The 221,881-nt window shown below is 61.9% G+C and carries 206 protein-coding genes, 4 tRNA genes, 1 rRNA gene, 1 pseudogene and 1 riboswitch (1 of these 213 only partly in view); of the genes and pseudogenes, 88 read left to right on the top strand and 124 right to left on the bottom strand.

Annotated features, from left to right (window positions below; genetic code table 11):
* The 3 genes from AB8A23_RS08615 to AB8A23_RS08605 form a co-directional block, all read right to left on the bottom strand.
* Window positions 1-26 (bottom strand) — tRNA-Ala (locus AB8A23_RS08615); it reaches 50 nt to the left of the window's first position.
* A gap of 109 nt (window positions 27-135) precedes the next feature.
* Window positions 136-212, bottom strand: a tRNA-Ile gene (locus AB8A23_RS08610).
* Between the two features lie 215 nt (window positions 213-427).
* Window positions 428-1,914: ribosomal RNA gene (locus tag AB8A23_RS08605) — 16S ribosomal RNA — on the bottom strand.
* 836 nt (window positions 1,915-2,750) lie between these two features.
* Here AB8A23_RS08605 and AB8A23_RS08600 point away from each other — a divergent pair.
* Window positions 2,751-4,814: a M23 family metallopeptidase gene (locus tag AB8A23_RS08600; protein ID WP_231079079.1), complete on the top strand. Its 2,064-nt coding sequence runs from the start codon at window positions 2,751-2,753 to the stop codon at window positions 4,812-4,814.
* Between the two features lie 96 nt (window positions 4,815-4,910).
* On the opposite strand, the gene AB8A23_RS08595 is transcribed toward AB8A23_RS08600, so the two are convergent.
* A complete protein-coding gene (locus AB8A23_RS08595; RefSeq protein WP_439059902.1) occupies window positions 4,911-5,549 on the bottom strand; it encodes an NAD(P)H-binding protein in 639 nt (212 codons plus the stop codon).
* A gap of 72 nt (window positions 5,550-5,621) precedes the next feature.
* Entirely contained in the window at window positions 5,622-8,258 is a 2,637-nt protein-coding gene (gene clpB / locus AB8A23_RS08590; protein ID WP_439059903.1) for an ATP-dependent chaperone ClpB, read from the bottom strand.
* Between the two features lie 231 nt (window positions 8,259-8,489).
* On the opposite strand from clpB, the gene AB8A23_RS08585 reads away from it, so the two are divergent.
* The gene (locus AB8A23_RS08585) at window positions 8,490-9,263 is read left to right on the top strand and encodes an MOSC domain-containing protein (protein WP_120287234.1); all 774 of its coding nucleotides are present in this window, start codon (window positions 8,490-8,492) and stop codon (window positions 9,261-9,263) included.
* Window positions 9,264-9,269: 6 nt separating this feature from the next.
* Here AB8A23_RS08585 and AB8A23_RS08580 read toward each other — a convergent pair whose 3' ends face one another.
* The 3 genes from AB8A23_RS08580 to metX form a co-directional block, all read right to left on the bottom strand.
* A complete protein-coding gene (locus AB8A23_RS08580; RefSeq protein ID WP_068729161.1) occupies window positions 9,270-9,914 on the bottom strand; it encodes a TIGR02594 family protein in 645 nt (214 codons plus the stop codon).
* Between the two features lie 341 nt (window positions 9,915-10,255).
* Window positions 10,256-10,942, bottom strand: a complete 687-nt coding sequence (gene metW / locus AB8A23_RS08575) for a methionine biosynthesis protein MetW (RefSeq protein WP_199711970.1) — start codon at window positions 10,940-10,942, stop codon at window positions 10,256-10,258.
* A 2-nt stretch (window positions 10,943-10,944) separates the two neighbouring features.
* Window positions 10,945-12,147, bottom strand: coding sequence for a homoserine O-acetyltransferase MetX (gene metX / locus AB8A23_RS08570; RefSeq protein WP_175365980.1), 1,203 nt, complete (start codon window positions 12,145-12,147; stop codon window positions 10,945-10,947).
* Window positions 12,148-12,234: 87 nt separating this feature from the next.
* A riboswitch (SAM riboswitch) is annotated at window positions 12,235-12,314 on the bottom strand.
* A gap of 203 nt (window positions 12,315-12,517) precedes the next feature.
* Between metX and AB8A23_RS08565 the strand changes: the two genes are divergently transcribed.
* From AB8A23_RS08565 to AB8A23_RS08555, 3 genes are read left to right on the top strand one after another with little or no spacing between them, the layout of a single operon-like run.
* A complete protein-coding gene (locus AB8A23_RS08565; protein ID WP_089267606.1) occupies window positions 12,518-13,369 on the top strand; it encodes a chorismate mutase in 852 nt (283 codons plus the stop codon).
* 26 nt (window positions 13,370-13,395) lie between these two features.
* Window positions 13,396-14,499 (top strand): histidinol-phosphate transaminase, encoded by a 1,104-nt coding sequence (gene hisC, locus AB8A23_RS08560; protein ID WP_439059904.1) that lies wholly within the window; start codon window positions 13,396-13,398, stop codon window positions 14,497-14,499.
* Window position 14,500: 1 nt separating this feature from the next.
* Window positions 14,501-15,439, top strand: a complete 939-nt coding sequence (locus AB8A23_RS08555) for a prephenate/arogenate dehydrogenase family protein (protein ID WP_439059905.1) — start codon at window positions 14,501-14,503, stop codon at window positions 15,437-15,439.
* 126 nt (window positions 15,440-15,565) lie between these two features.
* Here the strand turns inward: AB8A23_RS08555 and AB8A23_RS08550 are convergent, their stop codons facing one another.
* A complete protein-coding gene (locus AB8A23_RS08550) occupies window positions 15,566-16,756 on the bottom strand; it encodes a DUF2125 domain-containing protein (protein WP_439060549.1) in 1,191 nt (396 codons plus the stop codon).
* A gap of 127 nt (window positions 16,757-16,883) precedes the next feature.
* Here AB8A23_RS08550 and AB8A23_RS08545 point away from each other — a divergent pair, with 127 nt between their 5' ends.
* Window positions 16,884-17,441 (top strand): gamma-glutamylcyclotransferase, encoded by a 558-nt coding sequence (locus tag AB8A23_RS08545; RefSeq protein WP_068729171.1) that lies wholly within the window; start codon window positions 16,884-16,886, stop codon window positions 17,439-17,441.
* A 414-nt stretch (window positions 17,442-17,855) separates the two neighbouring features.
* Here the strand turns inward: AB8A23_RS08545 and AB8A23_RS08540 are convergent, their stop codons facing one another.
* From AB8A23_RS08540 to ftsE, 4 genes are all read right to left on the bottom strand, one after another.
* Window positions 17,856-18,629 (bottom strand): lysophospholipid acyltransferase family protein, encoded by a 774-nt coding sequence (locus tag AB8A23_RS08540; RefSeq protein WP_089267610.1) that lies wholly within the window; start codon window positions 18,627-18,629, stop codon window positions 17,856-17,858.
* Window positions 18,630-18,655: 26 nt separating this feature from the next.
* The gene (locus AB8A23_RS08535) at window positions 18,656-19,381 is read right to left on the bottom strand and encodes a YdcF family protein (protein WP_439059906.1); all 726 of its coding nucleotides are present in this window, start codon (window positions 19,379-19,381) and stop codon (window positions 18,656-18,658) included.
* 78 nt (window positions 19,382-19,459) lie between these two features.
* Complete coding sequence (locus AB8A23_RS08530) at window positions 19,460-20,431, bottom strand: cell division protein FtsX (protein WP_068729178.1); 972 nt, start codon at window positions 20,429-20,431, stop codon at window positions 19,460-19,462.
* Complete coding sequence (gene ftsE, locus AB8A23_RS08525; protein WP_068729180.1) at window positions 20,424-21,083, bottom strand: cell division ATP-binding protein FtsE; 660 nt, start codon at window positions 21,081-21,083, stop codon at window positions 20,424-20,426. The genes AB8A23_RS08530 and ftsE overlap by 8 nt, the downstream gene beginning before the upstream one ends.
* 128 nt (window positions 21,084-21,211) lie before the next feature.
* On the opposite strand from ftsE, the gene AB8A23_RS08520 reads away from it, so the two are divergent.
* Both AB8A23_RS08520 and AB8A23_RS08515 read left to right on the top strand, forming a co-directional pair.
* Window positions 21,212-22,075 carry an MJ0042-type zinc finger domain-containing protein gene (locus AB8A23_RS08520; protein WP_309942822.1) on the top strand — a complete coding sequence of 288 codons (864 nt, stop codon included), beginning with the start codon at window positions 21,212-21,214 and terminating at the stop codon, window positions 22,073-22,075.
* A 15-nt stretch (window positions 22,076-22,090) separates the two neighbouring features.
* A complete protein-coding gene (locus AB8A23_RS08515) occupies window positions 22,091-22,468 on the top strand; it encodes a response regulator (RefSeq protein WP_120287241.1) in 378 nt (125 codons plus the stop codon).
* 203 nt (window positions 22,469-22,671) lie between these two features.
* Here the strand turns inward: AB8A23_RS08515 and AB8A23_RS08510 are convergent, their stop codons facing one another.
* From AB8A23_RS08510 to argH, 4 genes are all read right to left on the bottom strand, one after another.
* Entirely contained in the window at window positions 22,672-25,293 is a 2,622-nt protein-coding gene (locus AB8A23_RS08510) for a TIGR02302 family protein (protein WP_439059907.1), read from the bottom strand.
* A 326-nt stretch (window positions 25,294-25,619) separates the two neighbouring features.
* Window positions 25,620-26,885, bottom strand: a complete 1,266-nt coding sequence (lysA, locus tag AB8A23_RS08505) for a diaminopimelate decarboxylase (RefSeq protein WP_439059908.1) — start codon at window positions 26,883-26,885, stop codon at window positions 25,620-25,622.
* Window positions 26,886-26,891: 6 nt separating this feature from the next.
* A complete protein-coding gene (lptM, locus tag AB8A23_RS08500; RefSeq protein ID WP_439059909.1) occupies window positions 26,892-27,176 on the bottom strand; it encodes an LPS translocon maturation chaperone LptM in 285 nt (94 codons plus the stop codon).
* 92 nt (window positions 27,177-27,268) lie between these two features.
* Window positions 27,269-28,666: an argininosuccinate lyase gene (argH, locus tag AB8A23_RS08495; RefSeq protein ID WP_093758146.1), complete on the bottom strand. Its 1,398-nt coding sequence runs from the start codon at window positions 28,664-28,666 to the stop codon at window positions 27,269-27,271.
* Between the two features lie 141 nt (window positions 28,667-28,807).
* Here argH and tlpA point away from each other — a divergent pair, with 141 nt between their 5' ends.
* From tlpA to AB8A23_RS08480, 3 genes are all read left to right on the top strand, one after another.
* On the top strand, window positions 28,808-29,482 hold the full coding sequence (tlpA, locus tag AB8A23_RS08490; protein ID WP_439059910.1) for a thiol:disulfide interchange protein TlpA: 675 nt from the start codon (window positions 28,808-28,810) through the stop codon (window positions 29,480-29,482).
* 153 nt (window positions 29,483-29,635) lie between these two features.
* Entirely contained in the window at window positions 29,636-29,995 is a 360-nt protein-coding gene (locus tag AB8A23_RS08485; protein WP_089267616.1) for a DUF1428 domain-containing protein, read from the top strand.
* A gap of 19 nt (window positions 29,996-30,014) precedes the next feature.
* On the top strand, window positions 30,015-30,392 hold the full coding sequence (locus AB8A23_RS08480; RefSeq protein ID WP_439059911.1) for a VOC family protein: 378 nt from the start codon (window positions 30,015-30,017) through the stop codon (window positions 30,390-30,392).
* A 41-nt stretch (window positions 30,393-30,433) separates the two neighbouring features.
* On the opposite strand, the gene AB8A23_RS08475 is transcribed toward AB8A23_RS08480, so the two are convergent.
* Window positions 30,434-31,648, bottom strand: a complete 1,215-nt coding sequence (locus AB8A23_RS08475) for an MFS transporter (RefSeq protein ID WP_309942803.1) — start codon at window positions 31,646-31,648, stop codon at window positions 30,434-30,436.
* A gap of 68 nt (window positions 31,649-31,716) precedes the next feature.
* Between AB8A23_RS08475 and AB8A23_RS08470 the strand changes: the two genes are divergently transcribed.
* Window positions 31,717-32,706 carry an AraC family transcriptional regulator gene (locus AB8A23_RS08470; protein ID WP_439059912.1) on the top strand — a complete coding sequence of 330 codons (990 nt, stop codon included), beginning with the start codon at window positions 31,717-31,719 and terminating at the stop codon, window positions 32,704-32,706.
* On the opposite strand, the gene AB8A23_RS08465 is transcribed toward AB8A23_RS08470, so the two are convergent.
* Window positions 32,703-32,897 (bottom strand): putative motility protein, encoded by a 195-nt coding sequence (locus AB8A23_RS08465; RefSeq protein WP_089267620.1) that lies wholly within the window; start codon window positions 32,895-32,897, stop codon window positions 32,703-32,705. The genes AB8A23_RS08470 and AB8A23_RS08465 overlap by 4 nt on opposite strands.
* Window positions 32,898-32,969: 72 nt before the next feature.
* Window positions 32,970-33,821 carry a LysR family transcriptional regulator gene (locus tag AB8A23_RS08460; RefSeq protein ID WP_439059913.1) on the bottom strand — a complete coding sequence of 284 codons (852 nt, stop codon included), beginning with the start codon at window positions 33,819-33,821 and terminating at the stop codon, window positions 32,970-32,972.
* A gap of 109 nt (window positions 33,822-33,930) precedes the next feature.
* Here AB8A23_RS08460 and AB8A23_RS08455 point away from each other — a divergent pair, with 109 nt between their 5' ends.
* Window positions 33,931-34,314, top strand: coding sequence for a tautomerase family protein (locus AB8A23_RS08455; RefSeq protein ID WP_439059914.1), 384 nt, complete (start codon window positions 33,931-33,933; stop codon window positions 34,312-34,314).
* A 256-nt stretch (window positions 34,315-34,570) separates the two neighbouring features.
* Here the strand turns inward: AB8A23_RS08455 and AB8A23_RS08450 are convergent, their stop codons facing one another.
* From AB8A23_RS08450 to AB8A23_RS08430, 5 genes are all read right to left on the bottom strand, one after another.
* Window positions 34,571-35,452 carry a 3-hydroxybutyryl-CoA dehydrogenase gene (locus AB8A23_RS08450; RefSeq protein ID WP_089267834.1) on the bottom strand — a complete coding sequence of 294 codons (882 nt, stop codon included), beginning with the start codon at window positions 35,450-35,452 and terminating at the stop codon, window positions 34,571-34,573.
* Window positions 35,453-35,619: 167 nt separating this feature from the next.
* On the bottom strand, window positions 35,620-36,555 hold the full coding sequence (locus AB8A23_RS08445; protein WP_089267623.1) for an electron transfer flavoprotein subunit alpha/FixB family protein: 936 nt from the start codon (window positions 36,553-36,555) through the stop codon (window positions 35,620-35,622).
* Window positions 36,555-37,304, bottom strand: a complete 750-nt coding sequence (locus AB8A23_RS08440) for an electron transfer flavoprotein subunit beta/FixA family protein (RefSeq protein WP_093757405.1) — start codon at window positions 37,302-37,304, stop codon at window positions 36,555-36,557. Before AB8A23_RS08440 ends, AB8A23_RS08445 begins: the two co-directional genes overlap by 1 nt.
* A gap of 138 nt (window positions 37,305-37,442) precedes the next feature.
* Window positions 37,443-38,015, bottom strand: a complete 573-nt coding sequence (locus AB8A23_RS08435; protein ID WP_089267625.1) for a cob(I)yrinic acid a,c-diamide adenosyltransferase — start codon at window positions 38,013-38,015, stop codon at window positions 37,443-37,445.
* A gap of 33 nt (window positions 38,016-38,048) precedes the next feature.
* The gene (locus AB8A23_RS08430) at window positions 38,049-38,243 is read right to left on the bottom strand and encodes a twin transmembrane helix small protein (RefSeq protein ID WP_068730376.1); all 195 of its coding nucleotides are present in this window, start codon (window positions 38,241-38,243) and stop codon (window positions 38,049-38,051) included.
* A gap of 199 nt (window positions 38,244-38,442) precedes the next feature.
* Between AB8A23_RS08430 and AB8A23_RS08425 the strand changes: the two genes are divergently transcribed.
* A complete protein-coding gene (locus tag AB8A23_RS08425; RefSeq protein WP_210269064.1) occupies window positions 38,443-39,303 on the top strand; it encodes a YihY/virulence factor BrkB family protein in 861 nt (286 codons plus the stop codon).
* On the opposite strand, the gene AB8A23_RS08420 is transcribed toward AB8A23_RS08425, so the two are convergent.
* The 3 genes from AB8A23_RS08420 to AB8A23_RS08410 form a co-directional block, all read right to left on the bottom strand.
* Window positions 39,230-40,492, bottom strand: a complete 1,263-nt coding sequence (locus tag AB8A23_RS08420) for an ATP-binding protein (RefSeq protein ID WP_439059915.1) — start codon at window positions 40,490-40,492, stop codon at window positions 39,230-39,232. The genes AB8A23_RS08425 and AB8A23_RS08420 overlap by 74 nt on opposite strands.
* Window positions 40,493-40,593: 101 nt before the next feature.
* On the bottom strand, window positions 40,594-41,481 hold the full coding sequence (gluQRS, locus tag AB8A23_RS08415) for a tRNA glutamyl-Q(34) synthetase GluQRS (RefSeq protein WP_439059916.1): 888 nt from the start codon (window positions 41,479-41,481) through the stop codon (window positions 40,594-40,596).
* 11 nt (window positions 41,482-41,492) lie between these two features.
* Window positions 41,493-42,386, bottom strand: coding sequence for a LysR family transcriptional regulator (locus AB8A23_RS08410; protein WP_093757408.1), 894 nt, complete (start codon window positions 42,384-42,386; stop codon window positions 41,493-41,495).
* Window positions 42,387-42,507: 121 nt separating this feature from the next.
* Here AB8A23_RS08410 and AB8A23_RS08405 point away from each other — a divergent pair, with 121 nt between their 5' ends.
* On the top strand, window positions 42,508-43,248 hold the full coding sequence (locus AB8A23_RS08405) for an SDR family oxidoreductase (RefSeq protein WP_439059917.1): 741 nt from the start codon (window positions 42,508-42,510) through the stop codon (window positions 43,246-43,248).
* A 45-nt stretch (window positions 43,249-43,293) separates the two neighbouring features.
* The gene (locus tag AB8A23_RS08400; RefSeq protein ID WP_439059918.1) at window positions 43,294-44,193 is read left to right on the top strand and encodes an SDR family oxidoreductase; all 900 of its coding nucleotides are present in this window, start codon (window positions 43,294-43,296) and stop codon (window positions 44,191-44,193) included.
* A gap of 69 nt (window positions 44,194-44,262) precedes the next feature.
* On the opposite strand, the gene AB8A23_RS08395 is transcribed toward AB8A23_RS08400, so the two are convergent.
* The gene (locus tag AB8A23_RS08395) at window positions 44,263-44,847 is read right to left on the bottom strand and encodes a L,D-transpeptidase (protein WP_244528025.1); all 585 of its coding nucleotides are present in this window, start codon (window positions 44,845-44,847) and stop codon (window positions 44,263-44,265) included.
* A 655-nt stretch (window positions 44,848-45,502) separates the two neighbouring features.
* On the opposite strand from AB8A23_RS08395, the gene AB8A23_RS08390 reads away from it, so the two are divergent.
* The 4 genes from AB8A23_RS08390 (at window position 45,503) to AB8A23_RS08375 (ending at window position 50,145) form a co-directional block, all read left to right on the top strand.
* Window positions 45,503-46,390: a cation diffusion facilitator family transporter gene (locus AB8A23_RS08390; RefSeq protein ID WP_439059919.1), complete on the top strand. Its 888-nt coding sequence runs from the start codon at window positions 45,503-45,505 to the stop codon at window positions 46,388-46,390.
* 77 nt (window positions 46,391-46,467) lie between these two features.
* Window positions 46,468-46,851: a DUF2946 family protein gene (locus AB8A23_RS08385; RefSeq protein ID WP_439059920.1), complete on the top strand. Its 384-nt coding sequence runs from the start codon at window positions 46,468-46,470 to the stop codon at window positions 46,849-46,851.
* Between the two features lie 70 nt (window positions 46,852-46,921).
* On the top strand, window positions 46,922-49,138 hold the full coding sequence (locus AB8A23_RS08380; RefSeq protein ID WP_439059921.1) for a TonB-dependent receptor domain-containing protein: 2,217 nt from the start codon (window positions 46,922-46,924) through the stop codon (window positions 49,136-49,138).
* Between the two features lie 44 nt (window positions 49,139-49,182).
* Window positions 49,183-50,145, top strand: a complete 963-nt coding sequence (locus tag AB8A23_RS08375; protein WP_439059922.1) for a DUF1775 domain-containing protein — start codon at window positions 49,183-49,185, stop codon at window positions 50,143-50,145.
* A gap of 86 nt (window positions 50,146-50,231) precedes the next feature.
* On the opposite strand, the gene AB8A23_RS08370 is transcribed toward AB8A23_RS08375, so the two are convergent.
* Window positions 50,232-51,203, bottom strand: a complete 972-nt coding sequence (locus AB8A23_RS08370) for a S1C family serine protease (RefSeq protein ID WP_439059923.1) — start codon at window positions 51,201-51,203, stop codon at window positions 50,232-50,234.
* A gap of 101 nt (window positions 51,204-51,304) precedes the next feature.
* Window positions 51,305-52,381 (bottom strand): phospholipase, encoded by a 1,077-nt coding sequence (locus AB8A23_RS08365; protein WP_439059924.1) that lies wholly within the window; start codon window positions 52,379-52,381, stop codon window positions 51,305-51,307.
* Window positions 52,382-52,599: 218 nt separating this feature from the next.
* Here AB8A23_RS08365 and AB8A23_RS08360 point away from each other — a divergent pair, with 218 nt between their 5' ends.
* Genes AB8A23_RS08360 through AB8A23_RS08345 form a run of 4 tightly spaced genes read left to right on the top strand, consistent with a single transcriptional unit; the run spans window position 52,600 to window position 56,159 of the window.
* Window positions 52,600-53,295 carry a GntR family transcriptional regulator gene (locus AB8A23_RS08360; protein ID WP_439059925.1) on the top strand — a complete coding sequence of 232 codons (696 nt, stop codon included), beginning with the start codon at window positions 52,600-52,602 and terminating at the stop codon, window positions 53,293-53,295.
* Window positions 53,292-54,191, top strand: coding sequence for a fumarylacetoacetate hydrolase family protein (locus tag AB8A23_RS08355; RefSeq protein WP_439059926.1), 900 nt, complete (start codon window positions 53,292-53,294; stop codon window positions 54,189-54,191). Before AB8A23_RS08360 ends, AB8A23_RS08355 begins: the two co-directional genes overlap by 4 nt.
* 36 nt (window positions 54,192-54,227) lie before the next feature.
* A complete protein-coding gene (locus AB8A23_RS08350) occupies window positions 54,228-55,124 on the top strand; it encodes a polysaccharide deacetylase family protein (protein ID WP_184512126.1) in 897 nt (298 codons plus the stop codon).
* Window positions 55,125-55,181: 57 nt separating this feature from the next.
* The gene (locus AB8A23_RS08345) at window positions 55,182-56,159 is read left to right on the top strand and encodes a Bug family tripartite tricarboxylate transporter substrate binding protein (protein WP_184512127.1); all 978 of its coding nucleotides are present in this window, start codon (window positions 55,182-55,184) and stop codon (window positions 56,157-56,159) included.
* 26 nt (window positions 56,160-56,185) lie between these two features.
* Here AB8A23_RS08345 and AB8A23_RS08340 read toward each other — a convergent pair whose 3' ends face one another.
* A complete protein-coding gene (locus tag AB8A23_RS08340; protein WP_089267641.1) occupies window positions 56,186-56,743 on the bottom strand; it encodes an HNH endonuclease in 558 nt (185 codons plus the stop codon).
* A gap of 221 nt (window positions 56,744-56,964) precedes the next feature.
* Here AB8A23_RS08340 and AB8A23_RS08335 point away from each other — a divergent pair, with 221 nt between their 5' ends.
* Window positions 56,965-58,719 carry a chloride channel protein gene (locus tag AB8A23_RS08335; RefSeq protein ID WP_439059927.1) on the top strand — a complete coding sequence of 585 codons (1,755 nt, stop codon included), beginning with the start codon at window positions 56,965-56,967 and terminating at the stop codon, window positions 58,717-58,719.
* Window positions 58,720-58,729: 10 nt separating this feature from the next.
* Here AB8A23_RS08335 and AB8A23_RS08330 read toward each other — a convergent pair whose 3' ends face one another.
* Entirely contained in the window at window positions 58,730-59,824 is a 1,095-nt protein-coding gene (locus AB8A23_RS08330) for a DUF2855 family protein (RefSeq protein ID WP_439059928.1), read from the bottom strand.
* Between the two features lie 105 nt (window positions 59,825-59,929).
* Window positions 59,930-60,721: an SDR family oxidoreductase gene (locus tag AB8A23_RS08325; protein ID WP_120288025.1), complete on the bottom strand. Its 792-nt coding sequence runs from the start codon at window positions 60,719-60,721 to the stop codon at window positions 59,930-59,932.
* 74 nt (window positions 60,722-60,795) lie between these two features.
* On the opposite strand from AB8A23_RS08325, the gene AB8A23_RS08320 reads away from it, so the two are divergent.
* Window positions 60,796-61,215: a winged helix-turn-helix transcriptional regulator gene (locus AB8A23_RS08320; protein ID WP_120287264.1), complete on the top strand. Its 420-nt coding sequence runs from the start codon at window positions 60,796-60,798 to the stop codon at window positions 61,213-61,215.
* 38 nt (window positions 61,216-61,253) lie between these two features.
* Here AB8A23_RS08320 and AB8A23_RS08315 read toward each other — a convergent pair whose 3' ends face one another.
* Complete coding sequence (locus AB8A23_RS08315; protein ID WP_120287265.1) at window positions 61,254-61,910, bottom strand: DNA-3-methyladenine glycosylase; 657 nt, start codon at window positions 61,908-61,910, stop codon at window positions 61,254-61,256.
* A gap of 134 nt (window positions 61,911-62,044) precedes the next feature.
* On the opposite strand from AB8A23_RS08315, the gene AB8A23_RS08310 reads away from it, so the two are divergent.
* Complete coding sequence (locus AB8A23_RS08310) at window positions 62,045-62,260, top strand: hypothetical protein (protein ID WP_068730379.1); 216 nt, start codon at window positions 62,045-62,047, stop codon at window positions 62,258-62,260.
* A gap of 88 nt (window positions 62,261-62,348) precedes the next feature.
* Here AB8A23_RS08310 and AB8A23_RS08305 read toward each other — a convergent pair whose 3' ends face one another.
* The 5 genes from AB8A23_RS08305 to AB8A23_RS08285 form a co-directional block, all read right to left on the bottom strand.
* On the bottom strand, window positions 62,349-63,026 hold the full coding sequence (locus tag AB8A23_RS08305; RefSeq protein WP_120287266.1) for a DsbA family protein: 678 nt from the start codon (window positions 63,024-63,026) through the stop codon (window positions 62,349-62,351).
* 33 nt (window positions 63,027-63,059) lie between these two features.
* The gene (locus tag AB8A23_RS08300) at window positions 63,060-63,839 is read right to left on the bottom strand and encodes a sulfite exporter TauE/SafE family protein (protein ID WP_439059929.1); all 780 of its coding nucleotides are present in this window, start codon (window positions 63,837-63,839) and stop codon (window positions 63,060-63,062) included.
* A gap of 165 nt (window positions 63,840-64,004) precedes the next feature.
* Window positions 64,005-64,727 carry an LrgB family protein gene (locus AB8A23_RS08295; RefSeq protein WP_093757426.1) on the bottom strand — a complete coding sequence of 241 codons (723 nt, stop codon included), beginning with the start codon at window positions 64,725-64,727 and terminating at the stop codon, window positions 64,005-64,007.
* Complete coding sequence (locus AB8A23_RS08290) at window positions 64,727-65,110, bottom strand: CidA/LrgA family protein (RefSeq protein ID WP_120287268.1); 384 nt, start codon at window positions 65,108-65,110, stop codon at window positions 64,727-64,729. The genes AB8A23_RS08295 and AB8A23_RS08290 overlap by 1 nt, the downstream gene beginning before the upstream one ends.
* A 78-nt stretch (window positions 65,111-65,188) precedes the next feature.
* Window positions 65,189-65,710: a hypothetical protein gene (locus AB8A23_RS08285; protein WP_439059930.1), complete on the bottom strand. Its 522-nt coding sequence runs from the start codon at window positions 65,708-65,710 to the stop codon at window positions 65,189-65,191.
* A gap of 195 nt (window positions 65,711-65,905) precedes the next feature.
* On the opposite strand from AB8A23_RS08285, the gene AB8A23_RS08280 reads away from it, so the two are divergent.
* The 3 genes from AB8A23_RS08280 to AB8A23_RS08270 all read left to right on the top strand — a co-directional run bounded on the left by AB8A23_RS08280 (window position 65,906) and on the right by AB8A23_RS08270 (window position 69,819).
* Window positions 65,906-66,181, top strand: coding sequence for a PsiF family protein (locus AB8A23_RS08280; RefSeq protein WP_089267649.1), 276 nt, complete (start codon window positions 65,906-65,908; stop codon window positions 66,179-66,181).
* Window positions 66,182-66,296: 115 nt separating this feature from the next.
* A complete protein-coding gene (locus AB8A23_RS08275) occupies window positions 66,297-67,361 on the top strand; it encodes an AbrB family transcriptional regulator (RefSeq protein WP_439059931.1) in 1,065 nt (354 codons plus the stop codon).
* A 187-nt stretch (window positions 67,362-67,548) separates the two neighbouring features.
* Entirely contained in the window at window positions 67,549-69,819 is a 2,271-nt protein-coding gene (locus AB8A23_RS08270) for a TonB-dependent siderophore receptor (protein ID WP_439059932.1), read from the top strand.
* A 31-nt stretch (window positions 69,820-69,850) separates the two neighbouring features.
* On the opposite strand, the gene AB8A23_RS08265 is transcribed toward AB8A23_RS08270, so the two are convergent.
* Window positions 69,851-70,384, bottom strand: a complete 534-nt coding sequence (locus tag AB8A23_RS08265) for a disulfide bond formation protein B (protein WP_439059933.1) — start codon at window positions 70,382-70,384, stop codon at window positions 69,851-69,853.
* A gap of 179 nt (window positions 70,385-70,563) precedes the next feature.
* Here AB8A23_RS08265 and AB8A23_RS08260 point away from each other — a divergent pair.
* Window positions 70,564-70,648 (top strand) — tRNA-Leu (locus tag AB8A23_RS08260).
* 85 nt (window positions 70,649-70,733) lie between these two features.
* On the opposite strand, the gene AB8A23_RS08255 is transcribed toward AB8A23_RS08260, so the two are convergent.
* Complete coding sequence (locus tag AB8A23_RS08255; RefSeq protein ID WP_439059934.1) at window positions 70,734-71,951, bottom strand: MFS transporter; 1,218 nt, start codon at window positions 71,949-71,951, stop codon at window positions 70,734-70,736.
* Window positions 71,952-72,210: 259 nt separating this feature from the next.
* Here AB8A23_RS08255 and AB8A23_RS08250 point away from each other — a divergent pair, with 259 nt between their 5' ends.
* From AB8A23_RS08250 to AB8A23_RS08240, 3 genes are all read left to right on the top strand, one after another.
* On the top strand, window positions 72,211-73,485 hold the full coding sequence (locus tag AB8A23_RS08250) for a hypothetical protein (RefSeq protein WP_439059935.1): 1,275 nt from the start codon (window positions 72,211-72,213) through the stop codon (window positions 73,483-73,485).
* Between the two features lie 175 nt (window positions 73,486-73,660).
* Complete coding sequence (locus AB8A23_RS08245) at window positions 73,661-74,575, top strand: alpha/beta fold hydrolase (protein ID WP_439059936.1); 915 nt, start codon at window positions 73,661-73,663, stop codon at window positions 74,573-74,575.
* A gap of 98 nt (window positions 74,576-74,673) precedes the next feature.
* Complete coding sequence (locus AB8A23_RS08240) at window positions 74,674-75,687, top strand: LLM class flavin-dependent oxidoreductase (RefSeq protein WP_439059937.1); 1,014 nt, start codon at window positions 74,674-74,676, stop codon at window positions 75,685-75,687.
* Window positions 75,688-75,693: 6 nt separating this feature from the next.
* Here AB8A23_RS08240 and AB8A23_RS08235 read toward each other — a convergent pair whose 3' ends face one another.
* The 4 genes from AB8A23_RS08235 to AB8A23_RS08220 all read right to left on the bottom strand — a co-directional run bounded on the left by AB8A23_RS08235 (window position 75,694) and on the right by AB8A23_RS08220 (window position 79,925).
* Entirely contained in the window at window positions 75,694-77,055 is a 1,362-nt protein-coding gene (locus AB8A23_RS08235; protein ID WP_439059938.1) for a carbohydrate porin, read from the bottom strand.
* Between the two features lie 5 nt (window positions 77,056-77,060).
* Window positions 77,061-78,092: a transporter gene (locus tag AB8A23_RS08230; protein ID WP_439059939.1), complete on the bottom strand. Its 1,032-nt coding sequence runs from the start codon at window positions 78,090-78,092 to the stop codon at window positions 77,061-77,063.
* 240 nt (window positions 78,093-78,332) lie between these two features.
* Complete coding sequence (locus tag AB8A23_RS08225) at window positions 78,333-79,106, bottom strand: acetoacetate decarboxylase (RefSeq protein ID WP_439059940.1); 774 nt, start codon at window positions 79,104-79,106, stop codon at window positions 78,333-78,335.
* Between the two features lie 36 nt (window positions 79,107-79,142).
* The gene (locus AB8A23_RS08220; RefSeq protein WP_439059941.1) at window positions 79,143-79,925 is read right to left on the bottom strand and encodes a 3-hydroxybutyrate dehydrogenase; all 783 of its coding nucleotides are present in this window, start codon (window positions 79,923-79,925) and stop codon (window positions 79,143-79,145) included.
* Between the two features lie 205 nt (window positions 79,926-80,130).
* Here AB8A23_RS08220 and AB8A23_RS08215 point away from each other — a divergent pair, with 205 nt between their 5' ends.
* The gene (locus AB8A23_RS08215; protein ID WP_439059942.1) at window positions 80,131-81,291 is read left to right on the top strand and encodes a patatin-like phospholipase family protein; all 1,161 of its coding nucleotides are present in this window, start codon (window positions 80,131-80,133) and stop codon (window positions 81,289-81,291) included.
* A 217-nt stretch (window positions 81,292-81,508) separates the two neighbouring features.
* Here the strand turns inward: AB8A23_RS08215 and AB8A23_RS08210 are convergent, their stop codons facing one another.
* From AB8A23_RS08210 to AB8A23_RS08175, 8 genes are all read right to left on the bottom strand, one after another.
* Complete coding sequence (locus AB8A23_RS08210) at window positions 81,509-83,137, bottom strand: inorganic phosphate transporter (protein WP_439059943.1); 1,629 nt, start codon at window positions 83,135-83,137, stop codon at window positions 81,509-81,511.
* Between the two features lie 135 nt (window positions 83,138-83,272).
* Window positions 83,273-83,950 carry a hypothetical protein gene (locus tag AB8A23_RS08205; protein ID WP_439059944.1) on the bottom strand — a complete coding sequence of 226 codons (678 nt, stop codon included), beginning with the start codon at window positions 83,948-83,950 and terminating at the stop codon, window positions 83,273-83,275.
* 103 nt (window positions 83,951-84,053) lie between these two features.
* Complete coding sequence (locus tag AB8A23_RS08200) at window positions 84,054-84,302, bottom strand: hypothetical protein (protein ID WP_068729285.1); 249 nt, start codon at window positions 84,300-84,302, stop codon at window positions 84,054-84,056.
* Window positions 84,303-84,418: 116 nt separating this feature from the next.
* Entirely contained in the window at window positions 84,419-86,413 is a 1,995-nt protein-coding gene (locus tag AB8A23_RS08195; protein WP_439059945.1) for an ATP-binding protein, read from the bottom strand.
* Window positions 86,414-86,472: 59 nt separating this feature from the next.
* A complete protein-coding gene (locus AB8A23_RS08190; protein WP_439059946.1) occupies window positions 86,473-87,969 on the bottom strand; it encodes an ATPase domain-containing protein in 1,497 nt (498 codons plus the stop codon).
* A gap of 79 nt (window positions 87,970-88,048) precedes the next feature.
* Entirely contained in the window at window positions 88,049-88,822 is a 774-nt protein-coding gene (locus AB8A23_RS08185) for a thioesterase family protein (RefSeq protein ID WP_184512144.1), read from the bottom strand.
* Window positions 88,823-88,846: 24 nt separating this feature from the next.
* On the bottom strand, window positions 88,847-89,815 hold the full coding sequence (locus AB8A23_RS08180; protein ID WP_068729293.1) for an NAD(P)H-dependent flavin oxidoreductase: 969 nt from the start codon (window positions 89,813-89,815) through the stop codon (window positions 88,847-88,849).
* A 234-nt stretch (window positions 89,816-90,049) separates the two neighbouring features.
* Complete coding sequence (locus tag AB8A23_RS08175) at window positions 90,050-90,694, bottom strand: glutathione S-transferase (protein ID WP_439060550.1); 645 nt, start codon at window positions 90,692-90,694, stop codon at window positions 90,050-90,052.
* 155 nt (window positions 90,695-90,849) lie between these two features.
* On the opposite strand from AB8A23_RS08175, the gene AB8A23_RS08170 reads away from it, so the two are divergent.
* Window positions 90,850-91,413 (top strand): TetR/AcrR family transcriptional regulator, encoded by a 564-nt coding sequence (locus AB8A23_RS08170; protein WP_439059947.1) that lies wholly within the window; start codon window positions 90,850-90,852, stop codon window positions 91,411-91,413.
* A 2-nt stretch (window positions 91,414-91,415) separates the two neighbouring features.
* On the opposite strand, the gene AB8A23_RS08165 is transcribed toward AB8A23_RS08170, so the two are convergent.
* The 4 genes from AB8A23_RS08165 to AB8A23_RS08150 form a co-directional block, all read right to left on the bottom strand.
* Window positions 91,416-92,003, bottom strand: coding sequence for a hypothetical protein (locus tag AB8A23_RS08165; RefSeq protein WP_439059948.1), 588 nt, complete (start codon window positions 92,001-92,003; stop codon window positions 91,416-91,418).
* Between the two features lie 46 nt (window positions 92,004-92,049).
* Window positions 92,050-92,631, bottom strand: a complete 582-nt coding sequence (locus AB8A23_RS08160; RefSeq protein WP_439059949.1) for a VTT domain-containing protein — start codon at window positions 92,629-92,631, stop codon at window positions 92,050-92,052.
* A gap of 67 nt (window positions 92,632-92,698) precedes the next feature.
* Window positions 92,699-93,097: a phosphoribosyl-ATP diphosphatase gene (gene hisE, locus AB8A23_RS08155; protein WP_089267666.1), complete on the bottom strand. Its 399-nt coding sequence runs from the start codon at window positions 93,095-93,097 to the stop codon at window positions 92,699-92,701.
* A 150-nt stretch (window positions 93,098-93,247) separates the two neighbouring features.
* The gene (locus AB8A23_RS08150) at window positions 93,248-93,679 is read right to left on the bottom strand and encodes a hypothetical protein (RefSeq protein ID WP_089267667.1); all 432 of its coding nucleotides are present in this window, start codon (window positions 93,677-93,679) and stop codon (window positions 93,248-93,250) included.
* A 235-nt stretch (window positions 93,680-93,914) separates the two neighbouring features.
* On the opposite strand from AB8A23_RS08150, the gene AB8A23_RS08145 reads away from it, so the two are divergent.
* The 6 genes and pseudogenes from AB8A23_RS08145 to AB8A23_RS08120 all read left to right on the top strand — a co-directional run bounded on the left by AB8A23_RS08145 (window position 93,915) and on the right by AB8A23_RS08120 (window position 101,608).
* Entirely contained in the window at window positions 93,915-94,988 is a 1,074-nt protein-coding gene (locus AB8A23_RS08145; RefSeq protein ID WP_439059950.1) for an ABC transporter substrate-binding protein, read from the top strand.
* A 105-nt stretch (window positions 94,989-95,093) separates the two neighbouring features.
* Window positions 95,094-96,890, top strand: coding sequence for a glucan ABC transporter ATP-binding protein/ permease (locus AB8A23_RS08140; protein ID WP_093757446.1), 1,797 nt, complete (start codon window positions 95,094-95,096; stop codon window positions 96,888-96,890).
* Between the two features lie 207 nt (window positions 96,891-97,097).
* Window positions 97,098-98,594: a D-alanyl-D-alanine carboxypeptidase family protein gene (locus tag AB8A23_RS08135; protein WP_439059951.1), complete on the top strand. Its 1,497-nt coding sequence runs from the start codon at window positions 97,098-97,100 to the stop codon at window positions 98,592-98,594.
* 135 nt (window positions 98,595-98,729) lie between these two features.
* Entirely contained in the window at window positions 98,730-100,418 is a 1,689-nt protein-coding gene (locus tag AB8A23_RS08130; protein WP_089267671.1) for a long-chain fatty acid--CoA ligase, read from the top strand.
* A 54-nt stretch (window positions 100,419-100,472) separates the two neighbouring features.
* A pseudogene (locus tag AB8A23_RS08125) lies at window positions 100,473-101,014 on the top strand (DUF924 family protein).
* Window positions 101,015-101,122: 108 nt separating this feature from the next.
* On the top strand, window positions 101,123-101,608 hold the full coding sequence (locus AB8A23_RS08120; RefSeq protein WP_089267673.1) for a peroxiredoxin: 486 nt from the start codon (window positions 101,123-101,125) through the stop codon (window positions 101,606-101,608).
* Between the two features lie 178 nt (window positions 101,609-101,786).
* Here AB8A23_RS08120 and rnhA read toward each other — a convergent pair whose 3' ends face one another.
* Genes rnhA through ispH form a run of 3 tightly spaced genes read right to left on the bottom strand, consistent with a single transcriptional unit; the run spans window position 101,787 to window position 104,184 of the window.
* On the bottom strand, window positions 101,787-102,236 hold the full coding sequence (rnhA, locus tag AB8A23_RS08115) for a ribonuclease HI (RefSeq protein WP_089267674.1): 450 nt from the start codon (window positions 102,234-102,236) through the stop codon (window positions 101,787-101,789).
* On the bottom strand, window positions 102,233-103,213 hold the full coding sequence (locus AB8A23_RS08110) for a homoserine kinase (RefSeq protein ID WP_093757449.1): 981 nt from the start codon (window positions 103,211-103,213) through the stop codon (window positions 102,233-102,235). The genes rnhA and AB8A23_RS08110 overlap by 4 nt, the downstream gene beginning before the upstream one ends.
* Before the next feature lie 5 nt (window positions 103,214-103,218).
* Entirely contained in the window at window positions 103,219-104,184 is a 966-nt protein-coding gene (gene ispH / locus AB8A23_RS08105; RefSeq protein WP_089267676.1) for a 4-hydroxy-3-methylbut-2-enyl diphosphate reductase, read from the bottom strand.
* 245 nt (window positions 104,185-104,429) lie between these two features.
* Here ispH and AB8A23_RS08100 point away from each other — a divergent pair, with 245 nt between their 5' ends.
* Entirely contained in the window at window positions 104,430-105,125 is a 696-nt protein-coding gene (locus AB8A23_RS08100; protein ID WP_089267677.1) for a DUF1013 domain-containing protein, read from the top strand.
* Between the two features lie 98 nt (window positions 105,126-105,223).
* Here the strand turns inward: AB8A23_RS08100 and AB8A23_RS08095 are convergent, their stop codons facing one another.
* On the bottom strand, window positions 105,224-105,814 hold the full coding sequence (locus AB8A23_RS08095) for an SMI1/KNR4 family protein (protein ID WP_439059952.1): 591 nt from the start codon (window positions 105,812-105,814) through the stop codon (window positions 105,224-105,226).
* A gap of 166 nt (window positions 105,815-105,980) precedes the next feature.
* Here AB8A23_RS08095 and AB8A23_RS08090 point away from each other — a divergent pair, with 166 nt between their 5' ends.
* On the top strand, window positions 105,981-106,310 hold the full coding sequence (locus AB8A23_RS08090) for a potassium channel family protein (RefSeq protein WP_093757451.1): 330 nt from the start codon (window positions 105,981-105,983) through the stop codon (window positions 106,308-106,310).
* Between the two features lie 11 nt (window positions 106,311-106,321).
* On the opposite strand, the gene AB8A23_RS08085 is transcribed toward AB8A23_RS08090, so the two are convergent.
* From AB8A23_RS08085 to AB8A23_RS08055, 7 genes are all read right to left on the bottom strand, one after another.
* Entirely contained in the window at window positions 106,322-106,540 is a 219-nt protein-coding gene (locus AB8A23_RS08085; RefSeq protein WP_011665834.1) for an alkylphosphonate utilization protein, read from the bottom strand.
* 245 nt (window positions 106,541-106,785) lie between these two features.
* Window positions 106,786-107,478, bottom strand: coding sequence for an OmpW/AlkL family protein (locus AB8A23_RS08080; protein WP_231078987.1), 693 nt, complete (start codon window positions 107,476-107,478; stop codon window positions 106,786-106,788).
* A 180-nt stretch (window positions 107,479-107,658) separates the two neighbouring features.
* A complete protein-coding gene (locus AB8A23_RS08075) occupies window positions 107,659-107,925 on the bottom strand; it encodes a hypothetical protein (RefSeq protein WP_089267682.1) in 267 nt (88 codons plus the stop codon).
* Window positions 107,926-108,074: 149 nt separating this feature from the next.
* A complete protein-coding gene (locus AB8A23_RS08070) occupies window positions 108,075-109,985 on the bottom strand; it encodes a propionyl-CoA synthetase (protein WP_120287326.1) in 1,911 nt (636 codons plus the stop codon).
* A gap of 65 nt (window positions 109,986-110,050) precedes the next feature.
* On the bottom strand, window positions 110,051-110,584 hold the full coding sequence (locus AB8A23_RS08065) for a tetratricopeptide repeat protein (RefSeq protein ID WP_120287327.1): 534 nt from the start codon (window positions 110,582-110,584) through the stop codon (window positions 110,051-110,053).
* A gap of 3 nt (window positions 110,585-110,587) precedes the next feature.
* Complete coding sequence (locus AB8A23_RS08060) at window positions 110,588-111,589, bottom strand: tetratricopeptide repeat protein (RefSeq protein WP_439059953.1); 1,002 nt, start codon at window positions 111,587-111,589, stop codon at window positions 110,588-110,590.
* 29 nt (window positions 111,590-111,618) lie between these two features.
* Window positions 111,619-112,560, bottom strand: a complete 942-nt coding sequence (locus AB8A23_RS08055) for a TAXI family TRAP transporter solute-binding subunit (RefSeq protein WP_439059954.1) — start codon at window positions 112,558-112,560, stop codon at window positions 111,619-111,621.
* A gap of 206 nt (window positions 112,561-112,766) precedes the next feature.
* On the opposite strand from AB8A23_RS08055, the gene AB8A23_RS08050 reads away from it, so the two are divergent.
* From AB8A23_RS08050 to AB8A23_RS08030, 5 genes are all read left to right on the top strand, one after another.
* A complete protein-coding gene (locus AB8A23_RS08050) occupies window positions 112,767-114,782 on the top strand; it encodes a TRAP transporter permease (RefSeq protein WP_093757458.1) in 2,016 nt (671 codons plus the stop codon).
* Between the two features lie 86 nt (window positions 114,783-114,868).
* Window positions 114,869-115,825: a TAXI family TRAP transporter solute-binding subunit gene (locus tag AB8A23_RS08045; RefSeq protein WP_439059955.1), complete on the top strand. Its 957-nt coding sequence runs from the start codon at window positions 114,869-114,871 to the stop codon at window positions 115,823-115,825.
* Between the two features lie 39 nt (window positions 115,826-115,864).
* The gene (locus AB8A23_RS08040) at window positions 115,865-116,836 is read left to right on the top strand and encodes a TAXI family TRAP transporter solute-binding subunit (protein WP_068729346.1); all 972 of its coding nucleotides are present in this window, start codon (window positions 115,865-115,867) and stop codon (window positions 116,834-116,836) included.
* A 197-nt stretch (window positions 116,837-117,033) separates the two neighbouring features.
* On the top strand, window positions 117,034-118,284 hold the full coding sequence (locus AB8A23_RS08035; protein ID WP_439059956.1) for an MFS transporter: 1,251 nt from the start codon (window positions 117,034-117,036) through the stop codon (window positions 118,282-118,284).
* Between the two features lie 281 nt (window positions 118,285-118,565).
* Window positions 118,566-119,567, top strand: coding sequence for a Bug family tripartite tricarboxylate transporter substrate binding protein (locus AB8A23_RS08030; RefSeq protein ID WP_439059957.1), 1,002 nt, complete (start codon window positions 118,566-118,568; stop codon window positions 119,565-119,567).
* A 1,130-nt stretch (window positions 119,568-120,697) separates the two neighbouring features.
* Here the strand turns inward: AB8A23_RS08030 and AB8A23_RS08025 are convergent.
* Window positions 120,698-121,174 carry a hypothetical protein gene (locus tag AB8A23_RS08025; protein WP_439059958.1) on the bottom strand — a complete coding sequence of 159 codons (477 nt, stop codon included), beginning with the start codon at window positions 121,172-121,174 and terminating at the stop codon, window positions 120,698-120,700.
* A 200-nt stretch (window positions 121,175-121,374) separates the two neighbouring features.
* On the opposite strand from AB8A23_RS08025, the gene AB8A23_RS08020 reads away from it, so the two are divergent.
* The 4 genes from AB8A23_RS08020 to AB8A23_RS08005 all read left to right on the top strand — a co-directional run bounded on the left by AB8A23_RS08020 (window position 121,375) and on the right by AB8A23_RS08005 (window position 124,054).
* Complete coding sequence (locus AB8A23_RS08020; protein ID WP_184512165.1) at window positions 121,375-121,677, top strand: hypothetical protein; 303 nt, start codon at window positions 121,375-121,377, stop codon at window positions 121,675-121,677.
* A gap of 148 nt (window positions 121,678-121,825) precedes the next feature.
* The gene (gene argJ, locus AB8A23_RS08015; RefSeq protein WP_093757463.1) at window positions 121,826-123,073 is read left to right on the top strand and encodes a bifunctional glutamate N-acetyltransferase/amino-acid acetyltransferase ArgJ; all 1,248 of its coding nucleotides are present in this window, start codon (window positions 121,826-121,828) and stop codon (window positions 123,071-123,073) included.
* Between the two features lie 43 nt (window positions 123,074-123,116).
* A complete protein-coding gene (locus AB8A23_RS08010) occupies window positions 123,117-123,659 on the top strand; it encodes a hypothetical protein (RefSeq protein WP_439059959.1) in 543 nt (180 codons plus the stop codon).
* Window positions 123,656-124,054 carry a (deoxy)nucleoside triphosphate pyrophosphohydrolase gene (locus AB8A23_RS08005; RefSeq protein WP_231078972.1) on the top strand — a complete coding sequence of 133 codons (399 nt, stop codon included), beginning with the start codon at window positions 123,656-123,658 and terminating at the stop codon, window positions 124,052-124,054. The genes AB8A23_RS08010 and AB8A23_RS08005 overlap by 4 nt, the downstream gene beginning before the upstream one ends.
* Here AB8A23_RS08005 and AB8A23_RS08000 read toward each other — a convergent pair.
* Window positions 124,051-124,899, bottom strand: a complete 849-nt coding sequence (locus AB8A23_RS08000) for a methyltransferase domain-containing protein (protein WP_439059960.1) — start codon at window positions 124,897-124,899, stop codon at window positions 124,051-124,053. The genes AB8A23_RS08005 and AB8A23_RS08000 overlap by 4 nt on opposite strands.
* 77 nt (window positions 124,900-124,976) lie before the next feature.
* Between AB8A23_RS08000 and AB8A23_RS07995 the strand changes: the two genes are divergently transcribed.
* The 10 genes from AB8A23_RS07995 (at window position 124,977) to AB8A23_RS07950 (ending at window position 135,598) form a co-directional block, all read left to right on the top strand.
* Window positions 124,977-125,786 (top strand): ComF family protein, encoded by an 810-nt coding sequence (locus AB8A23_RS07995; protein WP_439059961.1) that lies wholly within the window; start codon window positions 124,977-124,979, stop codon window positions 125,784-125,786.
* Between the two features lie 30 nt (window positions 125,787-125,816).
* Window positions 125,817-126,092 (top strand): glutaredoxin 3, encoded by a 276-nt coding sequence (gene grxC, locus AB8A23_RS07990; RefSeq protein ID WP_068729362.1) that lies wholly within the window; start codon window positions 125,817-125,819, stop codon window positions 126,090-126,092.
* On the top strand, window positions 126,089-126,988 hold the full coding sequence (locus AB8A23_RS07985) for a carbon-nitrogen hydrolase family protein (RefSeq protein WP_175368049.1): 900 nt from the start codon (window positions 126,089-126,091) through the stop codon (window positions 126,986-126,988). Before grxC ends, AB8A23_RS07985 begins: the two co-directional genes overlap by 4 nt.
* Window positions 126,985-127,443 carry a DUF1178 family protein gene (locus AB8A23_RS07980; RefSeq protein WP_089267700.1) on the top strand — a complete coding sequence of 153 codons (459 nt, stop codon included), beginning with the start codon at window positions 126,985-126,987 and terminating at the stop codon, window positions 127,441-127,443. Before AB8A23_RS07985 ends, AB8A23_RS07980 begins: the two co-directional genes overlap by 4 nt.
* 352 nt (window positions 127,444-127,795) lie before the next feature.
* A complete protein-coding gene (locus AB8A23_RS07975) occupies window positions 127,796-129,739 on the top strand; it encodes a PrkA family serine protein kinase (RefSeq protein WP_089267701.1) in 1,944 nt (647 codons plus the stop codon).
* A 25-nt stretch (window positions 129,740-129,764) separates the two neighbouring features.
* Complete coding sequence (locus tag AB8A23_RS07970; RefSeq protein WP_170849644.1) at window positions 129,765-131,036, top strand: YeaH/YhbH family protein; 1,272 nt, start codon at window positions 129,765-129,767, stop codon at window positions 131,034-131,036.
* Window positions 131,033-132,568: a SpoVR family protein gene (locus tag AB8A23_RS07965; RefSeq protein ID WP_175368050.1), complete on the top strand. Its 1,536-nt coding sequence runs from the start codon at window positions 131,033-131,035 to the stop codon at window positions 132,566-132,568. The genes AB8A23_RS07970 and AB8A23_RS07965 overlap by 4 nt, the downstream gene beginning before the upstream one ends.
* 97 nt (window positions 132,569-132,665) lie before the next feature.
* A complete protein-coding gene (locus AB8A23_RS07960; protein ID WP_231078968.1) occupies window positions 132,666-132,941 on the top strand; it encodes a metal/formaldehyde-sensitive transcriptional repressor in 276 nt (91 codons plus the stop codon).
* A gap of 11 nt (window positions 132,942-132,952) precedes the next feature.
* Window positions 132,953-133,861, top strand: coding sequence for a CDF family Co(II)/Ni(II) efflux transporter DmeF (dmeF, locus tag AB8A23_RS07955; protein WP_231078967.1), 909 nt, complete (start codon window positions 132,953-132,955; stop codon window positions 133,859-133,861).
* 144 nt (window positions 133,862-134,005) lie between these two features.
* Window positions 134,006-135,598 carry a class I adenylate-forming enzyme family protein gene (locus AB8A23_RS07950; protein WP_439059962.1) on the top strand — a complete coding sequence of 531 codons (1,593 nt, stop codon included), beginning with the start codon at window positions 134,006-134,008 and terminating at the stop codon, window positions 135,596-135,598.
* Here AB8A23_RS07950 and AB8A23_RS07945 read toward each other — a convergent pair whose 3' ends face one another.
* From AB8A23_RS07945 to AB8A23_RS07935, 3 genes are all read right to left on the bottom strand, one after another.
* Window positions 135,599-137,188, bottom strand: coding sequence for a gamma-glutamyltransferase family protein (locus tag AB8A23_RS07945; protein ID WP_439059963.1), 1,590 nt, complete (start codon window positions 137,186-137,188; stop codon window positions 135,599-135,601).
* A gap of 68 nt (window positions 137,189-137,256) precedes the next feature.
* Window positions 137,257-138,468, bottom strand: coding sequence for an amidohydrolase family protein (locus AB8A23_RS07940; RefSeq protein ID WP_439059964.1), 1,212 nt, complete (start codon window positions 138,466-138,468; stop codon window positions 137,257-137,259).
* Window positions 138,469-138,561: 93 nt separating this feature from the next.
* Window positions 138,562-139,047 (bottom strand): MarR family winged helix-turn-helix transcriptional regulator, encoded by a 486-nt coding sequence (locus tag AB8A23_RS07935; RefSeq protein ID WP_439059965.1) that lies wholly within the window; start codon window positions 139,045-139,047, stop codon window positions 138,562-138,564.
* A 148-nt stretch (window positions 139,048-139,195) separates the two neighbouring features.
* Here AB8A23_RS07935 and AB8A23_RS07930 point away from each other — a divergent pair, with 148 nt between their 5' ends.
* Entirely contained in the window at window positions 139,196-139,618 is a 423-nt protein-coding gene (locus AB8A23_RS07930) for an organic hydroperoxide resistance protein (protein WP_309942469.1), read from the top strand.
* 95 nt (window positions 139,619-139,713) lie between these two features.
* Entirely contained in the window at window positions 139,714-141,456 is a 1,743-nt protein-coding gene (locus tag AB8A23_RS07925; RefSeq protein WP_439059966.1) for a cytochrome c biogenesis protein DipZ, read from the top strand.
* A 9-nt stretch (window positions 141,457-141,465) separates the two neighbouring features.
* Here AB8A23_RS07925 and AB8A23_RS07920 read toward each other — a convergent pair whose 3' ends face one another.
* The 6 genes from AB8A23_RS07920 to AB8A23_RS07895 all read right to left on the bottom strand — a co-directional run bounded on the left by AB8A23_RS07920 (window position 141,466) and on the right by AB8A23_RS07895 (window position 153,050).
* Complete coding sequence (locus AB8A23_RS07920; protein ID WP_439059967.1) at window positions 141,466-142,839, bottom strand: VWA domain-containing protein; 1,374 nt, start codon at window positions 142,837-142,839, stop codon at window positions 141,466-141,468.
* 2 nt (window positions 142,840-142,841) lie between these two features.
* Window positions 142,842-143,792, bottom strand: a complete 951-nt coding sequence (locus tag AB8A23_RS07915) for an AAA family ATPase (protein WP_439059968.1) — start codon at window positions 143,790-143,792, stop codon at window positions 142,842-142,844.
* Between the two features lie 133 nt (window positions 143,793-143,925).
* Window positions 143,926-144,687, bottom strand: a complete 762-nt coding sequence (locus AB8A23_RS07910; RefSeq protein WP_439059969.1) for a thermonuclease family protein — start codon at window positions 144,685-144,687, stop codon at window positions 143,926-143,928.
* A 92-nt stretch (window positions 144,688-144,779) separates the two neighbouring features.
* A complete protein-coding gene (locus AB8A23_RS07905) occupies window positions 144,780-145,679 on the bottom strand; it encodes an EamA family transporter (protein WP_439059970.1) in 900 nt (299 codons plus the stop codon).
* A 110-nt stretch (window positions 145,680-145,789) separates the two neighbouring features.
* Complete coding sequence (locus AB8A23_RS07900) at window positions 145,790-151,939, bottom strand: autotransporter-associated beta strand repeat-containing protein (protein WP_439059971.1); 6,150 nt, start codon at window positions 151,937-151,939, stop codon at window positions 145,790-145,792.
* A gap of 277 nt (window positions 151,940-152,216) precedes the next feature.
* Entirely contained in the window at window positions 152,217-153,050 is an 834-nt protein-coding gene (locus tag AB8A23_RS07895) for a GAF domain-containing DNA-binding protein (RefSeq protein ID WP_439059972.1), read from the bottom strand.
* 309 nt (window positions 153,051-153,359) lie between these two features.
* Between AB8A23_RS07895 and AB8A23_RS07890 the strand changes: the two genes are divergently transcribed.
* Window positions 153,360-154,193, top strand: coding sequence for an MBL fold metallo-hydrolase (locus AB8A23_RS07890; RefSeq protein WP_439059973.1), 834 nt, complete (start codon window positions 153,360-153,362; stop codon window positions 154,191-154,193).
* Window positions 154,194-154,230: 37 nt separating this feature from the next.
* Here the strand turns inward: AB8A23_RS07890 and ubiG are convergent, their stop codons facing one another.
* Complete coding sequence (ubiG, locus tag AB8A23_RS07885; RefSeq protein WP_175368066.1) at window positions 154,231-154,989, bottom strand: bifunctional 2-polyprenyl-6-hydroxyphenol methylase/3-demethylubiquinol 3-O-methyltransferase UbiG; 759 nt, start codon at window positions 154,987-154,989, stop codon at window positions 154,231-154,233.
* Between the two features lie 15 nt (window positions 154,990-155,004).
* Complete coding sequence (locus AB8A23_RS07880; RefSeq protein ID WP_175368067.1) at window positions 155,005-155,472, bottom strand: PH domain-containing protein; 468 nt, start codon at window positions 155,470-155,472, stop codon at window positions 155,005-155,007.
* Window positions 155,473-155,627: 155 nt separating this feature from the next.
* On the opposite strand from AB8A23_RS07880, the gene AB8A23_RS07875 reads away from it, so the two are divergent.
* From AB8A23_RS07875 to AB8A23_RS07855, 5 genes are all read left to right on the top strand, one after another.
* Window positions 155,628-156,881 carry an aspartate kinase gene (locus tag AB8A23_RS07875; protein WP_089267720.1) on the top strand — a complete coding sequence of 418 codons (1,254 nt, stop codon included), beginning with the start codon at window positions 155,628-155,630 and terminating at the stop codon, window positions 156,879-156,881.
* Window positions 156,882-157,147: 266 nt separating this feature from the next.
* Complete coding sequence (gene ptsP, locus AB8A23_RS07870) at window positions 157,148-159,415, top strand: phosphoenolpyruvate--protein phosphotransferase (RefSeq protein WP_120287361.1); 2,268 nt, start codon at window positions 157,148-157,150, stop codon at window positions 159,413-159,415.
* Window positions 159,416-159,470: 55 nt separating this feature from the next.
* Entirely contained in the window at window positions 159,471-160,556 is a 1,086-nt protein-coding gene (gene prfA, locus AB8A23_RS07865) for a peptide chain release factor 1 (protein ID WP_089267722.1), read from the top strand.
* Window positions 160,553-161,443 (top strand): peptide chain release factor N(5)-glutamine methyltransferase, encoded by an 891-nt coding sequence (gene prmC, locus AB8A23_RS07860; RefSeq protein ID WP_093757485.1) that lies wholly within the window; start codon window positions 160,553-160,555, stop codon window positions 161,441-161,443. The genes prfA and prmC overlap by 4 nt, the downstream gene beginning before the upstream one ends.
* 478 nt (window positions 161,444-161,921) lie before the next feature.
* On the top strand, window positions 161,922-162,710 hold the full coding sequence (locus AB8A23_RS07855; protein ID WP_439059974.1) for a DUF4167 domain-containing protein: 789 nt from the start codon (window positions 161,922-161,924) through the stop codon (window positions 162,708-162,710).
* Between the two features lie 56 nt (window positions 162,711-162,766).
* Here AB8A23_RS07855 and AB8A23_RS07850 read toward each other — a convergent pair whose 3' ends face one another.
* From AB8A23_RS07850 to AB8A23_RS07745, 22 genes are all read right to left on the bottom strand, one after another.
* Window positions 162,767-163,903, bottom strand: coding sequence for a hypothetical protein (locus AB8A23_RS07850; RefSeq protein ID WP_439060551.1), 1,137 nt, complete (start codon window positions 163,901-163,903; stop codon window positions 162,767-162,769).
* 242 nt (window positions 163,904-164,145) lie between these two features.
* Window positions 164,146-164,775: an NUDIX hydrolase gene (locus AB8A23_RS07845; RefSeq protein ID WP_439059975.1), complete on the bottom strand. Its 630-nt coding sequence runs from the start codon at window positions 164,773-164,775 to the stop codon at window positions 164,146-164,148.
* Window positions 164,776-164,830: 55 nt separating this feature from the next.
* Window positions 164,831-166,498, bottom strand: a complete 1,668-nt coding sequence (locus AB8A23_RS07840; RefSeq protein WP_439059976.1) for a methyl-accepting chemotaxis protein — start codon at window positions 166,496-166,498, stop codon at window positions 164,831-164,833.
* 114 nt (window positions 166,499-166,612) lie between these two features.
* Window positions 166,613-166,996 carry a ribbon-helix-helix domain-containing protein gene (locus AB8A23_RS07835; protein WP_439059977.1) on the bottom strand — a complete coding sequence of 128 codons (384 nt, stop codon included), beginning with the start codon at window positions 166,994-166,996 and terminating at the stop codon, window positions 166,613-166,615.
* A gap of 52 nt (window positions 166,997-167,048) precedes the next feature.
* A complete protein-coding gene (locus AB8A23_RS07830) occupies window positions 167,049-168,707 on the bottom strand; it encodes a TadG family pilus assembly protein (RefSeq protein WP_439059978.1) in 1,659 nt (552 codons plus the stop codon).
* Between the two features lie 12 nt (window positions 168,708-168,719).
* Window positions 168,720-169,154: a TadE/TadG family type IV pilus assembly protein gene (locus tag AB8A23_RS07825; protein WP_089267729.1), complete on the bottom strand. Its 435-nt coding sequence runs from the start codon at window positions 169,152-169,154 to the stop codon at window positions 168,720-168,722.
* A 154-nt stretch (window positions 169,155-169,308) separates the two neighbouring features.
* The gene (locus tag AB8A23_RS07820; protein ID WP_175368073.1) at window positions 169,309-170,211 is read right to left on the bottom strand and encodes a LysR family transcriptional regulator; all 903 of its coding nucleotides are present in this window, start codon (window positions 170,209-170,211) and stop codon (window positions 169,309-169,311) included.
* A gap of 346 nt (window positions 170,212-170,557) precedes the next feature.
* Window positions 170,558-170,908: a VanZ family protein gene (locus AB8A23_RS07815; protein ID WP_093758154.1), complete on the bottom strand. Its 351-nt coding sequence runs from the start codon at window positions 170,906-170,908 to the stop codon at window positions 170,558-170,560.
* Window positions 170,909-171,024: 116 nt separating this feature from the next.
* Entirely contained in the window at window positions 171,025-171,663 is a 639-nt protein-coding gene (locus tag AB8A23_RS07810; RefSeq protein ID WP_439059979.1) for a flavin reductase family protein, read from the bottom strand.
* A 48-nt stretch (window positions 171,664-171,711) separates the two neighbouring features.
* Window positions 171,712-172,701: an amidohydrolase family protein gene (locus AB8A23_RS07805; RefSeq protein WP_309942418.1), complete on the bottom strand. Its 990-nt coding sequence runs from the start codon at window positions 172,699-172,701 to the stop codon at window positions 171,712-171,714.
* 16 nt (window positions 172,702-172,717) lie between these two features.
* A complete protein-coding gene (locus AB8A23_RS07800; protein WP_439059980.1) occupies window positions 172,718-174,103 on the bottom strand; it encodes an amidase in 1,386 nt (461 codons plus the stop codon).
* Window positions 174,103-174,297, bottom strand: a complete 195-nt coding sequence (locus AB8A23_RS07795; protein WP_439059981.1) for a hypothetical protein — start codon at window positions 174,295-174,297, stop codon at window positions 174,103-174,105. Before AB8A23_RS07795 ends, AB8A23_RS07800 begins: the two co-directional genes overlap by 1 nt.
* A gap of 7 nt (window positions 174,298-174,304) precedes the next feature.
* Entirely contained in the window at window positions 174,305-175,009 is a 705-nt protein-coding gene (locus AB8A23_RS07790) for an ABC transporter ATP-binding protein (protein WP_120287370.1), read from the bottom strand.
* Window positions 175,002-175,757 carry an ABC transporter ATP-binding protein gene (locus tag AB8A23_RS07785; protein WP_158596725.1) on the bottom strand — a complete coding sequence of 252 codons (756 nt, stop codon included), beginning with the start codon at window positions 175,755-175,757 and terminating at the stop codon, window positions 175,002-175,004. The genes AB8A23_RS07790 and AB8A23_RS07785 overlap by 8 nt, the downstream gene beginning before the upstream one ends.
* 62 nt (window positions 175,758-175,819) lie before the next feature.
* A complete protein-coding gene (locus AB8A23_RS07780) occupies window positions 175,820-177,079 on the bottom strand; it encodes an ABC transporter substrate-binding protein (RefSeq protein ID WP_120287372.1) in 1,260 nt (419 codons plus the stop codon).
* Between the two features lie 45 nt (window positions 177,080-177,124).
* Complete coding sequence (locus AB8A23_RS07775) at window positions 177,125-178,087, bottom strand: branched-chain amino acid ABC transporter permease (RefSeq protein WP_439059982.1); 963 nt, start codon at window positions 178,085-178,087, stop codon at window positions 177,125-177,127.
* Window positions 178,084-178,935 (bottom strand): branched-chain amino acid ABC transporter permease, encoded by an 852-nt coding sequence (locus AB8A23_RS07770; RefSeq protein WP_309942404.1) that lies wholly within the window; start codon window positions 178,933-178,935, stop codon window positions 178,084-178,086. The genes AB8A23_RS07775 and AB8A23_RS07770 overlap by 4 nt, the downstream gene beginning before the upstream one ends.
* Before the next feature lie 19 nt (window positions 178,936-178,954).
* Window positions 178,955-179,839, bottom strand: a complete 885-nt coding sequence (locus AB8A23_RS07765) for a polysaccharide deacetylase family protein (protein ID WP_120287374.1) — start codon at window positions 179,837-179,839, stop codon at window positions 178,955-178,957.
* Between the two features lie 2 nt (window positions 179,840-179,841).
* Window positions 179,842-180,549 (bottom strand): fumarylacetoacetate hydrolase family protein, encoded by a 708-nt coding sequence (locus tag AB8A23_RS07760; protein ID WP_309942401.1) that lies wholly within the window; start codon window positions 180,547-180,549, stop codon window positions 179,842-179,844.
* On the bottom strand, window positions 180,546-181,430 hold the full coding sequence (locus tag AB8A23_RS07755; RefSeq protein WP_231078929.1) for a polysaccharide deacetylase family protein: 885 nt from the start codon (window positions 181,428-181,430) through the stop codon (window positions 180,546-180,548). The genes AB8A23_RS07760 and AB8A23_RS07755 overlap by 4 nt, the downstream gene beginning before the upstream one ends.
* Before the next feature lie 37 nt (window positions 181,431-181,467).
* On the bottom strand, window positions 181,468-182,115 hold the full coding sequence (locus AB8A23_RS07750) for a cysteine hydrolase family protein (RefSeq protein WP_439059983.1): 648 nt from the start codon (window positions 182,113-182,115) through the stop codon (window positions 181,468-181,470).
* Window positions 182,116-182,117: 2 nt separating this feature from the next.
* A complete protein-coding gene (locus AB8A23_RS07745; RefSeq protein ID WP_439059984.1) occupies window positions 182,118-183,359 on the bottom strand; it encodes an alpha/beta hydrolase family protein in 1,242 nt (413 codons plus the stop codon).
* 227 nt (window positions 183,360-183,586) lie between these two features.
* Between AB8A23_RS07745 and AB8A23_RS07740 the strand changes: the two genes are divergently transcribed.
* A complete protein-coding gene (locus AB8A23_RS07740) occupies window positions 183,587-184,336 on the top strand; it encodes a GntR family transcriptional regulator (RefSeq protein ID WP_439059985.1) in 750 nt (249 codons plus the stop codon).
* Between the two features lie 105 nt (window positions 184,337-184,441).
* Complete coding sequence (locus AB8A23_RS07735) at window positions 184,442-187,171, top strand: bifunctional diguanylate cyclase/phosphodiesterase (RefSeq protein ID WP_439059986.1); 2,730 nt, start codon at window positions 184,442-184,444, stop codon at window positions 187,169-187,171.
* 60 nt (window positions 187,172-187,231) lie between these two features.
* Here the strand turns inward: AB8A23_RS07735 and AB8A23_RS07730 are convergent.
* Window positions 187,232-187,308: transfer RNA gene (locus tag AB8A23_RS07730), tRNA-Arg, on the bottom strand.
* Between the two features lie 195 nt (window positions 187,309-187,503).
* Here AB8A23_RS07730 and AB8A23_RS07725 point away from each other — a divergent pair.
* A complete protein-coding gene (locus AB8A23_RS07725) occupies window positions 187,504-187,884 on the top strand; it encodes a hypothetical protein (protein WP_089267744.1) in 381 nt (126 codons plus the stop codon).
* Window positions 187,885-188,226: 342 nt separating this feature from the next.
* Complete coding sequence (locus tag AB8A23_RS07720) at window positions 188,227-188,952, top strand: hypothetical protein (protein WP_439059987.1); 726 nt, start codon at window positions 188,227-188,229, stop codon at window positions 188,950-188,952.
* A 21-nt stretch (window positions 188,953-188,973) separates the two neighbouring features.
* Here the strand turns inward: AB8A23_RS07720 and AB8A23_RS07715 are convergent, their stop codons facing one another.
* The 3 genes from AB8A23_RS07715 to AB8A23_RS07705 form a co-directional block, all read right to left on the bottom strand.
* Complete coding sequence (locus AB8A23_RS07715; RefSeq protein ID WP_439059988.1) at window positions 188,974-189,438, bottom strand: CAP domain-containing protein; 465 nt, start codon at window positions 189,436-189,438, stop codon at window positions 188,974-188,976.
* Between the two features lie 310 nt (window positions 189,439-189,748).
* The gene (locus AB8A23_RS07710; protein WP_244628328.1) at window positions 189,749-190,006 is read right to left on the bottom strand and encodes a hypothetical protein; all 258 of its coding nucleotides are present in this window, start codon (window positions 190,004-190,006) and stop codon (window positions 189,749-189,751) included.
* Window positions 190,007-190,479: 473 nt separating this feature from the next.
* Entirely contained in the window at window positions 190,480-191,496 is a 1,017-nt protein-coding gene (locus tag AB8A23_RS07705; RefSeq protein WP_439059989.1) for a 2-dehydropantoate 2-reductase, read from the bottom strand.
* 133 nt (window positions 191,497-191,629) lie between these two features.
* Between AB8A23_RS07705 and AB8A23_RS07700 the strand changes: the two genes are divergently transcribed.
* Both AB8A23_RS07700 and AB8A23_RS07695 read left to right on the top strand, forming a co-directional pair.
* Window positions 191,630-192,259, top strand: coding sequence for a YidB family protein (locus AB8A23_RS07700; RefSeq protein WP_439059990.1), 630 nt, complete (start codon window positions 191,630-191,632; stop codon window positions 192,257-192,259).
* Window positions 192,260-192,286: 27 nt separating this feature from the next.
* Complete coding sequence (locus tag AB8A23_RS07695) at window positions 192,287-192,556, top strand: GlsB/YeaQ/YmgE family stress response membrane protein (protein WP_089267746.1); 270 nt, start codon at window positions 192,287-192,289, stop codon at window positions 192,554-192,556.
* A gap of 73 nt (window positions 192,557-192,629) precedes the next feature.
* On the opposite strand, the gene AB8A23_RS07690 is transcribed toward AB8A23_RS07695, so the two are convergent.
* Window positions 192,630-193,415 carry an SDR family NAD(P)-dependent oxidoreductase gene (locus AB8A23_RS07690; RefSeq protein ID WP_439059991.1) on the bottom strand — a complete coding sequence of 262 codons (786 nt, stop codon included), beginning with the start codon at window positions 193,413-193,415 and terminating at the stop codon, window positions 192,630-192,632.
* 256 nt (window positions 193,416-193,671) lie between these two features.
* Here AB8A23_RS07690 and AB8A23_RS07685 point away from each other — a divergent pair, with 256 nt between their 5' ends.
* From AB8A23_RS07685 to AB8A23_RS07675, 3 genes are all read left to right on the top strand, one after another.
* A complete protein-coding gene (locus tag AB8A23_RS07685) occupies window positions 193,672-194,736 on the top strand; it encodes an acyl-CoA dehydrogenase family protein (protein ID WP_439059992.1) in 1,065 nt (354 codons plus the stop codon).
* A gap of 28 nt (window positions 194,737-194,764) precedes the next feature.
* Window positions 194,765-195,925, top strand: a complete 1,161-nt coding sequence (locus tag AB8A23_RS07680; protein ID WP_120287384.1) for an acyl-CoA dehydrogenase family protein — start codon at window positions 194,765-194,767, stop codon at window positions 195,923-195,925.
* A 130-nt stretch (window positions 195,926-196,055) separates the two neighbouring features.
* The gene (locus AB8A23_RS07675) at window positions 196,056-196,862 is read left to right on the top strand and encodes an enoyl-CoA hydratase/isomerase family protein (protein ID WP_439059993.1); all 807 of its coding nucleotides are present in this window, start codon (window positions 196,056-196,058) and stop codon (window positions 196,860-196,862) included.
* 99 nt (window positions 196,863-196,961) lie between these two features.
* On the opposite strand, the gene AB8A23_RS07670 is transcribed toward AB8A23_RS07675, so the two are convergent.
* From AB8A23_RS07670 to AB8A23_RS07655, 4 genes are all read right to left on the bottom strand, one after another.
* The gene (locus AB8A23_RS07670; RefSeq protein ID WP_439059994.1) at window positions 196,962-199,088 is read right to left on the bottom strand and encodes an acetate--CoA ligase family protein; all 2,127 of its coding nucleotides are present in this window, start codon (window positions 199,086-199,088) and stop codon (window positions 196,962-196,964) included.
* A 110-nt stretch (window positions 199,089-199,198) separates the two neighbouring features.
* Entirely contained in the window at window positions 199,199-199,960 is a 762-nt protein-coding gene (locus AB8A23_RS07665) for a hypothetical protein (protein ID WP_414716833.1), read from the bottom strand.
* A 2-nt stretch (window positions 199,961-199,962) separates the two neighbouring features.
* Window positions 199,963-200,751 (bottom strand): enoyl-CoA hydratase, encoded by a 789-nt coding sequence (locus AB8A23_RS07660; protein WP_231078911.1) that lies wholly within the window; start codon window positions 200,749-200,751, stop codon window positions 199,963-199,965.
* A 55-nt stretch (window positions 200,752-200,806) separates the two neighbouring features.
* On the bottom strand, window positions 200,807-202,012 hold the full coding sequence (locus tag AB8A23_RS07655) for an ABC transporter substrate-binding protein (RefSeq protein WP_089267753.1): 1,206 nt from the start codon (window positions 202,010-202,012) through the stop codon (window positions 200,807-200,809).
* A 195-nt stretch (window positions 202,013-202,207) separates the two neighbouring features.
* Here AB8A23_RS07655 and AB8A23_RS07650 point away from each other — a divergent pair, with 195 nt between their 5' ends.
* Both AB8A23_RS07650 and AB8A23_RS07645 read left to right on the top strand, forming a co-directional pair.
* On the top strand, window positions 202,208-202,996 hold the full coding sequence (locus AB8A23_RS07650; RefSeq protein ID WP_439059995.1) for a thermonuclease family protein: 789 nt from the start codon (window positions 202,208-202,210) through the stop codon (window positions 202,994-202,996).
* Between the two features lie 32 nt (window positions 202,997-203,028).
* Window positions 203,029-204,561: a M48 family metalloprotease gene (locus AB8A23_RS07645; RefSeq protein WP_439059996.1), complete on the top strand. Its 1,533-nt coding sequence runs from the start codon at window positions 203,029-203,031 to the stop codon at window positions 204,559-204,561.
* 84 nt (window positions 204,562-204,645) lie between these two features.
* Here AB8A23_RS07645 and AB8A23_RS07640 read toward each other — a convergent pair whose 3' ends face one another.
* The 5 genes from AB8A23_RS07640 to AB8A23_RS07620 form a co-directional block, all read right to left on the bottom strand.
* A complete protein-coding gene (locus tag AB8A23_RS07640; protein WP_439059997.1) occupies window positions 204,646-205,710 on the bottom strand; it encodes a CarD family transcriptional regulator in 1,065 nt (354 codons plus the stop codon).
* A gap of 258 nt (window positions 205,711-205,968) precedes the next feature.
* Window positions 205,969-206,307 (bottom strand): ferredoxin FdxA, encoded by a 339-nt coding sequence (fdxA, locus tag AB8A23_RS07635; protein WP_068730400.1) that lies wholly within the window; start codon window positions 206,305-206,307, stop codon window positions 205,969-205,971.
* A 151-nt stretch (window positions 206,308-206,458) separates the two neighbouring features.
* Window positions 206,459-206,728 carry an RNA-binding S4 domain-containing protein gene (locus tag AB8A23_RS07630; protein ID WP_093757514.1) on the bottom strand — a complete coding sequence of 90 codons (270 nt, stop codon included), beginning with the start codon at window positions 206,726-206,728 and terminating at the stop codon, window positions 206,459-206,461.
* A gap of 48 nt (window positions 206,729-206,776) precedes the next feature.
* A complete protein-coding gene (locus AB8A23_RS07625) occupies window positions 206,777-210,247 on the bottom strand; it encodes a helicase-related protein (protein ID WP_439059998.1) in 3,471 nt (1,156 codons plus the stop codon).
* Window positions 210,248-210,762: 515 nt separating this feature from the next.
* Window positions 210,763-211,668 carry a DUF3108 domain-containing protein gene (locus AB8A23_RS07620; protein ID WP_439059999.1) on the bottom strand — a complete coding sequence of 302 codons (906 nt, stop codon included), beginning with the start codon at window positions 211,666-211,668 and terminating at the stop codon, window positions 210,763-210,765.
* 426 nt (window positions 211,669-212,094) lie between these two features.
* On the opposite strand from AB8A23_RS07620, the gene rpmB reads away from it, so the two are divergent.
* Window positions 212,095-212,397: a 50S ribosomal protein L28 gene (gene rpmB / locus AB8A23_RS07615; RefSeq protein WP_089267758.1), complete on the top strand. Its 303-nt coding sequence runs from the start codon at window positions 212,095-212,097 to the stop codon at window positions 212,395-212,397.
* 239 nt (window positions 212,398-212,636) lie between these two features.
* Window positions 212,637-213,992, top strand: a complete 1,356-nt coding sequence (locus tag AB8A23_RS07610; RefSeq protein WP_439060000.1) for a transposase — start codon at window positions 212,637-212,639, stop codon at window positions 213,990-213,992.
* A 71-nt stretch (window positions 213,993-214,063) separates the two neighbouring features.
* Here AB8A23_RS07610 and AB8A23_RS07605 read toward each other — a convergent pair whose 3' ends face one another.
* The 5 genes from AB8A23_RS07605 to AB8A23_RS07585 form a co-directional block, all read right to left on the bottom strand.
* Complete coding sequence (locus AB8A23_RS07605) at window positions 214,064-215,158, bottom strand: hypothetical protein (RefSeq protein WP_439060001.1); 1,095 nt, start codon at window positions 215,156-215,158, stop codon at window positions 214,064-214,066.
* 413 nt (window positions 215,159-215,571) lie between these two features.
* The gene (locus AB8A23_RS07600) at window positions 215,572-215,754 is read right to left on the bottom strand and encodes a hypothetical protein (RefSeq protein WP_439060002.1); all 183 of its coding nucleotides are present in this window, start codon (window positions 215,752-215,754) and stop codon (window positions 215,572-215,574) included.
* A gap of 251 nt (window positions 215,755-216,005) precedes the next feature.
* The gene (locus AB8A23_RS07595) at window positions 216,006-216,272 is read right to left on the bottom strand and encodes a hypothetical protein (protein ID WP_231081272.1); all 267 of its coding nucleotides are present in this window, start codon (window positions 216,270-216,272) and stop codon (window positions 216,006-216,008) included.
* A gap of 330 nt (window positions 216,273-216,602) precedes the next feature.
* The gene (locus AB8A23_RS07590) at window positions 216,603-217,256 is read right to left on the bottom strand and encodes a dihydrofolate reductase family protein (RefSeq protein WP_439060003.1); all 654 of its coding nucleotides are present in this window, start codon (window positions 217,254-217,256) and stop codon (window positions 216,603-216,605) included.
* A 60-nt stretch (window positions 217,257-217,316) separates the two neighbouring features.
* Window positions 217,317-217,760, bottom strand: a complete 444-nt coding sequence (locus tag AB8A23_RS07585; RefSeq protein ID WP_120287396.1) for an SRPBCC family protein — start codon at window positions 217,758-217,760, stop codon at window positions 217,317-217,319.
* A 548-nt stretch (window positions 217,761-218,308) separates the two neighbouring features.
* Here AB8A23_RS07585 and AB8A23_RS07580 point away from each other — a divergent pair.
* The 4 genes from AB8A23_RS07580 to AB8A23_RS07565 all read left to right on the top strand — a co-directional run bounded on the left by AB8A23_RS07580 (window position 218,309) and on the right by AB8A23_RS07565 (window position 221,042).
* The gene (locus AB8A23_RS07580; protein ID WP_184512217.1) at window positions 218,309-218,644 is read left to right on the top strand and encodes a PepSY domain-containing protein; all 336 of its coding nucleotides are present in this window, start codon (window positions 218,309-218,311) and stop codon (window positions 218,642-218,644) included.
* A gap of 78 nt (window positions 218,645-218,722) precedes the next feature.
* On the top strand, window positions 218,723-218,950 hold the full coding sequence (locus AB8A23_RS07575; RefSeq protein ID WP_439060004.1) for a hypothetical protein: 228 nt from the start codon (window positions 218,723-218,725) through the stop codon (window positions 218,948-218,950).
* A gap of 155 nt (window positions 218,951-219,105) precedes the next feature.
* The gene (locus AB8A23_RS07570) at window positions 219,106-219,885 is read left to right on the top strand and encodes a hypothetical protein (RefSeq protein WP_439060005.1); all 780 of its coding nucleotides are present in this window, start codon (window positions 219,106-219,108) and stop codon (window positions 219,883-219,885) included.
* Window positions 219,882-221,042 (top strand): hypothetical protein, encoded by a 1,161-nt coding sequence (locus AB8A23_RS07565; protein WP_439060006.1) that lies wholly within the window; start codon window positions 219,882-219,884, stop codon window positions 221,040-221,042. The genes AB8A23_RS07570 and AB8A23_RS07565 overlap by 4 nt, the downstream gene beginning before the upstream one ends.
* A gap of 65 nt (window positions 221,043-221,107) precedes the next feature.
* On the opposite strand, the gene AB8A23_RS07560 is transcribed toward AB8A23_RS07565, so the two are convergent.
* The gene (locus tag AB8A23_RS07560; protein WP_439060007.1) at window positions 221,108-221,740 is read right to left on the bottom strand and encodes an HAD-IA family hydrolase; all 633 of its coding nucleotides are present in this window, start codon (window positions 221,738-221,740) and stop codon (window positions 221,108-221,110) included.
* Between the last annotated feature and the right edge of the window lie 141 nt (window positions 221,741-221,881).

Raw genomic sequence — 221,881 nt, 5'->3', positions numbered from 1 at the left:
CGCTCTCCCAGCTGAGCTATGCCCCCGTTCCAGAAGACGAATGCTCAACGCTTAAAGAACAACGTTTTGCAGATGCAATGCTTGCGCATGTGATGTCGACGTCAGCAGCAGCCTTGAAAGCAAAGCGCGCAAATATGGTGGGCCTGGGAAGACTTGAACTTCCGACCTCACGCTTATCAAGCGCGCGCTCTAACCAACTGAGCTACAAGCCCTAACAACAAAGGACTGCGCTCGGCTCATCGACATGACCTTGCGATCAAACGCCAACAAGCAGCACGAGCACGCCCCAGCGTGTGTTCGTCCGCGAAGAAAGAGAAACGAAGACGGCGGTGTCCCGCCTATGCAGCTCAAACATTGATCCAATGTCTGGCCACTGATGTTTCAAAAGAGGTTCGATAGATGCAAGCATCTGAAGAACCATCCTTAGAAAGGAGGTGATCCAGCCGCAGGTTCCCCTACGGCTACCTTGTTACGACTTCACCCCAGTCGCTGACCCTACCGTGGTCAGCTGCCCCCTTGCGGTTAGCGCACTGCCTTCAGGTAGAACCAACTCCCATGGTGTGACGGGCGGTGTGTACAAGGCCCGGGAACGTATTCACCGTGGCATGCTGATCCACGATTACTAGCGATTCCAACTTCATGGGCTCGAGTTGCAGAGCCCAATCCGAACTGAGACGGCTTTTTGAGATTTGCGAGAGGTCGCCCTTTTGCATCCCATTGTCACCGCCATTGTAGCACGTGTGTAGCCCAGCCCGTAAGGGCCATGAGGACTTGACGTCATCCCCACCTTCCTCGCGGCTTATCACCGGCAGTCTCCTTAGAGTGCTCAACTAAATGGTAGCAACTAAGGACGGGGGTTGCGCTCGTTGCGGGACTTAACCCAACATCTCACGACACGAGCTGACGACAGCCATGCAGCACCTGTGCTCTATGCCCCGAAGGGAAGGTTCCATCTCTGGTACCGGTCATAGACATGTCAAGGGCTGGTAAGGTTCTGCGCGTTGCGTCGAATTAAACCACATGCTCCACCGCTTGTGCGGGCCCCCGTCAATTCCTTTGAGTTTTAATCTTGCGACCGTACTCCCCAGGCGGAATGCTTAAAGCGTTAGCTGCGCCACTAGTGAGTAAACCCACTAACGGCTGGCATTCATCGTTTACGGCGTGGACTACCAGGGTATCTAATCCTGTTTGCTCCCCACGCTTTCGTGCCTCAGCGTCAGTTATGGGCCAGTGAGCCGCCTTCGCCACTGGTGTTCTTGCGAATATCTACGAATTTCACCTCTACACTCGCAGTTCCACTCACCTCTCCCATACTCAAGACTTTCAGTATCAAAGGCAGTTCTGGAGTTGAGCTCCAGGATTTCACCTCTGACTTAAAAACCCGCCTACGCACCCTTTACGCCCAGTGATTCCGAGCAACGCTAGCCCCCTTCGTATTACCGCGGCTGCTGGCACGAAGTTAGCCGGGGCTTATTCTTACGGTACCGTCATTATCTTCCCGTACAAAAGAGCTTTACAACCCTAGGGCCTTCATCACTCACGCGGCATGGCTGGATCAGGCTTGCGCCCATTGTCCAATATTCCCCACTGCTGCCTCCCGTAGGAGTTTGGGCCGTGTCTCAGTCCCAATGTGGCTGATCATCCTCTCAGACCAGCTACTGATCGTCGCCTTGGTAGGCCTTTACCCCACCAACTAGCTAATCAGACGCGGGCCAATCTCTCGGCGATAAATCTTTCCCCGTAAGGGCTTATCCGGTATTAGCACAAGTTTCCCTGTGTTGTTCCGAACCAAGAGGTATGTTCCCACGCGTTACTCACCCGTCTGCCACTGACGTATTGCTACGCCCGTTCGACTTGCATGTGTTAAGCCTGCCGCCAGCGTTCGCTCTGAGCCAGGATCAAACTCTCAAGTTGGACTTGAAACTTTAAACCGGCTGATCACAACGTATTGACGAGGTCCCACCATACTAAATCGACCAAACCGAAGTTCAGCCAATCTGCTGTCCGCGCTTCACAGCGCTAACAACGATGGTGTTAACCTTTGTTCAAAACGTGTACCGCCGAAGTCTTTCGTCCGGCCCCGCCTCAGGAAGCCGAAGCTTCCATCGAACGAGACCCGCAAGGACTCCGCCGTCCACGTTTCTCTTTCTTCAATTTAACTTGTCAAACAGCCCAACGCCGAAGCGTCACTCTCCCCGAGAGGGAGAAAATCTTGTCACTCAATCACCCGACAACAGATCAGCAGCCGACACCTATCGGCTACTGAAACACTCTTCGCGGTGATGAGCTTCCGAGACACGAACAACCGCCCGGGCTGGTAGGCCCCGGCGCCGCTGCGCTCAGTGGCCGGGTTATAGGCCCCCTCACCCGAAACTGTCAACGCCATTCGTCAGAAAATCGTCACGTGCTGTGGAGGACGCTCCAGGGCCCAAAAAGCGTAGGTTTTACAGGGGTGACGCCGTACAAGAGCCACATTCCTCCGACGTTCTGAGCATGCCTTGTGCAAAGATTCTGCGTCGCCCCTGAAACTTTTTGGGGGTGGTCGAACCGGATCTGGGCCCAACGGTCTCTCGAAAGAACGAGCTGCGTCATCGCAGTGCGCTTTTGGGCCAAAGAGAACACAGCGAAAGAGTTTGCAGCATTGACGTTCGTCCATTCGGCCAGCATTTTGGCGCGCACTGTTCGACCGTCGATGCGATGTGCTTGGGGAAGACTCTTCGCATGATGCTGGGAATTCGGGGGATGTCGGCTTGAATCACGGACTGTCACGCGGTGGCGCCTATAATCGTGAGACCGGGATGATTGATCTCGGCCACGAGCCGCCGCTATCCGTTGATGGCTCCGAAGCCGCAGTCATCGATCGTCGCCGCGTCTCGGTACAATGGTTCAGTGGTACTATCCTCACAGGTCTCTGCGGCGCGGCTCTGATCGGCGGCGCCGTTTTTGCGTCGCTTGACGGCGAGATGACCTTTGCCAAGGTACCGGAGCGTGTCGAAGGCGCGCTACGCGGCGCCTTCAGTGCCACCGACAAACAAGCAAGCCTGCATAAGTCCGACCGCCTGCCGCCGCCGAGCGACTCTTCCGCCGCGCGCCAGGTACTCAAAGTCTCCACCGTCACCCGCGTCGGCAATCGCGACGTCATGCGCGTGCGGCCCTTCATCCGGATTTCCGGCAATCTGGCGATGGCGACCAGCGATCTCAGCGCCAAGATCCCGCCCTTCAATGCACAGCGCCTGCTGACCGATGTCGGCAGCCCCGCCCCGAACAGCGACGACGCCGCGGTCAATCCGAATGCCGTCGAGCCTGATGCCGAAGTCTCCTTCGTCACCCGCGATCTTGGTCAGGTACTGCCGAAAGCCAAGATCGGCGCGAGCGTTGCCATCGATGAAGTGCTGATGCGCGTGCGCGACGCCTCCAACTGGCGCGGCAATACTGGCGTTCGCTACACGACCGTCGCCAGCGCCACCGGCGATATCGGCGGGCAGCCCGACATGAAGATGGCCTATGCCGCCGAAGGCACCACAGCCGATCCTTATGCCGGCTTCGAAACCCGTATCGTGCCGGAAAACGTCACGCTGCTGGCCAAGACCAAGGATCAGGCGACCGGCGGCAACCCCAATGGCGAGCGTATCCATATCGTCAAGAAGGGCGACACCATCCTGACCATCCTGCGCGACCAGGGCGCGATGCCCGAGGAAGCCAAGGCCATTGCCACTACGCTGGGTGCCCGCGGCCGCGACGGCGGACTGAAGGAAGGCCAGAAAGTTCGAATCCTGATGTCGCCGGCCGGACCTGGCCAGCGCTTGCAGCCGTATCGCGTGATCGTCGCCAACGACTCCACCATCGAAGCTGTCGCCGCCCTCTCCGATCTCGGCAAATACGTCGCCGTCGACGTCTCCAGCATGAACACCGTCGCCGAAGCGCCAAGCGCATCGGATGATGACGAGGAGGATGACGGCACCGGCGTGCGGCTCTATCAGAGCATTTACGAGACGGCGCTGCGCAACAAGGTCCCGGCTACTGTCATCGAGGACATGATCCGGATCTACTCCTACGACGTGGATTTCCAGCGCAAAGTACAGCCCGGCGACTCGTTCGACGTGTTCTTTGCCGGCGAAGACGAAGGCGCCACCATCACCGAAAAGACCGAAGTGTTGTTCGCTTCGCTTACGGTGGGCGGCGAAACCAAAAAATACTATCGCTTCCTGACAACCGACGACTCGGTCGTCGACTACTATGACGAGACCGGCAAGAGCGCGAAGAAGTTTCTGGTCCGCAAACCCGTCAATAACGCCATCATGCGTTCGGGCTTCGGCGGACGCCGCCACCCGATCCTCGGCTACACCAAGATGCATACCGGCGTAGACTGGTCGACGCCCTACGGCACCCCGATTTTCGCATCCGGCAACGGCGTGATCGAAAAAGCAGCCTGGGAAGGCGGCTACGGCAAATATATCCGCATCAAGCACAACAACGGCTACGAGACCGCCTACGGCCATATGTCGGCCTTCGCCAAGGGCATGGAGCCCGGCAAGCGCGTGCGGCAGGGTCAGGTCATCGGTTTCGTCGGCTCCACCGGCATGTCCACAGGCGCCCACGTTCACTACGAAATTCTGGTCAACGGCCGCTTCGTCGATCCGATGCGCGTGAAACTGCCACGCGGTCGCTCGCTCGAAGGGCCGATCATGGCCGGCTTCGAGAAGGAACGTGACCGGATCGACGCCCAGATGACCATGCGAGGCCCCGGCGCCCGCGTGTCCGACGCAGGCGTGACCGGCGCGGTGCCACCAGCACGGCCGACGACCAGCCGCTAAATTCGTATTTTTCGTCCTGTTCTGCGCGTCAGACCAACGCCGCGTGGGCTAGGAGACGCTCGGGACAATAGCAAAAGAGACGCTGAGGTCCGGCGATCAATCCGCGGCGAGCTCTGCAGACCCGATCAGGTGAACGCCAGGCGCGCCGGTCACGGCTGCCTCGATCAATGCGTCGGCGATCTTGTCGGCGGGGCTGATCCGGTAGCTGCGCGGCAGGACCGGACCGAGGATACCGAGCACCGCTGCCGCGATGCGTTCGCCCAGCCGGAATTCGTCGCGGTCACCGCCGATCAGGCCCGGCCGCACAATCGTCAAAGACGGAAAGCCCATCGCCTTCAGCGCTTCCTCCACTTCGCCTTTAGTACGCGGATAGAGCAGCTTTGAGCGCGCATTGGCACCCACCGACGAATTGAGCGCGAAACGGCTAGCGCCGTGCTTGCGCGCCAGCCGGGCGACTTCAAGCGGGTAATCATAATCCACAACGCGAAACGCCTGATCCGAGCCGGCCTTGGCGCGCGTCGTGCCGAGTGCACAGATCACGCCCTCGACGTCCCACCAGTCCGCCTCGGCTGGTAACCGGTCGAAGTCGACCAGCGGGTTGTCGAGTTTCGCATGCGCCGCGAGCGGCCGCCGCGTCGACGCAACGACGCGCGTGATCCGACTGTCGGCGAGCGCTTTGGCGATGACATGGCGGCCGACAAGGCCGGTGGCGCCGACCACGAGAATGCGGGTCATGATCTTTCTCCAACGTGGAAACGGCCTGAACCGTGAGGTTCAGGCCGTTTCGTTGCGTTTAAATCCGTGCCGTCAGTTCAGCTGCCGCTTCGGCACCGGCGCCCCGAACTCGGCGATCTCCGCGGTTCGGGCCGGCTTGCCGTTGAAGGTCAGGACGTTGCCGGCGGCGCTTATGTCGACATGGTCACCGTCCTTGACGTCGCCGGCGAGGATCATCTCGGCTAGCGGATCCTGGACGTTGCGCTGGATCACGCGCTTGAGGGGACGGGCGCCGTAGGCGGGATCCCAGCCCTTGTCGGCGAGCCAGTCACGGGCTTCGTCCTCCAGCACCAGCGTGATCTTGCGGTCCTCCAGCAACTTCTGCAGCCGCGCAAACTGGATCTCGACGATCCGGCCCATTTCGCTCTTCTGCAAGCGGTGGAACAGGATGATCTCATCGACGCGATTCAGGAATTCCGGGCGGAAATGGGCGCGGACATTGCCCATCACCAGGTCGCGCACCGCGGACGTGTCTTCGCCTTCGGGCTGATTGACAAGGAATTCCGAACCGAGATTCGACGTCATGATAATCAGCGTGTTGCGGAAATCGACAGTGCGGCCCTGACCATCGGTCAGGCGGCCGTCGTCGAGCACCTGCAGCAGCACGTTGAACACATCCGGATGCGCCTTCTCAACTTCGTCGAACAGAACGACCTGATAGGGCCGCCGCCGCACAGCCTCGGTGAGCGCGCCGCCCTCATCATAGCCGACATAGCCCGGAGGCGCGCCGATCAGACGCGAGACCGAGTGCTTCTCCATATATTCGGACATGTCGAGGCGAACCATCGCGGTGTCATCGTCAAACAGATAGGACGCCAACGCCTTGGTCAGCTCGGTCTTGCCGACGCCGGTGGGACCGAGGAACATGAACGAGCCGATCGGCCGGTTGGGATCCTGCAGGCCTGCCCGCGACCGACGCACCGCCGTCGCCACGGCACGCACCGCTTCGGCCTGGCCGACGACGCGCTCGCCGAGGCTCAGTTCCATCCGCAGCAGCTTGTCCTTCTCGCCTTCGAGCATCTTGTCGACCGGCACGCCGGTCCAGCGCGAGACCACCTGCGCGATGTGATTGGCGGTGACCGCCTCTTCCATCATCTCGGAATTCTCGTTGGCTTCGATATCGGCCAGCCGCTTTTCAAGGTCGGGAATCCGGCCATAGGCCAGTTCGCCGGCGCGCTGATACTCGCCGCGGCGTTGCGCTTCGGCGAGTTCAAGACGCAAGCCATCGAGCTCGCTCTTGAGCTTCTGCGCATTCGACAACTTGTTCTTCTCGGCCGACCAGCGCTGGGTGAGCGCTGCCGATTTCTCTTCGAGCTCGGCGAGTTCCTTCTTGAGCGTTTCGAGCCTGCTCTTCGAGCCGGCATCGGTTTCCTTGCCAAGCGCCTCCTGCTCGATCTTGAGCCGGATGATCTCGCGGTCCATCGAATCGAGTTCTTCAGGCTTGGAGTCGACCTGCATCTTCAACCGTGCCGAAGCCTCGTCCATCAGGTCGATGGCTTTATCCGGCAGGAAGCGATCGGTGATGTAGCGGTTCGACAGCGTGACGGCAGCGACCAGTGCGCTATCCGTGATGCGGACACCGTGATGCTGTTCATATTTGTCCTTGAGGCCGCGCAGGATCGAGACGGTGTCTTCCACAGTCGGCTCAGCCACGAAGATCGGCTGGAAGCGCCGCGCCAGCGCCGCGTCCTTCTCCACATGCTTGCGATATTCATCGAGCGTGGTGGCGCCGATGCAATGCAATTCGCCGCGGGCGAGCGCAGGCTTCAGCAGGTTGGACGCATCCATCGCGCCATCGCCCTTGCCGGCGCCGATCAGCTGATGCATTTCGTCGATGAACAGGATGATGCCGCCCTCGGCCGAGGTCACCTCGCCGAGCACCGCCTTCAGCCGCTCCTCGAACTCGCCGCGATATTTCGCGCCGGCAATCAGCGCACCGAGATCGAGCGACAGCAGGCTTTTGTCCTTCAGGCTCTCCGGCACGTCGCCATTGAGGATGCGCAGCGCGAGACCTTCGACGATGGCGGTCTTGCCGACGCCGGGTTCGCCGATCAGCACGGGATTGTTCTTGGTTCGCCGCGACAATACCTGAATCGTGCGGCGGATTTCCTCGTCGCGGCCAATCACCGGGTCGAGCTTGCCATCACGCGCAGCCTGGGTCAGGTCGCGGGCATATTTCTTCAACGCGTCATAAGCGTTTTCGGCCGTGGCGGAATCCGCCGTGCGGCCCTTGCGCAGCGCATTGATCGCGGCATTGAGATTTTGCGGCGTGACGCCGCCCTTGTTCAGCAGGCTGCCGGCTTCGGAGTCCTTGTCGAGCGCCAGCGCAAGTAGCAGCCGCTCCACGGTGACGAAACTGTCGCCAGCCTTTTCGGCGGCCTTTTCGGCGGCATCGAAGGCGCGCGCGGTCGCCGGCGCCAGATAGACCTGCCCGGCCCCTGCGCCCGAGACCTTGGGCATCTTGCCCAGCTCGGTTTCCGTCGCCTTCAGGATGGCGCGGGAGTTGCCGCCGGCGCGATCGATCAGGCCGCCGGCCAGACCTTCGCTGTCGTCCAGCAGGACTTTCAGAATGTGCAGCGGCGAGAATTGCTGATGTCCCTCGCGCACGGCCAGTGACTGCGCCGACTGGATGAAGCCGCGCACCCGTTCGGTGTATTTCTCAATATTCATTGTGTGTTGTCCCTCGGCCTGCCCTGTCCGCCTCGAAAGCACGGATGGGGCATCTTCATTGGGTATCCGCAGGCCGCATTGATGGTGGTCAACCGGCTGCGGTCGTCGCTGGCGTCAAAACCAGCTTGATGCAAATGTGGGCAGCCAGTTCCCGAAACGGAAGGGGTCCGCATAAAATTCCAATCGGCCAGGCGATGGCGCCGCGGGCCCAAATCTCTTAAGACCGGAACCATGCCAGAACAGTCTTACGCCAGCGTTGCCAGCATCTACCGCTATCCGGTGAAGGGCCTGACGCCCGAGCCTCTGGAACAAGTCACGCTGAAGCCCGGTCAGACCCTGCCGGCCGACCGGCGCTATGCCATCGAGAACGGCCCGATCGGGTTCGACCCGGCAGCACCGCAATATTTTCCCAAGACCCAGTTTCTGATGCTGATGCGCAACGAGCGCCTGGCGGCGCTCCGCAGCCACTACGACGACGCCAGCCATACGCTGACAATCCGGCAGGACAATCTAGCGGTGGCGCGAGCCGACCTGCAGACGACCGAAGGACGTGCAGAGATCGAAGCGTTCTTCGCGAAGAATTTTGCCGATGAATTGCGCGGACCACCCAGGGTGTTGTTCGCGGACGGCCATAGCTTTTCGGATGTGCCGCGCAAGGTGGTGTCGATCATCAACCTCGCCAGCGTCAAAGATCTCGAAAAGGCCGTCGGACAGCCGGTGCATCCGCTACGCTTTCGCGGCAACGTGCATGTAGCGGGCTGGCCGGCCTGGCATGAATTCGACCTGATCGATCGGACGCTCGCTATCGGCAGCACCCGGTTCAAAGTGGTGAAGCGCATCGTCCGCTGTGCAGCGACCAATGTCGATCCGGATACGGCCGCACGAGATCTGACGATTCCGAAAACGCTGCTGCAGACCTATGGTCATGCCGATTGCGGAATTTACGCTGAGGTCATCACCGGCGGCACGATCACCGCCGGCGATAAGATCGTCGTCGCAGAATAGACGAACTCAGCTCGTCGGCATCACGTAGGCGTAAACGCGACCACGCGAATACACCGACTCGGCGACGCGGTTGCCGTGATTGCCGGAGACGATGATCGGATTGCCCTTGGCATCGACGCCGGAGACGACACCGACATGACCGCCGCGACGACCGCGCGACATCACGGCGATGGCGCCGACCTGCGGACCGGAGATGCGCTGGCCATAGCTCGAGAACGAGCGCGCCATATCAGACCCGGTGCCTTGATGGCCGGTGCGCTTCAATACGAGGTTCATGAACGCTGCGCACCACAAGCGACCGCGCGCCGTCGGATTGCCGCGGCCGATGAAGCTGCGCGCTGCATCGACGATGCCCGAACCGCCGAAGCCGCCGGAAGGCTGGTTCATGCTTGCATTGGCGTTATTGAAATTTGTGGAGTCGCCGAACGAAGGCGCCTGCTGTTCGACTCGGGCACTGCGCCGTGCATACCGCGCGCGATGCCGGACGTGATGACGCGTGCTGTGTGTGTACTTGCCGACGTGGTGCGAATGACGCGAAGCGCCGTGATGAGGACGTGCCGACGCGGGAGAGACTGACGCGAGAACTGCCGCCGAACACACCGCAAGAGCCGAGATGCGAAGTGCACGGCGATACGCAAAGAACTGAACCATACCGAATTTTTCCTCTTAACACCCCCGAACCCCATCGGCCCAAATACGCGGGCCAACAATCGGGACGGGCGTGGTAACGAAGTTGGTATGGCGATAACAAGACCTAGAACGGTTCAAGTGACGATTTTTTAACGGCGACATCGGAGTGAATCGCTTCAACTTCAACGGACGCCATACGTATAGACATAGCAGCCACCCATTCGACAGAATGCGCGCTTATATTACCTATTCGAATTAGCTTTTATGCACATCTTTAGCGTGTATCGCAGACCGACACACGGCGTGAAAAGTCGCATAGAATGCGGTATTTCTGTTTCCATCAGACAGAAATCTACACGCGATCAGGGTTGCGCCGATTTACTCGCGCGGCTCAGCAGGAAAACGCCCTGCTCCCCGAACATGTTCCAGAACCACCACGGCGCATTGAGGCGCAGCGGACGGCCATAGAGATCGAGCGCAACGGCGCGCTCCATCTTCACGTTGATCTCGTCGCACAGGACAACGAAGTCCTTGATGGTGCAGAAGTGAATGTTCGGCGTGTCGTACCACGTCGCCGGCAGATTCTCCGTACGTGGCATGCGGCCGCCGACAAGCAACTGCACGCGCATTTTCCAGAAGCCGAAATTCGGAAACGACACGATCGCACTGCGGCCGATGCGCAGCAGATTTTCCAGCACGACGCGCGGCTGCCGCGTCGCCTGCAGCGTCTGCGACAGGATCACGTAGTCGAACGCATCGTCGGGATAGTTGATCAAGTCCGTATCGGCGTCGCCCTGCACCACGGCAAGACCCTTGCCGACGCAGCGGTTGACGCCTTCGCGCGACAATTCGATGCCACGGCCATCAATGCCGCGGCTTTCCAGCAATTGTAGCAGATCGCCATCGCCGCAGCCCACGTCGAGCACCTTCGAGCCCGGCTTGATCATCTCCGCGACCAGGAGGTGATCGCCACGATAATCCTGCGTGCCGCGCGGCGCCGGCGTCGCCACCGCAGAATTCAGCGGCAAGGCTTGTTGTGGAAACGCCATCTCTATGTCCCCGTAACAGGCAGGCCGCGCACGGAGGCTGCGGAGTTCAGAAATGCACCGGCGATATCGAGGAACTCGGGCACGTCGAGCAGGAAGGCATCATGACCCTTGTCGGTTTCGATCTCCGCAAAGGACACGCGGACGCCGCCGGCATTCAGCGCGTGCACGACGTCGCGCGATTCTGCCGTCGGGAACAGCCAGTCTGATGTGAACGACATCAGACAGAAACGCGTCTGCGTATCGCGAAACGCTTCCGCAAGCTTGCCGTTGTGGTCGGCTGCGATATCGAAATAGTCCATCGCACGCGTCAGATAGAGATAGGAGTTGGCATCGAAGCGCTCGACGAAGGACGAGCCCTGATAGCGCAGATAGCTCTCGACCTGAAAATCCGCATCGAAGGAGAATGTCGGCAACTCCCTGTCCTGCATGCGGCGGCCGAACTTGCGGTGCAGAGCGGCATCCGACAGATAGGTGATATGCGCGGCCATCCGCGCGACGCCGAGGCCGCGATGCGGATGTGTGCCTTCCTCGAAATAACGCCCGCCGCGCCAATCGGGATCGGCCATCACGGCCTGACGGCCCAACTCGTGGAAGGCGATGTTCTGCGCCGAATGCCGCGTGCTGCAGGCAACCGCCAGCGCGGAGAACACGCGCTCCGGATAGGCCGCGGTCCATTGCAGCGTCTGCATACCGCCCATGGAGCCGCCGACGACGCAAAACAACTGACCGATACCGAGGCTGTCGATCAGCATCGCCTGCGCACGCACCATGTCGGGAATGGTGATGACCGGAAAATCCAGTCCCCAGATCTTGCCAGTGGCGGGATTGGTCGAGGCCGGACCGGTCGAGCCCATGCAGCCGCCGAGCACGTTCGAACAGATGATGAAGTAGCGTTCGGTATCGAGTGCCTTGCCGGGGCCGACCAGCGTCTGCCACCAGCCGGGCTTGCCGGTGATCGGATTGATATTGGCGACGTGCTGGTCGCCGGTCAAAGCGTGGCAGACCAGGATGGCATTGGATTTGTCGGCGTTGAGCGTTCCGTAGGTCTGATAGGCAATCTGGAACGGGGTGAGGTCGACGCCGCAATCGAGCCGCAGCGGCTGATCCATGCCAAAACCCGCGACCAGCGAGGTCGGATGATCGGCTTCATGTCCACGCTCATCGGGGCGGACAACCGGACTCTTCACCAGTTCGACATTTACCATCTTGATACCGGCCTCCTCAGGAGGTTCTCAAACCAAAACCGGAATCAGGCCATAAAAAACCCGGCCTGAACAAATAGCTCGGCCGGGATCAAACTGTCCCCGGCCTGTTTAGCGAGTTGTTTAACGTGGCTGCAAGCCGGCCGGCTCAAATGACCACGGAAGAGCCCAGAAACTAGTCCCACACCCGCCTGCCGTCAATATGGGCATACCCCGGTCAAATTGCCCAACTGCCCTGCGGCCAAATCTTCCATGTTTTCTTTGCTTTCCGGCACCGTCTTACCTAATCAATGGCCGTGCCCGCCGGCTCCCTGGAGCCGGCCCGGCAAGCTCGACGGGACCTATCACGCCTCCCGTCCCGAAGGTTTTGAACATGTCGAAATTACCACCCGCCCCGCCCTCGCTGGATGAACTGCGCAAAGAGATCGACAGCATCGACGCGCAGGTTCACGCCCTGTTGATGCAGCGCGGCGACATCATCGACCGGCTAATTTCGGTGAAGCAGACCCAGGAGGTCGGCTCGGCCTTTCGGCCGGCGCGCGAGGCCGACATGATGCGCCGTCTGGTGCAGCGCCATCGCGGCATCCTGCCGATCGACACCGTCGAGAGCATCTGGCGGGTGATCATTTCGACTTTCACTTACGTTCAGGCGCCGTTCTCGGTGCATGCGGATCTGTCGCTCGGCGAGAGCGCGATGCGGGATTCCGCGCGCTTTCATTTCGGCTTCACGGTGCCTTACGTCGCGCATTTCAGCGCCGCCGCAGCGGTCGAGGCCGTGGCCAAGTCCAAGGGCGATCTCGCGCTGGTCTCGGCGACGTCCAGCCGCACGCCGTGGTGGATCCCGCTGGAAGCCCTGGGCGCGCCGAAGATCATCGCACGCCTGCCGTTCATCGAACGCGCCGACCATCCGGCCGCATTGCCGGTGTTCGTGGTGTCGCGCGTTGCCGACAGCGCCATGGTGACCGAGGTCGAGATGTGGAGCGTGCGGGTGTCCGGCTGGAATGCCGAGACCGCGCGTGCGCTGTCGCCGCTGGCCGAAATCGTCGCCGTGCCGGATACCGCCTTTGACGGCGCGGCGCTGCTGATCTCGATCACGAGAGCCTCCAGCCTCGACAAGATCAAGTCGGCGCTGATCGAAGCCGGCGCCTCGGTGCGCTCCACGGCTCTCGTCGGCAGCCACGCAACCCGCTATACCGTGGCCGCCAGCGACGCACCGCGTTCGTAAGCCAATCTGACGTTCTGGAGTTGAAGATGTCCCGTCCTGTGCCGAAGCCCGGCATTCTCGATATCGCGCCCTACACCCCTGGCAAGAGCCCGGTGGTGGAGCCCGGCCGCAAGACCTACAAGCTGTCGGCCAACGAGACCCCGTTCGGTCCGTCGGCGCGCGCCAAGGACGCCTTCGCTACCGCTGTCGCGCATCTCGAGGATTATCCGGAAGGCACGTCGAAGGTGCTGCGCGAGGCGCTCGGCCACCGCTTCGGCCTCGATCCCGCGCAGATCATCTGCGGCGCCGGCTCCGACGAAATTCTGAACCTGATTGCGCATGTCTATCTCGGCCCCGGCGACGAGGCGATTTCGACCGCGCACGGCTTCCTAGTCTACCCGATCGCTACCCAGGCGAACGGCGCCACGAATGTGGTCGCTCCGGAAACCAACTTCACCTGCAACGTCGATGCGATCCTGAACTGCGTCACGCCGCGCACCAAGCTAGTGTGGCTGGCGAACCCCAACAACCCGACTGGCACCTATCTGCCGTCCTCCGAGATCAAGCGCCTGCGCGCCGGCCTGCCGGAGCACGTGCTGCTGGTGCTCGACGCCGCGTATTGGGACTACGTGACCAAGGGCGACTACGACAACGGCCTGGAGCTGGCGAAGACCACCGAGAATACCGTCGCCACCTACACCTTCTCGAAGGTGCACGGCTTGGCCGCCTTGCGGATCGGCTGGATGTTCGGCCCTGCGCACATCGTCGATGCGATGAACCGGATTCGTGGGCCGTTCAACGTCTCGGCGCCGGCGATGATGGCCGCGGTGGGGGCGATCGAGGACACCGGCCATGTCGAGATGTCGCGCACGTACACCGCCAAGTGGATCAGCATCCTGACCGAGGAAATCACCAAGCTCGGCATCGAGGTGACGCCAAGCGTGGCCAATTTCTTGCTGATGCATTTTCCGGCGACCGGCAAGACCGCAGCGGACGCCGATGCGTTCCTGACCAGGCGCGGGCTGGTGCTGCGCGCCGTGACCAATTACGGCCTGCCGAACTCGCTGCGCATGACCATCGGCACCGAGGAAGCCAACAGGCTGGTGATCGAGACGCTGCGTGAATTCATGGCATCGAATTCGGGGCAATGACGTGAGCGCCACGCCGCCCTTCAAACGTATCGCGCTGATCGGGCTTGGCCTGATCGGCTCGTCGCTGGCGCGCGGCATCCAGCAGCTCGGCCTTGCCGGTGAACTCGTTGCCACCGACAATTCGGCGGCCGTGCGTGCACGCGCCGTGGAAATCAAGCTCGCCGACCGCATCGCCGACGACAATGCCAGCGCCGTCAAGGATGCCGATCTGGTCATCGCCTGCGTGCCCGTCGGCGTGGCGGGCGACGTGGCGAAAAGCATCGCGGCGCATCTCGCACCCGGCGCGATCGTGTCCGACGTCGGTTCGGTGAAAGCCTCCGTGCTGCACGCGATGTCGGAATATCTGCCGGACAACGTCCACTTCATTCCCGCGCATCCGGTCGCCGGCACGGAAAACTCCGGTCCGGATTCCGGCTTCGCCGAATTGTTCAGCAATCGCTGGTGCATTCTGACGCCGCCCGAGGGCGCGGATCCCGCGGCCGTCGAGAAGCTCACCGGCTTCTGGGCTGCGCTCGGCGCCAATGTCGAGATCATGCAGGCCGCGCATCACGATCTGGTGCTCGCGGTCACCAGCCATCTGCCGCATCTGATCGCTTATACAATCGTAGGCACGGCCGACGAGCTCGAAGACGTGACTCGTTCGGAAGTGCTGAAGTTCTCCGCGGGCGGTTTCCGCGATTTCACCCGTATCGCAGCATCAGACCCGACCATGTGGCGCGACGTGTTTCTCGCCAACAAGGACGCGGTGCTGGAAATGCTCGGCACCTTCCAGGAAGACCTGTCGAAACTGACCCGTGCGATCCGCCGCGACGATGGCGATGCGCTGTTCGAGCACTTCACCCGCACCCGCGCGATCCGCCGCGGCATCGTGAGTATCGGTCAGGATGAAGCGGCACCGGACTTCGGGCGCAAGCATCAGGCGCTGACGAAGAAGGATTGATCGCAGGACCAACAGCCGTCATTGCGAGCGAAGCGAAGCAATCCAGCCTTACTTGCTTTGCGGCTTCTGGATTGCCGCGTCGCTTCGCTCCTCGCAATGACGTGGAGAGGCCGGCGAACCTCACGCCTAAAACAGCGGCGGGATCTGCGCCACGCGCAGCGGCCCGAGGAACACCGCGCCATCGACAAATTTCAGCGGGAACGACCGCGCCGCTTTGCCTTCCAAGACAGCCGCAGTCCCGATCGAATTGACGCCGGCGGCAAGGCCGCTGCCGGCATTCTTGCGCACGACATTGCCGAGACCGGGGATCGCGCGATCCAGCGCACCGAGGATGTTGTTGACGTCCTGCGATTTCACGCCGGGCGCAATGCGATCCAGCGCCTCCTGAGGCACGCCCATCTCGAGCAACTTGTCGATCCCGAGGGCGGCGATAGCCTTGTCCAGTCCCGCCACGGTCATCTGCAATTCGCCGTCGAGATTGCCCGCGGCGGTCAGACCGAGCGAGCCCGTCGCCAGCGAGATGATCTCGCCCTGCTGGACGCGCGACTGCACGATCTCGACGCGTCCACCTGCCGCCTGAAGCTCGCGGAAACGCTGCGGCCAGGGCTTGGGCGAGACATCCTTGAGGCCACTGAGCAATGCGCGGATATCGGCGTCGAACGGTGCGGCGAGGATCGGATGAACATCGGCAATGCTGCCGCTCCTGATCTGCAGGGCCGTCTCGATCACCGGCTTGTCCGGCGTCGAATTCGCTGCCGTGCGGCCATGCAATTCGACCTGTTTGGCACGTGCGGTCGGCGCCTGCACCGAGCCGGCGAAACGGTCGAGCGACACGTCGTCGAACACGATGTCGGCGCTGTCAGGCGTACCCGGCAGACCGGTTATGCTGCTGCGCGCGGAGCCCCAGTTCATCACCATCGCCGGCTGGCCGCGATCGGACAGGACGGCTGGTGCGGTGAATTCAGCGACCAGAAGCCGCGGCGTGTAGATCTGCGCAACCACGACGATCTCGCCGAGCTTCGCGGTGATCGGCATCTGCGTCGCATTCTGGGTGGCGGTTTGCGAGGTCAGCGAAACGCTGACACCGCTGCAGCGGACTTCGAGCCGGAACGGGAAGCCGGAGACCGAACGGTTGGCGCAATCATAGACGCGACCAGCCGCGGCCTCTCGGGCGCGCCAGATATCGACGTTTTCGTCGACCTTGGATGCGGCATAGAACCAGAAGCCGCTCCACGCCGCCGCAAGGACGACGATGAGGACCGGCAGGATGAAAATCGGCCAGAGGCGGCGCTGGGTGGGCGGTGCATATTCGGACATGGCGGGACGTAGATCGCATGATTTTGTCAAATCGGCGATCCCTTTCATGGGGTTATCCTGCGGTCGCAGGGCCACATTGCAGGAAATCAAGATCGCCCGGGCCCAAGGTTTCTGCTAGGTCGGCAGGATGACCGCGAAAATCACCGCCGAGCCCGATTCCGACAGCGATCTCTGGGTGTTCGGCTATGGCTCGCTGATGTGGCGGCCGGGCTTCGAGTTCATCGAACAGGTCCCGGCCCGGCTGATCGGCGAACATCGGGCGCTCTGCGTCTATTCCTTCGACCACCGCGGCACGCCGGAAAAGCCCGGCCTCGTGCTCGGCCTGGATCGCGGCGGCGCCTGCCGCGGCATTGCCTTTCGCGTGGCGGCCAAGCTGCGCCATGACACCATCGCCTATCTCAGGGAGCGCGAGCAGACCACCCATGTCTATCGCGAGGTCATGCGCTCCGTCTGGCTCGATGACGTGGAGCGTACCCGCGTCAGCGCGCTGGCCTATGTGGTCGACCGCGGCCATGTGCAATATGCAGGGCGCCTGAGCCTCGGCGAGCAATTGCACTTCGTGCGGCAGGGCCACGGTCGTTCCGGGCTGAACCGCGATTACGTGCTGTCGACCGTGAAGGCCATCGAGGCCGAAGGTTTTCGCGACGCACAGCTCCATCAGCTCGCAGCCATGCTGCACGAGTGATTTGCAGTCCGGATGTAACGAAGCATGATCTTGGGCCGGCCCTTTCACTGACCTCACGCTCAGCATTATGCTTCATGCCAGCTAACCGGAACGCGACCAATGCCTTTTACCTGCCCTGTTTGTGGTTACCCCGATTTAGAAGAAGAACCACATAACGCGGAGGGGGGTGGTTCTCACGAGATCTGCTGCTCATGCGACACCCACTTCGGCTACGATGATGTAATTAGCGGAGATTGGATCAGGCGCCTCGAACGCCATAGAGAATTGCGCACTGCATGGATCGAGAAGGGAATGCAGTGGTGGTCATCTGGGACGGCTCGCCCCCTGCTATGGAATCCTTCGAACCAGCTCAGCGACCTCGAAGAAAAGGAGAAGCGCGCCATCACGAAAACTGAACACCAAGAATAGACGCCTTTACCCTTCCTTCACCGCCACATTCGGCACGCGCCCAAAAATTTGCGCCTGCTCCGCGCGCGCCTCGGCAACGATGCGATCGGTGGCGGCCTCGATCGACGTGCTGATCGCCGCGATGAATTCCTTGCGCGGCAAACCGGGCGGCAACGGATCGAGAAACTCTACCACCAGCGTGCCGGGATAGCGCAGGAAGGTGCGGCGCGGCCAGAAGAGGCCGGAATTCAGCGCCACCGGCAGACACGGCGCGCCGGATTTGGCGTAGATCTGCGCGACACCGGGTTTGTAATCCGGCGGTGCCTCGACGGGACGACGCGTGCCCTCAGGAAAGATAATGAGCTGACGGCCGAGCTGGATTTCTTCGGTGGCCCGCTTCGCCATATCGATGAGCGAACGCGCACCGCCATCGCGATCGACGCCGATCATCTTCGACTTCTTCAGGTACCAGCCAAAGAACGGAATCTGCCCGAGCTCGCGCTTGTAGATGAACAGCGGCCGATCGAAGAACGGCATCAGCGCGAAGGTCTCCCACATCGATTGATGTTTCGAGGCGACCACCAGCGGCCCCGCCGGAATTTTCTCGAGACCGCGATAATCGACCCTGGTGTTGCAGACGATACGCATCAGCCAGATGCTGCTGGTCGCCCACGCCTTCGCGATCGCCATGAAGGCGCGCGGCGGCATCACGAAGGTTGGAATCGCCACCAGGATCCAGAACACCAGCAGCACATAGAACAGCACGTTGTAGATCAACGAACGCACGAATATCGAAGTCATGGTGTTCCGATCAGCTCAATTGCAGTTCAATTCGCAGACGCCGTGGCCGGCCGGCGCTGCGGCGCGTCGCTCTGCTGGTCGCTGGCGGAATCCGGCATCAGATCAATGCCGATGTTCGCCAGCCGCACCCGCGCTTCAGCCGCGAGATATTTGACATATTCCGATAGCAGCAACCGCAGCGTCGGGCCACTGGTCCACCACGGTTCGTCACGCCATTTGTCGCCAATCACCGAGAACGGAATCAGCTCGATATCTGGCATCTCGTGCGACATTTCGACGATCGCGCGCGGCATGTGATAATTCGAGGTCACCACGATCAGCGACTTGAAGCCGCGCTCATGGACCCAGCGTTTGGTCTCCACCGCATTGCTGCGGGTGTTGACGGCGGAGCGATCGAGATCGACGCAGCAATCCAGCAGCCGCTGGCTGTCCGGCAGCGTGCGCGAGATATTGGCGGCGCCGTTGGTCGGATGCACGCCGGAGATCAGCAACCGCTTGCCGAAGCCATTGGCGAGCAGTTCGAGCGCATCCGCAACGCGCGACGAACCGCCGGTCAGGACCACGATGCCGTCGGCATTCGCCGACGGCTTCAACTCGCCGCTGCGCAGTTGCGCGAGAAACGCAACGAAGCCGATGGCGCCGACCATGAAGGACAGTGCAAATGCGACCACAAGTGCCGCACGGATGACGCGCCGCCGCGGTGGCGCGGCAACGGGCATCTCCGTGGTGTTCTGGTCGTCGAGCAAGGTCATCGGTCTGGCGTTTGGTCCTTTGGCAGCAATCTTAGGTATTTTTCGGCGCCTTGGCGATGCCATCGCCTGTACCTGGCGTTACTCGATGTCGTTCAGCGTCGAGAACAATGTGCGGCGCGACGCCCAGGCGGTAATTCCTGCTATCAACAGCGCCTGCCCTGCCACCGCGAGATAGCCTGACGACCGCAGCGAGAACGTCCCCAGCAATGCAGCGAACTGGTCGCCCACCGGCGTGCCGGAAAACCAGCTCGCGATCGACTCCGAAAACCCGAACATCAGCATCGCGGCACCGCCGCCAATGATACCGCCCTGCAGGCCAAGCCGCAGGAAGTGGCGGAAGAAGCGATTGGCGATATAGCGGTCGCCCGCGCCGACGAAATGCAGCACCTCGACGATCGGCCGGTTCGCCGCCATCGCGCCGCGCGTCGCAAAGGATACAGAGATAATGGTAGCGATAATAACGAGCGCAAGGATGCCAAGCCCGGCCAGCACCGTTGCCGATGTCATCGACCGCATCCGCTCCACCCAGGCGCGATGATCGTCAACGCTGGCCGAGGGCACGGCCTGCGTCACCCGTTTGCGCAAGCCGATAATGTCCAGCGCCGTCCCCGGCGCGACACGTGCAATGATGACGCGCGGCACCGGCAGTTCGTCGAGCGACAGCCCCGTGCCGAGCCACGGCTCCAGCAACTGCGCCGATTGCTCCCTGCTATAGGGCTGCACCTCGACAATCCCCGGCTGGCCGCGAATGGCATCGGTCACAGCCTGCGTATCGCGATCGAGATCGCGGCCGCCCTGCGGCTTCACCTGGATGGTGATTTCGCTGGCGACTTCCGATTGCCACTCCGACGCCGAGGCGCTGATCAGCAGTACCGCGCCTGTGGTGATGGAGGCGAGGAAGGTCATGATAGCAACGACGGCGACCAGCGCACGGCCGGCGATCGAGCCGCGCGGCACGATCGGGGATGCGTTGCGCGCCTTCGCCGGGACCTGCGGGCGATCGGTGCCGAGGTCCATCAGCGGGCCGTGTTCTTCGCCGATTCTACTCATAGATATGCAGCCGGCCTTGATGCAGCACCATGCGCCGCGCGTCGTATTGATCCATCAATGTAATATCGTGGGTCGCGATAATCACCGCGGTGCCGGACTTGTTGAGTTCGATGAACAGCCGCAGCAGACGCCGGCCCAGCGTCGGATCGACGTTACCCGTCGGCTCATCCGCCAGCAGCAGCATGGGCCGCGCGATCACCGCGCGCGCAATCGCAGCGCGCTGCTTCTCGCCGCCCGACAGGATCGGCGGCAGCGCATCCATGCGATCGCCCAGCCCGACCCATTTCAGGAGATCGATGACCTCGCGCCGATAGCTGGACTCCTCACGCCCCATCACCCGGAACGGCAATGCGACATTCTCATAGGTCGTCATATGGTCGAGCAGACGGAAATCCTGCAGCACGATACCGATGCGCTTGCGCAGGTCGGCGATCTCGTCCTTGCCGAGCAGCGAGATATCCTGGCCGAACAGATTGACCAACCCGCGGGTCGGCCGCAGCGACAGGAACAGCAGGCGCAGCAGCGAGGTCTTGCCGGCGCCAGAGGGACCGGTCAGGAACTGGAACGAATGCGCAGGGATCTGGAAATTGAGGTCGCGCAGAATCTCCGGGCCAAGCCCGTAGCGCAAACCAACATTTTCGAACCGGACCACATTCAGCTCCGTTCGATGGGTTCAAAAAGCCTCAAAAAGACGGTCAATTGCTTGTGCGGCCGTTATGGTTTCCGATTCGTTAACGGTCGTCTTGTAGCCTGCCGGCCATGTCATCGGCTATCGGCTCCATGCATATCGTTTGCCCCAATTGCACGACGTCCTACGCCGTGAACCCGGCTACGTTCGGCGATGCCGGACGGACGGTGCGCTGCGCCCGCTGCAAGGAAGTCTGGCTGGCGCGGCCGGAGGATCTCTCCCGCGCCGAAGCCCGTGTTCCCGCCATGGCGGCGAAGGCCAGCGAGCCCGATCCGAACGAGGACATGAGCGCCTGGGGCGTGACCGAGGACGACGACGCTTCGGCACCGAACGTTCCGGTGGTGGAAAGCCCGTCGATTTCGGCCGACTGGCCGGTCGATGCCAATGATCGTACCGAGGAGGCCGACTGGGCCACGCTGGCGCAGCACGACGCGGTGGCCGCGATGCGGGCCACCCCGCCATCACGCTTGGCCGTGCTGGGCCGTTTCGTGCCGTCGCTGCCGCGGTTGTTCGTCATGCCACGTCACAGCCTGCCGATCGCCACCGCGGCCATGGCGTCGCTGTTGCTCGCACTGGTGATCTGGCGCGTCGATCTGGTCAAGCTGATGCCGCAGACCGCGACTTTCTATCAGGCGGTCGGCCTCGACGTGAATATACGGGGGCTTGCCTTCAAGGACGTCAAGGTCACCACCGAGACCGTCGATGGCAAGTCGGTCTTGCTCATCGAAGGCCTGATCGTGTCCGAAACCCGCACGCCCACCGCATTGCCGCGCCTGCGTTTCGTGGTACGCGACGAGAAGGGGACTGAAATATATGGCTGGAACGCCGTGCTCGAACAGCCCGGCCTCAATCCCGGCGACAAGACATGGTTTCGATCGCGGCTGGCCTCGCCGCCGGCCGAGGGCCGCAGTATCGATGTGCGCTTCTTCACCAAGCGCGACGTCGCCGGCGCGTAAGTCTGAGGAGTTGTCGTGGCGCGTATCCTGATTGCAGATGACGAAGAATCGATGCGGCTGCTGGTCGGCCGCGCCATTGCCATGGATGGCCATGAGATCGTCACGGCCGAAGACGGCGCCGAAGCGCTGGAGATCCTTACTGAGCAGGGCGGCGCATTCGACCTGCTGCTGACCGACATCAAGATGCCTGTCATGGACGGCATTGCGCTGGCGCTGTCCGTCGCGCGCGATTTCCCCGAGCTCACAATCCTGCTGATGACCGGTTACGCCGACCAGCGCGAACGCGCGACGGGACTGAATGCAATCGTGCATGATGTGGTGACGAAGCCGTTTTCGGTGGCGGATATCCGCACTGCGGTGGCGGATGCGCTGGCGGTAAAGAACAAGGGATAGAGGGCTCTTTCTTATCCCTCGCCCAAGCGGCGAAGCCGCGCAGCGGGGAGGGTGGCTGGCCGAAGGCCAGACGGGTGGGGTCGTGCCACAAACGCCGCTCTCAGTTGCTGAAGCACCCCACCCCGGCCTATCGGCCGACCCTCCCCGCTGCGCTTCGCTTGGGGGAGGGAAACCACTGGCACCGGCGCTTCCTAACTCCGCCCTCAATAATCCTTCAGCAGCCGCTCGATATAATCCAGCTCGAGCTGCGGCCGCGTCGTGTCGCCGAGGCGACGACGCAACTCTTCCAGGATTCTCCGCACGCGCTGCACATCAATCTCGCCGGGAATCTTCACCGTGAGGTCGTCGCCAAGTTCGCGGCCACGCAGCGGACGCCCGAGCGGATCGCTTTGCCGGCCACCGCTCTGCTGGCGGCCAGGATTGTTGCCGGGGCCGTCGTTCTGGCCTTCACCTTCGCCCTGCTGCATGGCCTGCGCGAGCTTCTGGGCGCCCTTGCGGAGCGCATCGAGTGCCTTGCCCTGCGAACCCACAGCGCCATCGGCATTGCCCTCGCCAAGCTGACCGCCGGCATCGCCCATGGCGCTGTCGGCATCACCGAGACCATCACCGTCGCCGTCACCATCGGCGTCCGCCTGATCGTCGCCGCCTTGACCTTGGCCCTGCCCTTGCTGGCCCTGCTGGCCTTTTTGCCCCTGCTGTCCTTTTTGGCCCTTCTGACCCTGACCCATGCCCTGCTTGGCGAGCTGGTCCTGCAGCTGCTTGAGGCGATCGCGCAGATTCTGCTGATCCTGCTGCAGATCGCCCATACCCTGCTCGCCCTGCTTGCCGCGGCGGCGCTCATTGCGCTGGTCCTGGCCCTGCTTGAAGGTCTTGTCGCGCAACTGCTGCTGCTTGCGGATCATGTCCCCAAGCTCGTTCATCGCCTGATCCATCTCGCTGTCACCGGACTGGCCGGGCTGCGCCATCTGCAGGTTTTCCAGCATCTGCTGCATCTGTTCGAGCAGTTGCTTGGCGGCATCCTTGTCGCCGGAGCGCGACAGCCGCTCCATGCGCTCGATCATGTTGTTGAGGTCCTGCTGCCGCATGACCTTGGTGTTCTTGTCGAGCGGACGCGCCAGCTGCTGCGGGTTCTGCTTCATCTGCTCGGCGAGCTGCTTCAGAAAGTTATCCAGCGCCGCACGCAGGTTCTCGGTGAGCTTCTTGATCTCTTCGTCGCTGGCGCCGCGCTCCAGCGCCTGCTTCAGCGCGTCCTGTGCCGCCTTCAGCGCCTTGTCGACATCGGTGATGTCGCCGTCCTCGATAGTGACGGCGAGCGCCCACAGGCTGGCGACGACTTCTTTCAGGGCCGCATCGGTGCGGGCGCGTTCGATCTGGGTGGCAACACTGCGCAGCCCGAGATACTGACCGGCTTCCGGCGTGAAAGCTTCCGGCGCGATCATCAGGGCCTGCAGCGCGAAGGAGACCTGACCGCGCTGATTGGCGTCGAGTGCCAGGATACGGCGCTGTTCGATCAGCGCGCGCGGCAGCGGCTTGGTGAACAGCCGCTCCGGCAGCCGCATGTTGAACGGCTCGCTCTTGCCCTCGTTGCCCGACTCATCCTTCGCGGTCAGCGTCAGCGTGACATCGGCGCCGGCATAGGGATCCTCGCTGAGATCCTTGACGGTCTGGCCGACACCGTTGCGCGTGCGCGCATTTGGCAGCACCAGCGCAAATGATGGCGCATCGAACAGCGGCCGCGGCTTGGCGGCTTCCTTGATGCCATCCTTGATCTCGGCGGGACGCGCCGCGAATTGCGCATGGGCTTCGGTAACGCCGTAGTCGTCCTCGAGCTTGTAGGACATCTGCAGCGAACCGCGCGCCTGACGCTCCGGGTCCTTGGCGAGCGCAATAGTCGGCGGACGATCGCCCGTTGCCGTGAACTTCCACTGCGGCTGGCCGGACGGCGCACGGACATGTGCCGTCCCGTCAGACGTGATGATGAAATGCTTTTCGTTGGTGCCCTTCGGGGCTTCCGCCGTCGGCGCCACGTCAGCGACACCGCCGGTGAGAACGACATCAAGCGCACCACCGCTGGAGCGCACGATCAGCGTCGAGCCCGACGGCACCGGCAATGCAGCGGCATCGGCCGTGGACGCATCCTTGTTGGCGGCAGACAGGATGATCGGCGGCTTGCCGGTGTAAGGCGGCGGCGTGATCCAGGCATCGACGCGCACATTCGCCGGCGCCAGCACGCCGTTCCAGTCGAACGCCGCCATGATCCGCGCACCGCGCTCGCCGCTGGCGGCAAACCAGGTGGCGAACAGCAGCACGACCACGATGGCGCGCAGCGCCCAGGGGTCATGGATCGCGAGGCGCGGCGACGGCAGACCGGCGCGGATTTTCTTGAGCGAGGCCAGCGTACGCTCGCGCTGAACCAGCCACAGCGCCCGGGCCATCGGGTCCTGCGACGACAGCGTGTCGGTCAGCGCCGTTGCGGGGCGATGTGCAATGCCGGTGCGGCGATCGAGGCGCGACAAGCCCTCTTCACGCGACGGCCAGCGAAACTTCAGGAGAGGAACGAGCGTTACCAGCGCGGCGATGACGAACAACGCAAGACCGATGGCGCGTGTAGTGAAAGGAAGCGTCAGCCACAGACCGGCCCAGGACGCCACCAGAAACAGCCCGACGACGCTGAGCAGACGGGCCAGATGTGGCCACCCGCGCTCCCAGGCAATCGCCACCCGGGCACGCTGCAGCGCCTGCGCCAGCTGAAGCTGCGCCGCCGCCTGACGATCGGCATTTGGATCGTGTGGGGGTTGTGGTCGGTCGGGGGGCGCAGCGCTCAACGACGATCTCCGATGTTACCGCACGACACACTAGCACGGCGGCGGCAATGAGGCATGGCACGGGGGCCATCCGTGCACATGCAAAGCCTGAGCCTAAGTCGATTCGGGGCGATTGGGGTCACGAAGCCGTGAGGGGGCTTTGTAAGAAAACGCCGGCCGTGCGTTCCCTCGCCCCGCTCTTGCGGGGAGAGGGTGGGGTGAGGGGCTCTTCGAGATCCGCCTACCTGCGCTTGAGCTTGAAGAGAGCCCCGTGCCCCGCCCCTCACCTGCCGCGAAGGAGCGGCGACCTCTCCCCGCGCAGAGCGGGGAGAGGTAAAATCACCGCCTCACAGCCAAGGCGCGGCCTTGTCCATGGCGATGAGCTCCTCGACCTCGATCCGCGGGCGGACCACCGCATACTGATCGTCCTTCACCAGCACTTCCGGGACCAGCGCGCGGGTGTTGTAGGTTCCCGCCTGCACGGCGCCATAGGCACCGGCGGTCATGATCGCGAGCAAATCGCCGGACTTCAGCTCCGGCAGCTTGCGGTCCAGCGCCAGATAATCACCGGTTTCACAGACCGGGCCGACCACATCAACGGCCGCGAGCTTCGCACCGGGTGCGGGCGCCGCCACCGGCAGAATCTCGTGGTAGGCCTCGTACAAAGTCGGCCGGATCAGATCGTTCATGGCAGCGTCGATGATGACGAATGTCTTGCCGTCGCCATGCTTCACATGGATGACGCGCGCGACGAGAATGCCGGCATTGCCAACGATCATGCGGCCGGGCTCGAACATCAGCGTGCAGCCGAGATTATGCGTCACACGCTTGACCATGGCCGCATAGGCCATCGGCTCCGGCGGTGCGGCGCGGTCCTCGTAATAGGGGATGCCGAGACCGCCGCCGAAATCGACATGCGAAATCGTGTGGCCGTCGTTGCGCAGCACGGTGACGAAATCAGCCAGGATGCGAAATGCCTGCTCCATCGGGGCGAGATCGGTGATCTGGCTGCCGATATGCATGTCGACGCCGGTGACCTCAATCCCCGGCAGCTTCGCAGCGCGGGCATAGACCTCGCGTGCCTTGCTGATGGGGATGCCGAACTTGTTTTCGGACTTGCCGGTGGAGATCTTGGCGTGGGTGCCGGAGTCCACATCGGGATTCACGCGGATCGAAATCCGTGCCGTACGGCCGGTCTCGCCGGCGATGGCCGACAGCATTTCGAGTTCGGGCTCCGACTCGATATTGAGGCAGAGAATGTCCTCATCGAGCGCCAACCGCAGCTCGTCCGCGGTCTTGCCGACACCGGAAAACACGATCTTCTTCGGCGGGATGCCGGCGGCCAGCGCGCGCTTCAATTCGCCACCGGAGACCACGTCGGCGCCAGCGCCAAGCTTCGCCAGCGTGCGCAGCACCGATTGGTTGGAATTCGCCTTCATGGCGTAACAGACGAGGGCCTTGGTATCGGCAAAGGCCTCGGTAAAGACGCGGTAGTGCCGCTCCAGCGTCGCGGTGGAATAGCAATAGAATGGCGTGCCGACGGCATCCGCCATTTCGGCAATATCAACGCCTTCGGCGTGCAGCACGCCGTTGCGATAGTCGAAATGGCGCATGGCGAGTTAGTCCAGGATCGGATCGAGCAGGAACGGCTTCTTGCGACCACGGGTCGCCGCCGGCGGGCCCTCATCAACACCGTTCGAGGGCGCGAACACGTCCCTGCCCTTGCTGGCAGCCGACTGTGCATCGGGATCCGCTGCCGGAGCGCCGGTGCCCATCGGCTGCGCGGACGCCTGTGGCGGCAGATCGAGGCCGCCTTTACGGCCGCAGCCAGCCAGCGCCAAAGCAGAAACGGTCAGAACGAGAATGGCCCATCGCGCGGACGCAGGGCGGGTCGGACGAGTCACAGCTAAATCCCCAAATGCGGGCGCACCATACAAAGATTGCTGCGCTCTGGCGAGACCCCGAAATCCATTGAATTTTCGCACGCCATGCCCGCTCAGCCCAATTTCCGCTCTTTTTCCAGTCGCTTGAGCCAGGCCTTCGCCTGCGACGTCACATTCTTCGGCGCCGTGCCACCATAGCTGACCCGGCTCTTCACCGAGGATTCCACCGACAGCACCTTCATCACCTCTGCGGTGATCTTCGGTTCCACCGCCTGCATCTCTTTCAGGTCGAGCTCATGCAACGCCACGCCCTTCTTGGTGGCGATGCCGACGATCCGGCCGGTGACGTGATGCGCCTCGCGGAACGGCATTTTCAGCGTCCGTACCAGCCAGTCCGCCAGATCGGTGGCGGTGGCATAGCCCTCGCCGGCAGCAAGCTTCATGCGCTCCTCATTGGGCACGAGATCGCGGACCATGCCGGCAATCGCGCGGATCGCCAGCGATAGCGCCGAATAGGCTTCCATCGCGCCCGCTTTGTCCTCCTGCATGTCCTTCTGATAGGCCAGCGGCAGGCCCTTCATGACAATCAACAATCCGGTGAGCGATCCGATCACGCGACCGGTCTTGGCGCGGACCAGTTCGGCGGCATCCGGATTGCGCTTCTGCGGCATGATCGAGGAGCCGGTGGTGAACTTGTCCGAAAGCCTGACGAGACCAACCAGCGGCGAGGTCCAGATCACGATCTCCTCGGCGAAGCGCGACAGATGCACGGCCGCGATCGAAGCCGCCGACAGCGTCTCGAGTACGAAATCGCGGTCCGACACCGCATCGAGCGAATTCGCCATCGGGCGATCGAAGCCCAGCGCCTTGGCTGTGGCATGGCGATCGATCGGGAATGAGGTACCGGCCAGCGCAGCGGCGCCGAGCGGGCTTTCATTGAGGCGCTTGCGCGCATCGGCGAAGCGGCCGCGATCCCGCGACACCATTTCCACATAGGCCAGCAGATGATGACCGAAGGTCACCGGCTGCGCGGTCTGCAGATGGGTGAAGCCGGGCATGACCGTGTCGGCATGCTCCAACGCACGATCGACCAGTGCCCGCTGCAGCGACGCAAAGGCCGCATCGATCTCGTCGATCGTATCGCGCACGAACAGACGGAAGTCGGTCGCGACCTGGTCGTTGCGCGAACGCGCGGTGTGCAAGCGGCCGGAGGCCGGGCCGATCAGCTCGCCGAGCCGGCTCTCCACATTCATGTGAATGTCTTCGAGCGCACGCTTGAATGTGAACGCCCCCTTGGTGATCTCTGACAGGATCGTGTCTAGACCGCCTGCGATATTTTTCGCATCTTTCGCGGTGATAATCCCTTGCCTGGCAAGCATCGCAGCATGGGCCTTGGACGCGGTAATGTCCTGGGCATAGAGGTGGCGATCGACGTCGATGGAGACATTGATTTCCTCCATGATGGCGTCGGGGCTTTCATCGAACAGCCCGCCCCACATCTTGTTGCTCACGTTGGAGCCCTTACCGTCATTGCTGGACTTGCCGTTGCCCTTGCGCGAAGCCATGAATTGTCACTCATCTTTAACCGCAGCCGACGGATCGTCCGTCGCCAACCGTTGCATAGCCCTAACTGAGACCGAATGACAAACCCTATGCCCGACCAGCCTGCCCCCCGTCCGGCCAAACGCCGCCTGATCGTGCTCGGCGCGGTGCTCGTGGGCGCCGTGATCGGCTTTACCGCGGTCTCCAATATGGATCGGCTGCGGCAGCAGGCTGCGCCGGGCGATCCGACCTGCGCGCCGGCCATCGCACTGTCGAAGAAGATCGAGCCGCTGGCGCGCGGCGAAGTCGCCGGCCTGACCATGGCCAGGACGCCGCTGAAACTGCCGGACCTCGCTTTCAGGGATGCCGACGGCCAGGAGAAGAAACTGTCCGACTGGCGCGGCCGGACGGTGCTGGTGAACCTGTGGGCCACCTGGTGCGTGCCCTGCCGCAAGGAAATGCCGGCCCTGAACAACCTCGAGACCAAACTCGGCGGCCCGGATTTCCAGGTCGTGGCGATCAATATCGACACCCGCGACGCCGAGAAGCCGAAGGCCTTTCTGAAAGACGGTGGCCTCAACCGGCTGGATTATTTCACCGACACCTCGGCCAAGGTGTTCCAGGACCTCAAGGGCATCGGCCGCGCACTGGGTATGCCAACCTCCGTGCTGGTCGACGGCAAGGGCTGCGAGATCGCGACCATCGCCGGCCCCGCCGAATGGGACAGCGAAGACGCCATCAAGCTGCTGAAAGCGGCGGTGAGGCCCGCCGCGGCCAGTTTCTGAAGACCACGGCACAGACAACTGCGACATACGGCCGCCTGCGCGGATCGCAAAATTCTCCAGAATGCTGTCGGATGAACGCAATTGCGTTCGTCTTGAAAACAACCGGGCCACGCGCGCCCGGCGCCGACGCATGACAGCAGGGAGAAACGACCAATGGCCTATATCGACGGATTCCTCGTTCCGGTGCCGAAGAAGAAGCTGAAAGCCTATGCCGCGATCGCGCGCAAGGCCGGCAAAATCTGGCGCGAATACGGCGCACTCGACTATCAGGAATGTGTCGCCGATGACGTCAGCGTCGGCAAATGGACATCGTTCCCGCGCAGCGTGAAACTGAAACCCGACGAGACCGTTGTGTTTTCCTATATCATCTACAAGACACGCAAAGATCGCGACCGCATCAACGCCAAAGTGATGAAGGATCCGCGCCTCGCCAAGATGATGGATCCGAAGGCGATGCCGTTCGATGCCAAGCGCATGATCTATGGTGGCTTCAAGACGCTGGTTTCAGTCTGACGCAACAACGGAGGACGCCATGACGCCGCACGGTCATTTCAACTGGAATGAATTCGTGACGCGCGATCCCGAGCGCGCGAAAGCCTTCTATCAGGAGACCATCGGCTGGACCTATCAGGCCAAGAAGCTGGCGGGCGGCGGCATCTACTGGATCGCCATGATGGACAATGTGCCGGTCGGCGGCATCTTCCACGCGGAAGGCCCGGGCTACGAGAATGTCCCCGATGGCTGGATGCCGTATCTCGCGGTCGACGATGTCGATATCAGAGTGCAGAAAGCTGTCGCGGCCGGCGCGACGCTGATGCGGCCGGTATTCGACATTCCCGATGTCGGCCGGCTCGCAATCCTGCTGCAGCCCGGCGGTGCCGGGATCGGCTGGATCACACCGGTCGCGTAAGAGAAGCCGGGAGGCAGCAGGCTGCTGCCTCCCTTCGCGCTTCAGGCCGGCACTTCGCCGCCGCTGCGCGACAGCAATACGAGCAGCGCGCCCGCCAGTGTCGCCGCTGCGAGATAACCAACGGCACCGAACGGGCCGAAACCGTCGACCAGAATGCCGCCAACGACTGCGCCAACCGTGATCGCGACCTGGAAAGCCGACACGAGCAGGCCCCCCGCAGATTCAGCTTCGTCCGATGCGACCCGCACCATCCATGTCTGGAAGCCAACCGGCAGCACGCCGAAGGCAAAACCCCAGAGACCAACCGCGATGCCCGCGACAAGGCCCGAAGCGCCAAAGACAAACAGCACCAGCGCGAGCACGGCGATCGCCGCAGATCCCGTGACGATCGCAAGTTTCGCACTGCGGGCGACAAGCACCCCGCCCGCGAAATTGCCGAAGAAACCGCCAACGCCATAAGCCAGCAGGACGAGCGAGATCGCAGTGACCGGAAGCTGCGGCACTTGTTCGAGGAAATGCCGGACGTAAGTGAAGCCGGCGAAGTGGCCCGAGATACTGACGGCGATTGCGATCATCACAAGCCGGACACTGGGCCGACGCATCAGCACGAACAGCGTGCGCACATCCGGTGATGTGAGCGGCGGCAAGCGCGGCAGCGTCAGCACCTGAAAGACGAGCACGACGGCGCCGACAGCGGCCGCCAGCAAGAACACGTTCCGCCAGCCCCAGAGATCGCCAAGATATGCACCGATGGGCGCAGCGCTGACGGTGGCGATCGAAACGCCGCTGAAAATCAGCGAGATCGCGCGCGGCAGCGCCTCCGCCGGAACAAGTCGCATCGCTGTGGCCGTTGCCATTGCCCAAAAGCCGCTGAGGCTGATGCCGAGCAGCACGCGGGCAAGCAACAGGATCGGCAGGTTGCTTGCGGTAGCTGACAGCAGATTGGACACGATCAGCAGCACTGTGAGCGACCACAGGACGACGCGACGATCCATGGCGCGTGTCACAATGGCCGTCGCAAGTCCGGCGATGATCCCGACAAGGGAGGTCGCCGTCACCACCTGCCCGGCAGCGCCAACCGAGACCCCGAGATCCGTGGCGATCGGCGTGAGCAGGCTGGCGGGCAGGAATTCAGCCGTGACCTGGCTGAACGCGCCAAGCATCAAGGAGACAACAGCCGCCCAAGCCGCGTCCGTCCGCTCAGTGGTTACGGGAGAAACATCGGCATCAAGTGCAGCAGTGGCGGAATCAGTCATGGCAGTCTCCAGCAGGGACCCCGGAGATGGAGGTGACCTCCTGGAGTTTCCATGCTAGAAAACCCTCAATGCTTGATCATTCGTCCACAACTGTCGCCACTCACCCCCTGACTGAAATGCTCCGGGGCTTGAAGATTGAGGGCGTCGATTACGTCCGCTGCCGCATGACCGAACCGTGGGGGCTGGTATTCCCGGCACGGCCGAAGGCGCAATTCCACTTCGTCGCCGAACGCGGCTGCTGGCTGCGAACTCTGGATAACGCGTGGGTCCGCCTTGAACCAGGTGATGCGGTCTTGCTGCCGCGCGGCGCGGAACATGCGCTGGCGAGTTCACCCGATGCCTTCCCGGCACCGGTCGAGAATTGCCAGTTCGAACCGGTGTGCTGCGGCATCCTCGACACCTGCAGCGGCGGCAACAGAAATGGCGAAGAAACCGTGCTGTTCGGCGCCGGCATGACCTTCAACCTCGACAGCCAGCATCCGTTACTTCTGATGATGCCTGAGCTGATGCAGATGCACGAACTGGCCACCGACGAGCCCGCCATCCCGCATCTGCTTGAGGCCATGACGTCCGAACTGGCGCTGGATCGCGTCGGTGCCGGCGGCATGCTGACGCGGCTGGCCGATGTTGTCGCCGCTGCACTGATCCGCAACTGGGTGGAGAAGGGCTGCGGCTCTGCCGGTTGGGTCGCAGCAGCACGTGATCCCGGTATCGGGCGGGTTCTCGCCGCGATCCATCGCGATCCGACCAGGGATTGGACCGTCGAGGCGCTGGCCAACGTCATGCATGCATCACGCTCGGCATTTGCGTTGCGCTTCGCCAATGTCGTCGGCCAGACACCGGCCCGTTACGTCGCGCAATTGCGGATGCAGGAAGCAAAACAGTGGCTCGTTCGCGACCGCCTAAAGATCGCGGTCGTCGCACGCCGGCTTGGCTATGAATCGGAAGCCGCGTTCAGCCGCGCCTTCAAGCGCATCATTGGCGCGCCGCCGAGCCATTTTCGCGCGACACTGACTGCTGCATCCAGCGGCGAGCGGCCAGATTCGACAGCGCCTTAAGCGGCGATATCGAGATTGCCGCCGACGCCCGCGCCGAGATTGGCCTGGGAGGCCTGCTGTGCGCCACCGAGCAGCGTGAGCACAGTGTTCTTTTCCATGTCGGCATTCGACTTCATGATCGAGGTCGAAATCTGCTGCTGCGTTCCCGCTGCCTTCATGGCAAGCGCGCTGGCAACCAAAGCCATATCCATCAGAAACACTCCGTAACGTCGTACCGCCGGTATAGCGATGCGGGGTTAACGAATGTTGACCTCGTGCAACAATCAGCCGGCATTGGCTCGGAATGCCGCACCCAGCGTGCGCAGCGCGCCGCGCGCCCGCGCATCGGTGAGGCTCGAATGCAGCATCGTCTCGGCATCCTGCAATTTCGGCAGACCGAGGCGCGGACCGAGATCGATGCTGCCAGCGGGAGCAACACGGCGGACCAGCGCACCAACAGCGAGACCAGCGGAGATCGCCGCGCCGATGGTCGCAACACCGCCGCCAACGAAGGCTTCAGTCCACGGAATGCCAGCCCCATCGAGCGCCGCAATCGCCGCCGAACGGACCGTACATGGCGCGGACTGCGCCGCGAGTCGCAGCGGCTCACCGGGCGCGTGCCGAAAATCCAGTGTGCCCATCCAGCCAAATGGTTCTTCCATCAAGACCTCGCCGTCACCACGTCGCCTGTCAACCCGCAACACGATCGCCGCGTCGAGATCGCCAGCGTCATAGGCTGACAGCAGGACCCGCGATGACTCGATCCGCAATTCGATCACCAGGGACGGATCGGTCGCGCTCATGCGTTTCAACACGTCGGCAAGATCGGCGCCGACGAGATGATGGCTGATCCCCACCACGAGACGCCGCCGCTCCGCGGCGAATGAGCCAATGGCCGACTGATGCGCCGCGACGAGATTTCGCGCGGAGGCCAGAAAAGCCGCCCCCTCCGCCGACAGGCGCACCAACCGCGGCGTTCGCTCCAGCAGGCGCTTGCCCAGCCCGCTTTCCAGCCGCTTGATCTTCAGGCTGATCGCCGACTGCGTGCTTCCCATCGCCTCGGCGGCGCGGGTGAAGCTGGTGAGATCGGCCACCAGCACGAAGGCCTGCACGGCCTCGATATCGAGCGCTTTCATCGGCCAATCATTTCAATATGACATCATTGAAATATTATTTCATACGATTTTCCAATGATCAATATGGGATTAGGTTTGCTGCATCGGATTTGAACGACAGGAGACCACCATGCCGCTGGTTCGCATTTCACTGAAGAAGGGCAAGCCCGCCGCCTATCGGGAGGCAATCGCCGAAGGCGTCTATCAGGCGCTGCGCGAGACCTTCAACGTCCCGGAGGGCGACCGTTTCGTCACCATCTCGGAGCACGAGGATGGCACTTTCATCTATGATCCGAATTATCTCGGCATTCGCCGGACCGATGACCTGGTCATCATCCAGCTGACGGTGAGTAACACCCGTCCGCGTGAGCAGAAGCAGGCGCTCTACAAACGGATCGTCGAGAAGCTGACTGACAGGCCGGGCCTGCGGCCCGAAGACGTCTTCATCAACCTCGTCGAGGTGCTGCCGGAGAACTGGTCGTTCGGCCATGGCGTGGCGCAGTACGTGACATGATTACGCAGCGCGAGACATTGATGGCGCATCTGTGCGGAGTCGGGATGGGCATGGCGATGATCGTCGGGATGGTGCCGGCGACGGTGAGCCTGATGCGGGCTCTCATCTAGCCAGGCGCTCCGTCATGCCCGCGCGAGGCGCGGCTTCGCTGGATGTCGCGGGCATCCACGTCTTATTTCGCTGGCCACAAAAACGTGGATGGCCGGGACAAGTCCGGCCATGACGAAGTCTTACTGTAACGGACAGCGCGCGAAGCTTAGCGCGTCGGAATCGGCTTCTCGCCGCGGTAGTCGTAGAAACCGCGCTGGGTCTTGCGACCGAGCCAGCCTGCTTCGACATATTTCACCAGCAGCGGGCACGGCCGATACTTGGAGTCGGCAAGGCCTTCATGCAGCACCTGCATGATCGACAGACACGTATCGAGGCCGATGAAATCGGCGAGTTCGAGCGGGCCCATCGGGTGATGCGCACCGAGCTTCATCGCAGCATCAATGGCTTCGACATTGCCGACGCCTTCATACAGCGTGTAGATCGCCTCGTTGATCATCGGCAAAAGAATACGATTAACGATGAAGGCCGGGAAATCTTCCGAGACGGCGATCTGCTTGCCGAGCCTCGTGACGAAGTCCTTGGACGCATCGAAGGTCGCGTCATCGGTGGCAATGCCGCGGATCAGTTCGACCAGCTCCATCAACGGCACCGGATTCATGAAGTGAATGCCGATGAATTTTTCGGGACGGTCGGTCGACGCGGCGAGGCGCGTGATCGAGATCGACGATGTATTGGAGGCGATGATTGCCTCCGGCTTCAACACGGCGCAGAGATCGTGGAAGATCTTGCGCTTGATCTCTTCCTTCTCGACGGCGGATTCGATCACGAGATCGCAATCGGCAAGGCCGTCCATCGTGTCCGACGAGGTGATGCGATCCAGCGCGGCCTTGCGTGCATCCTCGGTGATGACCTTCTTCGACACCTGACGCGACAGGTTGCCGTTGATCGTCGCCATGGCAGACTTCAGGCGGTCGGCAGAGACATCGTTCAGCACAACTTCGAGGCCGCCCAATGCAGCCACATGCGCAATGCCATTGCCCATCTGGCCCGAGCCGATCACGCCGACTTTCTTGATCATAACCGCCATCTTGCTTGTCATCTCTGGGAACACGCCGCCCGCGCATGCCGCGTTCGGAAAGCTATCTTTACATAAAATATCGGCCGGAGTCAGTCACTCCGGCCGATGTCGTTAATTGAGGCGCAAAGCCCTAATTCAGCAAGGCCTTATTTGCCAAATCCTTGCCTGCCGGGCCTCTACTTGCCGAGTGCTTCGGTCAGCTCCGGCACGGCCTGGTAGAGGTCGGCGACCAGGCCGTAATCGGCGACCTGGAAGATCGGCGCGTCTTCGTCCTTGTTGATCGCGACGATCACCTTGGAGTCCTTCATGCCGGCGAGATGCTGGATCGCGCCGGAAATGCCGATGGCGATATACAGCTCCGGAGCCACGACCTTGCCGGTCTGCCCGACCTGCCAGTCGTTCGGGGCATAACCGGCATCCACCGCGGCGCGCGAGGCGCCGACACCGGCGCCGAGCTTATCGGCGAGCGGCTCGATGTATTTGGCAAAGTTCTCGCGGCTCTGCATGGCACGGCCACCGGAGACGATGATCTTCGCCGAGGTCAGCTCCGGACGATCGCTCTTGGCCATGTCCTCGCCGACGAAGGTCGACAAACCGGGATTCTCGGCCGTCTTGGCGTCTTCCACCGCCGCGCTGCCGCCTTCACCGGCTGCACCGAAGGTCGAGGTACGCACCGTAATGACCTTCTTGGCGTCCTTGGACTTTACGGTCTGGATCGCGTTACCGGCATAGATCGGACGCTCATAGGTGTCGGGCGCGATCACCTTGGTGATTTCCGACACCTGCATCACGTCGAGCAGGGCGGCGACGCGCGGCATCACGTTCTTCGAGCGCGTGGTCGCAGCGGCGATCAGCACGTCATAGGCGGGCGCCAGCGACACGATCAGTGCGGCCAGCGGCTCGGCGAGATCGTGGGCATAAGAGGCGTCGTCGGCGAGCAGCACCTTGGTGACGCCCTGCAGCTTGGCGGCAGCTTCCGCGGCCGGCTTCGCATTCTGGCCGGCAACGAGGATATGCACCTCGCCGCCGATCTGGGTCGCGGCGGTAAGCGCCTTGTTGGTGGAATCCTTCAGGGTGGCGTTGTCGTGATCGGCAAGCAGCAATGTCGGCATTAGAGCACCCCGGCTTCAGTCTTGAGTTTCGATACCAGTTCGGCGACGTCCTTGACCTTGACGCCGGCCTTGCGGCCGCCCGGTTCGCTGGTCTTGATGATCTCGAGACGCGGAGAGATATCGACGCCGTAACCATCGGCGGTCTTCTCGTCGATCGGCTTCTTCTTCGCCTTCATGATGTTCGGCAGCGATGCGTAGCGCGGCTCGTTCAGACGAAGGTCGGTAGTCACGATCGCCGGTCCCTTGAGCTTGACGGTCTGCAGACCGCCATCGACTTCACGGGTCACGGTGACGTCGTCGCCCTCGATGACGAGCTTGTTGGCGAAGGTCGCCTGCGGCCAGCCGAGCAGCGCGGCCAACATCTGGCCGGTCTGGTTGGCGTCGTCGTCGATCGCCTGCTTGCCGAGGATGACCAGGCCCGGCTTTTCCTCATCGGCGACGGCCTTGAGGATCTTCGCCACGGCGAGCGGCTCGACGGTGCCGTCAACCTTGACGAGGATGCCACGGTCCGCGCCCATCGCGAGGCCGGTGCGGAGGGTTTCGGACGCCTGTGCGGGACCGATCGACACCACCACCACTTCGGTTGCCTTGCCGGCCTCTTTCAGGCGCAGGGCTTCCTCGACAGCGATTTCATCGAACGGATTCATCGACATCTTGACGTTGGACAGTTCGACGCCCGATCCGTCGCTCTTGACGCGAACCTTGACGTTGTAATCGACCACCCGTTTGACCGCGACCAGAACCTTCATCGATCCTCTTTCGTGTGAGTTTTATTGTTTCAGAGCTTGCTCGGAAGCTTGGGCGCGGAACCTAAAGCTCCTGCCACACGGGGTCAACGCGCCAGACCCTAAAATCGAATGTCTCTAGGCCAGCCGATTTAGCCGAAATTACCGGTTCTGGCCGGGCACCCAGAGCACATCGCCGGCGCCATTGTCGTTCTGCGAGCGGCTGGCGACGAACAGGAAGTCCGAGAGCCGGTTCATATACTGAATACCAGCATCCGAGACCGGCTCATCGGGCTGAGCGGCGAGTTCCACTATGATCCGTTCCGCACGGCGGCAGATCGTCCGGGCGACATGAAGGTGAGCGGCGGCTGGAGTTCCGCCAGGCAAAACAAACGAGGTCAGATCGGCCAGCGGCGCGTTGAGCATGTCAATATCGTTCTCCAACCGCTCGACCTGACTCGCCAGCAGGCGCAGCCGCTCGGCCTTACCCTCGCGCTGCGGAACCGCGAGATCGGCCCCGAGATCGAACAGATCGTTCTGGATCAGCCCGAGCATCGCATCTAGGGACCGCGCATGGGCGAGATGCAATCGCACCACGCCGATCGCGGCATTGGTCTCATCCACGGTTCCATAGGCGCTGACGCGGAGATCGTATTTCGGTCGACGCTCGCCGGTGCCGAGAGCTGTCGTGCCGTCATCGCCAGTGCGGGTGTAGATGCGGTTGAGAACGACCATCGAATTGATCCAGCGCCAGTTAAGGAATTTGCGTCAGCGGCCCATCGCCCAGACGGTGGCCATGGTGAGGATAATGGCGACGAATTGCAGCACCACGCGCCACCGCATCAGCTTCTGCGAGCGATCAGGCGAGCCGCCGCGCATCATGTTGAACAGGCCAAGCAGCAGCACCAGCGCAACGGCGCCGACCGCGATGGGGAGGATAATGTTGCTGAGCGTTGATGTCATATCGGCTACATAACACTGCGCCACAGGCTGCGCTATCGCCGACCGTCAAAATGGCACAGCGGTTACGCGCGCGCCGCAATGCAACGATCTGGCTTTTTCGCGTTAGATATCAGAAGCTAACATGAGGGCCGGTGATTTGCCGGGCCGATCCCGAACCAGGTGGCACGTGGGGCAGATACGCACCGTCTACGATGTCGTGATGGACGCCTTCTATACGTTTCTTGCCGATGATGGCTGGGCGATCGCCAGCCATATCGCCCTCTCCACCCTGATGGCGCTGTTTCCGTTCCTGATCGTGCTGGCCTCGCTGGCCGGCTTTTTCGGCTCCAAGAACCTCGCCGATCAGGCCGTCGGCCTGCTGCTGGAGGTCTGGCCCGATCAGGTGGCCGGCGCCCTGTCCTCGCAGATCCACGACGTGCTGACCACCACCCGCGGTGATGCGCTGACCATCGGTCTCGTGCTCGCAGTGTATTTCGCCTCCAACGGCGTGGAGAGCCTGCGCGTCGCACTAAACCGCGCATACTCGGTGATCGAGCTGCGGCGCTGGTACTGGTTGCGGCTGGAGTCGATCGGCTACACGCTGGTCGCTGCCGTCACTGCGCTCGCCATGGCGTTCCTGATCGTGCTCGGCCCGCTGATGCTGGAAATCGTACGGCGCTATGTGCCGCTGATGGTGGAGAACAACGAGCGGCTGCTGACGGTGGCGCGTTACGGCATCACCATCGTCGCCATGGTGATCGCATTGTTCATACTGCATGTGTGGCTGCCGGCAGGCCGCCGCACCTTCAGTCAGATCCTGCCGGGCATCATCTTCACGATGCTGGCGTCGCTGGCCTCGGGTATCGGCTTCGGTCTTTATCTGGCGCGCTTCGCCAACAACTATGTCACCATGTATGCAGGCCTGGCATCGGTGATCATCGCGCTGGTGTTTCTGTATTTCATTGCGGCGATCTTCGTATTCGGCGGCGAACTCAATGCCGCCATCATCAAGTCGCGGCTGCCCCACGGCGTCTCGCTTCAAGCAGCGCAGTCGCTAGCGCCCGCGGAGACACCGGTTTGATCAGAAACGCGTCGGCGCCCGCCTGACGCGATGCGGCTTCGTCTTCACTGCGACCGGACACCCCAATGATCGCGACGCGGCCATGCGGCGCCTTCAGCGCACGGATCTGCCGGATCGCCTCGACGCCGTCGATACCCGGCAGCACCATGTCCATGAGCACCGCATCGAACGTGCCCTGCCCAACGCGCTCCGCCGCTGCTTCGCCGCGACCGATGAACTCGGCCTGATGACCGAGTTCGGTGAGAATGGCATTGAGCACGACGCGACCAAACGGATTGTCCTCAACGCTCAGCACCCGCAGCGCGTCTCCCGGCGCAAAAGCAGCATCATCGGCGCTCGACATGATGGCGATCGGACCGCTCGTCTTGTCGAGGCCGACCGTCAGCGTGAACACTGTGCCACCACCGCGGCTCTGCGCCACAGTGATGTCGCCACCCATGGCGCGGGCGAGTTGTTTGACCGACGACAGACCGAGGCCGGCACCGCCAAAACGCGATGCGATCGACACATTGGCCTGCGAGAACGGTTTGAACAGCCGCTTGATCTCCGCCAGCGTGAGACCGATGCCGCTATCGGAGACGGTGAAGGATACGCCGACCTTGCCCGCCATGCGCACGGGCGAAACTTTCAGCGCGACATTGCCCTGCTCGGTGAATTTCACCGCATTGTCGATCAGATTTTCCAGCGCCGCGCGCAGCCGCACGGGATCGCCGATCACAAACACCGGCAGTCTGTCGGAGATCGCGACCCGCGACAGCAGTCCCTTGGCAGCCGCGCGGCCCGCGAGCGAGTCGCCGATGTTGCGGGCAAGCGCGCGCAGATCGAAGAAATCCTGCCGCAGTTCGAATCTGGATTTACTGCTGCGCGCCGCATCGACGAACAATGTCGCGAGACCCGCCAGATGTTCGGCGCCAGCCTTGATCGTCTCGACCCAGCGCCGCTCACGCTCGTCGAGATCGGAGGTGGCCAGCAGATCGCTGACCGCAAGAATGCCGGTCAGCGGCGTGCGCACCTCATGGGCAAACACCGCCAGCGCGGTTTCCACCATCGTATCGGCACGCGCGGATCTGCGCTTGGCGCGCGGCTTCGATGCAAGCTTCTTTACCGCACGCTTCTTGGCCACGCGTTTTTTCAGCGTTTGCTTGGTGCGCGTCCGCATCTTGCGCGGAGAGCGCGATGTCAGCGCCATATGTTGCCCACCCGTCCCGGCGGCACCATGCCACGGCGAGGCGCGCGGAGTCACGCCGCGGGTCTGGTCCAGCTTGCGAATTTCTTGCGGCGCGCTTGCGGCTAACTTGCGGCGGCCGGGTCAGGCAGCCCGACCATGCGGCGGATATCCGCCGGTGTAGCGCCTTGCGCCCGCAACTCACGCAGGCTGGTGGAGCCGGTCGATTTGGACAGTTTGGCGCCAGCTGTATCGCGCACCAGCGGATGATGCCGATAGACCGGCTGCGGCAGGCCGAGCAGCTGCTGCAGCAGCCGGTGCACGCTGGTCGACCAGAACAGATCCTGGCCGCGCACCACATGGGTCACTCCCTGCAGCGCATCATCGAGGACAACCGAGAGATGATAGCTGGTCGGCGTCTCCTTGCGGGCCAGGATCACATCGCCCCACGCACCTGGCTGCGCGACAACGGCTCCCGTCTCGCCGCCCGGACCCGCCCCCCGCTCGGTCCATGTGAGCGGACCGCTGGCCGCAATGGCTCTGGCCATATCGAGCCGCAGCGCCATCGGGGCATCTGCCTGTTTGAGTTCGGCGACGGCCTGCGGCGACAACGATCTGGCAATGCCTGGATAGAGAGGCGCACCATCGGGATCGCGCGGCCATGAGCCTTTCGCTTCTTCGGCCGCGATCATGCGCGCGATCTCGGTGCGGCTCTCGAAGCTCGGATAGAGCAATCCCATGGCGGCGAGCCGCTCGGTCGCGGCGCGGTAGTCGGCAAAATGCTGCGACTGTCGCCGTACCGGCATCTCCCAGGCGATACCGAGCCAGGCGAGATCCTCGTAGATCGCCGCCTCGAATTCCGGCCGGCAGCGCGTGACATCGATATCCTCGATCCGCAGCAGCAACCGGCCACCGGCCTCGCGCGCCAGATCGAAATTCAGCAGCGCCGAAGCGGCGTGGCCGAGATGCAGATAACCATTGGGGCTGGGCGCTAAGCGAAAAACAGGAGCCATCGCAGGTTTCATTAAATGAGGTCGCGCGCAAAAGCACGCGTCAGCCAGTCCATGAACACGCGCACCCGCGGCGAGAGCTGGCGGTTGCGCGGATAGAGCAACGACACCGGCGACGGCGTCGGCGGATGTTGCGGCAATACCTCCACCAGCGTGCCACCGGCGAGTTCGCTCTTGACCCGATAACGCGGCACCTGCACCAGACCGAATCCGAGTTTCGCCATCGCCGCGTAGTTATCGGCACTGTTCACCGTGATCGCAACCGGCAACGTGACATAACGCAACGCGCCGTCGTCCTGAAATTCAAGCGGCAGCACCGCGCCCGTCGCCGACGAGTGATAGCCGACCATGCGATGACCTTTGAGCGCATCAATGGACAAAGGCACGCCGGTGCGCGCGAGATAGGACGGCGCGGCGCAGGTGACTTCGTCCATCATGGTCAGCCGCCGCGCCACCATATCGCTGTCGCGAAGCTCGCCGACACGTACCACGCAGTCGATGCCTTCACGGATCAGGTCGACCAACCGATCGCCCTCGCTGAGATAGAGCTGGATATCAGGATATTCGGCGAGAAAGTCCGGCAGATGCGGCAGCACGAAATTGCGCGCCAGCGTGCCATTCATATCCACCCGCAACGGCCCTTTCGGCTTGGCGCCGCAGAACGCGCTTTCGGCGTCTTCGAGATCGGCGATCAGCGTCAGGCAGCGCCGGTGATAGGCCTCGCCGTCCAGCGTCGGCCGCACCAGCCGCGTGGTGCGCTCAAGCAGCCGCACGCCGAGCCGCGCCTCGATCTGCTTGACGGCATCGGTCACGGTCGAACGCGGCAGGCCGAGATCCGCCGCCGCCGCCGTAAAGCTGCGCCGCTCCACCACCCGGGTGAACACCCGCATCGTCTCGAAACGGTCCATCTATTTGTTCGTTAAATCCGAATTGTGATGCCAGATAATGCATCATTATCCGGAAAATGGAATGGCCTAGATTTCTCCTATCAGAGCGGCACCGCTGCTCACCACACCGAGGAGAACGAAAATGGCAAACGGAACCAATAAGGTAGCTATTATCACCGGCGCCTCACGCGGCATTGGCGCCGCCATCGCGGAGCGGCTGGGCCGCGACGGCTTCACGGTCATCGTCAATTATTCCGGCAATGCCGCGCCGGCCGAGGCGGTCGCACAAAAGATCGAAGCCGCGGGCGGCCGCGCGCTGACCGCCAAGGCCGATGTCAGCGATCCCGCCGCTGTGCGCGGGATGTTCGATGCAGCGGAGACCGCCTTTGGCGGCATCGACGTGCTGATCAACAATGCCGGCATCATGAAGCTCGCGAAATTCGCCGACGCCGACGACGCATCGTTCGACCAGCAGATCGCGGTCAATCTGAAAGGCACGTTCAACACCATGCGCGAGGCGGCGAAACGGCTGCGCGACGGCGGTCGGGTCGTGAACTTCTCGACGGGCGTCGTCGGCACCAAGCTGGAAACCTACGGGATCTATGCCGCCACCAAGGCTGCGGTCGAAACCATGACGGGTATCATGGCCAAGGAGATGCGGGGCCGCTCGATTACCGTGAACGCCATCGCGCCCGGCCCGACCGCAACCGACCTGTTCCTCAATGGCAAGTCACCGGAGCTGATCGAGCGTTTCGCCAAGGCGACGCCAATGGAGCGCCTCGGCACACCCGAGGACATCGCCAATGTCGTTGCCTTCCTGGTCGGTCCGGAAGGCGGCTGGATCAACGCCCAGGTGCTGCGCGCCAATGGCGGGCTGGTCTGAACCAAACGCCAACACCCTCAAGAACCATTCAAAGGAATACGTGTCATGAAACACGTCATTGTCATCACCGGCGCATCGAGCGGCTTTGGCGCGCTCACCGCCCGCGCCCTCGCCGAGGCCGGTCACACCGTTTATGCCAGCATGCGTGAGACCACCGGCCGCAATGCGTCGGCCGTCGCCGACGTCGCAAAGTATGCCGCTGAGCACAAAGTCGATCTCCGCAGCGTCGAACTCGACGTCGCCTCGCAGGAATCGGCCGATGCCGGCATCGGCCGGATCATCGCCGACAACGGTCACCTCGATGTCGTCATCCACAATGCCGGGCACATGTCATTTGGGCCCGCAGAAGCCTTCACGCCGGAGCAATTCGCACAGCTCTACGACATCAACGTTCTGTCGACCCAGCGCGTCAATCGCGCAGCGCTACCGCAACTGCGCAAGCAGGGCAAAGGTCTCCTCGTCTGGGTATCGTCATCCAGCGCACGCGGCGGCACACCACCCTATCTGTCGCCGTATTTCGCCGCGAAGGCGGCGATGGATTCGCTTGCAGTCTCCTATGCCAGCGAACTGACGCGCTGGGGCATCGAAACCTCGATCATCGTGCCCGGCGCCTTCACCAAGGGAACCAACCACTTCGCACATTCCGGCAAACCGGCCGACACCGCTCGCGCGGCTGAATACGACGACGGTCCCTATGCCGGGGTACCTGATATGGCGTTGAAGGGCTTGGCTTCGCTGGAGCCCTCCGATGCGGATGCTGCCGATGTGGCAAAAGAGATCGTCCGCGTGGTCGATCTGCCGTTCGGCAAGCGCCCGTTCCGCAGTCACATCGATCCGTCGGAAGATGGCGCCGAGATCGTCAACGGTGTCGCGGACCGCGTTCGCGCCGAGATGTTCCGCCGCATCGGCATCGCCGATTTGCTAAGACCGCGAGTGAATGCCTGAGACGGGATGTCATCAACGAAAATGGGGCGAGCGTGAACAACGCCCGCCCCATTTTACTGAGACACAGAGTTAGGACTCGGCGCGGCCGCTCTGGATCACCACCACGCGACTGCCAATCTTCACGCGATTATAGAGATCCACGACATCCTGGTTCATCAGCCGGATACAGCCGCTGGAGACGGCATGGCCGATGGTCTCGGGCTCGGTGGTGCCGTGGATGCGGAACATGGTGTCGCGGTCGCCCTGATAGAGATACATCGCGCGCGGCCCGAGCGGATTGTCGATGCCGCCCTCCATGCCGCCAGCCATCTTGCGATAGCGCGCGGGTTCGCGGTTCATCATGTTTTCCGTCGGGGTCCAATGCGGCCACTCGGCCTTGCGCTTGATCACAGCAGCGCCGGCAAAAGCGAGGCCGGCCTTGCCGACGCCGATGCCGTAGCGCATCGCCTTGCCATCGCCTTCCACGAGATAGAGATGCCGTGCGGCTGTATCGACCACAATGGTGCCGACGGGCTCCTTGGTGCGGTAAGCGACGCGCTGACGCAGCATCGCCGAATCGATTCCGGAGACGTCGATGGCCGGCAGCGTGTGCTCGCCGTCATTCAACTCGGCATAGCTGGCGGACGGACCGCCAAAGCCGGTGGACGACACCATCCCCCCGCTGCTTGCACATCCTGCCAGCACAGCGGGCAACATCAAAAGCGCCAGAAGGCGCAGCCCGCGTGATCCACCAAAACCTGTCATTCCCAACCCTTGCTGCAACGCGTCCAACGCGGACGACCCGCACCTCATACAGGGCTGAGCGATCAAATCAGGCTCAACAGCGTGTCATTTCGCTCATAGAACAGCTCTGCGCTGCACTTTGCGCCCCGCTGTGGTGATCGCGCCACAGCCGCGCAGGCTCACGAATAACCTCAGGTTGATCGATCGCCTTTGAGGGTCGGCCGGCGCGCAGCGCAAACCTGCCCATGGAACCGCCGCCGCCGCGATGCCCGCCGACGCGCGCCGAAACGCTCCACCATGGTCCCTCCGGGCTTGTTGAGGCCGACGACATTGAGAACCGCGCCATGACGACACGATCCAGCACGATGTCGTCCCGCAACTATCAATGCGCGGACGACCGCTACAAATGCCACGCGCATGACGAGATCGATATCATGTCCATTGGGAGGACGACGTGTTCGATGAAGTCCACGCGCCTTATAATGCGAAGCACTTGCAGCTGGATTTCACGGCTTGCATCGTTGTGATCGGCATATTAGAGCACACAGCCGCGTGAGACTTCGCGTTACCCCAACGAGATTTTCAGATGACAAGCGTTCGCAGTCTTGCGCAAGGCAGCATTGCCGTTGGCCTGCTGGTCCTCGGTATGAAATACGCCGCCTATTATCTGACTGGCAGCGTCGCACTGCTGTCCGATGCGATTGAAAGCATCGTCAATGTCGTGACAGCCATCGTTGTTTTGCTTGCGACCACGCTGAGCGCGAAACCGGCAGACGACGATCATCCCTACGGGCACCACAAGGCTGAATATTTCTCGGCCGTGCTCGAAGGCGTGCTGATCGTGCTCGCCGCGATCCTGATCCTGCGCGAAGCCTATCAAAGCTATCTGGTGCCGCGCCTTGTCGAAGCACCCTGGGTTGGGCTGCTACTCAACGCAGCGGCGAGCGTCATCAATGCAGGTTGGGCATGGGTGCTGATCCGGCAAGGTCGCATCCATCGCTCGCCGGCTCTCGCAGCGGACGGCCGCCATTTGCTGTCCGACGTGTATTCTTCAATCGGTGTTCTCGGCGGCGTCGGAGTAGCGGCACTGTCGGGCGTCGCCATTCTCGATCCCATCCTTGCGGCGCTCGTCGCGCTCAACATCCTGTGGGCCGGTTGGGGTCTCATGAAGGAGTCGCTCAGCGGATTGATGGATGAGGCCATCCCGCCAGCCATGCTCGCGAGCATCAAGCAGACCATATCGGCCCATGCCGACGGCGCCATCGAGGCTCACGACCTGCGCACCCGCCGCGCCGGCAGCATGACCTTTATCGATTTCCATCTGGTGGTGGCAGGATCGACCACCGTGAGCGCCGCGCACGACATTTGCGACAAGCTCGAGACCGCGATCCGCCAGGAGATCGGCGAGGCTCTGATCACCATCCATGTCGAACCCGACGACAAGGCCAAGCATTCCGGCATCGTCGTTCTCTAGATTTCGGGTAACTTCGCTCCACGAACGGCTTTGACAGGTTCCGCCCCCGTGTTAATCGGGAGGCGAGGATCGTTCCCGTGACACATGTTTCGCGCAAACGCTGGTTTGGGGCCGTGGCATCTTTGGCCGCTGCCTATGCGCTTGTGCTCAATGTCGTGCTGTCGAGCCTGTTGCTCGCCGCGATCTCGCCGACTGCGCAGGCCGCAGGCTTCGAGCTCTGCCTCACCCATCCCGACCTTGCCGCCTCCCCTGACGACACCGGCAAGACGTCAGGCGCTCCTGCGGTGCATTGCCCGATCTGCGTCGGCACCCATGCGCCGGGTGCCCCGCCGGCCTCCGCGACTTTCCTCGTCTCGCGCATCGCCATCGCGATCGCTCCCGTTGCCGCCCTCGACGATCGCATCGTCGCGGAAGCCGCAACCTCCGACCACCGGGCCCGCGCGCCACCGCGCCTGAGCTGACGTTCCACGCCGTCAGACGCCGCGCATCAGCGCGCGCGTTGCTCAGTTCAATCCCGGTGGAGTTTTCCCCATGCTATCCGTTTCCATGCGGCTGCGCAGCGTCCTGCTCGCATCCGCGGCCGCGCTCGTTCCAGGTGCGGTGTCGGCCCAATCGGCCTCCTCGACATCGCTTCCAGCGGTCACCGTCGATGCGCCCGCACAGCAGCGCGCTGTCGCCGCGCGCAAGCCACGCAACGCCGCGCCAAGCGCCCGCACGGCCCGCACCACCCCTGCGGCCACACCAGCGCGCGTCGACGCCCAGGCGCCGAGCATGCCGGGCGCGCTCACTGTGCTCACCGCCCAGCAGGCACTCCGCGAGATTCAGCAGACGCCCGGCGGCGTCGCGCTGGTGACGGCGGATGCGTGGCGGACGTCGACGCCGTCGAACACCATCAAGGACATCCTCGATTATGTGCCGGGCGTGTTCGCGCAGCCGAAATGGGGCGACGACACCCGGCTGTCGATCCGCGGATCGAGCCTGTCGCGCAATTTCCATCTGCGCGGCGTGCAGCTCTATATGGACGGCATCCCGATCAACACCGCCGACGGCTATGGCGATTTCCAGGAGATCGACCCGACCGCCTATAAATATGTCGAGGTGTTCAAGGGCGGCAACGCATTGCGCTTTGGTGCCAATTCGCTCGGCGGCGCGATCAATTTCGTGACACCCACTGGCCGCGATCCTTTTCCGAACGGCGCGTCGGTCGACATGGGTGCTTTCGGCTTCCGCCGCCTGCAAGCCAACACCGGCGGTGCCAATGGTCCGTGGGACGGTTTCATCACGGCCTCGACGCAGTCCGCCGATGGCTTCCGCGATCACAGCAATGGCGAGGCCTCGCGGGTCAGCGGCAATGTCGGCTACCAGTTCTCACCGGATTTCGAGACCCGTTTCTATCTCAACGCCAACAGCGTACGTCAGCGCATTCCCGGCTCAGTGAGCAAGGCGTCGGCGCTGAATTCTCCGGAGACGGCAGCAGCAGGCAATCTCACCGGCGACCAGCAGCGCAACATCGACACCGTGCGCCTCGCCAACAAGACCACCATCCGGCTCGACAATACCACGATCGACTTCGGCGTCTTCGGCGTCGACCGGCACCTGATGCATCCGATCTTCCAGTATCTGGACTACAGCTATCAGGACTATGGCGGCTTCGCGAAGGTCACCGACGACCGCAATATCGGCGGCTATCGCAACGTGTTTGTCGCCGGCGTCAATGTGATCAACGGCAGGATTGACAACAACCAGTATGTCAATGTCGCGGGCCAGAAGGGCGCGCTGACATTCTCGTCCATCGATCGATCGAAGAACACCTCGGTCTATGCTGAGAATTCGTTCTATTTCCTGCCGACTGTCGCTGTCATTGGTGGCACGCAATTCCTTTATGCGACGCGCGACAGACAGGATCGTCTGAAGCCCAATGGGGTCGACGGATCGGGCTCGACCGAATTCAACCTGTGGAGCCCGAAGGGCGGATTGCTCTGGAATATCGATCCGACCTGGCAGGCCTATGCCAATGTCTCGCGCAGTGCCGAAGTCCCGAGCTTCGGCGAGAGCGTGTCTGGCAGGGACAGTTCGGGCGCGAGCAATCCGATGATCCCCTTCACCAGCATCCGGCCGCAGCGCGCGACGACCTATGAGATCGGCACCCGCGGTCGACGTCCTGACCTGACTTGGGAGTTAACTGGTTACCGGGCGGAAATCAGGGACGAGTTGCAGTGCATCTACAGCTCCAACGGCAGCTGCAACGTCTCGAATGCCGACCGCACCATCCATCAGGGCATCGAGGCCGGTCTCGGCATCGCCGTGTTCAAGGGCATGTTCGATGCGGGGCCACTGCCGGACAAGCTCTGGCTCAACATGGCCTATACGTTCAACGACTTCCGCTTCGACAATGACGCGACTTTCGGCAACAACCTGCTGCCGGGCGCGCCGCGGCACTATCTGCGCGCGGAATTGCTCTACAAGCATGCCAACGGCTTCTATCTCGGCCCCAATCTCGAATGGGTGCCGGAAGCTTACTATGTCGACAGCGCCAATACGCTAAAGACCGAACCCTATGCGCTGCTCGGCCTGAAAGCCGGCGTCGACAATGGCGGCACATATTCAGGCTATATCGAAGCACGCAACGTGCTCGATACCCGTTACATCGCCTCCGCCAGCATTCTCAATCAGGCCACGGCGACATCGCCGCTGTTCGAACCCGGCACCGGCCGCGCCATCTATGCCGGCGTCAAGGCGAGGTGGTGAAGATGATGAATTCCGCTATGCTTCAATCCACGAAAGGACGTTCCATGACCAACCGCTCCATGCTGTTGCTTCTCACTGCGCTGGGCGCAGTGGCATCGCCTGCTTATGCCCATGTCTTCGTGCAGAGCGGTCCGGCCACGGTCGGCGGCTCCTATCGCGCGGTGCTCGCCGTACCGCATGGCTGCGGTGCCTCGCCAACGACGAAGATCACCGTGCAGATTCCGGAAGGGATGATCGCAGTGAAGCCGATGCCGAAGCCGGGCTGGGCCATCGCCGTGAAGAAAGGCGCCTATGCGCAGTCCTACGATTTCATGCATGGCATGAAGGCGTCGGAGGGCGTGAAGGAAATCACCTGGACCGGCAAGCTCGACAACGACTTCTATGACGAGTTCGTATTCTCGGCCTATCTGCCTGCCGCATTGAAGGCCGATGCGCCGTTGTATCTGCCGACACTGCAGAGCTGCGAGCAGGGTTCGGAAGACTGGGCGCAGATCCCGGCTGCGGGGCAGGATCCGCACAGCCTGAAATCACCGGCGCCGATCGTTCGCCTTGCCGCGGCATCACCACATGATGCAATGGCGCAGATGGCCGGCATGGTCCATGCGGGCGACCTGATGATCATGACCCCCTGGACGCGCGCCACACCGCCCGCGGCCAAGGTGGCCGGTGGCTATCTCACCATCACCAACAGCGGCAAGACCAGCGACAAGCTGCTCGGTGGCACATTCACCGGCGGCAGCCGCATCGAAGTGCATGAGATGAGCGTGACCGATGGCGTGATGAAGATGCGTCCACTCAATGAGGGGCTCGAGATCAAGCCCGGCGCCACCGTGAAGCTCGAGCCCGGCGGCTATCACCTGATGCTGATGGATCTCGCCAAGCCGTTCGCCAAGGGCGACAAGGTGAAGGCGCAGCTACAGTTCGAGAAGGCCGGCAAGGTGGACATCGAACTCGACGTCAACGCCGTCGGCGCCTCGGCACCGGCCGGCGGCGGACACGCGCACTGATCACATCGAGATGCTGCGCACCGCACATGTTGCGGTGCGCCTGATCTCTACGACAAGGCCGCGATTGGGTCGTGTGTATCGTGGCGTTAGTGCAGCCGGGGAGCTTTCAGCATCTTGGAGCGGTCCGTGGATACCAACTCGACGTCGAATGTATCGCCACCGCGATAGAGCGTCAGCGGCACGTCGACACCGGCCGGACCTAGCGCCCAGAGTGCGCGATAGAATTCGACGGAATCGGATACCTCCTCACCGTTGACGGCAAGAATCACGTCACCGGTCTTGAGCTCAGCCCGGGCCGCGGGCCCCTTCCTGGCGATCCCGACCACGACGACCTTGTCCTCGACCTCGGCGGCATACAGCCCGAGCCACGGCCGCGGCGGCTTGTTGGCACGACCATATGTCTTGAGATCGTCGAGGACCGGCTTCAGCAGATCGATGGGCACGACCATGTTGAGATGCTCGTTCTTGCCGCCGTGCTCGCGCTCGATCTGCAGCGAGCCGATGCCGATCAACTCGCCCTTGGCGTTGATCAGGGCGGCACCGCCCCAGTTCGGATGCGCCGGATGCGTGAAAATCGCGTCGTCGAGCAGGTATTCCCAATAGCCGGTGAATTCCTGTGTCGCGGCGATCTTGCCGGCCACGGACCGCGTGCGTCCGCCGACGCCGCCGACCACTACACGATCGCCGATCTTCGCGCTCGCCGACTCACCGAGCGGCAGCGGTGCGATGTCGATCTCGCCGAGCGCCTGCACGAGTCCGAAACCGCTTTCCTGATCGACGCCCAGCGCCGTGCCCTGCACCACGCGGCCGTCGCCGAGATGCACCCAGATCGTTTCGGCCTCAGTGATGAGATAGCCTATGGTGAGAATGAGACCGTCGCCGATCAGCACGCCATTGCCGGCGCGCTCGGTGCCGAGCGTATCTGCCGTGAAAGCATCTTCCGGGATGATGCAATGCAGCCCAACCACCGCCTCCAGCGCCTGTTCGAGGTCGAATCCGTAATCCTCAGCACGCGGCTGCACGCCCGGGGGCACTTTCCACTCGGTCAGTGAAGGCATGCAAAATCTCCTTTGTCCGGAATGGGTAGCCTCCGCCATATAAGAACCGATCGCGGACGTGGAAGTCCAGCCTGTGAACTTAGCGGCCCTGCGGCGTTTGGTTACGCACCGGCACGTTGTGCGAGCCACGCGAGCAGCACCGCATTGACCTCGCGCGGATAGCAGTGGCTGAGATCGTCGATCTCGCGATAGGTGACATCGGCGCCGGCGATCGTGAGCGCCTGCTGTGCCTCGCGCGCGGTCTGCACCGGAAACATCCAGTCGAGACGGCCATGGACGAGATGGATCGGCAGGCCGCGCAGGCGATCTGCATCGGCAAACTGCGCCATCAGCGGATGGAAGGTCGAGGCCACCGGTGCCAGATGGGTGAAGGGCGACTCGGCGCGAAGGCCGCTGACATAGCAGAAGGTGCCGCCATCGCTCATGCCGGTCAGCAGCAATTGCGCGGGATCGATATGCCAGCGCGACTGCACCAGATCGAGAATGCGCGCAAGATTCGGCGTATCGGCATCGTCGCCCATCAGCGCCCAGGTGCTGCCGATCGCCGTCGGCGCGATGAGTATCGCGCCAGAGCTGCGTGCATCGGCGAGCCAGCTCCACAAGAAAGCCCGGCCGTTGCCGCTGCCGCCATGCAGCGCCATCACCAGCGGCCAGGCACGATCCGGCGTGTAGGTCTCCGGCACATACATCGAGAAACCGCCACGACGTCCGGGCTCGCCATCATGAATGACGCCGGTGTTCTCTGCCGAAGGCGAGGCCAATCGTTCAAGCAGTGCCGCGTTCTCGCGCTCGTCAGGCGGAACAAAGAACGTACTCACCGGCGGCAGCCGCGCCACCGTGGCATAAAGCGATTCCTGCGCGCGCGTGGCGTGGCGCAATGCACGAAACACCATCGGCAGATCGCCGCCGGGCTGCTGGGCGGCGCGCAGGCCGGTAAAGGCTGTCAGCGCCGCGTCGCTCGCCGCATCGAGATGTGCCCGCAGATCGCTAAAATCATCCGGCCACGCGTTGAGCTCTGCGCGCACCGCCTTGAGCGCCTGATCGGGCTCGCCCACCGCTTCCATGACGGCACCGAAAGTCGGCGGATGCAGATTGCGCGCAACGAATTGCAGCGCCTCGAGCGACTGCAGCAGGGGCGGCAGCAGAACAACGATATCGTCGACGACTATGTCGCTCATCGGAAGCTCCGGGCAAATCGTTTGGCCCCATCAACCCAGGACCGAGCGAGAAGCCAGAGACCATACTGATACGACGGCAAAGCGGCCATCTCCGCACCCGGCGAAAGATCTGTCAGCCCAGTTACAGATCATCCAAATCACTCACATCCAGTACAATCGCTGCATCGCAACATTGAAATACCATAGACTTCTCTATTTTGTATACATATACAAAATTTATGAGCATCAGCCCGATCGCCGCCAGGCCCTATCTGAGAGACGAAGTCTATACGGCCCTGAAAGTTCGGCTGGGGGTGCGCGCGGCCGGCCTCACGGCTCCCTTGCGGCTTCGAGAAGAGGAGCTTGCGGCAGAGCTCGGGGTCAGCCGGACGCCCGTACGTGAGGCCATGCGCAGGCTCGAACAGGAAGGACTGATCACGTTTCGCCCGCGCCGCGGCGCACGGCTGATGCCGACATCGCTGCCGGAATATCTCGAATGGCTGTCGATCCGAGAAATGCTGGAAGGTCTCGCAGCACGCGAAGTGGCCCTCAACGGTGCGAATGATGTCGCGCCTCGCCTGCGGGCCGTGTTCGCCGATTTCGATGAAGCCGGCGCGCTGGCACGCCCCGCCGAATATGCCGCTGCCAACACCGCCTTTCATGCGCTGATGATCAAAGAGAGCGGCAACGCCCTGCTCGGCAAAACATGGGACTCATTCGGCCATCTGAAAATGGCGGGACTGCGCTTTATCGAGCGTCTCAATCGCGGCTCGCAATCGTTTCATGAACACCACGACATCATCGACGCGATCGCACAGCGCGATCCCGACCGCGCGGAAATACTCGCGCGACGGCATGTCCGTTTGCTGCGCGACCAGGCAGCGGCGTCATTGAAAGAATTCGACCTCCACGAACAGAATGAGACCACACCATGATCTTCCTCACTTTTGCAGCCGCAGACGGATCGCATCTCGGCCTCTTGATCGATGACAATGTTCTCGATCTGACGAAGGCGTGGCCGGATGCAGGCCAGGCCTCCGCGCCGCGCCATGTCGGTGATCTCGCCGAAGCCGGCGAAGCGGGGCTCGCCATCGTGCGTGGTCTCGCATCCACCGCGAATGCCGCGAACCTTGTTGCGCTCGCATCTCTGACACTGATGGCACCGATCCCACGGCCAAAGAAGAACGTTTTCTGTGTTGGCCGCAATTACAAGGATCATATCGACGAAGGCATGCGCGCGCAGGGCAAAGCGCCCGCCCCGCTGCCGAGCGTGCCGGAATTCTTCACCAAACCGCCGACCGCCGTGATCGCTTCAGGTGAGATGATTCCGCAGCATTCCAATGTCACCGAACAGCTCGATTACGAAGTCGAGCTCGCCGTCATCATCGGCAAGCCGGGCAGCAACATTTCCGCACAAAACGCCTTCGATCATGTGTTCGGCTATTCGATCATCAACGATATCACCGGCCGCGACATGCAACGCCGTTACGGCCAGTGGTTCAAAGGCAAGGGCCTCGATCGCTCCTGCCCGTTCGGGCCGGTTGTGGTCCATGCGTCCGCCCTGCCGAATGTTGCCGACATCAGGATCTTCAGCACGGTCAATGGCGAGGTCCGCCAGGACAGCCGCACAAGCCGCATGATCTTCGATATCCCAGCCATCATCGAACATCTGACGCGCGGTCTCACGCTGGAACCCGGAGACGTGATCGCCACCGGAACTCCATCCGGGGTCGGCTATGCGATGACGCCGCCGCGCTTCCTGCTCAAGGGGGATCGCGTCACGGCCGAGATCGAAGGCATCGGCATCCTGTCCAACAGCATCGTGGCCTGACACGGCACCGCACTCGCCAAGAACAAGGAAAACAACATGAGCGACTCCCGGACATTCCGCGTGCAGCGTGCGACATCGGACTTTCGCTGGCCGAATGGCGCACGCATCGGCATCGTCTTCAACCTGGCCTATGAGGCCTGGTCGCCCGGCAAGGCACCGGGCATCGGGCCGATGGGCAACGTGTTGCAGCCCGGCTTTTTCGATACCAACGCACATTCCTGGGCAAGCTACGGCGCCGTGCGCGGCATCCAGCGCCTCACGCGCATCGCTGCCGCAAACGATGTGAAGACCAGCATCATGGTCAACGGCGTGCTGGCCGAAACCCACCCGACCGTACTGAAGGAGCTTCATGCCGCCGGTCACGAGATCGTGGCGCATTCCTATGGCATGGATGTCATCCCGGTCTATTTCGACGAGGCCGGTGAGCGCGCCAATATCCGCCGCACCGGTGACCTCATCGCCGCTGTTACCGGCGAACGTCCGAAAGGATGGATCAGCCCACGTGGCACCGGAAGCCTGATTTCGCCAAAGCTGCTCGCAGAGGAAGGCTATGTCTGGTTCGGCGACTGCAATGACGACGACCTACCCTCGATTATCACGCAGAAAGATGCGCCGGAGCAGTGCATCGTCGGCATTCCGCTGACGATGGACGTGAACGATCTGCCGCACAGCATCCGCTACGGCAATGCGCCTGCGACGCTGATCGACCAGTTCCGCGCCATTCTCGACAATGCAAACCAGGCCGACGCGGCACCGTTCATGCTCGATGTCACCGCGCATACCCATGTGTTCGGTCGGCCGGCAGGCGCGTGGGTTTACGACGCCATGATCAAGCTGGCGCGCAAGCGCGACGATGTCTGGATCGGCACGCGTATGGAGATTGCCAAATACGCGCTGGCGCAGGGCCGGTGGTTCAAGGACGAGGTGTTCTGAACCACACCCGTTGAGGAGGCGCAAAAGCCTCCCGAAAAAACATCGAGGAGGAATATCATGACGCACGTCTTCAAGCGCGCATCCAGCGCGGTCGTGATCACCGCTGCGCTGTTGATGGCGATCGGTCCCGCCGTCGCCCAGCAGCCCTACCCGGCGCAGCCGGTGCGCCTGCTCGTCGCTTTCGCGCCGGGCGGCCCAGCCGATATCATCGCGCGCATTGTCGGACAGAAACTGAACGACCTGTGGCGCGAACCCGTCGTAATCGAGAATCGCGGTGGTGCCGGTGGCAATATCGCGGCTGCCGCCGCTGCAAGGGCCGAACCCAATGGCTATACCGTGCTGGTGACTACAAGCGCATTCGCCGTCAATCCGAGCCTGTCGGCAAAGGCCGGTTATTCGCCGGACGAATTCAAGACCGTGGTGGTCGCGGCGACCACGCCCAATCTGATCGTCGGCGCGCCTAGTCTCACAGCATCGACCCTGCGCGAGGTGATCGCCTCCGCCGCCAAGGAAAACTTCACCTATGGCACCGCCGGTGTCGGCACCACGCCGCATCTGTCGGCCGAAAAAATATTCAGGCTCAACGCCAAGGCCAACATCGTGCATGCGCCGTTCACGGGTGCAGGTCCCGCGCTAAATGCGGTGATGGGCGGTCACACGCCTCTGGCCAGTGTCGCCTTGCCCGCGGCGATGGAGCTGGTGAAGGGCAAACAGGTCAAGGCGCTGGCCGTGACGAGCCGCGAGCGCATGCCATCGCTTCCGGATGTCCCGACCGCGCGCGAGCTCGGACTGAGTGACGACGAGGATGCAACCTGGGTCGCATTCCTGGTGCCGGCCAAGACGCCGCAGGCCGTCATCGACAAGCTCAACGCCGACGTGAACAAGACGCTTGCAGATGCAAGTGTTCGCGAACAATTCGACCGCATCGGCTTCGCGGCCGTTGGCGGTTCGGTGACCGACTCCCAGGACTATGTGCGCGGAGAGATCACCAAATGGGGCGATATCATCCGCAAGCTCGAGCTGAAGCAGGAATAGCGACCTAGGCGTAGCGCCCGACGCCCCTACGGATCCAGTTCCGTATCCCAGTAGAGATAGTCCAGCCAGCTGCCGTGCAGATAGTTCGGCGGAAACAGCCGGCCGTTGCGATGCAGCTGGTGCACCGTCGGCGCGAACGCCGTCTGGCGCGGGAACATGCGCGCCTGCTGCGTGGTCATGTTGCCCTTGCGCAGATTGCAGGGCGAACAGGCCGCAACAACGTTCTCCCAGGTGGTCTGGCCACCCTTGGAGCGTGGGATGATATGATCGAAGGTCAGATCGTCATGCGAGCCGCAATACTGGCAGGAGAAGCGGTCGCGCAGGAAAACGTTGAACCGGGTGAAGGCGGGATGCGTCGTCGGCTTCACGAACGACTTCAGCGACACCACGCTAGGCAGCTGAAATTCGAACGAAGGACTCCGCACCGCGTGATCGTAGTGCTCTACGATATTCACACGGTCGAGAAACACTGCCTTGATCGCGTCTTGCCACGACCACAGCGACAGTGGGTAGTAACTCAGCGGCCGGAAGTCCGCATTGAGGACCAGAACCGGCCAACCGCCTTGCGAGACATGTGCGTTCAAGTAACGCTCCTGACCCCCACATATGGCTGCGAAGCAACCTGTCTCCACATACTACAGGCAGCGTGACAGGGTTGTGAAGGGCATAGGGCAGACCTTATCCCCTCACAAAAGCGCCGCGTTGGGTCGCTTTTCTGGGAACTGCGGGTGGTCTGTCGCAGCGCCTGCCGCTAAACCCCGTGGCGCGCGCCCGGTTCGCGGCCGCAAATACCGGACGCTGCCCGATGGTCCCATCCTCCCGCTATCTCGAGGCCCCGCAACGGCTGCGCGCCTTTGTCCGTGCGCATGAAACCAGCCTTGCGATTCTGGCAGCGCTGATCGGCGTGATCGGGGGTCTCGTAGTGGCCGCCATGAGCGCTGCGGTCAGCGTTCTTCACGCGGTGTTGTTCAATCTGGAATGGGGCCAGCGGCTCTCCAGCCAGTTCTGGATCGATCCGGTGCGCGCGATTCTGGTTCCCACCTTTGGCGGGCTGCTGCTGGGCGTCGCCTTCCTGTGGCTTTCGCGCTGGCGACCGGCCCGCGAGGTCGACCCCATCGAGGCTAACGCGCTCCATGGGGGGCGGATGTCGTTCCGCGGCAGCGTCATCGTCGCGCTGCAAACCGTGTGGTCCAGCGGCGTCGGCGCCTCGGTGGGTCTCGAGGCTGGCTACACCCAGCTCGCCAGCGGGCTCGGTGCCTCCATCGGACGCGCTTTCCACCTGCGCCGCGGCGACCAGCGCGTGATGGTCGGCTGCGGTGCCGCGGCTGCGATCGCCGGCGCATTCGGCGCGCCGCTGGCCGGCGCGTTTTATGCCTTCGAACTGGTCATCGGCGGCTACACATCGGCGAGTCTGATGCCGGTCGGCATCGCCGCGGTGATTGGCTATTTCGTAGCCCATGCCTTCGATCCACTGTCGCTTGGCGTCGTTGCCGGCCGGTTCGGCGACGTGCTCGGTCATGATCTCGCAGTGGCGGCCTTGCTCGGCGTGTTCGCCGCGACCTTCGGCATCGGCATCATGCGCGTCGTCGCCTGGACCGAAGCGCTGCTCACCAAAATCAAATTGTGGCCGCCGCTGCGTCCGGCGCTGGGCGGGCTGCTGGTCGGATTGATGGCGCTGCTGACGCCGCAAGTCATGGCTTCCGGACACGGCGCGCTGCATTTCGGCGGCATGACGGCCTATCCGGTTGCATTGGTCGCCTTCGTGATGGCGCTGAAAACGCTCGCCTCGATTGTTTCGCTCGGCACCGGTTTTCGTGGCGGTCTGTTTTTTGCCACGCTGTTTCTCGGCGCGCTCGGCGGCCATCTGTTCGCGGTCGGCTTCAATGCGATCGGCGCCGGCTTCACCATCGATCCCGCCGTCTACACCATCATCGGCATGAGCGCGCTGTCGGCCTCGGTGATCGGCGGGCCGCTCACCATGTCGTTCATCGCGCTCGAATCCACCGGCAATCTCTGGCTCACCACCGCGGTGCTGGTCGCTGTCATCATCTCCACCCAGATGACGCGCGAGCTGTTCGGCTACTCCTTCGCCACATGGCGCCTGCACCTGCGCGGCGAGACCATCCGCAGCGCCGCGGACGTCGGCTGGATCCGCGATCTCACCGTCAGGCGGCTGCTGCGCCCGGACGTCCCGACCGTCGACTCCACCATGCCGCTCGACGAATTCCGCGAGAAATTCCCGCTCGGCTCGAAGACCCAGGTCGTCGCCGTCGATCCCGAAGGCCGCTATGTCGGCCTCGCCATCGTCGCTGAAGCGCATTCGCCTGACGTGACGGCGTTCCGCCTCGGCAGCCTGCTGCATTGTCGCGACGTCGTCCTGCATCCGGACATGAACATCCGCGACGCCATGGTGGTATTCGAGGGCGCCGAAGCGGAATCGCTGGCGGTGGTCGAGGCCGAAAGCCACCGCGTGCTCGGCACGCTCTCGGAGGCTCATGCGACACGGCGCTATGCCGAAGAGTCCGAGCAGCGCCGCCGCGAAGCCCTCGGCGAGATGTGATGGTTCGCCATTAGCCGTCCGCGAGCGACAGCATATGCCCCTGATCGGGCGGCACCCGGCCGGCCAGTGTAGCGCGATAGATATTCTCGACGGCGACAGGACCATGGCTCTCGGCAACCGTGAGCGACTTCTCCAGCAGCGGCAGGAATTCCGACCACGCCGCGTTGAAGCGTGTATCGATGCCGCCCGGTCCCCATTCATTGGCGCGCTTGCGAATCTGGTCCGGCGCGAAGAACCATGAGGGCTTGGCGCCGGGAAGCTCCTCATCCACCGCTGTATCCTGATGGGTGAGCCCGACGCGCCCGCTATAAACGAGTTTGTCCTTGAGGTGCCGATGCAGCCGGCCGCGCAGGTCGGCATTCCCGGCCATATCGACGAAGGCCACCGGCTGATCGGCGGGCAGCGTATCGATATGATCGTAGAGCACGACATCGTCGTAGCAGCCGAGCGACCGCACGAAATCGGCGTTGCCCGTTGATGTGAGTCCGATCACACGAACCGGCTTGCGCTTGCTGTGCAGCAGACGCGCGAGACCGAAGGCTGTCTTGCTGGAGGCACTGGAGAGAATGACAGTGCGTGCACCGAAGAATTCCTCCTCGGCGAGAAAATCATCGACCAGGAACGAGAGCATGAAGAGCGGCCGCAGCAGCGCCTGATAATCTCCGTTGCGTCCAGCAAAGGCCGGATCACCGGTCACCCGTGCATAGGCATTGTAGACCGGCGCCACGCCCTGCCGATGCGCCGCGCCATCGCGCAGACCGCGCTTGCTGACATCCGCGGCCTCGATCACCAGATGCGAGGCCATCGGGAAATAGCCAAACAGCCGCTCGCCTTCGGCGATCTGCGGATGCATCGACGCGATCACCCTGCCAAAACCCCAGACCGGAATGTTGCCGAAGCCGTCAGGCGCCTTGAACAACTGCCAGTATTTCATGACATCGCCCAGCATCGCATAAGTGATATTGTTTGCGGTGAAGGCGAAGCGTTCGACCTCGACCAGAAGGCAATCATCGGACAGTTCGTCCAGTCGCGGTAGCGACATCTGCACCAGCGCGGTGTTCTGAAAATTATTCTTGGCTATGTTGAATTGCGTATACGCGTTCATGATCGAACTCCGCTGCGTTTCCCTGCAGCGATCATTCCTTTCACCAATGTCTGTTTTGCGACAGCGGAGTTGTTTAAAACAACGTCCGTTTCAAACGCTGTTCGACTACACCGTGGGAACCGTGCCGCCGTCGATCACGAATTCTGCACCGGTGATTGACGCCGCGCGCGGCGATGCCAGAAATGCCACGAGGTCCCCGACTTCGTGCGGCCTGGCCGGGCGTCCGAGCGGAATACCGCCGAGCGAATCCATCAGCATTCTCTGCGCGCCCTCATAATCGGTGCTGTTCTCGTCGGCGATCGTCTGCACCAGCCTGACAGCGGCCTCGGTTTCCACCCAGCCCGGCGAGACGCGCACCACGCGGATGCCTTTCGGGCTAACTTCCTTTGATAGCGCCTTGCTGTAGTTTCCGAGTGCCGCTTTCGCTGCCGCGTAGGCCATCGTGGCATCGTGCAACGGCAGCACACGCTGGATCGAAGTGACATGAATGATCACGCCGGATTTCTGCTCCAGCATCGACGGCAACAGAGCGCGATCCAGTCGGACGGCAGCATAGAGATTCAGGTCCATTGCGCGCTGCCAGGCGGTGTCATCGAGCTTTGCGAAACCGCCCGCAGACGCGGACGACCCGCCAACGACGTGGACAATGATATCGATGCCGCCGAGGCTCTTCAGGACCGCGTCGGCGAGCGCCGTGCACCCGTCGGCGGTGGCAACGTCAGCAACGACGAAGCCGGCATGGTCCGGCATGCCGGCCGGCCTGTTGCGCGCTGTCGTGAGCACCACTGCACCCTGTGCCAGCAGGCACGCGACGACGGCTGCACCAATACCTTTGGTCCCACCGGTCACGAGCGCCCGCTTGCCAGCGAGTTCGCCGCCCGCCTGATGATTTGTCATCGTCCAGTTCCTCATTTTCACATCCGCACAGCGCGGCGCATTGTCTGCGAGGGAAATGCGGATATGTTTGCCGAATGACAAGAACGCACGAGAAAGTGGGGGGCTTACCTCCAGGTAAGGAACCGTGGACTGCGACGACCGCATCGGACGGGATCGAGCAGTCGCTGAAGATGATCGGCGGACGCTGGAAGCTGGAAATCCTGTTTCGTCTGTTCGGCGGCCGAATTTTGCGCTTCTCTGAACTCGAACGCGCAATCCCTGCGGCCTCGCAGAAGATGCTCGCGCAGCAATTGCGGCAGCTCGAGGCCGACGGCATTGTTCGACGCGTCGTGCACGCGCAGGTGCCGCCGAAGGTTGAATATGCGCTAACGGATTGGGGCGAATCTCTTTGCCCTTCGCTCGACGCACTGCTCACATGGTTCGTATGGAAGCCAGCATCCGACGCCGCAGTATCTGCCATAGGGACATCCACCTTGCCTCCCGCCGAGGAATAGCCTGGCCCGCGCAGTCGACGCCGCGGCCCGCGACGTGTTCACTTCGCCGGTTTGCCGATCACGCCTTCGCGCTTCTTGATGGCGTGATAGTAGGCCCACCACAGATGCGCCGCGGCGCCGCGCAGCGGACGCCATGGTTCTGCCAGCGGCGCCATCTGTTTCACGGTCGGACGCTCCTTGAGACCGAGCCCGACCTTGATGGATTCCTGAATGGCGACATCGCCCGCCGGCCATGCGTCGCCATGGCCGAGACAAAACAGCAGATAGACGTCGGCCGTCCACGGACCGATGCCGTGCAACGCGACCAGCGTGTTATGCGCAGCGTCGGCGTCTTCCTCGGCGAGCACATCGAGATTCAACCGCTCCTCGACAAGCTCGCGCGCCAGCGCCTTCAACGTCTTGATCTTCGCCGCCGACAGGCCAAGCCGGCCCAGGCGATCGGTACGCGCCTTGCGGATGGCGTGATGATCGAATGGCGAGAAGGCGCCCGAGACGCGGCCCCAGATCGCTGAAGCCGACGCCACCGAGACCTGCTGCCCGCAGACGATCTGCGCAAGCCCTTCGAAGCCCGGCGCACGTTGCCGAAGTGCCGGCATCCCGGCAATGGCCAGGATCGGTTTCAGCCGCGGGTCGAGCTTCACCAGCTCCATAACGGCGTCGTCGAGCACGGATTGATCGGTAAGATGAACGGTCATGATTCCCAAGGATCACCACGGCGTGACCGCAAGATCAATGCTGCCAATGAATGCGCTGCGGCAATAGCGCACCACGCAACCGGGAACCAAAGCCCCGGACGTCGCGTTGTTTGGGTTCAATGGAGGCTACCGCTATGCGGACGTTTTTTGGAATGATCCTGGGTGCACTGATCCTGGGCATCGGCGTTTACATCTACGATTCGATGTCGACCTCGTCAGTGGCGAACGGCCAGACGGCGCAGGAGCGCCGGACGATCGTCAACTGGGATGTTGCTGCCAATGAGTGGGAAGCACTGAAGACGCGCACCAAGCAGGATTGGGCCAAGCTGACCTCGCAAGTGAAGTCGTAAGCACATCAGCAACGAGAAGACTGGTTAAGCCGATCAAATATGCCCTCGCCGAAGAGCGGGGGCATTTTCTGTCTGAACGCGCTGAAGCTTACTTCTTCGCAGCCGCGGCTTTACGCGCATCGGCGATCGCGAGAACGAATTGTTCTTTGGTGATCGGCCCGGGAATGCGGAACTTGCCGACGATAAAGGATGGCGTGCCGTTAAAGCCGAAAGCCGTCGCCTGCTCATCGATCTGCTTCAGCTTGGCAACGATCGCATCCTGATTTTTCTGCAGATCGGCGACGGCGCGATCGACATCGATACCGGCCTTGGCGAGCCGGTCACGCGCGATCGCTTCCGTCAGTTTGGTATCGAGGCTGATCAGGGCGTCTTGCGCCTCGATGAACTTGTTCTGGTATCTGGCAGCGAGCACGAGACGGGCCGCATAGACGGACACCGGCCCGAGGATCGGCCAGTCCTTCGACACCAGGCGAACCTTGCCGTCTTCCTTCACCAGGGCGTGCAGGTCGGGGGCGATCTTGCGGCAATAGGGGCATTGGTAGTCGAAATATTCGACGATGGTGATGTCGCCCTTCGGGTTACCTGCGGCCGGGATGTCCGGATCGCGGAGTACCGCGGCTTCGTTAAGGACGTCTTCGTCCTTGGCGGCACCAGATGCCGCGAGCACCTTGCCGGAGGCGCCGAGCAGCATGGCGCCACCGAAAAGCCCGAGCGCAGCGCGGCGCGTCGTGGCGGTCTTCGAGGTCTCGCGGGTTGCGGCGGTCATGATGTTCTCCGAAGACGCATCATGCGCCAGCGCTCAGGTGATGTAGATGTTGCGGGCCAACATATAGAGCGCCACGACGATAATGATAGACGCAAAAACGGTATTCAACGCGCCCCGCCGCAGCGACAGATGCCGCGCCAGGCTGGTTCCCAACAGTCCACCGAGCAGCCCACCCAGAATGAACACCAGCGCAAGTTTCCAGGAGATCAGCCCGGACCAGGCATAGCTCGATGCCGTGGTGAGACCGAAGGCGGTGACCGCCACCAGCGATGACGAGATCGCACTCATGATCGACATGCCCGTGGCCGCCATCAGCGCCGGCACGATCAGAAAGCCGCCACCGATTCCGAAGAAGCCGGACAGCGCGCCGGTGACAAGACCCAACGCAAGCAGCGAAGGCGTGTTCGACATGCTGATCTCAACCCGGTGCTCACCGACTTGGGCGCGCGTCTTCAGCATCAGCACGGCGATCACCAGCATCAGGATCGCGAACAGCGCCAGCAGATCCTGCCCATCCACCTGCTTGCCGAGAATCGAGCCTCCGAGCGCACCGGCGATTCCTGCAGCAGCAAACACCAGCGCGCAGGACCAGTGCACATTGCCGCCACGCGCATGATTGCCGAGATTGACCGCCGCATTGGCCGCGACCGCAATGGCGCTGGTGCCGATCGCGACATGCGGCTCAGGCACGCCGACGACATAGACCATCAGCGGCACAGCGAGGATCGAGCCGCCGCCACCGACCAGGCCGAGCGAGAAGCCGACCAGTGCGCCCGAAGCCAGGCCGAGCGCCCCTTGCATCACAGTCATCATGAACGGCTGATTCTCATCTTCTCATCTGAGCATGATCTTTCGAAAAAATCAGTGTCCACTTGTTCGGATCATGCGCGCAACGGCGTGACCATAATGACCTTTCCGGCCCGGCTCCATGCAGCCGGCATCACAAATCCGCCTGCCGGGAAAACGCTGTCGTGACCATCAGCGCACCAGCAGGGTGACGGCAAGCGGCACCAACAGGGAGGTCACCAGCGCATTCAGGCTCATGGCAATGCCAGCAAAGACGCCGGCCACGGCATCCACCTGGAAGGCCCGTGCGGTGCCGATCCCATGCGAGGCGAGGCCGACGGCAAAGCCACGGGCGCGATAATCGGTGATGCCCATGCGATTCATCATCGGCGTGACGATGATCGCACCCATGATGCCGGTCAGTACCACGGCCACCGCGGTCAGCGATGCGTCGGCGCCAAGCGACTCGCTGATGCCCATGGCGACGCCGGCGGTGACCGATTTCGGCGCCAGCGACAGCACCACGTTGTTCGGCAGGCCGAAGGCCTTTGCCAGCAACACGACCGAGACGATCGCCGTGGCGCAGCCGACCACCAGCGCAGCGAGCATCGGCACGATCGCTGCCGCCACGACCTTGCGATTCTCATAGAGTGGCACCGCGAGCGCCACGGTCGCCGGACCGAGCAGGAAGTGCACGAATTGCGCACCGCTGAAATAGGTCGTGTAGGACGTCCCGGTCAGCAGCAGGAACACGGCGATGATCCACATCGAGTGGAATACCGGATTGGCGAACGGATGCCGGCCGGTCGCCAGCGACAGCGCATCGGCCGTCGCATAGACCAGCAGCGTCACGGTCAGCCACAGCAGCGGCTGCTGCGAGAGATAGACCCAGAGTGAGAACGGATTGGCGGTCATCACGCGCTTCGCCCGCGTGTCATGACCCGGCTGATGATGAGAAACGTCGCCACCGTCACCAGCAACGTGATCACAACCGAGATCGCCAGAACGCCGACGATGGCCGTGCCATGCTCGGCCAGCAGATCGAGCTTCTGCACCACGCCGACACCGGCGGGAATGAACATCAGCGACAGATGCGCGAGCAGGCCCCTCGCGGCATTCTCCACGCCGCCGCCCTGCAGCGGCCCTTGCGCGAACAGCATGGCGCGGTCACGCAGCAACAGCAGAACGAGCAGCAGCAACATGCCGAGCACCGGGCCGGGCACCGGCCATGCAAAAGCGCGCACAGCGATCTCACCAGCGAGCTGGCACAGCAGGATCAGGGACAGACTGGCAATCATGGGGACTCCGCAGGTGACGGATCGTTATCGCCCGCGAAGCAAGTGATGTCGATCAACCCCAGCGCGCGGCTGATCCGATCAGGCGGCACCCTTCAGCTTCTTGGTGCATTCGCTGTAGTAGCCGCCGCCTTTTTCGATCCACTTCATGCCGCCATTGGCATTGGCGGCCTTGTTGGCATTGTACTGATCCACGCAGGTGTGCATCCGCGCCTTGCCAGCCGTCTCCTTGGCGTATTTCGGATCGACCGCCGACGGGAAGGTGGCAGGGCCTGCCGGAGCCGCAGCTGTCGTCGCTGCCGGCTTGGCGGCTGCAGCAGCTTTGGGAGCCGCTGCGGGCTTGGCTTCAGCAGGTTTGGCTTCGGCAGCCTTCGGCGCGGCGGTTGCGGCAGGCGCAGCGGCGGGCGTCGTCGCAGCGGCATCGGTCCCGCATTCGGCTTTGCGGAAGTCATTCCATTTCTGGCCGTTCAGCGTGCCGGCGGTCTTGGCCGCCTGATATTTTGCACTGCATTCAGTCGCGGTGAGTGCATGGGCCGGACTGAAGGCAAGCAAAGCAAAACTGGACACTGCAATTGCGCAGGCGAATTTGACAGGCATTGTCATGGCATTCTCTCCCTTTGCTACACAAAGTAAAAGTAGACGACGGCATCCTATCGCTACCGCTGCATGTGGCAACGACATCGCAGCTCCCCGCGAAAAATTATCGTGATCGCACCATCAGATATATTTCAACTCATTCACCTGCCGTTCAGCCCGGCGCGCCCACCCTGTCCTCCCTGTTCAATTCGAGGTGCTGCCATGATCCGATTCGCTTCCAGCCTAGCTACCGCTGCCGTCGCCTCCTTCCTCCTGGTCGGCGCGGCCACCGCTCAGACACCTGCGCCGGCGGCCACCAAGACTGCGCCCGCCAAGGCGGCCCCCGCCGAGAAGATGGCGCCTGCGGACAAGACAGCCGAGAAACCCCGCACCGCAGCGTCACTCGAATGTTCGAAACAGGCCGATGCCAAGGGCCTGCATGGCACCGAGCGCCGTAAATTCCGTTCGGAATGCAAGAAGACCACGAAACCGAACTAAACTCTCGTCATCCGCCTGTCCCTCGCCCGGAAAGCGAGGGACAGGTAGACCACACTGCATTTGTCGACAGGTGCGGACTTTGCCATAAAGCGGGCTCCTTCAGCTTTCCGTGCAAATGGCCATCGCTCTTCCCAGCTCCCTTCAGATCCGCACCACCCTTGAGACCCTCGTCATCGGCACGACCGGCGGCGCGCTATTCTATTGGGCGGAATTGCCGGGCGGGCTGATCTCCGGCGCGATGATCGCGGTCGCCGCTTACGGCATCTTCGGACGCCCGGTCGGCCTGCCGCAGCCGATGGCCCATGTCATCCTGATGACACTCGGCCTGTCGCTCGGCTCGATGGTGTCGCCAGAGATGGTGCACAATCTCAGCGCCTATCCGGTGACCATCGCCCTGCTGGCGCTGGCCACGTTCTGCGCCACCTTCGGCAGCAGTATCTATCTGCAGCGCGTCCATGGCTGGGACCGCACCTCCGCGCTGCTGGCGGGCAGCCCCGGCGCGCTGTCGCAGATCATCATGCTGGCCACCGAGCGCAATGCCGACGTGCCGGGCATCGCCGTGGTGCAGATCTTTCGCGTCATCATCCTCACCGCCATGGTGCCGCTGCTGCTCGCCGCCACCGGCCTGATGGGCCACGGCCCGCTGCCATCGCGCGGACCGGAAGCCTCGCCGCTCGCACTGGCCGAACTGGCTGCCGCGGCTGTCGCCGTCGCGCTGTTCATGCGCTGGATCAAATTTCCGGCGAGCTGGATGTTCGGCGCGATGATGGCCTCGTCGGTCCTGCACGGCACCGGCTGGGTACACGGCACGCTGCCGCAATGGGCCTACATCACCGCCCTCGTCGGCATCGGCAGCCTGATCGGCTCGCGCTTCGGCAAGATCAGCCCACGCACCATTCTCAGCCATGTCTGGGCGGCGCTCGGCTCATTCGCGGTCGCCATCGCGATCTCGGCCGTGTTCGTGACGATCATCGCGCTGACCACGACTGTGAAACTGAGCGATGTCGTCGTCGCTTTCGCGCCCGGCGCCATGGACGCCATGCTCGCACTGGCGCTGACGCTGCATATCGATCCGGTGTTCGTCGGCGCGCATCATCTGTCGCGCTTCATCTATGTCTCGATCGTCACGCCCGGAATCGTGCATCTGTTCGGCAAGGCGCAGGACGACATCGACGACTGACCTTCAGTCTTCGCAGACATCGATCGAAATAATAGAATCGATCTAACGATGTGAGCTCCTTGCAGCGTTGCAGATGCCTGCGTCGCAAGGTCTAGACGTATTCTATCGCGCATCGTAGTGCGCCACAGAACCAATCAAGTTAGACGCTCGATCAAGCTGGCGTGACCAGCATCATCGAGGCGTTGAAATGAAATTGAGAACAAGAAAATCGACGAAGCAGACTGCACTGCTTTGCACCGTCAGTGTGATGGCATTGGCAATCGAACTTCCGCGTGACGCATTCGCGCAGGCCAGCCTGCCGCCAGTCACGGTGGATGCTCCGCAGCCACAGCAGCGCGCGCGCAGCACGACGGCAACGAGATCGCAGACATCGGCACGCGCGACACGGCGCACACGCGCGACGACGCCGCAGATTGCACCCGCGCCATCGGTCAATCAGCGCATCTATAGCGCCGACAACAACAGCTATGTCGCAGGTCAGGCGAGTTCGGCGTCGAAGACGAATACGCCGCTGATCGATACGCCGCGTTCGGTGAGCGTCATCGACCGCAAAGAACTCGATGATCGCGGCGTCACCAGCATTCCGGAGGCGGTTCGTTACACAGCCGGCGTCACCACCGGCGGCTTCGGCTACGATCCGCGTTTCGATCAGATCTATGTCCGCGGCTTCTCGACGACGACGCTCGGCGACTTCCGCGACGGATTGAAGCAGTTCCCCTCCGGCTTCACCACATTCCGGACCGAACCCTATCAGCTTAACAGCGTCGAGGTGATCAAGGGCCCGGCTGCCGTGCTCTATGGACAGTCCGTCCCCGGCGGCCTCGTCGATCGCCGATCGAAATTCCCGGTCGAGAATCAGGTCAACGAGATTTCACTGGAAGGCGGCACCTATGGCCGCATGCAAACGGCGTTCGACATCGGCGGTGCCAGTTCCGACAAGTCGCTGCTGTATCGCCTGGTGGGCCTCGGCCGCGCCGGCGAGACCAATTACGATATCGCCGACGAGCGGCTGATGCTGGCGCCATCGATCACCTGGCGACCGACCATCGACACCACGCTGACCGCCTATGCCATCTTGCAGAAGGACGAAACCGACGCCAGCGTCGCCATGCTCAATCGCGACGGTCAGCTGGTGAACGTCAACGGCGCGACCATCAAGCTGCGATCGAGCGATCCGAAATACGACTATCTGCGGCAGCAGCAGGCGCAGGTCGGCTACAAGCTCGAGCACCGCTTCGACGACGTCTTCACGTTCCGCCAGCACACGCGGTTCGGCGTGCTGCATGCGGAATCGCGCTATGTCGACGGCAGCTTCGCGACGCCAACATCGACCGTCTATGACCGCGGTGCCGTAGCCGTCGGCGACGACCAGACGAGCTGGCAGACCGACAATGCGCTGCAGGCCGACTTCGCCACCGGCCCGGTCGTCCACCGCACACTGTTCGGCGTGAATTACGATCACAATACCTGGGACTTCAAGCTTGGCCTGGGCGCCGTGAATCCCGGTTATGCGCTCAACATCCTCAATCCCGTCTACGGCATTGCCGGCCCAACCCCGGGCTATACGTCTGGTTCGCGTTCGACGCAGGAGCAGGTCGGCGTCTATCTGCAGGACCAGATGCGACTCGGCAACTGGCACCTGTCGGTCAGCGGCCGTCAGGACTGGACCGATCGCACGCAAATCAATTCCTATACGGGCGCCGTCACAGGCGCGCGCAACGACAACGCGTTCTCCTACAGCGCCGGCCTGCTCTATCACTTCGAGAACGGCATCGCGCCCTATGTGAGCTATGCGACCTCATTCCAGCCGGAGACCTCACTCGGCCTCGACGGCATCGTGCTGGCGCCATCCGAAGGCGAACAAATCGAAGGCGGCGTAAAGTATCAGCCACGGCCCGACGTGCTGCTCACGGCGTCGATCTACGACCTCAAGGAGAAGAACGCCGCCAAGCTCGCCGGCTATGTCAACGGCATCGCCTATTACGCCTCGGTCGGCGAGATCCGCGTGCAGGGCTTCGAACTCGAGGCGCGCGCGCGACTCACACCGGAACTCGAAACGGTGACGGCCTATACCTATTCCGATGCAGAGATCACCAAGAGCTCGATCGCGTCGGAGCTCGGCAAGACCCCTGCGGTGACGCCGAAGCACACCGCATCGAGCTGGATGAACTACACCTTCCTGATCGGTTCGCTCGAGGGCTTAGGTCTCGGTGCCGGTGTCCGTTACATCGACGCGACCTGGACGTCGAACGACAACACGTCGCGCAACAACGGCTATACGCTGTTCGATCTGGCTGCGCGTTACGATTTCGCCAAGCTTGGACCGAAGTTTGCGGGCTATCAAGCCTCGATCAACGTCAACAACGTCGCCGACGAGCAGGTTGCGGTCTGCAATTCCGGCTACTGCTATTTGAGCCAGGGACGCACGGTGATCGGCACGCTGCGCTATCGCTGGTAGCGGTGCCTCAGCAGGCAGGACCGGCGGCGGATCAGCGCCGTGCGGTCTTGCCCGCGCCCCACAGTGCGATCGCCGCCATCGCCAGCGAGATCAGCACATTGTAGCCGGCCAGCGACAGGCCTAGGAAACGCCACTGCACCTCGTCGCAGCGAATCACCTTCACGGTGTCGAGGCGCTCCAGCAGGCTGCCGGCCTTGCCGAGATCGACCACCGGACCCGAACAGTCCGTTGGACCCTGCCAGAATGTCCATTCGACGCCGGCGTGATAACCGCCGAGCACCGCATTGGCGAGCGCCGCCAGCGCCAGCACAACGAGGCCGGTCACAACCAGGCCGCGCGGCGCGTCCCTGGCGGCAGCAATCGCCACCAGCACCGCCAGCGGAATCGCGAGATAATAGGCATAGCGCTGTTCGAGGCAGAGCGGGCACGGCCGGATATCCAGCACCAGCTGGAAGAACCAGGCCCCCGCCAGCGTCGCCAATGCAATCAGACCGACCGCCAATGCAGCGACCAGCGCCGGGTTCGACGACGCAGGCGTGGGGGTGTGTGCGGTCTGGGCAGTCACGGTGCTCTCCGGAGTGGCTGCTGCGTCCTATCCCGGGGCACACACCCTGTCGAGGCAGCCGCGATCACACTGGAGTGTGCGCGGCGGCCAATCTGGCCAAACCGCAGGTTGACCCGCCCGGAGCGCCCGCTATATTCCGCCCGCTTCGCGCCCCCGGTCTCTCCGGCCGGCGTCCGAAGGCCCCTGTGGCGGAATTGGTAGACGCGCTCGACTCAAAATCGAGTTCCGCAAGGAGTGCTGGTTCGATTCCGGCCAGGGGCACCAACAATGCATCAGCAATAATCCGTTGACGACGGGCTATATTTCCGAAAAGCGCGTCACCCGCAAATGACGACTGGAGGATTTGTCCTCACGCCGGCAGGGGTGCGGGCTCCGCTTTCGCGACCGGCATCGGCCTGAATGTCATTGCAATCAGGAAAGCGCCGAGCCCCATGATCCAGGAGCCGATATAGAGCCAAGCGTAGCTGGCGAACGCGTCGTAGATCAAACCTCCGGCGAGAGGTCCAGTCGCCATGCCAAGGCTGCCGGCCATGGCCGTTCCGCCGATCACCGTGCCCATCATCCGCAGCGGAAAGTTTTCGCGTGCGAGAACGGCGTAGAGCGGCATGGTGCCGGCGTAGATGAAGCCAAAGACCGCCGCCACGGTGTAGAACCCGCCGAGCTCACGCACGAAGACAAAACCGAGCGCGCCGAACGCCTGAGCGAGCAAGCCAAGGACCAGTACACGCTTGGCGCCAAAACGGTCGCCGAGCAGGCCGAAGGCGATACGGCCGCCCATCCCTGCCAGACCTTCGACGCTATAAATCGTGACCGCAGCGACAAGCGGTATGCCGCAGCTGATCGCGTAGCTCACAGTATGGATGATCGGCCCAGAATGCGTGGCACAGCAGAAGAAATTCGTCAGCAGCAGGATGATGAACTGTGGCGAGCGTAGCGCCTGCGCGCGCGACATCTCTGCTTGCACCGGCTCGGCGGATGGAGCGAAAGGCGCGCCCTCCAGCGCCGGCGCGCGGCGCACCAGCAGCGAGACTGGAATCATGATCGCGGCCACGACGAGGGCCACGATCTGCATCGAGGTGCGCCAATCGTGGTTCGAAACGAGCCAGGCCGCCAGCGGCGACATGGTCATGGGCGCCATGCCCATCCCCGCCGAAACCAGCGAGACGGCCAGGCTGCGATGCGTATCGAACCAGCCGGTGACTGCTGCCATCATCGGCGCAAAGATCGCGGCGGTGGCGCCGCCGACCATCAGCCCGAAGACAAATTGAAATGCGACCAGGGATGTCGCGAGGCTCGCCAGCACCAGGCTTGACGCGAGCACGACCGACCCGGTCAACACCACCGGGAGTGGCCCCAATCGGTCGGACAAAGTGCCCCAGATCATGCTGGTGACAGCCATCGCGAGGAAGCCAATTGTCATGGCGCTGGATATACCGGTGACCGACCAGCCGGTATCCCGCGCAATCGGCTGCAGGAACACCGGCAACGAAAACATGCCGCCGATCGCGACGCAGCCCAGAAGGCCGCCCGCGGCGACGATTACCCAGCGATAGTGAGAATTGGTCATTCCTGGTCTCCACGTTAGCGCTCTCTGAGTGGAAGACGCTCGGGACGGGCCGGAGCCGACAGGCCGGCGGCCAACGCAGCTCACGTTTTTGCGAGCGCGTACAGTTGTTCGTTGCCGCGATGACAGTGATCTTGCGGGCCAGCGGACCGCTTCGGTTGATCGCTGACGAGAACATCTCTTGTCGATCGGCGGTTTATTAAGTCTAACAGGCTCAGACTGCCCCGAGGCGCCACTGGGGCTTCAAGCGTGCGAGATCGAAATGCCCGGCCTGAGCAGACGAGCCATCCTGATGGGAGGCGCGGCATCGATGATGCTGCGCTCCGATCCATTGGCTGCCCTGCCGCTTCCCGGCCCGTCCGACACCTTCACCGACAGCGTCGGCGTCAATGTGCATATCAGCAGCGAGCCCTATGCGAGTCATTTCGACCGGTTTCATGATCTGCTTGCGGCATCAGGCATTCGCCATCTGCGCGACGAGTTGCGACCTAGCAACGATCTCGATCGCTGGCGCGCGCTGAACAAACGCTCGAACATCCTGTTCAATGTTGTGGTGTCGCCGGCGACCAACACCGTGCCGGAGATGATGACCTATCTCGCCGCATTGGGCATCGAGCGCGTCTCGGCAATGGAGGGCCAGAACGAGGGCAACAGCGACTGGTTTCTGTCGCTGCCGCTGGCGAAGTCGGGCTGGAGCAATGTCGTCGTGAACTATCAGCGCGAGGTGCACGCTGCGCTACGCGCGCGATATGCGGCGGCGGAGTTGCCGCTGCTGTCGCCGAGCGTCATCAACTGGAAGCCCGCCGACGTCACGCTGCTGCGCCCGGCCGCGCAGTTCAGCGATGCCGTTGCCATCCATTCGTATGTGCAGCGTGCACAGGAGCCCGAGACATCCGACGATTACGCCGCGGTGTCGTGGTATCTGCACAACATGCGCGACGCGTTCAAACCCGGCGCGCCCGCGCTGGCAACCGAATGCGGCTATTGCAATGTCGTGAAGCCCGGTACCTCCGGCGTCTCGGAAACGGCGGCGGCGCTCTATCTGCCGCGGCTACTGCTCAACAACTTCCGCCTCGGCATTCTCCGGACATTCCTCTACGAATTCTTCGATGGCGGTACCGATCCCAACGACGGAGAACATCATTGGGGCCTTGTCCGCAATGACGGCGCGCCGAAGCCTGGCTACCATGCGATCCGGAATCTCTTGTCCGCACTGCAAGGCGCACGCCGCGCCAACAACGATCCGCCGCTACGCGCGGCATCCACGGCACCGGACCTGCGGCATATCGCGTTTCAGGATGCGCAGGGACAACCGCTGCTTGCGGTATGGCGCGCGGTGCGCTGCTGGAATGTGGAGAAGGCTGAAGACATCCCGGTGCCCACGGAGCCGATCGACATCGCCGTCGATGGCCCTGCCGCTTCGCTCTCCTTCAACCGTCCGAATGACGATGCCGAGTGGCGCCGCGTGCCGGTGACCGACGGGCACGCGACGATCCCGCTGGACGGGCGCGTGGCGATCATCCGGCGTTCCAGCTGAGCTGGTATGACCTGCTGTGGCTTGAACCACCCCGCCGCGCTTTGTATCATGAAACTGCGTACGAACTGACGGTGAGCAGCAAAGTCTTTCAGACAAGGTCTTTTAGACTCTGCGGTCCGGCCAAGCATGCGACAGCTTCGCCTTCTGCTCCAAAATATAACGGATTCTCCCCCATATGGACTATGCGCCTTCCGCTCCGGCCCTTGCGGCCGAGACGCACGCTTTTCAGGTTCTGCTCGAAGATGGCGCCACCGCCAGCATACGCGTTTATGGAAAAGGCCCACGGATCATCTGCAGCCATGGCAACGGCCTCGCCATCGATGCTTTTCAAAGCTTCTGGCGTCTCTTCACGGATGACTATGAGACCGTGGTGTTCGACTTCCGTCATCACGGCCGTAGCAGTCCGTATCGCCAGCCCATCCCGCATGTCTGGCCGCAGCTCGTCCGCGACTATGAGGCGATCATGCAAGGGATCACGCGCGAACTAGGCGCGGCGCCGAGCCTCGGTGCATTTCATTCGATGAGCGCACTGACGACCCTGCTGCATGCCGCTGAATATGAGACGCCGTGGATCGGCATCGTCGGCTTCGAGCCGCCGGCGACGCCGCCAGCGAGCTATCCGGAGTTCCAGAGTTTCCGCACGGAAAATGACAGGCTCGCCGGACGCGCTGCGCAGCGTCGCGCCACCTTTCCGAATGTGCAGGAGCTGTTCGAGTCCTATCGCCGGAGCTCGGCATTTGCCGGCGTCGACGATGCCGGACTGCAAGCACTCGCCGCATCCACGCTGCGCTGGAACGACGACAGCCAGCTCTATGAACTCGCCTGCGCCAGGGAATTCGAAGCCAGCATCTTCACCATGCAGGATCTCCCGGGCGCCTGGGAGCGGATGTGCAGTGTCAGGCTGCCGGTGCAGCTCGTCGCCGGTGAACCGAAGACGAGAACCAGCCCGTTCGTCGACATGGAGCGTGCCTTCGCGCGCGATGGCGGCTTTACCTTCACCACCGTGCCTGACGCCTCGCATTTCATGCAGATGGAAAAGCCGGCCGAATGCGCCGCAATCGTCCGCGCCTTCCACGCGGGCCTGACGTGACCGCTCGGGAGTAACGCCGGGCTGCCATGCCGGGCGCGCAACCGGCTGGCAATCCGCCCCAGCCATGCCCACATGGCAAGGGCAATGGGAGCCCCGTCATGACCGCACTTTCGATCCTCGACCTCGTCCGCGTTACCCAGGACACCGATGCGCGCGGCGCGCTCGACAATTCCCGCGATCTCGCCGGCCATGCGGAGCGATGGGGCTATCAGCGCTTCTGGGTCGCCGAACATCACAACATGATCGGCATCGCCAGCGCCGCGACATCGGTGGTGATCGGCCATATCGCAGCGGGGACCAAAACCATTCGCGTCGGTGCCGGCGGCATCATGCTGCCGAACCATGCGCCCATCGTCATCGCCGAACAGTTCGGCACACTGGCGCGGCTGTTTCCCGGCCGCATCGATCTCGGCCTCGGCCGCGCACCCGGCACCGACCAGATGACCATGCGGGCGCTGCGCCGCTCGCTGCAGAATTCCGACATTTTCCCGCAGGACATCCAGGAGCTGCAGGCCTATTTCGCCCCGGCCGGCCCAACCCAGCGCCTGCAGGCGGTGCCTGCCGCGGGCACCAACGTGCCGCTATGGATTCTCGGCTCCTCGACCTATGGCGCGCAGCTCGCCGCGGCGCTCGGCCTGCCCTATGCCTTCGCCTCGCATTTTGCGCCCGACCAGTTGCTGCAGGCCCTGCAGATCTATCACCAGCACTTCGAAGCCTCCGAACAGTCGACGAAGCCGCATGCGATGGTCGGCGTCAACATCATCGCCGCCGACACCGATGCCGAGGCCAAGCGGTTATGGACCACGCAACAGATGTCATTCACCAACATGTTCCGCGGCACCCGCGGGCTGAGCGCGCCGCCGATCGACGATATCGAGACCTACTGGGCGCCGGCCGAGAAGATGCAGGCCATGGGCATGCTGCGGCGTTCGATCATCGGCTCGAAGGAGACGGTTCGCGCCGGCATCGCCGCGCTGGTCGAGGAGACCGGCGCGGATGAGTTGATGATCGTCTCGGACGTCTACGACCACGCCACGCGGCTCAAGTCCTATGAGATGATTGCCGACGCCGCTGCGGGTCTCAACAAGACACCCGCTGAAGCGGCCTGCTGAGACGCTTCAGAAATTGATGGTGGTGCGGACGCCGAATACCACGGCGTCCTTGATGCGCTTTGTCTGCGTGGCATCGTTGGGATCGACGGCGCCGCCGGCGGGATGCATCACATATTGAAACACCGGCTGCACCGCCACGCCCGGCGCAACCGCGGCGAGATAGGTTACTTCCAGCACGGCTTCGAAATCGCGGATGGGCGATTGAATTCCGGTGAAAAGCTGCACGTCACGATCGAGCCCGCGCGCGCCATCCGAAATGCGCGCATAAGTCATCGCGATTCCGAACCTGTCATCCGGCCGCTCTGCCGAGAAACCCGACACCTGAATGCCGCCATCGAGATAGAAGCTGATCAGATTACGATCCGACGGGCTGATCGATGTGCGCGCAAAGAAGCCGATGCCCTTGTCCGGGCCGAGTGCACTGAAAGCGAGCCGCTGTTCGTAAACGGCGAAAACGCCGCGATTGCCGCGCCGCATCAGCGGCTCGCCGGTGCTGGCCGGATCGGCCTGCGACAGGCCCTGTGCGGTCCAGCGCTCGTCATCGAATTCGGCGAGATGCACCCAGCCGCCGCCGGTGATTGACCCCGGCAGCTCAGACGGCCCGAGCTTGTAGCTGTATTTCAGCTGCCCGATGATCCACGGCGGATCGTTGACGCGAAATGCAAGACCATGCGCGTTGGCGATCTGCGGATCACTCGGGCCGGGCGCAGCCGCACTGCCATTGAACACGGCCAGATAGGCCGTGAACGCATCCGACAGACTGGCCTTGAAACGAACGCCCGGCACGGCGAGTGGCGGCGAGGGTCCGCCCGCCGGCAGGATCACGCCGGTAATGCCGGGCCAGCCCAGCGCCGAATTGACGAAGATATCGTCATACTTGCTGTCGATGAATTCGATATCGGAGGGCTGCTGACCGACCTTCACCAGCAGTCTGCCGCCGAACAGCGCCTGTTCGATCCAGAATTCATAGAGCCGCGTCGCCGGCAGCGCTTCGATGCCGCTCACCAGCATCAGATTGCCGATATAGTCGCGCGACAGGCCAGGTCCGTGGATCTGATAGACATTGGCGTGAAAGGTCGCGCCGCTCCAGCCAACCGCCTTGTCGAGATCGACATCCACGCCAAAATCGAACCGTCCCTCATAGACCGCGCCGCGCCGGATGCCGCCGGACGCATTGCCGAGCGCCTCGCCGATGTAAGTGGCTGACAGCGCCACACCCCATTCGGCGAGCCGGTCATTGATCGGCTTCAGGCCATTATCGCGCCAATCGCCGGCATGAGCCGATGACAGCGAGACCGTGCCACAGGCGACAAGGCCGGCGAGCGCCATCATCGCACGGGCCATCCAGCACGGAAACACACCAACCATGATAGCTACCTGATGATCTTGAGGCGCTTCATCACGGCATAGGCCGATGCTGACGAAATCAATATCAGTGCGCCCGCCCAGAGAAATCCGGTTTCAACATCGGTCAGCGGCAGTCCCTTGGTGTTCATACCGAAGATGCCGGTGACGAGCGTCGGCGGCAGCAGAAGCGCGGTAAGCACTGAAAGAACGCGAAGGCTTTCATTGCCGCGTTCCTCGATCTGCAGATGCAGTTCTTCCTGCAACAGCCGGCTGCGCTCGCGCATCTCGACGACGTTGTGATCCAGCCCGTCGAGGCGCTGCGCCAGCTTGCCGGCACGCAGTTGCAGAGACGGTTTCAACTCACGCTGACCTTTGGCCTCAAGCCGCTGAAACACGATCCGCAGCCCGGAGAGCTGCCGATGCAGCCGCACGCAGGTCCGGCGCAGACGGCCGAGCTTCTGCAACATGTCACGGGAGTCGCCGGAGACCACCTGCTCCTCGATCTCGTCGAGCGATATCGCCAGACTGTCGGCGACCCCGTCCATGGTGTCGGCAACATTCTCCACGATCGTCTCAAGCAGCGAGGCCATGCTGTCGATGCGCTGGCCCTGCTCAAGCGAACGGCGCGTCGCATCGACGGCGCAGAGTGCATGATGCCTGCCGCTGATCAGCAAGCGCTCGGTCATCACGAAGCGCAGATAGCCAGTGTCTTCGGTCGCCTCGTCGATATCGCGCAACAGGTCCGAGATCACGCCATAGATACTGTCATCGGTGGCATGGAGTTGCTGATATGTGTCCTTGGACAGCAACAAGGCACGGGCCTGCTCCGGCGCATGCAATGAGATCTGCGCTAGCCATTGCAGCGCGCGCGCGTCAGTCAGGTTGAAATGCAGCCACAGCAGCCCGCCGTGGACGAGATCGATGCCGGCATCGACCGGCAGCGGCTCCGGCTTGCCGTCGGAATGGATGCGGAAGGCCCAGACCAGACCCGGGATCGGATCGGTCAAGCCAAGTGTGGACGACACCTCCGCAGTTGTGACCGGCACTTCAAGCTGCATCGGACACCCACCGTTTTTCACGCCACGCAATACGCATGCGCCACCAAAAAAATAAAATATCTGCCTGCGGCCACCTGACTGTGTCAGCCGGTCGCAGGCACTTAATGACACCCTTGTTACAGGGATATGTCAGCGGAGATGAGATGATGATCCGATTAGGAAAAATCGGACCATCATCTCATCTCTTTGTTTTGAGCGTGATCTTTCGGAAAACCGGTTTCCACTTTTCCGGATCATGCTCTATTCGGCGGCTTCAGCGAGTGCGTCGCTCTGCTTGTTGTAGTCATGGACGACGCGGCCATAAGGCAAAGTCAGATCGGCCAGGAAATGATGCGCACCGATCACGCGGCGCACCGGAAAGTCGGCGACCGGCGCATTCACGTGCGGGACCAGATGCAGGCGTCCCGGGCCGAACCATGAGCCCTTCACAGTGATATCAGTCAGGTTGATCGCCACCAGCTGACAGACTTCCGCGCTGCCATCGACGCCGGGGATCAGCTTCAGATTGATCTGGGTCTTGGACAGCGTGGCGTGCGTCGCTTCGCCATTGCCTGCCATGGCGCCGTGCTTGTAGGCCATCGTGCCCATGGCCACCTGCTGCCCGGCATATTCCAGCGTGCCGGTCAGCGTGTCCTTGACCACTTCAAGTTTCGGATGGGCGTATTTCTTCGGGAAGCCCCAGATCTCGCGCCCGGCAGCGATCGGCGGATCATCGTCCAGATACATCTGCGAGACGAAGTTGACGTCCTCGCCCTTGAAGCGTGCGGGGATCACGAGGCCGGTCTCGGTGTAGCTGCCGAAGCCTGAACTATCCGGCATCTTGATCCACTCATAATGCACGATCGGCTGCACGATCGGCTCCAGCGGCTCAGGCAGACCCATCCGGATCAGATCCGGATCGGTCTCGTAGGTGATGACGAGGAATTCGCGATTGATGAAGCGATAGGGACCGGCGGGATAGCTCGGCCCGGCCATCGGCATCGACGGCAAACGGAGGATGTCTTCCTGGCGCATCGGAAACTCCTTGGGTGTGAAATCGCTGGTTTAAACTCAGTGCGCGGTCCACCCGCCATCGACCGGCAGCGCGATGCCGGTGATCGAACGGGCGTGGTCGGTGCAGAGGAAATTGACGACCGAGGACAGTTCTTCGACGGTCACGAAACGTTTGGTGGGCTGGGCGGCGAGCAGCACGTCCGAGATCACCTGCTGCTCAGTGATGCCGCGCGCCTTGGCCTGCTCCGGGATCTGCTTTTCCACCAGCGGTGTCATCACATAGCCCGGGCATACCGCATTCACGGTGATGCCGTGTTCGGCGACTTCCAGCGCCGCCGTCTTGGTCAGCCCGGCAATGCCATGCTTGGCCGCGACATAGGCCGACTTGAACGGCGAGGCGACCAGCGCATGGGCCGAGGCAATGTTGACAATACGGCCCCAGGACTTCGCCTTCATGTGGGGGATGGCGAGACGCGTGGTGTGAAACGCACTCGACAGGTTGATCGCCACGATCGCACCCCACTTCTCGACCGGGAATTCCTCGAGCGGCGCGACATATTGAATGCCCGCATTGTTGACCAGGATATCGACGCCGCCGAATTCCTGTTCCGCCTGCGCCATCATCGCCGCGATGTCATTGCCGTCGGCCATGTTGGCGCCGCTATAGAGCACCCGGACCTGATGGCTGTCGGCGATCTCGCTGCGGATCGCCTCGATCTCATTGGCGTCGCCGAAGCCGTTGAGCACGATATTGACGCCGCTAGCCGCGAGGCCGCGCGCGATGCCAAGGCCGATGCCGCTGGTGGAGCCGGTGATGATGGCGGACTTTCCAGACAGCATGCGCGCAACCCCTCGTAAGCAAACGTTAATATCTGCTTCTTTGCTAGCGATCCTGTTTGACGGCGGTATGAGGAATTTCCTTCAGCCGCGTGACGCGCCTCATGGACTGACGCGCAGTCATCGAATTTGCCATTTGTCACAACGCCGTCACTGCTCATCTGAATTCTGCCGCCAACATCATGTGATCGTTGAGGAGAACACCCAGATGGATGCGCGGACACCCGATTCAGACATGACGGCCGAGACCGGCTGGCGCCCCGACCGCTGCGATCGTGTCGCACTGGTGCTGCAGGGCGGCGGCGCCCTCGGCGCCTATCAGGCCGGCGTGTATCAGGCGCTACATGAGCAAGGCATGGAGCCGGACTGGGTGTGCGGCGTATCGATCGGTGCGATCAATTCGGCGATCATCGCCGGCAATCCGCCGGAAGACCGGCTGGAGAAGCTGCAGATCTTCTGGGACCGCATCACCGCCCGCAAGGTCTGGCACTACACACCGGACGGCGACGTCTACCGGAAGGCCCGCAATCTCGCGAGCTCGTTCATGACCACGACCCTCGGCCAGCCCGGCTTCTTCAAGCCGCACGAGGTCAATCCGTGGTTCAGTCCGGCCGGTGCAAAGACGGCGACGAGCTATTACGACACCTCGCCGCTGCGCGACACGCTGCTCGAACTGGTCGACTTCGATCTCATCAACTCGCGCAAGACCCATTTCGCCGTCGGCGCAGTGAACGTCATCACCGGCAACTTCCTGTATTTCGACAACAAGAAGGAAGTCATCGCGCCCGAACACGTGATGGCATCAGGCGCACTGCCGCCAGCTTTGCCGATGGTGAAGATCGGCACCGACCATTTCTGGGATGGCGGCATCGTCTCCAACACGCCGCTGCAGCACCTGCTCGACCAGGAAGACAAGATGAACTCGCTGGTGTTCCAGGTTGATCTGTTCAGTGCCCGCGGCGTGCTGCCCCGGGATATCCAGGAGGTTCTGGCCCGGCACAAGGACATAGTCTACTCGTCCCGCACCCGCCACAACACTGACATCTACCGGCGCATGAACAATCTGAAGTCGGAGCTCTACAAGGTCTTGCAGCGCATTCCCGACGACCAGCTCAGCGACGAGGAGCGCGCGCGGCGCGACAGCCTGTCAGATCTGCCGGAGATCACCATCCTGCAGATGATCTATCAGCAGAAGGCCTATGAGGGCGATTCCAAGGATCACGAATTCTCGGCCACCTCGATGCGCGAGCACTGGCAGAGCGGCCTCGACGATACCCGCCGCACATTGAAGCGCCGCGACTGGCTGGCGCTGCCGGAGCAAGGCAAGGGCATCGTGGTGCACGACGTGCATCGCGAGAGCAGTTCCTGACGCGGGCCTAAATGGTAGGATGGGTAGAGCGACTTCGCGAAACCCATCGCGGTCATGGCTTGCGGTGATGGGTTTCGCTTCGGCGCGGCGCGCCTGCGCTCTACCCATCCTACGAACCGACAATGACGAAAGCCCGCGCAGATGATGCGCGGGCCTTTTGATTTGGCGATGTGAAAAGAACGAGGCCGCTACGCTTCCACAGCGGCCTCGTCTGTTCTCAGAACAACTGGCTGAACAGCACGTAGAGCGAGGCCGAGAGCATGATGGCGCAGGGCAGCGTCAGCACCCAGGCCATCAGCAGGTTGCGGATGGTGGCCATCTGCAAGCCCGAACCGTTCGCCGCCATGGTGCCGGCGACGCCGGACGACAGCACGTGGGTGGTCGAGACCGGCAGACCGAACACGTCGGCCGCGCCGATGGTGGCCGCAGCCACGAGTTCGGCCGAAGCGCCCTGCGCATAGGTCAGATGCGTCTTGCCGATCTTCTCGCCGACGGTGACGACGATGCGCTTCCAGCCCACCATGGTGCCGAGGCCGAGTGCGATGGCCACGGCGATCTTCACCCAATCCGGGATGAACTTGGTCGCGGCATCGAGCGAGCCTTTATAGGCATTGAGCGTCGCGACATCTTCCTTGTTGAGGTCGTTTTCCTTGTCCTTCATCAGGAAGCGGATGGCTTCCGATGCGAGATACATGTCGTTACGGGTGTTGCCGACGGATTCCGCGGGCACCTTGTCGAGCGTGCCGTAGCTGCGAACCTGATCGCCGACCTGCTGCACGAGAACGGCGAGCGACGGATAGGTGCCTTCGCTGATCTTGCGCTGCGAGACATAGGTGGTCACCGCCGGACGGGGATCGCCGATGATGCTGTGGCCGGCACCCTTGGCTGCGATCACCTTTGCGGCCGCGATGGAGTTGACCTGGAACTGGGCGACACGGGATTCCGGCAATGCGCGGTTCAGCGCATAGGCGGTCGGCACGGTGCCGATCAGCACCAGCATGATCAGGCCCATGCCCTTCTGACCGTCATTCGAACCATGTGCGAAGGACACGCCGGTGCAGGTCGCGATCAGGATGCCGCGGATCCACAACGGCGGTGCCTTGTTGCCGTCCGGTGCTGCGTACAAAGCAGGGTTACGCACGAGGAATTTCAGCACCAGCAGCAGGATGGCGGCGCAGGCGAAGCCGAACAGCGGCGACAGCAGCAGCGCATAGCCGATTTCGGTGGCCTTGCCCCAATCCACACCCGAGGTGCCATCACGGCCGCGCATCAGCGCATTGGCGATACCGACGCCGATGATCGAACCGATCAGCGTGTGCGAGCTGGAGGCCGGCAGGCCGAGATACCAGGTGCCGAGATTCCAGATGATCGCGGCGATCAGCAGCGCGAACACCATGGCAAAGCCGGCGCCGCTGGAGACCTGCAGGATCAATTCCACCGGCAGCAGCGAAACGATGCCGAAAGCCACCGCGCCCGTGGAGAACAGCACGCCGAGGAAGTTGAAGAAGCCCGACCACATCACGGCGAATTCCGCCGGCAACGAGTGGGTGTAGATCACCGTGGCCACCGCATTGGCGGTGTCATGGAAGCCGTTGACGAATTCGAAGCCGAGCGCGATCAGCAGCGCCACGAACAGCAGGAGGTAAGGCAGGTAGCTGGTAACGCGGGTGCCGGTGGCATTGACGTCCGCATAGATGCTGTAGGCGACGAACAGGAGGCCGGCGGCCAGGATCCCGAAAAACAGGATCATCGTCAGCGGGTTAAAACCCTTGTCGAGATTGGGCCGCGACGCCGGCTCAACAGCCGCGCCTCCGGAAATGGATTGATTGGCAGTGAAATCGGTCATGAAACGCCCCCGTTACAGGTTAAGAGGCGTTAATCTCTGCACCACGGATGCGAAGCCCGGATGACAGGCGCGACAATTTGTCTGTTACGGGTTGTGACAGTCATGCGTCGCCGACAGGCCGGCATGTGACAGGGCTCAGATCGCCGACGCGACCTTTTCGAGTCCGATCATGCGCGCCAGTGCACGGACTTCGCGCTTCTGATCCTCACGCAATTGGAACAACAACGGCATCGCAGCGGACTTGAGCTGCTGCACCTCGTCGCTATCGGGATCGATCGGCGGCGCGCCGGCTGACGGACTGGCCTGTTTGGTCTCGTGGATCCTGCGCGCCACGTTGCGCAGCGCCGCTTCGACGCCGGGCCAGTAGGATTCCTGCGACGCCGTCAGATTGAGCCGGGTCTTGATCGCCGAAATCTGCGCATCGCTGAGCAGCGTATAGGTCTTCTGCACCGGCTTGGCAGCAGCCTTGGGCTTGGCGGTCGGCTGCGGCACCACGATCGGCGCAAGCACCGTCGAACCGGGTGCTTCGATCGGACTGTCGGATGCAAAGGCCTGGCGCAACGGACTGCCGTCGACGCTCGGGACCTGCTGCGGATCGAGCGACGCCATCATGGCGCCGGCCAATGGCAACTTGTCTTTCTTGCCTTGCGTATTGGAAACCGGTCCGCGCGACACCGCGACCGAATTTTGCGCGGCACTGTCGTCATATGACAGCGACAGCGATGGGATGCTATCGCGACCGAGGATGCTCGCAACAGCCACGCCGGTCAGCAACAGGCAGCCCAGCACAAGAAGGGTCAGCGCACGCGTCAAGCCAGTCTCCGAAATTCAGGACTACCAGAGGTACCTGTCCTCACAAATGGAGATTAATTATGGCCTAACCATACCAGAACGGTGCGATAATACTCACATAGGTTCAGGCGGCGTTGGCGAGAACATAGGCTTCCTGGATATCGCTCACGATATCGGAGGCTTCCCACAGCGCATCCGGGGCGACCGATTGCATGCTGATGGTCCAGTTCGCGCCCTTACCGGCGCGGGGCGTGCTGACGATGTCGAATTGCACCTCGCGGCACAGCGGATGACGGCCGAAAGCTGCGGCCACGCGTGCCTTGATCTCCTCGATCGTAGCCGGCGTCTTCGCGAAATAGGCTTCGATATCCATGATGGCCCCTGAATCGGTTGATTCCCGATCGGGGCATTGTTGGTTCCACAGGATTTAATGAATGGTTAATTTTGCCGCGCCGCTGGCAGATTGATACCACCCCGGCCGGAGTGGGCTCAGCCCAGCAGTTGATCGAGCCGATCCCGGAGCTGATCCTGATGATAAGGCTTGGCAAGCCGCGGCAGATCGAGCTGAGCGCCTTCGGGCAAATCCGCATAGCCGGTAGCGAGCAGGACCGGCAACGACGGCCGCATTTCGCGGGAATAGGCCGCAAGCTCGATGCCCGTCATGCCGGGCATCATGTGATCGGTCATCATCAGATCGAGCGGCTCGTCGCTTTTCAGAATCTCCAGCGCATGCCGCCCCGAAGTCGCGGGGATCACGCGATGGCCGAGATCCTCCAGCATCTCCGTCGTCGACATCGCGATGAGAGGATCGTCATCGACAAACAGGATCACGGCAGAGCGCGCGGCATGGCGCATGACGTGGGCCGTATCGGCGGCCTCCGGCTTCCTGTCGGTGACCGGCAGCACGAGGGTCGCCGTCGTTCCCTTGCCGACGACGCTCGAGAGATCGAGCGTGCCGCCGAGCTGTACGGCCAGACCGTGCACCATGGACAGACCGAGACCAGTCCCCTTGCCGAGCGGCTTGGTCGAGAAGAACGGTTCGATCGCCTTCTTCAACGTCTCCGGCGACATGCCGGCACCATTGTCGATGATCGACACCTTGAGATAGTCGCCGGGCTTCAGAATCGGGTCGCCCTTGCCGACCCTATGCTTCTTCACCCTGATATCGATGGAGCCACCGTCCTGCATGGCGTCGCGCGCATTGATCGCGAGATTGAGGATGGCGAGTTCGAGCTGATTGGGATCGATCTGTGCCCGCGGCAGATTGTCGGGAATATCGAGACGCAGCGCCACGCGCGGCCCGAGCGAGCGCTCGAGCAGATCGCTCATGCCGCGGACCAGCGCGCCGAGATCGACAGCCACGGCTTTCAGATCCTGCTGCCGTGCAAAGGCCAGCAGCCGCTGCGTCAGTGAGGCGCCGCGTTCGGCGCCCTGCATGGCACCATCGACCAGTCGTTTCAGGCGCGGATCATCCGGCATGCGCTTGCGCAGCAGATCGAGATTGCCCATCACCGCCATCAGCAGATTGTTGAAGTCATGCGCGACGCCGCCAGTGAGCTGGCCGATGGTCTCCATCTTCTGCGCCTGGCGCAGTTGGTCCTGCGCCTTCTCGCGTGCCGCAACTTCCTTCATCAGGTCGTTGCTGCGTTCCTCGACGCGCTGTTCGAGCGTCGCCGTAAGCTCGGCAAGCGCAGACCGCTCCGCCGTCAACTGCTCCAGCAAGTTGTCGCGATCGATATCGGCAGACTTTCGCGCCGTGATATCGACGGAGACGCCGACCAGCGTTTTCGGCTTGCCGTCAGACCCACGAACCATGCGCGCACGCGTCTCGACCCAATGCACCGAGCCGTCCGGCCAGATATTGCGGTATTCGACATTGTAGTCCGCGCCGGCCATTAGCGTCGCATCGAGCGCCTGCTGGCGTTGCTCGCGATCATCGGGATGAACCGCGGCCTGCAACTCGCTGAACGTGAATGACTGATCCGGCCGGCGGCCGAAGCATGCCTTGGTCGTATCCGAGACCTCAAGCCGAAGTTCGGGCAGATGCAGTTCGAGCGTGCCGAGCCGTCCCGCATCGAGCGCCGTCTGCAGCAGCCCCTGACTGTCGCCGAGGTCTTCGAGAATGGCACGCGTCTGATATTGACGCCGGCGTGCGCGGACGGCCGAACCGACGATCGAAATCAGGGTTGTCGGGTGAAACGGGCGCTCGATGAACGTCACATTGCCGAGCAACTGTCCGAGCCGCGCGGCATCCGGGTTGCGCTCCGGTCCGCCGCCCTGACGTGTCAGCAGGATGATCGGGAAATCGGACCACGACGGCTGATCATGCAGCCAGCTGCCGAGGCCGCGCAGATCAACGGTCTTGATCGCCTCGTCAGCAATGACAGCCACGCCGGCGCCGCCCTTGATCTCGTCGAGCAGCGTCGGAAAATCCGCGCAGGGTTGCGCGTAAAAACCGGCCTCGCGGATTAATGCCGCAGCCACTGCAGAATCGCGCCCTGTGGGAGCAAGGATGACAGCGCGCTCGGAGGAACGCCCCGGTTTCACGCCGAGGATCCCTCGAGCAGAGAGCTTTGACCACTATAGATGGGCACGCCGCGCAACACGCCCTGGAATTCGCTGAGCGGCGCACCAATTGTCAGCCCTCGTCCGTCGATCCGGTACTCGCGAATGGTCGATTCATGCGCACCGGTTCGCTTCTTGATCACGGACATCGCACGGCGAACGCTGCCGCTTGCTTCGAAGTAACGGAGCAGGATCACGGTATCGGCGAGATAGGTGACGTCCACAGGTGCCTTCATATCGCCGACGAGGCCATGCTGCGCCACCGTCATGAATGTCGCGGCGCCCCTGCGATTGAGATATTGCAGCAGCTCATGCATGTGCAGGATCAGCGAATTCTCTTCCGGCATCGAGGCCTGATAGCCATTCAGACTGTCGATCACGACGGTCTTGATGTTGTGCTCGTCGATCTGCCGACGGACGCGATGCGCAAATTCACCCGGCGACAATTCGGCGGCATCGACCTGTTCGACGAACAGATGCCCACTTTCCTGCATGGCAGGCAGATCGATTCCGATCCCCTTCATGCGATCGAACAGCAGTCCGAGCTCCTCGTCGAAGATAAACATTGCGGCCTTCTCGCCGCGCTTCACCGCTGCGACCACGTTGACGATCGCGGTCAGCGATTTGCCCGTGCCCGCCGGCCCCAGGATCAATGTGCTGGAGCCGGTCTCGATCCCGCCGCCCAGCAATTGATCGAGCTGCGCAATGCCGCTCGACTTGGTCTTGCGATCCATGCTGTTGCGGAATTCGGATGCGACCAGCCGAGGAAAAACGTTAAGTCCGCCCGTGGTGATGGTGGCATCGTGGTAGCCGCCGCGAAACTTGACACCGCGATATTTGATCACCCGCGCACGCCGACGCTCTGCGCCATAGGAGGGCGCCAGTTCTTCGAGCCGCAGCACGCCATGCGCGACGCTGTGCACCGTCTTGTCGGCCACTTCCGCCGTGAGGTCGTCGAGCAACATCACCGTCGTGCCGAATTTTGCGAAGTAATGCTTGATGGCCAGTATCTGGCGGCGATAGCGCAACGAACTCTGCGCCAGCAGCCGGATTTCCGACAGGCTGTCCAAGACGACCCTGCTCGGCTGGGTGCGTTCCACCGCCTCGAATATCTGCTTGGTGGTTTCGCCGAGCTCGAGATCGGACGAGTAGAGCAGGCTCTGCTGCTGATCCTCGTCAAGCAGGCTTTCCGGCGGCAGGAGCTCGAAAACTTCAATGCTCTTGTCGAGGGTCCAGCCATGGGACGCTGCGCCATCGCGCAACTCACTATCCGTCTCGGAGAGCGTGATGTAGAGACCCTTCTCTCCGATCCGCGCGCCCTCCAGCAAGAACTGCAACGCGACCGTGGTCTTGCCTGTCCCCGGCGCGCCTTCGACAAGAAAAATGTGACCTCGGGAGAATCCGCCGGAGAGGATATTATCCAATCCCCAGATGCCGGTCCTGGCTTTGTCGTCCTGCACGTGCGTCGAACTCATACTGCCCCCTGACGCGCGATAACCGGGGCAATATCAATCGGTTCCCTGTCCAGGACAAAAATTCTAAAAAGCGCGGTCGTCAACGTTTCTCAATGACCAGGCTCTGCACTGCCCGGCCGAAATAACCATTGATATCGGCGAGCTTCGACGCAGCAAGACCGGCGCCATCCGGCCCGATCCAACTCTCCCCGTCCAGCAGGATCCAGTCGCCCACCGGCGGACGTGACAGGCTCACGGTGAGGTCGGCATTCAGGAAGGTCCAGTCGTCGAAACTCAGCACCGGTGACGAGCCGTTGCTGAAGTCGGCCGCGATCACCGCACGCATCACCTGCGAGAGGCCGGCGCCTTCGACGATCGGCCGGTTGGCCCGGTACCAGATCGCGCCCGGCCCCAGTGACAGGAAGCCGCCGCGCACCGCGCGAATGGTCATGCCGGTGACGAAGGGACTGCTGGCGTAACGTGGCTCCAGCAATCCACCCTGATCCGGCGGCGGCACCGTGACCGGCGGATCGGCGATCTCCGACGGAAGCGCCTGCGCCTCCGCCCTGATCTTCAGCACCGTCGCACGCACCACAACTGTGCCGTTCGCCATCAGTCTGACGCCAACGAGCTGGATCTTGCGACCCTCGCGCAGCACTTCCGTCTCGAAAGTGAGCGGCGCCACCGGCACCGGGCGCAACAAGTCGATGGTGACACGCGTCACATGCATCGGGCTTGCGGTGGGCATCTGCTCGGCAAGCCATGTCACCAGCGCCGACGGCGCCGAGCCGTGCTGCATGGTCTCGTTCCACGGACCCGCAGCATGCGGGCTGGTGACGACATGATTGCCGTCGACGCGATAGATGGCGTCCATCAGATCGGCCTTCTCAATGCAGGATCAGAGCGGCGGATCGATCGCTTCGTCATATTCCTTCTTGAAGCGCGCAACGAGCTCGGCCACCGGCACGACCTTCGACACACTGCCGATGCCTTGGCCGCTGCCCCAGATTTCCTTCCAGGCCTTTGGCTTGGCACGCTCGCCACTGGCATCGGTGCCAAAATTCATCTTGGTCGGATCGGACTCCGGCAGATTGTCCGGATCCATGCCGGCGGCGACGATGGACGGCTTCAGGTAGTTGCCGTGAACGCCGGTGAAGAGATTCGAATAGACGATGTCTTCCGAGCCGGAAGCCGCGATCATGTCCTTGTAGCCAGGCACCGCATTCGCTTCGGTAGTGGCGATGAAGGCCGAACCGATATAGGCGAAGTCGGCACCGAGGATACGCGCGGCGCGAATGGCGCGACCGTTGGCGATGGCGCCCGACAGCGCGATCGGACCGTCGAACCACTGCCGGGTCTCGGCGACGAACGCGAGCGGCGAGATCTCGCCGGCATGACCGCCGGCGCCTGCCGCAACGAGGATCAGGCCGTCAGCCCCCTTCTCGATCGCCTTGTGCGCGAAACGCTGATTGATGACGTCATGAAACACGATGCCGCCCCAGGCATGGGCCGCCTGATTGAGTTCTTCACGCGCGCCAAGCGAGGTGATCATCATCGGCACTTTATGCTTTTCGCAAAGCGCCATGTCCTGCTCGAGCCGGTTGTTGGACTTGTGCACGATCTGGTTGACCGCGAAGGGTGCGGAGAGCCGATCCGGATGCGCCTTGTCATGCGCGGCGAGTTCTTCCTTGATCCGGTGCAGCCATTCGTCGAGCAGCGCCGCCGGACGCGCATTCAGCGCGGGAAACGCGCCGACGATACCGGCCTTGCACTGCGCGATGACGAGATCCGGCACCGAAATGATGAACAGCGGCGAACCGATCACGGGCAGCGACAGGCGGTTCTTGAACAAAGCCGGCATCGACATGGGAAATTCCTCGACTTCTTTTCTTGATTTGTGCGCGATCCTGCGCGCCTACCCCGGTCGATCCGGGTGCGGGCGGACGATGCCAGAAGCGTGGGGCTGATGGCAATTGCGCTGCGGGAGAAAAAAGCCGGACCCCGAGCGGCGTTCGTCCGGTACGCGGAATAATGGGGCACCACATTATCCAGGTGGCGCCCCATTATCAGGATGACTGATCGATTATCGGCAAGCGCCCGATCAAGCCGGATCTGACATCGTCACACGGTTCTTGACGCTGGGACGCTCGTTCATCCTTGCGTACCAGGCGTGGAGAGCCTCGTACTCCGCAGGCACCTCGAGCTTCACGAGACCGGCGAAGATCAAACCGCCAATTACCGTGATATCGGCCATCGAGAAAAAATTGCCGGCGATGAATGGCTGCTTTTTCAACACCCCGTCAAAATACGCCATTCCCCTGAGCGCCTTGTCGCGCTGGCGGAAACCCCACTCGGCATTTTGATAGATCTCGACGTGGGGTCCGAGCCCCGGTGTTGCGTGATGGAAATAGACACTGATGGCGTCGAGCAGCTCCAGCTCGGCACGCTTGCTCATCATGTGGATCAAGCCCGTCTCGCGCGGCGTGCCGCCGGTGAGCGTGGGGGAGCCGTCAAGTCCGTCGAGATATTCGGTAATGGCGGTGCACTCGGCAATGAAAGTGCCGTCGTCGAGTTCGAGCACCGGCAGCGTGCCTGAGTAGTTCTTGGCGAGAAACACCGGCTTCTTGTGCTCGCCTTTGGTGAGATCGACCGACACGAAATTGATGCGCGATCGGAGGTTCTTCTCGGCCACCGCGATCCGGACACGCGCCGGGTAAGGCCCTGTGCTCCAATCGTGAATCGTCATCATCGGGAGCTTTGTCGCGTCGCCATTGGAGATCTGAGTATTCATTAGTTTATCCTACCTATCAGTTGGTAGGGTGATTTACGGCTTTGATTTACAGGCGTCAACGCCTATCTATCACTTGGTAGGCCGCAAACACGGGGTTGTGAGACCGGGATATGAGTTCGAATTCCAGAGAAGCCATCCTGGCGGCCGCGAAACTGACCGCGCAGGCCCATGGCTATAGCGGCCTGAATTTCCGCGATCTCGCGGCAGAGGTCGGCATCAAGGCTGCGAGCATCTACCATCACTTCCCGAGCAAGGCCGATCTCGGCGCCGCCGTCGCCAGGCGCTATTGGGAGGACTCGGCCGCCTATCTGGAGACGCTGCTGGCCGAGTCCAAGGATCCGGCAACCTGCCTCCGCCAATATCCCGGCACGTTCCGCAAGGCGCTGGAGAGCGGCAACCGCATGTGCCTGTGCAGCTTCATGGCCGCCGAATATGACGACCTGCCGGAGCCGGTAAAGAAAGAGATCCGGACCTTCACCGACATCAATGTAGCATGGCTGAGCAAGGTTCTCGTCGCTGTGACCGCCGCGAGCCCTGAGAAGAGCGAACCGCGTGCGCGCGCCATCTTCGCCGCCATCACTGGCGCCCAGCTGATGGCAAGAAGCCGCGCGGATGTCTCGCTGTATGACGCGCTCATCGAGAGCTATCGCGCAGCGGGTCTGTTGCCCGCATAGACCTACTGGCAGAGCGCCTGGGTGACGTAATTTTCCGTCTTGCAGTCACCCGGCTCCGGCGCACGGCCGGGGATCATGGCCCTGGGCGAGCAGCTTTGCGCTGCGTCGGTATCAAGGCTTTTGCCGTCCTTGAAGCCCTTGCTCTGACACAGTTTGTCTGAGGCCGCCTTGCAGTCGGGTGCGCCATTGGCAGCGACCGGACAAGCCACCCGTCCCTTCACCACCGTGTTCAGCTTGGTCAGGCTGTCGGTGCCGAGCGACGGCATGGCGGGCAGCGACGGCAGCAGCGAGGTGGAATTCTTGAACAGCTTGCCGATCTCGTTGAACAGGCCGGGATTCTCGGGCGCCGGGGGCGGTGACGGGGGCGGCGCCTGTTCAGCCATCGGCGCCGGCGCGAAAGCCGCGGCAGGCGGGGGTGCGGCCGAGGGAGCCGGGACAACCTGAATCGTGATCGACTTCTGCGGCATCGGTTGCTGCTGCATGGCCTGCGACCAGGCACACACGGTGGCCGCGCCGACGGCCAGCGCCGCGATCGCAGCGACGACGCAGTTGCGGGTTACCGGAGCAAACAGACAGGTCAAATCGAACATGATGCGAAATGTATCCCGGCACCTGCGCCGGGGGAAGCATCCTGATCTAGAACAGCCGGAATGCCATGATGAAGCCGAGCACCAAAACGCCGACGCCCAGCGCAACCCACAGACCCAGACGCTTCTCGATGGTCTCGCGAATCCACACGCCGTACCGGTTGAGCAGGATGGCGACGACATAGAAGCGCACGCCACGGGCAACCACCGACAGCGCGATGAACATCCAGATATTATAGTTGGCGAAGCCTGACGTGATGGTGACAAGCTTGTAGGGGATCGGCGTCAACCCCTTCAGCAGGATGATCCATGCGCCATATTCGGCATAGCCGGCGCGGAATGCCTCGACCTTGTCGCCATAGCCATAGAAATGAATGACCCATTGGCCGACGGAGTCATACAGCACCGCGCCGATGAGATATCCCACCACACCGCCAAGCACTGAGGTAATGGTGCAAATGCCCGCATAGAGCCAGGCCTTCTGTGGCCGGGCCAGCGCCATCGGAATCAGCATCACATCCGGCGGCACCGGAAAGAACGAACTTTCCGCGAAGGACACGATGCCCAAAATCCAGAGGGCATAAGGCTTGTGGGCGGCGTCGATACACCAGTCATACATTCGTCTGAGCATGGTTCGCGATGAACCATCCTGACGCCGATTTGTCTATGGCTGGGCTGACACGCGCGAGACGAAAAGCTTAACTCAACTTGCGAAGGCGACGACCTTCGAGCGCGACAATTGGCCGCCGCGCAGCGCTTTGCTCGATGGATTTGGGCCGTTTCGGCGGTTTCGGGAGCTTTTCGGCAATACCGAGCATGTCTTCACGCCGGCTCATCTCGGCCCAGACCTGCTCAGGACGCACGCCCGCGGCCGCCCACAATACAGTCAAATTGTAGAGAAGATCGGCGCTTTCGCGGATCACGGCGTCTGGCTTGCGGTTGATCGCATCGATGACGACCTCGATGGCTTCTTCGGCGAGCTTCTTAGCCATCTTTTCCGGCCCCTGCTGATAAAGCCGGGCCGTTCGCGAGACCGAGGGATCGAGATCCTTGGCCGCGATCACCGCCTGATAAAGCCGGTCGAGCGAATCACTCATGCAACTACACTATCCCAAAGCCGTGGCCAGCGCGTTAACGCCTGGCTTTCAAGTGTCTGCAACGACGTCAAAACGCCGGCCGCAAGCGCGACCGGCGTTTGATAGTTAAGTGACAGTTGCATGACGGAATAAGTTGTGACCGATCGCGAACTACCAGGTCATACGACGCGAATTATCGTAACCATGACCACCGCCGTAGCCGCGATACGGTACGCCACCGTAATAGGCAGGACCGCCATCATAATAGGCTGGGCCACCGCCGTAGTAGCCGTAGCCCGGGCCATTATCGTAGTAATAGTCACGACGGCTCTGCGTTGCAGCGATTGCGCCAATGGTACCGACGATGGCGCCAAAGGCCGCAAGGCCGGCGGCATTGCCGCCACCGCGATAATGGCGACGGCGCGCGCTGCTGAAATCGGTCGCATCGCTGGTGCCGTGAGTTGCCACAGCCTGGCTCGTGTTCTTAGCGACAGGCGCCGCAAATGCTCCGGTCGGCGCAATTGCCGAGATCGTCATGGCCGCGACGGTCGCCACGATGGCGGCGCGGCCAGTCTTATTAAACAATCCATTTCGTACGAACATCTCAATGTCCTCCGTGGTCGTCTGGCCCTGTGGGCCTCTGTATAGCCAACCACTTCGGCCACTATGAGTTCCCCAACCCCAACGGCAGCTGAACGATCGGTGTCCAAATCGGGGCAGTCATCTCCCGTTCAGCCTTTTACGGTTAGAAACGACGCGCAAGATGTCGCACCATACCGCCATCAATCAGACATGCCCGGTGGGGTAACTGCCGGTCCGTCAGTCGTTAAGTATCTTGATGCCCAGAAACGCGAGCAACATTTCCCGGCGGCATGTCCTCCTCTCGCTGAGTGCGCTGGGCTCCGTCGCTTTTTGCGCGTCATCGGGACAGGCCGCCGACGACAACAAGGCAGCTGACGACAAAACACCAACCAATATCCAGTTTGCGCTCGATCGCGCAGTCGATGCGATTGCCGCACCTTTCGTGCTCGCCGATGCCCGCGGCCTGTACCGGGCCGAGAACCTGAATGTAACCACCACCGTGGCCGCGGGATCGAAGGAGGCCATCGCGCGGATCGCTTCCGGCGCCTGCGACATGGCGTTGGCCGATCTCAATGCGTTGATCCGCTATCGCGGCGACACCGACGCCGCGACGGTGAAAGCCGTCTTCGTACTGCTCAACGTAGCACCCTATGCCATCGTCGCCCGCAAGAGCCGCGGCGTGATCTCGCTCGGTAGCCTTGAAGGAAAAGTGCTTGGGGTCGCTGATCGCGATCTCGCGATCCGGCTATGGCCGGCACTGGCCAAGCGCAACAACATCAAGCTTGCAGCCGTGAAGCTGGAGAGGATCAGCGCCGCGGTGCGCGAACCGATGCTCTCGGCCGGTCAGGTCGATGCGGTCACCGGCTTCTCCTATCTCTCGGCGGTCAACCTGCGCGACCGCGGCGTCCCCGCCGATGACTTGGCGGTGTTTCGTTTCGCCGAGTTCGGCTCCGCCGCCTATGGCCTCGCGCTGATCGTCAATCCGAAATTCGCTGCCGCCAGACCCGAGGCCGTGAAAGCCTTCATTCGTGCCGTCACCGCCGGGACGCAGTTGGCGATCCAGGACCCGGCCAAGGCGATCACCGACGTCGTGACCCAGATGGAGAATGGTTCGCGCGAGCTCGAACTGACGCGGCTCCACATTGCCATTACCGACAATATCCTGACCGACGACGTCCGCCGCGACGGACTGGGCGGCATCGACGCCGCACGCTTTGAGGCGTCGCTCAACGAGATCGCCGAAGATTTTACCTTCAAGAAGCGCCCCTCAGCCGCGGACATCTTCGATGACAGCTTCCTGCCGGGCTCGGTCGGCCGCAAGATGAACTGAAGAAGTTCAACTGAACAACTTTTCCCGAAGCTGTATTCGGCTGCCATCCCCGCTTAGACTATGCGCAATCGGTTATCCCGTTCGCGCTGCGCTGAGTGACCTCCCATGATCCGTCTTTACACCCGTGTGCTGGAGCTGCTCGGCAAGGAGAAGCGCCTTGGCTGGATCCTTGCGGGCGCCAACCTACTGCTGGCAGGCGCGCAATTCGCCGAACCGGTGCTGTTCGGCCGGATCATCGATGTGCTCTCCGGCAATCTCTCGACAGCCGCGATGCAGACGGACAGCGCATCGCCCTGGCCGCTGCTGGCGGCCTGGGTTGCGTTCGGCCTGTTCACCATCGTCTGCGGCGCGGTGGTGGCGCTTCATGCGGATCGCCTCGCGCATCGCCAGCGCCAGGCGGTGCTGACCGATTACTTCGAACACATCATGCAATTGCCGCTGACCTTCCACACCGGTACGCATTCAGGGCGCCTGATGAAAGTGATGCTGGCCGGCACCGATGCCCTGTGGCGCGTCTGGCTCGGCTTCTTCCGCGAGCACTTCGCCTCCATCGTCTCGCTGTTCGTGCTGCTGCCGCTGTCGATCTATCTGAACTGGCGACTGGCCATCCTGCTCGTGATCCTGTGCGTCGTATTCACGGTGCTGACCACGATGGTCGTGCGCAAGACATCGGGCATGCAAAGCGACGTCGAGGAGCATTACGGCGACCTTTCCGCGCGTGCTTCCGATGCCCTGGGCAATGTCGCGTTGGTGCAGAGCTTCACGCGTATCGATGCCGAGGTGCAGGGCCTGCGCGGCGTCTCCAGCCAGCTGCTCGAAAAGCAGATGCCGGTGCTGTCGTGGTGGGCACTGGTCTCGGTGATGACGCGCGCCTCCACCACCATCACAGTGCTGGCGATCTTCACCGTCGGCATCGCGCTACATCAGCAGGGTCTCACCACCGTGGGCGAGATCGTGATGTTCGTCAGTTTTGCGACGATGCTGATTCAAAAGCTCGAACAGGTGGTCTCCTTCATCAACACCATCTTCATGGAAGCGCCGCGGCTGCGCGATTTCATGAATGTGCTCGATGCCGTGCCTGCCGTGCGCGACCGTATCGACGCCATGGATCCCGGCCGGCTGCAGGGCATGGTCGAATTCAACGACGTGTCGTTCTCCTATGACGGCAAGCGGCCGGCCATCGCGGATCTGTCCTTCACGGCGCTGCCCGGCGAGACCATCGCGCTCGTCGGCGCCACCGGCGCGGGCAAATCCACCGCTATCGCACTGCTGCACCGGGCCTTCGACCCGCAATCCGGCATCATCTCGATCGACGGTATGGATGTCCGTGCACTCACACTGTCGGGCCTGCGCCGAAACATCGGCGTCGTGTTCCAGGAGGCGCTGCTGTTCAATCGCTCCATCGCCGACAACCTGCGCGTCGGCAAGCCGGATGCGACGGACGAAGAGTTGCGCATTGCCGCTGCCCGCGCCCAGGCGCTCGATTTCATCGAACGCAGCGATAACGGTTTCAACACCAATGCCGGCGAACGTGGCCGCATGCTGTCCGGCGGCGAGCGGCAGCGGCTGTCGATCGCGCGAGCTCTGCTGAAGGATCCGCCGATCCTGATCCTCGACGAGGCCACCAGCGCGCTCGATGCCGTGACCGAGGCCAAGCTCAACGTCGCTCTCGATGAAGTGATGAAGGGCCGCACCACCTTCGTGATCGCGCACAGGCTGTCCACCATCCGCAACGCCACGCGCATCCTCGTATTTGAGAACGGCCGCGTGATCGAAGCGGGAACTTTCGATGAACTCGTGATGCAGGGCGGCTATTTCGCCAGTCTGGCCGCCGCCCAGTTCATGGTTCAGGAGGACGCACGCGCCAGCATGGCCCTGCCCGATGTCGCCGAACCCCTTTGATGTCTTTGGAGAACCGGTCGAAATTTGGCCCCTTTCATCACCGATTTAACCGGCTCGCCACTGTTCTGATGCTCTCGGCCGGTATAGGTTTGCAGCCGTCACCGCGTGACGGCAGACCGACATGAGAGCCCCGAACCTCAAATCCAAGAATTGCTGCGCGCGGTGCTGGAGCACTGCAGGCGGGCCGCAAAGGACCGGAATCGGATAGTGCAGTTTCACTTCGCATCGCGCCGCCTGCTATCACTCAACTGGTTCATCCTCGCCGCGGCACTTGCGCTCGGCGTGACCGCGCCGCGCACGGCCCGCGCTGAAGCGCTGCTGCTCGTCGAAGCCGATACCGGCAAGGTTCTGCAGGCTGAGAACGCGACCTATCCGTGGCATCCCGCCTCCGTCACCAAGCTGATGACGACCTATGTCACGTTGCAGGCGGTGAAGCAGGGACGCATCAACCTCGACACGGTGGTGACAGTGTCGCCGATCGCCTCCGCACAGTCGCCATCGAAGATGGGCTTCAAGGCCGGCACGCAGGTCACGATCGATAACGCGCTGAAGATGATGATGGTGAAGTCAGCCAACGACATGGCCGTCGTGCTCGCCGAAGGCGTCGGCGGCTCCGTCGACGGATTTTCCGCGATGATGAATGCCACGGCTCAGAAGCTCGGCATGACGCAGACCCACTATGTCAATCCGAACGGCCTGCCTGCCGACGAACAGGTGACCTCGGCGCGCGACCTCGCGATCCTTGCGCGTGCGATCATTCGCGACCTGCCGGAATACGAATATTTCGTCCATATTCCCGCGATTAAATTCGGCCGCCGCATCACGCCGAACTTCAACAAGCTGATCGGCCGCTATCCCGGCGCCGACGGCATGAAGACCGGTTTCATCTGCGCCTCCGGCTACAATCTCGTCGCCACCGCTACCCGTGGCAACAAGCGGCTGATCGCGGTGGTGCTCGGCGCCTCGTCCGGCCAGGCGCGCGCCGTCAAGGCCGCGCAGCTGCTGGAACGCGGCTTCAACACCGGCACAGGCGGCCTGACCTGGCTGCAGCCGGCGCTCGGCACCGTGGATGCCCTCGCACCGATCGACGCCGCGCCGCCCAACCTGCGCGACGAGATGTGCGGACCGAAACGCAAGCGCCCGGCCAGCGACGCCGATGATGAAGTCGTCGCCAGCAACGAAGCCAGCAGCCAGGCCATGTCGTTCTTCACCGCCGGCCTGCAGCCGCCAACGCTGCGCCCGGTCGACATGATCGCCGCGGCCGCCGCACCGGTCGAGCCGGTGATCGTTTATATTGGGCCGAAGAAGACCGGCGCCGACCTGATCGCCGCCAATGCGGTGGAAGAAGCCCGGCAGACGCCGAAGCCCAAGGGCAAGAAGGGCACCAAGACCGCGGCCAAGAAGCCTGACGCGGCAGCCGACAGCAAGGACGCCAAACCCGCAGCATCGGCCGAGGCAAAAACGGCCGCGAAACCTGCGGCCAAACCGGCTGCAAAACAGGCAGCGGTGAAACCGGATGCAGCCGCGCCGAAACCGGCCGCTGCAGCTAAGCCAGCCGCCGCCAAGCCCGCGGCTGCCAAGCCTGCCACGGCAGCCACCGCCGCTCCGGCCACAACGCCGGCCAAGCCGAAGGCAGCGGCCAAACCCGCACCGAAGGCTACCACCGGCGAAGCCAAGCCGGCTGCGGCAGCTCCGCGCACTTAGACCTTCGTCGACAAGGCTCAACTATCATCGTTAACGCGGCCAGTTTCCGGCTGCGTCATGTTGCGCCGCGCCTTGCTATCAAGGGCAGCTTTGCTCAATACTTCGACGAAATAATCAAATCGAGGGGGAAGCGTCATGGAGCGTATCTGGCTCAAACAATATCCGGCAGGCGTGCCAGCCGACATCGACGTCAGCCTGTATCCGTCGCTGGTCGATCTACTCGAAGAGAGCTTTGCCAAATTCCGCGATCGCAAAGCCTTCATCTGCATGGACAAGTCGATCACCTATCGTGAGCTCGACGAAATGTCCCTGGCGCTCGGCGCCTATCTGCAGAGCAAAGGCCTCGCCAAGGGTGCCCGCGTCGCGCTGATGATGCCCAACGTGCTGCAATATCCGATCGCCACCTCCGCGGTGCTGCGCGCCGGCTATGCCGTGGTCAACGTCAACCCGCTCTACACGCCGCGCGAGCTCGAGCATCAGCTCAAGGATTCCGGCGCCGAAGCCATCATCGTGCTGGAGAACTTCGCCTCCACGGTGCAGCAGGTGATTGCCAAAACCAATGTAAAACACGTCATCCTTGGCAGTATGGGCGACATGCTCGGCTTCAAGGGCGTGATCGTCAATCTCGTGGTCCGGCGCGTGAAGAAGATGGTGCCGGCTTACGAATTGCCGGGCGCCGTCTGGTTCAACGATGCAGTCTCCGCCGGCCGCAGCATGAAGATGAAGAAGCCGGTGCTCGGGCCCGACGACGTCGCTTTCCTGCAATATACCGGCGGCACCACCGGTGTTTCCAAGGGCGCGACGCTGCGCCATCGCAACATCCTGGCCAATGTGCTGCAGAACGATGCCTGGCTGCAGCCGGCGCTGCGCAAGCCGCCGCATGTGGACCAGCTTTTCATCGTCTGTGCGCTGCCACTCTATCATATCTTCGCACTGACGGCCTGCTTCCTGCTGGCCGTGCGCGCCGGCGGCGTCAACCTCCTGATCCCGAACCCGCGCGATATGCCAGGCTTCGTGAAGGAGCTGATGAAGTATCAGGTCAACAGCTTCCCGGCGGTCAACACGCTCTATAACGGCCTGCTGAATACGCCCGGTTTCGACCAGGTGGATTTCTCCAAGCTGAAGATTTCCAACGGCGGCGGCATGGCGGTGCAGAAGGCGGTGGCCGAGCGCTGGCTGAAGACGACCGGCTGCTTCGTGGCCGAAGGCTACGGCCTGTCGGAAACCTCGCCGACGCTGACCTGCAACCCGGCCGATGTCGATCAGTTCAACGGCTCGATCGGCGTGCCGGTGCCATCGACCTGGATCTCGATCCGCGACGACGACGGCAACGAAGTCCCGCTCGGCGAGCCCGGCGAGATTTGCGCCAAGGGCCCGCAGATCATGTCGGGCTACTGGAACCGGCCGGACGAGACCGCCAAGGTGATGACCGCGGACGGCTTCTTCCGCACCGGCGACATCGGCATCATGAGCCCCGACGGTTTCACCAAGATCGTGGATCGCAAGAAGGACATGGTGCTGGTCTCGGGCTTCAACGTCTATCCGAACGAGGTCGAGGACGTCATCGCCAGCCATCCCGGCGTGCTGGAATGCGCCGTGATCGGCGTGCCCGATCCGAAGACCACCGAGGCGGTGAAGGCCTTCGTCGTCAAGAAGGACCCGAACGTCACCGCCGAGGACATCATCAAGTTCTGCGGCACCCAGCTCACCAATTACAAGGTGCCGAAACAGATCGAATTCCGCACCGCTTTGCCGAAGACCAATGTCGGCAAGATCCTGCGCCGCGAACTCCGCGACGAGAAGAAGCAGGCCTCAGCGGCCTGACACACTGCTATAGGGTGGGCCCGCTCTCGCATGGCCCACCCTATGGACTTCAGCATGACTGCAACGACTCCCGCCGACATCATCACCTTCTGGACAGACGCCGGCTGGGACCGCTGGTACGCCAAGAACGACGATTTCGATGCCGAGATCACCCGCCGCTTTCGCGCGCTGTGGGATGAGGCCGTCGCAGGCAACCTTGCGTCATGGGAGGCCAGTGACGAGGGCACGCTCGCCCTGATCCTCGTGCTCGACCAGTTTCCCCGCAACATGTTCCGCAACGACCCGCGCGCTTTTTCCAGTGATCGCCTCGCTTGCGACCTCACGATCAAGGCCGTCGCGCGCGGCGTCGATCAGCGCGTCGACCAGCAGATGCAGCAGTTCGTCTACCGCTGATGCATTCGGAAGACCTCGTCGATCAGGAGCGCTGCTGCGCACTGTTTCGCGCCACCGGCGAGACCGACAATCTGAAATTCGCCGACGAGCACGCCGACATCATCCGGCGCTTCGGCCGTTTCCCGCACCGTAACCGGGTGCTGGGCCGCAGCACCACGGCGGAGGAACAGGCGTTTCTGGATGCCGGCGGCTTCGGCGGCTGACGTCATCAGGATGCGCGCAGCAGGCCAAGTTTTGCGCAGCACATAATATTGCCCGCGTCATGCAGCCGGTCTAAACACACTCACCCTTACTTTCAGGAGAGATCGACGATGACCATTCAAGTTGGCGACAAGCTGCCCGAGTCCAAGCTCCGTGTCATGACCTCCGAAGGTCCGGCCGTGAAGACCACCGACGACATCTTCAAGGGCAAGAAAGTGGCGCTGTTCGCGGTGCCCGGCGCCTATACCGGCACCTGCCACAAGATGCATCTGCCGAGCATCTTCCTCAACGCCTATGCCATCAAGGACAAGGGCGTCGACACCATCGCGATCATCTCCGTCAACGATGTGTTCGTGATGAACGCCTGGAAGAAAGACACCGACCTGCGCGACGAAGCGGTGTTCCTCGCCGACGGCAATGCCGACTTCACCAAGGCCATCGGCATGGAGCTCGACGCGTCGGGCAACGGCCTCGGCATCCGCTCGCATCGCTATTCCATGCTTGTGGAAGACGGCAAGGTGACTAAGCTCAACCTTGAGCCGGCACCGGGCAAGGTCGAAGTCTCCGGCGGCGACACCCTGCTCGGTCAGCTGTGAGCTGAGATCTTCGATTAGAGAACCACGAACTCCGTCATGGCCGGGCAGCGCGAAGCGAACCTTCGCTAGATGTCCCGGCCATCCACGTCTTCGCCGCGGGCCAAGACGTGGATACCCGGCATTCGCCGGGCATGACGGCAGAGTTTGGTGTGCAGTCAGCGCAAAATGCCGCCCGCTTCTACCGCCCGCGGTTCTCCGCCAGCCCGTCCCGCGACAGCTGATCGGCACGCTCATTCTCCGCATGGCCGGCATGGCCCTTGACCCAGTGCCAGCGCACGTCATGGGTCTTCAGCGCAGCATCGAGCCGCTGCCACAGGTCGACATTCTTCACCGGCTTCTTGTCCGACGTCTTCCAGCCGTTTTTCTTCCAGCCGTGAATCCAGCTCATGATGCCGTTGCGCAGATACTGGCTGTCGGTGTGCAGATCCACCGAACACGGCTTTTTCAACGCTTCCAGCGCCGAGATCGCCGCCATCAGCTCCATGCGGTTGTTGGTGGTGTGGGCCTCGCCGCCCTTCAATTCCTTCTCAGCATCGCCGAAACGAAGGATAGCGCCCCAGCCACCGGGGCCGGGATTTCCCGAGCAGGCGCCGTCCGTATAGATCGTCACAGGCGTCGCAGTGGTCACGCGGGCTGCCTCGCCGCTTCGACGCCGTAGTCGGCCATCGACGTCACCGACTGGTGGAAGCGCAGCTTGCGGACATACTCGACCGGATCCTTCGGCTTCACGAAGGCGCCTTCCGGCACATTGAGGAAATCCACGAGACGCGTGAGCAAGAAACGGATCGACGCGCCGCGTGCCAGCAGCGGAAACGCCGCGCGCTCGGCACTGGTCAACGGACGCACCGCCTCATAGGCATTGAGGAAAGCGCGCGCCTTGGTGGCATTGAACGACAGATCCGGCTCGAAGCACCAGGCGTTCAGGCAGATCGCCACGTCGTAGGCCAGCATGTCATTGCAGGCGAACGGGAAGTCGATCAGGCCGGAGAGCTTGTCGCCAAGAAAGAACACGTTGTCCGGAAACAGATCCGCATGGATCACGCCTTCCGGCAGACCGGTCGGCCAATGCGCGGCAAGATAGTCGAGTTCGGTCTGCAGGAAAGCGCGCAGCCCGGGCTGAACCGTATCGGCGCGCGGTGCCGCGAGTGCGAGCAAACCGCGCCAGCCATCGACCGACAGGTTGTTCTTGCGCACCAGCGGGAAATCGCGCCCGGCGACATGCATCCTCGCCAGCGCCTCGCCGACACCAGCGCAATGCATCGCGTTGGGACGGCGCGGCCACATGCCTTCGAGAAAGTTGATAATCGCGGCGGGCCGACCGGCGAGCGATGCATAGACCGCACCGTCGCGATTCTTCTGCGGCTGCGGGCAATTCACGCCGCGCGCGCAGAGATGCGCCATCAGACCGAGGAAGTAAGGCAGGTCGTCCGCCTCGACGCGCTTCTCATAGAGCGTGAGGATATACGCGCCCTTGGAGGTGTGCATCAGGAAGTTGGAATTCTCGACGCCTTCGGCGATGCCCTTGTAGGAGAGCAATTCGCCGACATCGTAGCTCTTCAGGAAGTCCGCGAGATCATCGGCGGCAACATCGGTATAGACCGCCATCGCGGTTACGCCGCGGCCTCGGGACGCAGCGAACGCGGCAGCGGGAAGAATTCGTTTTCTTCAGCAGCCGACACCGTTTCCACATGCAGTTCATAACGCTGCGCGAATGCATCCATGATTTCTTCGACGATCACTTCCGGTGCCGAGGCGCCCGCCGTGATGCCGAGGCTGGTGATGCCTTCGAACATGCTCCAGTCGAGATCGCTGGCGCGCTGCGCCAGCACCGAAACCCTGCAGCCCTCGCGCTCGGCCACTTCGCGTAGACGCTGCGAGTTCGACGAGTTCGGCGCGCCGACAACGATCAGCGCATCGACCACCGGCGCCACCTTCTTCACGGCAAGCTGGCGATTGGTGGTGGCGTAGCAGATGTCTTCCTTGTGCGGCCCGTTGATCGTGGGGAAGCGGCTCTTCAGCACTTCGACGATCTCGGCGGTGTCGTCGATCGACAGCGTCGTCTGGGTCACGAAAGCGAGATTGTTCGGATCCTTCGGCTGGAAGGTCTGGGCGTCTCCAGCGGTCTCGATGAGCTGCACAGCGCCTGGCGGCAGCTGGCCGACGGTGCCGACCACTTCCGGGTGATGCGAATGCCCGATCAGCAGGATCTCACGGCCGCGCTTGAAGTGGATCGCCGCCTCGCGGTGTACCTTGGTGACCAGCGGGCAGGTCGCGTCCAGCGAGAAGAAATTGCGCTGACGGGCATCCTCGGGAACCGATTTCGGCACGCCATGGGCGGAAAATACTACCGGCGCGGAAGTATTGTCCGGGATTTCGGCGAGTTCCTCGACGAAGATCGCGCCCTTGGTCTTCAGACTGTCCACCACATACTTGTTATGGACGATCTCGTGGCGGACATAGACCGGCGCGCCATGGATGGCGAGTGCGCGTTCGACCGTATCGATCGCCCGGACGACGCCTGCGCAGAAGCCGCGCGGCGAACAAAGAACGATTTTCAGGGACGGTTTGGTCGTCATATCGGGGCGATCCAGGGGCCTGGGCACCAAAATGGCAGGTGCGATGGGTCAGATTGGCAAAATTCAGCCAAAGAGCTTGTCTGAATAAGGACTTGGGGCCGGTTTGCGGCGCTGTCAAGGCCGAACTGCCGGGCATTGCGCGGTTGCCCTCTGACAGATTATATAGAGCCTTAATTCCCGTCATCACCGATGACCAGACGGCTTCGCCTCCGAAAGAGGTGGGCGAAGCGCAAAGGAGATGTGCCATGAGCAATGCCCCGCTGATGCCAAAGGCGACGGCCGTGTGGCTGGTCGACAATACGGCGCTGACCTTCGATCAGGTCGCCGATTTCACCAAGATGCACCCGCTCGAGATCCGCGCCATTGCCGACGGCGACGCCGCCCAGGGCATCAAGGGCATGGACCCGATTTCCAACGGGCAGCTGACCCGCGACGAGATCGAAAAGGGCGAGAAGGACAAGAATTATCGGCTCAAGCTCGAAGAGAGCAAGGTGATCCTGCCGCCAGCTGCCAAGAAGAAGGGCCCGCGCTACACCCCGGTGTCGCGCCGTCATGAGCGCCCGAGCGCGATCCTGTGGCTAGTGCGTAACCATGCCGAGCTGAAAGACAGCCAGATCATGCGGCTGGTCGGCACCACCAAGACCACCATCGCCTCGATCCGCGACCGCACCCACTGGAATGCCTCGACCCTGACCCCGATGGATCCGGTGACCCTCGGCCTGTGCTCGCAGATCGAACTCGATTTCGAAGTGCAGCGCGCGGCCAAGGAAAAGCCGACCGACCAGGCTTACGGCGGCGCGACCCTGCTGCCCGCGTCGGAAACCACCCGCAAGGACGAGCTCGAGACCGCCGAGAGCGGCAGCGGCGACCTCAATGTCGACGCCGTGTTCGCCAAGCTGAAGGGCATCGGCGGCAGCAAGAAGCAGGACGACGACGAATAAGCGCCTGCGCTGCGCGCAGATGCGCGGCGGCAAGGACAGAATTGAAAACGCGGCGGTTCATCCCGCCGCGTTTTTGTTTCAGGTGATGCGCCGCCCGCTTACGCCAGCGGGCGACGGATGCTGACATTGATGCTGCCGTCATCGTCATATGCCACCAGCTTGCCGATGAAATTCGAGAACGACGTGGCGAGTTCGATGAAGCAGCCCTGTCTGTCGATCATGTAAGCGAGGACGTCGTCGGCATTCTCCAGGTTCACGCCTGCATCAGCCAGTTCGCTGATGTCCGGGATGACCTCGTGATCGACGAAGTAGATCTTGCCCTTCGCCTTACCCTTGTAGATTTCGACGATCGGATCGCCGCCGTGACTTTCCGCCACCGGATAGCAGAACGCACGAAACGCTTGGTCCCAGAGATCGGCTTTGGCCAGGAATACCCCTATGTCGTTATATTCGAAGCCGGTATCGAGGCCGTGCAGATAGCGAATTGAATCGAATGTCTCGACGCCATCAGCCAGCGGGCTGGCTGTGTCGAGATCGAAATAGAAGCCGTTATTCGCTTTCAGAAACGCCGTATAATCGGATGAGAATTCGATACCCTGCTCGGCGGCAAAAGCTGCAATCGCCTTCTCCGTCACCGGCTTGAATGTCATCGCATCGGGATAGTCTTCGAACCTGAACTCGTTCGCCATCATGTACTCCGCTTATGCGTAAAGGATCCCGCCTGAGCGGTGCCTCCCTTGGTGCTGCAGAGGTAAGGCAAGGTTCATGGTTGCGCCCGACGCATAATCTTCACTTTCCAAACGCCATCGAATCCTGCGACATCGCGCATGGACGGCAACGCATGGAGTGGCGACGATGGCATCTCTCTGGCTTGGTCTGATGCGCTTGCTGGCCGGCTTCCGCCGCGGTCTGCGCGATCCGGAATTTCGCGCGATCCTGTTTCTGCTGGCCATCGCCATGACCGGCGGCGCCGTGTTCTTTCACGCCGTGGAAGGCTGGCCGTGGATCGACGCCGCCTATTTCAGCGCGATGGCGCTCACCACCGTCGGCGACGCCACGCTGTCGCCAACCACCGCCATCGCCAAGATCTTCACAATGCTGTTCTCGATCTGCGGCATCGGACTGATGCTGGCATTCCTGTCGCGGCTATCGACGTTCCGAGAGCATGAGGAAGGCCGGGAGTGATATCGTAGCCGTCACGCCTTCTTCAGAAATTCCGTGCGCAGCACCAGGCCTTTCACCTTGTCGGTGCGGCCTTCGATCTCGTCTTCATTATCGGTGAGATGGATGTTCTTGATCACGGTGCCGCGCTTGAGCACGGTGGACGAGCCTTTCAGCTTGAGGTCCTTGATCAGCGTGACGGTATCGCCTTCGGCGAGCAGCGCGCCGTTCGAATCCCTGACCTTGATATCCATGATGTTGTCCTTTTTCTTCCCTTCTCCCCTTGTGGGAGAAGGTGGCGCGGACGAAGTCCGTGCCGGATGAGGGGTGAGACGGAGCTCTGCAGCCCCCTCACCCGTCTCGAACCCGATACGCGGGATTCGATCCACCCTCTCTCACAAGGGGAGAGGGGAAGCAAGGCGGCGTCACTACGCAATGCGGCAACACGACAATGCGCAGCACGAGTTTGCACCGATGCTGCGCATTTCTTTCAGCCGGATCAGAACTTGTAGGTGATACCCGTGCCGACCAGCCACGGGTCGAGCTTGACCTGACCGGTGATCGCCGCGCCGCTGGCCAGCGTGCCTTCCCAATCCGGGCGCATCCACATCTTTTTCACATCGACATTCCAGCCCCAATGCTTGTCGATCATGTAATCGAAGCCGAACTGCAGCACCGGCGCCGCGGTGTCTTTCAAACGGCTGTTGATCACGCCCACGCCGCTGGCACTCTGGCTGAAGAACCAGGTGTAGTTCACGCCAGCGCCGATATAGGGCTTGAAGGCGCCGAACTGCGTGAAGTGATATTGGAAGGTCAGCGTCGGCGGCAGCAGCCACGCCTTGCCGACGTCGAGGCCGGCAATGGCGCCGTCACCGGTGACGTGGTGCTTGGTGACACCAAGGATCAGTTCGGCTGCGAGGTTCGGCGTGAAGAAATACGAGATGTCGAGTTCGGGAACGACCTGATCGGAGGTCTTCAGGCTGGAGCCCGGCACCTGGTGAACCGTACCACCATTCTCCGGAATGACGCCGAGCACGCGCAGACGGATCATCCAGGGATTCCACGCTTCAACCACCGGCGCCTTGGTGTACGGCGTCGCCGCCGGAAGATCGGCGGCGTCCGCCGTTGTCGCCATGCTGGTCATCGCCGTTGCTGCCATCAGCAACGACATGGTCGTCAAGATTCTCTTCATCGCCAAGCGCCCTGTCTTTCGATTCGTTCGGGGTGAACGATCTCACCCGATCAGATCCGAAAGACGCTCGCCGCGGCGCTCACACGTTGATCTCAATCAAAAGCAAACGACCGCACAGCGTCTCGCTGCGCGGTCGTTGCCTTTGGGAGACACAGTGTTGCGGAATATCAATCCGCGGCGTTACGGCCGGCTTGGATTGTTCAGCATGTACTCGCCGAGATTGCGCTGCGCGCGGTCGGCGCGATTGATGGCATTGCTGCGCTGAACGTCGCGGTCCTTGCGGCAGGCCGCATATTCCGGCGAACCGACAGCGACACCATTAGCGCGGCAGATCGCGTCATCGTCATCGCCGAGGCTCGACATGGGAATGTCGGTGCGGCGCGCGCAGGCGCTGAGCAGCGTCGCGGCCAGCGTCAGCGCGATGAGAGAGGTCGAGGTCAGTCGCATGCATGGTTCCGTTACTTGATCTTCTCTGTCATTGCCGGGCTTGACCCGGCAATCCAGCTTTGCCGTTTGAAAGGAAGATGGATGCCCGGGTCAAGCCCGGGCATGACGTGAGAGTGTTTAGCGCGAAATGCGGGATTTGTAAGGTCTGCTTAGACCCTGCCCTTCAACGCCGCGCCGATTTCGTCCAGCGACTTCGGATCCTCGATGGTCGCGGGCATGGTCCAGCTGTCGCCGTCCGCGATCTTCTTGATGGTGCCGCGCAGGATTTTGCCCGAACGCGTCTTCGGCAGCCGGCCGACAGCGATGGCGAGCTTGAACGCCGCGACGGGGCCGAGCTTTTCGCGCACCAGCGCGACCACTTCCTTCTCGATGTCAGCAACCGGCCGCTCAACGCCGGCCTTCAGCACCAGGAAGCCGCAGGGCACCTCGCCCTTGATGGTATCCTTGATCCCCAGCACGGCGCATTCGGCGACGTCCGGATGCGAGGCCAGAATCTCTTCCATGCCGCCGGTGGAGAGGCGATGGCCGGCGACATTGATGATGTCGTCGGTGCGGCCCATCACATAGACATAGCCATCGTCATCCAGATAGCCGGCATCGGAAGTTTTGTAGTAGCCGGGAAACTCGTTGAAATAGGCTTCCTTGCAGCGCTCGTCCTGCTCCCACAATGTCGGCAGACAGGCCGGCGGCATCGGCAGCTTGATGACGATGGAGCCCATGGTGCCGGCGGGTACCGGCTTCGCAGCTTCGTCCACCACCTCGACCTTGTAGCCGGGCATCGGCACCGTCGGCGAGCCGTGCTTCACCGGGAGCTGGCCAAGGCCCACCGGATTGCCGGCGATGCACCAGCCGGTCTCGGTCTGCCACCAGTGATCGATCACCGGCACCTTCAACTGCTTCTCGGCCCAGTCCACCGTCGGCGGATCGGCGCGCTCACCGGCCAGGAACAGCGTGCGGAAATGCGAGAGATCATATTTGCGAATGAAACTGCCGTCCGGATCGTCCTTGCGGATGGCGCGGAAGGCGGTCGGCGCCGTGAAGAAAGCAACGGCCTTGTGTTCGGAGATGACGCGCCAGAACGCGCCGGCATCCGGCGTGCCGACCGGCTTGCCTTCATACATGATCGACGTCGCGCCATGGAACAGCGGCGCATAGACGATATAGCTATGGCCGACCACCCAGCCGATGTCGGAGCCGCACCACCAGACTTCGCCCGGCTTCACGCCGTAGAGATTCCACATCGACCAGGCGAGCGCGACGGCATGACCGCCATTGTCGCGCACCACGCCCTTCGGTTTGCCGGTCGTGCCGGACGTATAGAGGATATAGAGCGGATCGGTCGCCAGCACTGGCACGCAATCCGCGGACTTCTTCGCCGCCATCGCCTTGCTGCGCAATTCGGCCCAGTCATGATCGCGGCCGGCCACCAGGTCGCAGCCATGCTGCGGGCGCTGCAGGATGATGCAGGCATCGGGCTTCGCGCTGGCGAGCGCGATCGCTTCATCCAGCAGCGGCTTGTATTGCACGATGCGGCCGGGCTCGATGCCGCAGCTCGCGGACAGGATCAGCCTCGGCCTCGCATCGTCGATGCGTGTCGCGAGTTCCTTCGCCGCGAAGCCACCGAACACCACCGAATGCACCGCGCCGATGCGCGCGCAGGCGAGCATGGCGACCACAGCCTCAGGTACCATCGGCATATAGAGGATGACGCGATCGCCCTTGCCGACGCCAAGGTCCTGCAGGATGGCGCCGAGCACCTGCACCTCATGCAGCAGCTGTGCATAGGTGATTTTCCGGACCTCACCCGTCAGCGGTGAGTCGTGAATCAGCGCGACCTGATCGGCGCGGCCACCGGCGACATGGCGATCCAGCGCGTTGTAGCAGGTGTTCAGCACGCCGCCGACAAACCAGCGGCCGTAGAGACCCACGGACGGATCGAACACCTTCTTCGCTGGCGCAATCCAGTCGATCGCCTTCGCGGCTTCGCTCCAGAAGCCTTCCGGATCGGACAGCGACTGCGCGTGGACGTCGTGATAGCGGCTGGATGCGTTGGTTGTCATGGCGTCTCTCCCGCCCCAGCTTTACCGCCGGGTTCATTGCACACTGATTGTCACGGGATCGCCGGCTATTTCAAGGGTGCCTTTGGTTGTGGCTTGACCGACATCTCCACGCCGATCCGCTCGATTTCCTGCGCCAGCGCCTTGTAATTGGCGCGCGCGACGTCGAGTTGCGGATCGAGCTTGATCGCCGCACCGAAATCGCGGACTGCGCGCGGCCGATCGCCCTTCTTGCGCCAGAGTTCGCCGCGCGCATTGAACAGAACGGCCTGCGTCGGATCGAGTCGCAGCGCCGCATCGTAATCGGCGATGGCACGATCGGTCTCATCCTTGCGGGTGTAGACACCGGCGCGCGCAATCAACGCTTTCAGCCGGTCGGCCCGCTCGGTCTTTTCGTTGTCGATCAGCGTGCTGCAAACTGCGAGAATCTTCTCGTCATCACCTGACGCAACAGCCGCCACGCACAGTGCGGGATCGACGTGCGCGGTGGCTGCCGGCTCGTTGACCGCTGGCGATGCCCTGTCGGGAGCCACGCAACATAATACGAGCAGGACGCCGATAACGCGCAATACGCTGCCCACATATGAATTGCGAAAAGTCATTGTCTATCGGGTGCTCGCATCGGCGGATGGATGCAATCCAATTGCCGGCTTGCGCGCCGCCACCCGATATTTCTCAAGCTGCTTGCGATGTCGCAAAGCGATATCCAGCGTTGAATCGATCTGAACGGCTGCGTCGAAATCGGCCAGAGCGCGCGCAGGGTCGCCCTTGTCGCGCCAGGCGACGCCGCGATTGTTATAGGCCATCGCCAGCTCCGGCTGAAGCTGCAGCGCCGTCGTGTAGTCGGTGATGGCGCGATCATATGCGCCGCTGAGACTGAAGGAGTTTCCGCGATTCACGAAGTAGCTAGCCTTCGGCTCCAGCCGGATCGCCGCGTCGAAATCCGCAATCGCGCGGCCATAGGCATTGTTGCGCGCATAGGACTGACCGCGCGCATCGTAATGTTCCGCGGTCGGCTCCAGGCGAATGATGTCGCTCTGGTCGTCGATCACCAGATCGAAGCGCTTGACCTTGGCATAGGCGGCCGCGCGATCGATGAGACCCTGCACCCGCGTCGGATCGAGCCGGACCGCTTCATTGTAATCGCGAACGGCCAATCGATTTTCGTGCATCGATGCGAAGGTCGCGGCGCGGCTCGCAAATAATTGGGCCTCGTTCGGCCGCAGCTTGATCGCGCGGTCGAAGTCATCAAGCGCACGGTCGAACTTCTTGCCGGCCGCAAGCGCCTTGCCGCGGGCTTCGAGCGCTGCGGCCGAGAGGGGATCGAGCTGAACTGCCAGATCACCATCCGCAATGGCTAGGTCGACCTGTTCCAGCCTGAGTTGCAGCCCGGCGCGCACGATCAGGGCATGAACGCGGTCCGGCGGTGCCGCCGTCGAGCCGATCACCAGGGCGCAGATGCCGAGCATCTGCTCGGGCGGCAAGGTGTCGTCATTCGCGCAGGTGGCAGCGGCCTCGGCCGTACCCTGCGCTCGGACGGCCGCATGGGGCAGCGATGGCGCCGCAAGAGCGGCACACAGAACCAACGTCCGAAACGAATGACCCATGAAAGCCCCAGCAAGCCAGCCGGACCACTCTACCTGATCAGGCCCCGCTCCCGATAGTAGCGCAACGCGCCGGGATGCAGCGGCACCGGGTTTTTGCTCACGGCGCTCGCCAGCCGGATCTCGTGGCCAGCGCGGTGCGCGATGGCGAGTTCGTCGAGGCCGCCGAACAAGCGCTTCGTCATCTGATAGACGAGTTCATCCGGCACGGCATTACTCGTCACCAGATAGTTCATCACCGATGCCGTCGGCACGGATTTGTCCTGACTGACATAGGTCCGGGCTGGAATCCGGTCCGGCTTGAACGGCACGCCGATCTTTCTGACCAGCGCGGGCGGCACTGGCACGATGACGATATCCGTGGCCTCGCTGAGTTCCCTGATCGATGTCACGCCGAGACCCGCAGACTGCAGCGTGGCATCGAGCTTCTTCTCGATCATCATCGTGGTGGATTCGGCAAAGGAGAAATACCTGATCTCGCCGAGATTCTCATAGCGCAGCCCCGCAGCGCCCAGAATGGCGCGGGCGTTCAACTCGGTGCCCGATCTCCGCTCGCCAACCGAGAGGCTCCGGCCCTTGAGATCGCTCAGCGTCCTGATGCCGCTCTCTTTGGTGGCAACAATCTGGATGTAATTCGGATAGAGCGCGCCGATCACCCGCAGCCGGTCCTGCTTGCCATCGAAGCCCGCCGTGGCATTGCCGGCCCAGGCGTCCTGCAGCGCGTCACCGAGCGCAAAACCCACCTGCCCGGTGCCTTGCTGCAGCCGCGAGAGGTTCTCGACCGAACCATCGGTTGTCTGCACCTGAACTTTCGCGCCGGGAATATCCGCATAGATCATCGCGATCGAGACGCCGAGCGGAAAATAGATGCCGGACGTATTGCCAGTCAGCAGCGTGATCGACGGCTCGGCGCGTGCCGCTGCGCTGCACATGACGACTACAGTCGTCATGGCCGCTATCAGACGCTTCCTCATACTCATTTTATTCCTGTCGTTCAGGCCGCGAAGGTGAACCGCAGCCCTCATGCGGTCAACGGCGTCGCAATAGCGAACGCCGTTGCCGCGACGAAAGTTTCACCGGTAAGCCCTTGCGCCAGCCGGGTAAAACGGCATGAATGCGCCGCACTCAGAATAATAAGGCCGGCAAAGCCGGCTGCGGGAAATATCCCGGGGGATGAAACATGGCTGACCAGAAATCAAACACGAGCGATGACACCGTTGCCATCTCCGACGAGGCTTTGGCAAAGGCTGAAGCCTTCATCGAAGCCGATGAAGGCGCAACAAATCGCCTGTTGGGCTGGGCCGGAACGATCTCCACCGGCATCGCCGTGGTGATGAGCCTGTTTCATCTCTATGCCGCCTACGCGATCGTGCCGACGCAGGAACTGCGTTACGTCCACGTCGCCTTCACGCTGATCCTCAGCTTCCTGCTATTCCCCGTCGCTGCGCGCTTCCGCAACCGCGTGCGCTGGTGGGACATCGTGCCGGGCATCGTCGCCATCGGCACCATTGCCTATGCGCTGTGGGGCGGCGACGATTTCACCGACCGCGCTACGCTGCCGGATCATATGGATGTCATCGTCGGCATCGTCTTCATCGTGCTGCTGCTGGAAGCGACGCGCCGTACCACGGGCCTGATCATGCCGGTCGTGTCCGTGTTCTTCATCGCCTATGCGATGCTCGGCCCGCATCTGCCGGCGCCATGGACCCATCGCGGCTATGACCTGCCGCGCCTCGTCGGCCATCTCTTCATCACGCTGGAGGGCATCTTCGGCGTCGCGGTCGACGTGTCGGCCACGCTGATCATCTTGTTCACGATCTATGGCGCGTTCCTGTCGATGTCCGGCGCCGGCAAATTCTTCATCGATTTCTCGCTATCGTTGATGGGAAACAAGTCGAACGCCGCGGGCCGCACCGTGGTGCTGTCCTCGTTCCTGCTCGGCGGCCCATCCGGCTCGGGCGTCGCCACCACGGTGATGATCGGCACCGTCGCCGCCCCGATGCTGGCCAAGGCCGGTTTTGAGAAGAACGCTGCCGGCGGCCTGCTGGCTGCAGGCGGTCTCGGCGCGATCCTGTCGCCGCCGGTGCTCGGCGCCGCCGCGTTCCTGATCGCTGAATTCCTCAAGATCAGCTATCTCGACGTGATCTGGATGGCGACCATCCCGACCTGTCTCTACTACCTGTCGCTGCTGATCATGGTGGAGATCGACGCCAAGCGGTTCGGCGCCCACAATGTCAATGTCAGGCCTGAGCTCAGCCTCGGCGTGATGATGAAGCGTTACGGGTTCCACTTCATTTCCCTGCTCGCCGTCGTCGTCTTCATGATCATCGGCTACTCGCCGTCACTGTCGGTGTTTTACGCCACGCTCGTCACCTTCGTGCTCAGTTTCCTGCGCAAGGACACCGCGCTGGTGCCGAAGAAACTGGTGAAGGCACTGGCCGACGGCTCGATCGGCGCGCTCAATGCCGCCACCACCTGCGCTTGCGCCGGCATCGTGGTCGGCGTCGTCACGCTCACCGGCCTCGGCCTGAAATTCTCGTCGATCGTGATTTCCTATGCGGGCGGCAGCTTGCTGCTGACGGCGATCTATACGGCGCTGATCGTCTGGATCATCGGCCTCGCGGTGCCGGTCACCGCGTCCTACATCATCTGCGCGGTGATCGCCGCGCCCGCACTGATCAAGCTCGGCGTGCCCGACTACGCCGCACACATGTTCATCTTCTATTACGCCGTGCTCTCGGAAGTCTCCCCGCCCACCGCACTGTCGCCCTTCGCGGCGGCGGCGATCACCGGCGGCGATCCCTACAAGACCACGCTGCAGTCGTGGAAATACACGCTGCCGGCCTTCCTGGTGCCATTCGTCTTCGTCTGCGACCCGCAGGGCGTCGGCCTGCTGCTGAACATTCCGAAGGGCGGCTCGTGGGTGGACATCGTCGAGATTACCTTCAAGACCACGCTGGGACTGCTGGCGCTTGCCGCCGTCGCGCAGAACTGGGCACTGCGACAAAATACACCGATCGAGCGCGGCCTGCTTCTGCTATCGGGATTACTGCTGGTGTTCCCGAGCCTGATCGAGGCGATCATCGAATCGATCATCGGTCGCGACATCAGCTACACATTCGTGCCCGGCCTCATCATCGGCCTCGGCGTGCTGCTCTGGCAGGCAAGGACGAGGACGCAACCGGCACCGGCATGACCAACGACAGAAACGAATAACGTCAAGTTATCGCACGACGCGGACGCCGCAGATAAGCGGCGCCGCCGACTTCAGGGAGTGACGCGATGAGATGGACAGCTTTCAGCCTTGCACTGCTCGGCATCGCCTGCGCGGCGACCGGCGCTTCTGCGGAAGACAAGACCATCGCCATTGCCACCGGCGGGACCGGCGGCATCTTCTATCCGCTCGGCGGCGGTCTCGCGAACCTGTTGTCGAAGAAACTGCCGCATACCCAGGCCACCGGCGAAGTCACCGGCGGCAGCGTCGACAATATCAAGCTCCTGGAGACTGGTCAGGCCGATCTCGGTTTCATGACCGGCGACGTCGCGTCCGATGCTGTGAAGGGCGAGAACAAGTTCAAGAAGCCCGTTCCGCTGCGCACCATCGTCGCCGTCTATTCCAGCCCGGTGCATGTGGTGACCATCGCCGGCACCGGCATCGAGAAATTTGCCGATCTGAAAGGCAAGCGCATTTCCGGCGGTGCGCCGGGCAGCGCCACCGAGGCGCAGACCTTCCGCCTGCTCGAAGCCGCGGGCCTCGACAAGGACAAGGACGTCAAGCGCGAACGTCTGTCGGTCGCGGAATCCGCGTCCGCGCTCAAGGATCGCAAGATTGATGCCTTCTTCTGGGGCGGCGGCGTGCCGACCGCCGCCGTCGTTGACCTTGCCGCAACGCCCGGTGTCACCATCAAGCTGATCGACATCGATTACCTGTTAGAGCCGATCGTGAAAAAGTATGGCCAGATCTTCGCACCCAGCGTGATCAAGGCCGGCAGCTATCCGGGCCAGACCACCGACAGCCGTGGCTTCGCCGCCTGGAATCAGATCATGGCCACCGACAAGATGTCGGACGACACGGCCTATGCGATCACAAAGACGATCTTCGAGAACAAGGCCGATCTCGTCGCCGTCCATAAAGAGGCGGAGAACATCAATCTCGCCACGCAGACACCAGCGCAGTCGCCGGCGCCCTATCACCCCGGCACGCTGAAATATCTCAAGGAAGTCGGCGCGGTGAAATAGTCACCGCGACATCAATCAAAACTGGAGGAGAGGACAACCATGTTCAAGCGTTTCAGAAAGACATCGATTGCCGTGGCGCTGGTCGCCACGGCCGGCCTTGCAGGCGCGGCCATCGCGCAGCAGAAGACCATGGCGATCGGCACTGGCGGCACCGGCGGCGTCTATTATCCGCTCGGCGGCGCCATCGCCAATGTGCTGTCGAAGGCGCTGCCGAACACCCAGGCCACCGCGGAAGTCACCGGCGGGTCGGTCGATAACCTCAAGCTGATTGCCTCGGGCCAGAGCGAGCTCGGCTTCAGCATGGCCGACGCCGCGCTCGACGCGCTGAACGGCCAGGACAAGTTCAAGAGCGGCAAGGTCCCGCTGCAGACTTTGCTGGTGGTCTATCCGAACCGCATGCATATCGTGACCATCGAGGGCGCCGGCATCGAGAAGATGTCGGATCTCAAGGGCAAGCGCGTCTCCACGGGCTCGCCGGGCGGCGCCACCGAAGTGATGGCGTTCCGCGTCATCGAGGCCGCCGGTCTCGACAAGGACAAGGACATGAAGCGCGAGCGTCTCGGCGTCGCTGAGTCCGTCAACGCCATCAAGGACCGCAAGATCGACGCCTTCTTCTGGGTCGGCGGCGTTCCCACCGCCGCCGTCACCGATCTCGCCGCCACACCCGGCATGAAAATCAAGTTCGTCGACCATGCCGACCTCGCCGCCAAGATGAACGAGAAATACGGCAAGCTGTATTCGCCCTCGACCATCAGCAAGAGCATCTATCCCGGCATGGACAAGGACAATGCCAATACCGAAGTCTGGAACATCATCGTGACCGGCAACAAGATGAGCGACGACGACGCCTACAACATCGTCAAGACGCTGGTGGAGAAGAAGGCCGACATCGTCGCCGTGCACAAGGAGGCCGAGAGCTTCTCGCTCGACAACCAGGTGCAGGAGCGCTCCCCGGTGCCGTTCCATCCGGGCGCGCTGAAATACTTCAAGGAAAAGGGCATCGGGAAGTAAGACCAGCCCGCCACAAGACCAGACTTAAGGCCGCGATGCGAAAGCCTCGCGGCCTTTGTTTTTAAGTGGTTGATCGCGGACCTCCCCTTTGTCATCCCCGCCTAGGCGGAGACGACGGCGGCCACGTCGAATACCGCGGAACCGGCGTGACTTCGCGCCGTTGCCTGCCGGGCACTGCCGTGCCGTGAGGGCCGCGCGTGCACGACGACGCCAACAGGATCAAACATCCGCTCGACGCGCTGAACTTTTTTCTCGCCGATGTCCGAGACGGGCTCGGGCCCTATCTCGCGATCTATCTGCTGACAGTCCAGAAATGGGACGAGGCCTCCATCGGCATCGTGATGTCGGTCGCCGCCCTCGCCGGCATTGTCGCGCAGACCCCCGCCGGCGCCCTGATCGACAAGACCACGGCCAAGCGCGCCATCGTCATTCTTGCCGCCGTCATCGTCACACTCGGCTCGATCGTGCTGCCACTCTACCCCGGCTTCCTATTTGTCGCGACGACACAGGCACTGACCGGTGTCGCCGCGGCCGTCTTCGCACCGGCACTGGCGGCGATCACACTCGGCATTGTCGGCCCCAAAGCCTTTGCCCGCCGGATCGGCCGTAACGAGGCGTTCAACCATGCCGGCAATGCGACGGCGGCGACGTTGGCCGGCATCTTCGCCTATGCCTTCGGACCGATCGTCGTGTTCTGGCTGATGGCCGCGATGGCTGTGGCGAGCATCCTCGCGACGCTGGCGATCCCCGCTAATGCCATCGATCATCAGATGGCCCGCGGTCTCGGCGATCTCGACGACACGCACGATCACGATGCCGCCGACCGGCCATCCGGCTTTCAGGTGCTGCTGACCTGCAAGCCGCTCCTGATATTTGCCGCCGCCACCGTGCTGTTTCATTTCTCCAATGCGGCGATGCTGCCGCTGGTCGGCCAGAAACTCGCACTGGTGAAGAGCGAGCTCGGCACCACGTTGATGTCGGTCTGCATCGTCGCGGCGCAATTGGTGATGGTGCCGGTCGCGATGCTGGTCGGCCGCAAGGCCGATGTCTGGGGCCGCAAACCGATTTTCGCCTGCGCGCTCGCCGTGCTGGCGCTGCGCGGCGCGCTGTATCCGCTCTCCGATGATCCCTATTGGCTGGTCGGCGTGCAGACCCTCGACGGCATCGGCGCCGGAATCTTCGGCGCGATCTTCCCGCTGGTGGTCGCGGACCTCACTTACGGCACCGGCCACTTCAATATCAGCCAGGGCGCGATCGCCACCGCCGCGGGATTAGGGGGCGCTCTCAGCACGGCCATTGCCGGCGTGATCGTGGTAAAGGCCGGCTACAGCGTGGCATTCCTGGTGCTTGCCGCCTTGGCGGGGATCGGCCTCATCCTGTTCATCGTCGCCATGCCGGAGACGCGACCTTCCGACGCACGTCATCAGCCGTTAGTACCAAATGCTTAAGGATGGTATTGCATTGCGGTAGCAACTCGCAGTGCAGCATAGTACCATCCACCCCAGTACGTTCCCATGCATGTTGTCCATGGAAACGCCTGATCGGGAGAAGCTGGAAAGACCTGCCGGTTGCGCAGATGAGTCGCAGGAGCGGACCATCTTCGGGTTCGTTGTACCAGCCGTGCCGGTTCCCACTTGATCCCGGCCTCCCGTCAATGTCTTAAACACCCTCAATCAGATCGCGCGTCGCAGCCGCGCGGCCTGTCCGACATGCAAAAGGACTCTTCGAGATGTCATCATCGATCCGCTTCCCGTCCCGCCGCTCCGTGATCCTCGGCGGCGCGGCTGCCCTCGGCACCCTGCCGATCCTGTCGCGCCGCGCCAGCGCCGCAGAGTGGCCCACCAAGCCGGTGAAGTTCATTGTTCCGTTCGCGGCCGGCGGCACCACCGACATTCTGGCCCGCGTCGTCGCGCAGAAGATGTCCGAAGAGATGGGCCAGCAGTTCATCGTCGAGAACAAGGCCGGCGCCGGCGGCAACATCGCCGCTGACTTCGTCGCCAAGGCCGAAGGCGACGGCTACACCTTCCTGGTCGGCACGCCCGGCACCCACGCGATCAACAAGTTCGTGTTCAAGAACATGACCTATGATCCGGTGAGGGATCTGGCCTCGGTGATCGTGATCGCCAAGGTGCCGAACCTGTTCTCGGTGACCAACTCGCTGCCGGCCAAGAGCGTCAAGGAATTCATCGAACTCGCCAAGGCCAAGCCGGATGAATATTTCTACGGCACGCCGGGTCTCGGTTCGACCGCGCATCTGTCGACCGAACTGTTCAAGTCGATGACCGGCGTGAAGCTGACCCACGTGCCCTACAAGGGCAGCGCCCCCGCGCTCACCGACCTGATCGGCGGCCGCGTCCATGTGATGATCGACAACCTGCCGGCGGCGCAGCCTTTCGCGGAGAGCAACCAGATCCGTGCACTCGCCGTCTCCACCAGCAAGCGTTGGGAGCCGATGAAGGACATTCCGACCATCGCGGAATCCGGCGTCGACGGCTACGACGCCGCCTCCTGGTTCACCATCGCAGCCCCGGCGAAGACGCCGAAGGAGATCATCGCCAAGCTCAATGCCTCGACCGACAAGTTCATCAAGTCAGCCGACGGCACTGCCCGCCTGATCAAGCTCGGCGCCGATCCGACCGGCGGTTCGCCGGCCGATATGGATGCCTATGTGCAGTCCGAAATCGAGAAGTGGGGCAAGGTCGCCCAGTTCGCCGGCATCAAGCCGGAGTAAGGGCAGCGCAGGGTTGGCAGGGCGTTAGACGCGCCTGCCTGTCTCGCTTCGTTAAGCGTGAATAGATCGAAGGGCATGCGCATCCGCGTGTGCCCTTTTGTTTTGGGAGTGCGGTTGGCGCCGATTCCACACTCGTTATTCCTCAGGCAAACCAATTGGTTTGCCTGAGGGTGTGCGTAAGCCCGGACGCGCTGAATCCTCAATTGTCATTCCGGGATGCGCCCGGCCGGCGCAGCCGGCTGAGGCGCAGGCCCGGAATCCATAAGCTCGATCGTGGTTATGGATTCCGGGCTCGCGCAACGCGCCCCCGAATGACAGCACCTAAACATTTTTTCCTATCTCCCGTTGACACCATCCCCATCAGGTTTATATTCCCATTCGTCCTGCCCCACCGAGAGGGGCGATCGCGATCGTCACGTTCGCGGGGTGGGATGCGGTGGACGCCGGAGATGCGGCGTCACGCGGTTCATGGGGGAACGTCTGTCTTCGGGCAGGACGGATCTGCGCCAGCACTGCCACTGGCAAGGAGACGGCCGACCTTCAGATGGACAGATCCCTGGACAGTGTGACGGACGACCAAATCGAAACGCGTCCGGCTTACTCGCTTGAGGCTCCCTTCCCATCGCCTTGGGACTTTAATTCGCGATCGGAGCGTTCGTCGAGGCAAAGTGCAAGCAACCGAAAAAACACCGCAGGCGGAACGCTGGGCAATCGCTCGTGCTTCCGAAAGTCCTGATGCATTACCCCATGCGGAAGACCGCATTCGCATCAGGCCCAAGGGTGCATCGGGCACCCGGCGTTCCGCACGCCCTCTCACAAGAGGGCGAGAATGCAAGCAACGACGGCGCCCCCGCGCCGCTAACAATGGGGGCGATGACGCATGTCTGCAGAGCAGTGGCTGTTTGACAGTTGAATCTGCGATGGCGCAGAGGCGCCGGAGGAATCCCTCCCTCAAGCAATGCGCAGTGGGGAGGGTCGGCCGAGCGAAGCGGAGGCCGGGGTGGGGTCTCTCCGCGAACTCAACGCGTGCGGCAGCACCCCCACCCGACCGGCCAAGCGGCCGGCCACCCATGGCGGACGAACCGTCCGCCAGACCCCACGCAAGCGCGGGGGAGGGATAAGAAAGCCAGCTACTCGAACTTCATGTCGATGCAGCGCGACACGTCCGAGCCCAGCCCCGACGGAATCGTGACACAGCCACGAATTTTCTGCTGGGTGTTGTCGCTGACCCACATGGCAAAACCACCATTGCCGAAGAACGAATTGGTGTTCGGCGGCTCGGTCTCCGTGGCATCGAAGGAATAGCTGGAGTCGGTGTCGAACACGCGCGGCTTCTTCACGCAAGCGCCATCGCTCTGGACGTTGATGACTTCCTTGGCATCACGCGTCATCGATAGCGACACCGAGCAACGGAAATATTCCGAGGTCTTCACATTGAACAGATAGGCATAAGAGCGGCAGGTCGCCGTACTCAGCTTGCCTGCGGCAAGCCCACGCCCGCAGGAGATGCGCTGGTTGTTGCTGAGCTTGAAATCATCCGCCGCAGCGAGACCGGGCGCCAATACCACCGCGCCAACAACCAAAAGACTTTTCACGATCGCTCGCATTGTCGAATCATCCCCATCGCCGCATTCATCGTGGACCGGCTTAGCCCGAATGCGAAAGATAGTCGCCCGGCCAGGCTTGCGAAATAACAAACTCTGTCGCGACCGCATGTCGTATTGACGGGCTGTCACCGTTCGTGATTTGTTCAAGACCACCGAGCAGCCGCGATGTACTTTCAAAAACACTTTTCGGAGAATTTGGGATGACCGCTCGAGCCTTTACGATGCTGTGCGCCGCCGCACTGATGACATCGGCCCTGGCCGGCCCTGCGCTCGCTCAGGCGCCGACACCCTGGGTGCTCTCGCCCGACATGGGCTATGGCTACGACGCGTCAGGCAAGACCTTCGCGTACAAGATGGGCACCAACAATGCCAAGTTCCTGCTGAAGGGCGCCAAGAAAGTGCCGAAGAACACGCTCTTCTTCATCGGCGAGAACGGCCAGCTCTATATGCGCAGCGGTCCGTTCCTCGAAGACGACGGCAAGTTCAAGTTCGGTCCGGGCTAGTCCCGGTTTCGGACAGGATCATGCGCAACCGGACGGCTGCCGCATGACGGAGACATGACATTGCTCCCTTCGCCATGAAGCCCTCTCCCACCACGGTGGCAGAGGTGATACAGAGCGCTTCATCTTTTTACGAAAGCTGAAAGCACTCATGGCCAAGTCGCTGCCCGTCTCCCCCCTCGCCCCGACCGCTGTTCCCGAACTACCCGCGATTGCAGGCGTGCGCCTCGCCACGGCCGCTGCCGGCATCCGCTATACCGGCCGCACCGATGTGCTGCTCGCGGTGATGGACAAGGGCACGACGGCAGCCGGCGTGTTCACCACGTCGAAGTGCCCGTCGGCTCCCGTGGAGTGGTGCCGCGCGGTGCTGAAGAACGGCAAGGCGCAGGCGCTGGTCGTCAATTCCGGCAATGCCAATGCCTTCACCGGCAAGACCGGCAAGGCATCGACCAAGCTGACCGGCGACATCGCGTCCAAGGCCGTCGGCTGCAAGCCGAACGAGATCTTCCTGGCCTCGACCGGCGTGATCGGCGAACCGCTCGACGCCACCAAGTTCGACGGTGTTCTCGCCACGCTGGCCGATAGCGCGACGCCCGAGGGCTGGATGGACGCCGCCAAGGCGATCATGACCACCGACACCTTCCCGAAGGTCGCGACGGCCACCGTGAAACTCGGCAAGGCCAAAGTCACCATCAACGGCATCGCCAAGGGCTCGGGCATGATCGCACCGGACATGGCGACCATGCTGTCCTTCGTCTTCACCGACGCGCCGATCAGCGCGCCGGCCTTGCAGGCGCTGCTCAAGGCGGGCGTCGATGACACGTTCAATGCCGTGACGGTCGATGGCGACACTTCGACCTCCGACACCCTTATGATGTTCGCCACCGGTGCCGCGGCGGCCCAGGGCGCACCGAAGATCACCAAGGCCAGCGACGTCAGGCTAAAGCCATTCGTGAAGGCGCTGCAGACGCTGCTCGCCGACCTCGCCGAACAGGTCGCCCGTGACGGCGAAGGCGCCCGCAAGCTGATCGAGATCATCGTTGAAGGCGCAACCACCAAGGCCTCGGCCCGCAAGATCGCCATGTCGATCGCCAATTCGCCGCTGGTGAAGACTGCCGTTGCCGGTGAAGACGCCAATTGGGGACGCGTGGTGATGGCCGTCGGCAAGGCCGGCCAGCCGGCCAATCGCGACAAGCTGTCGATCTCGTTCAACGGCATCCGCGTCGCCAAGTCCGGCGCGCGCGACCCGTCCTATAACGAGGCCGAGGTCTCGAAGACGATGAAAGAGCAGAAAATCCAGATCAAGGTGGCGCTCGGCCTCGGCAAAGCGCGCGACCGCGTGCTGACCTGCGACCTCACCAAGGAATATATCGCGATCAACGGCGATTATCGGTCTTAGCTTGCTACTGCGCCTGCGGACGACGTCGATGAAGATATGTGCGATGGCCGGCACGACAGGGGGTCTGATCCTTGCCTGTGCCGTCGCAATGCCAATCGGCACCGCCGAAGCGCAGGATCAGTCATCGAGCAGGACACGCACGCTCACGCGCAGCGTCAAGGCGGGTCAGGAGGTCGGCCTTGGCTTCGCGGTGCGATGGAACGCGAAATGTGAGCCGGTGCTGCCCAAGCTCACTATCGCCAAACCTCCGTCGCGTGGCAGTCTGTGCGGACGGACGATCATGGTCACCCCACAAAAGAATGTGACCGGGGACGACCAGACCTGTGTCGGGAAACGCATGCGCGCACTGCAACTGGTTTACATGCCCAGCAGCGACTATTCGGGAGCGGACACGGTCGACTACATCATCGAACTGCCGCGCGTGCAGCTCACGACCCATGTCGACATTCAGGTAATCCCGAACGATGCTGCAACCAAAACTCTCATACCGAACAATGAGAGCGCGCCCGGAAAAGCTGGCGATGCGATCGTTCTCTGTGCCCCACACATGTCCCAGACAACCAACAACCGCGTAATAACCCTATGAAACTCGTCCTCGTCGTCGCCTGCGCATTGATTGATCCCGACGGCCGCGTGCTGATCGCACAGCGGCCGGAAGGCAAGGCGCTGGCCGGCCTGTGGGAATTTCCCGGCGGCAAGCTGGAGCCCGGCGAACGGCCGGAAGCGGCGCTGATCCGCGAGCTCGACGAGGAGCTCGGGATCACGGTGAAGGAAGCCTGCCTCGCGCCACTGACCTTCGCCAGCCACGCCTATGAGGACTTCCACCTGTTGATGCCGCTCTATATCTGCCGGCGCTGGGAAGGCCTCGCGATCTCCAGGGAAGGCCAGAATCTTGCCTGGGTGCGCCCCAACAGGCTGCGCGACTATCCGATGCCGGCCGCGGATATCCCGCTGATCCCGCATCTGATCGATCTGCTCTAGGGCTTCAGCCCCTTCACCGCGTCGGCGAGACTTGCTTTCGCCGAGCCCGGCTTCAGCGGCTTCTGCTGGCTCTCATGCGGCGCCCAGCCGGATAGCCAGATGACGTCGAAGGTTGTGCGAATGCGGCCGTCGGGATCGGCAAAGCGCTCGCTGTAGATCTGCGCCATGCGCAGCAGTGTCGCGCGGCGCAGCGGCGCCCGGCGGCGCTCGACCAGCACATTGGTGGCGCCCATCCTGCGCAGATCCTGCATCAGACCGAAGGCGCTGTCGTAACGCACCACGACGCGATCGACATCGGTCACCGGCAGCGCAAATCCCGCGCGCTGCAGCAAGGCGCCGACATCGCGCAGATCGGCCATTGGTGCGACGCGCGGCGAAATGCCGCCGTCGCGTTCGGCTTCCGCCGCGGCGAAGGACTGCCGAAGCTCGGTCAGCGTGTCACCGCCGAGCATTGCGGCCAGCAGCAGACCATCAGGCTTCAACGCGCGACGGATCTGCGCCATCACGCCGGGCAGATCGTTAACGAAGTGCAGCCCGAGCGCGGAGACGACGAGATCGAGCGACGCCGGCGCGAGATTGAGACCGTCGCTTTCGACATCGGGCACATCGGCATGTGTGAGATGGCCGACACGCCCGGCCACAACATCGCGCAGACGGTTGCCCGGCGTCGCGACGTCAGCGGCACTGTCGAACTGGCGCAGCACTGCCTGCAATCGCTCATCCATGTCGGCGATGACACGATCCAGCAGGAAATTCTCGGCGCCCAGCCGCGATGCACGCCCCTGCCGCGCCCGCAGCAGAGCGCGGTCGAACAGGATCGGTGCAGTATTGGAGGTCTGAGCCATGCGGCTTGGTACGCCGAAGACCAGGGATCTGGCAATCGCGCTTGAGATCAGCGCAGGAGGGCTCTAGCCTTCAACCCATGGACGCAGAGGCGACAGTGTCGTGGTCCCTCCCCGCGCAATTGCGCGGCGCGCTGAGGCTTTGCCGGTCTGCATGGAAGCAAACCGCCCGCCTTGCGCTCGACATCGCGCTGCCGACGCTCTGCGTCGCCTGCCGGGAACCCGTCGCCGGTGAGGGCGTCTGCGCGGCCTGCTGGGGCCAGCTCTCCTTCATCGCGCCGCCGTTCTGCAGCCGGCTCGGCATCCCCTTCGTCTACGATCCCGGCCCGGGCATCCTGTCGATGCAGGCGATTGCCGATCCGCCGGCCTATCACCGCGCCCGCGCCGCCGTGCGCTATGACGATGTCGCCCGCACGCTGGTGCATCAGTTGAAATATCATGACCGGACAGACCTCGCGCCAATCATGGGTCGCTGGATGGCGCGTGCGGGGAAGGATTTGCTCGCGGATGCTGATATTCTGGTGCCGGTGCCGCTGCATTGGCGGCGCGGCTTCAGCCGGCGCTTCAACCAGTCCGGCGCGCTGGCGCGGGAAATCGGCCGGCAGAGCGGCGTTGCAATATCCCGCGACGCCTTACGGCGAATACGCCCGACCGAACACCAGATCGGCCTGTCGCGCAGCGAGCGCGCCAGCAATGTCCAGGGCGCCTTCAAGGTCCCACCTGAACGCCGGGCTGAAATCCAGGGCCGCCGCGTCATTTTGGTCGACGACGTGCTGACCTCGGGTGCCACGACGGACGCCTGCGCACGGGCGCTGCTGCGCGCCAAGGCGGCCCAGGTCGATGTGCTGGTCTTTGCGCGGGTTGTGGAGGCCCACAAGGTCCCCATATAATCAGGCACTTCCCTGCAACTGGAGCACCCGATGGCCGCCGCGATTGAAATCTACACCCGCCCGGGCTGCGGCTATTGCAGCGCCGCGATCTCGCTGCTCCAGCGCAAGAAAGCTGCATTCACCCATTTCGACACCGCGACCGATCCGAAGCTGCGCCAGGAAATGTTCGACCGCACCTATCCCGGCGCCACCTTCCCGCAGATCTTCATCGATGGCACCCTGATCGGCGGCTGTGACGATCTCTATGCATTGGACCGCGAAGGCAAATTTGACGCCATGATCGCAGGCGAGAAGGCCACCTCATGAGCCAGACATCCCCAACGTCCGAGCCCCAGACCTTCACCGCCGCCATGGTGCAGATGCGCACCGGCCTGCTGCCGGAGCCGAGCCTCGAACAGGGCCGTCATCTGATCCGCGAAGCCGTGCTCGCCGGCGCTGACTATGTGCTCACGCCGGAAGTGAGCAACATGATGCAGCTCAATCGCACGGCGCTGTTCGAACATCTGCGCCCGGAGGAAGACGACCTCTCGCTGAAGGCCTATCGCGCGCTCGCCGCGGAGCTGAAGATCTACCTGCATATCGGATCGCTGGCCGTGCTGGCCAACCCCGAACGCGCCGCCAATCGCTCGTTCCTGATCGGACCGGACGGCAATGTCCTGGCGAGCTATGACAAGATCCATATGTTCGACATCGATCTGCCGAACGGCGAGAGCTATCGCGAATCCGCGAATTATCAGCCGGGCGAGACCGCCGTCATCTCGGATCTCCCCTGGGGCCGCATCGGTCTGACCATCTGCTACGACGTCCGCTTCCCGGCGCTTTATCGCGCATTGGCCGAAAGCGGTGCGTCTTTCCTCACCGTGCCCTCGGCGTTCACCCAGAAGACCGGCGAAGCTCATTGGCACACGCTGCTGCGCGCCCGCGCCATCGAGACTGGCTGCTTCGTCTTTGCGGCAGCCCAGGGCGGCGTGCATGAGAACAAGCGTGCGACATATGGACACTCGCTGATTATCGACCCGTGGGGCGTGGTTCTGGCCGAAGCGACGGGTGTCGAGCCGGGCTTCATTCTGGCCAAGATCGATCCTGCGAAGGTGACGGAAGCGCGCAAGACCGTACCGTCCCTGCAGCACGGCCGCCGTTTCAGCGTCAGCGATCCCAAATCGGGCCCAGACTATCTGCACCTTGTCCGGCAAGCGACATGATCCGTTACGACCTACGCTGCGAGAAGGGCCATGCTTTCGAAAGCTGGTTCCAGAGTTCCGGCGCCTATGACTCCCAAGTGAAGCGCAAGCTGGTGAATTGCCCGAATTGCGGATCGGTGAAGGTCGAAAAGGCCATTATGGCCCCGCGTATCGTGGGCAAGAGCAAGAATCGCCCGGCACCCGCCCCTGACGCCGGTTCCGAGACCACAGCCCCGCTGATGATGGCGCCGCAGGAAGCCGAACTGCGCGCCAAGCTGAAAGAACTGCGCGATCACGTTACCAAAAACGCGGACAATGTCGGTGAAAGCTTCCCGACCGAAGCTCGCAAGATGCATTATGGCGACATCGAACATCGTCCGATCTACGGCGAAGCGACGCCGGATGAAGCACGGTCGCTGATCGATGAAGGTATCGAGGTGACTCCGCTGCCTGTCCTGCCCAGCGATCGGAACTGAGCGCAACCTCCGCTCACCAGCATTCTTGTGCGCGTTTCGACTCATCCAAACTGCGCCGTCGGTACATGATTCCGAAAGCTTCCCACATACGGCAACTTTGTGGCGTTCGAGTCACAGGCGTGCACAATCGCTTTGTTAGCCCTTGAGACATGGCAAAACTCGCCTAACTTATAAGCAAGTGCCTGAATATGAGTCGCGCGATGCACTCAGATCGCATTGCGCGATTTCGGACCTGGATGTGTCCTGAAGGCTATAGTGCTGATGTTGAGTCGCGATCGGAAAGACGCGTTCCGTTACCACCTTAGGAGCATCGCGACCAACAGGACGGCCGACCAGCAAGGAGAGAGGGATCATGTACAACGATTCTCTGTTCAATGCGTTCGCTAGAAGTTACGAAGCCCGAAGTGAGACGGACATGTCGATGTCCGAGTATCTGGAATCCTGCAGAGGGGACCCGATGCGATATGCGAACGCGGCGGAACGCCTACTGGCGGCGATCGGCGAGCCTCAAATGATAGACACGGCCAAGGATCCACGCCTTGGCCGTATTTTTTTGAATCGTACCATCCGTAGCTATCCAGCCTTTGCCGGCTTTCACGGCATGGAAGATACGATCGAACGCATCGTCGCCTTCTTCCGCCATGCGGCGCAGGGCCTCGAAGAGCGCAAGCAGATTCTCTATCTGCTCGGCCCGGTCGGCGGCGGCAAATCATCGCTTGCCGAGCGCCTCAAGGCCTTGATGGAAGTCCATCCCATCTATGTGCTGAAAGCTGGCGACGAACTCTCTCCGGTTTATGAAAGCCCGCTCAGCCTGTTCGATCCCGACACGCTCGGCCCGATGATCGAAGAGAAATATGGCATTCCGCGCCGGCGGCTTACGGGTCTCATGAGTCCGTGGTGCTACAAGCGGCTCGAAGCTTTCGGCGGCGACATCTCGCAATTCCGTGTCGCCCGCATCCAGCCGTCGCGATTGCGCCAGATCGCCATCGCCAAGACCGAACCCGGTGACGAGAACAACCAGGACATCTCCTCGCTGGTCGGCAAGGTGGATATCCGCAAGCTCGAAATCTTCGCCCAAAACGATCCCGACGCTTACAGCTATTCCGGTGGCCTCAACCGCGCCAATCAGGGCGTGCTTGAATTCGTCGAAATGTTCAAGGCGCCAATCAAGATGCTGCATCCGCTTCTGACGGCGACGCAGGAAGGCAACTATATCGGCACCGAAAATATCGGCGCAATTCCGTTCACTGGTGTGATTCTCGCCCACTCCAACGAGTCCGAGTGGCAGAGTTTCAAGGCCAACAAGAATAATGAAGCCTTCATCGATCGTATCTGCGTCATCAAGGTGCCGTACTGCCTGCGCGTCACCGAAGAACAGAAGATCTATGAGAAGCTCATTCAGGGTTCCGAACTCGCCACCGCACCTTGCGCACCGGCGACTTTGGAAACCCTGGCACGCTTCTCCGTGATGTCGCGGCTGCGCAAGCACGAGAACTCGACGACCTTCGCCAAGATGCGGGTCTATGACGGCGAAAGCCTGAAAGAGTCGGATCCGAAGGCCCGCAGCGTTCAGGAATACAAGGACGCCGCCGGTGTTGATGAAGGCATGGACGGTGCCTCGACGCGCTTCGCGTTCAAAGTTCTGGCCGCGACCTACAATCACGACACGTCGGAGATTGGGGCGGATCCCGTGCACCTGATGTATACGCTGGAGCAGGCGATCCGCAGGGAGCAGATGCCTGATGAAGTCGAAAAACGTTATCTCGAATTCATCAAGGCCGAGCTTGTGCCGCGTTATGCGGAGTTCATCGGTCACGAAATCCAGAAGGCGTATCTGGAATCCTATTCGGACTACGGCCAGAACCTGTTCGATCGTTACGTCGACTATGCCGATGCCTGGATCGAAGATCAGGACTTCAAGGATCCTGACACCGGACAATTGCTCGATCGCGAATTGCTCAATCAGGAACTGAGCAAGATCGAAAAGCCGGCCGGAATTGCCAACCCCAAGGACTTCCGCAACGAAGTCGTGAAGTTCTCGCTTCGCTCACGAGCACAGAACGGTGGAAAGAATCCGACCTGGACGAGTTATGAGAAGATCAGGGAAGTCATCGAAAAGCGCATCTTCTCTCAAGTTGAAGATCTGCTTCCGGTGATCTCCTTCGGATCGAAGAAGGACGGCGAGACCGAGAAAAAGCATGACGACTTCGTCGCGCGGATGATCGTTCGCGGCTACACCGAGCGCCAGGTTCGCCGTCTCGTCGAATGGTACATGCGCGTGAAACAGGCCGGCTGACGCAAGGAGCCAACATAACGTGGCCATGCATATCGTCGATAGACGCCTGAACCCGAGCAGCAAGAGTCTTGAGAACCGCCAGCGGTTCTTGCGACGCGCGAAAGCTCTGGTTCAGGGAGCCGTCAAGAAAGCCTCCCAGGACCGCGACATCAAAGACGTCCTGGAAGGCGGCGAAGTGTCCATCCCGCTCGACGGGATGAACGAGCCCCGCTTCTATCGCGAAGGCGGCATTCGCGACCGGGTGTTGCCCGGCAATGTAAAATTTGTGGAAGGTGATTACCTTCAACGGCCGCAATCGAAGAGCGGCAGATCGAACGATGCCGGCGAAGGCGACGGCGAGGATGCATTCCGGTTTGTGCTCAGCCGGGAGGAGTTCGTCGACATTTTCCTCGACGACCTGGAACTGCCGGATCTTTCCAAGCGCAAGCTGGCCGAAGTCGAAAACGAAGGCCTGCGCCGCGCTGGATATACGACGTCCGGTTCGCCTGCCAACATCTCGGTCAGCCGCACCGTACGCTTGGCCATGGCACGACGGGTTGCACTGCAGCGACCGCGACCCGAGGCCATTGCACAGTTGGAAGCTGAACTGGAGCATTGCAGTGACGAGCGCCGCCCCGAATTGCTGGCAGAGATCACGCGGCTGAAATCCAAGATGCGGCGGATTCCGTTCATCGATCCCATCGACATCCGCTATCGCCGCTTCGAGAACGTGCCGAAGCCGGTGGCGCAGGCGGTGATGTTCTGCCTGATGGACGTCTCCGGCTCGATGTCCGAGCACATGAAGGATCTCGCCAAGCGGTTCTACATGCTGCTCTACGTCTTCCTGACGCGTCGCTATCGTAAGGTCGAGATCGTCTTCATCCGTCACACCGACCGTGCCGAGGAAGTCGACGAGCAGACCTTTTTCCATGGCCCCGCGTCAGGCGGCACGCTGGTTTCCAGTGCACTGCAGGCCATGCATGAGATCGTGCAGTCACGCTATCGCCCCGCCGACTGGAATATCTATGCCGCGCAGGCCTCGGACGGCGACAACTCTTATGCCGATGGCGATCTCTCCGGCCGCCTGCTCAAGGACATGATCCTGCCGGTGACGCAGTTCTTCGCCTATCTGGAAGTGGGCGAATCCGGCAGCCATCCGTTCGAAATGTCGGAATCCTCACTGTGGACGCTGTATCAGCGGCTGCGCGCGGAAGGTGCACCGCTGTCGATGCGCAAGGTCAACGACCGCAGCGAGATCTTTCCGGTGTTCCACGACCTGTTTCAACGTCGCCAGGCCAAGGAGAGGGTGGCTCCATGACAGACCGTCTCTACGAAGGCGCGGACTGGGACTTCACCACATTGCAGCGCATCCACGATGCCTGCGAGGAGATTGCCGAAAAGGAGCTCGGCCTCAACGTCTACCCGAACCAGATCGAGGTCATCACCGCCGAGCAGATGCTGGACGCTTACTCGTCCGTAGGCATGCCGCTGTATTACAAGCACTGGTCGTTCGGCAAACAATTCGCCCATCAGGAAGCGTCCTATCGCAAGGGCCTGATGGGTTTGGCCTATGAGATCGTTATTAACTCGTCGCCATGCATTTCCTACCTGATGGAGGAAAACACGGCGACGATGCAGACGCTGGTAATTGCCCACGCCGCTTTCGGCCATAATCACTTCTTCAAGAACAATTATTTGTTCAAGCAGTGGACCGACGCCGACGGCATTCTCGACTATCTCGATTTTGCCAAGGGCTATGTGGCGCAGTGCGAGGAAAAGCATGGCCGCGCAGCGGTGGAGCAGACACTCGACGCCGCGCACGCGCTGATGTCGCACGGCGTCGATCGCTATCCCGGTAAGAAATCGCTGGATTTGCGGGCCGAGGAAAAACGCGCCAAAGAGCGCCGCAATCACGAAGAAACTTCGTTCAACGATCTATGGCGCACGGTGCCGACGGGGCGGACAAAGAGTGCCTCACTGCTCAGCGCGGAGCGTCGCCGTGCACTGCTCGGCCTGCCGCAGGAGAACCTGCTATATTTTCTGGAGAAATCCGCACCGCGCCTGAAGACCTGGCAGCGCGAACTCATCCGCATCGTTCGGCACATCTCGCAATACTTCTACCCGCAAGGTCAGACCAAGGTGATGAACGAAGGCACGGCCACTTACGTGCACTATCGCATCATGAGCCGGCTGCATCAGACCGGACAGATCTCGGATGGCAACTTCCTGGAATTCCTGCAATCGCACACCAATGTCGTGTTCCAGCCGAATTACGACGACCGGCGCTTCTCGGGCTTCAACCCCTACGCGCTCGGCTTCGCCATGATGCAGGACATCGAAAAAATCGTCACCGATCCGACGGACGAGGACCGCGCGTGGTTTCCCGATATCGCCGGCAAAGGCGATGCAATGGCGGTCCTGCGCGATATCTGGGCGAACTACCGCGACGAGAGCTTCGTCAGCCAGTTCCTGAGCCCACGACTGATGCGCCACATGCGGATGTTCCACCTGCATGACGATCCGGCCGTGTCGGAAGGCATCCGCGTCGACGCCATCCATGACGAGCGTGGCTATCGCCGCGTCCGACGTGTGCTGGCGCGTCAGTACGACGTCGGCCTGATTGATGCGAATATCGAAGTGGTGGACGTCGACCTCGCCGGCGATCGCCGGTTGATGCTGAAGCATTCGGTGCTCAATGGCGCCCTGCTTAATGAGCCCGATGCGAAGCGGGTGCTGCAGCATCTCGCCGACCTCTGGAGCTACGACGTCTCGCTTGCCGAGGTCGATGCCTCCGGCCTGGTGCTCAAGGAACATGTCGCCCATCCTCGCGTGATGGCTGCGGCCGCCTGATCGATCCCTCTCCGTTTCCTCCCGCAAACTCCCCTGCCCGGCTTGTCGCCGGGCGGGGACTTTCGCTCGGACGAAATATAGGGTAGGGGACTATCCTATGTCGCATCTCACCGCTAACAAGACCAAGCTGCTTGCCCGGGTCCGTCGGCTCGCCGGCCAAATGGCCGCCATCGAGAAGGCCATCACCGAAGACGCCGGCTGCGCCACGATTCTGCATCAGGTCGCAGGCGTGCGCGGCTCCGTGAGCGGGCTGATGGATGAACTGATCGAGGACCATGTCCGCGAGCATGTCGCCCATCCCGGTCTCAGCGCCGACGACCGGGCGGCCGGCGCCGAAGAACTCGTCGCCGCTATCCGGCGGTACGCGAAATAAGGACCGGCAGTATGCGCACCCACGACATCGACCACCTGTCCCACGAGCACATGTTTCTTGGCGACAATCACGACGAGAACACCCGCCGCACGCTGTGGGTGGTCGTCCTTACGGCGCTGATGATGGTCGGCGAGATCGTTGCCGGCACTGTCTTCAACTCGATGGCGCTGCTGGCTGACGGCTTCCACATGGCGACCCATGCGGTGGCGCTCGCCATTGCTGCGGGTGCCTATGCCTATGCACGCCGCAACGCACATAACCGCCGCTTTACTTTCGGCACGGGCAAGGTCGGCGATCTCGCCGGCTTTGCCTCTGCGTTGGTGCTGGCGGTCATCGCCCTCGGCATCGCCGTCGAATCCGTGCAGCGGCTATTCAATCCATCCGCAGTCGCTTTCGGCGAAGCCACGGTGATCGCCGTCATCGGCTTGATCGTGAATATCGCCAGTGCGTTTCTGCTGAGCGGCGGGCATCATCACGACGGTCATGACCACGACCATCACCACGGCGCGCATCATCACGACAACAACATGCGCTCCGCCTTCATGCATGTGCTGGCCGATGCGCTGACCTCGGTGCTCGCCATCGCCGCGCTGCTAGCCGGCCGCTATCTGAACTGGGTTTGGCTCGATCCTGTGATGGGCATCGTCGGCGGCATCGTCATCGCCGCCTGGGCGTGGAATCTGCTGTGCGACACGGCGGCCGTGTTGCTCGACACGTCAGATCCGCATCTGGAACAGGAAATCCGCGATGAGGTCGAGCGCCCCGGCGACGCCCGCATCTTCGACCTCCACGTGTGGCGCGTCGGCCCCAGTGCGCATGCCGCGATCGTCGGCTTTGCCGGCGGAGCCAGCACAGAGACGGTGCGGCAGCGCCTCGCGGCCGTGCATGAATTGCAGCACGTGACTGTGGAAGCGCGCTAGCGTCGGACGCACATCTCCCGCGTTACGAGCCATGCAGCGAGGCGGGTTGGCATTCGCAGCATGGCTGATTAACCTGACGTCATCATCGCCAGCCAAATGGCGGGGCGTGCCGATTGCGGCGCGCAAAAAACGTCTGGGACGGACATGCAAGGACAGATCCCGCCGGGAACCTCAACGCCGGCCACCCGCCATGAAGTTCTCTACAGCGACCGCGTCGTCACCTGTTTCTCCGATCGTCCGCCGACCCTCGACGCCATGCTGCGCGCTGCTGTCGCGCGAAAGCCGGAGGGCGTCGCGCTGGTGCTCGGCGAGGAACGAGTCGCCTATGCGGAGCTCGACCGCGTCGCGGAGAATGTCGCCCGCAATCTGATCGCCTGCGGCTTCAAGAGGGGCGAGCGCATCGCGCTGCTGCTCGGCAACTGCCTGGAGTTCATCTTCTGCGCGCTCGGCGCCGTCCGCGCGGGGATGATCGTCGTGCCGCTCAACACCCGGCAACGCATGCCGGAGATCGACTATGTGCTGCAGCAGTGTGGGGCTTCAGCGCTCGTCTATGACGCCGACTGCGAGGCCAACCTGCCCGCACCACGTGCGGACTTGCGCAATCAGTGGGTGGTCGGCAGCGGGCGTGCGCCATCCTTTGCGGAGCTGACGAAAGATGCGCCTGCCGCTGCGCTTCCCGAACTCCATCAGGAAGACACCGCGTTTCTGCTCTATACGTCGGGCACCACTGGCAACCCGAAAGGCGCGATGCTTACCCATGCAAGCATCATCCATTCGCTGCTGAACTTCCAGCACGGCTATGGCCTGCATGACGGTGACGTCACCATGCTGGCGGTGCCAGCATCGCATGTCACCGGGCTTGTGGCATTGATCCTTGCGACCATCAATGTCGCCGGAACGACGGTCATCCTGCCGACCTTCAAGGCACCGGAGTTTCTCGCTGTCGCGGCACGCGAGCGCATGACCTACACACTAATGGTGCCGGCAATGTATAATCTCTGCCTGCTGCAGCCGGATTTCGATCGTCACGATCTGTCTTCATGGCGCATCGCCGGCTTCGGCGGCGCGCCGATGCCCGAAGCGACCATCACGCGCCTCGCCGAGGTGCTGCCGAAGCTTAATCTCTGTAATGCCTATGGTTCGACTGAGACTTCATCACCCGCGACGATGTTTCCGCCCGGCTCGCCCGTCAGCAAGATCAATTCGGTCGGACGCCCGGTAACCGGCGCGCATATCGTGGTTGCTGATGATGACGGCCGCGAGGTGCCGGCCGGCCAGGACGGCGAATTGCTGATTGCCGGCGCTATGGTCGTGCCGGGCTATTGGGACAACCCGGATGCGACGCGCACCGGCTTCGTCGGCGGCTATTGGCGCTCCGGCGATATCGGCCGCATGGATGCGGGCGGCTATGTCTATGTGGTCGACCGCAAGAAGGACATGATCAATCGCGCCGGCTTCAAGATCTACTGCACCGAGGTCGAAAACGTGATGTCACATCATCCCGCCATCGTCGAAAGCGCAGTGGTGGGCAAGCCGGATCCAGTGCTGGGCGAACGCGTACACGCCTTCGTCTATAGCCCTGATGGCGGCAACGAGGCCGACATCCGCAAATACTGCGCGGAGCGACTGTCCGACTACAAGGTGCCGGACACCATCACCTTCCTGAAGGAGCCGCTGCCGCGCAACGCCAATGGCAAGATCCTCAAGACCGAACTACGCAAGATGATGGCGAGCTGATCACCAAGCGGCGACAGCACCATCCGAGCGCGGGTCCGTCGCGCCTTCGAGCACGCCATTGGCGTGCAGCACGATGGCGCCGGCATGGCCCATGGTGCCGGTATAGCTGCCGAGCACCTCCACCACGTGACCGGCATCCCGAAGCTGCTGGATCAATGCGGGATCGAAGCGATCCTCCACCTTCAGCGTGACGCTCTCGTCGCCCCAGGTCTTGCCGAGCAGCCAGCGCGGCGCGGTCACGGCCTGCTGCAGCGGCATGTTGAACATGCCGTAGCGCGAGAACACCGCAGACTGTGTCTGCGGCTGACCTTCGCCGCCCATATTGCCATAAACCATGCGGCGACCGTCATCGAAGATCGCCATCGCCGGATTGAGCGTGTGGAAGGGCTTGCGGCCCGGCTTCAGCGCATTCCAGCCACTCTCGGCAAGCCGGAACGAGGCGCCGCGGTTTTGCCAGCAGATGCCGGTTTCCGGCAGCACGACGCCGGAGCCGAACTCGAAATAGACCGACTGAATGAACGACACCGAACGGCCCTGTTCGTCGATGACGCCGAGCCAGATGGTATCGCCGGGCTTGCGCACATGCGGCCACGGCAGCGCAATCTTGCGATCGATATGGCGCGCCAACTCGTCCAGCTTGGCGTCGTCGAGGAAAGCCGCAGGATCCACCGTCATGTGATCGGGATCGCCGACATGCTCGTCGCGCACGATGAACGCCTGCTTGGTGGCCTCGATCAGACCGTGGATGTGATCGAAACCTTCGGCCTGGGTGACACCAAGGCGATCGAACATCGCGAGGATCATCAGCGACGACAGGCCCTGCGTCGGCGGCGCCATGTTGAACAGCTGCGCGCCGCGTACGGTGGTCGATAGCGGCGGGCGCTCGGCGGCTTGATGGTTCTGCAGATCGGCCGCGGTGACGGGCGATGCGACCCTGGCGAGGTCAGCGGCGATCGTGTCGGCCAGCTTGCCGTTGTAGAAACTCTCGAAGCCCTCGACGGCCAGACGCCTCAGCGTCGCGCCGAGCGCCGGCAGTTTCATGATATCGCCTTCGGCCGGCGCCTGCCCGTTCGGCATGAAAGTCCCGGCGAAATTCGGCTGGTCCTTCAGCTCCGCGAATTTCTCAGACGTCAGTTCGGATTGGCTGCGCGTGACGACGATGCCGTTCTCGGCATAATAGATTGCGCTGTCGAGCAGGCGTTCGCGCGACAGCGGCTTCTGCCAATGCTTCGAAACATCCAGCGCCTTCTGCCAGCCGGACACGGTCCCGGCGACGGTGTTGGCAGCGAGCGGTCCGCGGAACGGAATCGCCGAAGCGCCCTTCGACGCATAGTAAGCAAGCTCCACCGCTGCTCCGGCGCGGCCGCAGGCATCCACCGTGATCGGCGCCTTACCGGGCTCGGCGATCAGCCAGAAGCCGTCGCCGCCGATGCCGGTCATGTGCGGATAGACCACTGCGAGCGCCGCCGCTACGGCGATCGCCGCTTCCACAGCGGTCCCGCCATCCTTGAGCACATCGAGACCGGCCTGCGACGCCAAGTGATGCGGCGAGGTAACCATGCCCCGTCGCGCGCGCGGTGTTTCAAGCATTCGTCGTCTCCAGAACTCGTGGCATGCCAGCTTTGTTTGGCGCAGTCGTAACGCGTCCAGCCGATGATTCAAGCTTTTCGGGGGACAATCTCGCCGTCCCGCGCAACCAGCCGGCCGTTCTTGTAGACCGCGCGGCGCCTTGGCAGATCGACCACGGCCTGCGGCACGTGCGGTGCATCGATGGCAACGAAATCCGCCTTGGCGCCGACGCGGAGGCCGTGATCATCCAGCCGCAACGCCTTGCCGCCACAGGCGGTGACAATGTCGAAGGCCAGCATCAGATCTTCGTCGGTGTTGAAGCCGGAGCGATAGCCGATCATCATGGCGCGGCCGAGCATGTCACCGTCGCCATAAGGCCACCACGAGTCGCGGATGTTGTCGCAGCCGCCGAACACCGTGACGCCGGCAGCGCGCAACAGCTTCACCGGTGGAAACGGCCGCGCACCCGGCGCGTTGGTCATGATGGCGACGCCGCTCGCTGCCAGCAACTCGGCTGTTCGCTGCACGACATCAGGAGCGACATCGCCGAGCGAATAAGCGTGGCTGACGGCGACGTGGCCCTGCATGCCCAGCGCGTGCGTGCGCGAGCAAATCTGTTCTATCTCGAAAATGCCGAGCATCGAGGGATCGTGCAGATGGATATCGACATCAACGCCGCGGCGCTCGGCGATGCCGAACACCACATCGAGATGTTTCTCGACATCGCGGTCGAAGCCACCGGGATCGAGACCGCCGATCACGTTCGCGCCGAGATCGAAAGCAGCATCGAGCAGATCCGGCGTGCCCGGACTGCGCAGGATGCCGCTTTGCGGGAAGGCGACAAGCTGGATATCAATGAGGTCGCGATGCGCCTCGCGCACGGCGAGGATGGTCTCCAGCGATGTCAGGCCGACCGAGCCATCGACCATCACATGGCTGCGCATGCGCGTGCTGCCGTGACCGAGGCAAAGCTCAAGCTGGCTCTGCGCGCGCTCGGCCATCGGCGCGGCCTTGGCCATGTTGTCGGCCTGGATGGCGACGCGCTCCTGCACGTTGAAGCCGTTCGAATAGGGCACATGCGGCCGCCAGACGTCGCCGTGGAAACTGGTGTCGAGATGGATGTGACCTTCGACGAAGGACGGGATCACAAGCGTGCCGCCCAGATCGACGGTCTCTGCGGTTGTCGGTGCTGGATCGCTGCCGGATATGATCCCGGTGATCAGACCGCCACTGATGGCAATCGTGTTGAGGCTGCCGTCGGCGAATTTCGCCTGCGTAAAAATCGTGTCGATGTCGCTCACGCCAACCTCTCGGACTGATCTGCTGCCGCGAGGTTACAGGAGGACGACACAGCATGCACCCGCATGCCGGCCGCTGCATGGCCGATGCGTCGGTCAGCTCTCGCGCGCAGCCTTGATGAGGTTGTCGCGCAGCGTGGCGACGCCCTGCTGCATTTTCTTGAACTCGTCGGGCTCAAGACCGGATGCCTTGACCAGATTCATGGTCAGCCCCTTCTCGCGCAACCGCCGTCCTTCGTCGGTCAGGCTGACCACCACCTGCCGCTCGTCCTCGGGATCGCGCTGCCGTCGCAGATAGCCCATGGTTTCCAGCTTCTTCAGGATCGGCGTCAGCGTGTTGGACTCCAGAAACAGCTTTTCGCCGAGGCTGCCCACGGTCTGCCCGTCCTCCTCCCACAGCGCCACGATGGCGATGTACTGGGTGTAAGTCAGACCGAGCTTTTCGAGGATCGGCTTGTAGGCCCGGCCATAGGCCAGATTGGCTGAATAGATCGAAAAACAGAGGAAATCAGACAGTTTCGGGCCGGCCTGCGCGGAATCGGCGGAGGCTTGTTCAATCGATTTGGGCTTGGTGGATGGCATGCTTGCACTCCGTCAGGGACACAAGAACGTGACCTTCGGATCCATATATATCGGATGCGATTAAATCGGAAGAGTTGACAAGGGCGTCTACGTCGCTATTTATATCGTACTCGATTACATCGTATACGATATAAAAGGAGAGACGATCGTGACCTCGACCACCATCGAAAAGGTTCTCTACACCGCCCAGACCCACACCACCGGTGGCCGCGATGGCGCCTCGCGAAGCTCCGACGGCCGGCTGGACGTCAAGCTGTCGCCTCCGGGCTCGGCTGGCGCCGGCACCAATCCCGAGCAGATGTTCGCGGCCGGCTGGTCGGCCTGTTTCATCGGCGCCATGGGGCGCGCCGCCAGCAATCTGAAGGTCAAGCTGCCGGCCGACGTCGCCGTCGACACCGAAGTCGATCTCGGCACCACCGGTGGTGATTTCTTCCTGCAGGCCCGCCTCAATGTCAGCCTACCTGACATGGCACCAGACGTCGCGCGCCAGGTGGTCGATGCCGCGCATCAGATCTGCCCTTACTCGAAGGCAACGCGCGGCAACATCAATGTCGCGATCAACCTGATCTGACCCTCACCTTCTTTCGCGGACCGTCAACCGGTCCGCGGATCGCGGCGCTCCCCCGAACGGTCGCCGGCTTCACTCGTGAATTTCTGGAGATCACCGTGACGCTCTTCATCCTCGCTTATGCAGCCGGCCTGCTCACCATCGCATCGCCCTGCATCTTCCCGATCCTGCCGATCATTCTCGCCCGCGCGGACCAGCCGTTTCGTCGCAGCGGATTGCCCTTGCTGATCGGCCTCACACTGACTTTCGCGGTGGCCGCCAGTCTCGCCTCTGTCGCCGGCAACTGGGCGATCGAGGCAAATCGCTATGGCAGAACCATCGCCCTCATCGCAATGACGCTATTCGGCCTGGCACTGCTGTTGCCGACTCTGGCCACACGGCTGATGGCGCCGCTAGTACTACTCGGTGTGAAGTTGTCCGGTTGGGCCGGCCAGAATGATGCAAACGCAAACCGCACACCGGTCGCTTCGCTGCTGCTCGGCATAGCGACGGGCCTCGTCTGGGCACCCTGTGCCGGACCGGTGCTGGGCCTGATCCTCACCGGCGCCGCACTGCACGGGCCGGGAATCGATACCGTGTTGCTGTTGCTCGCTTATGGTCTTGGTGCGGCAACGTCACTCGCCGCCGGCATGCTGCTGGGCGGACGTTTGCTCGCCAAAGCGCGCGAGCTGATGCCATGGAGCGACGGCGTGCGTCGCGCGCTGGGTGGCGCAGTGGTGCTCGGCGCCATCGCGATCTGGGCCGGGCTGGATACGCGCCTGCTGACGCAACTATCTCTGCCGTCGACGACGGCGTTTGAAAGCAAGCTGATCGACACGCTGCAGCCCGCAGCATCCGCGCAGGCCGGGACGTCCATCGGCAATGCCACACCCCACGCGTCACTGTCGGGCCCGCTCGCATCGATCGTGGGCAGCAGGCAATGGCTCAACACGTCGCCGCTGAAGGCTGAGGACCTGCAGGGCAAGGTCGTGCTGGTGAATTTCTGGACCTATTCCTGCATCAACTGCCTGCGTGTGCTGCCGCATATCCGTGCCTGGGCCGACAAGTATCGCGATCAGGGCCTCGTCGTGATCGGCGTCCACACGCCGGAATTCGCCTTCGAGAAGAACGTCGGCAATGTCAGCACCGCAACGACGAAGCTCGACGTCGGCTATCCCGTCGCGATCGACAACGACTTCCGTATCTGGCGCGCCTTCAGCAACAATGCATGGCCTGCTCTCTACTTCGTCGGTGCCGATGGTCGCATCCGTCATCAAGCGATCGGCGAAGGCAACTACGCGACGTCCGAACAGGTGATCCAGCAGCTGCTCGCGGAAGCCGGCCACAAGCCAACTGTTGAGGTTACAAAGGTCCGTGCCGAAGGCACGCAAGTCGCCGCGGACGAGGAGCAACTCCGTTCGTCAGAGACCTATCTGGGCTATGCGCAGGCCAGCGGCTTCACGTCGCCGGGCGGCGCACGCGAAGACGTGCCGAGCCTCTATCGCGGCATCGATATGCTGCCACTGAACCGCTGGACGCTGGGCGGCACATGGACCATCGGCCGCGAATATGCGCAGCTCGATGATCAATCAGGTCGTATCGCCTATCGTTTCCACGCCCGCGACCTGCATCTGGTTCTCGGCCCAACACGGGACGGAAAGCCGGTACGCTTCCGCGTGACCATCGACGGCGCGGCGCCCGGCACCAGCCACGGCACCGATACCGATGCGGAGGGATATGGCACCGTGACGGATGCGAAGCTGTATCAGCTGGTGCGACAGGCTGGCGACGTCACCGACCGTACATTCGGAATCGAATTCCTCGATCCGGGCGTGCGGGCCTATGCCTTCACCTTCGGCTGATCGCGACGGCTATTGATAGGTCGCCACGATATCCGCGACCGCGCGCTCGAGTTGCTGCGCCGTCGCGCATTGGCGCACGACATTACAGAAGGTCGCGTAGCGCGGCATTTCGGAATCGCCGAAGCCCCAGCCCATCCGTCCTTCCGGATTGAGCCAGACCAGCCGCTTCGAACGCTCGCCGATGCGGCGCAAGATGTCGGCGCGCGGATCGAGATTGTTGCTGCGGGCATCGCCGAGCACAATGACCGTGGTCTGCGCCGTGATCGCGCTCATGAAACCCTTCTCGAAATCGACGAAGGAGCGACCATAGTCGGACGAGCCGTAGCCAACCGACGACATGATCTGCTTCATCGCCTCTTCAGGTTTATTTTTCTCCAGGACTTCACTGACTTCGATCAGGTTGCCGGAAAAAGCGAAGGAGCGCACATCGGACACCACTTCATGCAGGCTGTGGATCAGCAGCAGGAAGAAGTCGGAGACCTGCGCAACCGAGCCCGAGACATCGCAAATAGCGACGATCTTCGGTTTGTCACGATGACGGCGCTTCCATGCCGTCATGAACGGCACGCCGCCCCATGCAGCATTGCGACGAATGGTGCGGCGGACATCGAGATGGCCACGGCGCTGGCGTTTGCGCGGCTTGCTGAAGCGCTCGCGCAGCCGCCGCGCGATCTGCCGGATCAGAACACGCATCTGCGCGATCTGGCGCTGCTCCAGCCGCGCCATCGGCGCATTGCGCAGGATCTCATTGCGCAGCGCCTCTTTCTCCTCGCGGCCATAGAGCAAGAGCGCCTGCGCGACCATTTCGCTGACGGTCTCGCGCAGGCTGCCGAGCGCCGTTGCAAGCCGTTCTGCATCTGCTGGATTGCGGGTCGTGAGCGCGTCGATGTCGTCGCGCAGTTGCGCGATCCCGAGCTGCTCGAGCACCCGGCTGGCAAACAGCCCCCGCTGGGTGAAGACACGGATGTCGGTCAGGCCGGCGGCATTCGATGCGTTTGAAAGCGCCGCTGCAATGGCGGCGCGGTCCTGCGCCAACAGCATCTGCGCGAGCGAACCGAGTTCGGTCGAAGCCTGTGCCGACGCGGTGCCTGCCACAGCGTCGGTTCCGCTCTCGCTTGCCCCCTCGCCAGTCTCGTCGTCGTCATTTGCCGCGGAAGGTGCGTCGAAATCAGGATGGGTGAAGAACGTATCGAAACAGGCGGCGAGCGCCGCTTTCTCCTCGCCAGACTTTGCCATGGTCAGCAGCAGTGCATCGCGCAGGATGGCGCGATCGGCGGGGCCTACTTCGGCGGCGGCACGCATCGCATCGATACTTTCGGCAGGCGAGATTCTCACCCCGGCGCCGCGCGCCGCCCGAAAGAAGCGATGCAGCGTATCGCGCATGGCTAACCGAACGCGCCCTGCCGGTGGGCCTTGGCAACGAAGCCCGAGACCTGCGGCAGTGTCGCTTCGATATCGCCTTCGTATTTCAGCAGCACGTTGAGCGTATCCTTCACCATCTCATGGCCGAGCTCGGACGCGCCGAGCAGCACCAGCACCTTGGCCCAGTCGATGGTCTCACTGACCGACGGGAGCTTCTTCAGATCCAGCGTGCGGACCTGATTGACGAAACCGACAAGCTGCTTGCGCAGTGTCGCGGAAACACCGGGCACACGGGTTTCGACGATGCGCTCTTCGAGCTTGGGCTCGGGAAAGCCGATATGCAGATGCAGGCAGCGGCGCTTCAGTGCGTCGCCAAGATCGCGCTCGCCGTTCGAGGTCAGGATCACGGTCGGCGGTACGATGGCTACGACAGTGCCAAGCTCGGGGATCGTGACCTGGAAGTCGGATAGGATTTCGAGCAATAGCGATTCGAATTCGGCGTCGGACTTGTCGATCTCGTCGATCAGGAGCACGCAGCCCATCGGCTGTTCCAGCGCACGCAGCAACGGACGCGGCTCGACGAATTCCTTGGAGAAGAACACGTCGCCGAAATCATGCAGCTGCTCCAGCGCCTTGTCGAGCGTATCGGCGCCGCCCAGCACTTCGCCGAGTTTGTCCTTCAGTATCTGTGTGTAGAGCAGCTGCTTGGCGTATTTCCACTCATACAGTGCCTTGGCCTCGTCGAGGCCCTCATAGCACTGCATGCGGATCATCTCGAGGCCGCGCGAGGCGGCGATTGCCTTGGCGAGTTCGGTCTTACCGACGCCGGCCGGACCTTCGACCAGAATCGGCTTCTCGATCTTCTCTGCGAGATAGACGGCGGTGGCGATCTGCCGGCTGGCGATATAGCCGGCGGAGGCCAGACTGCGCTCAACGGCTTCGATCGATGCTGACGAACTGGTGTTCTCGGCCACGCGCTTCACTCCGGATTTCGCATACTGGAATAAGCCCCTTAAACAGGTTTTGGGCGCACGCGCCCGGCTCATTTCGGCGTCCTGATTTGCTACGTGGTTCAGCCGGCGGCGTCCAGCGCCACCGGCTCATCGCTCAGTTGCGGCGGCTGGGGGCCTGACAGTTGAGCGCCTTGCGGTACCCCGCGGCGCGGGCGTCGTCCTCGCTGCAAAACCAGCGATCCGGCTTCGGCTGGGTCGCGTAATTCTGGCATTGGGGAATGAGATAGACGCCAACATGGCCGGTAAACTTGGCCCGGCGGACCTGTTTCGCCCGGATATTGCAGCCGGCCGGCATCGCGAGATCGGTGGGAAACAGCGCCGCGCGCAGCTCCTTGTCCTTGTCGCTCCGGCAGGCCGAGCCGAGCAATGGACTGTCACTCGCCTTGCGGCGGAACTCCGCGGGCGTCACGAAGCACCCGCGCCACAGCCCTTGGCGCTTGTCCTTGGCAGCCGTCTCATCGGGCTTGAAGCTGGTCTTGGCGCTTACCTTGTCCGACGGTTCGATACTCACCGCATAGCCCGATTGGATCACCGCCTGATTGAGGCTACCCGTCTCGCCAACGACGCTGCAGAGACCGGCGCGACGGTTCTTGTAAATCTTGTCCTCGCCAAGGTCCTCACAGCGAACCTCGCGCTTGCCGATCAGCTTCACCAGCTGATCCCTTGCCTCGACGCCGCAGGCCCAGTTGTCGGCATGTTCGTCGACACAGGGCTGATCCACCTCCGGCGCGTCCAGGCCGGCAAGCTTGTAGGCGACATTGCCGATCTGGATGGTGTCGCCGTCCTTGACGATGGCTTCGACCGCCGAGGCCGGGTTGGCGACAAGCAGCAGGAAGAACAGGGACAGGATGCGCATCAATCTGGTCTCGGGATCGGCCCGGGGAGGGCTGCGATCAGTCCTATCGCAGCAGACGCGCCCACGAAAGAGACATCACGCGCACTGCGCCGTCACACCGCAACCAGCATCGCCACGCCGACGACAATTAGCGCGATCCCCGACAATTCGCGTGCCGAAAGGGGCTGCTTGAACGAATAATAGGCGACAGCCTGCGCGAACAGCACTTCGACCAGCGCCAGCGTCCGCACGTTGGCGGCGGCCGTAAGTGCAAAGGCCAGGAACCAGAATTGCGAGGCTACCGCACCCATGAAGCCGGCCAGCATCGATGGCTTCCACAAGCCGAGGATGTCGCTCAGAACCTTGGGTGCACGGGCCAGCAGATAGATGGTCAGCATCAATGTCTGCACGAACAGTGCCCAGACCAGCGCATAGGACGCCGCCGTGACGAAACTGACACCGGGCACCGTGATGATGGCGCCGCGAAAGCCGACGGCCGACAGCGCAAAAGCCGCCGCCGCGACCAGCCCGAGGACGGTCGGCCGGATGCTGGCGATGTCGCGCGTAGCACCGGGCCGCAGCGCCGTGACGACGACTCCGATGGTCGCAATCAGGATCGCCGCGACCTTCAGCACCGTCAGATGATCGCCGAGAAAGACGAAACCGAAAATCGCGGTCTGGATCGCCTCGGTCTTGAGATAGGCCGTAGTCACCACAAAGGAGCGATCATTCATCGCTGCCAGCATGAGCCCTGTGGCAAAGATCTGGCTCAACGCGCCGAGTAGCAGCCACGGCCAGAATTCGGCTGATGGCGATGGCACCTTGTCGCCCGTCGCCACGATGATCACCACGAAAAAGACGATCGAAAACGGGAAGCCGAACAGAAAACGGATGTTGGTGGCGCCCCAGGTCCCGAGCGGTCCGGTGAGCGAGCGCTGCATGGCATTGCGCGCCACCTGCCCCAGCGAGGCGATGATAGTGAAGGGGATCCAGAGCGAGGCGATGGTGAACATGAGGCAAGATGGTCCGCGAGCGATGGCGCGGAACCTGACTGCGTCACGCCGCAGGGTCAAGCGGCCTGCGCCCATGCCTGCGATGCGATCGCGACCGCCTCGGACGTGGCTTACCAGACCAAGCGCACGACGCCCTTGCCGGCATGGCTGCGGGTGAGGTTGGAGAACTCGCCCTCATAGGTCGCCGCGACCGACAGCCCGCTTCCGAGCATGACCTCCGCACTCGCGCTGGTCAGCGCAGCATCGGGTGCCATCGCCGCGCCGTTCACGATGAAGCTCGCGCCAGGCAGCGACTGGAACGAGGCCTGCGCGACGCGATCGCGATTGAAGTCATGCGCCCATGCGGCGCGCCCACGCAGCGTGAGCAACGCCTGATCTAAAGCGAAGGATTTGTCGGTGCGGAGGCCAAGTTCGCTACGCGTGGCAGTGACGTTGCGTCCGGTGTAATTAAGCGCGAAATCATCGCCGCCGGAGACAAGCGTCTCTGCATAGGCTGGCAGGTCGATATTCGTAACCTGGCCCGCGGCATAAGGCGTCAAACCCACGCCGCCAAGCCACGGCAGCACGCTCCGACGGCCAGCTTCGGCGCGCGCCGAGAAAGCGTGCGCGGTGAAGTTCGCGCGCAGCCGGTCGGCATCGACGATGGTCACCAGCCGTTCCGTAGTGATGTTCTGCCATCCGTAGGCGAGCGCAGTTGTGATATAAGCGGAGCCTTGGTGATGGCGGATGAAGCCACCGATCTGGAACAGGTCCGAATGACCTGAACCGAGATTATCCGACAAGCCGAAGCTGGTGCCGCCGCCAGCCGCGGCGAAGCCGGCAAGCGTCTGCGGCGACAGCCAGGTATCGGCACCGACGGCAATGCCGCCGATCCGGCTACTGCTATTGTGCGAACCAACGACCGTATTGCCGTCGGTCGCCTGACCACCACCGAAGCCCGCAGCCCAGACGTTCCAGCGCGCTTCGAAGCTCACCGCCACAGGTGGCGCTTTGGTGATCGCACCGTAGGCGTCGCGCCAGGACGTCGGTGAACGATCGGCCGCCGCGAAGGCATTCGAAGCTGTGTTCACGGTTGCGAGGCCGCGATTGGCAGCGAAGGGATCGGTCAGCACGCCCATGAACTGCGTCATGGCCTGCACGGTGTTCTGTTGCACGCCGGTCGAGAGTTCGCCCGACGATTGCGTCAGATCTTCCGGCGCCATCGCGCCGAGCGCATAGGGGATGCCGCCATGGCTGCCAAAATAGGCATTCAGCGACGAGGCGATGTTGTTCTGATTGATGTTGAGACCAGTCAGCTTCAGATCGACATTGAGATAGACGTTTTGAGCATCGTAGCTCAGCGTCGTGATGAACGAAGGTGGTTCATCGCTGACGATATTCGGGCTGAACGTGCCCGTCATGCCGCCTGCGGCGTTCAAAATGGTATAGCGTTCACGCACATAGGCCGCGGGATCGAAGCTGACGCGAACGCCTGCATTGTTGAGCGACGCGGTGCCTGTGACATTGGTCCGATCCGCCGCCGAGCCAGATACTTCGACCATGTAGCTCGAAGCCGCGGCAAACGTCAGATTGCCTTGTACTGACAGTAGCCCGACCGAATTGCCGGGCGACAGCATGCCGCCATCCTGGATTTGCGTGGTGCTGACGATGCCGTTGCCGCCGAGCGTCGCGCCGCGTTCGACACTCACCATCGACGACGCGGCGATCGAGCCGTTGACGCTGAGCGTTCCGGCCTTGACATCGGTGGCGCCCGTATAGCTATTGAGTCCGTCGAGGCGCGTAATGCCCAAGCCGCTCTGCGTGAATGAACCGCTGCCCGAGATGGCACCCGTCAACGTCAGCAGCCCGTCGCGCTTCGCGACAAGTTCGCCATTGTTGATGACATTGCCGATGATCGATCCTGTGAAACCACCATCACCGATCTGTAGAATGCCCTGCGTGATCTCCGTGCCACCGCTGTAAGTATTGTCTGCCGTCAGGACCGTCGTGCCGGTGCCGACATGCCGGAACATGCCGCTGCCGGAGATCGTGCCGCCGAACGTATAGACGTCGGAACGGAAAATCTGGAACGTGCCATTATTGATGACATCGCCAATGATAGAGCCCGCTGTGCTGCCAGTGCCGAGCTGCAGCGTACCGGCAGAGATCAACGTGCCGCCGCTGTAGTTGTTGTCATTGCTAAACGCCGTAAGGCCCGCCCCGACCTGGATGAAAGCGCCGGGACCGGAGATGACGTCATTATAGGAGAAATTATCGGATCGGTTGAATGCCAGAATACCATTATTCGTGACGTTACCGGCCAGTGTGCCGGTGGTGCCGCCATTGCCGATCTGCAGCGTACCGGCATTGATCGTCGTGCCGCCGTTAAAAGAGTTGGTGCCTCCCAGAACGAGCGTGCCCCAGCCATCCTTGGTCAATGCGCCGGCGCCCGAGACATCTCCCATAGCCGAGAATGTCGTTCCGAACAGCGTCTCGATTGTGCCGCTGCCGGAAAGCACAATACTTCGCACGGACGTGACATCGGCCAGCGTCAGCAGCGTGCCACCCGAGAGCCTCAGCGTGCCCGTGCCGAGATTGGCGTCCGCGAGAACTGCAACGGCGCCGCCGGAAACTGTCGTGCCGCCCGTATATGTATTCGTGCCGGATAGCAGCAACGTGCCGTTGCCGGATTTCACGAGGCTGCCGCCCACGCCCGTGATTGTACTTGCGATGACCGTATCGCTCGCCTGATCGAGCGTCAGTTGCGCACTGGCGAGCGCGATCTCGCCGCCGAAGCCGACCAACGAATTCGTCGAGGTGTTGTAGCCGTTGAGATCGAGCTTGCCGCCATAGACGATCACATCACTGCCGTTGGGCAGTGCACCGGAAGCGCCAAGCTGCAGCGTACCGGCTTCGAGCAGCATGCCGCCGGTCCAGCTGTTGGTATTGGCCAACATCAGAGTGCCGTCGCCGGCCTTGATCAAGCTACCGGTGCCGGACACCGTACCGGTGAGCACCAGCGCCGTTGCGCCGTCGGTATCAATCTCACCTATGCCGAGTAACGATACGTTCCGCGCCGAGGCGATGGTTGCAGTCGTATGCAAGATGCCGTTGTCGAAGGTGAGACCGCCGGTTGCAGCGCCGAGATTTGCATTCGACGAAATCTGCAGCGTGCCGCTGCTGATGGTCGTGCCGCCAGCATAGGTGCTGGCGCCAGCGAGTACGAGCGTGCCGCCACCCGTCTTGTTCACACCACCGGCGCCTACAATCGGAGCCGAAATCGTCGCCGTCTCGCCGGACAGAACACGCAGCTCACCAATACCGTCCGAACCGCCCAGCGCGGTTGGCCGCAGTTCGCCAGTGCCTTGAACAAGGTTATAGAGACCGCCGACGAATTGCAGCCCATAGAATTTCTGCGATCCATCTATCGTGACCGTGCCGCCCGGGCCGTTGAAGACGCCATAAATGGATCCCCACTGGGTATTGGCAACGCCGGCCAAATCAAACCAATTGTTGTTGAGCGCATTCCAGGTTCCGCTGCCGCCCGCGGTGCCGCTCGACGCATCATCCCAACGTTGAAGGATGTCGGTGCCGTTGGGCGAAGCAATGAGATCGACCACATGGAGCCGCGAGCTGTCGATCGAATAGGTGACCGGAAACAGTCCCGAGATCGGGGGCGTCGTGCCGATGGTCAGTCCGGAGATTGACGAACCGCCGGTGTAGTTGATCATACGATAGTAACCGACCGCAGGCTCGCCCGTACCACTGATATTGAACGTCACGTCGTGGAGCGAAACATCGCCATTTGCAAAGACGCTCGCTGACGTCGTCGAGGCTGCGCCGTTCGAAAAATGGCTGAGATTGAAATCAAAGGCGCTGCCGGTGAGCATCGACAGGTTGCCGTTCACCGTCAGACGACCCGTGCCATCAGGCGCGAGAGTGCCACCATTGAGCACCGTGGTGGCTCCGACGTAGCCATTGCCGGTGAGGCGTCCGCCCGCATCGACATTAACCGTGCCGCCGAGTTGTCCGGTCACGCCAAGCGTTGCGCTCAGGATTTCCGTGGTGCCCGTGAAAGCAACACTGCGGCCGGACAGGATCGTGGTGCCTGACAGCACATTGATCGCGCCATTGCCGGTGATGAGATTATTGAAGAGATAGTCGCCGCTCGTATGGTTGAAATTGAGCGTGCCGCTTTGTGCGAGTTCAACCGGGCCTGTCACAACACCAGGCGCCAGAGCCGCTGCCCCGGGCTCGGATCCGATACTCAACGCACCGCTGACACCAGAGGCGCCCACCCGAATCGTGCGCGCCTTCGCAGCACCCCCATTGCTCACCGTCAACGCGCCGACGGACGCTGCGCCGATCTTCAGGGTCTGGGCATCGAGCGTCGACCCGATGCCATCGACCTTCACCGTGCCATGCGCGACATAAGACGCATCGTTGCCAATTGAAGCGGTGGCTGCAGTCACATGCATGCCATCAGCAATCAGCAACGAGCCGGTGCCGCGATAGCCGACGAACAGATTGGCATTGAGCCACGATGCGCCTGGGCCAGAGACAGTGACATTGGCATCGGTGCCGCTGTCATAGCCGACATAACCATTGGCCGTCGTCAGTCTGGCGCCACCAGCAAAGGCCAGGCTGCCGGCATTGGCGCGCAAATCGCCGGCGAAGGATGCCGATATCCCCGAAAGCGTCCAGACGGCGTCGCCATTTTTTTCCAGCACCGAAAAGCCCCGATACTTCGTGCCCAATCCGGAGAGATCGAAAGTCGCGGCCTGATTGCCACCCAACGCAAAGATATTGGGATTGCTCGCATCCGAGCCGACGACGACATCGCCTGTAATGTTCGCGCCGGACCATAACTCCAGCCTGTTGCCGCCGCCGGAGAACAGAATCGCCGCAGCGCGCGATCCGTCGACGTTTCGCCCACCCTCGATCGTCCCGGTCGCAACGACCGTTATGCCGGCGCTTTGCCCAAGGATGGCGACTCCCGCCGCTCCATTCGCACCGGCGTGACCGTTGCTTCCATTGCCGAGCTCCCAGCCGCCGCCGCCCGGGCCGGCTGTCCCGCCCGCTCCGGCATCGCCGCCCTGCACCAGTCCACCATTGTCGACGCGCACAGTGCCCGGGCTCACCAACACGACGCCGGTGCCGCCGGCACCGCCGTTGCCGCCATTGCCACCATTGCCGCCGGAAACGCCTTGGCCGCCCGATCCACCCGCCCCGCCGTTCCCGCCGGCCCCGCCGAACACCGAGGCGCCACTTCCAATGACGATCATGCGCGCCTTCTCGACGACAATGCCGGCACCGCCATTGCCACCATTGCCCCCACTGCCGCCATCGCCGCCGACGCCGCCATCGGTCGCGGTGGTGATGCAGGGCGGCTGTCCGCCCGGGCAATAGTTACCGATACTATCCGGCGCGCCCGTGCCTCCATTGCCGCCGGCACCACCCCAACCGCCCGAACCACCTCTGATAACGGGCGCGAGCGATTCCAGGGTTTGTCCGGACGCGTAGAGTCCTATTCCACCGCCGCCACCTCCTCCTCCTCCGCCACCGCCGCCGCCGTAGCCGGGGGCCATGAAGGTTCCGTAGTACGCCACAACACCATCGCCACCATCGGCGGCGGCGGCGCCACTGCCACCTGCACCGCCCGCAATGAACTGGTTGCTCGGAACGAACGACCCGCTGAATATCGCGCCGGTGCCGCCACCGCCACCACCACCGCCGCTGCCGCCGTCATGGCCCATTCCGTGAAACCAGTTGCTGCCATCTCCGCCCTTGAGCCGCTGCGGACGATTTCCGGGCGATCCGGCCCCACCCTGGATTTGACCGCCTGGGAGCTGCGAGCCGTTGAAGCCCGGAGCTCCCCCCTGACCGCCGTCTCCCCCTCCATGGGCATGCGCACCACTGCCACCTTTGCCGCCATTGCCGATATAAGCGTTCTTCAGCGACTCATTCTTGGCATTCCTGCCGCCGCCTCCGCCGCCTCCACCTCCATTGGCGGGGTCGATCACACCGCCTATTCCGCCCGCTTTCGGATTGCTGGATGCATGTGCTCCGCCATTTCCGCCGATGCCCGAAGCCTGCGCATGCACCACTTGCGACGAGGCAATCGCCGCGACCACCAGCACCGGGGCGGCAAGCGACAGCAACGACAGCGTCATCGCTGTCGACGACATCAATGTGTTGGCAGGGCGCACGCCAGTGCCGCTGCTCGTACTCGAGCCGCTGCGGCACGCTGCGCTGACGACTGACAATACCGGGAGCTTCACGATCCGACTCCAGCTCGCAGATCCACGCGAGTGAAGTTCCATGAACACGCGATCGCATGACGAGTCGCAATCAAAGATCGACGAAACGACCTATAGGTTCGACGAACGCCCTGCAGGTTTTTCGCGTGTTGAAACGTAGCAACACACAGCGCGAAAAATACTCAACACACTGACGTCGCTAACGATTTGTTAAGTCGTGATCAGCACGCGATTGATAGCAATCGGCACGCGGAATGTGAGTCGTCAACGTGCTTGCATTCATCTCGCTTGGTGTAGGTCAAACGCCAAGATGCGCACGTAGCTCAGCTCGGCCGGCGCGCGATACCGGCCAATGGTCTTCATAATCATGCAAGCGCAATTGCCATGCCCCGCTCGACCGGCGCACGACCTCGCGCACGAACTGATGATTGACGACGGCCGTGCGATGAATACGAACGAACCAGCCCGGTGGGATCAGGCCCAGCCACTGTGTCAGCGGCCTTGGATCGAGCACCATCGCGCCATCCACCAGCCACACCTCAGTATAGTCTTTCGACGAGCGCAGGCCGACGATTTCGGTCAATGGCGTGCCGAGAATGCCATGCGCGCGGCGTAGGTAGATCAGTGCGGGATACGCAGCCTGCGAATCTTCCCCACCAGAGGTGATCGGCGACCGGCCATAGCGCGCCGCCGCGATGAGGTCGGCACAACGAAACAGATCAGCAATTTCATCCGACCACCGGCGCGGCGCTGCGACCGCATCGAAACCGATGCAGGCGACGAGCCTACCGTTATGAAACACCGGCACGCTGAGTACGCTTTTGTTGTTCTGCCTGATAAACTCAGCGCGCAACGCACCGGCGCTGCGCGGCAGTGCCTCGATGTCATTGACCATCACAGCCTGCCCCAGGATTAGCCGTTGATGCAGCCAGCCGATCATTGTGACCGGCACATGCTGCAGATCCTGCACAAAGGATCCGACTCCGCCGCGACTCCACTCATGGGTGTTACGAAAACGCAGATGGTCGGCATCGTATTCGAACATCCATGCGCGATCTGCTTCGGCCTCCACGCCTATGACTTGGAGTATCTCGGCAATCGCCGCATCAAGTGGCCGCGTCAGCAGCAGCATCGCAGTGTCAAACACCCAGCCCGATTGCGACGCCGCAACACGATCATCGCGGCTGACGAACTCCCAGGACTGCGCTGAATTGGATGACAACTGCAATGCTCACGGTAGTGATCACAAGATCTACCCAACCATATTACCTTAGACAACGTGTCAATCCCTGCAGCGTGGCGACTATTCCATCGCGGCACCCGGGCATCCACATCGTGCGATGCGCCGCGATCTTGGGCAGTCTCCGGCGCCACAACCAGCATTGCAGCGTCCGCTTTTGGCGATACATTGAAGCAAAGCGCATTCGGAGACTGCCGGATCATGCTGCGATTTCTGCCTGTTGTCCTCGGCACCCTGACTTGTTGGGCAATGAGTTGGGTTGCTACCCCAGCACTCGCGCAAAATGCCCCGCGCGGCAGTGAGTGTCTGGCAATGGCCACACGGCCACCACTCGCAATTCCAGTCAGTTTGCGTCGGACTGCTGCGAAGGCCGATGAAGTCTCCATCACCTATGCCGGGCACTCCACCTATTACATCGACACACCCGGCGGCGTGACCATCGCCACCGACTATAACGGCATCTACAAGCTCGATCGCATCCCGGATGTGGTGACGATGAACCGGGCCCACAGCACCCATTACACGCTGTATCCCGACCCGCGCATCAAGACGGTATTGCATGGGTGGGGCGAGAGTGGGCAGCCGGCGCAGATCCATGAGCGCATCGGCGACGTGCTGATCCGCAACGTCACGACGGACATCCGCCGCTACTATGGCGATGACGCCGGCGGCGAGATGGTGAAGGACGGCAATTCGATCTTCATCTTCGAGGTTGCCGGCCTGTGCATCGGCCATCTCGGCCATCTGCATCACAAGCTCGACGAGAGCCACTTCGCCGCGATCGGCCGGCTCGACATCGTGATGGTGCCGATCGATGGCAGCTACACAATGTCCCTCGACGGCGTGTCCGAGATCACCAAGCGGCTGCGCGCCTCGGTGGTGCTGCCCATGCATCGCTTCATGACACCGCTCAGCGACTTCATGACAAAGATCGGAAAAGATTTCGAAATCGACCAGCGCAGCGCCCAAACGCTGACAATATCACTCAATGCGCTGCCCAAGGCACCGACGGTGATTATTCTCAACGGGGTTTGACGACCTGTCGAAGCGGGGGTCAGGCAGAACAGAAACGCTAAACCTCTTCCGCGACCACCATATAGTTCACGTCCATATCGGACGACAGCGTCCAGCGGTCACCGAGTGGGTTGTAGACCACGCCTGACTGTTCGGTGATTTCCAGCTTGTTGCGCGACAGGTGATGCGCGAGTTCGTCCGGGGTGACGAACTTGTCCCACTGATGGGTGCCACGGGGCAGCCAGCGCAGCACGTATTCGGCGGCGACGATGCCGAGCGCAAAGCTCTTCCAGTTTCGATTTAGCGTCGAGACCACCATCAGGCCACCGGGCTTCAGCATCGACGCGCAGCGATCGAGGAAAGCACCAACATCGACTACATGCTCGATCACTTCCATCGCCAGCACGATGTCGAAGCGCTCACGCACGTCCATCTCCTCGACGGTGGTGCAACGATAATCGATCGACAGATGCCCTTTGTCGGCGTGCAACTTGGCCGCGGCGATATTGGTGGCAGAGGGATCGATGCCGATCACCTGTGCGCCGAGCCGCGTGAACGGCTCACACAGCAGACCAGCCCCGCATCCGATATCGAGCATGCGCAAGCCACTCAGGCAATTGAGACTGCGAACATTGCGATCGAACTTGCGGCAGGCGGCGTCGCGAATATAAGTCAGGCGCAGCGGGTTGATCTTGTGCAGCGGCGCCATCTTGCCGCGCGGATCCCACCATTCCTCCGACAACTTCGAGAATTTCGCGACTTCGCTGGCATCGACGGAGGATGCAGAAGCATCGGAATAGCTGGATTGCATGGCCATTGTGGAGCCGTTGTCCTATCGCGCTGTGATGTGGCTGCGAAATGCGAGTGGCGACGCGATCATCTTGATGACCTCTTCATCATCACCCATGTTCTCAATGGCGATGTCACCATAATTCAAGATGCGTCCCAGAATGCTCTGATTGACGCTGACGCTAGCAACCTTGTCGATACTGATCTCGAAAGTCTTGCGCGTAATGAAACCTTCCTTGTGCACGACCCGCAGCGTGGTGACATCCGTCTCGGTCGTCCAGCGCTGGAACCAGCCCTTCATCGACCAGTACAGCGCCGCGAAGGCCACTACGGCCGAGGATGCCAGGCAGAGCAGAACAAGGGTTTCGTTGATCGCGTAACGCGTCAGGACCAGCAAAGCCGCGGAGACAATCCAGGCTGCGATGGCCGGGGCATAGACCACCCAGTGCAAGTTGCTGGAATACAGCACCTTCTCGCCCGGCTGCAGGATATCGTCGATATAGCGCCCCATAAACCGTCCAAAATGCCCTGTCTCGGTGCGTTCTAAGGGAACAGGAACCCGGGTTGCTTGCCCCCACCCTCGCCGCTATGTATACGCGCGTTTTCGCCCGCGTGCGTAGTGCGCGGTATCTTTACCCACTGTCGTCAGGGAATGCACCACTCGTCATGGGCCGGCTCGTAATGAAATTCGGCGGTACGTCCGTCGCCAACATCGACCGCATCCGCAACGTCGCGCAGCACGTCAAACGCGAGGTCGATGCCGGTCATGAGGTCGCGGTCGTGGTGTCGGCGATGTCGGGCAAAACCAACGAACTGGTGGCCTGGTGCACCGAAGTGTCACCGATGCATGACGCTCGGGAATACGACGCCATCGTCGCGTCCGGTGAGCTCGTGACCGCCGGCCTGTTGGCGATCGCGCTGCAGACCATCGGCATCCAGGCGCGCTCCTGGCAGGGCTGGCAGATCCCGATCAAGACGTCGGACGCCCATGCCTCGGCCCGAATCGACGAGATCGACGGTGACAAGCTCATCAAGCGCTTCAAGGAGCGCAAGGAAGTGGCCGTCATCGCCGGATTCCAGGGCATCCATGCCGAGACCGGCCGCGTCACCACGCTCGGCCGCGGTGGGTCCGATACCTCGGCAGTGGCAATTGCCGCCGCCGTCAAGGCCGACCGCTGCGACATCTATACCGACGTGGACGGCGTCTACACCACCGATCCGCGCGTCGTGCCGAAGGCACAACGCATGAACAAGGTGGCGTTTGAGGAAATGCTGGAACTAGCGTCGCAGGGCGCCAAGGTCCTGCAGGTCCGCTCCGTGGAACTCGGCATGACCCACAATATGCCGATTTTCGTGCGCTCAAGTTTCGACAAACCCGAAGACATCGACCCGCACGGCACCCCGCCGGGCACGCTGATCTGCAGCGAGGAGGAAATCATGGAAAGCCACGTCGTTACCGGAATCGCCTTTTCCAAGGACGAGGCCCAGATTTCCGTCCGCCAGATCGAGGACAAGCCGGGCGTCGCTGCCTCGATCTTCGTGCCATTGGCCGAAGCCAACATCAATGTGGACATGATCGTCCAGAACGTCTCCGAAGACGGCAAGACCACGGACCTGACCTTCACCGTCCCGGCCACCGACTATGCCCGTGCCAAAGAGACCATCACGGCGGCCAAGGCCAAAATCGGCTATGCCCGCATCGATAGCGCAACCGATGTCGCCAAGGTCTCGGTGATTGGATCGGGCATGCGCAGCCATGCCGGCGTCGCCGCGCAAGCATTCGCCGCCCTTTCCGAGCGCCAGATCAATATCCGGGCAATCACCACGTCCGAGATCAAGTTCTCGGTCCTGATCGATACAGCCTATACGGAACTGGCGGTTCGCACCCTGCACACGCTGTATGGTCTCGACAAAGCGTAGAAAATTTTTCCTGAAACATCCGTTATTTTGATGTGAACGGTGTGTTTCTTGTCTGGCAGGTGTTTTGCTTGGCAAAACAAGCCTCAATTCGCTATACGGCCTGCATGGGCAGCCGTTGCGGCTGAGGGCGCCGTTTCGGACAATCTGATACGGTTCTGTGGCTGCGCCTCTTGTTGCGCGGCGGTGCAAATTCTATTGTTTTCTGAGGCTTAGCGTCGGCGCACGGCTTTTGTCAGGTGTCGGCCTCGTGGGGAGGGTGTCGGCACATGCGGAGCGCGTCGGGTGGCCCCCGAGTCTTGCTGAGACGGCTCCGCGAAGTGATGGCGGAGCAGGTCAGCGCTCAGGAACGCCTCGACAAGATCGTGGTGCTGATCGCCGCCAATATGGTGGCGGAAGTCTGCTCGACATACGTGCTGCGCGTCGACAATACACTCGAGCTCTACGCCACCGAAGGCCTCAACCGCGACGCCGTCCACCAGACCGTGCTGAGCTCCCATGAAGGCCTGGTCGGCCTGGTCGCCTCCGAAGCCACACCGCTGAATCTCAACGACGCCCAGAGCCATCCGGCGTTCTCGTTCCGCCCAGAGACCGGCGAAGAGATCTATCACTCGTTCCTAGGCGTGCCGATCCTGCGCGCCGGCAATACGCTCGGCGTGCTGGTAGTGCAGAACCGCGCCAAGCGCACTTATGTCGAGGAAGAGGTCGAGGCGCTACAGACAACGGCGATGGTGCTCGCCGAGATGATCGCCTCCGGCGAGCTATCGGCGCTGGCGCAGCCGGGCGCCGAGCCCGCTGCGCGGCATTCCCTGCACAAGACCGGCGCCATCCTTTCCGATGGCATCGCGCTCGGACATGTAGTGCTGCACGAGCCGCGCGTCGTCATCACCAATTACATCGCCGAAGACCTGCCGAAGGAAATCAAACGGCTGGACACCGCGCTGACCAAGCTGCGCTCGGACCTCGACCGCATGCTGGAACGCGGCGACGTCGCCGACGGCGGCGAGCATCGCGATGTCCTCGAAGCCTATCGCATGTTCGCCAATGACCACGGCTGGTCGCACAAGCTGCACGAAGCCGTCGCCACCGGCCTCACCGCCGAAGCCGCCGTCGAACGCGTGCAGTCGGATACCCGTGCGCGCATGCTGCGTTCCACCGATCCCTATCTGCGCGACCGCCTGCACGATCTTGAAGATCTCGGCCACCGCCTGATGCGGCAGCTGGTCGGCCAGGATCACGCGCCGTCGCGCGAGCAGATGCCGGACAATGCGATCCTGATCGCACGCGCGATGGGCCCAGCCGCCCTCCTCGACTACGATCGCAAGAAGCTGCGTGGCCTGGTGCTGGAGGAAGGTACGGCTAATTCGCATGTCTCGATCGTGGCGCGCGCGCTCGGCATTCCCGCGATCGGCGAAGTCGCAAATGCGCCGGGCATTGCTGATCCAGGCGACGCCGTCATCGTCGATGGCACCTCGGGCTCGATCTATATTCGGCCCTCCGCCGAGATCGAATCCGCTTATGCCGAACGCGTGCGGTTCCGCGCACGGCGACAGGCGCAGTATTCAGCGCTGCGCGACCTTCCCTGCGTAACCAAGGACGGCCAGAAGGTTGACCTGCTGATCAATGCCGGTCTGATCATCGACCTGCCGCATATCGACGATACCGGCTCGGCGGGCATCGGCCTGTTCCGTACCGAACTGCAATTCATGGTCGGCGAAAGCCTGCCCCGCTCCAGCGATCAGCTGGCGCTGTATCGTGCGGTGCTCGATGCGGCCGGCTCCAAGCCGGTGACGTTCCGCACCCTCGACATCGGCGGCGACAAGGCGCTCCCTTACATGGAGACCATCGTTGAGGAGAACCCGGCGCTGGGCTGGCGCGCGATCCGTCTTGGCCTCGATCGGCCTGGCCTGCTGCGCGGCCAGATCCGCGCATTGCTGCGCGCCGGCGGCGGGCGGGCGCTGCGCATCATGTTCCCGATGATTTCTGAAGTAGCCGAATTCGATCAGGCCAAGGCGATCATCGAGCGTGAACTGACCTATCTGCGCCAGCATGGCCATGCGCTGCCAGAGCGGATCGATGTTGGCACCATGATCGAGGTGCCTGCGCTGGTCTATCAGCTCGACGAACTCCTGAAGAAAGTCGACTTCGTCTCGGTCGGCTCCAACGACCTGTTCCAGTTCCTGTTCGCTGTTGACCGCGGCAATGCCAAGGTGTCGGAACGCTTCGATACGCTGTCGGCGCCGATCCTGCGCGTACTGCGTGAGATCGTGCAAAAGGGCGACGCCGCCAAACGTCACGTCTCGCTGTGCGGCGAGATGGCCTCGCAGCCGATCGGCGCGCTGGCGCTGATTGGCATGGGCTATCGCTCGCTGTCGCTGTCGGCCACCGCACACGGCCCCGTGAAGGCAATGATTCTCGACCTCGATGCCAAAAAGGCCGAGGCGCTGATGACACAACTGCTCGACGCTCCCTCGGGCAGCGTTTCGATCCGGCAGAAGCTCACCGAATTCGCTGAGGCCGAGGGACTGTCGTTGTAGCGAGGCCCTGCCCGTACGACGCGCTTCTCCTTTCCGCGATCTCCGAGATTCCACGATGTCCCTGCTGCCCGAAACCAAACTCGACGTACTCCTCGCACATCACGCCTCGCTCGAGGCACAACTGATGGGTCAGGTCAGCGCCGAGAATTATGTGAAGATGACGCGCGAGCTGTCCGAGCTCAATCCGCTGATCGACGCGGTGAAGACCTATCGCGGTGCGCTTGCAGAGCTCAAAGATATCGATGCGATGATCGCCGATACTTCGACCGATGCGGAGATGCGCGAGATGGCGCAGGCCGAGCGCCCGGCGCTGGAAGAACGCATCGAGGCGCTGGCGCAGGAAATCCGCGTGGCGCTGTTGCCGAAGGATGCGATGGACGAGCGCAACGTGGTGCTGGAAATCCGTGCCGGCACCGGCGGCGACGAGGCTTCACTGTTCGCCGGCGACCTGTACCGGATGTATGAGCGCTTCGCGGCGCTGGCCGGCTGGAAGGTCGAGGTGATATCGGCGTCCGAAGGCACCATGGGTGGCTACAAGGAAATCATCGCCGAGGTGAAGGGCCGCGGTGCTTTCGCCAAGTTGAAATTCGAATCCGGTGTACACCGCGTGCAGCGCGTGCCCGATACGGAGACTCAAGGGCGCATTCACACGTCGGCGGCAACGGTTGCTGTCATGCCCGAAGTCGAAGAAGTGGATATCGACATCAAGCAGGACGACCTACGCATCGACACGATGCGCGCCCAGGGTGCCGGCGGCCAGCACGTCAACAAGACCGAATCAGCGATCCGCATCACGCATATCCCGACCGGCATCGTGGTGATGATGCAGGACAGCCGCTCGCAACATAAGAACCGCGCTTCGGCGATGAACATCCTGCGCTCGCGCATCTATGACGCCGAGCAGCAGCGTATCGATTCCGCCCGCTCGGCCGAGCGCAAGGAGAAGGTCGGCTCCGGTGACCGCTCGGAGCGCATCCGCACCTATAATTTCCCGCAGGGCCGCGTCACCGACCACCGCATCAATCTCACGCTCTACAAGCTGCCGCAGGTGATTGCCGGCGAAGCGTTGGGCGAACTGGTCGATGCGCTGACGACAGAGCATCAGGCTGCACAACTCGCTGCCCAGGGCGACGCGGCGTGAGCGCCGGCGACATGTTCGCCGGACAGAGCGTCGAGAACGCACGACGCTCATTGACCAATCTGCTCCGCACCCACAGCATCGATTCCGCTGAACTCGACGCGCGCTTGCTGACAGGCGACGCGCTCGGACTCGATCTGACCGGGTTGATCTCGGCTGCGAATCGCATCTTGACGTCCAATGAAGCGGCCCAACTTGCCCGCTTCGCACAGCGCCGCATCGATGGCGAACCCGTGGCCCGTGTCCTAGGCATGAAAGAATTCTGGGGTCTGCCGCTGCAGCTATCGCCCGACACGCTGGTGCCCCGTCCCGATACCGAAACCCTCGTCGAGGCGGCGCTCGAACTTCTCGATGCGACAGGTCCGCGTGACCGTCCGCTTGTGATCGCCGATCTCGGCACAGGCTCCGGCGCAATCCTGCTGGCGCTGCTTTCGGAGTTAACCAACGCCACCGGCATTGCGACCGATATCAATCTCGACGCCCTGCGAACGGCTCGCTCCAACGCTGCGCAACTCGGCTTGATCGAGCGCGCCCATTTCGCTGTCTGCGACTATGCCTCAGCCCTGGCCGGCGGCTTCGACCTGATCGTCTCCAATCCGCCCTATATTCCCTCGGCCGACATTGCCGGCCTCGACATCGAGGTGCGCGACCACGACCCGCTCCGCGCCTTGGATGGTGGAAAAGACGGACTAAATGCCTATCGAACCATCGCCCCCGAAGCCGCCCGGTTGCTGGTGCCCGGCGGCCTCCTGGTGGTCGAGGTGGGCCACGACCAAAGCGACGATGTCGCCGGTCTGATGACGGTGTCCGGGTTAACCCTGCCGGGGCCAGCCAAAGCCGATCTGGGCGGCATTCGCAGGGCGGTATCGGGACAAAAAAAGCCCCGATAAAGCCTTCTTGCGACAGAAAAAACCACTTGGAATATCCCCGGGGAGCGACTACCTTCCTGTCACAACATCGGTTCAGGGTTGGCTCGCCCCGTAGATTTACGGCAGGAAGCCAGAATTCTCGCTAGAGAGCCCGTCCGGGTGAAAGGTTCCAACAGGCAGGTTTGGTTGAGCGCGATGGCTGAGAGAGCTGCGCTGCTCGCGACCGCAAAGCGAACGAAAGCCTGATATTGCGCTTTAAACTTCACGCACAGAAGCCTGACCTTGTTTCGGCAGGTGGGTGATTTGGTCCGGCTGGCACGGTCAGCGGGCGGTTGGGGAACGCGTCTTTGTTGAACGCGAATGACGGCAAGATCGATGCAGCAAAGGTCTGCACGACGATTCGGGTGCTTCGCGCGTCCGCATCCCGCAATGTGCTGCGGCAATCATCTCTTTGAAACATAGCTCTGTGACACTCTGGATCGATAACTGAAGGCGACACATGCGAAACGGTCAGAACAACAACAACAAGCGGATGCGGAACAACAACAACCGCAACAACAATAATAATAACAACAATAACAATCGGCGCGGCCAGAACCCGATGACCCGGGTCTTCGAATCGAATGGCCCCGACATCAAGATCCGCGGTACCGCCTCCCACGTCGCAGAGAAGTACGTCCAGCTCGCCCGCGATGCACGCAGCTCCGGCGATCCCGTTGCTGCCGAGAACTACTATCAGCACGCCGAGCACTATTTCCGCCTGATCGCCGCCGCGCAGGAGCAGTTCCGGCAGAATCAGCCGCAACCGCGCACCGAAAACGAGATGCCGCCTGAGGACAACGATGACGAGAGCGAGAGCTACTCGAACTTCGGTGCCGAGCCCGGTTTCGTGCCGGTACAACAGCAGCCCTTTGCGCAGCGCGAGCAGCCTCCGCAGCGTGAGGGTGGTCAGCCCTATCAGCAGCGCGGCGAACAGCCCTATCAGCCCCGCGAGAACAATAATCGCGAACACCGTCAGCAGAATCAGCCGCAGGGCCAGCCGCAATATCAGCCGCAACCGCAGCCGATAATGCCGGTCGGCGATGGTGTCGATCGTCTGCCTTCTTTCATCACGGGTGGTGCGCAACCTCAGCCGGGTGCTGCTCCAGGCGGCTTCGAACAGAATGCTGGTGGAGAGCGCTTCCCGCCGCGCCGTCGCCGCCGTCCGCACGGTCCTCGCCCCGACGTTGCTGCAGCTGGCGCGCCGGCAGAAGCACCAAGCGACGATTTCAATCCGGGCAACTCATAAGCCCAGCCGCTCTCCGGCGAGAGAGCGCACATCACAAGGCTTAGATTGGCCGTGGCTCAAAAAGCCGCGGCCAATTCTTTTGCGCCTGGCAGATTGCTGTTGCTGTCCATTCGCGCATTGGTAACTGCGAGTAGCTTGGCCACGGTATTGTGGCGGATCGCCACCGGATTGCGCTCATACCCGCCACGCTGGAAGAAGTTCGCCGTCGGCACCTGTTCACGCATCGCCAGCGGCATGGTCACCATATCGAAGCCGTTGCCATCGCCAGTGAGATTCATCATCTCAAGCTCGGCTGCGCTGAGCGGGCGATCAAACCCGCGGGCGCGGGCAAAATTCACTGACGTCAGTAGTTTGTGGACCTGCAATTGCGGGCCGATATCCATGTCCAGCACCAGCGCATGCATGGCCCAGCCCTGCGGCGTCGTGCCGAGCTTCTCAAGCGCGCTCCAGTTTTGTGGAACAGTGCGCACAGTCGCCTGCATGCGCTTGAAGACCGCAATCTTGTGATCCATCGCCTTACGCTGCGGGCCCGAGAGCGCCGATGCCTTCTCGGTCAGAACTTTCAAAATCTGAGGCCCCTGTTCGGCAACGAGCGTCGTCGTATTGGCTGTGAGCAGCTGATTGTAGCCGATAGCGGTGGAGATCGCGCGAGACCCCGGACGTGACGGGTTTAGGCCCGACTGCATGTCATGGCCGCCATTGCCACCGGTCTCGAAGGAATAGACGCGTACCGCAATGTCGCGTGTCAGCCCGGCCTGCAGGGCGGCACGAGCATAAGCGCGCTTGAACTCCATCTCATTGGCAGGCCGCTGCGGCACGAACTGAAACTGCTCCCTCGCCGCCGCGAGGAAATCCGCCACCACCGGAAGATCCTTGCGGACGCGCGGATCGCTATCCTCGGGCTCCGGATTCACCGGACGTTTTGGTCCTTCATAAAACGGCGCCTGTTCCAGCACGTAGTCATTCAGCGTGATCTGCTGGCGGTCGCGGCGCTTGGCATTGCGGATTTTTCGCTTCTCAGAGATTGCATCCCAATAGGCACCGGCCTCCTGATCGAAGGCCGCGCGCGCTTCCTGATATTCCGCAAGCTTGCGTCGGTATTCTGCGACGGCCTGCGGCGAGGCGCCCTGCGCCATCGCATTGGCAACGCCTGCCGGTAATTGGGCGGAATCCAGCGCATAACCGACCGGCATGAACAAAAATACCGCGAGCGGGACAGTGGCAGTAAAGGTGCGAATCAAATGAGACATGGGACCTGTCGAGATGTCAGCCGGCATAGCCGGCCATGCAGAGGAATGAGGCGGGACGCCGCCCCGCGCCCGTCCCAGGCGGGTCAAACATACCCCGCTTAAAATGACGTTGGATGAGTTTGGTGAACAATGTCTTTCCAAGGCCGGACGCTGCCTGCGCTGACACGTCGCGCCGGGGGGCAGAATCACTTCCAGGCGAAGACCGGCTGCTCCAGCTCGGCCACACGGGTGATGCGCCCCGCAAGAACTTCGCTGAACTGATACATCAGCGCGGCGGTCGGCGCGTGAATAAAGTGGCCGAAATGGCTGTAGCGGATCAGGCGCCGGTCGCTCTCGGGAATGGCAACGAAATCGAACGCCTGCGGCCGCGCGATCTGCGACAGCGCAATGCGATGAACCGAGGCGACCTCATCGGGGTTCGGCATCAATTGAACGCTGTCGTGCGCCCACATGACGACAGGCGTGATCAGATAGCCGGAGCGGGTCGGGTAATCGTCGAGGACGCCGATGACATCGTCCTGCGTGAGCTGCAGACCGAGCTCCTCACGCAACTCGCGGATTGCCGCCTGCACGGGTGTCTCACCAGGATCGCAGCGACCGCCAGGAGGTGCCCATTGATTACTGTGAGCGCGCAGACCGGACGCGCGTAACGTCAGCAACAGCGAGGTCTCCAATTCGGTCGCCGCTTCAACCATCACCAGGGCCACCGCCGCACGCTTCAGCCCCGAAGCGTACTGGCCCTCGCCGATCCGCGTGAATGCGGCCAGGCGATTCTCGATCATTGTTCGGGTGGCGGCATTGAACGGCAGGATCATCCGCGATTGATAGCACAGTCACGGATGATCCAACAAAGCCGATAAATTCAGCGCATCAGGCCAGTTCAGATGCCGCGCGCTGCATGTTGTCCGACATATCACTGGTCACAGTGCTCTGCTCTTCGACGGCCGCTGCCGTCGAAGTCACGAACTCGTTGACATGTTCGATCGCCTGCTTGATAGAAACCAGCGCGCCAACCACGTCACCGGAGATACCGTTCAGGGCCTCGATCTCGCTGCTGATCTTGTCGGTCGCCTGTTTGGCCTGGTTGGCCAAATTCTTGACCTCCGCCGCCACCACCGCAAAACCCCGCCCCGCCTCACCAGCGCGAGCCGATTCGATGGTCGCATTGAGGGCGAGCAGGTTGATCTGGCCGGTAATGTCGCCGATGAGCCCAACGATGCCTCCCATGGCATGTGCAGCCGAGGTGAGCCGCTGCGCCTGGATGTCCGCCGTCTCCACCTGTTGCACCGCGGACTCTGCCGTCTGCCGAGACTTCACCATCGTCTCGGAGATCTCGCGGATCGATGCATTCATCTCTTCGCTGCCGGCAGCGACCGACTCGATCAAGGAACGAGCGCGCTCCGCTTTCAGGCGGGCCATGGCCTGCGCCGTAATATCGGCAGCGTATTTGACCACTTTGAACGGCCTGCCGTTGAGATCGAAAATCGGATTGTAGGATGCCTGGATCCAGATCTCCCGCCCCCCCTTTCCGATGCGCCTGTATTCCGCGGCCTGATAGGTCCCGCGATTGAGGCTCGCCCAGAATTCCACATAGGCCGCGCCAGATCGCTCTATCGGATCGACAAACATGCTGTGATGCCGGTCGCGGATTTCGTCGATCGTGTAACCGACCGTATCAAGGAAATTCTGGTTTGCCGTCAGGATGGTGCCATCCATGCGAAACTCGATGACCGCCTGCGACTTGCGAATAGCCGCCATCTGGCCGTTGCTATCAGCGGCCAGCAACTTTTGTTGGGTCACGTCGGTCGCGAATTTCACAACCTTGAACGGCTTGCCGGCATCATTGAGAATCGGATTATAGGTCGCGAGAATCCAGATTTCCTTGCCACCCTTGCCGACGCGCTTGTATTCGGCCGCCTGATACTCACCCCGGCCGAGCCGCGCCCAGAAGTCCCGGTAGGCTGCGCCATCGCGTTCACCGGCTTCCACGAACATGCTGTGATGCCGCCCCTGTATTTCGGACAGCGCGTAACCAAGCGTGTTCAGGAAATTCTCGTTTGCGGTAATGATAGTTCCGTCAAGATTGAATTCGATAACCGCCTGCGCACGGCTGATCGCGATCACTTTTCCGGAAGCTTCGAGGCTTTCGAGTTTCTGCGCCGTGATATCTGTAGCGAATTTGATGACTTTGAACGGCTTACCACTCTTGTCCATGATCGGGTTATAGGAGGCCTCGATCCAGATCTCCCTGCCGCCTTTGGCGACCCGCTTGAACTGCCCTGCCTGAAATTCGCCCCTGTTAAGGTTACCCCAGAACTCCCGATAAGCGACACTCTCGTGTACGGCAGGCTCCACAAATATACTGTGGTGCTTGCCCTTGATCTCATCGAGCGTGTAGCCGAGCGCCTTGAGAAAATTCTCATTCGCTTTGATGATCGTGCCATCGAGATTGAATTCTATGATGGCCTGGGAGCGACTGATGGCGGTCGCTTGCGCCAACGCATTCTGCAAATCGGTCTTGCTCTGTCGGTTAAACATCTGTCGCTCCGTGGCCAAAACGGCCGTTGTCGTAAAATAGTCGACGAACGACGTCGCGCGGCACTGCGCGTCGTTTTCTCAAATCAAATAAACTGGAAGGTTCGAGCAGCTGACCTAGTCGACCAGCTGCTGATTCTGTGATCCCTCACGCCCCCAATAGGCCGCCACCTTTTCAGCCAGCTGGTTGTGGTTGTCATGGGGCTTGGCATTGCTGCTCGCCGTCGGTTGATCGGCCGTACCGGCTGTCAAGCTGCGTGCAGCAATCTGCTGAAAATACTCGAGCACAGCGATACGCAGGTTGGATGATAGATTTGGTGTTTCGCGCTTGCGCTCAATCTTCTCGATATAGTGCTCGATAGTGGTATTCTCCATGCGAACGATCGCTTGCAGGCTGGCCCAGAAGCTGTCTTCCAGGCTGACGCTAGTGCGTTTTTTCGAGACGACAACCGAGCGCTTGCGATTAACGTTGGGGCGGTTCATTGCGGCTTCGTATCCCATTTTATCAGTCCTCTTCTGTTAAAGCTGGCATTGAAGTTCACGCGTTACTGATTCAGTTCACTAACACTGCGCCGTCACAGCGAATGCCGGATACCCACACATCGGCCTGTCCAATTCCGACGCCGAGACTTGCCAACGTTGCCGCCAGCAATTGATCGATTGAACTGGTTGCCCCGCTGATGATGCTGGTGACGAGTCCACCAAGACCCGGGATCGCCAAACCCAGTCCAAGAACACTGATGTTGAGGTCGCCAAGCAGACTGCCCGTCAGGGACGACGTGAAGTTTGTCGTGTTTACGGTCTTCTTCGTCTGCGACGTGATATCCGAATAGCTGAAATTGACGCTGACCGGCGTGGTGTTGCCCATGCCCGCATGGGCCTTTGCCGTCACAATTGGAATACCCAGGAGATTCACAAGCGGTGCCGGCCCTGGATTCGGCTTGGTCGCAACATTGTTGAGGTCGGCTACAGTGACGTTACCTATCCATGCATCGACAATGCCCGGCGTAACGCCAAGCGTGACGCTCGATGTATTGACGTTGGGATAGCCGCAACTGACCTTGTTCAGCGTCGCTGTGCCCGACGCGACCTCTACATAAACCGGTAGATTGACCAATGACGCCGAACCACTTCCGATCAACTGGATGGATAGCAGCACACGTGTCTGAGCTGTATGAACACTGACGCCCTGCGTGCCCACGGCAATCCAGCCGGATCCCTGTGGCCGTGCGCCAATGGTCGCCGTCAGTGACGCGCTGGCAATGCCAGGCAGACCTAAATTGACGGATGTGGCGATCTGGTTGGTGCCGTTAGCGATTCCAGCTGTTGCCTGTAGCAAATCGTAAAGCGAGATGCTCACACCGTTTTTCGGCTTGACGCCCACAATCAGGTTCGCGTAGGGGCCCGCATCGATCAGCTTGCCAGGCGCAATCTTGGTCGTCACGGATGCCGAAGCCTGCGATATCGTCGAGAGTGCGGTGGTCGCGGTGCCGCTGCCATTGGTAGCCTGCTGCGCGCTCAGCGCTGCGGCAAGAACGTCCCCGATCTTGATGTTCGAATTCAGCAGCGTGTCATAAGTCACACCGGTCAGACCGACGCGCGTCGCCAGCGCCGAGAGGAAGGTGAAAGCATCGATGCGCGCGCCAAGAAGCGCATTGTAGTCCATGACTGACAGCGACAGGGTCGTGCCCAGCATTGATCCGAGAACACTATTCAACAAGCCGCCATTTAACGATGCCAATCGCGAACCGATCGAGAACGACGCGATGGCCGTCGTTGTTGCGGTCGCCGTTGTCTTGATGGTGAAATTGTTGCTGCCGGTAAAGAAATGGCTGAAGTAGAGGGGCGTCGCCGTCTGAAGACTGACCCGCGCCGCATTGGCTGTTCCAGTCGCTGGCGTGACAAAGCGGCTTTGCGCAGCGACGGCGGAATTGGTTGTGTAAGTTCCGAGTTCTACACCGACCAGAGCGCTTGCTGGATAGTTATTGCTGGTGACTGCCGCCTTTGCTGCGTTTGTCGCATTGCTTAGGTTGCTGGCCGCAACGATCGCGGCGAGATCCGTGGCAGCCTGCGTCTTGCGACGATCGGCGGCAATGGTCCCGATATCGACACCCAGTGCAGCACAACAAACGGCCAGGATCATGCCGCCCGCAGACATGATGGCAATATTTCCGCGCTGGTCGGTGCGAAACCTCTTGAGAAGTGCGCGCATCGGTTCCATCGCTCAAAACCCTCCGTAGGGAATGGCGGCAGATCGCGAGACTTGCGATGGAGGCATCGGTACGAAAGGAAGTGAATAGATGAACATGGTCGACGCGTCGTAGTTGACCGTGACCACGAAGACGTTTGCGTTCGACGACGATGTCGCCGCATTGACGCTCAGCTTTGACGCATTGATCAGCGGATAAGTCGCGGCATTCGACGTGACATAGGTCGATGCGATCGAGCCACGTTCGGTCTCGGTCAGTCCGGCGACAGAGGAACGTGCCGCCTCGGCGGCAAGCTGCTGAACACCGTGAACGACCGCAAAATATGATCCGAAGACGACGATGCCGAAAACGATCGACAGGAAGACGGGAAGCAGCATCGCGAATTCGACTGCGGAAGAACCGCGTCGACACGATAGGAGTTTTTTCATGCTGGCATCGAATCTCAACATGCGCTGAGTTTCGCAAGACCGCGTGAAAACTACCTATACAACTTCTGCTACCACTTGGTGGGATCGATCATCTCCAATGCCTGCATTGTGTTGGATGATGGCATTGGATTTGATGAGGTGATCATGTTTTCTGATACGCGCGCTGATGAGAGAACTATATACCGAAGAATTTAACGTGTAGTTCCTCTATTAGAATGCTGTGTTTCTTGCGAATACCCTCGCGCGCGCATAGCACGAGTTTGGGTATCGCCAGCTTTGGAAGATAATACTCATTGGCCGCCAAGAGCGACGCCGGGATCAGTGCCGTTGGCAGCAGGGTCAAACCGATGCCCGCCTTCGCAGCCTCGATCCGTGCATGATAGTCCGGGCTGGAAAATGCGATACGATAGATCATTCCCTTGCGCTCAAGCGCCTGAATCATGACGTTATGCACGATCTGCCCCGGCCAGGTCAGCAACGGAATGGGCGCGCCAGGGCTTAACGTAAAATCCCTGGATCGAACCCAAGTCAATTCATCGTCGCGCTGCGCGATGACATCGATGGCCGCATCCCCGGGCATTTCGGAGATACTGAGGAACACGCCGACATCGACGTAGCCGTCGAGCATGCTTTTCGCGATCTCGGCCGAATTATCCGAATAGATGCAGACATTGCTCATCGCCGCCTTGCTCATCCCTTCCATTGCGCGTTGCGAATAGAAATTGGTCAGGCCAAGCCGGATGGTCTGATCTTCGGGCGAAGCGCCACGCAGCAAGAGCAACTGGTCGTTCGCCTCCAAAATCTTCCTAGCCTGGATCAGAACGAGCTTTCCGAGTTCTGTCGTCGATGAGCCGTTGGCAGACTTCTGGAAGATACTGCCGCCGACCGCGTGCTCAATGCGCTTGATCTGCGAGCTGATGGCCGGCTGGCTCAGGCCGAGCAGCTTCGCGGCCTTGGTGATGCTGCCGGCTTCGGAAATACCGACAACCGATCGCATGATTTCGGTCGGGATGCTCGAATGCTGGTACCGCCGATGCATAATACGTTGTCCTTTGAGATCGACGTCTTCTCCACGCAACGGAATTGTCCGCTTCGAGACGTCACACCAAAGTCATCGGCCATACATCAATCTGGCCGAAACGTTTCTTAGGCTCGTCCAAATTGTAGACGCCACGGCATACACCTTCCTTCAAGTTGTATCGGTGTCTTTTTACACATGCCAAGTACTTTCATGTGGAGACATGTGTGATTTCTGCCATTAGCAGTCTCAAAGATGGGGGCGGGTAGAGCGCTACCGTGATTACACGTATTTTTTTAAAGCGGCGAGATGTAAAGCATCGGGATAGCGCGTCACAGGCTGGAACTCACCAAACGCGATTCGCGGAAAAAACTGACGTACCTCAGTGAGGTAGTTCAGCTCATCCTCAACCTAAGGTGATAAATCGCTTTAAGGTCTGATGGAGCGCGAGCGATATCCCGATGCCGGTGACGCCACCTGCAAGTTTGACCAGCGCATCCCGCACCTCGCCGTGCCGGTCCGGCGTCAGATGTTGCAGCACCTCCAGCCCGACTGCCGCCCCCCCAACGAGCGTCAGAACAAGCCAGAGATGGCGGGGATAGGCGAGACCGAACAAAAGGCCCACGAGTGCGAATGCGCCGAAGCGCTCAAGGCTGACGCCGCCAAAATGCGGCCGCAGCCCGATCGGTGACAGAGTCGCAAAAGCAATCAATGCAAGTGTAGTCCACGCGACAACAATGACGGTTTTCCGATACATCCAGCAGTCATATCCCATGCAACCGCAGGAGCGGCAATTTCTCACCTCTGACGGTTAATCGAACGCGCAGAGAACTACCACCGGCATTCCGACGCACTCCGCGGATAAAACCTCCCTCAGCGGGGGTTACGGAGTTGCCAGGTGTCTAAACTGTCGGGTTTGATCTCGAACCGATCTTGCATCCGCGCATACATGGTTCCCGCGATGCGTGCGACCGGAAGATAGTGATCATAGTCCGTACGCAAGGTGACGGGGTCGACAACACCATCGCGAACCTGAATGCCCAGGACCTCTCCGACCAGTAGGTCGCGTTCTGCGCCAAAGTTCATCATTGTCACTTTTCGGCATTCCAGTGCCGCAGGCGCCTTCGCCAAATGCGGGACCGGCACATTGATGCCAGCCGTCATTGGGAGCTGCAGGGCATCCAGTTCACCGATGTCAGATGGAAAGCTGATCGAACAATCGACCATATCGTTGGCAAGGGCCTCATCCACCATATTGATAACAAACAACCCATTGGCGCGCACATTGCGGGTCGTGTCCTTGACCGACAGGTCGGGCCTGGCCTGCAGGCCGACCACCACCAGCGGCGGTTTCTCGGAGAAGACATTGAAGAACGAAAACGGCGCGGCATTGACCACGCCGGCATCTGAGATGGTGGTAATCAACGCAATCGGTCGCGGGACAACGAGACCACAAAGCAACTTGTAGCGCTCCGGCGCGCTAAGCTTGGCGAAATCAAAGTGGATCGTCATCGCAGGTTTTGCCTCTTGTGCCGCACCTTGCCGCAACGAGGCAGGAGCTTATCCGATCTTGAACAGCCGGCTCGCATTGCCGAACAGGACTTTCTGACGATCAGTGTCCGATAGCTTGGCCTTGTTGACCAGCCCCACCGGGTCGGGGTCCCCCATGTCAAACGGGTAGTCCGAGCCCATCATGACGCGATCCACGCCCACCGTCTTGACCAGGTTGTCGATCAGCTCCTCAGAGAACACGCAGGTGTCAAACCAGAGCCGCTTGAGATAGGTCGACGGCGCATCTGCCGTGAGCCGGCGTACTTCCGGACGCACCTTCCAGGCGTGATCCAGTCGGGCTGCGTAGAATGGGTAGAAACCACCGCCATGAGCGATAACCACGTCGAGATCCGGATGCCGGTCTAGAATGCCACCCATGATGAAGTGGGCGATCGCAATGGTCTCTTCGATGGGCTGGCCGACGCTGTTGACCATGAAGAAATCGCCGAGCCGCTGGCCATGGGAGAAGCCCAGGGGATGCACGAACAGCGGTACGCGCAGATTGGTAAGCCGCGCATAGAGTGGATCGAAGGCGGCATGGGACAGTTCGAGGTTTTCGACGCGGGTATCGATCTGGAATCCGCGCAGGCCGAGCTGCTCGACTGCATGAACCGCCTCCTCCACCGCACGCCCGGGAAACCGCATCGGCAGCGTACCCATCCCGGCGAAATGTGCAGGATCCTGCGCCACGAGCGCGGCAATGTCTTCGTTCTGCACGCGCGACAGCGCACATTGCAAATCTTCGTCGGCCCAGTAGTTCTGTTGCGCCGGTGCCGGCGCGATCACCTGAAAGTCGACGCCCATCTTCGCCATCATCTCGCGGCGCTTGGCGATGTCGAGCATCAAGCCCGGCAGCAGCTTGCCCTGCTCCGCATCGGTCTCGCGACTCGCAGGCGACATGTCGCGGCGATAGGGATTGTCCATCGGATCGTAGTGCCCGGCCACCAGCGGCTCGACGCGCTTGCTGAGGGCATGGGTGTGCATATCGATGATGGGCATTCGGAATCTCTTTTTCCTAGTTCAGTTCGGCAGCGTCGGGGACGCGATGATGCCAGTCGGTCACACCTTGATAAGCATGAGCCGCGCGCAGGATATCGGCCTCGGCATAGGGGCGGCCGACCAGCTGGAACGCGATCGGCAGACCTGCCGCATCGAAGCCGCACGGCACTGACGCTCCGGGTAGGCCGAGATAATTGATGCCGCGGGTGCAATGTGTGAGCTGGCCGATCACAGCAGCGACGTCGGCGGGGTTGCCTTCGGTAGTCGCCGCGATGGTCGGTACCGGAATCGAGATCGCCGGCAGAAGCGCGAGATCGGCGGATCCGATGCAGGACGCGATCCATTGCTGGGTGATCTGCGTACGCAGCGACAGCGCTTCCACATAACGGGTCGCCGGATAGAGCAGGCCAGGCTCGATGCGCGAGCGCACCTGATCGGCATAATCCTGCGGGCGGTCGATTAGCCAGCGGCGATGGATCGTCGCGGCCTCGACGCTCATGACGATCTGCATCAGCGCGTTGATCAAGGCCATATCCGGCGGTGAGGTCTCGACGACGGTGACGCCGAGCAACCGCAACGTCTTCACGGCTTCGTCCAGCGCAGTCGCCACATCCGAATGCATGAGCTCGCGGTAGTATCCACCGGGAATTGCGATGCGCATCCCGGTCACACCCGTATCGAGCGTCGTTTCATAGTCGCGATCCGCGATCACCGACAGCAGTCGCGCGGCATCTCGTGCGGTGCGGGCCAGAGGTCCCGTGCAATCCAGTGAGGCAGATAGCGGCATCACACCATCAGTCGGAACCAGTCCCCAGGTCGGCTTCAACCCGATCAGGCCGCACATCGCGCCGGGATGGCGTAGTGAACCGCCAGTATCCGTCCCGAGCGAGCCGGTCACGAGGCGCGCGGCGACGGCGACGCCGGAACCGGAGGAGGAGCCGCCCGGCACATGCCCCGGATTCCACGGGTTGCGCGCATGCCCCAACGATTCGTTATAGCCCGTCGGACTCATGGCGAATTCAGCCAGTTGCAGCCGGCCGAGATCGAGCGCGCCGGCGGCATCGAGCCGGGCAATCACCGTGGCTGTCACGTCAGCGCGAAAGTCAGCCCGGATTTTCGAGCCGCCACCGGACAGATCACCGACACGGTAGAAGAGGTCTTTATGTGCAAGGGGCACGCCATGCAGTACTGGCAATGCCGCTCCCGATGCGCGCAACTTGTCGGCGGCTTCGGCCGCGTTCAGCACCCGTTCGTCGTCAAGCCGCACCACGGCATTCAATTTGCGGCCGATCAGATCGAGCCGTTCCAGCGCCACCGTTGTCGCCTTCACGGACGTGACTTCGCCTTTAGCAACTGCATCCGCGAGAGCGCAGAGATCAAGGGCTGCGATTGCGCTCTGCATCAGCGCTTGTCCATGCCAGCGAGCCACGCCTGATAGGCGTAGGGCGTCGAATCGAACGCCATGTCTTGTACAGCCGCAGTCGCGACGCGCGTGTTGTTTTCCACGACCAGCCCCGTCATGCGCGGTGTGCGTTCAGCGGCGCCGGTCGCCTTGTTCAATTCGGCGGCTACTTGGCGCAACAGGTCTTCGCTCATGATCACCTCAATGCACGCCGAGGCGCTGGAATAGCACGTCAGTCTGCTCATTCATTTCCTGCGACGTGCCGTGATGCACGATCTGCCCGGTCTCCATGATGTAGACTCGATCGGCGACGGCCAGCGCGCTATAGAGATTCTGCTCGACCAGCAGGATCGACAGCCCTTCCTTTTTAAGATCGAGAATGATGCTTTCGAGGTGCTGCACCATCACCGGCGCGAGGCCTTCGGACGGCTCGTCCATCAGGATCAATTCGGGATCGATCATCAGCGCACGGCCCACAGCCAGCATGCCGCGCTCACCACCAGACAACTGGCCACCGCGGTGATAGCGGCGCTCAGCAAGCCGCGGAAAAATTCCGAATACGCGATCGAGCGTCCAGCCGTCCTTGGCGCGCGCGCTCTTCAGCATGGTCAGATGTTCGGTCACCGTCAGCGACGGAAACAGCCGCCGCCCCTGCGGCACGATCGCAATCTTGCGATTGGCGATATCATGGGGACGCAGACCAATAAGGCTATCGCTGCGCCAGGTAATCGTGCCCGAGCGCACCTGCGGCGGCGTCAGGCCCATGATCGAGCGAATGAAGGTGGTCTTGCCCATGCCATTGCGGCCGAGCAGCGCCACTATCTCGCCAGGGCGCACCTCAAGCGACGCACCGCGCACCACGACGGCGTCGCCGTAACCGCTGTGCAGATCCTTGACTTCAAGCATGACGCGGCTTCCCGAGATAGACTTCCTGAACCTGCTTGTTGCGGCGGATGCCTTCCGGCGGCTCCTCCACCAGCACGCGGCCTTCGAACATGCAGGTGACGTAGTCGACCAGACCGAGTGCCAGATCCATGTCGTGTTCGATCAGGATCACGGTGATCGCCGGATCGAGCGAACGGATCACCTCGGCAATCATCGAGCGCTCCGACGGCGACAGGCCGGCCGCGGGCTCATCCAGTAGCAACATGGTTGGCGTCGTCACCAGCGCAATCGCGATTTCGAGCTGACGCTGCTCGCCATAGGACATTTCTTTGACGATGATGTCCGCGCGTTCGGCGATCCGTGCGGCATTCAGCGCGGCCGCGATACGTGTAGCCTCACCCTCGTCCGCATCTGGCGAGCCGAACAGCGAAAACTTCTTCGGCTTCAATCCACGCAGCGCCAGCATCATGTTGTCCTGCACGCTCAGCGTGGGGAACAGGTTGGTGATCTGGAAGGTACGCGAGATGCCGAGCTGCGCACGCCGGTGTGGCGGCAGTCTGGACACGTCGTGTCCATTGAATGTGATCTTGCCGGAGGTCGGCGGATGCGCGCCGGCGATGGCATTGAACAATGTGGTCTTGCCGGCGCCATTGGGGCCGATGATGGCGCGGCGCTGGCCCCGCGGCACAATCAGGCTGACGCCATCGACCGCCCGCAAGGCATCGAAGGCCACTACCACATCTGTCAGCGTCAGGATCGGATCGGACACGAATAATTCCCAGTGAACGAGACGCGGCGACACGGCCGCGCCTCGATGTCAGCAACATTGAATCAGGTCTTCTTGATGCCCTGAAAGGTCCGCGAGTAAGGCGGCTGCTTCAGATAGGTCGCCGGATCGTACTTCCAGAATTGCGAGACATTCGGATAGGTCTCGATCGGCACGTTCCAGTATTTACCATCGGCGCGCTTGACGACCTTGCGAATGTAGACGTCGTAGATCGGGTTGCCGTAGTCGTCGAACTTCACGGTCTTGCCGAGCGGCGAATTGTCGAGCTCGGTCTTGAGCACCGTATCAATGAAAGCCTCACGATCCTCGACCTTGCCGCCCATCTTCTTCAGCGCGGCATCGATCCACATCATACCGGAATACATCGAGAAACCGTAGAGCGACGGGATCTTGCCGTACTTCGCCTCATAATCCTTCTCGAACTTCGCCGTGGTCGGGACGTCCGAACCTTCGGCGAAATGCGCGGCTGCGATGATGCCTTCGCATTCGGGGCCCATGGTGCGGATCACCGACTGGTCGGTGCCGTTCATCGCCATCAACAGTGGCGTCTTTTCCTTCAGACCGAATGACGCATATTGCTGGATCAGACGAGTCGAGTCCGCGCCGGTCTCCATCGCGAAGATTGCGTCGACCTTGAGATCGGCAAGCTGGCCGAGATAGGGGCTGAAGTCGGCAGTGTTCAGCGGATGCCAGAACTGCTGCACGATCTGCCCGCCCCCTTCGGTGAACACCTGGGCGAGACCGCCGCACTGTTCGTGGCCGAAGGTGTAATCCTGGCTGATGGTGGCGATCTTCTTGTAGCCCTGCTTCAGGGCCCAATCACCGAACGGATGGGTGAAGGCGCTGGCAGAATAGCCGGCGACGCGGATTACGTTCTTGATGCGGGCGCGCTGGGTGAGATCGTCAGCCGCGATAATCGGAATGAAGTAGGGCGTGCCGGTGCCCTTAACGTAGTTGGCGACAGCAAGGCCGGTATTGGCGAGCAGATTGCCGATCAACATGTGGCAATTGCCCTGCTCGACCAGGCGGCGCGCTTTCTGCAAAGCGGTGTCGGGATTCGACGCATCGTCCTCGATCACCAGCTCGACCTTGCGGCCGCCCATCTCGTTCTTTACCTGATCGAGATAGAACTGCACGCCCTCGACCATTTCCTTGCCGCCCGAAGCGACAACGCCGGTCAGCGGCGCCAGCAGACCGATCTTGATCGGGCTCGCCTGGGCCTGAGCCGAGCGCCACGGAGCGACGCCGACGCCCGCGGCAGCGACAGCCGCCGTCGTGTTCTTGAGAAATTGCCTGCGATCCATCTCGAAGTCCTTTCGTGAGCAACCCGATTGAAACGTAAAACCGACTTATCGCACCTTGCGCGAAGTGATCGCGCGCAGCTTGCCTATGATGCCCTCGGGGGCGAAGATCATGATGAGAACGAACGTGATGCCGAGAACCATCAGCCAGCGTTCGGTGTAGGAACTGACGATGTTCTCCAGCACGATGATCGCCGCTGCGCCGACGAAAGCCCCAAACAACGTGCCGACACCGCCCGCGATCATCATCAACACGCCCTCCACCGATTGCGCGAGCGCGACCGTCGAGGGGCTGACAAAATTGTTGAACATCGCATAGAGCCCACCGGCGATGCCGGCGAAGATGCCTGACACCGTGAAACCGATGAACAGATGCAGCGGCACATTGTAACCGAGGCTGCGCATGCGGCTCTCACTGTCGCGGATACCGCGCAACGTCAGGCCGAACGGCGATCGCACGAACCGCCACATGGCAAAGGACACGACAATTGCGCCGGCCAGCACCGCCCAATAGAACGCGCTGTGGCTCATCAGGGCTGCCGGCCGCACATCGGCGCGCATGCCGTTCTCGCCGCCGGTGACCTGCGTCCAGCGCAAGCAGACGCCCCACACGATCATGCCCAGCGCCAGCGTCAGCAGCAGGAAGTAGACGCCGGAGGTGCGGACTGCGAGCAGCGCAAATACCGAGGCCACCGCGGTGGCCGCCAGCACACCAAGCGCGAAGCCCGCCCAGGGCGACAGACCGGCCTGGCCGGTCGCATAAACGACGACATAGGTCGAGACACCGAAGATGGCACCATGCCCGAGGGAAGTCCGGCCGGCAAAACCGGCGAGAATGTCGATCGACATGGCAAGGACTCCGAAGATCAACACTTCGGTGGCGAGGCCGACCTGATAGCTCGACAGCACCATCGGCAGGCAGGCAGCGACGATCACCGCCAGCGCGGCGATGACGAGCGCACGACTAGTCATGCCGGCGAGAACTGACGTTTTGGATACGGGCTGCGTCATGTGGCACGTCCGAACAGGCCGAGCGGACGGAATGCGAGCAACACCGCCATCGGGCCGAAGATCACGAAATAAGCGAGTTCGGGGAACATCACCTGACCGAGCGTATTCAGAAGCCCGACCAGCAGGCTACCGACACCGACGCCGACGAGGCTGCCACGCCCACCGATGATGACGACGGCGAGACTGAAGGTGAGGATTTCCGCGTCCGCCGAGGGATAGAGCGACAGGAACGCGCCTCCCATCAGGCCGCCAAGGCCGGCGAGCGCCGAACCGAACAGGAAGGTGAAGAGGAAGACGCGGCGAATATTGACGCCGGAGGCTTCGACCATCTCGGCATCGTCGACGCCGGCACGGATCAGCGCGCCGAGCTTTGTATGATTGAGCAGCACCCACAGGCCGACGAAGACGAAGATGCCCATCCCCAGCACAAACAACCGGTAGATCGGATAGAAGGTGCCGAACACCCGCGTGCCGCCGCGCAACATCTCCGGGATCGGCACCGTGAAGCTGTCGCCGCCCCAGATCACCAGCGCGAGATCGTTGAGGAAAAAGGCGACGCCGAGCGTCAGCAGCACCTGCCGCAGCTCATTGCCACGTACGAAGCGCAGCAATCCCTGATCGAGCACGAAGCCGATGGCCGCAATCGCCGCCATGGCGCCGATACCACCGACGACAAAGCTGCCGGTCTTCACCGCAACGCTATAGCCGATATAGCCGCCGAAGAGATACAGCGCGCCATGCGCGAGATTGACGATGCGCAGCAGGCCGAAGATCAGCGTGAAGCCGCTTGCCACCACGAACAGCAGCGCGGCGAAAGTCAGGCCGTTGAGGAGTTGAAAGAGACTCATGCCCTGCTGCTTGCCTGATCTATGCTTCTGGCGCTTTCGGTCCGACCGAAAGATACCAATCGAGAATCTGTTCGCCGGTCATGAAAGCCACGTCGGATTTCTTCTGGATGGTCTCGAAGATCCGGCGGAAGTGCTTCAGGCGATGCGGCGCGCCCATGATGTAGGGATGCACAACCAATGCCATGACCCGGGCCGAATTCTCGGAATCCTCGTAAATCTGCTCGAACTGGTCGATGGCCCGGTCGTAATATTCCGACGCCTTGTGATGCTGGATCAGCATCATCGCGACGTCATTGCATTCCTGCGTATAGGGCACGTTGACGATCGGTGTCGTCGTGGTCTTGAGCCACACCGGCTGATCGTCGAGTACCCAGTCGGCGACGTAGTCATAGCCTTCCTGTTTCAGCAGGTCCGGCGTTTCCCAGGTCTCGGTCAGACCCGGCCCGAGCCAACCGCGCGGCCGCTTGCCAGTGGCCTTCTCGATTACGTCGGCAGTCTTGCGGATATCCTCGCGTTCGTTCTCAACCTTCTGCATATTGCGCTGGGTGAAACCGTGACCCATGAATTCCCAGTTGCGCGCCTTGGCTGCCTCGACGATGGGCGGGTAAGCGGCGATTGCCGAGCCATTGATCGCCAGCGCGGCGGGGAGCTTGTAGTCGTCGAACACTTTCAGCATGCGCCAGAAGCCGACACGATTGCCGTATTCGTGCCAGGCCCAGTTCGGAACGTCCGGCGACGGCGAGCCGCCGGCCGGCGGTGTCAGCACCGTGCGCGGCATCGGCTGCTTGGCGTCCCATTCCTCGACATTGACGATGATCCACACTGCCATGCGCTTGCCATTCGGCAGCTTCAGTGGTGGACGAGCGTCAATCGGCGAGTAGGAAATGCGTTCGGTCGGCAACATGATCAGGTCTCCGGCTCAACGATGGTAATGCCGAGCGACGGCAGGCCTTCGATCCGCGCGTCGATAACGTCGCCCGGAACGACGGGACCCACGCCGGCAGGCGTGCCCGTATAGATGAGATCGCCCGGCTCGAGCTTCATCTGCTTCGACAGCTGCGCCACGATCTCCGGCACGCTCCAGATCATCTGGCCGATATCGCCGCGCTGCTTCTCGACGCCGTTCACCGACAGCGTGATCGCGCAATTGTTGAAATGCCGGGCATCGCGTGCCGGCGCAATTTCGCCACAAGGCGCGGACGCGTCGAAGCTTTTGCCCATTTCCCAAGGCAGTCGCATATCGCGGGCATCGCGCTGGCGGTCGCGACGGGTGAGGTCGATGCCAACGGCATAACCCCAGATGTGATCGAGCGCATCCTCCACCGCGATATCGCGGCCGCCGCGTCCGATGGCCAGCACCAGCTCAACCTCGAACTGGAAGTCTTCGGTGAACGCCGGATAAGGCACGCGCGCGCCGTCCGGCACCACGCTGTCGCGCGGCTTCTGGAAGAAGAACGGCGGATCGCGCTCGTCGGCTTCCTTCATCTCGCGGATGTGGTCGAGATAGTTGCGCCCCACGCAATAGACGCGGCGTACGGGGAAAAAGCCGCCACCCACGACCGGCACGCCGGTGACGGGAATTGCGGGCAGCATCTGCTGGGACGTCACGCTCACTTGGTCACCTGGGTATTGTACCAGTCGAGGATCTGGGCACCATTCCAATGCACCACGCCTTCAAACTGGTTCACATAGTCATAGATCGCTTCGAGATACTTGATGCGGAATGGCTGACCCGAAATATACGGGTGGATCGCGATCGACATGATCTTCGGCCGCTCGGCGCTTTCAGCATAGAGGCGATCAAACTGATCCTTGGCGCGGTTCAGGAGCTGCGTGCTCTCGTGATGTTGCACCATCATCATCGGGATGTCGTTCATCTCCACCGTGTAAGGCAGCGTTGTAAGCGGCCCCTTCTCGGTACGAATCACCGTCGGTTCGTCGTCATAGACCCAGTCACCGATATATTTCACGCCGGCTTCGGCGAGGAATTCCGGCGTCTCCAGCGTCTGCGTAAGACCGGGCCCCAGCCAACCCACCGGGCGCTTGCCGGTGAAGTTCTCGATCACATCCATCGAGCGGTTGATCATCGCCTTCTGGTCGGCTTCCTTGTGGATAGGCCCCTGCTCATAGGCATGGCCCATGAACTCCCAGCCAGCGTCCTTCGCCTGCTGGGCCACGCGCGGATAATCCTCGCAGACACGCGCATTGATCGACAGCGTGGGCTTGATGCCGAGCTTCTTGTAGAGATCGAAGAAACGCCAGACACCGACACGCATCCCGTATTCGTGCCAGCCCCAATTGGCGACATCGGGCAGCAGCGGAACGCCGGTCGGCGCCGGCAGCACCTGACGCGCCATCGGCTTGGCAATGTCCCAGACCTCGAGATTGACGATGGTCCAGACGATCATGCGGGCATTGCCCGGCAGCTTCAGCTTGGGACGATCGACGATGGCGGAGTAGTCGCAGCGCTCGCGCGGCTGCATGGGACCGGTCATGGCTGGATGCCCTTCGAAAGTGGGGGATTGTAGGAGATCATGCGGCGCGTCCTGCACCCTTGAGGCCATCGAGCTGCATCACCGCATCGGTATCCATCACGAAACCGAAGGCGGTGCGGATGCAGGCGAGGCCGGCTGCATGCAACTCCGGCCCGTCCATGCTGTCGACGCAGTCCTCGACGACGATCACCGAGTAGTCCCGCACATTGGCAGCCGTCGTCGTCGCCAGCACACAGGAGTTGGTATTCACGCCGGTGATCAGCAGCGTATTGATGCCGTGCGAACGCAACACGAAATCGAGATCGGTGCCCAAGAAGCAATCGTAGCGCTTCTTGGTGTTGACGATGAAGTCGCTGGGGTCCAGCAGCTCCGGCATCACGGTGCAGCCGGGGCCGCCCATGATATTGTGCCGCATCACATTCTTGCGCGTTGCTTTTGGATCCTCGGCGCGGGTCCGCCAGAACGGGTTGGCGCGGATTTCTTCTTCGTCGCGATAGGACGTGACCTGATGGATCACGGGGATGCCGACACTACGGCACCAGTCGAACAGCCGCTTATTGGCAGCGATCACCGTCTTCGCGACATCCGGCGTGGTCGGCATGGTCGCCACCGACATGTCCAGATGGCCGCGATGCAGGTCGATCGCGACAACAGCAGCCTTGATCTGATCGACACCAAAATTCATGATCACACCAGCGGGTTGAACGAAATTTTCAGCAGAGTGCGCTGATCGATCTTGAATTTGTCGGCGAGCCAGTCGGCCAGCACTTCCTGACCAATGGTCGGATTGTCGTGCTGGCAATGTTCAGCGCCAGTCTCATCCGGCTCAAGCACGCGCAACGTCGCATCGACACCATTGGCAATGGCGTGGTCATAGGTCGAGCGCGCCGCGGTGACCGTGAGCACGTCGTGGCCGCCATGCAGCACGAGATACGGACACTTCATGTGCTCGAGATGACCCTTCAGCGTGAAGGGCTTCATCAATTCATGGGCATCCTTCATGGTCTTCGCGCCGAATACCCAGCGGATATGCATCGCCAGACCGAAGTCGTCGCCCTTCTGGCCCCACATGTCATGCACCGACCAGACAGCCCCGTGCGAGATCACCGCCGCGAGGCGATGCTCGTAACAGCCGGCGCGCGCGGCGTAGTAACCGCCCATGCTGGAGCCGCAGACCGCGATGCGCGAGCTATCGACATCGGCGCGCTTTTCGAGCCAGTCGATACATTTGCCGACCGGCACTTCCGTATCGGCGCGGGTTGCAAGTCCGTGGCGGCGCAAGGTACCGCCCTGCCCGGGCAGATCGACCATCAGCACCGAGATGCCGCGCTGCAGGCAACCATGGGCCTGCATGAACCACATCTCGTCCTTGATGGAGTCGAGACCGCCCATGCAGATCAGCACCGGCAGCTTGTCTCCCGGAAATGGCGCACGGATGAAGTAGCCGCAGATCGGCTTGCCCGGCTCATAAGGGATTTCGACCACTTCGCCGGGCGGATTGAGATAGGAAATGAACTTATGCGAGCAGGCTTCCATCTTCTCGAAGGTCGGCAGCCGTCGCGAATCGGTCGGCTCGAGATGAAATTCGGCTTGGCGGTAATAATCGGCAGCCCGCAGGAAACAGTTCATCGCCGTGCGGATGTGGCCGAGCTTTTCTTCGGAAAGGCCGCGCTGCCAGTTGGCATCCGCGATCACCATCCACTCTTTATGCCAGCTTTCGAGGTCGCCCGGGATCATCCGCGAACCGGCCAGCATCACCTCGGACACGCTGCCGCCACCCTCCTGGATCTCACCGAGACCGCGGCGGAATTGATAGGCAAGCCAGGGATGCTCCGGCCAGTGATGCCAGCCAAACGGCTCATAGTGCGGGGTGCGATCCGCCGTGATCTCCTCGATGGCGTTTTCGCCGATCGACTTCCCTGCCGCCATGAGACGCGTACCGCCTGCTTCTTGTGAACGTGACCGCATCATTGCGGGTTCGGGTCACGAGTCAATCGGAATTACATACACTTTTTCAGATGCTCATCATTTCTGCGAATTGCCTCCCCTTTATGCGCGATATTTATGCAGCAAAATTGCGCTTTCCTGTATGCTGAGTAGCAAAGACGGATCACACTCGGATTGAATTGTATTCACTTTTCTGCGGAGCACCACCGATGCCCGACTCATTCCCCTTGCCGCCGCCTGAAGCTGGCGGCCCCGGCCGCGCCGCTAACCGGTCGCTATCGGTGACGGATCAGATCCGCGACGCCATTCTGGATGGCACGGTCAGCGCAGGCGAACGGATCAACGAAGTTCGTTTCAGCAAGACGCTGGAGGTCTCGCGGACCCCCGTCCGGGCCGCCTTGCAGGCACTGGCCGGCGAAGGGCTGCTCGACTACGCCCCCAATCGCGGCTTCACCGTCCGTGAATTCCCGCTCTCGGCCATCGTCGATGCTTATGAAATTCGCGCATCGCTGGAAGGCGTGGCCGCACGCTTCGCCGCCGAACGTGGACTGAGCGCCGAGGAGCGCGCCATCATCGAGGAAAGCCTTGTCGCCGGCGACAAACTGCTGGCGCGCGGTGAGTTCGCGGAAGGCGATCTCACCATCTATCGCGGCATCAATGGCGACTTCCACGACACCCTGCTGGGCGCCGCCCGTAACCGCATGCTGGCGGAGATGATCCGGATCTGCCACCACGTGCCGATGTCATCGAGCCGCAACATCGTCGCCTTCGAGCATCGCGACGTGCGCCGGCGTCATGATGATCACCACCGGATCTACGACGCCATTATGGCCCGCGAGCCCTGGCGCGCGGAGGTACTGATGCGCGAACACGTCTCCGGCGTGAAATCCTCGCTGGTCAAATCGCTGATCGAGCGCGGCGAGCAGGCCGATATCGTCAATGGTTCGGCGGCGGGATAGGCCGCCGCCAGCGTATCGACATCGTCGCGATGGCGCAGCGTCTTAACCTATCGTTCACCGAAGTTCGTAACGGCGTGTTGGCGGTCCCCCGGTACAAAACTACGCATGGGGCAAAACGACGCAAAGTCGGGGAAACGGTCTGATGGCGCTGGCGGCCTTGCTGGCTTCGCCGCGCTGCGCCGTTTCCGATTTCAAGGCGGGCCGATCCAAGGCCTCATCCTGTGCGGCTGCCTGCTGATTACCGCCATCGCCATCGGCACGGCCTACATCACCGTCCATTTCAGAGACCGCGCCATCGAGAGCAAGAAGCGCGAACTGGACAACACGGTTCTGCTGGTCGCACGACACTTCGACCAGCAGTTCGGAGACCTGCAGGGCATCCAGAACGACGTCATCACCTATATGAAGTCGGCCAACATCCAGAACAGCGCCGCCTATCAGCATCTGATGTCGGGGATCGACGTCCACCGCATGCTACGCACCAAGCTCAGCAGCCTGCCCTATGTCGGCGGCATCAACCTGTTCGATTCCGAAGGCAAGCTGCTCAACTCGTCGGAAACCTGGCCGGTGCCTGCCATCGACATTGCCGACCGTCAGCATTTCCAGACGCTGCAGGCCGACAACGGGCCCGCGGTCGTATTGGCCGAACCCGTCATCAGCAGGGTGACTGGTGCATGGACCGCCGTGTTTTCGCGCAAGCTGATCGGACGCCATGGCGAATTCATGGGCATCATCAGCCGCGGCGTCGAGCCGGTTCACTTCGAGAGCTTCTTCGCATCCCTCGCGCTCGAAAAAGACGCCAAGATCTTGATGATCCACCGCAACGGCACCGTGCTTGCTCGCTATCCGCAGAACGAGACCGTTATCGGCCAGAACCTCAGCAACAGCTCAGTCTTCAAGGACCTCTGGTCGACGGGCGGAACCTCGACGGGGCACTATATCAGCCCCATCGACGGGGAAGACGAATTGGGCTCCGCAAGGCGCCTCGCGGCGGCTCCCGTGATGATCGTCGCGACCACCAGCATGCCCGCGGCCCTGCATGACTGGCGCGAGCAGACCAAATATCAAATCATCGGTGCGACACTTGCCGCATTGGTGATCCTGGCGACGCTGTTCCTGATCGTCCGGCAGCTGAACCGCCAGCACCGCTCGGCCGAACGGATGCTGGCGCAAAAATCGACACATCTCGATACTGCAATCAACAATATGACGCAGGGCCTGCTGTTGTTCGATGCCTATGGCCGGCTGGTCGTCTGCAATCAGCGCTTCATCGACATGTTCGGACTATCCGACAAGATCGTGAAGCCAGGCTGCTATTTCCGCGACCTCATCCAGCATCGCAAGGACAACGGAACCTTCATCGGCGATGTCGACGAATACTGCACGTCGTTCTTGCGAAGCGTTGCTGAAGGCCCTGTCCACGATACGCTACTGACCACGCCGGATGGTCGTTCGATCCAGATCCTCGTTCAGAGATCGGGAGACGGCGGCTGGGCCTCGACGCTCGAGGACATCACCGATCGCAAACGTTCGGAAGAGCGCATTGCCCATCTTGCGCATTACGACGCTCTGACAGATCTCCCCAATCGGGTGATGTTCCGTGAGCGCCTCGAAGCGGAAATCGCAACGCTGCATGACGGCGCGCGATTTGCGATTCTCTATATCGATATCGATGAGTTCAAGAGCGTCAATGACACGCTCGGTCATGCGATCGGCGACGAACTGCTAAAAATCGTGGCCACGCGGCTGCGCAGCTGTGTCGGTAATGCGGGCTTTGTCGCGCGACTTGGCGGCGACGAATTCGCCATCGTGCATACGGGAATCGCTCGCCGCAGCGACGTCACCCATCTGGTGGTACCGCTCTATGACGCCATCCGGCAGCCCTATGAATGCCTTGGTCACCAGATCACGACCGATGCCAGCATCGGAATCGCTGTAGCCCCCGATGACGGCTCCGATCTCGACGAATTGCTGAGACATGCCGACCTTGCAATGTATAGCGCCAAGGCCGCTGGACGGCGCACCTTTCGCTTCTTCGAGCCTGCCATGGATGAAGGCGCAAGGGCGCGGCGCGCGCTGGAGCAGGATCTGCGGAAGGCGCTCGCGGAAGACGGACTTGAGGTTCACTATCAACCCGTCGTCGATATCGCCAGCAACGAGATCACTGGCTGCGAAGCGTTGCTACGCTGGCGACATCCGGTTCGCGGCATGATTTCGCCGGCAGAGTTCATTCCAATCGCCGAAGAAACCGGCCTGATTACCGAACTCGGCAATTGGGTATTGCGAACGGCATGCGCTGAGGCCGCCTCCTGGCCGGCGCCGATCAAGCTCGCTGTCAATGTATCGCCGATTCAATTCACGACGCAAACCCTGGCCTTGAATGTCACTCGAGCCCTCGTGGCAGCCAACTTGCCAGCTCACCGACTCGAACTTGAGGTCACCGAAACAGTGCTGATCCGCGATGATGAGATGGCGCTCGCGATCCTCCATCAGCTCCGCGGCATCGGTGTCGGGATTGCGCTGGACGATTTCGGGACCGGCTATTCATCGCTCAGCTATCTGCAGCGATTCCCGTTCGACAAGGTCAAGATCGACCGCAGTTTCATCCGGGACATCGTGGCGCCCGGCGGATCGTCATCGATCGTAGAGGCGGTTGTAACCATCGCGGCTGCCCGCAACATGATCACCACGGCGGAGGGTGTTGAGACAGCCGATCAACTCGACGCACTGCGTATGCTCGGTTGTACCCAGATGCAGGGTTTTCTTTTCAGTGCCGCCAAGCCGTCACGAGAGATTCGCGCCATGCTCCAGAAGCGCGAGATCGCTGTCGCCTGACACCAGGAGGTCCGAACTCGTCGCGAAAATGGCCTGTTTTGGATTAAACAGAAGGAAAGCTGGCGATCCCGGCATGACTCGAACATGCGACCTACGGTTTAGGAAACCGTCGCTCTATCCGGCTGAGCTACGGGACCGCGATCCCGGTCAGGAACACCGGGCATGGACAGTTCCATACCAGAGCCGTTCGATCATCGCTACCCGTTGGCAGTTCAAATAGGACGGGGCCGGAACCGGCGTCACATGCCCTTAAAAGATCGGGACATCTATCGCGGAACGTCTCGGACCGCCCATCGTTGGCTGGTTGTCATAATAACGATGGAGAATCCCGCATGACAAAGATGAAACTTCTTGCTGCTGCTGCCGTGGTCTCTGGCTTGATCGCTACGCCAGTGATGGCAAAGGACCCGATGAATCGCCGGGCGCAGGCCACGCAGGACTATCGCGCCAGTACAGTCGATAGCGGCTATCGTGATTCGGGCTTCTGGCCGGGTGACGTTGCGGCAGGCGTGGTTGGCGGCGCGGTCGGTGTAGCGGGTGCGGCTGTGGGCACCGCCGGGGCCATCGCAACTGCGCCGTTCCGGAACAGCTACAATTCCTATGATGGCTACAATGGCGTCCCGCGCGATTCCTACGCACAGCGCATGGGCTTCGTGTGTCAGCCGGGAACTTGGTTCCGCGGCGAGGACGGCCGACGACACATCTGCCAGTAATACAACTGACATCTGAGAAAAAGGGCGGCCCCAAGGACCGCCCTTTTTCGTGTCTGTTATCGGATAGAGTTCCAGGCGCACGAAACGAAACGAAACGACAACACCGCTCCATCGGACGTGAGCCCGTCGCTTCGCAAACTACGTGTGGTCCCGTGTAGGTGATTGCGCGTCGAGTAGCAGCGCGATCCGAAAACTACTGCCAAGAATGACTCAAAACTCTGAAGTCATCAATTTCAGTGATATGAGAGCAGCAACAGATCTCTGCCTGAAAACACTTCTACATCAGCGTTGTATCGCGAAATAACGCCGGTCTGCCTACCACATGACCGCACTGATGCAGTCATGCTGCACTTGCTCCAAAAGCGGGGAGAAGTAACACATCCGAGGTTGAAAAATGGCCCACAAATGGCGAGAATTGGGTTTGTTATCTACATCGGAACCCACGTGGCTCATTTGTCCGCATACAAGTCACTCATATTTGCGCTACTGACGACCGCATCACTCTCCGGTTTCGCGTTGATGTCTTCGCCTGCTCGTGCGCAATGGTGGACTGCCGCGCCTGCGGACTATGAAGATTGCGCCGAGCGCATCGAAAAATCGACGGCTTCGAAAGACGCCAAGGCTACGGCGCTGTCGGATTGCGAAAGCAAGTTCGCGGGACGGCGCAAGCGTGGTGGGGGCTATACGTATCACGACTTCATGCAGAACCGCAGCTTCGATATCGCTGGCCCAAACCCAACCACGGCCGAACAGAAGGCGATCGACGAGCAGTACAAAATCTATCTGGACAATCAGCGTCGCAGCGTCATCGTCGCGGCCTTCGCTGAAAAGCAGCGCGAGGCGCAAACCCAGGCTGCGCTCGAAACGGACTTTCGGCAGACCGCGGAAACTCCAAGCGACGTGAAACCTGTCGTGCTACCCAGGCCTCGGCCCAAAGTGCGCGCCAAGGAGCCGGACTGCGCGATCGAGCCGCTTACCTGCGGGTGGTCCAAATTGTCATCGGGGCTGAAAGACATCAAGGACGCGCTGTTCGGCACGCCCGCGCCGGCCAAGACCAAGCGCACTTGAGCCATAGCAACCCGTCAAGTATCAATCCGTGATCACCATCGCCCAGAACATCCGGTAGGGCGACTTGGGATTGGCGACGTAAGCGACGCCGACCTTGCGTGCGCCGGACATGAGCAGGTTCTCGCGATGACCTGGGCTCTCTTCCCATTGCTTCAACGTTTCGGGAAATGTCAGGAAGCCCGCCGCGATGTTCTCTGCTGCTTTGGATTTGCGGAGCTTCCCCACACGTGCGGAGAAAACACCGCCGACCTCGTGGCTGACCTTGCCGCTGGATGACATCGCCTGCGCCTGAGCAAGCGCGACCGCATTCAGTTTACTGTCCAGCGTGACAGAGGAGAGCTTGTGCGCCCGGCGAAAGGCACTGATCTGGCTCGCATAATCAGCCGCTCTGGCCTCGACCATGGTTGCCGCAACCAACACCCCACACAGCACAAACAACCTTATGGGGCTGTAATTCATGACAATCACTTCACGGGGCAGCTTCAATGACTATACCGACGACGTTGCGCAGGAGGTCGCGGCAGCGGCTTGCGGGCATGGGCAGGCGCCTGCACTTCAGCCGCGCTTCGTTGCTCGGCGAGCCGGGCATCATACCCCGGCGACGGGGTGGCCGTTGGAGGGACCGCAAATGCAGGTGCGATGGCACCGATACTTAATATGGCCATGGCCACAGCGATAGCGGCGAAGGATTTCCGCTCCAAGACCTTCAAAAGCAGGGTTCGCATCGATCGCTCCATCCAAGAAAACGGCCTGAAGTGCTAACGCGCTTCAGGCCGGCTTCGTTCAGAACGAAAACTTACTTCTTGGCCTTCTTGGCCTTTGCGGTCTTGCTCACCTTGGCGGCCTTCGTGGCAACCTTCTTCGCCTTGCGGCGGCGATGACCGAGCGGAATGCCGAGCTTGATGGCTTTCTGACGCAGCGAACCACCGGTGCGCTTCATCTCCTTGGAAATCTTCTCGAGCGGGGTCTGGGCCTTCGAATGCGCCTTCAGGATCTTCACGTCTTCCTTGGTATACTCGCGACGGACGAGTTTCTTTTTCGCTTTCTTGGCCATTGTAGCTCCGATTGTTAGTTGAATAATTCGACCGGCACACGCTTTGCCGATGATATGAAAGGATCAAACGCCCAGCCCGGCGCGCGAAGCGCGAACCACCGTCAAATCACGCGGCCTTCTATACTAAAGATGTCGCGAATGACATAGCCCCTGATGTCACATCATGATGTTCAGTATTGAACCAGCCGTACTCCTGCGAGCCTTCTTCACGACGCGAACTGCTACTCGTCGCGAATAACGGGCTAAAAGACTCTTTACATCTCATTTACTGAGAATTCACCGACGCGTATCCGCAATTGATATTTAACGGATAATCATCGGCTTGATGCGAATGCAACGGATAATGGTACCATCGCATTGACCGGCAGACGCAATTGAAGCATTCGGATAGTTGAGTCCGCCGATAGTAGCCGAAACGAATAGTAACATTCTCGTAATGATAGCGCCGAAGCCGGTCCAACAGTCCCTTCGGCTCAATCAATGTCACGTTCACTGCGAATCTGATCTGGCGTGAGTGCGGGCGATCCCCTGCCTGACGTCTCTGCGTGCTTGATCAGTGTCATCACGCGCAGCGATAGCGGAGCCGTGATCTGATATTTCGCCGCCAGCTCAACGACGACACCCTGCAAATAGTCAATCTCGGTGCGTCGATCGCGCTGCAGATCCTCCCACATGGACGAGCGCGCATTTGCGTCGATCTTCATCGTCCGCCCGAGCAGCATATTGAACAGGCCGTCAGGTAGCCGCAGCAAATGCGGCGTTAGTCGCGCAGGGATCGGCGTCGCCGAGATGGGCTTGATACCGGCGACTTTCAGAACGGCCAGGCCTTCCGCCATTTGATCGGCGAATAACGAGCGCCACGCGCGCTGTGCAAGCTGCGACCGCAGCGGTATATCCGACAGCGCATTGAGCGCGTTGTTCAAATTGACCAGCAGCTTACCCCACTGGACACCGACGATATCGTCGCTCGCAAGGACGGCAAGATGCGGCACGGATAGCTCCGAAGCGGTATCGGCCCCATCGCGTTCGACGACGATGTTTCCGGACGTTGCGCGGTGAACATGACCATCGTCCTTTGCGATGACATTAAATGGCACCATTCCGCCGAGGATGCGGCGCCCGGGCAGAGCTGCGCGCAGGACTCCGACATTGCCGACGCCGTTCTGCAGGCTGACGACGATCGCGTCTTTCGCTGCATGATCCGCGATCAGCCTCGCCATCTCCGCCGTATCGCCGCTCTTGACCGCGACCAGAATGATCTTCGCCTCGCTCATGATGGCGGGGTCATCCGACAGCCGCAGCTGGCCGGGAGCGAGACGTTGATCAAGTCCCTCGAAGCTCGTCAGCCTCAGACCGTGCCCCTCGATGCTGTCCACGATGCGCCGCCGCGCCAGTATGGCGACGTCGCGGCCGGCTGCCGCCAGGATGCCACCCACGAAACAGCCGATACTGCCGGCACCGGCGATACAAATGGGCCGCGTTTCGATCACGTCATCTCCCGTTCATCCAGCATCCGTTACTAGCAAAATGCCGCAGCGCTGCCTATCGGCGGAACCGACGCGCCTTGTAGGCGTCATACCGCGCAGCTATGCTTTCGCCGGGCTGGCAGAACAGGAGATGATCATGGGTTTGCTCGACATTCTGAATGGCATGGCCAACGGGCCGCGTGGCCCCAGCGATCCCGACGACAAGAGCGGCGGCATGTCGCCGATGACGATGGCGATCCTCGCGCTGCTCGCCTACAAAGGCTACAAGCACTTCACTGGCAGCCAACCGGCGGCACAGGGGCACTCGCAAGAAATCCCGCCGCCGAATACAACGCAGGCCAGCGTGCAGGATGGCGGCCTCGGTGGTATGCTTGGCGGCCTCCTCGGCGGAAATTCTGGCACTGCAGCAGGCGGTGGCGGCCTCGGCGACCTTCTGAAGGGCCCGCTCGGCGGTCTGTTAGCGGGTGGAGCTGCCGGCAGCGTGCTTAGCGGTGGCCTCGGCGACCTGCTCAAGCAGTTCCAGCAGAACGGCCATGGCGACGCCGCGGATTCCTGGGTCAGTTCCGGCCCGAACAAGCAGATTTCGCCTAACGATCTCGGCGCAGCGCTTGGCGCGGATCAGATCGCGCAACTGACGTCGCGCACCGGCATGTCCCGCGAGCAGCTTCTCGCGGAGCTGAGCAACGAACTACCCGATGCCGTTAATCAGTTCACACCGCATGGCCGGCTACCCACGGAAGACGAAGTTAAGTCCAGCTGGGTTTAACGCGCACTTAGAAGAGGGGATATTGCTATGATCTGGATTCTCGTTGTGGGCTTTGTCGCAGGCATTATCGCCCGCCTTCTGTCACCGGGGCCAAACAATCCCAGCGGCTTCATTCTGACCACTATCCTGGGTATTGCCGGCGCATTCCTGGCGACGTTCATCGGCCAGCAGATCGGCCATTACGGCCCGAACCAGGGTGCCGGCTTCATCACCGCCACGATCGGCGCGCTGGTGGTGCTGTTCATCTGGAACAGACTGGTCGCCCGCCGGATGATTTCCGATCCGGGCAATCGCTGATCTGCCAGCAATCGAGAATGAAAAAGCCTCGGGCATCACCCGAGGCTTTTTGCTGTTTGACGCAGGTTTCCGATCAGGCCAGCAGATGCATGCCGGCATCCATCCGCACCAATTCGCCCGTCATATTGCTCGATGGCGACGTGGCGAGGAAGCAGATCAGGGCGGCGACGTCCTCCGCGGTCGAGGCCACCTTCAGCGGAACCCGCGCGATCACGGCATCGCGAACTTTAGCAGCACCGTCCGCACCGCGTCCCTTGGTGAACCATGGCGTATCGATATAGCCAGGGCAGACCGTATTGACGCGGATCAGCGGAGCCAATGCACGGCCGAGCGACAGCGTCATCGAATTCAGCGCGCCCTTGCTGGCGGCATAGGCGACTGACGAACCGCCGCCTGTGATACCGGCCATCGACGAGACATTGACAACGGCCGAAGCACGACCCGACGCCTTGGCGCCGGCTTCGAGCAAGGCACGCGCCGCACGTACCATCTGATAGGGTCCGATCGTGTTGACCGCGTAGATGCGCTGGAAATCTTCCGCGGACAGGCCATCGAGATCGTGATGCGGCACATGCTTGGTCATGCCGGCATTGTTGATCAGCGCATCGATCCGCCCCCAGTGCTGGGCAGCCGCGACGATGTTCTTGCAATCGTCGTCCTTCGATACATCGCCTTGAGCCACGATGACTTCGGTTGCACCCGCATCTCGGCACAGCTCGGCGGTGGCTTCGGCTTCCTTCTGACTCGACGAATAGTTGATGACAATACGGGCGCCGTCCTTGGCGAGAATGGCGGCGGTCGCAGCACCAAGCCCCGATGCCGACCCTGTAATCACGACGCACAAACCGTCACTTGCCATCTGCATTTCCTCTGCTTGTTCTGACGCTGATGCGATCTACCATAATGCGGTCGCGCTGGTATACAACGCGGCACAAGTTCGCTTTGCGGAATTAAATTGCGCTGCACCGACACATCATGCCGCCACCGCAGGCCCCTCTGCAGCCAGCCCGCTTGTCTTCCTTCCGCCTTTTCCGCATCATGAATGCAAGAAAAGTGGCAGCGCCCATGCCCGGCATTCCCTGCCGAATGAGATGCGCTAGCACACGGGGAACGCCTTGACGGACGCAGACAATATCGTTGCGGAAACCGCGGAACGTATTTTCGCCGATCTCGCTGACGCACAGACCATCAATCACGACAAGAACGGCAGCTGGAAAGCGCCGCTCTGGCAGGCACTGACCGATGCTGGCCTGCCGCTCTCATGGGTGCCTGAAGAGTGCGACGGCTCCGGCACCAGCATGGCCGAAGGTTTCAGCGTCCTCAGCGTCGCCGGTCGCGCCGGCGTTGCGGTGCCGCTCGCCGAGACCATGCTGGCGGGCTGGCTGCTCGCGCAAGCCCAGATCAAATCGCCCGTAGGCATGATGACCGTCGCGCCGGCAAACCCGCGCGATCGCCTCACGCTCAACGCGGATGGTACAATCACCGGCCGCGCACGTGGCGTGCCGTTCGCGACGGATGCGAAACACATCGCTGTCGTCGCCTCCGGCATCGGCGGCGCCTCTATTGCGCTGGTGGACGCCAGCGCCTGCCGGATTGAGGGTGGGCTCGGTCTGGCCGATGACCCGTCCGACACGGTGCATTTCGACACTGTGAAGCCGGTGACCCTTCAATCTGCACCATCGGGCTTCGATCAGAACGCGCTGTTGCTGATGGGCGCACTCGTACGCAGCCAGCAAATTGCCGGTGCACTGGAAACCATGCTTGGCATCGGCGTGAACTATTCCGGCGAGCGCGTGGCGTTCGAGAAGAAGATCTCGAAATTCCAGGCAGTGCAGCACAATCTGGCGAAGCTAGCAGGCGAAACCTCAGCAGCCCTCGCCGCTGCCAGCTCCGCGGCTGACGCCTTCTCCAGCGGCGCACCGCTCGATGACGCGCTCTTCCTCGAGGCCGCCGCTGCAAAGATCCGTTGCTCCGAGGCCGCCGAAAAGGGCGCCGCCATCGCGCATCAGGTTCTTGGGGCCATCGGCTTCACGCAGGAGCACATCCTGCATCGCTACACGCTGCGCGCATTGGCATGGCGCGATGATTTCGGCAGCGAGAGCTACTGGGCGGTCGAGCTCGGCAAACTGGTCGCTGCGCGCGGTGCCGACGAGCTGTGGCCTCTGGTCGCGTCGCGCTGATCGAACACAAGAAACGAGATCCTTTCACATGACTGCAGCCCTTCGTTTCGATCCGATCCGCCTGCCGCCCGAATGCGAGCAGCTGCGCAAGGAAGTGCGCGCTTTTCTCGCCGAGGAAATCGCCGCCGGCACTTTCGATCCGCACAAGCCCCAGCGCGAGGACTCGGACAATCCTGAATTCAGCAAGCGCGTCGGCGAGCGCGGCTGGCTCGGCATGACCTGGCCCAAGAAGTATGGCGGCCACGAGCGCTCGTTCCTTGAACGCTACGTTGTTACCGAGGAGATGCGCGTGGCCAACGCGCCGGTGCGCCGCTTTTTCGTTGCCGACCGCCAAAGCGGCCCGGTGCTGCTGAAATACGCCCCCGAGCACATCAAGATGGACATCCTGCCGCGCATCTGCCGCGGCGAGGTGTGTTTCTCCATCGGCATGAGCGAACCGAATTCCGGCTCCGACCTGTTCGCCGCCAAGACCAAGGCCACCAAGACCGACGGCGGCTGGCTCATCAACGGCAGCAAGATCTGGACGACCTCGGCCCATATGGCCGACTACATGATCGCGATCTTCCGCACATCGGCCCCGACCAAGGAAAATCGCCGCCACGGGTTGACGCAGTTTCTGGTCAATATGAAGAAACCGGGCATCACGGTGAACCCGATCGCGCAGATCACCGGCCAGTATGAATTCAACGAAGTCGTGTTCACCGATCACTTCGTGCCGGACGACCACATGCTCGGCGAGATCGACAGCGCCTGGAAACAAGCCACCAGCGAGCTCGCTTATGAGCGATCCGGCCCCGAACGTTTCCTTGAAACCTATTACGTGCTGACCGAACTGGTCCGTGCTGTCGGACCGAAGCCGGACACTCGCAGCGCCGAAGGCATCGGCCGCCTCGTCGCACAGCTGCACACGATGCGCCGCATGTCGGTGTCGGTGGCCGGCATGCTGCAGGCCGGCAAGGAGCCGGTGGTGGAAGCGTCCATCGTCAAGGATATCGGCACGATCTGGGAGCAGCAGTTGCCCCATCGCGTGCGCGAACTCGCAGCCTTCGTCGACGACAACGCCTCGAACCACGCCACGCTGGACGAAATGCTCGGCTTCGCCATCAAGACGGCACCGAAACTCACCATTCAGGGCGGCACCACCGAAGTCCTGCGCGGCATCATCGCGCGCGGACTTGGTCTGCGCTGAGGCTCGTCGTTCCGGGGCGCACGCGCATCTTGCGCGTGTGAACCCGGAACCTCGACATGGTTGAACACATCCAGATTCCGGGTTCACACCCGGCAAGCGCCGGGCGTGCCCCGGAATGACGAGGAAACACATGACCACCTACAAAGATATCGGCGTCGAGACCCGCGGCCACATTGCGATTATCGAGATTCGCAAGCCGCCTCTGAACTTCTTCGACATCCTGCTGATCCAGCAGATCGCCAACGCGCTGGACGAGATCGATGCCAATCCCGAAATCCGGGCGACGGTTCTGTGCGCGCAAGGCAAGGCGTTCTGCGCCGGCGCCGATTTCAGCGATCCCAACCGCAAGGAAACCGAAGCGGCCGCCAAAAGCGGCGACCCCGCTGACAATCTCGGTTCCATCGGCCATCTCTATATGGAAGCCGTGCGTATCTTCCGCGCCAAGAAGCCAATCGTTGCGGCCGTCCAGGGCGCAGCCATCGGCGGTGGCCTCGGCCTCGCGGTGTCGGCCGATTTCCGCGTCGCCTGCCCGGAAACCCGCTTCGCCGCCAACTTCACCAAGCTCGGCTTCCATCCCGGCTTCGGCCTGACGGTCGCGCTCACCGAAGTGGTCGGCAAGAACAATGCGGAGTTGATGTTCTACACCAGCCGCCGTGTGGGCGGAGAGGAAGCCCTGAAGATGGGCCTCGCCAATGTGCTGGTGCCGCAAGCCGAGGTCCGCAACGCCGCCATCAAGCTCGCCGAGGAGATCGCCGAATGCTCGCCGCTCGGCCTGCTCTCTACCCGCGCCACCATGCGCAACGGCCTCGCCGACCGCGTCGCCAAGGCGACGGAGCACGAACTCGCCGAACAGACGCGCCTGCGTAAGACAGAAGATTTCAAGGAAGGCGTTGCGGCGACTGCCGAACGCCGGGTGCCGAACTTCAAGGGGCGCTAAGTCCCCGTCGGGTTTGTTTTCAAACCTCACTTGGAAATGGCCGGGCAGCGCGAAGCGAGCTTCGCTAGACGCCCCGGCCATTTTTATGTCATGGGCACTCTAGTCTTTCCGCACCACCAACGCATCGACGATGGTGATGCCCTCGCCCGCCGGATGCACCAGTACCGGATTGAGTTCGATCTCGGCAATCTCGCCCTTGAACTGAGCTGCGAGCTGCGAGAGCTGCGCAATCAGCCCCGCCGCCGCCGACACGTCGGCCTTCAGCGCGCCGCGAAAGCCGTTCAGCAACGGCGCGGCCTTGAGTGCGCCTAGCATGGAAGTAGCCTCAGCGGCACTCACGGGCGCCGGGCGATAGACCACGTCCTTGAACAATTCCGCCGTCACTCCACCAAGGCCGACCATCACCATCGGCCCAAAGGTCTCATCCAGTAGTGTGCCCACGATGATCTCGACACCCTTGCTAGCCATCGGCGAAACGAGCACGCCCTGCAGCGCGGCCTTCGGTCGGTGCTGCCGGGCGCTGGCGGTCAGCGCACCATAGGCAGCTGCGGCTTCATTCTTCGTGGCGATGTTGACCCTGACGCCGCCAACCTCACTCTTGTGCGGAATGTCGCGCGACTGGATTTTCATCACCAGCGGGAAGCCGATCTTGGCAATCGCTGCATCCAGCAATGATCTGTCGGTGACAAGAACCTCGCTTGGCAGCGCGACACCGGTAATCTGCAGCAGCGTCTTGCTGTCATACTCGGAGAGCGTCGGCGCGGTCAGATGCTCAGCCAGATCATTCTGCGCAGGTGCCGCTGTAGCAACCGGCTCTACAAGTTTGAATCTTGCGTGATCAACAAGTCGCCGCAACGCTACACTGACATGGGTGAGGCCGGACAAAACGACGACGCCGGACTCGGCGAGACCCATGCGCGCAAAGTTCGACGGCAGCGTATAAGACCAGAACACGATCGGTTTGTTCTGCGCAGCAATGACGGGCTTCAGCTCCGGCGTCTTGAACGGCATCCGCGTCTCGCTCGATAGCGAGATGACCACCAGGATTGCATCGACCTCGTCAGACCTGTCGAGCAGTTCAATGGTCTTTTGCAGCCCGCCACTATGCACTGCCTGGGCCGTGATATCGATCGGATTGCACGGCGACCCGTAGGACGGGATCAGCCCGCGAATCGTCGCCTGAACGCCGTCCGACAATTCGGGCACCTGCAGCCCCTGCGCCGACACGGCATCAGCGCCCCAGATACCTGCGCCGCCCGAGACGGTGACGACAGCGACGCGATCGCCCTTCGGCAGCGGCGACGTTGTCAGCACGGCGGCAATGGTCACCGCTTCGTCGAGATCGTTGGAGACGATGAAGCCATAACGCGCGAACACCGCATCATAGGCGGCCGTCCAGCCCGCCATGCTGGCGGTATGCGAGGCTGCTGCGCGCTCGCCAGCACCGGAGCGGCCGACCTTTACGACGATGACCGGTTTGCCGAGCTCCGCCGCCTTGCGAGCCGCGGCGAGAAATTTGTCGACGTCGCGAATGCCCTCGATGAACAGCAGGATCACGTCAGTCGCCGGATCCTGCACCATGTAATCGAAGAATTCGCCTGCACCGAGATCGGACTCGTTGCCGGTCGAGATCACGGTGCTCAGAGCAATGCCGAGCGACTTGGCGCGGTTATAGATCGCAAAGCCGATGCCACCGGATTGCGCGACGATACCGATCCGCTTTTGCGTGGCGATCAATCGTGGCTGATCCGGCTTCATATCAACGGTTGGGCTGAAGGTCGCGGCGATGCCGGCAATCTGGTTGTAGTACCCCTCGGCGTTCGGTCCGGAGATCCGCATTCCCGTGCGCTTCGCCAACGCCGCGATGGCATCCTGCATGGCGATGGAATCGCCGCCTTCCTCGGCAAAGCCGGAGGAGATGATGATGGCGTGCTTGACGCCGAGCGTCGCGCACTCCTCAAGCGCGCCAAGCACGACACGCGCAGGAATGATCACGATGGCGAGATCGATCGGCTGCCCAATGGCTTTGATGGTCGGATAGCACGCGAGCCCATCGATATCCGGATAGTTCGGATTGACCGGATAGATCGCGCCGGAGAACTGGTTCTTGCGCAGAAAGGAGAGAAGCAGGCCCGGGATCTTCGTGACATCGCGGGAGGCGCCAATGATGGCGATGCTAGATGGATTGAAGAACGAGTCCAGCGGATGCGGACATGTCACAGTCATGGCGTTTCCCGTTTATTGTTGTTGCCGTAGCGTTTCCGAGCGAAGTGGATACCGGTTCGCATGAAGGAAACGCGTCAGAACAAGAAGGGATCGTGCGGCGATTGCCGCAATCACGCAACGACGCGAAACGTGACCCCGGCCAGCAGAAATGCATCCCCGGCGCAAGGACAGCCACGCGCCCGTGCACTGCCGAGCACCTGCGCAACGTCGTTGACGCGAAAGGTGAGCCCGGTCATTGCCTCTGCCTTGCCCTTGGCGAAGCGCAAACAGCCGTTCGTGAACGCGATCTGCGGATCGTCGTTGCGGGCCGAGGTCAGCGGCACGCCGATGATATTGCTCCAGTGCTGCGCTAGATCGTAATGGTCCGGACTCTGCAGCTCGACCTCGGTCAGCGCGCGCGTGATGTCATGGCGGATCGCGTCCTGCCAGTCCGGACCGGCCGGTGGATACGGCCCGAAATCGTCGTCGCTGTCTTTGGTGTGATTGAACTCGATGAAGGCGGCCCGGCAATCGCGTGGATGCAATTGCACGCCGTGATAGGGCGGATGATCGATCACATTGGCGGTGCGCACGCCGATGCTGGCGGCGAAGCGCCCGCGCTCGTCAGGATCCTCGCAGGACAGGATCACCATATAGCCGCCGCGCCCGCCGGATTTCTCCATGAACCGCCCGGCCGCCGTGCCCGGCTGCGTCGGCGCGACCACTTCGAGCAACGTCGCCTCAACCGGCATCAGTGCATTTTCGAGGCCGTATTTGCCGACATGGGGGTCGCGGTAGCAGATATCCAGGCCGAGAATGGCCGCGATATCGCTCACCACCGGCTCCAGATGCGGAGCGACCAGACAAACTTGCCGCAACCGCATCTGGCTCATGGTCATTGCCCCTTGAAGACCGGCTTGCGCTTCTCGACGAAGGCCTGGGCGGCCTCCTTGTGATCGTCGGTGTCGCTGCAGCGGGTGTGATGGATCGACTCGGCGTCGAAACAGGCTTCGAGCGTCATCGTCTCGGCATTGTTGATGTTGGTCTTGATGTAACCGTAGGTGATGCTCGGGCCCTGGGCGAGTGACATCGCCAGGTCGCGCGCCGCTGTCTCCACCTCGGCGTCATCGACGACCTTGGTCACCATACCGAGCGCCAGCGCTTCCTGTGCGGAGAGCACCGGCGACATCAGATAGAGCTCGCGTGCCTTGGCGCTGCCGAGCATCTTGGTCAGGAAATAGGTGCCGCCATAATCACCGGAGAAGCCGACCTTGGCGAAAGCCGTGGTGATCTTCACCGATTTGCTGGCGACACGGAGATCGCAGGACAGCGCGATCGAAAGACCGGCGCCTGCGGCCGCACCGTCGAGCTGCGCCACCACCGGCTTCGGCATCTGGTGCAGAATGCGCGACACTTCCATGCCGCGGCGCAGATTGGCGCGCTTGGCCTCGAACGGCAGCGGCGCGCGGCCGGCCGCCATCGACTTGACGTCGCCACCGACACAGAACGTGCCGCCGGCGCCCTTGATGAGCACGGCGCGGACGTCGTGATCTTCCTGCGCACGGCGTGCTGCCGCGACCAGGCCCTGTGTCATCTCCGGATTGAGCGCATTGCGCCGATCCGGACGATTCATGGTGATGGTCAGAAGACCGTTGTCGAGGTCCTGCAGGACGATGTCGCTCATGATTGCGCTCCTTGTTGTTGTTCTTGATCGTCCGGCAAGCTTCAGGCCCCGACGATTACTTTTTCACCAGCGGACAGCGCGAGGCCTCCAGCGGCTGGAACGCCTGCTCTGCGGGAACGGTTGCCAGCAGCTTGTAGTCGTCCCAACGGCCCTTGGATTCCGACGGCTTCTTCACCTCGAACAGGTACATGTCATGCACCATGCGCCCATCCTCGCGAATCCGGCCATTCTTGGCGAACATGTCGTTAATCGGCGTCTCCTTCATGAGCTTCATGACCGGAGCCGAGTCCGTGGTGCCGGCGGCCTTCACGGCCTTGAGATAATGCAGCACCGATGAATACACGCCGGCCTGGGCCGATGTCGGCACGCGCTTGGTGCGCTCCTGGAAGCGCTTGGTGAACGCGCGCGTCTCGTCATTGAGATCCCAGTAGAACGCTTCCGCCAGGATCAGGCCCTGTGCAGTATCAAGACCGACGCTGTCGATGTCGGAGATGAAGGCCAGCAGCGGCGACAGTTTCTGGCCACCGCTACGCGTCAGGCCGAATTCGGCCGCCTGCTTGATCGCGGTGATGGTATCACCGCCGGCATTGGCGAGGCCGACGACCTTGGCTTTCGAGCTCTGCGCCTGCAGCAGGAAGGACGAGAAGTCGGACGTATTCAGCGGATGCTTGACCGATCCCAGCACCTTGCCGCCGGCCTTGGTCACGACAGCCGTGGTGTCTTTCTCGAGGTCCGCGCCGAATGCATAGTCGGCCGACAGGAAGAACCAGGTGTCGAGACCGTTTTTCACCGTGGCGAGACCGGTCACATTGGCCTGCGCGTAAGTGTCGAACACGTAATGCACCGTATAGGGGCCGCAGGCCTCGTTGCTGAGGCGGATTGAGCCCGGGCCGTTGAAGATGATGATCTTGTTGCGCGCACGCGCGATCTCGCTCGCAGCCAGCGCGGTCGCCGATGCCGCAACGTCGATGATCGCCTCGACACCTTGATTGTCGAGCATGTCGCGCGCGATGTTGGCGGACAGATCGGCCTTGTTGAGATGGTCCGCAGCAATGATCTCGATCTTACGGCCCAGCACTTCACCGCCGAAATCTTCCGCCGCCATCTTCGCAGCGGTTTCGCTGCCAACGCCGGTGATATCGGCATACAGGCCCGACATATCGAGAATTGCACCGAGCTTCAGCGGCTTGGTCTGCGCCATGGCACTTGTGGCCGCGAATGCCATTGCTGACGCCAGCAGACCTGAAATGATCTTCTTCAAAAGTCCCTCCCTCAGACGCGCCGTTGTTGTTCGTGCGCGGTGTTGTTGTTATCGCGATAATGCCGCAATGGAACAACAGCGGCAAGCGGCGGCGCTGCCAAGAATAGCTGCAAAGACATCAAGGTTTTCCGCAAAGCGGAATGGATTGCTGGCTATGATAGACGAGAGGTTGACCGGAGCTCGCAGGGTGGCGTGATGCGTGCCGCATCAGCAAAGTGTGACGTGTCGCATGCCGCAACGCTATTGCTGGCAGTGATCGCCATTTCAACATCCGCGCAATCTGCGTCGGCGGCCTGCATGTTCGCCGCCCAGGGCGAAGGTCGTGTCGCCGACGTGATCGATGTCAGAACATTGCGTTTGAGCGACGGCAACGTAATCCGTCTGGCGGGGATCGAGCCGATCGCAAACTCATCAGGGCCGACGAATGATCTCTTCGCACTGGCCTCCGGCCGTAATGTCACCTTGTACGGCGAAAGCGACATGCCGGATCGCTACGGCCGGCAACCGGCTTTTGTCTTCGTCGATCCCGCTGCGCCGTCGCTCCAGGCGCAGCTTCTGGCGCAGGGCGCCGCCCTCGCCTCCGGCACGGTTTCGGATAAAGCCTGTGCGGCGGAACTCGCCGCTGCGGAAGGCTCGGCCCGCCGGTTGAAGCGCGGAATCTGGGCTCAGACCAACGTCATAAAAAACGCGGAAAGTCCCGGCGATATCTTGGCCGATGTGGGGCGTTTCGGGGTGGTCGAGGGGCGGGTTCTGTCGGTTCGCCAGGCCGGGACGGTGACCTACGTCAATTTCGGGCGTCGCTGGACTGAGGACTTTGCGGTGACCGTTTCAAGGCGCATGATAGCCGCCTTCGAGACGGCAGGAATTATGCTTAAGTCATTGGAAACACGACATATTCGCGTTCGGGGATCGATCGAGAGGCGCGGCGGGCCGCGGATCGAGGCGCTCGGGGTGTGGCAGATCGAAGTGGTCGGGGACAAGTAGGCCACTTGGGCAGCAAGATCGCTTGAGCGAAGATGATTTGGGCGAATGGGCTGTTTGGGCAGAGAGTGGACGACGTGACGGGTGTGGGACGGCAAACCAGCTTGAGCCGCCGCCTTTGGGCTGCGCCTGTTGTGCTGTGCGCCGCGCTCGCTCTATCGGCCTGTGGCGATGCCAGCCGGTTCGAGGCCGCCTCGTCGGTCAAGCCGACGGTGCCGGCCAAGCCGCCGAAGCCTGCCGTGGTGCAGACCCCGGCCGCCGAGAAAGAACACGAGCGCATCCTCGCATCCTATGGCGGCGCCTATGACGACCCGCGGCTGGAATCACTGATCACCAAGACCGTCGATCGGCTGGTCGCTGCCTCTGAGCGACCGGACCTCGCCTACAAGGTCACGATCCTCAATTCAGGCGCCGTCAACGCCTTCGCCCTGCCGACCGGACAACTCTATGTCACGCGCGGCCTGATCGCGCTGGCCAGCGATACGTCCGAGATTTCATCGGTGCTGTCGCATGAGATGGCGCATGTGCTCGCCAAACACGCGTCCATCCGCGAGGAGCAGGCACGGCAGGCATCGATCGTCACGCGCGTCGTCACCGATATGGGCAGCGATCCCGATCTCACCGCACTCGCGCTCGCCAAATCCAAACTGACGATGGCGAGCTTCTCGCGCGCGCAGGAGTTCGAAGCCGACGGCATCGGCGTAGGCATCTCGGCCCGCGCAAAGTTCGATCCCTATGGCGCGTCGCGCTTTCTCGCTGCGATGGAGCGCAACGCGGCGCTGAAGGCCAGCCGCACGCCGCTTGATCCCCGCGCGCAGGACTTCCTGTCGTCCCATCCGGCGACGCCCGAGCGCGTGCAGAATGCGCAAGCCAATGCGCGGCAATATTCCTCGCCGGACGGCGGCGAGCGCGATCGCGAGACCTATCTCTCGGCCATCGACGGCATCGTCTATGGCGAGGACCCGAGCGAGGGCTTCGTGCGCGGCCGCCGCTTCCTGCATCCCAAGCTCGGCTTCACCTTCCAGGCGCCGGAGGCCTTCACTCTCGACAATACGGCGCAGGCGGTGATCGGCGTGCGCGAAGGCGGCAATCAGGCCATGCGCTTCGACGTGGTCCGCGTACCATCCGAACAGACGCTGAGCGACTATCTCAATTCCGGATGGATGGAGAATGTCGACAAAGCCACCACGGAAGAGCTGACCATCAACGGCTTCCCGGCAGCGTCTGCCATCGCGCGCGGCGACCAGTGGCAATTCCGCGTTTACGCGCTGCGCTTCGGCAGCGACGTCTACCGCTTCATCTTCGCTGCCAAGCAGAAGAGCACCGAGAGCGAACGGAACGCCCGCGACACCGTCAACTCGTTCCGCCGCCTGACCCTGGCCGAGATTCAGGCCGCCCGTCCGCTGCGCATCAAGGTGATCACCGTGCAGCCCGGAGACACCGTGGAGTCACTGTCGCATCGCATGAGCGGCGTCGATCGTCCACTGGAGCGCTTCCGCGTATTGAACGGGCTCGAGAACAATGCCAGCGTGAAAGCCCGCGACCGCGTCAAGGTCGTGGTGGATTGAGATCCACCCAAGTACTTTCTCATAGACAACAAAAAAGCCCGGCCTCTCGGCCGGGCTTTTCGTATTCAACTTGCGAGACGCTGCTTATGCAGCCTCGTCCGCGGCGGCGACATCATCGTCACCATCGCTGTCGGCCTCGTCAGCACCGGCTTCGGCGCCTGCCTCGGCCTTGGCGCCACGGCGCGGGCTCTTGGCGAGCTGGCCTTCGATCTCCTTGACCGCTTCGGTCTCGGTGACGTGCTGAACCACAGCGATTTCGCGCGACAGACGATCGAGAGCTGCTTCATACAGCTGACGTTCGCTGTAGGACTGCTCGGGCTGCGAGTCGGAGCGGAACAGATCGCGGACCACTTCGGCGATGGCAACGATATCGCCCGAGTTGATCTTCGCTTCGTATTCCTGTGCGCGGCGCGACCACATGGTGCGCTTGATGCGGGCACGGCCCTTCAGTGTCTCCAGCGCGCGCTTGACCAGCGCCGGCTCGGACAGCTTGCGCATGCCGACATTCGCGACCTTCGCGGTCGGAACGCGCAGGGTCATCTTGTCCTTCATGAAATTGATCACGAAGAGTTCAAGCCTGGCGCCTGCAATTTCCTGCTCTTCGATGGCGAGGATCTGGCCAACACCATGCGCCGGATAGACAACGAATTCGTTGGTCTTGAAGCCCTGACGCTGGGTCAGTGGCTTCTTCGGCTCTTCGACGCGCGGAGCCGCAGCGGGCGCCGGCTTGGCGGCAACCGGTTTGGCAACGACCGGCTTCGCAGCAACCTTGGCAACTTCCTTCGGCGCAGCAGCCTTCACAGCAGGAGCGGCGGCGGGAGCCTTCGCGGCCGGTTTCGGCGCAGCAGGCTTGGCGGCAGTGGTCTTCGAAGCAGCAGCCTTCGGGGCAGGTTTGGCAGTCTTGTTGGGCATTGCACTTCTTTTATTTTTGGAGGACTTTTCAGCCGCAGCCTTCGCGGCGGTCCGGGTGTCCTTGACAGGAGCCCGGGCACGGCCTTTGGTGACAGAATTCTTCGCAGCAGGACCCTTCACAACGCGGCTCGCCGCAGTTGTTTTCTTGGAAGCCTTCGGATCCAAAACCTTCGAAGCAGTAGCCTTCTTCGAAACAGCAGCCTTGGAAACACTCTTTTTACGCGTTTTCTGTGACACAGCCTGCGCGTGGAAACCGCCACGCCCCTGTTTGATGTTTAAACGGGAACCCGGCAGGGCCAAATCGAGCGGCACCACATGGTCCAGCTTCTTGAATTGTGCCTATTATAGCACATTTCCCGCAAAAATCAATGATTTATGCCCTGTCGCGGCCGCTCGGCGGCCGCTTCCGGGGCATAATCGGGGCTAGGGTAAATTTCGTGTGGCTGGGGGTATCGGGGTCACCCAATCAATTGCTTGATCGTGTGACCGGGGAACTCAGTCGCCCTTGCCAGGCGCCGCCGAGAAATACTTCTCGTACTTGCCTTCCTGACCATCGAATTCCTTGGCTTCGGGCAGTTCGTCGATTTTCTGGGTGATGTTCGGCCACGTCTTGGCGTGTTCCAGATTGATCTGCAGCCACTTCTCGATATTGCCTTCGGTATCAGGCTTGATCGCGTCCGCCGGGCATTCGGGCTCGCAGACACCGCAATCGATGCATTCGTCCGGATGGATGACCAGCATGTTTTCACCCTCGTAGAAGCAGTCCACGGGACACACTTCGACGCAGTCGGTGTATTTACATTTGATGCAATTGTCGGTGACGACGTAAGTCATCCAGAACTCCGGAAACGATCGATATTCAGTGTTTGCGTAGCGCACCAACCCCGCTGCCGCAAGGGATGCAGCCGGCATAGGTCAGGGCATTTCGACCAAGGAAAAAGCCTGCCACGAAACCATCGTTGGACGCGGCATCTAGCCTAGATAGTTACTCCGGAAGGTGTTGCAAATCGGTATAGAGCACGCGCGCCGCAGTGGCATCGCCACGCCGTTCCGAGAAGCCCTCGACCTTCATCACCCGCACGGTGCGATCCAGCGCCACCGTGAGCACGTCGCCGATCTTCACACCATGGCCTGGCGATTTCTCGCGCTCGCCATTGATGCGGACCTTGCCGCCTTCCACCAACGCAACGGCACTGGTGCGGGCTTTGACCACCCGCGCGTGCCACAGCCATTTATCAAGACGCTGGCGCTCCAATCAGCACACCACCAAATGGCGGCACGGCGCCGCCTCACATGACCTGTATCAATCCTTGCGGCCGCTGAGCTGCTCCTTGAGCGCGGCGAGTTTCGCGAAGGGGGAGTTCGGATCGATCGGACGGTCCCGTTCGCGCGGTGCGGCCGATGTGGCGAATGGGCGGGTCGCGCCGCCGCGGTCGTTGCCACGGCCCTCACGGCCCTTGTCGCCGCCCTTGAAGGGGCCTTTGCCCTTGCCCTGGAAGCGTTCGCGCTCACGCGGCGGACGGCCACCCTCGCCCGGCTTGCTGTCGCGTGGACCGCGATTGCCACGGTTGTCGCGGTTCGGCGCACCTTCGGCAGAGGCCGCGGCGGCCGGCGCATCGCTGCGCGGACGACGGAACTCGTTGTTATTGTTGCGATCGCGGCGGCCCTGACCTCCGCGGTCATGCCGCTCGCGCTTCTCGCCATCGGCCACGGCGCCTTCGGCGGGAGCCGACTGCGCAGCGCCCTGCGGGGCGTTGGTGTTGCGATGGTGGCGGTTGCGGTCGTGGCGCGGCGGACGGCGCTCTTCCGAACGGCCACCCGGACGCCAGACTTCGACCAGTTCGGGCTCGGCAGCGACGGCAGGAACCGCAGCGACGTCGCCCTCGGCAGGCGCAGCAGCATCGGCCACTGCAGCAGGTGCGGTCTCGGCAGCAGTCCCGGTTTCGACAATGGCCGCAGCGGGCTCCGGCTGCGCTTCGACGGAAGCCGTCTCTTCAACAGGCGCAGCTTCAGGCGCGGTGCTGGGCACCAGCGCGACTTCAGGCAACAGCGATGCTGACGGCACCGCGGCCGCTTCTTCAACCGGAGCTGCATCAGCAGTTGCATCGGCGGCTGTCTCGGCAGTCGCAATCTCGGCGGTTTCGGCCGCCTCAGCGGCAGCCTCGACCGCAATGACATTGTCCTCACCGGGCTTGTCGGACTCGGCAAGTCCCACCAGGGCGTCGGGCTGATCGCCCGTATTGTCGTCAGCCTTGACCTCGATCGGCGTCGTCGCAGCGACCGGCTTCGGCGGTGCCGGCGGCAGCGGCGCCTTCTTCTCCATGCGATAGCCCAGGGCACGCAGGATCGAGGCGAAATCTTCGCCGGCCGAGCCGGTGAGCGAGGTCATCGCCTGCGTCACCACGAAGTGGCGACCATCAAAGGCGCCCGCGGGCTTCTCGCCCGGTGACGCTTCACGCCACGCGAGAGCTGGACGGATCAGATCGGCCAGACGTTCGAGAATATCGACGCGCACCGCGCGCTCGCCGCACTGGCGATAGCCGAGCACGCGATAGGCATCGCGATCGAGCAGCTTGTCGACCGGGAAGGATGTACGGCCCGACCCTGCGAGATGCTGTGCACTCGACAGCGCCGACATATCGACATTGTCCTGCTTCAGCGCCCAGAGCAGCGCCGCGAGCGAACGCCCCGCAGGCTTCAGCAGGCCGGGGATATAGATATGATAGGCGCCGAACCGCACGCCGTATTTGCGCAAGGTCGCGCGCGACGGCTGATCGAGATCCTTCATCTCGGTCGCGATCTTCTGCCGTTCCAGCACGCCGAGTGCTTCGGTGAGCTGGAACGCGATGCCGCGTGCGATACCGGTGATGTCTTCGGCCTTGGTGAGATCGAACAGCGGCCCGAGCAGCTTCTCGATATGCGTCTTCAGCCAGAGATCGAGGCGGGCCTGAACCGCATCGCGCGGCGCGCCGGAGAGGCGCTCATCGGCGATGATGCGGAGACGGGGATGCAGCACATCGTCGGCTGCGACCAGACGGGCCACCGCATCGCCGGTCCAGCGCATGGTGCCGTCGGAGGCGAGCACGAACTGATCGTCCGGCGCGTTGCCGAGTTTCTCGGCGCGCGCGTCGATCTCGCCGGCCAGCGCCTTCAGCGCCGTGGCCTGCAAGGCCTTCGCATCCGAGCCAGCCTCGGCCGCATCGGGCAAAAATGTAAACCCGTCGAGACGGCCAATCACATGGCCCTCTACGATCACTTCGCCCGTCTTACCAATTTCAGTATTCAGCATCGTGTTTTCCCGCAAGCGGCGCATCAATACACTGGTACGACGATCAACGAAACGCTCAGTGAGCCTCTCATGAAGGGCATCTGACAGTTTATTTTCCAATTCGCGCGAAATTCCCTGCCAATGATCCGGATCTGAGAGCCAATCGGGACGATTTGCCACGAATGTCCAGGTCCGGATTTGCGCGATTCGGCCCGATAACGTGTCGATATCGCCATCAGTTCGGTCCGCTTGCGCGATTTGCGCGCCAAACCAGGCATCGGGGATGCGCCCACGCTGCATCAGGAAGTTGAAGATAGTGACTACCAGCTCTGCGTGTGCAGCGGGCGCGATGCGGCGGTAATCTGGAATCTGGCACGCATCCCACAGTTTCTCAACGGCGGCCTTGCCCTGCGCCATTTCGCGCACGTCGACGTCACGGACGGCATGATCGAGCACGCGCAGGTCTTCGGCGATCGGCGCACGGGTCAGCGCCTCGTGGTGCGGCACCTCCGCCAATGACACCTGCAGCGAGGCAATCGAGGAGAAATCCAGCTTCGAATTGCGCCATTGCAGCACCTTCACCGGCTCGAAGATGTGGTTCTGCAGCTGATTGACGAGTTCGGGCTCGAACGGCTCGCAGCGGCCTGTGGTGCCGAAGGTACCGTTGCGTGTCGCGCGGCCGGCGCGGCCGGCGATCTGCGCGAATTCCGACGGCGTCAGGCGGCGGAATTGGTAGCCGTCATATTTGCGATCGCTGGCAAAGGCGACGTGATCGACGTCGAGATTGAGGCCCATTCCGACCGCGTCGGTTGCCACTAAGTAGTCAACGTCACCATTCTGGAACATCGCGACCTGCGCGTTGCGCGTGCGCGGCGACAGCGAGCCCAACACGACTGCAGCGCCGCCGTGCTGGCGCTTGATCAGTTCGGCGATGGCGTAAACTTCGTCCGCGGAAAACGCGACAATCGCTGTCCTGCGCGGCTGCCGCGTGATCTTGCGATCGCCAGCGAATTCCAGATGCGACAAACGCGGCCGTGTGACGATGCTGGCGCCGGGCAGCAGACGCTCGATGATCGGGCGCATGGTCGCGGCGCCAAGCAGCAGCGTCTCGTCGCGGCCGCGGCGATGCAGGATGCGATCCGTAAAGACGTGACCGCGCTCCAGATCTGCCGCGATCTGGATTTCATCGACGGCCAGAAATGACACGTCGAGATCCCGCGGCATCGCCTCGACGGTCGACACCCAGTAGCGCGGCTTGGCGGGCTTGATCTTCTCTTCGCCGGTGATCAGCGCCACGGCTTCAGGGCCGACGCGGTCCAAAATTTTATTATAGACCTCGCGCGCCAGCAGGCGCAGCGGCAGGCCGATGATGCCCGACGAATGCGCGAGCATGCGCTCGATAGCGAGATGGGTCTTGCCGGTATTGGTGGGGCCGAGCACTGCGGTGACGCCGGCGCCGGGGGCCCTGCCGTTGGACAGCGTGGGCGGAGAAGACAAAAAGGCCATGTTTTTCAGATATTTCCGCGTCGCCGACTGTCAAGACCGAGACAGGTTACGACGCTTCAGAGCCGCGCTTTTTGATGGTTTGGAACGAGTCCGGAACGAAAGCGGCCCGAATCGGTGACTCGGCACCTCCATGGCCGCATCACCCCAACATCTCGCGCTGACATTCTCCGAGACTGACTAGATCAAGTTTGTGACAGCGCAACAAGGGCCGACAAATCCCCGAAGTTATGAACAGCGCACGGACTCCGAACCGGCTTTGAGTCAAGCCGGGATCCTGCGCAAATCCTGCGGCGCGTTTGCGACGATGCTGCGATGGCGCACTTTGTCTTGCGGCATCATTGCGGCAGCGTCCCGTCTCGGTCCCTCATGGTGAGGAGCGCGGCTTCGCGCGTCTCGAACCATGAGCTGGCGGGGCCAAGACCTGTCACCATCCTTCGAGACGCCGCGCAAGGGCGCGGCTCCTCAGGATGAGGCCGGTGTGTGGAGCCGCCTCCTTTAGAACTTGCCTCGTTCTCTCAGTTCGTCTTCGCCACGGCCTTGGCCGGCGCGGGGGTGGTGACGAATTCGGTGGCTTCCAGCATGGCGACGCCAAGCGGGGTCGGCACCACCATGCGATACGGCACCAGCACGCGGGTTCCGGCGATCGGCACCAGGGTCACTTCGATATTGCGCTGGGCGGCAAGATATTTGATGGCGGCGCGGTCGGGCACATAGCCGGCGATCGGGGTGAAATAGACGGCGCAGACGATGGCAGGCCCGCGATAGCCCTTCTCGGCCTTCACGCTTTCCATCCGCTTGTAGTCGAGCTTGAGATCGTAGCGCATGCGGCCATCGAAGATCGACGCGCCGGTGCGGCACGAATCCGGCGTCAGCAATTCGCCGCTGCCACCGACGCGCATCAGCGAGCCGGTCATCGGATCGATCACGTTGCGGCGATGCGCATCGGTGATCGGAATCTTCTCGGGATCGAGCGGCGGCTCCGGCTCGATGGAGAATTCCTTCACATAGCCCGGCGTGATCAGCATCTTGATCGTCTCGGACTTCTTCGCGGAGGTGGTAACGGCCTGATAATTCGACGGCACCAGCGCGCCCGCGACCACGCGGCCGGTGGACTGGCCGGAGCCCGAGCCGCCGGCAAATGCTTTCAGCAAACCGGCGGTGCCGCCACTGGCGGTCGCGGAATACTGGTCTTCATTGATGTCGATGGCCCACTGGCCCTTGCCCACCGCGATGCCGGCGAGGCTGGCTTCATACTTGGCTTCCAGCTTGCCGCCCGCCAACACCGCCTGCGCGGGGGCCTGAACCGGCACGGCGGCCGGCGCTTGGCCTTGCGTCTGGCTTTGGATCTGGCCTTGCGCCTGCGCCGAGGCCTCCACCGGCAAAACCGGCAGCATCAGGCCCGCGGCGACGGCGAAACGCACGCCAAAGCCCGCAAATCGCACTCTTGCAAGCGCGGCGGTCCGCGGGGTGGTCACCGGTCGGGTCACAAAGCGGGGCGTGCGAAGGCTCACTTGCTGATATCACCTGGTCGGCGATCCCCGGCCAAAGGCGCAGGGCCGCATCGCTCAATTGGGCTGGAGCGACCTGTTTCCGGCCCGAATACGTCGTTTATATGATGGGAACCGCGCCAGATTCCATGTGGTTTCCGCGCGTAGGCCGGGCTATACAGCCGCCGAATGCGCAGGCTTTTGCCGGTTTTGCCGCGACTTTCGCTGGCCGGATATCTTGACGATCGCGGCCAAGCCCCCTATACGTCCGCCACTCCTGAAATGGACGTGATTTTTGACCCCCTGCCCGGCTTTGGGCTCTTCGCCTTTTAGCTGCGGGGATGACAGAGGATTTTCGCCATGTCTCGGCGCTGTGAACTGACACTGAAGGGCCCCCAGGTGGGCCACAAGGTGAGCCATTCGAACATCAAGACCAAGCGCCGGTTTCTGCCGAACCTGGTCAATGTGACCTTCCTGTCCGACGTGCTCGGCCGCGGCGTGCGCCTGCGCGTGTCGGCAAATGCCGTGAAGTCGGTCGACCACCGCGGTGGCTTCGATGCGTATCTGATCAAGGCCCGCGAGAGCGAGCTGTCGCAGAAGGCCGTGCTGCTCAAGCGCGCCATCGAAAAGAAGAAGGCCGAGACCGCAGCCGTCGCGGCCTGATCCCTTCGATCGGACTTTAAGTTTTCAAATACAGAACGGCCGGATCGCGAGATCCGGCCGTTTTTGCGTTTGGGGCGACGGGACGTCGCCCGCGACACCAACTCCAACTTTGCCACTTGGCGAACACGAAAGGATTGGCTCGACCAGTACTCTGATTGAACAGCCGCAAAGTCATTAGATTTCGACTTGAAGTACTGCTTTTTATACCGCTCACTTAAGCGAGCCGGAGATTTATTGCCTTGTCGAAAATCAGCCTCCCCTCCGATTTGTTTCACTTGCGCGAGGGTGAGGCTCCAATGTACGGGGCCTCTCCCGATTCAAAGAAAGCCGTCGAGTACTTCAAAACGTTCATAACGGCGGACGATTGGGAAGCCCGCAGAGCCGAAGTAGCAAAACAATTTTATAGAAGCCTTGTCGGAGAAGCTGCCGACCCATCGGGGAAAGGTAAGTACTTTGATGATCGAGACCTCTTCGGATGGTACCTTTTTCTAGCCGAAGCGTTCACCGACCACCCATGGAATTACGAGATCATCTACGGCTGCAGGATTATCCCAATCTTTGTAGCGATAGGCCGAAGTCTCGATCAGCTAGAAAAAATTGATGGCTTTGCCGATCGTGCTAGGCGCGTGATCACTGATGCTAAGGCGCAGCCGAACGGACCACTTTTTGAGATACTGGTTGCCGCCGCTTACGCCAATGCGGGTGGGAAAGTCACTTTCAGGCCAGAGAAGCCCGGCCAACAAAGGTCTCATGACCTAGACGTAGAGCTTGAAGGGAAGTCTTGGGCCGTTGAGTGCAAGCGAATGGAAGCAGGGGAATATGCCGAGGGTGAACGGCAACGTATGCGAGACCTTTGGAGGCGCCCATGCCTCACAATGGTGCGCGAAAAACGCAACATATTGATGAACGTCAACTTTAAGGTAGAGCTGAAGGAGGTACCAGACGACTACTTACTACAACGTGCTGAGAAGTTTCTCCGACGTCCGCTGCGAGCCCACTTTTGGGACGACAGAATCGCTGACGGGTCCATGGAAAGTCTCGATTTGGAGCCGATCCAAACAGCTCTTCAAGACAATTATCTTCTACATCCAAGCCCGCGATTTACGGAGCTCTTGACCGGCGCGTACCAACGAGCCGACAGCATGCTTTCTATGATGGAAATTAAATTCACAGAGAACCCGCACTTCATTAAAGAAATGGGCTCCGCGGTTGTTTGTCGATGGACCAGCCTTTCGGACGACGCCGTCGGCAAGAAAGCCCGCGACATAATGAAAAAACTTTCCGAAGCTAACGATCAGCTACCTTCCAATGTATCCGGCGTGGTTCACGTGGGGTTCGAAGCCCTGGGAGCAGACAGCATTGAGCAGCGCAGATATGAAAAGATAATCGAGACTGCCAAGAGGTTCGACCGCGGAGAATCTGGTCTGGAGATTATTTATTGCCACTACTTCGCACCCGACCCGACCCCCGACGAAGTATGGGCTATAGATGAAACCGTTCAATGGATCGGCCGCGACAGACCCCTCGTCGACGGCAGGCTTCTTCCGTCAGAGACGGAAGGGAGAGCTGGAGTGTTCTGGAAATCAGAAAACTGAACTCGTATTTACCAATTTCTGATCAATGTGTTCTTACTCACCTCCGCGCGTGGGAAGCCACGCCTCCCTTACTACTCTTCAAAATCATCATCGCCCGCGAGAAGATCTGGCAACAGCACCGAAACTAATATTAGAGACGTTGGGAGGCCACTCTTATCTATTATTCGACGGCAAACTATTGAAACATTGTCTCGCTTCATTGCCTCCAGAATCTGATCGCGAAGACGATCTCTATCGCGTCGAGGAACTACAAAATTTAGAACTCTGGGAAGTTCGACCGACTCTATCTTTCCTACACCACCGTCACGATCGTAACTCTTTATTCTTCCAGTAATCAGCGATACTTCGCTCTCGCTTTTCTTATCTTGAATGGCCGCAATTACTTGAGGATTTAGTTCTGCGTAGACACTCGCTTCGCTGCCCCCACCGATGCTCATCCGGTCTGCTGAACGTCGCAAGGGTAGTCCAATTTCCTGGATCATTGGCCTTAGGCGCGATGTCAACTTATTCATCGTGCTTTCGTCGATCTGCTGGAGCGCGGGGTCGTGCGCCTCAAACTCCCGCTCACGCTCTTGCTCGGCTGAGATCTCGCTCGCGGCCTGTTCTAATTCTTTTCGCGAAGCGATCCTAGGCACTGCTGTATTAGAGGATTGAAGGGACCATCTTAGAAGATCTAAAGCATCTTTCGTATTGGCTCTTTCGCCATCGCCTATTTCTTTCCATAGCCGCAATTCATCCAAATCTATTCGGCGCTGCTTAGTGCGCTCTTTCTCAAGAGACAGCTGATTGCTCTCGGCAGTTCTTATCTTTGCTAGTTCTTTCACTATCTCGTCGGCTTTCTCCGTTCTAGGAAGAAGCATTTGCCAGACGTAAGAAATTAGCGCGGATAAGGGTAACGAGATGGCAGCAGCCATCCCTTGTTTAACACCTGACACGATTATGTCTTCGATGAAGGAGCCGCGCTGCGGGCTACGAACAACCGCCTCAACGTTTGACTCAAGAGTGATTTTGGATACCACTCGATTGGTTCTTCGAAAGTGCTCGACCGTAGCGATGAAACGCGCCATCGCATATTGTGACCTGCTATACTCGTAAAAATGCAATTGCCCGGTGTTCGCCAATCCCCCATCGAAACGAACCCGGATCAACTCAGTGCCTTCTTCCATATCCCCTCCCTAACTTAAGGTTGCATTAGCGTCGAGATTTGCGAATGGGGAGTCAAGCGGGAGGATCGAATCGCACCCATTATCCGGCGATAATCTCACCGAGCCTCCTCGAGTGCCTGCGCACGCCGCCCACAACATCGCCTCATTTCCCCCGGGAACGCAGTGCAGCGTGCACCGTTCTTAACCCGGTTGCGCCGCGTGCGGCGCTGGCAACTCACGGCTCTTATCGCAATCTAAAGAATCGCCTCAAAGCCTTTGCGGCGGATGACATCGAGCAGCACGAGCGTCGGTCCTTTCGGGCTTCCGTGCCGCGTTCGAGCCTGGAGACATAGCCGACTGTCAGCTTCAGGAGCTTGCAAACACCGCCTGGCTGAGATTGGCCTACTCGCGAAGCGCCTTGATATCCGCGCCCGTCAGTTCACCCGATCTGCAAGAGTGGCGGCACCGCCGAGGTGACGCATCGTGATCTTGTCGCGGGCAACGTCTGTCAGAGCACCGCCGGCGTGCATGTGACGCGCCGTTTCCAGCAGCTCCAGGGTCAGGCGGGTGTTGCGCTTTGTCGCGCGTGTTGTCCCGGCCTTTTTGCCGGCCGTCATCGCCCGCTTTTTCGCGCCCTTTGTTAGTCGGGTTTTTTAGCTGTCGAGGTCATCGCGAACCTCTCGTCTGATAGAGATATCACGGGATTGGTAACATTGAGCAGATGGATCGCCCGTCTGTCCTGAGCCCCCTCACCGCCGCGAAGACGCGGCGACCTCTCCCCGGCGGGGAGAGGTGCGGCACCGCCCTGATGTGCACGCGAAGCCCTTTCGAAAATGAAAGACGCGGCGATATCGGTACGAGGTGCCGGTCAACGAAGTGAGCGAGCGGTTTCGGTCCGGGTTGGTGCCGTCGCGGTCGTCATTTCCGTCCGCGGTGCCAGAACTCTCAGCTGATGCAGAGACGCCGTGGAGGTTGGCGCCGCCGACTGTTCCTGGACGTTCGCAGCTCCCAGCACGCGAACCTGCACCGCCGATATCGGCAAACCCGCCGATCCATAGGTCGGCAACTCCGCAGCGAAGCCGGCGCAGCCACCCGCAATCGAGATCACGGCCGCGACGGCGATCGATAAGGTCATCTTCACTGTTAATCTCCTCGTAGGATTGAACGAGGAGCCTAGACTTTTTTTGCTGCATTGCACAGTTCAATACCGCATTGCAACATTGCAGTTTCCGGGCATCGCGCCAGCCAGCCCCGGCCTCCCGAGCCTGCCCCGGCGCGACCTGAGGTGCTTTCCGAATATTGCGATCGCAGACTGCAACGAAACGGTCATCATCGATCTGGTGGTCTCGGCACTCCCCTACGCCAAACGGACCATCGGTTCCTCATGTCGTGGATCGCGCCGTTACCGAACGCCTTCGGCAGTTCGACGACATGGCATTTTGGGATCGGTTTCTGGCGCCGTTTCTCATAGCGGTTGGTGCTTTCGAGCGAATGTCATGTGTGCGACCCCGCCGGGAGAGGATGTCGTCTCGATCTCGTAGTCCTTCTCAAGACCCTCCACGCCATCCCACAGGCGCACGCCGCGGCCGAGCAGGATCGGAACCACCACGATGTGCATGTGATCGACGAGCCCGGCGGCAAGGAAGTCGCGGATCGTGGTGGGACCTCCGCCGATGCGCACGTCCTTGCCGGCCGCAGCCTCGCGGGCCGTCTCAAGGGCCTCGGCAGGCGAAGCATCGATGAAGTGGAACACCGTGCCGCCCTCCATTTCAATCGATGCGCGCGGATGATGGGTGAGGACGAAGACCGGCGTATGGAACGGCGGGTTGGGACCCCACCAGCCTTTCCAGTCCGGATCCTCATGCCATGTGGGAGGACCGAACTTCCTGGCGCCCATGATCTCGGCGCCGATCCCGGGCGCGAACAGCCGCAGGAACGCGTCGTCGATGCCCGCCGTGCCGCCGGGCTGGCCGAGCATCTGGCGACCCCACCGGGTCGCGAACATCCATTGGTGCAGCCGCTCGCCGGCGTGACCGAACGGCGCGTCAAGGCTCTGGCCTTCGCCGGTGGCGAAACCGTCGAGCGAGACGGAGACATGTTGGACACGGGCGAGTGCCATGGCTGGCGCTCCTTCCTGCTGTTGATTGAATTTCCCCAAGCCGTTCCGGAAGCGATGGCGCTACTGGTTGATCTCGGGCTCGACGAGTTTCGTGAGCTTGCGCAGGGATTCCTGCCAGCCGAGATAGCAGGCCTCGGCCGGGATCACGTCGGGCACGCCCTGCTGCTCGATGTTCACCTCCGTGCCGACAGACACGGCCTTCAACGTCACCGTGACCTTCATCTCGCCCGGCAGGTTGGGATCATCGAAGCGGTCGGTGTAGACGAGACGCTCACCGGGAACGAGCTCCAGATAGGTCCCGCCAAAGGCGTGACTGCCGCCCGTGGTGAAGTTCCGGAATGACATCCTGTGATGGCCACCGACCTTCGCATCCAGCTCATGGACGGTGCATGTGAATCCATAGGGTGGGAGCCAGCTCGCAATCGCGTCTGGTTCGAGGAACGCGCGATAGAGCTTCTGCGGCCTGGCGGCAATGACGCGATGCAGACGGATCGTGCTGGGCATGGGCTTCTTCCTGTGGCTCGGTTACTTCGGTTGTCGTCCGGCGGGCAGCTTCCGCCGCCCGATACATCCATGACGAACGGGCCCGCCAGGCTCCGACATCTCAGCGGAATAAAAATCCTGACAGTCTCTCTATCGCGCTGAAGGATGCGCCCGGCGCCCGGCGCCGGGAAATCGTCGCGGGCTGGTGGTCGATCTCGACGCCAACGGCGATGTGGTGGGCTTCGATATCGATCAGGCATCCGGCAAGCTCGACCTCACGCGAATCGAGATGTTCGCGCTGCCAGCGGTGAGCGCAGCAGAGTAAGCGCAAGGCCCCTCACCCGCGGACGTTGCGGTTTTTCACCAACGCTTTGCCAGCTTTCTTTGTCATCACTGACCTCGACCAAAAATCTCATTCGTGAGAGTGCTGATGTGCTGCTGCCAGTATAGCGCATCACCGCTTTTCCCGCACCAAATCGCCTCATTTCCTCCGGGAACGCAGTGCAGCGTGCACCGTTCTTAACCCGGTTGCGCAGCATGCGGCGCGTGGGACAGATGAGGAGATTTCGATGCAACAGATTTTGAAGAAGGCCGTATTTTCGAAGGCCTTGCTTCCGCTGGCACTGGCGGGCGCGATTGGCGTCGCGGCGCCGGCCTTCGCCGCCGATGTCTATATGCGCCAGCCCGCCCCGCGCGCGGCCATGGTGCCGGTGCCATCGGGCCCGCTGACGCTGCAGGATGCGCTGGCGATCGCGTCGGGGATCGGCGTGGTGACGGTGCAGAACACCCATTTCGACGACAACGAATGGGAGATCGAGGGCCGCGATCAATACGGCAAGTGGATCCAGGTCGACATCGATGCGCGCACCGGCGAAGTGCGCCATGTGGACCGTTCGATTATCTGATCGGGTGGGAAGTGAGCAAGCGGCGCGCGATGAGCGCGCCGTTTGTTTTTGTGTAAGCGCTTGTGAGTGCGACGCCGGATGACGGCGACCACCGATGCGTCTGGTCTCATTCCAGATGACGCGATGCCCGATGGCGCGACGATCACCACCATGGCGTCGTCACGCTTCATCCGGATGGGCGGACGCGGCAAGCCTCGCGCACATCGTCAATTCTCCTGCGATACATCTAGACTCATCAACTACGACGTGTATTCTTGCCTGGCCGGGATCGATGATTTTTTTAACCGGCGGGGCATTTCCATTTAGCTTTGTGGCACGACAAACCATTTTCTCATCAGATCTGCCTGTCTTGATATCTGCCTGCCTTGAGATCGACCTCCTTGCACGCAGCCTGTCTGACGCTGGTGGCCCTCCCACAGAGTTCGATCGAGTCCCTCGCCATCCAAGGGGGGTATGGATATATGGTCGATTTTATCAGGGGCGGGACACGCATTTATGCAGCACCTGCGGCAACCGCAGCAGGCAATCTCAGATCTTTCAACGCCGCGCCAGCGGCCAGCGCACCTCCAGACAATTATCTGTCTGCGCTCCTCAAGCTGATCCCGACGGAAATCGTCGCCATCTATCTCGCGGCCAAGGCGGCCTGGGTCACGAATAACGCACTCCTCTACTGGTTTGGCCTGTGCCTGCTCGCATGCATTTGCCTTCGCGCATATTCCAGCATGCCCCGCGACAGCACCGAACCGGCGAAGCCACAATGGGCCAGCGTCCTCGTATCGTCGATCGCGTTTGTGCTTTGGGCGTGTGCCATGGGCCCACCGTCCCCGCTCGGCGCCTATGGCCTGCCGGAATGGGCCGCCGGAGGCATCGCAGGTCTTTTCGGAATTCTGGCACCGTTTCTGATTCCCGGGGACAAGCAGGCCGGGGGCAAGCTGGGAGAGGGCGCGCTGGCAGAACGCACGCTGGTAAGCGACACGTCTCTCAAGCCACTTGGGCGACTTCGATTCGACACCCTCCGCCCACGCGCCACTGCTCGCCAAACGAACAGGGGAATACTTCACGACATCTTTGACGGCGACTACCCTGACGACACCGGCCTCGACGCCCTTGGATATGGTGGTGAAGCGAATTCCGTTCTGGCCGCGAACATTATCGAGCATGGCGTCAATGTGAGCCCCGCAGCCATTCTGGTCTGCGGCGACATCGCCTGCGTTCTCAAAGAGATGGGGCGCGTGCGATGACCTATTCGCGGCAGATATCCGCCCTCGCACTATGCGCCTCTGTCATGCTCGGTTGCGAGGCGCATGCAGGCGCACTGACGGCCCATGAGCAGGAGGTCATCGACGGCATCATCGCGAGAGGCGACGGCGACAAACTTGCCGAAGCGCAAAACAAGATCGCGGCGGCAACAAGAACAAAACGACGGGCGGCCAACCGGACCAGTCCGGCGGCCGCAACGCCAACGGTCGCCGTACCCATCCAGTCGGTCGCCTATCTGGACGATATGGGAACGCTGGTCAGAAAGCGGGAGAAATCAACGAATGCCTTGATCGAACACAGTAAATGTCCCGGCCTGACGTTTCTTCTGCGGCGGGACTGGAAAGACATCGGCTTTCTGGATTGTCCCATGAGTGTCGACAAGGCGACAGGCGCGGAAATCGCGTTTGCCGGCGATCGTGCGAACCATAACCAGATCTGGGCGATCAACGGCACCGCCGCGCTCTCCTACTCGTCGGTGCACGATTCCGTCGCCTGGTGGGATCCAGGCGCGAAAAGCCTTGCCACCTATGTCACGGTCAATCGGGCCTTCAACTCGGCGTCCGAATTCGCGGACTCCAATGTCGACAAGCTGGCCTATGGCGTTGCCGCCGAAATTGGCTATCTCGTCCCCGATGGCGGACACTTCTTCCGTCTCCGCGGAGGCGGCGTCGAGAACAACATCAAACAAACGTCGTCGGCGGCTGTGACGCTCGAATATCTCCCGACGTCGCTCCAGCTCTACTTTCAGAGGCCGATACCGCATCCGCTGGGTCTGCCAGTCATCCTGCGCTTCGATCCCGAAATTCTGCTGCAGTACAATCAGACCACCGGGAAGGGCCAGTTGCTCGATTTCAACAATATGACCCGGGCGCTACGCATTGGCCCCCAGGTCACCGCGCATCTTTTCCCCGATCCGCTCGAGAAAGGCTTTCTGGGCAGGATGAGCGCTTCGTTCAGCTATCACTGGGCGCACGAAACCTATTCGCGCACCGAGCTCTCATGGCTGGACGCCACGCTGAAATACAATATCGACGATGCCGGCCATCTCGCCCTCGCGCTGACTTATCAACGAGGCAATGACGAAGACACCGGGACATTCGCCAATATCTATCGCATCGGACTGACCGGCAAAATCTGACAACTGCCGACGTGCTTCCTCTTCCGCGAATGGCAGAGGGAGCACGGCCGCCGGCGCGTGCGGCTTCAGGTCAGCTTCAATCCCGTCGCGGCTTCGAGCTCGGCCAGCGCCTGCGCGGCAGATGTCACCTTGATCGTGGTCATGCCGAGTTCGCGCGCGGGCTTGAGGTTGACGCCGAGGTCGTCGAGATAGACGCAATTTTTCGGATCGACAGACAGTTTATCGGTCATCATCGTGTAGATGCGCGGATCGGGCTTGCGCAGGCCGATCTTGGCGGATTCGATGACGTGATCGAACAGCACCATCACCTCGGCCACATAGAGCGCGCGGCCGTCGGTGGAGCCCATCGCGTTGGCCGGCAGGTTGTTGGTGATGCAGCCGGTCTTGAACGCCGCCTTGATACGGCGCAGCGCCTCGACCATTTCGGGGCGGATCTCACCCTTCAGCAGCTTGACCACATCGCGGCCCGGCACTTCGGCGCCAAGCGCCTTGGACTCGGCGGCGAACAGCGCGTCGAAGGTGGCGAGATCGATTTCGGCGCGCTCGAATTTCGCCCAGGCATTCTCGAAATGGTTGTTCGCATTGGTGCGGCGGATGATGTCCTTCGGCAGGCCATGGCTCTGCTCGTAATGCGCAAAGGCCTCGAAGGGCGAGGAGGTGATCACCCCGCCGAAATCAAAGATCACCGCAGAGATCATGTTCTTCCCTTTTGTTACCCGGCCGCTTTTATGAATCGACCACGCCGCCTCACACTCCGACGTCATACGCGGGCTTGACCCGCGTATCCATCTTCGTCTGCGCTCGCGGCTTAAGGTGGATTGCCGGATCATCTAGCGAAG

This window comes from Tardiphaga sp. 619_E2_N8_4 (assembly GCF_051810905.1).
Lineage (GTDB): Bacteria > Pseudomonadota > Alphaproteobacteria > Rhizobiales > Xanthobacteraceae > Tardiphaga > Tardiphaga robiniae.
The sequence above is the reverse complement of the archived record's forward strand: the minus strand, read 5'-3'. Positions and strand labels throughout refer to the sequence as shown.

Coding starts and splice junctions, on each gene's coding strand:
- AB8A23_RS08470 (WP_439059912.1), top strand. CDS start 31,717: ATGCTTGATCATTCGTCCACAACTGTCGCCACTCACCCCCTGACTGAA.
- tlpA (WP_439059910.1), top strand. CDS start 28,808: ATGCCCGACCAGCCTGCCCCCCGTCCGGCCAAACGCCGCCTGATCGTG.
- AB8A23_RS08320 (WP_120287264.1), top strand. CDS start 60,796: ATGACAAGAACGCACGAGAAAGTGGGGGGCTTACCTCCAGGTAAGGAA.
- AB8A23_RS07960 (WP_231078968.1), top strand. CDS start 132,666: ATGTCGCATCTCACCGCTAACAAGACCAAGCTGCTTGCCCGGGTCCGT.
- AB8A23_RS08270 (WP_439059932.1), top strand. CDS start 67,549: ATGAAATTGAGAACAAGAAAATCGACGAAGCAGACTGCACTGCTTTGC.
- AB8A23_RS08130 (WP_089267671.1), top strand. CDS start 98,730: ATGGAGCGTATCTGGCTCAAACAATATCCGGCAGGCGTGCCAGCCGAC.
- AB8A23_RS08400 (WP_439059918.1), top strand. CDS start 43,294: ATGAAACACGTCATTGTCATCACCGGCGCATCGAGCGGCTTTGGCGCG.
- AB8A23_RS08220 (WP_439059941.1), bottom strand. CDS start 79,925: ATGCTGTCTGGAAAGTCCGCCATCATCACCGGCTCCACCAGCGGCATC.
- AB8A23_RS08190 (WP_439059946.1), bottom strand. CDS start 87,969: ATGAGTTCGACGCACGTGCAGGACGACAAAGCCAGGACCGGCATCTGG.
- AB8A23_RS08275 (WP_439059931.1), top strand. CDS start 66,297: ATGGCCATCGCTCTTCCCAGCTCCCTTCAGATCCGCACCACCCTTGAG.
- AB8A23_RS07795 (WP_439059981.1), bottom strand. CDS start 174,297: ATGAGCGAAGACCTGTTGCGCCAAGTAGCCGCCGAATTGAACAAGGCG.
- clpB (WP_439059903.1), bottom strand. CDS start 8,258: ATGAATATTGAGAAATACACCGAACGGGTGCGCGGCTTCATCCAGTCG.
- argJ (WP_093757463.1), top strand. CDS start 121,826: ATGGCCAAGTCGCTGCCCGTCTCCCCCCTCGCCCCGACCGCTGTTCCC.
- AB8A23_RS08335 (WP_439059927.1), top strand. CDS start 56,965: ATGGTCCCATCCTCCCGCTATCTCGAGGCCCCGCAACGGCTGCGCGCC.
- AB8A23_RS07950 (WP_439059962.1), top strand. CDS start 134,006: ATGCAAGGACAGATCCCGCCGGGAACCTCAACGCCGGCCACCCGCCAT.
- AB8A23_RS07735 (WP_439059986.1), top strand. CDS start 184,442: ATGGGGCAAAACGACGCAAAGTCGGGGAAACGGTCTGATGGCGCTGGC.
- AB8A23_RS08475 (WP_309942803.1), bottom strand. CDS start 31,648: ATGACTGATTCCGCCACTGCTGCACTTGATGCCGATGTTTCTCCCGTA.
- AB8A23_RS07835 (WP_439059977.1), bottom strand. CDS start 166,996: ATGGGATACGAAGCCGCAATGAACCGCCCCAACGTTAATCGCAAGCGC.
- AB8A23_RS08180 (WP_068729293.1), bottom strand. CDS start 89,815: ATGTCGATGCCGGCTTTGTTCAAGAACCGCCTGTCGCTGCCCGTGATC.
- AB8A23_RS08290 (WP_120287268.1), bottom strand. CDS start 65,110: ATGATTGCCAGTCTGTCCCTGATCCTGCTGTGCCAGCTCGCTGGTGAG.
- AB8A23_RS07855 (WP_439059974.1), top strand. CDS start 161,922: ATGCGAAACGGTCAGAACAACAACAACAAGCGGATGCGGAACAACAAC.
- AB8A23_RS07745 (WP_439059984.1), bottom strand. CDS start 183,359: ATGGCGGCAGGGAAGTCGATCGGCGAAAACGCCATCGAGGAGATCACG.
- AB8A23_RS08405 (WP_439059917.1), top strand. CDS start 42,508: ATGGCAAACGGAACCAATAAGGTAGCTATTATCACCGGCGCCTCACGC.
- AB8A23_RS07645 (WP_439059996.1), top strand. CDS start 203,029: ATGATTTGGGCGAATGGGCTGTTTGGGCAGAGAGTGGACGACGTGACG.
- AB8A23_RS08350 (WP_184512126.1), top strand. CDS start 54,228: ATGAGCGACTCCCGGACATTCCGCGTGCAGCGTGCGACATCGGACTTT.
- AB8A23_RS07675 (WP_439059993.1), top strand. CDS start 196,056: ATGACCACCTACAAAGATATCGGCGTCGAGACCCGCGGCCACATTGCG.
- AB8A23_RS07560 (WP_439060007.1), bottom strand. CDS start 221,740: ATGATCTCTGCGGTGATCTTTGATTTCGGCGGGGTGATCACCTCCTCG.
- gluQRS (WP_439059916.1), bottom strand. CDS start 41,481: ATGGCTCCTGTTTTTCGCTTAGCGCCCAGCCCCAATGGTTATCTGCAT.
- AB8A23_RS08005 (WP_231078972.1), top strand. CDS start 123,656: ATGAAACTCGTCCTCGTCGTCGCCTGCGCATTGATTGATCCCGACGGC.
- hisE (WP_089267666.1), bottom strand. CDS start 93,097: ATGAGTGATTCGCTCGACCGGCTTTATCAGGCGGTGATCGCGGCCAAG.
- AB8A23_RS08455 (WP_439059914.1), top strand. CDS start 33,931: ATGCCGCTGGTTCGCATTTCACTGAAGAAGGGCAAGCCCGCCGCCTAT.
- AB8A23_RS07775 (WP_439059982.1), bottom strand. CDS start 178,087: ATGACGCAGCCCGTATCCAAAACGTCAGTTCTCGCCGGCATGACTAGT.
- AB8A23_RS08075 (WP_089267682.1), bottom strand. CDS start 107,925: ATGCGACTGACCTCGACCTCTCTCATCGCGCTGACGCTGGCCGCGACG.
- AB8A23_RS08085 (WP_011665834.1), bottom strand. CDS start 106,540: ATGGATATCAAGGTCAGGGATTCGAACGGCGCGCTGCTCGCCGAAGGC.
- AB8A23_RS08450 (WP_089267834.1), bottom strand. CDS start 35,452: ATGGCGGTTATGATCAAGAAAGTCGGCGTGATCGGCTCGGGCCAGATG.
- AB8A23_RS07750 (WP_439059983.1), bottom strand. CDS start 182,115: ATGAATTTTGGTGTCGATCAGATCAAGGCTGCTGTTGTCGCGATCGAC.
- AB8A23_RS08445 (WP_089267623.1), bottom strand. CDS start 36,555: ATGCCGACATTGCTGCTTGCCGATCACGACAACGCCACCCTGAAGGAT.
- AB8A23_RS07800 (WP_439059980.1), bottom strand. CDS start 174,103: ATGCAGAGCGCAATCGCAGCCCTTGATCTCTGCGCTCTCGCGGATGCA.
- AB8A23_RS08255 (WP_439059934.1), bottom strand. CDS start 71,951: ATGACCAATTCTCACTATCGCTGGGTAATCGTCGCCGCGGGCGGCCTT.
- AB8A23_RS07965 (WP_175368050.1), top strand. CDS start 131,033: ATGACAGACCGTCTCTACGAAGGCGCGGACTGGGACTTCACCACATTG.
- AB8A23_RS07650 (WP_439059995.1), top strand. CDS start 202,208: ATGCGTGCCGCATCAGCAAAGTGTGACGTGTCGCATGCCGCAACGCTA.
- AB8A23_RS07580 (WP_184512217.1), top strand. CDS start 218,309: ATGCAACAGATTTTGAAGAAGGCCGTATTTTCGAAGGCCTTGCTTCCG.
- AB8A23_RS08090 (WP_093757451.1), top strand. CDS start 105,981: ATGGCATCTCTCTGGCTTGGTCTGATGCGCTTGCTGGCCGGCTTCCGC.
- metW (WP_199711970.1), bottom strand. CDS start 10,942: ATGGCGTTTCCACAACAAGCCTTGCCGCTGAATTCTGCGGTGGCGACG.
- AB8A23_RS08030 (WP_439059957.1), top strand. CDS start 118,566: ATGTCATCATCGATCCGCTTCCCGTCCCGCCGCTCCGTGATCCTCGGC.
- AB8A23_RS08010 (WP_439059959.1), top strand. CDS start 123,117: ATGGCCGGCACGACAGGGGGTCTGATCCTTGCCTGTGCCGTCGCAATG.
- grxC (WP_068729362.1), top strand. CDS start 125,817: ATGGCCGCCGCGATTGAAATCTACACCCGCCCGGGCTGCGGCTATTGC.
- AB8A23_RS07830 (WP_439059978.1), bottom strand. CDS start 168,707: ATGCGCGCACTTCTCAAGAGGTTTCGCACCGACCAGCGCGGAAATATT.
- AB8A23_RS08550 (WP_439060549.1), bottom strand. CDS start 16,756: ATGTCCGAATATGCACCGCCCACCCAGCGCCGCCTCTGGCCGATTTTC.
- AB8A23_RS07570 (WP_439060005.1), top strand. CDS start 219,106: ATGGTCGATTTTATCAGGGGCGGGACACGCATTTATGCAGCACCTGCG.
- AB8A23_RS07780 (WP_120287372.1), bottom strand. CDS start 177,079: ATGGATCGCAGGCAATTTCTCAAGAACACGACGGCGGCTGTCGCTGCC.
- AB8A23_RS08245 (WP_439059936.1), top strand. CDS start 73,661: ATGGACTATGCGCCTTCCGCTCCGGCCCTTGCGGCCGAGACGCACGCT.
- AB8A23_RS07680 (WP_120287384.1), top strand. CDS start 194,765: ATGACTGCAGCCCTTCGTTTCGATCCGATCCGCCTGCCGCCCGAATGC.
- AB8A23_RS08200 (WP_068729285.1), bottom strand. CDS start 84,302: ATGGATATCGAAGCCTATTTCGCGAAGACGCCGGCTACGATCGAGGAG.
- AB8A23_RS07810 (WP_439059979.1), bottom strand. CDS start 171,663: ATGACGATCCACTTTGATTTCGCCAAGCTTAGCGCGCCGGAGCGCTAC.
- AB8A23_RS08045 (WP_439059955.1), top strand. CDS start 114,869: ATGAGATGGACAGCTTTCAGCCTTGCACTGCTCGGCATCGCCTGCGCG.
- AB8A23_RS07895 (WP_439059972.1), bottom strand. CDS start 153,050: ATGCTGCTGCTGACGCGGCCACTTGATGCGGCGATTGCCGAGATACTC.
- AB8A23_RS07980 (WP_089267700.1), top strand. CDS start 126,985: ATGATCCGTTACGACCTACGCTGCGAGAAGGGCCATGCTTTCGAAAGC.
- AB8A23_RS08000 (WP_439059960.1), bottom strand. CDS start 124,899: ATGGCTCAGACCTCCAATACTGCACCGATCCTGTTCGACCGCGCTCTG.
- AB8A23_RS08310 (WP_068730379.1), top strand. CDS start 62,045: ATGCGGACGTTTTTTGGAATGATCCTGGGTGCACTGATCCTGGGCATC.
- AB8A23_RS07935 (WP_439059965.1), bottom strand. CDS start 139,047: ATGCCATCCACCAAGCCCAAATCGATTGAACAAGCCTCCGCCGATTCC.
- AB8A23_RS08380 (WP_439059921.1), top strand. CDS start 46,922: ATGCTATCCGTTTCCATGCGGCTGCGCAGCGTCCTGCTCGCATCCGCG.
- AB8A23_RS08390 (WP_439059919.1), top strand. CDS start 45,503: ATGACAAGCGTTCGCAGTCTTGCGCAAGGCAGCATTGCCGTTGGCCTG.
- AB8A23_RS07720 (WP_439059987.1), top strand. CDS start 188,227: ATGCTGCACTTGCTCCAAAAGCGGGGAGAAGTAACACATCCGAGGTTG.
- AB8A23_RS08145 (WP_439059950.1), top strand. CDS start 93,915: ATGCCCAGAAACGCGAGCAACATTTCCCGGCGGCATGTCCTCCTCTCG.
- AB8A23_RS08425 (WP_210269064.1), top strand. CDS start 38,443: ATGGACGCCTTCTATACGTTTCTTGCCGATGATGGCTGGGCGATCGCC.
- AB8A23_RS08365 (WP_439059924.1), bottom strand. CDS start 52,381: ATGAGCGACATAGTCGTCGACGATATCGTTGTTCTGCTGCCGCCCCTG.
- ispH (WP_089267676.1), bottom strand. CDS start 104,184: ATGACGACCAAACCGTCCCTGAAAATCGTTCTTTGTTCGCCGCGCGGC.
- AB8A23_RS07595 (WP_231081272.1), bottom strand. CDS start 216,272: ATGACCTTATCGATCGCCGTCGCGGCCGTGATCTCGATTGCGGGTGGC.
- AB8A23_RS07565 (WP_439060006.1), top strand. CDS start 219,882: ATGACCTATTCGCGGCAGATATCCGCCCTCGCACTATGCGCCTCTGTC.
- AB8A23_RS08095 (WP_439059952.1), bottom strand. CDS start 105,814: ATGGCGAACGAGTTCAGGTTCGAAGACTATCCCGATGCGATGACATTC.
- rpmB (WP_089267758.1), top strand. CDS start 212,095: ATGTCTCGGCGCTGTGAACTGACACTGAAGGGCCCCCAGGTGGGCCAC.
- AB8A23_RS08240 (WP_439059937.1), top strand. CDS start 74,674: ATGACCGCACTTTCGATCCTCGACCTCGTCCGCGTTACCCAGGACACC.
- AB8A23_RS07660 (WP_231078911.1), bottom strand. CDS start 200,751: ATGAGCGACATCGTCCTGCAGGACCTCGACAACGGTCTTCTGACCATC.
- AB8A23_RS08120 (WP_089267673.1), top strand. CDS start 101,123: ATGACCATTCAAGTTGGCGACAAGCTGCCCGAGTCCAAGCTCCGTGTC.
- AB8A23_RS08165 (WP_439059948.1), bottom strand. CDS start 92,003: ATGTTCGATTTGACCTGTCTGTTTGCTCCGGTAACCCGCAACTGCGTC.
- AB8A23_RS08370 (WP_439059923.1), bottom strand. CDS start 51,203: ATGCCTTCACTGACCGAGTGGAAAGTGCCCCCGGGCGTGCAGCCGCGT.
- AB8A23_RS07740 (WP_439059985.1), top strand. CDS start 183,587: ATGCCCGACTCATTCCCCTTGCCGCCGCCTGAAGCTGGCGGCCCCGGC.
- AB8A23_RS08025 (WP_439059958.1), bottom strand. CDS start 121,174: ATGCGAGCGATCGTGAAAAGTCTTTTGGTTGTTGGCGCGGTGGTATTG.
- AB8A23_RS08395 (WP_244528025.1), bottom strand. CDS start 44,847: ATGGTGTCGTCCACCGGCTTTGGCGGTCCGTCCGCCAGCTATGCCGAG.
- AB8A23_RS08170 (WP_439059947.1), top strand. CDS start 90,850: ATGAGTTCGAATTCCAGAGAAGCCATCCTGGCGGCCGCGAAACTGACC.
- AB8A23_RS08055 (WP_439059954.1), bottom strand. CDS start 112,560: ATGAGGAAGCGTCTGATAGCGGCCATGACGACTGTAGTCGTCATGTGC.
- dmeF (WP_231078967.1), top strand. CDS start 132,953: ATGCGCACCCACGACATCGACCACCTGTCCCACGAGCACATGTTTCTT.
- hisC (WP_439059904.1), top strand. CDS start 13,396: ATGTCCCGTCCTGTGCCGAAGCCCGGCATTCTCGATATCGCGCCCTAC.
- lysA (WP_439059908.1), bottom strand. CDS start 26,885: ATGCGCCATTTCGACTATCGCAACGGCGTGCTGCACGCCGAAGGCGTT.
- AB8A23_RS08545 (WP_068729171.1), top strand. CDS start 16,884: ATGACCGCGAAAATCACCGCCGAGCCCGATTCCGACAGCGATCTCTGG.
- AB8A23_RS08355 (WP_439059926.1), top strand. CDS start 53,292: ATGATCTTCCTCACTTTTGCAGCCGCAGACGGATCGCATCTCGGCCTC.
- AB8A23_RS08040 (WP_068729346.1), top strand. CDS start 115,865: ATGTTCAAGCGTTTCAGAAAGACATCGATTGCCGTGGCGCTGGTCGCC.
- AB8A23_RS07605 (WP_439060001.1), bottom strand. CDS start 215,158: ATGGAAGAAGGCACTGAGTTGATCCGGGTTCGTTTCGATGGGGGATTG.
- AB8A23_RS07995 (WP_439059961.1), top strand. CDS start 124,977: ATGGACGCAGAGGCGACAGTGTCGTGGTCCCTCCCCGCGCAATTGCGC.
- AB8A23_RS08480 (WP_439059911.1), top strand. CDS start 30,015: ATGACGCCGCACGGTCATTTCAACTGGAATGAATTCGTGACGCGCGAT.
- AB8A23_RS07970 (WP_170849644.1), top strand. CDS start 129,765: ATGCATATCGTCGATAGACGCCTGAACCCGAGCAGCAAGAGTCTTGAG.
- AB8A23_RS08250 (WP_439059935.1), top strand. CDS start 72,211: ATGCCCGGCCTGAGCAGACGAGCCATCCTGATGGGAGGCGCGGCATCG.
- AB8A23_RS07575 (WP_439060004.1), top strand. CDS start 218,723: ATGACGGCGACCACCGATGCGTCTGGTCTCATTCCAGATGACGCGATG.
- AB8A23_RS07890 (WP_439059973.1), top strand. CDS start 153,360: ATGCTGCGATTTCTGCCTGTTGTCCTCGGCACCCTGACTTGTTGGGCA.
- AB8A23_RS08460 (WP_439059913.1), bottom strand. CDS start 33,821: ATGAAAGCGCTCGATATCGAGGCCGTGCAGGCCTTCGTGCTGGTGGCC.
- AB8A23_RS07695 (WP_089267746.1), top strand. CDS start 192,287: ATGATCTGGATTCTCGTTGTGGGCTTTGTCGCAGGCATTATCGCCCGC.
- AB8A23_RS08295 (WP_093757426.1), bottom strand. CDS start 64,727: ATGACCGCCAATCCGTTCTCACTCTGGGTCTATCTCTCGCAGCAGCCG.
- AB8A23_RS08210 (WP_439059943.1), bottom strand. CDS start 83,137: ATGACCGATTTCACTGCCAATCAATCCATTTCCGGAGGCGCGGCTGTT.
- fdxA (WP_068730400.1), bottom strand. CDS start 206,307: ATGACTTACGTCGTCACCGACAATTGCATCAAATGTAAATACACCGAC.
- AB8A23_RS08070 (WP_120287326.1), bottom strand. CDS start 109,985: ATGACAACCAACGCATCCAGCCGCTATCACGACGTCCACGCGCAGTCG.
- AB8A23_RS08050 (WP_093757458.1), top strand. CDS start 112,767: ATGGCTGACCAGAAATCAAACACGAGCGATGACACCGTTGCCATCTCC.
- AB8A23_RS08020 (WP_184512165.1), top strand. CDS start 121,375: ATGACCGCTCGAGCCTTTACGATGCTGTGCGCCGCCGCACTGATGACA.
- AB8A23_RS07825 (WP_089267729.1), bottom strand. CDS start 169,154: ATGTTGAGATTCGATGCCAGCATGAAAAAACTCCTATCGTGTCGACGC.
- AB8A23_RS07770 (WP_309942404.1), bottom strand. CDS start 178,935: ATGAGTCTCTTTCAACTCCTCAACGGCCTGACTTTCGCCGCGCTGCTG.
- AB8A23_RS07670 (WP_439059994.1), bottom strand. CDS start 199,088: ATGACTGTGACATGTCCGCATCCGCTGGACTCGTTCTTCAATCCATCT.
- AB8A23_RS08080 (WP_231078987.1), bottom strand. CDS start 107,478: ATGAAGAGAATCTTGACGACCATGTCGTTGCTGATGGCAGCAACGGCG.
- AB8A23_RS08410 (WP_093757408.1), bottom strand. CDS start 42,386: ATGGACCGTTTCGAGACGATGCGGGTGTTCACCCGGGTGGTGGAGCGG.
- AB8A23_RS08225 (WP_439059940.1), bottom strand. CDS start 79,106: ATGCGCCAGGAAGACATCCTCCGTTTGCCGTCGATGCCGATGGCCGGG.
- AB8A23_RS08140 (WP_093757446.1), top strand. CDS start 95,094: ATGATCCGTCTTTACACCCGTGTGCTGGAGCTGCTCGGCAAGGAGAAG.
- AB8A23_RS07875 (WP_089267720.1), top strand. CDS start 155,628: ATGGGCCGGCTCGTAATGAAATTCGGCGGTACGTCCGTCGCCAACATC.
- AB8A23_RS08315 (WP_120287265.1), bottom strand. CDS start 61,910: ATGACCGTTCATCTTACCGATCAATCCGTGCTCGACGACGCCGTTATG.
- AB8A23_RS08585 (WP_120287234.1), top strand. CDS start 8,490: ATGCCAGAACAGTCTTACGCCAGCGTTGCCAGCATCTACCGCTATCCG.
- AB8A23_RS07850 (WP_439060551.1), bottom strand. CDS start 163,903: ATGCCGGTCGGTTATGCGCTGGATTCCGCCCAATTACCGGCAGGCGTT.
- AB8A23_RS08440 (WP_093757405.1), bottom strand. CDS start 37,304: ATGAAGGTTCTGGTCGCGGTCAAACGGGTGGTCGATTACAACGTCAAG.
- AB8A23_RS08435 (WP_089267625.1), bottom strand. CDS start 38,015: ATGGTCGTTCTCAACCGCATCTACACCCGCACTGGCGATGACGGCACG.
- AB8A23_RS08595 (WP_439059902.1), bottom strand. CDS start 5,549: ATGACCCGCATTCTCGTGGTCGGCGCCACCGGCCTTGTCGGCCGCCAT.
- AB8A23_RS07945 (WP_439059963.1), bottom strand. CDS start 137,188: ATGCTTGAAACACCGCGCGCGCGACGGGGCATGGTTACCTCGCCGCAT.
- AB8A23_RS08230 (WP_439059939.1), bottom strand. CDS start 78,092: ATGCAGCTTGAAGTGCCGGTCACAACTGCGGAGGTGTCGTCCACACTT.
- AB8A23_RS08535 (WP_439059906.1), bottom strand. CDS start 19,381: ATGACCTTGCTCGACGACCAGAACACCACGGAGATGCCCGTTGCCGCG.
- AB8A23_RS07905 (WP_439059970.1), bottom strand. CDS start 145,679: ATGTTCACCATCGCCTCGCTCTGGATCCCCTTCACTATCATCGCCTCG.
- AB8A23_RS08465 (WP_089267620.1), bottom strand. CDS start 32,897: ATGGATATGGCTTTGGTTGCCAGCGCGCTTGCCATGAAGGCAGCGGGA.
- AB8A23_RS07910 (WP_439059969.1), bottom strand. CDS start 144,687: ATGCGCATCCTGTCCCTGTTCTTCCTGCTGCTTGTCGCCAACCCGGCC.
- AB8A23_RS08185 (WP_184512144.1), bottom strand. CDS start 88,822: ATGGACGCCATCTATCGCGTCGACGGCAATCATGTCGTCACCAGCCCG.
- AB8A23_RS08430 (WP_068730376.1), bottom strand. CDS start 38,243: ATGACATCAACGCTCAGCAACATTATCCTCCCCATCGCGGTCGGCGCC.
- AB8A23_RS07600 (WP_439060002.1), bottom strand. CDS start 215,754: ATGACGGCCGGCAAAAAGGCCGGGACAACACGCGCGACAAAGCGCAAC.
- AB8A23_RS08100 (WP_089267677.1), top strand. CDS start 104,430: ATGAGCAATGCCCCGCTGATGCCAAAGGCGACGGCCGTGTGGCTGGTC.
- ubiG (WP_175368066.1), bottom strand. CDS start 154,989: ATGGCCATGCAATCCAGCTATTCCGATGCTTCTGCATCCTCCGTCGAT.
- AB8A23_RS08235 (WP_439059938.1), bottom strand. CDS start 77,055: ATGGTTGGTGTGTTTCCGTGCTGGATGGCCCGTGCGATGATGGCGCTC.
- AB8A23_RS07725 (WP_089267744.1), top strand. CDS start 187,504: ATGACAAAGATGAAACTTCTTGCTGCTGCTGCCGTGGTCTCTGGCTTG.
- AB8A23_RS07700 (WP_439059990.1), top strand. CDS start 191,630: ATGGGTTTGCTCGACATTCTGAATGGCATGGCCAACGGGCCGCGTGGC.
- metX (WP_175365980.1), bottom strand. CDS start 12,147: ATGGTAAATGTCGAACTGGTGAAGAGTCCGGTTGTCCGCCCCGATGAG.
- AB8A23_RS07815 (WP_093758154.1), bottom strand. CDS start 170,908: ATGTATCGGAAAACCGTCATTGTTGTCGCGTGGACTACACTTGCATTG.
- AB8A23_RS07840 (WP_439059976.1), bottom strand. CDS start 166,498: ATGTTTAACCGACAGAGCAAGACCGATTTGCAGAATGCGTTGGCGCAA.
- AB8A23_RS07790 (WP_120287370.1), bottom strand. CDS start 175,009: ATGCTTGAAGTCAAGGATCTGCACAGCGGTTACGGCGACGCCGTCGTG.
- AB8A23_RS08360 (WP_439059925.1), top strand. CDS start 52,600: ATGAGCATCAGCCCGATCGCCGCCAGGCCCTATCTGAGAGACGAAGTC.
- AB8A23_RS08150 (WP_089267667.1), bottom strand. CDS start 93,679: ATGTTCGTACGAAATGGATTGTTTAATAAGACTGGCCGCGCCGCCATC.
- AB8A23_RS07585 (WP_120287396.1), bottom strand. CDS start 217,760: ATGCCCAGCACGATCCGTCTGCATCGCGTCATTGCCGCCAGGCCGCAG.
- AB8A23_RS08280 (WP_089267649.1), top strand. CDS start 65,906: ATGATCCGATTCGCTTCCAGCCTAGCTACCGCTGCCGTCGCCTCCTTC.
- AB8A23_RS07880 (WP_175368067.1), bottom strand. CDS start 155,472: ATGGGGCGCTATATCGACGATATCCTGCAGCCGGGCGAGAAGGTGCTG.
- AB8A23_RS08305 (WP_120287266.1), bottom strand. CDS start 63,026: ATGACCGCCGCAACCCGCGAGACCTCGAAGACCGCCACGACGCGCCGC.
- AB8A23_RS08215 (WP_439059942.1), top strand. CDS start 80,131: ATGGATGCGCGGACACCCGATTCAGACATGACGGCCGAGACCGGCTGG.
- AB8A23_RS08160 (WP_439059949.1), bottom strand. CDS start 92,631: ATGCTCAGACGAATGTATGACTGGTGTATCGACGCCGCCCACAAGCCT.
- AB8A23_RS08300 (WP_439059929.1), bottom strand. CDS start 63,839: ATGATGACTGTGATGCAAGGGGCGCTCGGCCTGGCTTCGGGCGCACTG.
- AB8A23_RS08285 (WP_439059930.1), bottom strand. CDS start 65,710: ATGACAATGCCTGTCAAATTCGCCTGCGCAATTGCAGTGTCCAGTTTT.
- AB8A23_RS07665 (WP_414716833.1), bottom strand. CDS start 199,960: ATGAGCCAGATGCGGTTGCGGCAAGTTTGTCTGGTCGCTCCGCATCTG.
- AB8A23_RS08540 (WP_089267610.1), bottom strand. CDS start 18,629: ATGACTTCGATATTCGTGCGTTCGTTGATCTACAACGTGCTGTTCTAT.
- AB8A23_RS08580 (WP_068729161.1), bottom strand. CDS start 9,914: ATGGTTCAGTTCTTTGCGTATCGCCGTGCACTTCGCATCTCGGCTCTT.
- AB8A23_RS07590 (WP_439060003.1), bottom strand. CDS start 217,256: ATGGCACTCGCCCGTGTCCAACATGTCTCCGTCTCGCTCGACGGTTTC.
- AB8A23_RS08375 (WP_439059922.1), top strand. CDS start 49,183: ATGACCAACCGCTCCATGCTGTTGCTTCTCACTGCGCTGGGCGCAGTG.
- AB8A23_RS08175 (WP_439060550.1), bottom strand. CDS start 90,694: ATGACGATTCACGATTGGAGCACAGGGCCTTACCCGGCGCGTGTCCGG.
- AB8A23_RS08065 (WP_120287327.1), bottom strand. CDS start 110,584: ATGACTTTTCGCAATTCATATGTGGGCAGCGTATTGCGCGTTATCGGC.
- AB8A23_RS07975 (WP_089267701.1), top strand. CDS start 127,796: ATGTACAACGATTCTCTGTTCAATGCGTTCGCTAGAAGTTACGAAGCC.
- AB8A23_RS08325 (WP_120288025.1), bottom strand. CDS start 60,721: ATGACAAATCATCAGGCGGGCGGCGAACTCGCTGGCAAGCGGGCGCTC.
- AB8A23_RS08565 (WP_089267606.1), top strand. CDS start 12,518: ATGTCGAAATTACCACCCGCCCCGCCCTCGCTGGATGAACTGCGCAAA.
- AB8A23_RS08530 (WP_068729178.1), bottom strand. CDS start 20,431: ATGAGTAGAATCGGCGAAGAACACGGCCCGCTGATGGACCTCGGCACC.
- AB8A23_RS07805 (WP_309942418.1), bottom strand. CDS start 172,701: ATGCCCATCATCGATATGCACACCCATGCCCTCAGCAAGCGCGTCGAG.
- AB8A23_RS07920 (WP_439059967.1), bottom strand. CDS start 142,839: ATGCGCGATACGCTGCATCGCTTCTTTCGGGCGGCGCGCGGCGCCGGG.
- AB8A23_RS07845 (WP_439059975.1), bottom strand. CDS start 164,775: ATGATCCTGCCGTTCAATGCCGCCACCCGAACAATGATCGAGAATCGC.
- AB8A23_RS07710 (WP_244628328.1), bottom strand. CDS start 190,006: ATGGCCAAGAAAGCGAAAAAGAAACTCGTCCGTCGCGAGTATACCAAG.
- AB8A23_RS08330 (WP_439059928.1), bottom strand. CDS start 59,824: ATGAACGCGTATACGCAATTCAACATAGCCAAGAATAATTTTCAGAAC.
- AB8A23_RS07765 (WP_120287374.1), bottom strand. CDS start 179,839: ATGTTGCCGACCGAACGCATTTCCTACTCGCCGATTGACGCTCGTCCA.
- prfA (WP_089267722.1), top strand. CDS start 159,471: ATGTCCCTGCTGCCCGAAACCAAACTCGACGTACTCCTCGCACATCAC.
- ptsP (WP_120287361.1), top strand. CDS start 157,148: ATGCGGAGCGCGTCGGGTGGCCCCCGAGTCTTGCTGAGACGGCTCCGC.
- AB8A23_RS08110 (WP_093757449.1), bottom strand. CDS start 103,213: ATGGCGGTCTATACCGATGTTGCCGCCGATGATCTCGCGGACTTCCTG.
- AB8A23_RS08485 (WP_089267616.1), top strand. CDS start 29,636: ATGGCCTATATCGACGGATTCCTCGTTCCGGTGCCGAAGAAGAAGCTG.
- AB8A23_RS08345 (WP_184512127.1), top strand. CDS start 55,182: ATGACGCACGTCTTCAAGCGCGCATCCAGCGCGGTCGTGATCACCGCT.
- AB8A23_RS07625 (WP_439059998.1), bottom strand. CDS start 210,247: ATGGCCTTTTTGTCTTCTCCGCCCACGCTGTCCAACGGCAGGGCCCCC.
- AB8A23_RS07755 (WP_231078929.1), bottom strand. CDS start 181,430: ATGACCGGTCCCATGCAGCCGCGCGAGCGCTGCGACTACTCCGCCATC.
- AB8A23_RS07690 (WP_439059991.1), bottom strand. CDS start 193,415: ATGGCAAGTGACGGTTTGTGCGTCGTGATTACAGGGTCGGCATCGGGG.
- AB8A23_RS07985 (WP_175368049.1), top strand. CDS start 126,089: ATGAGCCAGACATCCCCAACGTCCGAGCCCCAGACCTTCACCGCCGCC.
- AB8A23_RS08520 (WP_309942822.1), top strand. CDS start 21,212: ATGCATATCGTTTGCCCCAATTGCACGACGTCCTACGCCGTGAACCCG.
- AB8A23_RS08060 (WP_439059953.1), bottom strand. CDS start 111,589: ATGGGTCATTCGTTTCGGACGTTGGTTCTGTGTGCCGCTCTTGCGGCG.
- AB8A23_RS08420 (WP_439059915.1), bottom strand. CDS start 40,492: ATGGCGCTGACATCGCGCTCTCCGCGCAAGATGCGGACGCGCACCAAG.